At 40.2% G+C, this 161,507-nt stretch carries 148 protein-coding genes, 3 pseudogenes and 1 riboswitch; of the genes and pseudogenes, 21 read left to right on the top strand and 130 right to left on the bottom strand.

Translation table 11 applies throughout. The annotated features are described in order from the left end of the window. From M8E35_RS14665 to M8E35_RS14650, 4 genes are all read right to left on the bottom strand, one after another. Positions 1 to 440, bottom strand: a 440-nt coding sequence (locus M8E35_RS14665) for a trimethylamine methyltransferase family protein (protein WP_252469937.1), incomplete at its 3' end; no start/stop codon positions are given. 32 nt (positions 441 to 472) lie between these two features. Beyond that, positions 473 to 1,108 (bottom strand): cobalamin B12-binding domain-containing protein, encoded by a 636-nt coding sequence (locus tag M8E35_RS14660; RefSeq protein ID WP_252469936.1) that lies wholly within the window; start codon positions 1,106 to 1,108, stop codon positions 473 to 475. A 482-nt stretch (positions 1,109 to 1,590) separates the two neighbouring features. Continuing rightward, the gene (locus tag M8E35_RS14655) at positions 1,591 to 3,411 is read right to left on the bottom strand and encodes a sigma-54 interaction domain-containing protein (RefSeq protein WP_252469934.1); all 1,821 of its coding nucleotides are present in this window, start codon (positions 3,409 to 3,411) and stop codon (positions 1,591 to 1,593) included. A gap of 276 nt (positions 3,412 to 3,687) precedes the next feature. Beyond that, positions 3,688 to 4,113 (bottom strand): YkvA family protein, encoded by a 426-nt coding sequence (locus tag M8E35_RS14650; protein ID WP_252469932.1) that lies wholly within the window; start codon positions 4,111 to 4,113, stop codon positions 3,688 to 3,690. A gap of 266 nt (positions 4,114 to 4,379) precedes the next feature. Between M8E35_RS14650 and M8E35_RS14645 the strand changes: the two genes are divergently transcribed. Continuing rightward, positions 4,380 to 4,547 (top strand): DUF1540 domain-containing protein, encoded by a 168-nt coding sequence (locus M8E35_RS14645; protein WP_073030166.1) that lies wholly within the window; start codon positions 4,380 to 4,382, stop codon positions 4,545 to 4,547. Positions 4,548 to 4,758: 211 nt separating this feature from the next. On the opposite strand, the gene M8E35_RS14640 is transcribed toward M8E35_RS14645, so the two are convergent. The 8 genes from M8E35_RS14640 to M8E35_RS14605 all read right to left on the bottom strand — a co-directional run bounded on the left by M8E35_RS14640 (position 4,759) and on the right by M8E35_RS14605 (position 18,562). Further along, positions 4,759 to 5,325 (bottom strand): DUF502 domain-containing protein, encoded by a 567-nt coding sequence (locus M8E35_RS14640; RefSeq protein WP_252469930.1) that lies wholly within the window; start codon positions 5,323 to 5,325, stop codon positions 4,759 to 4,761. Between the two features lie 106 nt (positions 5,326 to 5,431). Continuing rightward, on the bottom strand, positions 5,432 to 8,989 hold the full coding sequence (locus M8E35_RS14635) for a bifunctional glycogen debranching protein GlgX/4-alpha-glucanotransferase (RefSeq protein WP_252469929.1): 3,558 nt from the start codon (positions 8,987 to 8,989) through the stop codon (positions 5,432 to 5,434). A gap of 131 nt (positions 8,990 to 9,120) precedes the next feature. Further along, positions 9,121 to 10,560, bottom strand: coding sequence for a glycogen synthase GlgA (gene glgA / locus M8E35_RS14630; protein ID WP_252469928.1), 1,440 nt, complete (start codon positions 10,558 to 10,560; stop codon positions 9,121 to 9,123). Between the two features lie 15 nt (positions 10,561 to 10,575). Next, a complete protein-coding gene (gene glgD, locus M8E35_RS14625; RefSeq protein WP_252469927.1) occupies positions 10,576 to 11,700 on the bottom strand; it encodes a glucose-1-phosphate adenylyltransferase subunit GlgD in 1,125 nt (374 codons plus the stop codon). 13 nt (positions 11,701 to 11,713) lie between these two features. Continuing rightward, positions 11,714 to 12,913: a glucose-1-phosphate adenylyltransferase gene (locus M8E35_RS14620; protein WP_252469926.1), complete on the bottom strand. Its 1,200-nt coding sequence runs from the start codon at positions 12,911 to 12,913 to the stop codon at positions 11,714 to 11,716. A 45-nt stretch (positions 12,914 to 12,958) separates the two neighbouring features. Beyond that, positions 12,959 to 15,406, bottom strand: coding sequence for a glycogen/starch/alpha-glucan phosphorylase (locus M8E35_RS14615; RefSeq protein ID WP_252469925.1), 2,448 nt, complete (start codon positions 15,404 to 15,406; stop codon positions 12,959 to 12,961). Positions 15,407 to 15,426: 20 nt separating this feature from the next. Next, entirely contained in the window at positions 15,427 to 17,310 is a 1,884-nt protein-coding gene (gene glgB / locus M8E35_RS14610) for a 1,4-alpha-glucan branching protein GlgB (RefSeq protein WP_252469924.1), read from the bottom strand. Positions 17,311 to 17,602: 292 nt separating this feature from the next. After that, positions 17,603 to 18,562: an EamA family transporter gene (locus M8E35_RS14605; RefSeq protein ID WP_252469923.1), complete on the bottom strand. Its 960-nt coding sequence runs from the start codon at positions 18,560 to 18,562 to the stop codon at positions 17,603 to 17,605. A gap of 143 nt (positions 18,563 to 18,705) precedes the next feature. Between M8E35_RS14605 and M8E35_RS14600 the strand changes: the two genes are divergently transcribed. Next, complete coding sequence (locus M8E35_RS14600) at positions 18,706 to 18,891, top strand: PspC domain-containing protein (RefSeq protein ID WP_073030159.1); 186 nt, start codon at positions 18,706 to 18,708, stop codon at positions 18,889 to 18,891. 44 nt (positions 18,892 to 18,935) lie between these two features. Here the strand turns inward: M8E35_RS14600 and M8E35_RS14595 are convergent, their stop codons facing one another. The 11 genes from M8E35_RS14595 to M8E35_RS14545 form a co-directional block, all read right to left on the bottom strand. After that, complete coding sequence (locus M8E35_RS14595; protein ID WP_252469922.1) at positions 18,936 to 20,891, bottom strand: heterodisulfide reductase-related iron-sulfur binding cluster; 1,956 nt, start codon at positions 20,889 to 20,891, stop codon at positions 18,936 to 18,938. Positions 20,892 to 20,992: 101 nt separating this feature from the next. After that, a complete protein-coding gene (locus M8E35_RS14590) occupies positions 20,993 to 21,841 on the bottom strand; it encodes an alpha/beta hydrolase (protein ID WP_252469921.1) in 849 nt (282 codons plus the stop codon). A 163-nt stretch (positions 21,842 to 22,004) separates the two neighbouring features. Further along, positions 22,005 to 22,373, bottom strand: coding sequence for a bacillithiol system redox-active protein YtxJ (gene ytxJ, locus M8E35_RS14585; RefSeq protein ID WP_252469920.1), 369 nt, complete (start codon positions 22,371 to 22,373; stop codon positions 22,005 to 22,007). 137 nt (positions 22,374 to 22,510) lie between these two features. Then, positions 22,511 to 23,281 (bottom strand): ABC transporter permease, encoded by a 771-nt coding sequence (locus M8E35_RS14580; RefSeq protein ID WP_252469918.1) that lies wholly within the window; start codon positions 23,279 to 23,281, stop codon positions 22,511 to 22,513. Continuing rightward, positions 23,265 to 24,032: an ABC transporter ATP-binding protein gene (locus tag M8E35_RS14575; RefSeq protein WP_252469916.1), complete on the bottom strand. Its 768-nt coding sequence runs from the start codon at positions 24,030 to 24,032 to the stop codon at positions 23,265 to 23,267. Before M8E35_RS14575 ends, M8E35_RS14580 begins: the two co-directional genes overlap by 17 nt. A gap of 167 nt (positions 24,033 to 24,199) precedes the next feature. After that, complete coding sequence (locus M8E35_RS14570) at positions 24,200 to 25,183, bottom strand: ABC transporter substrate-binding protein (protein ID WP_252469914.1); 984 nt, start codon at positions 25,181 to 25,183, stop codon at positions 24,200 to 24,202. Positions 25,184 to 25,283: 100 nt separating this feature from the next. Continuing rightward, positions 25,284 to 27,374, bottom strand: coding sequence for a transglycosylase domain-containing protein (locus tag M8E35_RS14565; RefSeq protein WP_373887456.1), 2,091 nt, complete (start codon positions 27,372 to 27,374; stop codon positions 25,284 to 25,286). Positions 27,375 to 27,596: 222 nt separating this feature from the next. After that, entirely contained in the window at positions 27,597 to 28,514 is a 918-nt protein-coding gene (locus M8E35_RS14560; protein ID WP_252469913.1) for an EamA family transporter, read from the bottom strand. 258 nt (positions 28,515 to 28,772) lie between these two features. Continuing rightward, on the bottom strand, positions 28,773 to 29,777 hold the full coding sequence (locus M8E35_RS14555) for an ABC transporter substrate-binding protein (protein WP_252469912.1): 1,005 nt from the start codon (positions 29,775 to 29,777) through the stop codon (positions 28,773 to 28,775). 63 nt (positions 29,778 to 29,840) lie between these two features. Then, complete coding sequence (locus tag M8E35_RS14550; RefSeq protein WP_252469911.1) at positions 29,841 to 30,683, bottom strand: ABC transporter permease; 843 nt, start codon at positions 30,681 to 30,683, stop codon at positions 29,841 to 29,843. Continuing rightward, positions 30,676 to 31,443, bottom strand: a complete 768-nt coding sequence (locus tag M8E35_RS14545; protein WP_252469910.1) for an ABC transporter ATP-binding protein — start codon at positions 31,441 to 31,443, stop codon at positions 30,676 to 30,678. Before M8E35_RS14545 ends, M8E35_RS14550 begins: the two co-directional genes overlap by 8 nt. Positions 31,444 to 31,644: 201 nt before the next feature. Between M8E35_RS14545 and M8E35_RS14540 the strand changes: the two are divergent. Continuing rightward, positions 31,645 to 31,773 (top strand): annotated as a pseudogene (locus M8E35_RS14540) (DUF3102 domain-containing protein); the annotation flags it as partial. Between the two features lie 266 nt (positions 31,774 to 32,039). Here M8E35_RS14540 and M8E35_RS14535 read toward each other — a convergent pair. The 3 genes from M8E35_RS14535 to M8E35_RS14525 are packed head-to-tail and all read right to left on the bottom strand — an operon-like array spanning position 32,040 to position 35,975. Next, entirely contained in the window at positions 32,040 to 33,212 is a 1,173-nt protein-coding gene (locus M8E35_RS14535) for a MalY/PatB family protein (RefSeq protein ID WP_252469909.1), read from the bottom strand. 26 nt (positions 33,213 to 33,238) lie between these two features. Beyond that, positions 33,239 to 33,712, bottom strand: coding sequence for a (2Fe-2S)-binding protein (locus M8E35_RS14530; protein ID WP_252469908.1), 474 nt, complete (start codon positions 33,710 to 33,712; stop codon positions 33,239 to 33,241). Then, positions 33,702 to 35,975: a xanthine dehydrogenase family protein molybdopterin-binding subunit gene (locus tag M8E35_RS14525; protein ID WP_252469907.1), complete on the bottom strand. Its 2,274-nt coding sequence runs from the start codon at positions 35,973 to 35,975 to the stop codon at positions 33,702 to 33,704. Before M8E35_RS14525 ends, M8E35_RS14530 begins: the two co-directional genes overlap by 11 nt. Before the next feature lie 176 nt (positions 35,976 to 36,151). On the opposite strand from M8E35_RS14525, the gene M8E35_RS14520 reads away from it, so the two are divergent. Continuing rightward, on the top strand, positions 36,152 to 36,832 hold the full coding sequence (locus tag M8E35_RS14520; protein WP_252469906.1) for an AIM24 family protein: 681 nt from the start codon (positions 36,152 to 36,154) through the stop codon (positions 36,830 to 36,832). Between the two features lie 258 nt (positions 36,833 to 37,090). Here the strand turns inward: M8E35_RS14520 and M8E35_RS14515 are convergent, their stop codons facing one another. From M8E35_RS14515 to M8E35_RS14395, 25 genes are all read right to left on the bottom strand, one after another. Beyond that, positions 37,091 to 37,726 (bottom strand): tRNA-uridine aminocarboxypropyltransferase, encoded by a 636-nt coding sequence (locus tag M8E35_RS14515; RefSeq protein ID WP_252469905.1) that lies wholly within the window; start codon positions 37,724 to 37,726, stop codon positions 37,091 to 37,093. A gap of 96 nt (positions 37,727 to 37,822) precedes the next feature. Beyond that, positions 37,823 to 38,137, bottom strand: a complete 315-nt coding sequence (locus tag M8E35_RS14510) for a hypothetical protein (protein ID WP_252469904.1) — start codon at positions 38,135 to 38,137, stop codon at positions 37,823 to 37,825. 116 nt (positions 38,138 to 38,253) lie between these two features. Further along, positions 38,254 to 38,700, bottom strand: a complete 447-nt coding sequence (locus tag M8E35_RS14505; RefSeq protein WP_252469903.1) for an aminoacyl-tRNA deacylase — start codon at positions 38,698 to 38,700, stop codon at positions 38,254 to 38,256. 67 nt (positions 38,701 to 38,767) lie between these two features. Beyond that, the gene (locus M8E35_RS14500; protein WP_252469902.1) at positions 38,768 to 38,884 is read right to left on the bottom strand and encodes a DUF4275 family protein; all 117 of its coding nucleotides are present in this window, start codon (positions 38,882 to 38,884) and stop codon (positions 38,768 to 38,770) included. 108 nt (positions 38,885 to 38,992) lie between these two features. Next, positions 38,993 to 39,601 (bottom strand): GNAT family N-acetyltransferase, encoded by a 609-nt coding sequence (locus M8E35_RS14495; protein WP_252469901.1) that lies wholly within the window; start codon positions 39,599 to 39,601, stop codon positions 38,993 to 38,995. Positions 39,602 to 39,612: 11 nt separating this feature from the next. Further along, positions 39,613 to 39,876: a hypothetical protein gene (locus M8E35_RS14490; RefSeq protein WP_252469900.1), complete on the bottom strand. Its 264-nt coding sequence runs from the start codon at positions 39,874 to 39,876 to the stop codon at positions 39,613 to 39,615. Between the two features lie 73 nt (positions 39,877 to 39,949). Beyond that, entirely contained in the window at positions 39,950 to 40,666 is a 717-nt protein-coding gene (locus M8E35_RS14485) for an aspartate/glutamate racemase family protein (RefSeq protein WP_252469899.1), read from the bottom strand. A gap of 95 nt (positions 40,667 to 40,761) precedes the next feature. Then, positions 40,762 to 41,373, bottom strand: a complete 612-nt coding sequence (locus M8E35_RS14480; RefSeq protein ID WP_252469898.1) for a LysE family translocator — start codon at positions 41,371 to 41,373, stop codon at positions 40,762 to 40,764. Between the two features lie 111 nt (positions 41,374 to 41,484). Continuing rightward, complete coding sequence (locus tag M8E35_RS14475) at positions 41,485 to 42,015, bottom strand: hypothetical protein (protein ID WP_252469897.1); 531 nt, start codon at positions 42,013 to 42,015, stop codon at positions 41,485 to 41,487. 142 nt (positions 42,016 to 42,157) lie between these two features. Beyond that, complete coding sequence (locus M8E35_RS14470) at positions 42,158 to 42,724, bottom strand: hypothetical protein (protein ID WP_252469896.1); 567 nt, start codon at positions 42,722 to 42,724, stop codon at positions 42,158 to 42,160. 35 nt (positions 42,725 to 42,759) lie between these two features. Beyond that, the gene (locus tag M8E35_RS14465) at positions 42,760 to 43,827 is read right to left on the bottom strand and encodes an EFR1 family ferrodoxin (protein ID WP_373887455.1); all 1,068 of its coding nucleotides are present in this window, start codon (positions 43,825 to 43,827) and stop codon (positions 42,760 to 42,762) included. Between the two features lie 70 nt (positions 43,828 to 43,897). Further along, positions 43,898 to 44,368: a hypothetical protein gene (locus tag M8E35_RS14460; protein ID WP_252469893.1), complete on the bottom strand. Its 471-nt coding sequence runs from the start codon at positions 44,366 to 44,368 to the stop codon at positions 43,898 to 43,900. A 333-nt stretch (positions 44,369 to 44,701) separates the two neighbouring features. Beyond that, the gene (locus tag M8E35_RS14455; protein ID WP_252469891.1) at positions 44,702 to 45,079 is read right to left on the bottom strand and encodes a DUF4180 domain-containing protein; all 378 of its coding nucleotides are present in this window, start codon (positions 45,077 to 45,079) and stop codon (positions 44,702 to 44,704) included. Positions 45,080 to 45,342: 263 nt separating this feature from the next. Next, positions 45,343 to 46,137, bottom strand: coding sequence for a hypothetical protein (locus tag M8E35_RS14450; RefSeq protein ID WP_252469889.1), 795 nt, complete (start codon positions 46,135 to 46,137; stop codon positions 45,343 to 45,345). A 205-nt stretch (positions 46,138 to 46,342) separates the two neighbouring features. Beyond that, positions 46,343 to 46,699: an SHOCT domain-containing protein gene (locus M8E35_RS14445; RefSeq protein WP_252469887.1), complete on the bottom strand. Its 357-nt coding sequence runs from the start codon at positions 46,697 to 46,699 to the stop codon at positions 46,343 to 46,345. Between the two features lie 560 nt (positions 46,700 to 47,259). After that, on the bottom strand, positions 47,260 to 47,685 hold the full coding sequence (locus tag M8E35_RS14440; protein WP_252469885.1) for a GNAT family N-acetyltransferase: 426 nt from the start codon (positions 47,683 to 47,685) through the stop codon (positions 47,260 to 47,262). Between the two features lie 118 nt (positions 47,686 to 47,803). Further along, entirely contained in the window at positions 47,804 to 48,259 is a 456-nt protein-coding gene (locus tag M8E35_RS14435; protein WP_252469883.1) for a GNAT family N-acetyltransferase, read from the bottom strand. Positions 48,260 to 48,394: 135 nt separating this feature from the next. Beyond that, entirely contained in the window at positions 48,395 to 48,769 is a 375-nt protein-coding gene (locus M8E35_RS14430; protein ID WP_252469882.1) for a TfoX/Sxy family protein, read from the bottom strand. 175 nt (positions 48,770 to 48,944) lie between these two features. Next, positions 48,945 to 49,868 (bottom strand): PhzF family isomerase, encoded by a 924-nt coding sequence (locus M8E35_RS14425; protein WP_252469881.1) that lies wholly within the window; start codon positions 49,866 to 49,868, stop codon positions 48,945 to 48,947. Positions 49,869 to 50,031: 163 nt separating this feature from the next. Beyond that, the gene (locus tag M8E35_RS14420) at positions 50,032 to 50,475 is read right to left on the bottom strand and encodes a hypothetical protein (protein WP_252469880.1); all 444 of its coding nucleotides are present in this window, start codon (positions 50,473 to 50,475) and stop codon (positions 50,032 to 50,034) included. A 498-nt stretch (positions 50,476 to 50,973) separates the two neighbouring features. Then, positions 50,974 to 51,168, bottom strand: coding sequence for a hypothetical protein (locus M8E35_RS14415; RefSeq protein ID WP_252469879.1), 195 nt, complete (start codon positions 51,166 to 51,168; stop codon positions 50,974 to 50,976). Positions 51,169 to 51,396: 228 nt separating this feature from the next. Beyond that, positions 51,397 to 51,768, bottom strand: a complete 372-nt coding sequence (locus M8E35_RS14410; RefSeq protein ID WP_252469878.1) for an acylphosphatase — start codon at positions 51,766 to 51,768, stop codon at positions 51,397 to 51,399. 347 nt (positions 51,769 to 52,115) lie between these two features. Continuing rightward, on the bottom strand, positions 52,116 to 52,874 hold the full coding sequence (locus tag M8E35_RS14405) for a hypothetical protein (RefSeq protein ID WP_252469877.1): 759 nt from the start codon (positions 52,872 to 52,874) through the stop codon (positions 52,116 to 52,118). Positions 52,875 to 52,899: 25 nt separating this feature from the next. After that, positions 52,900 to 53,235, bottom strand: a complete 336-nt coding sequence (locus M8E35_RS14400) for a hypothetical protein (RefSeq protein WP_252469876.1) — start codon at positions 53,233 to 53,235, stop codon at positions 52,900 to 52,902. 199 nt (positions 53,236 to 53,434) lie between these two features. Beyond that, positions 53,435 to 54,547 (bottom strand): oxidoreductase, encoded by a 1,113-nt coding sequence (locus tag M8E35_RS14395; protein ID WP_252469875.1) that lies wholly within the window; start codon positions 54,545 to 54,547, stop codon positions 53,435 to 53,437. A gap of 611 nt (positions 54,548 to 55,158) precedes the next feature. Here M8E35_RS14395 and M8E35_RS14390 point away from each other — a divergent pair. After that, positions 55,159 to 56,055 carry a DUF3102 domain-containing protein gene (locus M8E35_RS14390; RefSeq protein WP_252469874.1) on the top strand — a complete coding sequence of 299 codons (897 nt, stop codon included), beginning with the start codon at positions 55,159 to 55,161 and terminating at the stop codon, positions 56,053 to 56,055. 77 nt (positions 56,056 to 56,132) lie between these two features. On the opposite strand, the pseudogene M8E35_RS14385 reads toward M8E35_RS14390, so the two are convergent. The 16 genes and pseudogenes from M8E35_RS14385 to M8E35_RS14315 form a co-directional block, all read right to left on the bottom strand. Then, positions 56,133 to 56,375, bottom strand: a pseudogene (locus M8E35_RS14385) (DUF6506 family protein); the annotation flags it as partial. Positions 56,376 to 56,993: 618 nt separating this feature from the next. After that, entirely contained in the window at positions 56,994 to 59,225 is a 2,232-nt protein-coding gene (locus M8E35_RS14380; RefSeq protein ID WP_252469871.1) for a YcdB/YcdC domain-containing protein, read from the bottom strand. A gap of 591 nt (positions 59,226 to 59,816) precedes the next feature. Next, complete coding sequence (gene dinB / locus M8E35_RS14375) at positions 59,817 to 60,983, bottom strand: DNA polymerase IV (RefSeq protein WP_252469869.1); 1,167 nt, start codon at positions 60,981 to 60,983, stop codon at positions 59,817 to 59,819. An 18-nt stretch (positions 60,984 to 61,001) separates the two neighbouring features. After that, on the bottom strand, positions 61,002 to 61,322 hold the full coding sequence (locus M8E35_RS14370; RefSeq protein WP_373887454.1) for a hypothetical protein: 321 nt from the start codon (positions 61,320 to 61,322) through the stop codon (positions 61,002 to 61,004). A gap of 105 nt (positions 61,323 to 61,427) precedes the next feature. Then, the gene (locus M8E35_RS14365; protein WP_252469865.1) at positions 61,428 to 65,243 is read right to left on the bottom strand and encodes a phosphoribosylformylglycinamidine synthase; all 3,816 of its coding nucleotides are present in this window, start codon (positions 65,241 to 65,243) and stop codon (positions 61,428 to 61,430) included. A 198-nt stretch (positions 65,244 to 65,441) separates the two neighbouring features. After that, positions 65,442 to 65,567 (bottom strand): hypothetical protein, encoded by a 126-nt coding sequence (locus M8E35_RS26520; RefSeq protein ID WP_289710840.1) that lies wholly within the window; start codon positions 65,565 to 65,567, stop codon positions 65,442 to 65,444. Positions 65,568 to 65,582: 15 nt separating this feature from the next. After that, the gene (locus tag M8E35_RS14360) at positions 65,583 to 67,202 is read right to left on the bottom strand and encodes an aminotransferase class V-fold PLP-dependent enzyme (RefSeq protein ID WP_252469864.1); all 1,620 of its coding nucleotides are present in this window, start codon (positions 67,200 to 67,202) and stop codon (positions 65,583 to 65,585) included. Between the two features lie 4 nt (positions 67,203 to 67,206). Further along, the gene (locus M8E35_RS14355) at positions 67,207 to 67,785 is read right to left on the bottom strand and encodes a glycerol-3-phosphate acyltransferase (RefSeq protein WP_252469862.1); all 579 of its coding nucleotides are present in this window, start codon (positions 67,783 to 67,785) and stop codon (positions 67,207 to 67,209) included. Positions 67,786 to 68,099: 314 nt separating this feature from the next. After that, entirely contained in the window at positions 68,100 to 68,522 is a 423-nt protein-coding gene (locus tag M8E35_RS14350; protein ID WP_252469860.1) for a hypothetical protein, read from the bottom strand. A 404-nt stretch (positions 68,523 to 68,926) separates the two neighbouring features. Next, complete coding sequence (locus M8E35_RS14345) at positions 68,927 to 69,685, bottom strand: amino acid ABC transporter ATP-binding protein (RefSeq protein WP_289710839.1); 759 nt, start codon at positions 69,683 to 69,685, stop codon at positions 68,927 to 68,929. Between the two features lie 13 nt (positions 69,686 to 69,698). After that, entirely contained in the window at positions 69,699 to 70,349 is a 651-nt protein-coding gene (locus M8E35_RS14340; RefSeq protein ID WP_229246018.1) for an amino acid ABC transporter permease, read from the bottom strand. A 79-nt stretch (positions 70,350 to 70,428) separates the two neighbouring features. Continuing rightward, positions 70,429 to 71,070 (bottom strand): amino acid ABC transporter permease, encoded by a 642-nt coding sequence (locus M8E35_RS14335; RefSeq protein WP_252469859.1) that lies wholly within the window; start codon positions 71,068 to 71,070, stop codon positions 70,429 to 70,431. Between the two features lie 206 nt (positions 71,071 to 71,276). Beyond that, entirely contained in the window at positions 71,277 to 72,104 is an 828-nt protein-coding gene (locus M8E35_RS14330) for an amino acid ABC transporter substrate-binding protein (RefSeq protein WP_252469858.1), read from the bottom strand. A 936-nt stretch (positions 72,105 to 73,040) separates the two neighbouring features. After that, positions 73,041 to 73,694: a flavodoxin family protein gene (locus M8E35_RS14325; protein ID WP_252469857.1), complete on the bottom strand. Its 654-nt coding sequence runs from the start codon at positions 73,692 to 73,694 to the stop codon at positions 73,041 to 73,043. 97 nt (positions 73,695 to 73,791) lie between these two features. Continuing rightward, positions 73,792 to 74,475 carry a class I SAM-dependent methyltransferase gene (locus M8E35_RS14320; RefSeq protein ID WP_252469856.1) on the bottom strand — a complete coding sequence of 228 codons (684 nt, stop codon included), beginning with the start codon at positions 74,473 to 74,475 and terminating at the stop codon, positions 73,792 to 73,794. A gap of 115 nt (positions 74,476 to 74,590) precedes the next feature. Next, the gene (locus tag M8E35_RS14315; protein WP_289710838.1) at positions 74,591 to 75,418 is read right to left on the bottom strand and encodes a lipid II flippase Amj family protein; all 828 of its coding nucleotides are present in this window, start codon (positions 75,416 to 75,418) and stop codon (positions 74,591 to 74,593) included. Positions 75,419 to 75,840: 422 nt separating this feature from the next. On the opposite strand from M8E35_RS14315, the gene M8E35_RS14310 reads away from it, so the two are divergent. Further along, positions 75,841 to 76,287 (top strand): hypothetical protein, encoded by a 447-nt coding sequence (locus M8E35_RS14310; RefSeq protein WP_252469854.1) that lies wholly within the window; start codon positions 75,841 to 75,843, stop codon positions 76,285 to 76,287. A gap of 218 nt (positions 76,288 to 76,505) precedes the next feature. On the opposite strand, the gene M8E35_RS14305 is transcribed toward M8E35_RS14310, so the two are convergent. The 12 genes from M8E35_RS14305 to M8E35_RS14250 form a co-directional block, all read right to left on the bottom strand. Continuing rightward, a complete protein-coding gene (locus tag M8E35_RS14305) occupies positions 76,506 to 77,798 on the bottom strand; it encodes a radical SAM/SPASM domain-containing protein (protein WP_252469853.1) in 1,293 nt (430 codons plus the stop codon). 30 nt (positions 77,799 to 77,828) lie between these two features. Next, positions 77,829 to 78,866, bottom strand: a complete 1,038-nt coding sequence (locus M8E35_RS14300) for an NAD-dependent epimerase/dehydratase family protein (RefSeq protein WP_252469852.1) — start codon at positions 78,864 to 78,866, stop codon at positions 77,829 to 77,831. Next, complete coding sequence (locus M8E35_RS14295) at positions 78,859 to 80,208, bottom strand: beta-ketoacyl-[acyl-carrier-protein] synthase family protein (RefSeq protein ID WP_252469851.1); 1,350 nt, start codon at positions 80,206 to 80,208, stop codon at positions 78,859 to 78,861. Before M8E35_RS14295 ends, M8E35_RS14300 begins: the two co-directional genes overlap by 8 nt. 49 nt (positions 80,209 to 80,257) lie before the next feature. Next, on the bottom strand, positions 80,258 to 81,289 hold the full coding sequence (locus M8E35_RS14290; RefSeq protein WP_252469850.1) for a thiamine-phosphate kinase: 1,032 nt from the start codon (positions 81,287 to 81,289) through the stop codon (positions 80,258 to 80,260). A 20-nt stretch (positions 81,290 to 81,309) separates the two neighbouring features. Beyond that, the gene (locus M8E35_RS14285) at positions 81,310 to 82,275 is read right to left on the bottom strand and encodes a diacylglycerol/lipid kinase family protein (RefSeq protein ID WP_252469848.1); all 966 of its coding nucleotides are present in this window, start codon (positions 82,273 to 82,275) and stop codon (positions 81,310 to 81,312) included. Beyond that, on the bottom strand, positions 82,272 to 83,447 hold the full coding sequence (locus M8E35_RS14280) for an aminotransferase class I/II-fold pyridoxal phosphate-dependent enzyme (RefSeq protein WP_252469846.1): 1,176 nt from the start codon (positions 83,445 to 83,447) through the stop codon (positions 82,272 to 82,274). Before M8E35_RS14280 ends, M8E35_RS14285 begins: the two co-directional genes overlap by 4 nt. A gap of 48 nt (positions 83,448 to 83,495) precedes the next feature. Continuing rightward, complete coding sequence (locus tag M8E35_RS14275) at positions 83,496 to 83,744, bottom strand: acyl carrier protein (protein WP_252469844.1); 249 nt, start codon at positions 83,742 to 83,744, stop codon at positions 83,496 to 83,498. 64 nt (positions 83,745 to 83,808) lie between these two features. Further along, the gene (locus tag M8E35_RS14270; RefSeq protein WP_252469842.1) at positions 83,809 to 85,014 is read right to left on the bottom strand and encodes an NADH:flavin oxidoreductase; all 1,206 of its coding nucleotides are present in this window, start codon (positions 85,012 to 85,014) and stop codon (positions 83,809 to 83,811) included. A gap of 158 nt (positions 85,015 to 85,172) precedes the next feature. Beyond that, positions 85,173 to 86,153, bottom strand: a complete 981-nt coding sequence (locus M8E35_RS14265; RefSeq protein ID WP_252469841.1) for a UbiA family prenyltransferase — start codon at positions 86,151 to 86,153, stop codon at positions 85,173 to 85,175. 6 nt (positions 86,154 to 86,159) lie between these two features. Then, positions 86,160 to 86,618, bottom strand: a complete 459-nt coding sequence (locus M8E35_RS14260) for a helix-turn-helix transcriptional regulator (protein WP_252469840.1) — start codon at positions 86,616 to 86,618, stop codon at positions 86,160 to 86,162. A gap of 195 nt (positions 86,619 to 86,813) precedes the next feature. After that, positions 86,814 to 87,452, bottom strand: coding sequence for a DedA family protein (locus M8E35_RS14255; protein ID WP_252469839.1), 639 nt, complete (start codon positions 87,450 to 87,452; stop codon positions 86,814 to 86,816). A gap of 301 nt (positions 87,453 to 87,753) precedes the next feature. Further along, positions 87,754 to 88,512 (bottom strand): carbonic anhydrase, encoded by a 759-nt coding sequence (locus M8E35_RS14250; protein ID WP_252469838.1) that lies wholly within the window; start codon positions 88,510 to 88,512, stop codon positions 87,754 to 87,756. Between the two features lie 187 nt (positions 88,513 to 88,699). On the opposite strand from M8E35_RS14250, the gene M8E35_RS14245 reads away from it, so the two are divergent. After that, positions 88,700 to 88,837, top strand: coding sequence for a NapC/NirT family cytochrome c (locus M8E35_RS14245; protein WP_252469837.1), 138 nt, complete (start codon positions 88,700 to 88,702; stop codon positions 88,835 to 88,837). A 352-nt stretch (positions 88,838 to 89,189) separates the two neighbouring features. On the opposite strand, the gene M8E35_RS14240 is transcribed toward M8E35_RS14245, so the two are convergent. Further along, positions 89,190 to 89,903 (bottom strand): nickel/cobalt transporter, encoded by a 714-nt coding sequence (locus tag M8E35_RS14240; RefSeq protein ID WP_252469939.1) that lies wholly within the window; start codon positions 89,901 to 89,903, stop codon positions 89,190 to 89,192. A gap of 197 nt (positions 89,904 to 90,100) precedes the next feature. Here M8E35_RS14240 and M8E35_RS14235 point away from each other — a divergent pair, with 197 nt between their 5' ends. Together M8E35_RS14235 and M8E35_RS14230 are read left to right on the top strand one after the other, a co-directional pair. Then, the gene (locus tag M8E35_RS14235; protein ID WP_373887453.1) at positions 90,101 to 90,583 is read left to right on the top strand and encodes an NfeD family protein; all 483 of its coding nucleotides are present in this window, start codon (positions 90,101 to 90,103) and stop codon (positions 90,581 to 90,583) included. 158 nt (positions 90,584 to 90,741) lie between these two features. Next, entirely contained in the window at positions 90,742 to 91,128 is a 387-nt protein-coding gene (locus tag M8E35_RS14230; protein ID WP_252469835.1) for a YtxH domain-containing protein, read from the top strand. 93 nt (positions 91,129 to 91,221) lie between these two features. Here M8E35_RS14230 and M8E35_RS14225 read toward each other — a convergent pair whose 3' ends face one another. After that, on the bottom strand, positions 91,222 to 91,686 hold the full coding sequence (locus M8E35_RS14225; protein ID WP_252469834.1) for a C-GCAxxG-C-C family (seleno)protein: 465 nt from the start codon (positions 91,684 to 91,686) through the stop codon (positions 91,222 to 91,224). 111 nt (positions 91,687 to 91,797) lie between these two features. Beyond that, entirely contained in the window at positions 91,798 to 92,139 is a 342-nt protein-coding gene (locus M8E35_RS14220; protein WP_252469833.1) for a toprim domain-containing protein, read from the bottom strand. A gap of 414 nt (positions 92,140 to 92,553) precedes the next feature. On the opposite strand from M8E35_RS14220, the gene M8E35_RS14215 reads away from it, so the two are divergent. After that, positions 92,554 to 93,336, top strand: a complete 783-nt coding sequence (locus M8E35_RS14215) for an enoyl-CoA hydratase/isomerase family protein (protein ID WP_252469832.1) — start codon at positions 92,554 to 92,556, stop codon at positions 93,334 to 93,336. Positions 93,337 to 93,410: 74 nt separating this feature from the next. Here M8E35_RS14215 and M8E35_RS14210 read toward each other — a convergent pair whose 3' ends face one another. The 10 genes from M8E35_RS14210 to M8E35_RS14165 all read right to left on the bottom strand — a co-directional run bounded on the left by M8E35_RS14210 (position 93,411) and on the right by M8E35_RS14165 (position 105,527). Beyond that, complete coding sequence (locus tag M8E35_RS14210) at positions 93,411 to 94,178, bottom strand: formate dehydrogenase subunit gamma (RefSeq protein ID WP_252469831.1); 768 nt, start codon at positions 94,176 to 94,178, stop codon at positions 93,411 to 93,413. Continuing rightward, positions 94,159 to 95,235, bottom strand: coding sequence for a 4Fe-4S dicluster domain-containing protein (locus M8E35_RS14205; RefSeq protein WP_252469830.1), 1,077 nt, complete (start codon positions 95,233 to 95,235; stop codon positions 94,159 to 94,161). The genes M8E35_RS14210 and M8E35_RS14205 overlap by 20 nt, the downstream gene beginning before the upstream one ends. A gap of 311 nt (positions 95,236 to 95,546) precedes the next feature. After that, positions 95,547 to 96,392, bottom strand: coding sequence for an ectoine/hydroxyectoine ABC transporter ATP-binding protein EhuA (gene ehuA, locus M8E35_RS14200; RefSeq protein WP_289710837.1), 846 nt, complete (start codon positions 96,390 to 96,392; stop codon positions 95,547 to 95,549). A gap of 36 nt (positions 96,393 to 96,428) precedes the next feature. Continuing rightward, positions 96,429 to 97,079 (bottom strand): ectoine/hydroxyectoine ABC transporter permease subunit EhuD, encoded by a 651-nt coding sequence (gene ehuD, locus M8E35_RS14195; protein ID WP_252469829.1) that lies wholly within the window; start codon positions 97,077 to 97,079, stop codon positions 96,429 to 96,431. 2 nt (positions 97,080 to 97,081) lie between these two features. Continuing rightward, a complete protein-coding gene (gene ehuC, locus M8E35_RS14190) occupies positions 97,082 to 97,723 on the bottom strand; it encodes an ectoine/hydroxyectoine ABC transporter permease subunit EhuC (RefSeq protein ID WP_252469828.1) in 642 nt (213 codons plus the stop codon). 92 nt (positions 97,724 to 97,815) lie between these two features. Then, complete coding sequence (ehuB, locus tag M8E35_RS14185; protein WP_252469827.1) at positions 97,816 to 98,700, bottom strand: ectoine/hydroxyectoine ABC transporter substrate-binding protein EhuB; 885 nt, start codon at positions 98,698 to 98,700, stop codon at positions 97,816 to 97,818. 473 nt (positions 98,701 to 99,173) lie between these two features. Then, positions 99,174 to 100,601, bottom strand: coding sequence for a LysM peptidoglycan-binding domain-containing M23 family metallopeptidase (locus M8E35_RS14180; RefSeq protein WP_252469826.1), 1,428 nt, complete (start codon positions 100,599 to 100,601; stop codon positions 99,174 to 99,176). Positions 100,602 to 100,858: 257 nt separating this feature from the next. Further along, positions 100,859 to 103,285 (bottom strand): coiled-coil domain-containing protein, encoded by a 2,427-nt coding sequence (locus tag M8E35_RS14175; RefSeq protein ID WP_252469825.1) that lies wholly within the window; start codon positions 103,283 to 103,285, stop codon positions 100,859 to 100,861. Then, positions 103,275 to 104,435: a metallophosphoesterase family protein gene (locus M8E35_RS14170; protein WP_252469824.1), complete on the bottom strand. Its 1,161-nt coding sequence runs from the start codon at positions 104,433 to 104,435 to the stop codon at positions 103,275 to 103,277. Before M8E35_RS14170 ends, M8E35_RS14175 begins: the two co-directional genes overlap by 11 nt. A gap of 33 nt (positions 104,436 to 104,468) precedes the next feature. Further along, positions 104,469 to 105,527: a GerMN domain-containing protein gene (locus M8E35_RS14165; RefSeq protein WP_252469823.1), complete on the bottom strand. Its 1,059-nt coding sequence runs from the start codon at positions 105,525 to 105,527 to the stop codon at positions 104,469 to 104,471. 168 nt (positions 105,528 to 105,695) lie between these two features. Between M8E35_RS14165 and M8E35_RS14160 the strand changes: the two genes are divergently transcribed. Further along, complete coding sequence (locus M8E35_RS14160; protein WP_252469822.1) at positions 105,696 to 106,001, top strand: LapA family protein; 306 nt, start codon at positions 105,696 to 105,698, stop codon at positions 105,999 to 106,001. Between the two features lie 229 nt (positions 106,002 to 106,230). Here M8E35_RS14160 and M8E35_RS14155 read toward each other — a convergent pair whose 3' ends face one another. After that, entirely contained in the window at positions 106,231 to 107,136 is a 906-nt protein-coding gene (locus M8E35_RS14155) for an Fpg/Nei family DNA glycosylase (RefSeq protein WP_252469821.1), read from the bottom strand. 208 nt (positions 107,137 to 107,344) lie between these two features. Here M8E35_RS14155 and M8E35_RS14150 point away from each other — a divergent pair, with 208 nt between their 5' ends. After that, the gene (locus M8E35_RS14150; protein WP_252469819.1) at positions 107,345 to 107,653 is read left to right on the top strand and encodes a thioredoxin family protein; all 309 of its coding nucleotides are present in this window, start codon (positions 107,345 to 107,347) and stop codon (positions 107,651 to 107,653) included. A gap of 108 nt (positions 107,654 to 107,761) precedes the next feature. Here the strand turns inward: M8E35_RS14150 and M8E35_RS14145 are convergent, their stop codons facing one another. The 5 genes from M8E35_RS14145 to M8E35_RS14125 form a co-directional block, all read right to left on the bottom strand. After that, entirely contained in the window at positions 107,762 to 107,986 is a 225-nt protein-coding gene (locus M8E35_RS14145; RefSeq protein ID WP_252469818.1) for a MoaD/ThiS family protein, read from the bottom strand. 76 nt (positions 107,987 to 108,062) lie between these two features. After that, positions 108,063 to 109,787 (bottom strand): aldehyde ferredoxin oxidoreductase family protein, encoded by a 1,725-nt coding sequence (locus M8E35_RS14140; RefSeq protein WP_252469817.1) that lies wholly within the window; start codon positions 109,785 to 109,787, stop codon positions 108,063 to 108,065. 94 nt (positions 109,788 to 109,881) lie between these two features. Beyond that, positions 109,882 to 110,424: a GDSL-type esterase/lipase family protein gene (locus tag M8E35_RS14135; RefSeq protein WP_252469816.1), complete on the bottom strand. Its 543-nt coding sequence runs from the start codon at positions 110,422 to 110,424 to the stop codon at positions 109,882 to 109,884. A gap of 82 nt (positions 110,425 to 110,506) precedes the next feature. Beyond that, positions 110,507 to 111,448, bottom strand: a complete 942-nt coding sequence (locus M8E35_RS14130; protein ID WP_252469815.1) for a metallophosphoesterase family protein — start codon at positions 111,446 to 111,448, stop codon at positions 110,507 to 110,509. Positions 111,449 to 111,571: 123 nt separating this feature from the next. Further along, positions 111,572 to 111,892 carry a heavy metal-binding domain-containing protein gene (locus tag M8E35_RS14125; RefSeq protein WP_229245962.1) on the bottom strand — a complete coding sequence of 107 codons (321 nt, stop codon included), beginning with the start codon at positions 111,890 to 111,892 and terminating at the stop codon, positions 111,572 to 111,574. 250 nt (positions 111,893 to 112,142) lie between these two features. Here M8E35_RS14125 and M8E35_RS14120 point away from each other — a divergent pair, with 250 nt between their 5' ends. Next, on the top strand, positions 112,143 to 112,553 hold the full coding sequence (locus M8E35_RS14120; protein ID WP_073030077.1) for a 4Fe-4S binding protein: 411 nt from the start codon (positions 112,143 to 112,145) through the stop codon (positions 112,551 to 112,553). Beyond that, a complete protein-coding gene (locus M8E35_RS14115) occupies positions 112,553 to 114,304 on the top strand; it encodes an aldehyde ferredoxin oxidoreductase N-terminal domain-containing protein (RefSeq protein WP_252469814.1) in 1,752 nt (583 codons plus the stop codon). Before M8E35_RS14120 ends, M8E35_RS14115 begins: the two co-directional genes overlap by 1 nt. A gap of 62 nt (positions 114,305 to 114,366) precedes the next feature. Here M8E35_RS14115 and M8E35_RS14110 read toward each other — a convergent pair whose 3' ends face one another. From M8E35_RS14110 to M8E35_RS14020, 19 genes are all read right to left on the bottom strand, one after another. Beyond that, complete coding sequence (locus M8E35_RS14110; protein ID WP_073030075.1) at positions 114,367 to 114,546, bottom strand: hypothetical protein; 180 nt, start codon at positions 114,544 to 114,546, stop codon at positions 114,367 to 114,369. Between the two features lie 209 nt (positions 114,547 to 114,755). Then, positions 114,756 to 115,406: a superoxide dismutase gene (locus tag M8E35_RS14105; RefSeq protein ID WP_252469813.1), complete on the bottom strand. Its 651-nt coding sequence runs from the start codon at positions 115,404 to 115,406 to the stop codon at positions 114,756 to 114,758. Between the two features lie 79 nt (positions 115,407 to 115,485). Continuing rightward, positions 115,486 to 116,739 carry an NrfD/PsrC family molybdoenzyme membrane anchor subunit gene (gene nrfD / locus M8E35_RS14100; RefSeq protein WP_252469812.1) on the bottom strand — a complete coding sequence of 418 codons (1,254 nt, stop codon included), beginning with the start codon at positions 116,737 to 116,739 and terminating at the stop codon, positions 115,486 to 115,488. 14 nt (positions 116,740 to 116,753) lie between these two features. After that, complete coding sequence (locus M8E35_RS14095) at positions 116,754 to 117,440, bottom strand: 4Fe-4S dicluster domain-containing protein (protein WP_252469811.1); 687 nt, start codon at positions 117,438 to 117,440, stop codon at positions 116,754 to 116,756. After that, positions 117,437 to 120,007 carry a molybdopterin-dependent oxidoreductase gene (locus tag M8E35_RS14090; protein WP_252469810.1) on the bottom strand — a complete coding sequence of 857 codons (2,571 nt, stop codon included), beginning with the start codon at positions 120,005 to 120,007 and terminating at the stop codon, positions 117,437 to 117,439. The genes M8E35_RS14095 and M8E35_RS14090 overlap by 4 nt, the downstream gene beginning before the upstream one ends. A 208-nt stretch (positions 120,008 to 120,215) precedes the next feature. Further along, positions 120,216 to 121,859, bottom strand: coding sequence for a hydroxylamine reductase (gene hcp / locus M8E35_RS14085; RefSeq protein ID WP_252469809.1), 1,644 nt, complete (start codon positions 121,857 to 121,859; stop codon positions 120,216 to 120,218). A gap of 612 nt (positions 121,860 to 122,471) precedes the next feature. Further along, entirely contained in the window at positions 122,472 to 122,828 is a 357-nt protein-coding gene (locus M8E35_RS14080; protein ID WP_252469807.1) for a hypothetical protein, read from the bottom strand. A gap of 133 nt (positions 122,829 to 122,961) precedes the next feature. After that, a complete protein-coding gene (locus tag M8E35_RS14075) occupies positions 122,962 to 124,335 on the bottom strand; it encodes a C4-dicarboxylate ABC transporter (RefSeq protein WP_252469805.1) in 1,374 nt (457 codons plus the stop codon). A gap of 178 nt (positions 124,336 to 124,513) precedes the next feature. Beyond that, positions 124,514 to 125,161, bottom strand: coding sequence for an SdpI family protein (locus tag M8E35_RS14070; protein WP_252469804.1), 648 nt, complete (start codon positions 125,159 to 125,161; stop codon positions 124,514 to 124,516). Beyond that, entirely contained in the window at positions 125,151 to 125,429 is a 279-nt protein-coding gene (locus M8E35_RS14065) for an autorepressor SdpR family transcription factor (RefSeq protein WP_073030064.1), read from the bottom strand. Before M8E35_RS14065 ends, M8E35_RS14070 begins: the two co-directional genes overlap by 11 nt. Positions 125,430 to 125,537: 108 nt before the next feature. Further along, positions 125,538 to 126,566 (bottom strand): threonine aldolase family protein, encoded by a 1,029-nt coding sequence (locus M8E35_RS14060; protein WP_252469803.1) that lies wholly within the window; start codon positions 126,564 to 126,566, stop codon positions 125,538 to 125,540. Positions 126,567 to 126,672: 106 nt separating this feature from the next. Next, positions 126,673 to 127,740 carry a dual-specificity RNA methyltransferase RlmN gene (gene rlmN, locus M8E35_RS14055; RefSeq protein WP_252469802.1) on the bottom strand — a complete coding sequence of 356 codons (1,068 nt, stop codon included), beginning with the start codon at positions 127,738 to 127,740 and terminating at the stop codon, positions 126,673 to 126,675. 255 nt (positions 127,741 to 127,995) lie between these two features. Then, positions 127,996 to 129,732 carry a pyruvate kinase gene (gene pyk, locus M8E35_RS14050; RefSeq protein WP_252469801.1) on the bottom strand — a complete coding sequence of 579 codons (1,737 nt, stop codon included), beginning with the start codon at positions 129,730 to 129,732 and terminating at the stop codon, positions 127,996 to 127,998. An 18-nt stretch (positions 129,733 to 129,750) separates the two neighbouring features. After that, on the bottom strand, positions 129,751 to 130,761 hold the full coding sequence (gene gap / locus M8E35_RS14045; protein ID WP_252469800.1) for a type I glyceraldehyde-3-phosphate dehydrogenase: 1,011 nt from the start codon (positions 130,759 to 130,761) through the stop codon (positions 129,751 to 129,753). 353 nt (positions 130,762 to 131,114) lie between these two features. Then, positions 131,115 to 131,357 (bottom strand): hypothetical protein, encoded by a 243-nt coding sequence (locus M8E35_RS14040; protein WP_252469799.1) that lies wholly within the window; start codon positions 131,355 to 131,357, stop codon positions 131,115 to 131,117. A 43-nt stretch (positions 131,358 to 131,400) separates the two neighbouring features. Continuing rightward, positions 131,401 to 132,540, bottom strand: a complete 1,140-nt coding sequence (nspC, locus tag M8E35_RS14035) for a carboxynorspermidine decarboxylase (protein ID WP_252469798.1) — start codon at positions 132,538 to 132,540, stop codon at positions 131,401 to 131,403. A 10-nt stretch (positions 132,541 to 132,550) separates the two neighbouring features. Continuing rightward, entirely contained in the window at positions 132,551 to 133,750 is a 1,200-nt protein-coding gene (locus M8E35_RS14030; RefSeq protein ID WP_252469797.1) for a saccharopine dehydrogenase family protein, read from the bottom strand. A 121-nt stretch (positions 133,751 to 133,871) separates the two neighbouring features. Continuing rightward, the gene (locus M8E35_RS14025) at positions 133,872 to 136,478 is read right to left on the bottom strand and encodes a polynucleotide kinase-phosphatase (protein WP_252469796.1); all 2,607 of its coding nucleotides are present in this window, start codon (positions 136,476 to 136,478) and stop codon (positions 133,872 to 133,874) included. Further along, entirely contained in the window at positions 136,475 to 137,974 is a 1,500-nt protein-coding gene (locus tag M8E35_RS14020; protein WP_252469795.1) for a 3' terminal RNA ribose 2'-O-methyltransferase Hen1, read from the bottom strand. Before M8E35_RS14020 ends, M8E35_RS14025 begins: the two co-directional genes overlap by 4 nt. 666 nt (positions 137,975 to 138,640) lie before the next feature. Between M8E35_RS14020 and M8E35_RS14015 the strand changes: the two are divergent. After that, positions 138,641 to 139,490: pseudogene (locus M8E35_RS14015) on the top strand (MBL fold metallo-hydrolase). Here the strand turns inward: M8E35_RS14015 and M8E35_RS14010 are convergent. Then, complete coding sequence (locus M8E35_RS14010; protein ID WP_252469794.1) at positions 139,483 to 140,325, bottom strand: MBL fold metallo-hydrolase; 843 nt, start codon at positions 140,323 to 140,325, stop codon at positions 139,483 to 139,485. The pseudogene M8E35_RS14015 and the gene M8E35_RS14010 sit on opposite strands and share 8 nt — an antisense overlap. 299 nt (positions 140,326 to 140,624) lie before the next feature. On the opposite strand from M8E35_RS14010, the gene M8E35_RS14005 reads away from it, so the two are divergent. From M8E35_RS14005 to M8E35_RS13990, 4 genes are all read left to right on the top strand, one after another. Then, positions 140,625 to 140,798, top strand: a complete 174-nt coding sequence (locus tag M8E35_RS14005; protein WP_200797911.1) for a hypothetical protein — start codon at positions 140,625 to 140,627, stop codon at positions 140,796 to 140,798. Positions 140,799 to 140,983: 185 nt separating this feature from the next. Beyond that, on the top strand, positions 140,984 to 141,199 hold the full coding sequence (locus M8E35_RS14000; protein ID WP_252469793.1) for a hypothetical protein: 216 nt from the start codon (positions 140,984 to 140,986) through the stop codon (positions 141,197 to 141,199). Positions 141,200 to 141,322: 123 nt separating this feature from the next. Next, positions 141,323 to 143,392, top strand: a complete 2,070-nt coding sequence (locus M8E35_RS13995; protein WP_252469792.1) for a beta-propeller domain-containing protein — start codon at positions 141,323 to 141,325, stop codon at positions 143,390 to 143,392. Positions 143,393 to 143,567: 175 nt separating this feature from the next. Continuing rightward, positions 143,568 to 145,187, top strand: a complete 1,620-nt coding sequence (locus M8E35_RS13990; RefSeq protein WP_252469791.1) for an N-acyl-D-amino-acid deacylase family protein — start codon at positions 143,568 to 143,570, stop codon at positions 145,185 to 145,187. Positions 145,188 to 145,273: 86 nt separating this feature from the next. Here the strand turns inward: M8E35_RS13990 and M8E35_RS13985 are convergent, their stop codons facing one another. Continuing rightward, positions 145,274 to 145,465 carry a hypothetical protein gene (locus tag M8E35_RS13985; protein WP_252469790.1) on the bottom strand — a complete coding sequence of 64 codons (192 nt, stop codon included), beginning with the start codon at positions 145,463 to 145,465 and terminating at the stop codon, positions 145,274 to 145,276. A gap of 198 nt (positions 145,466 to 145,663) precedes the next feature. Between M8E35_RS13985 and M8E35_RS13980 the strand changes: the two genes are divergently transcribed. Continuing rightward, on the top strand, positions 145,664 to 145,969 hold the full coding sequence (locus tag M8E35_RS13980) for a hypothetical protein (protein ID WP_252469789.1): 306 nt from the start codon (positions 145,664 to 145,666) through the stop codon (positions 145,967 to 145,969). 171 nt (positions 145,970 to 146,140) lie between these two features. Here the strand turns inward: M8E35_RS13980 and M8E35_RS13975 are convergent, their stop codons facing one another. The 6 genes from M8E35_RS13975 to thiD form a co-directional block, all read right to left on the bottom strand. Beyond that, positions 146,141 to 147,154, bottom strand: a complete 1,014-nt coding sequence (locus tag M8E35_RS13975; RefSeq protein WP_252469788.1) for an AI-2E family transporter — start codon at positions 147,152 to 147,154, stop codon at positions 146,141 to 146,143. Positions 147,155 to 148,038: 884 nt separating this feature from the next. After that, complete coding sequence (locus tag M8E35_RS13970; protein WP_252469787.1) at positions 148,039 to 148,773, bottom strand: SDR family NAD(P)-dependent oxidoreductase; 735 nt, start codon at positions 148,771 to 148,773, stop codon at positions 148,039 to 148,041. 144 nt (positions 148,774 to 148,917) lie between these two features. Continuing rightward, entirely contained in the window at positions 148,918 to 149,544 is a 627-nt protein-coding gene (thiE, locus tag M8E35_RS13965; protein WP_252469786.1) for a thiamine phosphate synthase, read from the bottom strand. Then, on the bottom strand, positions 149,537 to 150,349 hold the full coding sequence (gene thiM / locus M8E35_RS13960) for a hydroxyethylthiazole kinase (RefSeq protein ID WP_252469785.1): 813 nt from the start codon (positions 150,347 to 150,349) through the stop codon (positions 149,537 to 149,539). Before thiM ends, thiE begins: the two co-directional genes overlap by 8 nt. Continuing rightward, positions 150,316 to 151,542 (bottom strand): putative hydroxymethylpyrimidine transporter CytX, encoded by a 1,227-nt coding sequence (gene cytX / locus M8E35_RS13955; RefSeq protein ID WP_252469784.1) that lies wholly within the window; start codon positions 151,540 to 151,542, stop codon positions 150,316 to 150,318. The genes thiM and cytX overlap by 34 nt, the downstream gene beginning before the upstream one ends. Continuing rightward, positions 151,542 to 152,342 carry a bifunctional hydroxymethylpyrimidine kinase/phosphomethylpyrimidine kinase gene (gene thiD, locus M8E35_RS13950; protein ID WP_252469783.1) on the bottom strand — a complete coding sequence of 267 codons (801 nt, stop codon included), beginning with the start codon at positions 152,340 to 152,342 and terminating at the stop codon, positions 151,542 to 151,544. Before thiD ends, cytX begins: the two co-directional genes overlap by 1 nt. A 165-nt stretch (positions 152,343 to 152,507) precedes the next feature. Further along, a riboswitch (TPP riboswitch) is annotated at positions 152,508 to 152,620 on the bottom strand. A gap of 219 nt (positions 152,621 to 152,839) precedes the next feature. Here thiD and M8E35_RS13945 point away from each other — a divergent pair. Next, positions 152,840 to 154,165, top strand: coding sequence for a DNA recombination protein RmuC (locus M8E35_RS13945; RefSeq protein WP_252469782.1), 1,326 nt, complete (start codon positions 152,840 to 152,842; stop codon positions 154,163 to 154,165). A 43-nt stretch (positions 154,166 to 154,208) separates the two neighbouring features. Here the strand turns inward: M8E35_RS13945 and cydC are convergent, their stop codons facing one another. From cydC to M8E35_RS13920, 5 genes are all read right to left on the bottom strand, one after another. Next, on the bottom strand, positions 154,209 to 155,984 hold the full coding sequence (gene cydC, locus M8E35_RS13940) for a thiol reductant ABC exporter subunit CydC (protein ID WP_252469780.1): 1,776 nt from the start codon (positions 155,982 to 155,984) through the stop codon (positions 154,209 to 154,211). Beyond that, the gene (gene cydD / locus M8E35_RS13935) at positions 155,981 to 157,741 is read right to left on the bottom strand and encodes a thiol reductant ABC exporter subunit CydD (RefSeq protein ID WP_252469779.1); all 1,761 of its coding nucleotides are present in this window, start codon (positions 157,739 to 157,741) and stop codon (positions 155,981 to 155,983) included. The genes cydC and cydD overlap by 4 nt, the downstream gene beginning before the upstream one ends. A 197-nt stretch (positions 157,742 to 157,938) precedes the next feature. Further along, on the bottom strand, positions 157,939 to 158,943 hold the full coding sequence (cydB, locus tag M8E35_RS13930) for a cytochrome d ubiquinol oxidase subunit II (protein ID WP_252469778.1): 1,005 nt from the start codon (positions 158,941 to 158,943) through the stop codon (positions 157,939 to 157,941). Continuing rightward, the gene (locus M8E35_RS13925) at positions 158,934 to 160,322 is read right to left on the bottom strand and encodes a cytochrome ubiquinol oxidase subunit I (RefSeq protein WP_252469777.1); all 1,389 of its coding nucleotides are present in this window, start codon (positions 160,320 to 160,322) and stop codon (positions 158,934 to 158,936) included. The genes cydB and M8E35_RS13925 overlap by 10 nt, the downstream gene beginning before the upstream one ends. Before the next feature lie 343 nt (positions 160,323 to 160,665). Next, the gene (locus M8E35_RS13920) at positions 160,666 to 161,340 is read right to left on the bottom strand and encodes a cupin domain-containing protein (RefSeq protein WP_252469776.1); all 675 of its coding nucleotides are present in this window, start codon (positions 161,338 to 161,340) and stop codon (positions 160,666 to 160,668) included. Positions 161,341 to 161,507 lie beyond the last annotated feature (167 nt).

The raw sequence follows: 161,507 nt of genomic DNA, 5'->3' as shown, positions 1-161,507 counted from the left end.
TCCATGGCAAAGGATATATTAGGCAAAGCATCGATTACTTTTGCCGCCCTTACAGTATCGGACTTCTTAGCACGGCGGCGTTCTCCAGTGAAAGGATCGATGGTGTAAGTATTCGTGGGACCCGGGCCATAATAAACGTTTTGTCCTTCCAAGAACATGGTACGTTCACCTTTTTGATTAGAAATAACAATTCGTGAAGGTGCACTGCGAATTGCCCACTCGACCAGGTGGGACGGGAAACGCACCATGTTGCCGTCAACCCAACATCCCCCTTTTCTAAAAACTTCTAAAGCCTCTTCACTGTGTATCTCCGCACCCGTTCGCTCCAGCACCTCGAGAGCACCATTCAAGACATTTTCACATTGGTCATCGCTTAACATCTTTAATTGTGGTGTTGCATTAACTTGATAGTTGGCCCTAATGTATTGGCTTCTTGACAAATCACACACGCTCCTTCCTTAAACTTATTTTACTAGGCTAAAAGTTTCTTACAAAGATCCGCGGCAGAACCTGCATCAGGGGCAAACCCATCGGCACCAATTTCATCGGCAAAGTCCTGAGATATTGGGGCACCACCAATCATTACTTTTACTTTATCGCGCAGGCCCTCTTCTTTTAAGAGTTCAATGGTATCTTTCATAGCCAGCATGGTTGTCGTAAGCAGGGCAGACATGCCGATGACACCTGGCTGATGCTCTTTTACTGCTTGTAAGAACTTTTCTGGACCCGCATCTACGCCAACATTAATAACTGTAAATCCAGCACTCTCTAACATCATGCCGACTAGGTTTTTTCCGATATCATGAAGGTCTCCTTTTACTGTGCCAAGGACCACTTTACCAGCGGAAGGGATATCTTCACTTAAAATTAATGGCTTGACGATATCCATTCCAGCATTCATAGCGCGCGCTGACATTAATACTTCTGGTACATACATTTGACCAGCCTTAAACCGTGCTCCGACGACACTCATACCGGGTATTAGTCCTTGGTTGATAATTTCAACAGGATTATTCCCAGCCCCGATAGCCTGTTGAGTGAGCGATTTTACTCGGTCAAGTTGACCAGTAATGATGCTTTGAGAAAGATCTTCATAATAATTTGGCATTTCTTTTTCTACCTCCCTTATTAAATTTATTGGTACATGTCATTTTGATTATTGCAAAAATTATGCCAATTAAATGAATACTAATAGTCTTGATTTTTAGCCATTGATAGCGTAATAGGCAGATTGCAAATATCTTATTTTGAGATTTCCATATTACTTAAGTCTCAAAAGGCAGTTATATTACCGATTCTTAATTATCCTAGAATAGGATTTGAAATCTTGATTTAGGATTTTTGCATTCCCTGCAATTACTGTTATCGACAACATGGACATAAAAATTTTCAGACGTCTTAGCAAATAACCATTACTATCGTCACTGGAGGCTTTCATCACCGAAGTAGTACGGGGTATCACTCCCATTTGAAGTAGGAGTCTCTCGATTGGTGAACTAATAGAAAAAGCTTTTCGGACAGATGTATAATCATATCCAAAAAGCTTTTGAGTATATATGTTGAATCTTAATTTGGAATTTGCTATTTCTATTAAAGAATCTTAGTATTTAAACCTAGGTTTTTTATCTTTCTGTAGAAAGTAGATCTACTCATACCTAAGCTATCGGCAGCTTTTTCTTTAGCTTGACGGGTACTACCAAACTTTTTTAACGCAGCTTCGATCGCATTTTTTTCCAGATCAGCTAGCGTTGGTTGAACATCACTCGTTGATAAACTAGCATTATGCTCAAAATAATCATTTACTCGAGAGGACAAGAAAGTGCTGTCGATGACATTTTTGGTGGCAATATTTACTGCATACTCAACCGCATTTTCCAGTTCCCTTACATTCCCCTGCCAAGGATAGGTAAGCATTTTTCTCTGAACTTCTTGAGTAAAACCGGTTATTTGTTTACCTAAAATCAGATTATACTTATCCAAAAAGTGATGCAGAAGAAGCATCAAGTCCTCTTTCCTTTCACGTAACGGAGGAATATAGAATGGAATAACACTTAACCTATAAAAGAGATCACTTCTAAATAGTTTTTCTTTGATCATTTCTTCGAGATTGCGATTTGTGGCTGCGATAATCCGGACATCAATCCATACCGGCTTTACTCCACCAATTCGTTCAATTTTAACTTCTTGCAACACTCGCAATAACTTCACCTGAAGATGCATCGGCATATCTCCAATTTCGTCCAGAAAGATTGTCCCATTGTTTGCAAGCTCAAATTTCCCTGGTTTACCTCCGCGACTAGCCCCGGTAAAAGCACCTTCTTCATAGCCAAAAAGTTCACTTTCTAAGAGCATTTCTGGAATAGCCCCGCAGTTTATAGCGATAAATGGCCCATTTTTGCGATGGCTTTCTTCATGAATGGCCCTCGCAAATAACTCTTTACCCGTTCCACTTTCGCCGGTAATCAAAATTGTCGAGTCGGTTGCCGCGACAAGTTGCATTTTTTGTTTAAGGATGGTCATAGTTTTGCTTGTTCCTAATATTCCGTCCAGAGTATATTTGCGATCTTCCCTAATCAAACGACCCGCTAACTTCCGCAATTCGCGGATACTTCGAAATGAAATAACCAAACCGATAATTTCCTGATTCGTTTTTATGGGTGTAATGGTACTGATAAATAGGCATACTTCTCCCTTGTTGATATACTGGATTTCTTGTTCAACATATGGTTGTCCCAGTTTTAACACTTTAGGAACTGAGAACCCTTGGAAAATATCGTTTATGTGTCGCCCGCAAACTTGCTGTGTAGAAATATTCAATAACTTTTCGGCAGACTTGTTAATATGGGTAATAAAACCTGAATGGTCAATAGTTACGAGCCCCTCGACAATGGAATTTATAACTGCACTGAATTGGTTGGCCATTAATGAAAGGCGTCCATGCATTTCATTCTCGCCAATTTTGCTGCTTATCAAGGCTGATATTTTCATTAAAAAATCAAGCAGTTTATCTCGGTTCGAAAGCAACTCGTTTTTTTCCCTGTCATCAAAAGCAAAAATTGAAATTGTACCAATTACATGCCCGGTCCATATTATTGGTGAAAGTATTCCTGCCTTGAGTTTACAAATAATTTTTTGATTGCAGTCTTTACAGATATTGTGATTAAGCGGTTCGTCATCTAAAACAAAGTTGCTGCCGCTGTTAATTATCTGTCCAGTGATTGATCCTTTCCCGTATACAAAACCAATTTCACTTTGGTATTTTCCCGTCCCAGCAATTACTTCTAAGTTATTATCAATAATAGCAACCTCAAATTCTATGACTGCTGCGATCACTTCTGCTATTTGTTGGACATAGGATTTGTTAAGCTTTAATTCAGAAGTTAGTGACAATAATTTAGATACTGAAGACATCTTCTACCCCTCACCCACATTCAAACTGAATTCTTTTCACATTCTAAACTGAATTATTATTTTCGATATAACTGTTAATTTCAATTCTACAACCAATTCCAGCTCAAGTATAGATGGAATCTTTCCAATTTTACAAATATTTTATTCCTCTTGAAAGTGATCCCCCTAAACTGTGTTGTTTGGGATTAGACAATAGTCTTTACCCGGGTGACTATTGTTTTCTTTAAACGAGAAGTGTTCCTATTGTTGCAGCATCAAACTTCGTAAAACACTCTCTTAAGAAGATGCTTCAGAAATAGTTGAATCAGGTTCGACTTGCTTTTTCCAGAGCTTATATCGTTCAAGATCAACGCTCACTTGGGATATAACAAAGCCAGCTACTGCCGCGTCATCGATTAATCCTGCAAAAGGAATATAATCGAAAATCCCGTCTATGGGCGATACAAAATAGACGATTCCCAGGACTATCATGAGAAGCGAACGCATGGGCATTTCCTTATAGTTGCCGTTAATCCAATCTTTAAATACGCCAAATAAGAGCTGAAATTTCTCCCAGGTTTCGCCAAGCGCACCTCTTTTAGCGTTAGCTTTTTTCATGGCATTATTGAGAAGATCTAACGATTTTTTCTTGTCCGTAATATACTTGGCCGCCTTCTTTTGATAGGGTTTTAATCTTTTATTATTGAGTTTGTCTGTGGTCATGTTAATCTCAGCTCCCTTACCAGACTATTAATGAATTGATTAATTAATATCAATTCTTCTTAATCTAAGTAGCTTGTCCCTGATTGTAGCTTCATATTTTGCGATTTTCAATATCCTAACCTTTTAAATATTTTCTGTTTGTTGTTGACCATTCCAGTTCCAACTTGCTTATATATTTTGTCAATACAATCATAAATTAATAGACATAAAAACCAAATTAACTGGAGATATTAAACTTTGAATTCACTTGAAGGAGGAATACTAATATGCCAGCTAAAAAAATGCCTCAACCTAACGGCGGAATAAAATGCGTTGTTAACACTTGCCATTACTATGGTTCAGGTGATCATTGTCATGCCGACAAGATCGAAGTCCAATCTCCTAACGCTAGTACCACTGAAATGACTGACTGTGCAACTTTTCTTCCAGAGTAATTAGTTCTCCATTTAACTATAACAAAGAAATTTTAAGGCATGTCTAATCAGGCATGCCTTAAAATTTTTCAAATCATTTTATAAATCTATTTACTGGTTTCATTGTAAAAAATATCGTCACCAACAGTCAAACAATATCAGTAAGATCATTTAAAATGTTCTCTCAGCTAAAGCCATATTATGCCAAGAATACAAAGTCACATCGTTTCGCCTAGTTCGTCTTTTTACTTAAGAGTCCCGCAGATGCAATAAATTTCAAGGCCTCTTCGGAGGAGACTTCGAGAAGTTGAACTTGCTCTTGCGGTACGACAATTAAATTCCCTGCCCATTGCATTGACTGCATTAAGTAGACTGCCACATATCCTTTGGGAATAAAAGCGCTTTCTTCATCATTAGTAAGGAATCCCAAAAGTTTAAGTTCACTGGACATATTGACCATGACTAATCGGGAAAAGCCTTTTTTATTAGCAGAAAAAGAATTTACTGTGTCTTTGATAATTCCGTAAATGTTGCCAAGTATCGGAATTTTAGTTAAGAGCTTTTCCATGTAATTTAGTAATCCGTTCGTCAGCCAATTTGATGCTAATAAACCTACCAGAAAAATCACTGCCAGGGTTACGATCACTCCAAATCCCGGAAAGTATAAGCCAAACCTCTCTAGCATTCCTTTAAATAAGCCATCAGTTATTAAAAACATTTTATAGAGAATGTAGAAGGTAAGCACTAAAGGAGTCAGTATTAATAACCCTTTTAGAAAAATCCCGATAAATTTCTTCAATTCCTTATCCCCAATTTTCAAAAATTTAAAATAGAGTTATTTAATTAATTAGTAAGTATATCGAATAAATCTATTACGCCTATTATTCTATTTAATACTTCAAATGTCAAATCTGCAATCTTTTTGCTTTTTCGGCTTGGGTAAGAAGCCAATCTTTTATTTCATCCAGATCAACATTTTTATCGAGTTGCCACTTCCAATTTCCATGAACCGTCCCTGGGACATTCATACGAGCTTCGTCGCCCAACCCTAATATATCTTGCATCGGTAAAATAACCCAAACCGCTTGACTCAAATACAACTCTTCAATCAACTGACGACAGTCTTCGCGGACTTCTTGACTTATGGCCTGTTGAGATGAAGTAATGCTGACTTGGCCCTCCTCTTCCGCTAAGTAATTCCTCTCACACCAACCGATCAAGGTATTATTATCATGTGTACCCGTGTAATAAACGAAATTAGTTTCCGGACCCATTACATCCACTAACAACTCTTTTGGCGGCGTAAATTGAAGCACCTTAATTCCGGGAAAGCTAAACATCTGCTTTAAAACATTTACTTCAGTAGTGATAATTCCCAAGTCTTCAACAATAAAAGGGCATTTTCCAAACTCCTCAAACATGCTTTCAAAGAATCGTTTCCCCGGCCCTTTTATCCATCGCCCTCTTTCAGCAGTCTCCTCCTCAGCATCCACTTCCCAAAAGGCTTCAAATCCTCGAAAGTGATCTAAGCGGATATAGTTAAACTGATCTAAGGCAAAGTAAATCCGCATTTTCCACCAAGAATACTGAGAAGTGGCATTAGCCTTCCAGTCATAAACTGGATTCCCCCATAATTGACCGGTTTTGCTAAAATAATCGGGGGGGACTCCTGCTGTTTTTGCAGGTCTGCCTTTTTCATCAAGAATAAACAACCTGCGGTTTACCCATACATCGCAACTGTCGGCCGCTACAAAATGGGGCAAATCCCCCATTATTTTAATCCCTTTACCCTCGGCGTAAGTTTTTAGTTTATTCCATTCATAAAAGAAAGTGTATTGTAGAAATTCATTAAAATCTCTTTCTTTTTGGAGAAGCAATGAATAATTGAATAACGCCTCTGTTTCACGAGAAGCAATTTTAGATTCCCATTCGAACCATGGAGCACCCCCGAAGTGAACTTTAAAGGCACGAAAGAGAACGTAGTCCTGAAGCCAATCTTTATGTTTGGCTTGAAATTTTGCATAGTTTTCTTGAGATAGATATTCTGAGTATTTATAAGACAGATATTCAGAGCTTAAGGATATTGAAGAGTTAGCCCTGCTTGATTCAAGACGCTCAGTAAATTTTTGATAGGCCTCATAGAGTAAATTTTGCTTAAGTTCTTTTAGCGCTTGGTTTAGTAAACTTTCCCGAAGTCCAATATTTATAAGCTGTTCATATTTTCTACGAGTCTCTTTCAGATCTAAAAGGCCCTCATTAATCAAATGATCAAGACTGATAAAAACTGAATTTCCCGCAAATACGGAATCACTTTGGTAAGGACAATCTCCTGCCCCAGCAGGATTCAAGGGTAAGACCTGCCATATCGATTGTCCGGATTCAGCTAAAAAATCCACAAAATCATAGGCTTCCTGCCCTAGATCTCCCAACCCCCAAGAAGATGGCAACGAGCTAATATGTAATAATACCCCGCAGGAACGCTGAAGTTGCAAATCGTGAGGAGGATTTTTTTTAATAAGCAGAGCCCTTCCGCTTAGAGCATTGATTGACACAGCACTGAGCGTTTCTGAACTAAGTCTTTCTCCATTGATTAAATCAATTATAAATGGAGCAGACGAAAGTTTTGGACTAAGATCGACTAGTTTCAGTTCATCTCGGTGTCGATTGATAAGGATAACTATTTCTTCCTCATTCCCTGCTCGAGAGAAACCATAAACATCCGGCTCGAAATAAAACGGCTCAAATTGACCCGTTTGAAGCACTTCAAATTCAGCTCGCATTCGCAGGATTCGTCCATACCAATCATTGATTTCTCTGTCTTCCCTGCCCCATGGATATGTTCCCCGGTTATAAGGATCAGAATAACCTTCCACACCGGCTTCATCCCCATAATAAATACAAGGAACTCCGGGAAATGTCATTTGAACCAAACTCAATAGTTTGAGTCTTTGTACTGCTAATCGCCGTGCGGGCGGTGAAAGCCGAAAAGTTCTCTGCTCTGTATTCGTCAAACTCTTTTCTGGTGGAGCATTTCCTAAAAGAGTCAAAACTCGAATCGTATCGTGACTCCCGATTAAGTTCATGGCGGCGTAAAAATTCTCTCGAGGATAATTTTCATACAGACTCATAATTTGTTGATAGACATCCTTCGCATCACTTTGCCCAAGCATAAAGCTAAGTAAACTATTCCTGAAAGGATAGTTCATAGCGGCATCGAGTTCATCCCCCAAAAAATATTGACGTGGACTGTCATAGCTGATTTTATTCGAAGCATCTTCCCACACTTCCCCGATTAATACAGCGTTAGGGTTAATGGATTTAATCGCTTGGCGCAGTTCCTGAATAAACTCATCCGGAAGTTCATCAGCCACATCCAGCCTCCAGCCAGCCACACCAACCTTTAGCCATTTTTGAACGACACTGTTTTCGGAGCCGTAAACAAACTGTCTGTAGGAGGAGTTCATTTCATTTACTTCAGGCAGGGAATCAACCCCCCACCAAGATTCATACTCTTGGCGATCTTTTTTAAACTTATACCAACTATAATAAGGAGAATCTACGGATTGGTAAGCACCGACTTCTGGATAATTCCCATATTTATTGAAGTAGATGCTGTCACTTCCGGTATGGCTAAAGACACCGTCAAGAATAATCGAAATTCCGCAGTGTCTTGCTGTATCAATCAATCGTTTAAAAACCAGATCATCCCCATACATGGGATCGATTTTATGATAATCCCCAGTATCATATTTATGATTGCTTGATGCTTCAAATATTGGGTTGAAGTATAGAATACTAATCCCTAATTCTTGAAAGTAAGGCAACTTTTCAATGACCCCTTGCAGGGTTCCACCAAAAAAATCCCAATCCGTCACTCTACCCTGCTCATCCTTAATATAGACAGGCTGATCTGACCAATCTGCGTGCAACAGAGTGTTTTTCCGCGGATCACAGATGAACCCTTTTTCGTGAGGATTAAAGAACCGATCAATAAATATTTGGTACATAACTCCTCGCTTATACCACTCAGGGACTACTGTTTGCTTATGAACCGTAATTTGATAGGCCGGCGGTACTTGTTCCCAGAGACTGCCTATTCCCCCTAACCTTTTATTATTATTTCCATAGTAGTAGATATGAGAGCCTGCATAAATTACGAAATAGTACCAAATTAGTCCGGGAGTATTTGGTACTGCATATTCTGCCTCATATGATTCTCCCTTCTCAGCAACCTCAAAGGATCTCTGTTCTGAAGACGCAACATTATGACTTCTCTTCTTAGTAGTTTGGTGCATCAAATTAGTAATTTCCCTGTCAGTTTCCCATAAACGAAGAATACAAGTGTCAATAGGAACTGGCGAAATTGCACTAATACGAAAGGTTATCTTTTGACCACAGTTGACTGAGCCAAAGGGATCACGATAATAAAAGTCATGCGAATTATGATACGCCACAAATTCCATACTTATCACCTATACCCTTGTCGTTTTTTATTGATCAAATCGCAGAAACCAAACTCTGCAAATATGTATGATACATGTACTTGTACAAGCTAACCCATTTGAGCAAATTTTTAGAGTAATCCCTATGAATCTTAGGATATTTGCAATAATGACCTATATAGTTCGATGTACGCATTTGCAGATCTGCTCCAACTAAAGTCACTTTCCAAACCCCTTAGTCGTATATTATTCCAAACGGGCTTATTTTCATAATATATACTCAATGCTCGTTGCACTGTAAATAAAAATTCATGAGCATTATAGTTTACAAAGCTAAATCCATTGCCTGTTCCCATAATATCATTATAAGGAATGACCGTATCCTTTAATCCTCCGGTTTCACGGACAATGGGAACGGTTCCATAGCGCATAGCAATCATTTGAGCGATACCACAGGGCTCAAAACGTGAGGGCATTAGCAAGATGTCCACTCCGGCATATATCTGATGAGCTCTTTCATTAGAAAATTCTAATCGTATAGCCAGTTTCTCAGGATATTTAGAGGCAAAATATTTCAGCCTTTCTTCATATTTTTTCTCTCCAGTACCGAGGATAACCATCTGAATATCCAGTTCCAGAATCTCTTCGATAACATGGGCCAAAAGATCAAAGCCTTTCTGATCGACGATTCTGCTTACCATTCCCAAGATAGCACACTCTTCTCTAACTGGCAGTCCGATTGTTTTTTGCAGGTGCTTTTTGTTTTCTGTTTTAGCCAGAGATACATCATGAAAAGACATTACCAAATAGGGGTCGTTAAAGGGGTCATACACCTCATAGTCAATGCCATTGAGAATACCCGTCAGAAAATCTCTTCTTTTTCTTAACAAGCCATCAAGATTTTCCCCATAAAAAGGATTTTGGATTTCCTCTGCATAGGTTGGACTCACTGTCGTGATCTGATCTGCATAAAGTAAAGCACTCTTCATGAAATTAATCGCTCCGTGAAATTCCAAGCCATTTTCCTTATAAAACTCCATCCCCAGACCCACAATATCATAGAGAACTTCCTTAGGAAAAATCCCCTGATATTTTAGGTTATGAATTGTAAAGAGAGTTTTAATTGGGTAGTATAGAGGCTCACGGTTATAAAACTCTTTGAGCATAAGCGGGATTAATGCGGTATGCCAATCGTGACAATGTATGATATCTGGTTTAAACCCCGGTATGTGGATCAGACTTTCAAGGGCAGCCCGGGAAAAGAAAGCAAATCTTTCTGCATCATCGTATTCCCCATAAACATTTGAACGTGTAAAATAGTACTCATTGTCAATAAAGTAATAAGGTATCCCCTGATAAACCGTTTCTTCCAAGCCGCAATATTGTTTACGCCAAGCAACTGGGACGTCGAAATGGGACAAATGCTTAAACTCTCTCTGGAATTCTTTAGGGATACTGCTATACTTAGGCATAATAATCCTGACATCAATCCCTTGTTTATGCAAGAAGGCTGGTAACGAACCCGCCACTTCCCCTAAACCGCCAGTTTTAGCAAAAGGATCGGCTTCTGCAGTCACAAAGACCAGTTTCATACTCTCCCACCTTTCCTAGATGACTGTTTTTTTGAGAACAACCAAAGGGTGACTCTCACTTCCTTTAAGGACATTTTCTCCGTGAACAATGACAGATTTATCAAGAATTGTATAGTTCGTTTGTGCATTGATATGAATATGACATTTTGGCAAAATGATGCTATTTTGAATTCTGCACCCTTGTTCTAGAATCACTCCACGAAATACAATTGAGTTTGTTACTTCCCCCGCAATAGAGCACCCACTGGCAATTAACGAATTGCTGACTTTAGCCTGAGAGGTATATTTGGTAGGAGGATTGTCCACAATTTTTGTATGTGTACGATCCACTCCCAACCATAATTGTTCTCGGACTTTTAAATCTAAAAGATCCATACTTCGATCAAAGTAATCCTTGATAGTGTGAATCGTTCCAATTGATGAATTAGTTGGACTGCCCAAGATTTTAAGAACTTCTATATTCGAAGCAAGGATTACCATTAAACCGATACAACCATATGAACCATACTTCTCAATAATATCCAACAAGAGCTCACGGCGAATTATTATAATATTCACAAAGTTAAGAGGGGCCAGTTCTTCTCTTTCCAGACTGTGCTTGTTATGAATATTTGACACATTCTGGTCCCCATCAACCTCAAGCAGTATTTGATCCTGCGAGTCATTATCTATTGGATTTACTGCTTTATATATCAAGGTAACATCTGCATGCTTGTCCTTATGAAATTCCAAAGTATCTCGGAAATTTATATTGAAGATTTGATCACCGCTGCTTATAAGCACATTTTCTACATAATCCTTCTGTAAAAACTCCAAATTATTCTGTAAATCTTTAATACAAAAGGTATCTTTACTCCCTGCCAAACTATGCATTACACCGGGCAAGATAAATAGCCCTCCGTCTTTACGTTCTAAAAACCAGTCCTTTCCCGCCCCCAAGTGATCTAGCAACGGTCTGTATTGGTGAGGTGTAACTAATCCAATGGTCCTTATACCTGAATTGACCATGCTAGATAACGCAAAATCCAAAATGCGATATCTGCCTCCGAAAGGAACGGCAGCTATTGGCCTTTCTTGGGCAAGCCCTTGTAAGTTATCAGAACCGCTATTAGCAAAAATAATACCTATAGCGTTGGACATTATTTCCCTCCTTTCACATCGCCCGGCTTCTATAGATATGCATGCCGGATTCAATAACAGTTCCTTCTGTGATCAAATGATAATCCTCAATTACTGTTATTCCTTCATACGCAGGGGCGATTTGTCCCCTTGCGCCTATGTTGCAATTCTCCATAATTTCAGCATTTTCACCTATAATCGTCCGATAGACACTAGACCCTTTGTGCAATTTTACATAAGGTAAGATGATTGAATCCTTAATTTCTACTCCTTCGCCTACATAAACCCCTGCTCCCAGGATTGAATTGCTTACCCTACCATGAACAGAACACCCATTACAAATTAAGCTATTCTCGATTTCTGCTGCAGACCCCACAAAATGGGGAGGAAAGATATCTTCGTTGGAAAAGATCCTAAACTTTGGATCGAAAATATTAAGAAAGTGTCCATCCTTTAATGACTCCATATTAGCTTGATAATAGCTTTCAATAGTACCGACATCTCGCCAATACCCTTGAAACTTATAGGCAAAAACTCGTTTTCCTGTACTTAACTGATTTGGAATAATATTTTTTCCGAAGTCATTTTGAGACAGATAATCTGCTTTATCAGCAATTAATGCTTGTTTTAGGGTGGGTCCGTTAAAAATATAGACCCCCATTGAAACCAGATCACTCTCCGGATTAGCTGGTTTTTCTGTGAATTTGGTGACCCGATCTTCCGAATCAATGGTTAGGATTCCAAATCGAGAAGCTTCCTCCCGAGGTACTTGAATCGCGGCCAGAGTTATCTCTGCATTCTTCTCTTTGTGAAACTTCAGCATAAGAGTATAGTCCATTTTATAGACATGGTCTCCTGAGAGAATAATCACATATTCAGGATCGTAATAATCAATGAACTCGTAGTTTTGGTACACTGCATTTGCTGTACCGTTGTACCAACATCCTTCGGTTTCTCCAATGAATGGGGGAAGAATATGAACCCCCCCAAAAGGATTATCCAAGTCCCAAGCAGAACCCAGACCAATATATGAATTAAGTAGAAATGGCTTATATTGGATGAGAACACCAACGGTATTAATATTTGAATTTGTGCAGTTACTCAAAGTAAAGTCAATTATTCGATACTTACCACAGAACGAAACTGCTGGTTTTGCACGATTTCGAGTCAATCCACCTAATCTGCTTCCTTGTCCACCAGCCAATAGCATCGCAACACATTCCTGCCTTTTCATACTTGTCCCCTTTCTCTTAGATTAATCAGGCGTACAGATATTAGATTAATTTGAAGAGATACAATTCACGGTACGATATCGAATCTTCCATATCCAGTCTGCATATTCTCTAATTGTCCTATCACTTGAAAAAATCCCCGAATTTGCAATATTGAGCAGGGAAATTTTGTTCCAATCCTTAGGAGTATGATAAAGCGCCTGTAGTTTTCCATGCATTTTAAGATATGATGGGAAATCTTTTAAAATGTAGAATTCATCGTTATAGATCATGAGGGAATCGTATAGTGTCCTGAATTCCTCACCCATATTATCGAAAAAATCACTGTTCAGTTGATCCACGCACGTTCTGATATCTGGGTTAGCATGGTATTCATCCCATGGCTTATACCCTCCAGAACGACTATAATCCAGCACTTGTTCAGCAGTAAGGCCAAAAATAAAAATATTCTCCTTCCCCACAGCTTCTTGTATTTCTACATTTGCTCCATCCAGAGTTCCTAAAGTTAAGGCTCCATTCATCATGAATTTCATGTTTCCAGTTCCTGAAGCCTCCTTACTAGCTGTTGATATTTGTTCGCTAATGTCTGCTGCAGGATAAATCAATTCTCCTTGTGACACATTAAAATTTTCTAAGAAAACAATCTTAAGCTTTCCTTTTACTTTGGGATCCTGCTCTATTTTTTTGCTCAAAACGTTAATAAGCTTGATCACGGTTTTAGCATAATGATACCCTGGGGCAGCTTTTCCGCCAAAAATAAAGGTTTGTGGACAAGACAAGGAGTCGGGTTCATTCATACATTTATTGTACAAGTGCATAATCTTAAGCACATTAAGCAGTTGCCGTTTATAGGCATGTATCCTCTTCACTTGAACATCAAAAATGGAGCTCGGGTCTAGGATGAGTCCATATTTAAGTTTAGCCTTCTCTGCCAGTCGACATTTGTTCTCGAATTTTACGTTGGCGAGTTGCTCTAAAAAGCTTTGATCGTTCTTTAATACATGAAGTTTTTTAAGTTCTCCGGCATCTTCCTTCCAGTTTGGACCGATTGCCTCTGTAATCAGATGAGACAATTTAGGGTTTGCTGCTAATAGAAATCTTCTATGATTAACCCCATTTGTTTTATTATTAAATTTATAGCCAAAAACTCGATAGTAGTCTTTAAAGACCTCATTTTTAAGAATTGTGGTATGTAATTGTGCAACACCATTAACTGAGGAGCTTCCGACAATTGCTAAATTCGCCATCCAGATATACCCATCTTTAAAGATATGAGTATTTTGCTTGACTTGATCATTGTCCATGAAACGTGCCTTTAAATCCTCCTTGAATCTTCGATCGATTTCCTCAATAATCAAATAGATCCTAGGCAAGAGGTTTTGGACCATATCTATCGACCATTTTTCCATCGCTTCAGGCATAATGGTATGATTGGTAAAGGACATGGTGTTGACAGTGATATTCCAAGCCTCATCCCATCCCATTCCTTCTTCATCAATTAATATACGCATCAGCTCAGGGATACATAAAACTGGATGAGTATCATTAATATGGACTGAGACACGTCTGGAGAAGTCATGCAAAGAATTTAAACCGTTCTTTTTCTTGTAACTCCGAACAATGGTTCCTAAGCCTGCAGCTACAAAGAAGTATTCTTGTTTAAGCCTTAGCTCTCTTCCTGCACGGCTGCTGTCATCCGGATAAAGAATATATGAAATGGCCTCTACTTCCGATCTGAAGCTTGTGGCCTGATTAAAATCCCCTCGGTTGAAACAAGCCAAATCTAGTTCGCTGCATATTGTTTCAGCGCTCCATAACCTTAAGTTGTTGATATACCGAGGATTATCGTAGCTCATAATCGGAACATCGTAAGGGACAGCTAAAACAGGTTCATAGTTCTCATGATAAAACATTGCTTGCCCATCTTTGAATTCAGTTCTGACAGTCCCTCTGTATTTTACGATCACAGCCTTATCAGATTTTCTTGTTTCCCAAGGGTAGCCGTTTTTAAGCCAGTTATCTGCTACCTCAACTTGATTGCCAGATACAATCTTTTGTTCAAATAACCCATATTTATAGCGAATTCCATTACCATGACCATCAATTCCTAAGAACGCCATCGAATCGAGGAAACAGGCAGCCAGTCTTCCTAATCCGCCATTGCCCAAGCCCGGATCCGTTTCTTGCTCTAGGAGATCATCAAGATTAATATCTAACTCTAACAAAGCTTCTCTTACGAGATCCTCAATTTTAAAATTGACTAAATAATTATGCAGGAGTTTTCCAATTAGAAACTCCATTGAAAAATAGTAAATTTGTTTTCCTTGTGATATTGAGTTTTTGTTTACGGCCCGATAATAGCTCATCTTTTCTTTTAGCAACATGACCAAGGCTACAAATTTATCCCAAGAGGTTGCTTCATCTGTAGTAATGCCTTCCCCCTCGATCAATTTCATTAGATAGGCTTGTTTAAAGCTTTCTTTATCCGTAAACATGCGTTTTGTTCCTCCAATACTTAAGTATTCAAGATTGGTTTTAATATAACTATTGCTAAGGGAGCAACATTAATTGTTATTGAAAACTTTTGACCATGCCATGCAACCTTTTCCGCTCCAACTAAGGAAGAATTTATGTGATTGTTGCCCCCATATATGCTCAAGTCAGAATTGAATATTTCCTGATAAAACCCTTTCTTGGGTACTCCGAGTCGAAAATTTACGTAACTGTTTGGTTGAAAATTAATTAATATGATAAGGAAATTATCCGTTTCCACTGCTTTCCGACAAAAAATCAAAATACACTGTTGATGATTATGGACATCAATCCATTCAAACCCTGCCCAATCTTGTTCATTTTGCCAGAGGGCTTTTTCTTGACAATAAAGTTTATTTAAATCGCGTACATAATTTTGGAGCTTTTCATGCATCTCATATTCCAATAGGAACCAATCCAGCTCTGCTTCCTCATTCCACTCGATAAATTGAGCAAACTCCCCACCCATAAATAATAATTTTTTACCCGGATGGCACATCCAATATCCGTATAGACTTCTTAGTCCCGAGAATTTTTGGGAATATTCGCCCGGCATCCTGCCAATTAAGGACCTTTTGCCATGAACAACCTCATCATGAGACAACGGTAAAATATAATTTTCAGAAAAGGCGTAAGTCATCGAGAAAGTTAACAATTGATGATTGTCTTTGCGCAAGGGAAAATCGAGCCCCATATACCGCAAAGTGTCATTCATCCAACCCATATTCCATTTAAAATTATAGCCAAGTCCATTTTCATCTGTTGGGCAGGTGACTAGCGGCCATTCCGTAGATTCTTCTGCAATCATCAGTACATCCGGGAAATTTTGAAGAACTGCTTCATTTAATCTTTTCATAAAAGCAACAGCCCGAAGATTTTCTCTGCCTCCATTAATGTTAAGTTTCCAAGAATGCTTCGGCTTCTCATAGTCTGGATAGAGCATACTGCTTACTCCATCAACTCGTAAGCCATCAACATGGAATTTATCAAGCCAAAACATTGCGTTTGAAATGAGATAACTCCAAACCTCTGTTTTCTCAAAATTAAAGTTATAAGTACCCCATTGTTCATTTTCGTCATTTTCATAAACTGATGATCCGTTAAATTGACCCAGTCCATGAGCATCTTTACAGAAATGACCAGGCACCCAATCTAGAATAACTCCGACGCCCTCCAGGTGACATTGATTAACAAAACACATAAAATCTTGGGGATTTCCGAATCGACTTGTGCAGGAGTAAAATCCCGTTAATTGATATCCCCAGGAACCATCGAAAGGGTGTTCCATAATCGGCATCAATTCAATATGGGTATAACCCATGCTTAGTACATAATGCAGTAACTCAACTGCTAATGTGCGCCAATTATAATATGTTCCATCCTCTTTCCTTCTCCATGAACCAAGATGAACTTCATATATTAAAAGAGGCATTTCCTGAACATTTACCCCTCTTTGCTTCATCCAAACTTGATCCTGCCAACTAAATCCCTCAAGTTGCCATACGATAGAAGCTGTTGCGGGTCTGAATTCTGAATAAAAGGCAAAAGGATCGGATTTCAAAAATACTTTTCCGCTCTTCGTATGAATTTCATATTTATATAACTGTCCTTGAAGAACTTTCGGTATAAAAACAGACCAAACCCCACTGGTCCCAATCTCGGTCATTGAACTATCAGTGGAAGACCAATTATTAATCTCTCCTACGAGGCAAACGTTGTGTGCTTCAGGCACCCATACCGCAAAATTCGTCCCGATTAATGAGTCACATTCAATTATATGAGCCCCCATCTTTAAGTAGCTATGGTATAATTCTCCACAATTGAAAAGATATATTTCATCCGGTTCAAGATAGAGCTTTGTGTTCATAATTTGTCACTACCTTCTTCACTCTGGTTCCTACTCCTTATAGCTTAATTATTCTCTTAGCAAATGGCATTTCCTTTCATTTTGTGGGAAATATTTACTGACATGTTTCGTCATCTTTTCTTAAGACCTAGATTTCCATTGCTTAGCGTGTATTGACAGCATATGCGATTAAAGAATCAATGGGTCCAGAAATTCTTAATATATAACCTTAATGGCAAAGAGAGTTCCTACCTCAGTTGGTAAGAACTCTCTTTGCTAAATTTATACATACTTTTACAATATTGGACATTCTCTACTTTCCGACTTTACGAAAGGCGAGCTCGGGTTGATGATACACAGTATTATTACATTTCTCAAGAGCACTAATTTGGATTAGGGCTACTCCCAACAAGATCAGACCACTCCCTAAAAGCTGGGTCAGCGTTAGTAGTTCTCCTAAAAAGAAAAAAGCTGATATAGCACCAACCACAGGTTCAAGCATTCCTATCATTCCCGCTCGGAAGGCGCTTAGATTTTGCAATCCCTTAAAGTATAGTCCAAACGGTAAAATAGTAGCAATTACTGCAATATATAAAAACTGTAACCACGCTAATCCTCCATAGCGCATGGCAAGAGTCCAAGGGGCTTGATAAATGCACCAGGTCAAGGAACCAAAACCCATCCCCCATGTCAAAAGTGTCCATGCGTTATACTTTACTAACCCGCGCTTTCCATACATTGAATAAAAAGCAAATGTACATGCAGCTGCTAAACCGTACATAACTCCCACAGGGTTTAATGTAAAACCTGAAGTTGTTCCAACAACGATCATGTAGCCACCACCAATCGAGGCACACAAAGCCACAATTTTTATCCAAGTGAGAAACTCCGTTCGCAATATTAACCCAACGACTAGAATAATAATCGGTGCAGTATATTGTAGAAAAAGAGCTGTAGCCACATTCGTTAAACTAAGAGAAAGCAGATACGTAAATTGAAGCATGCCTAAACCCACAATGCCAAAAATAGCAATATACCCCAGATCAGACCTTCGGACACGCAGTAACTTCGGTTTACTGATGGAAATAACAAACACTAAAAGGCAAAAAGACAGCGTGAGTCTCATCTGAGCGACATCAAATGGTGAAAGGTCATTATTAAATAAGTTCTTAGCAAAAGTTGCAGATGTACCCCAAAGTACGGCCGCTCCAGTAACCTGAACAGCACCCAGCCAGTGTCTAGGGAGCTTGGTGATTTTATCGAGGATTAACAAAATGACAACTCCTTATGCATAGATATTTTTATAAGTGTGTAACATTTGATTCCCCTCTTACGTATTAAGAGTGTAATGGTAAAACAGTCAGCCAACAAGGATAAAGTAAACAGGCAGAAAACGATAGCAAAGGAGGAAAAATTATGTCAAAGCGCTTGTATCGATCTAGCCTTGATAAGCAACTAGGGGGAGTCTGCGGAGGATTGGCTAAATACTTGGAACTTGACCCAAGTCTTGTCCGGATTGCAGCTATTATTCTTATGTTTGTAGGCGGAACAGGATTCTTAGCCTATCTTGTCGCCTGGTTCGTGATCCCCAGTGATATTTAGATCATTTTACTAATTTTACTTATGCATCTGTTGAACCAGAAAAGCTACAGCGCAGCATTAACAATTTCCGCAATGTCCATGCTTTGCATATCTCCATTATGTCCGCTAATCGCTCCACTCAATGTGGTTAAACATAATGAACATGCACTGGCTAAAATATCAGCTTCAGTTTTCATGGCCTTCCTGACCAGGATGCCATGAACCGATTTCTTCCCGTAATCTCCCAGCCATACTCGTCCACCGCCGGCTCCACAGCAAAAAGCATATGTTCGATTATTTCTCATCTCGATCATTTCTAAGCCTGGGACCGAGTTCAAAACCTCTCTTGGGGCATCGTAAATAGAATTATATCTTCCCAAATAACAAGGGTCATGTAACGTAACTGTGCTATTAACAGACCCCTTTAGGCTAATTTTCTCTGACTTAATCAGCTCTAATAGATACTCTGAATGGTGCACCACCTGATAATGCCCCCCAAACTGAGGATAATCGTTTTTTAGTGTGTTGTAGCAATGAGGACAATGAGTTAAAATCGTCTTGAATTTGTAACGGTTTAAGGTTTCAACATTTTTAAAGGCTAAGTGTTGAAATAGCTTTTCGTTACCTAGACGCCTAACGGAATCTCCGCAACAGTTTTCTTCTTCTCCTAAAATTGCATAGTTAACTCCGGCCTTTTCTAATATATTGAACATTGCTTGTGAAACCTTTTGATTACGTGATTCATACGAGCCAAAACAGCCTACCCAATATAGGATATCTGTCTCTTTTTCTTCACTTAGTACTGGAACCGGTGAGTTTTCAGAAGAATTAAATACCATGCTTTCTTTGGGTTCACCCCAAGGATTGCCTGATTCAGAGATATTATTAAATACCTGCTGAACCTCTGGGGGTAAGCCCTGGTCATAAGCAGCCAGACTTCTTCGCATATCAACAATTCTTTTGACGTGCTCTATATAGATTGGACATTTGATTTCGCAAAGACCACACGTCGTACAAGACCAAAGTGTCTCTCTGGAAATCACCTTATCTATGATAGGGTCCTTATTTTTTTTGCCGGCATGCTTCTTTAAATCTTGTATCACGTCTCTTGGCGTCAAAGGTGCTCCACTCATATTCGCGGGACAGCCCTTCTGGCATCTTAGACAAGAAATACAAGCATCTAATTCAAGAAGTTGTTTCTTACTAAACTCTTTAAGATGACCAGCCCCAATATTATTAAACTCAGTAAGCGGAAAATCGACTGGGGTTAGTGCCCCAATCTGTGAATATGATCTTAAAAAGATGCTCAAAGGAGAAGACAACATGTGGAATAGCTTTGAGTAAGGGATATAGGCGATCAGCCCAAAGGTTAGAAACATATGAAAATACCATAGAAAGGCATGAACAACTGAAGCTGAACGAGCAGACAAACCAATAATTCCAGTAATTCCAGAGAAAAGCAGCCCAACTGGTGACCACCATGCCCAGGGGTCGTCCGTCGAGTAAATTCTTAAACCCTCTAAAACAAAACCTGAAAAAAGAATTGCAAACACAAGAATTAAGACTGCTGCATCATCATAAGTGTCATTCTCAAAATCTCTAATATGTATATATCGTTTATAGGCAGCCATTACTATGCCAATCATAGCCATTAGCCCAAATAAATCGAGCAAGAGGCTAAGTACTAAATATTTCTTCCCATAGAACAATGGAATTCCAAATTGATCTTGGATTGCAATAACTAATGTTCCAAACGTTAATATAATAAACCCATAAAAGATCCCTAAATGCATAAACCGGCGATAAGGCGCCCTAAAAACATCTTCGTCATGTTTAAAGACAGCAGAAAAGAATGTCTTAAATCTTAAAAGTAGATTATCGTACCTAATAGGTCGTCCTTGCTGCCAATTCCTAACCTTTTTGATGATTCCTATGATAAATATAAGGAAGGCTATCAGTGCAAAAATATACATTGTAGACTTTTCGTCGATATTCCAATATAGCTGCCTGGTCGCCTCCATATAACACCTCAATAAATTATTATAGTGAACTCGTGATAATTGCCGAAAGCTCAGTCGTTACGAATTCGCGCTGAAGGATCAATTACGCTTGGGAGGAGCGATTAGTCTCCACTAGAGACTTGAAGTTCTAACCAGTTGATAATGAAGGCAATTATCTCTTCCTTCTCGAGTTCATTATGAAGCTCATGATATAAGTCTTGCCATATTTTTAGAGTACAATCTTTCTGAACACAGCCAGCAAATCTCACAGAGGCTTCAGGAGATGTGATTCGGTCACCTCCACCGTGCATCAGCAGTAAGGGCAAATTAAACTGAACAGCATTTTTCATCGCCCAGCGCCCAGCTTGGTCCATAGCAGTAAATAGACGGACAGAAATTTTCTCATGAACCAGTGGATCAAGTTCATAGGCCTTGACCACACTAGGATCATGTGAAAGCGCATTTAATTCCAGTCCGTTGGAAAGTGAAAATGTAGGCCAAAGCTTACTAAGAAATCTTACGAACGCTCTAATGAATGCAGGCAATTGAACCGTTAACTTAAGCCATGGGCCTGTAACAATCACTCCAGAAAACTTCGGTAGTCGACGTATAACATAATTGAGCACTAAGTTGCCACCCATGCTATGACCGTACAGGAAGGCAGGCAAATCCGGAAAACGCTTTAAAGTTTGTCGTCTAAAGCAGTCAATATCAGCCAATAATATCTCATAGGAGGGTGTATGTCCGCGCCTGCCTGGTGAATTGCCGTGACCGCGTTGATCAAAGGTTGATAAAATATACCCTGCCTGAGTAAATTTAAGGGCCATATTAGCATATCGCCCACTGTGTTCACCTAATCCATGCAAAAGAATAATAACGCCCCGAAGCTGAATATCTTCTGGTTGCCATTCTCGTGCGAAAAGTTCTGCTCCATCATTTGTCCTGAATTCAAATTCTGTGTACTTCAACATCAATTCACCCTTCCGAGATTGAACAAAAAAAGCTTCTTTAAAAGAATATCATACAATTGAATACTAGAACAAATCTCGATACACAAAATAATCAATAAAGGAGCTCGCCGTAAACGAAAAGCTCCAAGATTCTGAGGGAAACACTCAATTTACATTCTCGAACCTAATTGTTTAGATTAAAGAGTGATATTTCGCCTTCTAATGCCTTCTTAATATTCGTTTGGGTCACAGCCTGATGTGAAGCATGCCATAAAACCTGCCCCTTATTTATAAGTAAAGCTTGTGGTGATTGATGCTTAATTCCTAAATTCTCAGTTGCTAGATTAGAAACCGGTCGAGACTCAATCACTTTGATCATAACCACTAGGACTTCATCCGAACTTTCCTGAATAAAATCCTGCACTTCCCGCCATGCTCGCGCACTGATTGGACAGGTTGTACTATGTTTAAAGATTATGATTTTTCGTTGATGAGACTCCTCCATAATACCTTCGAATTCTTGGATACTAATGATTTTTTTGAACTCTGCCATTGTTTTCACTCCTTATATGCTGGGTGTTACCCTCATTCCAGTTGCCATCACTGTTATAGTTACGTTTATATCCGAGAAATATCCTGGATAATAATCATAACTTTGGTGTTTAATGTTTCAAAGTTCTTGGTTAAAGCCTAGTTACCTTTTAAATGTTGCCAGCGACATAGGATATTGTCGAAGAAGTCTACGACAATAAATAGTCCAACCCCAAGTAAGGCCATCATAATAATTCCAGCAAACATCTCATCCGGCGCTGCGCGGCTCCAAGAATCCATAATAAAATATCCTAACCCTTCAGTAGTAGCGAAGGACTCGGCAAAGAACAAAACTGCAATAGCTGTGCCCATACTTAAGCGAAGAGATGTCAATACATCCGGTAAACTGGCTGGCAAGAGTACGTAGCGATAAACTTGGGCCCTGTTTCCGCCTAAAGAACGCAGCGAGGAAATTGTTTCGGACTGTACCCTGCGAACAGCATCCCGCGTTGTGACTAATATTTGAAAAAAGACGATAAAGGTAATGAGGAAAATCTTTGAAGCGTCTCCTAAGCCTAGAAACAAGAGTATTAAAGGCAGAAATACTATCTTGGGGATAGGATAAGTAATATAAACTAAAGGGGCTAAAAATCGGTCTATGCTTCGTTCAAAGCCCATAATCAATCCTAGAGGAAGCCCCACTAGTAACGCGGTCAGCGTGGACAGGACAACCCGGTAAGTACTGACCCAAAAGTGTCTTCCAAGATCTGCTTCAAATAATCTTGCAGTGGCGAGGATTGCTGCCTTCGGTGTTGGCAAAAGGGGATTTTTAAGACTCCATGCTGCATACTGCCAGAGTACGACTAAGAATATTGCTGCTCCTATGTATCCCCAGAACTTTCCCCTTAATATTCTACTTCGCAGATTCATCGAGTCCACCCCTTTCTAGAAGTGAACGAACATAGCTGGTTTTCCGGAAGAATTCCTCAGTCTGGCGATATCCTCTTTGCCCAACTAGTGGGTTGAGAATCTCCCCCACTACCTGAGTGGGCCTGCCATCCAGCAATACTAAGATACGGCTGCCCAGAAAAACTGCTTCTTCAATACTGTGGGTTACTAGAACAGTCGTTAATTGCTGTTCCTGCCAAATTTCTAACAGAAGTGTCTGAAGTCTTTCACGTGTCAAGGCATCTAAGGCCGACAAAGGTTCATCCATTAACAGTAAATCAGGTTGTAATGTTAAAGCGCGAGCCAATGCTACTCTCTGTCTTTGACCTCCACTCAACTGACTGGGAAAGTTGTGTTTTACCTCTCCTAATCCCATTTTCTGAATCATGTCCTCAACTAGCACCTTATATTTGCCCTTGGTCATATGCCTAACCCGTAAACCTAAACTAACATTTTGTTCTACATTTAGCCATGGAAATAACCCATATTCTTGTAGAATAAAAGCTGTTTTCTGACGGGTACCCTTCACTGGCTCACCCCAAATCTGGATCTCGCCTCCTGTGGGAGGCATCAACCCAGACAGAAGGTAAAGAAGGGTACTTTTCCCACAGCCTGAAGGACCTATGAGAACCAGGCTCTCTCCTTGTTCTATCTTCAAATTAAAATTGTCGTAGACCTTTACCTGTGACTTTGCTTGATTATATCTTAGATCACAATGAGAAACTTCAATCACAGGTTGTTCGCTCCTTTATACGGAAATGTTACCTGATGTCAGTGGTCAGAGGCCGGAAGCCAGAATCGAAGTGCGAAGTTCGTGGTTCGAAACGCGAAGCTTCACATATCTGGGCTAATCGCCACGATCTATAAATGCCAAATTTCAAATGACGAAGATCGTTTCTGCTAGTTCGACAGTAGACTGGGATCCACTAGCTCTTGATAGTCATACGCTTGGGGAATGAGCTCTTTTTCAACCATCCATTTCATAACACTCTCGACTTCTTCCTCTGTTGGAAGCTGGAGCTTTGAGAAAGTTGGAGTTTTATAGCTATCCTTTAAATCTTGAGGAATTTGTGCTTTTTCCAAGAAAAGATCACGATATTGATTAGGATTATCCGTCAGGGCTTGTCCAGCAGTGCCATAAGCTCGAACGGCAGCTTTAATTCCCTCAGGGTTCTCTTGAATACTCTTAGTGCGGAATAAGAAAACAGTTTGGGAAATATTCTTGTAAGTATCATCCACAAGCACATGAGCTCCTTTTGCTTGCGCAAGGGAAGCCAAGGGATCAGGAAGGCAAGCTGTATTGATCTGGTCCGAAAGCAACATATCTAAACGCACTGGCATCTTAGGAATCGACATCTTCTTTACGTCATCGAGCTTAACTCCTTTATCAAGAAGCATTTGATCGCTGACGTAATCGATGATTGAGTTCTGGGATATCCCCAGTGTCGCTCCGTTTAAGCCTGCCAGATCTTTAATACCCGAGTTAGGTGAGGATAAAATTGCAAAACGGCCCTCCTTTGGAGTTGCACCGAGTCCGATAGTAGCAATTTTTACATCTGTGCCGATTTTTTTTAATAAAGCTACAGCTAACAAATCTGCAACTTGTCCATCGATTTGCCCTGCTTGCATAGCCGCATCTCGTTCCATAGCACTCGCAAAACTGACTAGTTCTACTTGAACCCCTTCTTTAGTGTATATTCCATCCTTTTCAGCTACATAGAACGGCAAGTTATCTTCAATCGGCAAAACCCCGATCTTGACTATTTTACTCTCACTTTTCTTTGGTTGATTCTCCGCGGCTTTTTGTGCACTACAACCAAAAATAAAGATTGCTAAACTTAGAACAATCAAAACCATCCCAAACCTAGAAAATCGTTTTCTCATTTGAACTCGACACTCCTATCTTCTATACCCTAAACTACTTATTTTTGACACAATTTTAATTATTCGACACAGAATTTGTTATACCTTTTTCTTTAAATGTTCATCTGTTCTTATCTTTATCTTTGTCTTTTCCTTTACTTTTAGCTCCATTCCCAAACTGATCTTTGTCACTTTCTAAGGGTGGAAAATTTTCTTGAAACCACTTGTATACTTTGTTGGAAAGCTCATTCTGTTCAATGTATTCCTCTGGAATTTCAAAGGGGACGACCGGTGTGGCCATTAAGGCTCGAGACAGAATCTCGTGAAAAACCGCAGCAGGCTCAGAGCCGCCTGAAGTAGTTAGGTAGTGATTACGATCAGTGTTATCATAACCCATCCATACAGCAGCCGTGAGTTCAGGAGTGTAACCAACAAACCAAACATCTTTAACTCCTTTGTTGATTCCTAAAAATTCTTGAGTGTGGGGAAGTTCGACAGAACCAGTTTTACCTGCTGTTGGTCGATCAAGATAGGCATTTTCTCCTGTTCCATTCTTGACAACCTCTTGTAACATGAGAGTCATCATGTAGGCTACGCTAGGAGTAGTCACTTGAACCACCTCTGGTTGGACTTGGAATAAAACTGTACCTTCTTTCGTGGTAATCTTACTAATGGCATGGGCTTTATGCATATCCCCAAGATTGGCAAAAACTCCGTAAGCTTGCGCCATTTGAAGGGGTGTAACCCCTTTAGAACCCCCCCCCAGGGCTAAGCTGAGGGTGTGATCCTCCTTTTCCAGAGGGATTTCACAACGTTTAGCGAAATCAACACCACTTTCTATCCCTATTTCATTAAGTAACCAAACTGCGGGGATATTCCAAGAATTACGAACAGCTTCTTGCATTGTTATATAACCGCGATTCTGGTTGTCATAATCTTTGGGCGAGTACCCATTAATATTTAAGGGGTGGTCGCTAACCATGGTATTAGGAGTATAGCCCTTTTCCAAGGCTGGAGCATAAACCGATAAAGGCTTCAAGGCAGAACCCGGTTGGCGCTCAAGTTGGGTCGAATGGTTCAACCCGCGGTATACTCTTTCACCCCTGTATCCTACTAATCCTCTGATGCCTCCAGTCTTATGATCTAAGATAACCACTCCGCTTTGGACAATTTGGTCGTCTTTTCCTTTAGGAAAATAATGGCTTTCTTCATAGACGTTTTCGGCCGCCTCTTGAACCGCTGGATCCATTTGAGTATATATTTGCAGGCCTCCGTTTAAGATTTGTTCTTCTGTAAAACCGATGCGATTAATTGCTTCTTCAATGACATAATCTACATAGGGAGCATATTGTCCGGAAAGGTCGCTTAACGATCCCTTTTTTAAGACAATAGGTTGAACTATTGCCTTCTCGTACTCTGCTAATGTGATATAATTTTGGTCTTTCATCAATGATAGAACCAAATTTCTTCTTTCCAAAGACTTTTGCTTGTTATTTAGCGGGGAATAAATAGTAGGGGCTTTAAGCAGCCCAGCGAGCAAAGCAGATTCTTCTAGAGTCAGCTCATCAGCATTTTTAGCGAAATATAGTTGGGCAGCATTTTGAAGGCCCCAACGCCCTTCACCAAAATATATCTGATTAAGATAGGCTTCTAGAATTTCCTCTTTATCAAGTACAGCCTCAATTTTTAGGGCATAAGCAGCTTCCTTTAGTTTCCGAGCCAAGGTTTTATCCGAAGCTAAAAAAAGATTTTTAGCTAATTGCTGGGTGATCGTGCTTCCCCCTTCAGAAAAGTCACCCGTTATCACATCTCTATAAAGAGCACGTGAGATAGAACGAAGATCGACTCCTTTATGCTCATAGTAGCGACGGTCTTCAACCGCAATAATCGCGTTTTTCATAACGAGAGGAATTTGCTGTCCAGTAACAGGTTCGATCCGTGAGGATGAAAGTTGGGAAATACGGTTGCCTTTTTGGTCGTAAAGATAAGAGGGTTGAGCTAGAGGAGTCTGTAATTTGCTAATATCTAAGGAGGAAATATAAATGGTAATTCCCCCGCTGATAAGAGTAGTAAACAATAATAGTATAATGCCTAATCTGCTCCAAAACTTTGGATTTTTCCATGGTTTGAAGTTTTTCAGAAAGTGGTTAATTTTAGATAAAAGCACACCCACTTTCGATTTTTCGAGCTCTAGTGTACTTGTTTTTTCCAAATGGGATACCTTCTTTCAATACGGCCTTAGCTAGGGGAAAACATAGTATTATTGTACCACAATGAAAAGCATAAACAGAATAAAAGGCTGTTGCTTAATATTTAAAAACAAGAGCCTTTCAATCCCCTCAATATGAAGAGAATGAAAAGCTTCAAGCACAAATTCGTATTTATTTGGACCCCCAAGGACCTTGTTTCAATCTTTAGTACCAGAAAGGATTCTTTAGTGTACTGAAGAATCTACCTGTTTGATCATTTTCGGAGCCGGTGACAAAACGGCGAAAATACCGCCTATGATAACGAAGCCGCCCCCCACTGCTTGCACAGGCGTTAGTTGTTCATTGAATAGAATTACTGCTAAAATAACAGTCATTAAGGGTTCACTTGTACTGATAATTGAGGCAGATGTTGCACCTATACGTTTAATACCTTCAAAAAAAGTCAGCATCGCAATAATGGTCGAGAAAAGAATAATTCCACCTATCCCCAACCAAGTGCCCCAAGAGAGATTCCAAGTTGTCCCGCCAATGGGTAACCCGATTATTCCATAAGTAACCGCAGCTGAAGTAGAAATTATTGTAGTACTGACTAAAGGGGTCGTTGTTTTCAACACTTTATTTCCTATCAGGATATATAGCGCATAAACAAAGGCAGCCCCAAGTGCTAGCATAACTCCAAGATAATTAATTCCTTGAAAAGCCACCCCTAAGACTAAGACTAAACCAAAGGTTGCTAAAAGCAATCCTGCAAGCTTATAGCCAGAGAATTCTTCTTGTTTGATCAAAACCGCAATGACAGTAACAATAATGGGGTAAGCATAAAGAAGTAAAGCTGCTAATGATGCTGGAATAAATAGTACTGAAGATATATATAGACCAGCCATCATAGAATAGCAAATCCCCCCCATGCCCCATAAAAGAAGCCATGTCCTAAGGGGCAGCCGTGGAAATCCTTCCAGAGAAATAGTAATCCCCCAGAAAATAAGGGCTGCTATGCTAAATCTAACAAATAAAACCGTAGATAGACCCGCGCCTCCTGCAAAAACTACTTTCCCCAGGATCGGGTAAACACTAAAACCTAAAGTGGAAATAAGGATTAATAGTACTGCTAATCCATTAGCCTCTTTCAGTTTACCACTCATCTTTGTTCACTCTTGACGATAGTTCAATGACTGTTAAACGATTAAACATTTTGGTTAACTCCTTTAGAGATGATTCCTCTATTATCCAGGATACATTAAATTCTGTCAATTGATTCTTGTACATTTACAAGGGTTGGCTGGTCTTTCTAATTTTACTCACCTGAAGATGCGAAGGGTCAGGAGTCTAACGAGCAATTGAAAAGGGACCAAGCTTAATGCCTAATCCCTAATTCCTAATCCTCACTGTACTTGTTTATCTTATTTGATATTCTTTACCGCGTTTTCTCCAAATTGTTTTGTTACTACTTTTTCATAAGGTGCAATTTTGTTTAGCTCTCCAGCATCCTTAATAATTTGTTGCAAAAGATAAAAGTCATTTTCTAAGAGGACAGGATCCAACTTCCAAGAATTTTGCTCCTTATAATTTTTAACCGCGCTCACAAGTATTTGATCGTTTTCATCGGGGAATTGAAGTTTTATAGCCATAGCGATTTCCTCAGGAGTATGACTTGCTACCCAAAGCTGGCCTTTATAGATTGCATTAGTGAACTTTTGAATAAGCTCTGGATTTTTCTCAATTGTGCTTTTTTTAGTAAAATATGCTGTATAGGGAACCTCACCGCTCTCCTTGCCTAAAGAAGCTACGATATATGCTTTACCTTCTTTCTCCATGCTTGATGCAGTAGGCTCAAAGATAATGACATAATCCCCTTGACCTCCTATAAAGGCGCCCGGCATTGCTGCAAACTGCATCGTGGTATCAATGGAGACGTCTTTTCCTACAGTCAAACCATTTTTGCTTAAAACATACTGTAGGACAATAGCGGGCATTCCGCCCTTACGTCCGCCTATTACATTCTTTCCTTTGAGGTCACTCCATTTAAAGTCTGGATCGGGCGTTCTGCCCATGAGGAACGTACCGTCTCCGTTAGTAAGTTGGGCAAATACAACACTATTATCCTCTTTGCCTTCGTTATATACATAGACACTTGCCTCTGGGCCTGCAAAACCTATATCAACTTGGCCAGATAACACAGCCGTCATAACCTTATCTGCCCCTTGACCATTTGTAAGCTCGACTTTAAGTCCTTCTTCTAAAAAGAACCCTTTACTCATGGCTACGTACTGAGGAGCATAGAAAACAGAATGGGTTACCTCTGAGAGCTTAACCTTAGTTAGCGCAGTTTGATTGTTACAGCCTGACAGCACTAGTGATACGCCTAGAATCACTGCAATAAGTACGAGCATAAATCTTTTTTTCATCGCTAGTATCCTCCTTTAATTTCATTAGAATTTCTACTTTGTAAAAATAAAGAAACCACTCGCTCAAGTCTTATTTTTTACGAGCATTTTTTCAAGGTATACCACCCCCTGATACATTACTGTAGCTGCCACACCTAAGATGATGACACTAGTCATCACTAGATCTAATTTGAAAACTTGACCTCCGTAAACAATGAGGTAGCCTAATCCGGCTTTAGATACTAAGAACTCTCCAACAATAACTCCCACCCACGATAATCCAACATTTATTTTTAGAGCATTTATAAAGGTTGGGTATGAGGCTGGAAGCAGAACTTTTGTCAGCACTTGGAATTTTGTGCCGCCGAAGGTCTGAACAAGCTTAATCTTTTCTTGATCAATGGTTAAGAATCCATTCAATACTTCTAAAACTGTGACAATAAGAGAAATTGCCAAGGTCATAACAATGATCGCCGCAGGGCCTGCACCAATCCAAACAATGAAGACAGGGCCTAGTGCGATTTTAGGCAAACTGTTCAAAACTACTAAATAAGGCTCTAAGACTTTACACAAAAATTCAGACCACCATAACATAATGGCAATTAACGTACCTAACACTGTCCCTAAGACAAAACCAACAATAGCTTCAAGACAGGTTATTCCAATGTGCTGAAAAAGCACGCCATCTACATATAGCCTAATCATTGTTTTTAAAACCCTTGATGGCTGACTTGTAATAAACGGATCTACAATTTTGGCATTAGCACATATTTCCCAAAGCAACAAGGCAGTGCAAAAAATTAATAACTGTATAACGCGAACAAATATTTTTTCCATCCTAACTCGATGGAGATAGTCCTTATGTTCGGGAGAAATGCCAGAGACCTGAGCCCTATGGGAAATACTGTCTTTCTTCAAATTAAACATGGACATCAAGCCCCTTCCATATCTCTTGAAAATAATACCTAAACTCTGGTGTTTCTCGAGAAGATAAGGGGGTCCTGTTATCACAGTTCAGATTGATTTCATAGATATTTTTTACTGTTCCAGGTCTCTTCGATAATAGGACTACTCGGTCCGCCATGCTGATACTTTCGGAAATGTCATGGGTGACCAGCAGCGCAGTTTTATTCTCCTTTTTGATAATGTCATAGATATCATCATTGACCACCAGTCGGGTTTGAAAGTCCAATGCAGAGAAAGCTTCATCTAATAACAAAATTTGAGGATCAGTCACAAGCGTTCTTATAAGAGCAACTCTTTGTCTCATTCCTCCCGAAAGCTGGTTAGGATATTTATCTTTAAATTCGTAAAGACCATATGTTCTTAGGAGTTTTATGGCATGCTCCTTCGTTGAACGTGTAACATTTTTTCTTATTTCAAGTCCGAGCATGACATTTTGGTAAATGGTTCTCCAGTTAAAAAGATGATCCTTTTGTAACATATACCCTATTTTCGGAGACGTCCCCATGACCTTTTCCCCAGAAAGGAAAACCGTACCAGAGGTTGAAAAAATAAGTCCCGAAATAATCGATAATAAGGTGGATTTCCCACAACCGCTTGGGCCGACAATACTAACGAACTCTCCATCGTTCACTGAAAAATTGATATTATCCAAGGCTGTTATTTCTCCATTGAGGGATTGATATTTCATTCCTACGTTATGAACTTCGACGACTGGTTTCAACGGCATTCCCCCCTTAACACATCTCTGTTTTTATTAGTTTATTGGGAAGTATATTCATCGGTGAACAATTCGTAAATTTACCAAATAACAATTAGAGACTCCAATCAATAATCACATTGTAAAAACGAGTAATAACAGCTCCTAATCTTAAAAAAGTTTATACTAATTAGGGCTTGCTAACCAACCCCCTTTTTTAACTTTATCAAGGAACAAAGCAGCAAAATGCTGCTTAGCAACGCCGTTGGGATCGGACGGCGTTTGACGGAAACCAAAGAGCTGGTACCCCATGGGGAGTGGCTCAAATGGCTGACTGAATCAGTGAGTTACTCCCCCCGTCGGGGAAGAGAGGCCAAATGGTGCACCAGTGCAACATTTGATTTTAACTCCATGTACACGGTTTTTGACGCCAAAGGCAGTTTTTTCATGCACATATTTATTAAGAAACTACCCGTAAACCCTTGCAAAGTCTTGACTTTCCGATAAATTAGCAAGCCCTAATTAAATTCAAAAAGAGCTTTAGAAAACTCCTAAAATAAGTTCTCTAAAGCTCTTTTGGGGTACTATTAAATTCGCCGATGCGTTAGTTCAGCATCTCTTTAGCCCAATCCATCAATTGCAACTCTGATGCGTTCAAAACCTTCCTCGAGTATGGAACGGGAGCAACCGATATTTAGCCGTGCAAAACCGTCTCCACCAGGACCAAACTGAAAGCCGGGATTTAGCCCCACCCCAGCCTTGTGCACCAAAAACTTTTGCAATTCTTTAGGTTCCATTCCTAATTCCCTAAAATCTAACCACATCAGGTAGGTGCCCTCAGGTCTAACTGTCTGAATCTGTGGGACAGTGTCAAGGGACGACATAATGAATTCTACATTTCCTTGCAAATAAACCATTAGCTGATTCAACCAATCCCCGCCATGCCTGTAAGCCGCTTCCAAAGCTGTTATTCCAAAAACATTGGGATTATGAATCCCTGTCAAGTCTCGTGTCTCTTGAAATGCTTGTCTATATTCGGGATTTGGAATAATCAAATTCGAAGTTTGTAAACCTGCCAGGTTAAATGTCTTGCTAGGTGCCGTACAAACAATCGATTTAAGAGCCAATTCAGACGAGAGAGCAGCAAAGGGAATATGACGATGTCCCTGGTAGATAAGATCCCCATGTATTTCATCAGAGATAACAAGGACATCATGCGCAAGGCAAAGCTGACCTAAGCGATCTAGTTCCTCTCGCTCCCAAACGCGCCCTACTGGATTATGCGGGTTGCATAAAATCATCATCTTAACTCCGCTGGAAAACTTCTTTTCTAAGTCCTCAAAATCCATGGTATAACGACCTTGAATAAATCTTAATTGGCTGTTTACAAGCTCACGGCCATTATTTTTTACTGCCTTAAAGAAGGGCGGATATACTGGGGATTGAAGGAGAATTTTATCCCCTGGCTTGGTTAGACTTCGTACCAATTGATATAAAGCAAAAACTATTCCCGGGCTAAAGGAGACCCAGTCTCTTTGGATCTCCCAACCATGGTGCTCATGCATCCATGTACTCAGGGATTCATAATAACCGTCCATTCCATCGGAATAACCAAATATCCCATGCTTCGCACGATTAACCAAAGCCTCAATAACAGCTTCTGGAGCTTGAAAGTCCATGTCTGCTACCCACAAAGGCAGAATATCCTCACACCCAAAAATTTTCTGATTGAAATCCCATTTCACTGAGCATGTCTGGCGACGATCAATAATTCGGTCAAAATCGCAGTTCATAAATAAAAATTCTCCTTTATCCAATTTTAAGTCCCCAACTTTTGATCCCCAACAGCGACCTCTTGAATCGCCTGCACTATTTTGTTGTATCCGGTACATCTGCATAAATTGCCGGCAATTGCCGTTTTAATCTCTTTTGCTGAAGGGTGAGAATTTACCATTAAGAGTGCCTTGGCCGACATCAGCATTCCTGGTGTACAGTATCCACACTGAACTGCACTATTATTAATAAAGGATTCTTGTAATTTACTCAATTGTCCATCCTGTTCAAGAGCTTCTATTGTGAAAATCTCTTGGCCTCGAATTTGAGGTGCAAGAACTAAGCAGGAATTTACAGCCTTGCCGTTCATGATTACAGTGCAGGATCCACACTCTCCTTCACCACATCCCTCTTTAGTCCCTATTAAACCCAGTTCTTCTCTCAATAAATCTACCAACCTTATGGTTGGCTGAACATTCATATTATGTTCTTTTCCGTTGACCTTAAACTCAATTTGCATGTTTTTTCCCCCCCAAGGCATTCAAAATCTTTTCTGGTGTGAGAGGCATATTGGAGATAGAGGTTCCAAGTGCATTATTAACGGCATTAACTACCGCTGCTGCAACAGGAACAAAGGCAATTTCCCCGATACTCTTTGCACCATAAGGACCTTCATCTCCACCTTGTTCTATCAGTAGAATGTTCACCTCGGGCATGTCAGGCGCATTAAGAACATGATAGTTTTTCAGACTGCTGTTCAGAATACTTCCATCGTTACCTACCTTAATTTCTTCATATAAAGCATAGCCTATCCCCATTTGAACGCCACCTTGAATCTGCCCTTCGACCATCCCAGGATTAATTGCTTTCCCAATATCATGTGCCGCTAGATAATCTGTAACCCGAACCTTGCCTGTCGCTGTGTCAACCTCGACTTCTGCAAAATGAACAGCATAAGCCCCTGGATTAGACGTCCCGTGATAGGTATGGGTAATAACAATGTCGGTATTATGCTTTATTTTTGCTGTTGTTGCGATATCACGATAACTTATTGAGTGTTGTTCATCCCCGCTTACCCAGACTCTTCCATCTTTATGGTCCAAATACTGGATAGGCCTTTGTAAAATTTGTGAAGCACATTCCAATAATTTCTCTTTAACACACTTTGCAACCTCGAAGGCACAAGCACCACATATATAGGTCACTCTGCTTCCATAAGAGCCAAAATCATAAGGACCGTATTCTGTATCTGCCTCTAATGTACTTATATATTTGGGATCAATATCTAAAACCTCTGCCGCAATTTGCGTAATGGAGGTAATTGTTCCACATCCTAGTTCATGAAGACCTGTATTAAGAATGAAAGAGCCGTCCTCGTTCATTTTAAGGGTCATTGTACTGTGTTCAGGAAATCCACCATACATTCCGTTTTTATGAGCAGCGCAGGCCAATCCTGCCCCTCTTCGAAATCTGCCTTGATCTGTCTCCCTCTTGAATCGTTTACTCCAACCAAAGGCTTTGGCACCTTTCTCCAGGCAGTCTATCACACGAGCATTACCCAACGATATTTGCGATGTTTTATCTAGGTCATACGGATGGACAAGATTCTTGAGCCTAAATTCTATGAAATCCATGCCTAAGCTTTTTGCCACCTCATCCATATGAATTTCAATGGCAGTCATTATTTCTGGCGCTCCCCACCCTCGCGCTCCACCAGCGACAGGCGTATTCGTATAGACGGTTTTGCCCGAATGTTCATAGTAGGATATTCGATACAATTTGCAAATTTTTTTAGACATTACATAAGTATTGTCAATTGAGCTGCTCGCATACGCCCCGGCATCCAAAACTGTATTCACACTGCATTCCGCGAGAAAGCCTTCCTTTGTAACTTTAGTTCGTATCCTGGAAGTTGTCGCCGGTCTGGTCATCGTAGAGATAATCGTTTCTTCCCTCGTCAAGCTTAATTTGACAGGACGCCTAAGTTCCTTAGCTAAAAAAGCCGTCAGCGGCTCTAAGATGGTTTCTTGTCTTCCGCCGAATGACCCTCCCATGGGTACTTTAATGACTCTGACTTTGTTATAACTCAATTCCAGAAAATCAGCGACAATGGTTCTAACGCCAAAAACTCCTTGACAAGCCGCCCAGAGAGTCAACTTCTCCGAACTATCAAAATCCGCAAGACAAACATGAGTTTCCATTGCTGCATGATGGACTTTCTGAGTATTAGTTACAGTTTCAACAACTACACAGTCCTCAGTAACTGGAAGCTGTTCCCCTAGCTTGTATTCATATTCGTAAAGCAAATTCCCCTCGGGATGAATTCGAGTCACCTGTTCTTGCAAGGCTTTCTCAGGAGTACTTAGTACTGGCAAAGCCTTATATTCCACTTGAATAATTTGAATGGCCTGCTTGGCAATTTCTTTGCTGGTAGCCACCACTACTGCAACCCGATCTCCTGCGAACCGCACCTTGTCTGTTAATAAACGCTCATCCTCTAGGCAAAATTCTTGGTTAGGTATAATTCGATAGCGACTGTATGTTTTGCTTGGAGTATTCAAATGCGTGAAAACTCGCATAACCCCTGGCAAAGCCTCTGCTTTGCTTGTATCAATTCTGGTAATGAGTGCATGGGCAATTGGACTTAAAAGCAGTTTCGCATATAACATATCTGACAGTTTTATATCACTTAAATATTCTAAACTTCCTCTCACTTTTTGCGATGCATCATGAATTGGAAAAGTGTGTCCAACGTACTTAAAATCCTTGTCCAATACTCTCACTCCTCAGATTATTGATACTTATGAATACCCATTTACTACCTCTAATTACTAATTAAACATCGCTTCTATATATAATCAATGAGTTCTATTTCGTTGTACTGACAGTCCTTTTGTTATATATTTAACCTATCTATTGAATAGACAAAAGCAGTAACAATTCAAGGAGGTTTATAACCATGTTTAAGTTTTATGTAGAGGAAGAACTAAGCTGTAAAATAGAAGGTACTGGTAAGTTTATTGCAAAGAAGGGAGCAATGGTTGCCTTTAAAGGGAACTTCAAGTTTGACAAGATGTTGCTAGGTCCAGACAATGGTGGAGGAGTTATGGGCTCTCTCTTAGGTCTAGCTAAAAGAAAACTAACCGGGGAAAATATTGAACTAATGACTGTCGAAGGCTCAGGCATCATTTATTTAGCTAAAAACGCCTATCATGTTTCAGTTTTTGAACTGGAGCCTGGGGATTGCTTATCGGTTGAGAGTGAAAATCTGCTAGCTTTTCCCACAGACCTCAAATACGATATACGTTTTATCGGAAGTGGAGTATTATCTCAAAAAGGATTAGCAACAACTGTCCTTAGCAACTTCTCAAACCTGCCCCAACAAGTTGCCGTAATAACCGATGGTAACCCGCTCATGCTTGAAGCACCCTGCGTTGTTGATCCTGATGCTGTAGTAGCATGGACAAGCGGACCAAACGGTGGCGGAGATCCAAGTGTGTCCATGAACAACTTTAGCTGGAAAACAGCGATTGGACAAACCTCTGGAGAATCCTATCAGTTTCAGTTTAATCAAACTAACCAAATGGTTCTCGTTCAACCGTCTGAGCGATTATCTGGATTAAAGGTTAGTATAGATTAGTTTATAAAGTGCTATGTCCTAAATTGGCTAAATCCTCGTTAAAATTCAAGTCTGATCTGTCGTTTAATTATAGCATTAATGTTACTTCTGAGCTTGCTTGATACTACTTTGATAACGCTATTATTCATTTCCTTCATTCATAGGAAGGTCATTTTGTCGAATTTTCCTTGAGACACAGTTTACCAAGATAATGATTGTTAGGAGCTAAATGTGCATTTGGGTAGGCAATACGACCGCCAGTACGAACACATTGAATCGCTATTCTTTAGGCAGATGTGAGCTAGCCCCTGCTTTATAATGTTTAAGAAATAGATTGAAGTATTTATCGATAATTTCCTGTTGCCCTACCTCACCAGTAATTCTTAGAATTTCCATTGCAGCTTCAATAGTACAAAGAGTCCCTTCTACTCTACCTTTACGCAAAATAAATTTGGATTCATATTCTGGCTTTATTGAGACCAGCGGGAGATTCTGCAAATAATAACTCTTCCTAATTATCTTTCTGGCTTCCTTCCATGTTCCATCAATTAAAATAAATGCGTTCTCTCCATCTTGAAGATGGTCTACAGTTTTATTAACCAAATCCTCACCTTCAGACGGAAATAGTAAAAACGTTCTACCATTATAGGCAGTTATATTCTCTAACAGTTTTAAAGAAGGTGCAGTACGTTCCCATAGAAATACTTCGGTGGAGTTAGGGTTTATTAACTTAAGCAATCTTCCCGTATTCGAAGGTCTATAAAATTCACTTTTACTTGCTAAAACCCAAAACTTTGCTTTTGTATTTATCGGAGTAACAAGATTACATATGCAAGTCAAAGTTGGCAAACCACATTGATTACAACTTTCATACAACCGTGTAATCTGCTTAACCTTAAAATTATTATTATCCATTTCTTGCATACTCCTTAAAGTGCTTTAGTATAACCTAATATTACTGTCAGATTTCATCCATATTCTTTTTCAGTTTTGTCCCGAATCAATTTCATATTAGCAATTTAATAACTGCCCCGAATAACAAAATATAATTGTGCCTGAAATTATAGCAGACATATATCTTGCTTTTGAACCGAAGTTATCTTTATAATTTAGTCCGATTAAAAATGATGGAACAAAAAATGCTAACGAGTAAAAAACCGTATAATGAATCCCTGAGTCACCATTAGACCATGACTTCAGCCCAATTCCATTTAATAGATAATCACCAATACAAATATTTCTAAACGAAATCCCAAACAAGACACCAACTATGAATAATACTAATGATATTGTTCCAATTCCTAACTCTTTATCTCTAATTTTCATTATTTATCCCACTCCTTTTGGACATAGTACTCATCCCCACAGACAAGCGAAATTAGATTAATTAGGCTTTCCCTTCAAACAAACGTTGCTTTCTCTAAGTCGCTCGTTCTCTTTGCTTACTCAATAACTGCAACAATTCTGTTTAACTTCTCTAGCGCACTAGGGTTAACTATTAAAGTACTTGTTGCCTTTCCAGAACCTCCGTATATATTGGAGTATTTAAATAATCGTTTATCAATAACACAAGGTAAATCAAGTCCCACTAAGGGGATACTTCCTACCACAAAACCAGTTACCTCCTCTACCTCTTGTGCCCCGGCAAGCTTTACCTTTTTGCATCCAATAATATTTGCTACTTTCTCGAAATCAATATAGCCCCTATCCCCGGACACAATTAACGAGAAGAACCCTTTGTCTGTCTTTAGTATTAGCGTCGGCGCAGTTTGACCAACGTTAATTCCGAAATATGTTGCACCTTCCTGGGCTGTACGGATTGCTATATCGTGCTCGATCAATTCATATTGTACGTTGTTATCTTTAAGGAGTGACTGCAAATCTCCCAACGGTCATTCCTCCTTTGTTTTTATAGACCTCTCTCTTATATCTTCTTGAATCCGTTAAACTTAGAAATTATCTACGATTATTTCTAAAGAAATATGGACCACACTGTTCTTTCTCATGCGTAACAACATACGTCCAATGAAAATCTAAGTCAACGAGATAAATATCATCCTCAGGCAAGCTCATTAACTTCTCTGATTTTTTTTAAGTATATCTAATTGCTTTTGTTTTTCATTTTCATCTTCAATTTTCCCAACCCTAACTATCTCTTCAAATAAATGATCTCTTGAACTATTAATATCCAAAAATATTCAAGTGCTCATTTTGCGGATCTGTTAAAGAAATAATATAACGTATATCAATAAGTTCTTTTCTCATAATTTCGCAAACACACTCATCTGTGGTGCATTGCAACCCATACTTTTCGTAAAAATGTCTTGCTCGCTGATTATTTTTAAGCACCCATAAGTAAATGTTTTGATAGCCAGATTGTTTTAAATCTAATAATGCACTGTTTAACAATTTACTACCATATCCTTTGCCAAAGTATTCCGGCAACAGATAAATGGAGACAATTTCACCCCAATCTGGCAGACAGTTATCTCTGGACTTTCCATAAGCAACACAGCCAACTGCACTACCGTTTTCCGAAATAAGCTGGACGGTTAAAATATTATCTTTTATCCAAGTTGTAAAAGCTGATACCCAATAGTCTTCTTTAAGCTCATCTAAGTACGTTTGTGGAATAATTCCCTTATAGGCAGACTTCCAACTTAAAGCATGAATACAACTGATTTTTTTAACATCATCAAGTGATGCTTTTCTAATCTCCATCTTTTTATCCTTCATACACACAACCGCTTTCATTTTTGCAAAGTACGCAAACCCTTTATTATAGGACATCGGCTAACACCCTAGTTTATCTTCTCTAAAGACTTTCCGAACCATTGAATTAATCCACACTTAGTACACTCTAGAATCTTTGCCGATTTATTTAGCCAATCTAGGTTCAATAAACTAGCACCTGCTGTATTCAATTGAGCAGATCCCTCGTCAAAAATATCATTTTGACAATGGGGACAGATGACCTTGATATTCCCAGCTTCATATCGACTGGGACCTAAAGCACTTTTAAAAGCTTTTGCGCCTCTCTTTAAACCTTCTACGAAATCAGACATTTCCTCGCCTCCCAACAAAGCAGTCCTGATCATAATTACCTTTTAGTATCTAGAACTCCAAATAGAAATCTATTTACTTAGCGCCTGAAAGAATACCCAGATTAATAAGCGAAAAGTTTACCGCACCTATTGCATGAATCAAGGTCGTATCATATAACGGCACAGTCGAATCTTCTGATTTAACTAATAAGCCAATTTCCGTACATCCAAGGATGATTCCCTCTGCACCTTGCTTTATCAAATCTTCAATAATTCTTTTATAACTGACTCTTGATGAGTCAATGATTTGTCCCAGGCATAGTTCTCTATAAATTACAGTGTTGACTATCTCTCTATCTGTTTCCTTAGGAATTAAAACCTTTATACTTTGATTCTCTAGGCGTGATTTGTAAAAATCCTGTTCCATTGTGTATCTGGTTCCAAGCAGTCCGACTGTTTTTATTCCATTCAATAGAACTTGTTCTGCAGTGATATCCGCAATGTGAAGTAATGGAATACTAATACCTGCCTGAATATCATCAGCAACTTTGTGCATAGTATTTGTGCAAATAACAATAAAGTCTGCCCCTGCTTTCTCAAGGCTGCGTGCAGCATTAGCTAGAATCTGCGCAGCTTTTCCCCATTCACCATTCCTTTGACAGATCTCTATTTCCTCGAAGTCCACGCTGTATAGAACGCATTTTGCCGAATGCAGACCTCCAAGGCGGTTCTTAACTTCTTCATTAATAATTCGATAATATTCAGATGATGATTCCCAACTCATCCCTCCGATTAATCCAATTGTCTTCATCGATTTCCCCTCCAGTTTATTTATTTTGACTTTAATAGAACCTGAATTTTTCTTGGCAAAGTTTCACAAACCCTTCGATATATAGGGTTGCGCCCTCAGCTGCTCGCCAGGGCTATAAAACCAAATATCAATATTATTATTCCTGAGACCTTATTTATCCATCGCAACCTCTTAGTGTCAAATCTCTTTCCGAGTACATGAACGGTTGAACTTAAAGTCAACCACCATAAACCTGATCCAACAAATACTCCCATCACTAATATCAACGACGAAAAATAATCAGTTTGAATTGTGCCTATCCCCAATCCAGCAAAGACAGCCGCAAAAGAAATGATCGTCATTGGGTTTACAATTGTAAGAAAAAATGTAGAAATATAACTCCCTATTAGTCCATGTCGTTTAGAAGATACTGCCTCATCTGAAGGTTTTGTTATAAACATCTTAATTCCTAAATATAAAAGAAAAAGTCCTCCAATAATCCTCAGCCAAATTTGTTGCCCTATCAAAAAGTTTGATATGCTTGCTAGGCCAAAACCAGCGATCATTCCATAGGTAGCATCAGCCGTGGCAGCACCTAATCCTGATAAAAAGCCAGATAATCTCCCCTCTGTCAATGTCCGCCTTATACAAAGAACTCCAATCGGTCCAACCGGTGCAGCAATTGAGAACCCAATAATTATACCCTTAATTAAAAAATCAAAATCCACATCCTCAAATCCATTCTTTCATTCGTAATTTAACGTTTTAGTCATTCACGGAGCGTCAAACTACCTGAGTAGCTATTCCTTCGGACAATACCAAGGATAATGCTCATAATCTCACTCTTTTAGTGTGACAATTCTTTTTGCTATTAAAGGAATATATAACGCAAAAATTTCTGAAATAGATAGTGTTGCTATATAAAAAGCTATATCAAATAATACATTTATAGTTCTAAAGCCATACCAAGCTCCAGCAAAAAAATTAATTACCATGATTACGATAACAAAAGCAGAAAAATTGCGCCAGACGAAACCGCTTTTGTTCTTCTTATTCGCAAATAAAAGATACAATAAAAATATGATAGTTGAACAAGTCGCTATAATAGAAATGACCGCAAAAAAATCAAATTTCGTAGTAGCCCATAATACAAAGTCAGAGTCAAGATGTTGTCTATTCGCGCTTTTATCTAAGCCTAAAATAAACTGTGATCTTGTTGTTATAATCCCTAACATTCCAACAATTGAAAGAATTGACGATAATATGATATAGCATTTTTTCTTTACATCACTTTTACCAAAACTTATAAGGCAGTTGCTTACAACAATCATTGCCATTCCTATCCCAATGGGTGATATAGTAACATTCATTAACAGTACACCTCACTCATAAAATATGTTATCTAATTCGCACTTTCTTACAAATGCGATGTAATACCCGATTTTTTCTCATCCGCGCCAAGGATAGTGTGGCCTTTGCGCGCTAGAATGGCTGTGTTATTCCCCCTAATACTTATTTATTTAACTCGCCCTTCTCGAAAGCTCGTCGGGTAGAATTTCCCAGTTTTGCATCGAAACCTTTAGGAAGATATTCTTTATCAATTATTTCTTCATAGTTTATGTCGCTGAAATAATCACAAAAAGTAATTTCTACATAAATCAATCTATTATTGTCTTTGTCAGCCAAAGCATAAATATAACCATTATAACTGTCAGCCAAAATTGCGCAGATTGGATAATTAAATCCTGTTCCGCCATATATAAGATAATCACTGGAGGAATTCAATTTTGACAGTCTCTCTGTTTCTTTAGCATAGTCTTCCTCATTGCAGGAATATACAAGATAGACTACATGATTTGGGTCCCATGAATTATAGTAATAATAACAAAAATCTTCAATTACTGCCGAGATTGGGATGCTCTGGGGGAATATATCATTGGGATGCTTTCCTTCAGTTCCAAGATATTCACTGTAATCCGAAATATCCGTAGTTTTATCCTTTTGAGTAAGCAGCCCACAACCACTACAAATTGACATGGTTATTATGATCGAAATGATTAATAATATCTTTTTCTTCAAATTCCCACTCCTCTTTGAATTACAACCACTCTTGGTCAATCTTTTTTTCTTTCTGAAATATCTATCAGCGAAGTGTCAGGCTCGTGATACCTGCGATATAAGTGGGTGAAGGTTGTGTAGGTACATAGCTTATTAAGAAAGGGATTTCTAATAAGTACTGAAAGAATAAGGTACGCAACAAAAAAAGAAATCAATATGTAAATATAATTAAGCACAACGTTATATAAGAAAAGATAATGTTCTATCGGTATAATTTTTCCTAATTCATTTAATACATAAAAAGATACTGGTAATGTGGCAACGAAATATAAAATGATTGCAAATGAATGGCTTGCTTCAACCGCTTTGTTAGGGCAATAGCCCATACATCTCATACAACTTTCACAAGCAAATGTCCAATAAGGACGCGGCTTATTACTTCCTACCATTCTGATTGCCTGAACTGGGCAACTATTAGCACATAAACCGCAACCTGTACAATTTCCCGAAGCAAAAAACAATTTTGATAGGAAAAATCGGCCTATGACTAAATAACCAATCGAAATAGGACTCAGTATCAATCCTAAAAATAAACATATAATTCCCCTGTACACTCTTTTTCCTTCTAAAATACTTTTCATAAAAAGATTGGTCTTTACCCTTGCTCTACGAATGATAAATCTCGAGTTTTCGAGATTTAAACCCCAATGCAGAGACATCCAGTTAGATGGCATATCAAGCCCCATGACACCACGAACAATGTAACCCTTTAAAAAAAGTATGAGTGCAATGAGATAACCTGCGGTACCTTCGAATCCTGGGAACGGAATTGACGCAATTCTAGTCCCAGCTCTTGTTGCTATGACATAAGCATGTTTTCTATTTCCATGTGGCAGGCGCAAAGCATGTCTAATCACTTGCCAAGGTGCTGTAAACCCATGCGTAGGAAAAACTACTCCTAACAAGTCTACTTCTTCCAAATCTAATTGTTCACAGGATTTTGAGATCTGATCTAGTTTTGAGGTTACCCCTTTTTTGTTAGCTGCTTCTTCCATCCATGTAGACGCTCGGTAAGAGTTTCCTGTTCCGCTCATGAAATATATTACCATTGAACTATACTGCATACTCTAACCCCCTCTCCCAATTGGGTAATGATTCGCAATACTGGCCTTTGGTATTAGGAAAGAATGCTTATTAGTTGTTAATAGTGATTTTAAAAGCATAGTCTATGTGATGGGAATCATCCCAATAACCCGTCAGCACATAAATGTATTGCCCACCTTCTCCATGAACAATAAATGAATTCCCGTCCAATGGTTGTTCAATCATTCCAAATTCAAGAGGTTCTTTTTCATTTGGAACGATTAAGTAAACGTTGTTACGTTTAGGTGGTTTGGAGGTCTTAAATTCAAAGTAAACTCTTTCACCATTTTTCACTATACCTGTTTGCAGTTCTTTAACGAGATTTTCTGGTATTTCTCCAAAAGCGGTATTACCGCCTTTATTCTTGTCAAACCAATTATAATATCCAAGGGCAGTTTCGATATCTTGATTACCAGTCATCACAACAGTTTTAGGTATTTTAGAGGGAACATCAGATTTGTATAGAATGAAAACTAAAACTAGCAGACAACCTATTACACCTAAAACCAAACTTTTTTTCATATCAATCCTCCTGCTGGGGATACGTCATTAACCGCCACAGCAATTAAAGCTTTAAGCACATTAACTGGTGTAATCATTGTAAAACCTCCATTTGTATTCATTGCAAGCCTTCCACTCCTTTCTGTGAATAACTACACAAAGTATGATTAGATTAACCTAGGCTTCTCCTCATCAGTTATATTGACCTCCTTGTAACTTTCACCAATTAACCTGAAAAAACCTGCTTTCAGGCATCTTTATTTGACATTTTAAGGCCCATCAAATGGCAAATCTTTGGAAGGCATATTATCACCCTTCCGATAAATTCTTATAAACAGGAGCAGAACATCTCCATTAGTTGGCGGCGTTAATCATGGCAAATCGTTCAATCGCTTCCTTTTCATTATTTAAAAAGAAGATATGCTTTCCCTTGTTACATTCATCGATGAAATCTTTTAGACTCTTGCTCTTATAGGAAGAAAAATCACCTAAGATTGCAATCTTCATATGGTAGTTAACAAACTTTTGCAAAATGTCTCCGGCCATCTTAGTGCTTAGGTCAAAAAAGTCTTCACATATTGCCGTCTTATTCAAAATCATGAAGTCACACCCTGTTTCATACCCAATTGTTGCTATTAGGTCTAGCGCTGACTGAACGTCTTTTAACAAGATCACGTCACTTGTTACCAAAGCAACTTCTAGTTTGTTTTCCTTCAAAATTTTAATTTTCATGATTTTTCTCCAATAATTTCTTATTATTTTTAACAATACCTCGACGGTTTCTTTAAACGTACTGAGGTTTTGCTGTTTGCGACGCCGGGGTTACTACTTTCATATTCTCTCCGATATTTAAAACCCTATGTTAGGCGGCGGGCCATGCCCTTTAATTTAGCAGACGACTATGACAGGATTCCCTTAAACCTTCCTCTTCGAACCGCGCAATCAACAAAATTAGAAGAATACGAAATAACCTAGGATTATACTCATTACCCATACTATAAAAGCTTCCTATAATTGTTGTAATCATCATTTATATCACAAACAAAAAAATCAGACTCCATTCTTAAATTATCAAATAAAGTTGCTATAGACTTCTCATTTCTATTTAACTTTAAAACATCTGAAAGCTCTTTTTGTTTTTTATAAAAATCTGGTATGTTTATTATCCATTCTTGCTCTAATTTATCTAATGAATATTCAATTCTCATACGCTCTAATTTGATAACTTTATTCCAATATGGATAAAACACTGCTAATTCCAAGAAATCTTTGAAGTTATTAGCAATTCTACCATAGTATCCATCTCTCCGAACATATCCAATTGGTACATCTAATTCTTCTATATTACAATAACCTTCTATTGAACCAAAATAATCCCTACATTTATCTAAAGCAAAAATAACAAACTTTACTGAACAATTAAATTCAAAATCCTCTTTTCTCCTTTCATAGCATAATGAAATATCACAAAGTTCCTCCAAGAGCTGATAATTCCTATCAGATTTACACCCTTGACCGCTTGTATCAAATTCAACTCCCTCTGATAAGGTCATTCCATCAATTGACACTCCAAACATCATTGCATCATTAAAATTCAGATTCTCAATCCATTCATGCTTTTCCTTAAATATTTTAATATGCTCTTCATCCATATTTTCTTTTTTTAACTCATAATAATCATTTACTATTTCTGCAAGGATAGCTTCTTTTACTTTCTTGTTATTTTTCGATACAGGTAGCTTTTTGAAAAGTTCTTCTACCTGTTCTACATATTCATATATAAAAATCATTTATCCGACTCCTCGTAGAGGTTATTACCTTATTTCGCAATATCCTACAATCACATTAATCAATAATTACCTTGTGAAAAGCTTTGAAATCCTCAACATGCAGAAAGCCAACCGCCTAATGAAACCTTGATCGGCTCGTTTTCACCGTCAGTATTCTTGATTCTCCTATAGGGTCGACTTCTAGAACGCCATCCAATTTGCTCGTTTACCCGTACCATTCTGATTTCATTATCTCTATACGTTTCTTCTCAAATTCATTTTCACTAATTAGCCCATCTTCTTTAAGTTTATTTAGCTTACGTAGACTTGTTTCGAAATCTCTTTCTCTATATGCGGTAGCATGAATCGGATCTTCTTCTATTTCCCAAGATGTCATACCTCTATTGCTAAAGAAATTATACGCGTGTAGGCCGCCGATGACCAATCCCATAATAGTAAACATTAATGAAAACGTACCAATGAGCTCTATTAGACTAAAACCGATAAAAACAAAAACTGCTCCCCCAATCATTCCTGTTAAAGATTGAGATTTGCTTGGTCGAACCCTAACTTTACCCGCCACATTTATTCCTCCTCCCAGCACCAGGTAAACGTTCTCTTAGAACAATATTTTTTTCTAATCCCCAGCATGGACATGTGATTCTTCCTCATCTTTCATAGAAAATCCTGTGCCGAGGCCTCCCAGAGCCTGCTATTCACATCCATATTTTCTCAGATTTCAGGATACACTGTTAGACGAAGTACAGCTTCGCATAAAGACAAGCATAAATTTCTCACGGTAAATCTGGTCCTCCTGTAAATAAGTCTAAGTCTACTGATCATCAAATTCTGCTATTAGAATCTTCTTTGTAAATAGGTTTCTCCGAAGGGAATTTAATATTATATTGATTAACGAGTTTGTTCACGACTTTATAGATCAGATTCAAGCGCTTCCTTAAGTTCAACTGATATTGGAGTAGATAAATACAGATTACAGTTACAAATATCACACCATACTGGGTCAGCTGAAAAGTCGGCTTCATTTCTTAACGATCTAGTTGGGCTTTCGCACATCCTGTATTAAAAGTATCTAAACTATTACTCTGAATGTCTGGAATCCCTATTAACTGAAGTGCTTTGTTCTTAGTCTAATGCCATATTTATTACGATTTCACCTGTTTCAGGTTGAACTTCCTCGCTCCAATATGTAAACCCGTTTTTAGTATAGAATCTTCTGGCATCAATATTCTTACTATATACACCAACTTTTAACTGCATATTTTCTAGTTTTGCCTGCTCGATTAGTTTTGTGCCGACACCTAATCCCTGCTTTGTAGGCGTAACAAATAAACCGCCTATGTAATTTTCTAGTATAGAAATAAACCCGATTAATAAACCACTTTCCTCGGCAACCCAAGTCTCTGCAATTGGTAGATACTTATTCCTTAACTCCCCTTTGTGAGATTCCCACATTTCCTTGGGAATAAAGGAGTGAGCGATTACACTTGCGTTGTACCAGAGCTCTACTAATTCTTCAGTATCGAAATGCTCGAATTTCCTAATAATCATTTTTTGCTCTCCTTAAAAGACTCATTAAACCCTCTTGCCAGCCATTTTACACCGACCCCTTATTCAGAGTCCGCCATGGACGACGGACCCTCAAACATCCTTTCACTAAAGCCACTATTTACACAAGTCCACTATAAATTAATCGTGGAATTATACGTCCTTTTTTCAGAAGAGATTCTACTTCTCCAAAGGGTATTGCCCCCATTTTTAGATAAAATTCTTTAGCTTGCGGGCTTGTAACTATAACAAATTCTTTAATTCTTAAAGATTTGCATGTATTCACCAAATGAATCCATAATAATTTTCCATACCCTCTACCTATACTTTTGGGTTCAATAAAGAGGTATTCTAAGAAAACTTCCTTGTCATCTATCAAAATACCGTAAAATCCCACAATATTATCATCTTCTATAACAAAAGTTGGATTATAGCATATAAACTCTTCAGTTACCTTGTATACTGACTTAAATTCATCCATATAATCAGAATTATTTCCCCAATAAGCCTCGGATTTAATTGCAATATCGGTTAATATTTGATGTTCATATGGTTTAGCACGACGTATATTTAACATTTTTTGCTCCTTTATCAACAATTGTTTACCTAAAATTATCAGTAGAGTATCAACAATGACAACAACACTGAAAATAAGTTATATCTGAGTCTGTAAAATGCAAAGTATCTTCCCAGAACATGTGATTATTTGTATTTACTTAAAACATTGACCACTCTTTCCAATTCTTTGTTTTTTAGGCTTTGTGTATTTATTTCTAGATGCTATTAAAGCTTTCTTAGCCCACTCAGCTAACAGTTCTATATTTTCCAAGATATCAACTGGAACTTCATAATATGGCATTACCATGGGCTTTTCAGCAAATGGTTGAAAAGGTTCCATTCCCGCTCGTTCATAGTCCGACCTATTGGAGTCATCCACTTTGAAGTATAGGACGTCATCCGCAAGTAATCCAAAAATTAAACTGTCATAGTAAACACCTGCACCGCCAAACATCTTTTTAACAGTAACGCGACCTAACACTCTAAGTTGGTCTACTACATATTCTTGGTAACTCTCGCTAATTGCCATGATGTTCCTCCCACGTTTATCTAGAACCATCCAGATGGCCTATATCGTTTAGGTATTCCCGAACGCGCCTAACCACTTTCATCTTTACTAAGTGTCGAGAATACCGTGTTAGACTCTGTGCCAGCTCAGCTTGTCCCTTATAAATTAAAGTCATCTCTTCTGTCTTAAACTCTTTTTAAATCTCAATCTCGGTCTTAAACACAATAACCGCTCTTCCCCCAATTTTGACTTGTTTAGGCTCTCCATCATCTAAATGAACAATCACGTTTACTAGACCACTTCGCCCAATTGCATGCCCTTGTTCGCTCTTAAAAGAAAAGTTAGACTTATCATGTTCAACCAATCCGTGTTTTACTAAATATGCCCCAAGGGGACCATTAGCGTTTCCTGTTACCGGATCTTCGTTAATTCCAATGTAAGGCGCAAACATTCTTCCATGAGTCAAGATATCCTTTTGTTCCGAATCCATTGTAAAAACAAAATAGCCGTTGCAGTTAATCGTTTTACTTATTTGGGCTAATGCTTGCATATCTGGGAACAAGTCGTTCAATCTACATCTAGTTTTAATTCCAATCATAACCTTCGAATGTCCTGTAGAAACAATTTGAATTGGGCATCGTTGATCTAAATCGTCCTCTTTTAGTCCCAGGGCATTAACGATTTTATCCCTTTCTTGCATAGCAAGTGGTGGATAAAATTCAATTTCACCCTGAGTCATTAATATGGAATAATCACTGCTCTCTTTAATTATTTCAACTGGTAAAATTCCAATTCCAATCTTATGCATTACTGTTGAAGCGCTAAGTTTATGTTCTAGTGCCCGAACATAGTGCGCAGCAATTGTGGCATGTCCACAAACTGGCACTTCAGTTTTCGGAGTAAAATATCTGATCTTAACCTCATGATCAGCTCCATCCGGCTTGAATATAAATGCCGTTTCCGAATTGTTCATTTCCCGAGCAATGTTTAACATTTCCTGATCAGTAAGTCCATCTGCGTTCAAAACTACACCAGCAGGATTTCCCTTAAATTTTTCAGTAGTAAATGAATCAACCTGATAAATCTTTAGTATTCTCACTTGCTCCCCTTCCTCTTTCATATCTTAGGCATGGCGTCAAACGGTCCGAGTGTTTGGGACGTCTGGTTATTACCCAAAATGTCTTCTCCGATGTTGCAAACCCTCTTTCATATGATGGATGGCGCACCCAAATGCGACGTAATCTGGCAGTTTCTTTATCCCTTCTAACACGACTGTGAATACACTATGGCCGTTCTTCCTTGTCGATAATTATCCAACCGTCGTCGACCATTTGAACTGTGAATGTAATCGTTACATCCCTAGAACCACCAACAATTTTTCTATTATAGTCAGCTATAACTACTGAATAGATCATTTCTACCTTGAGGATGTCATTGGCTTTTTTCTGTGAAATTTCGGCCAAACTAAAGTCAACGCTAAAAGGTTTTTTATATTCAGTAGAATTAACCGGATAGGCATTGTAGATGTTGGTTTTATTAAAGACTTCCTTAGTCACATGTTTAGCAAGTTCATCGCTGAATCCTTTGTCAGTTAAGAATACTTCTTTAACAACTTCATTGATTTCAATGTATTTTCGAGCTTCTGTTTTAGCTAGTTTTCCGCAGGCTCCTTGGGTCATGATGATAAATCCTATTAAAATCACTAGGTAAATTCTCTTTATTTTCACTTCGCCACACCCCTACTGCCAAACTAATATTCATTTGCCAAAAGCAAATCTCGTATTGATTACAAAGATTTTCCTCATTCGTTCACAGTATCAAAGAATATTTCTTCAGCCATTACAGATAACGTTTTAGGGATTCCCGACGCCATATTACATCCATTTTGGCTAAGGTCAGGAATCCCCCGTTATAATAAGTGGTCTCTTTGAGCCACCCAGATATTTAGTTACTTCTACAATTAAACAGAAATTCCTTTTCTTCCTTCCGCCCTGTATGTTCATCGAACCGAATACCCGAAGCGATCCAATATAGCATATTTTCCAGAGTTCGCCATGCTCTAATTTAGAGGCCGCAGGACGTCGCACCCCAAATCCTCTTCACTCAATAGCGAAAAAACTTACTTTTGATGTTCTAATGTGGTCTTAGAAAACATCAATACTCTTTAGGTCTTTTCGTTCTAATAAATAAAATAACAGAAAATATGATTAATAATATCCCAATTGCTAAGAAACTCCAGAGATAGAATGTATTTGTCCATAAGGAAGCTTATCATTGATTTCAATACCAAAAAAGTACAGGCCTATCCCATCTCCATCCCATACCTCGTGATAAAATCTATTGTAAAGATCTAATGCTTTTAGAATAAAAGGAATAGAAATCACGAATATGATTTTTGCAATAAATCTTAATCTTTTCACAAAACCCCACCTCCTACAGAAAACTATATACATTCCCGAATGAATTATTAGCATGTCCTCTTCTTCTGCCTTTTGACCTACGACTTTGCCGTTATAGGATATTTAAAGCACTTTGGCAGATTCGTCAACTTTGATTAAATAAAGAATACGCCTCCAGATTCAGAGACCGCCATGGACGCCGGACCCTTGAGCTACGTAATTATGTACTCTATATAAGTAAATTGCGAATTAAAACCATTCCTTTATCACCGCAAAATCTGTCTCATCATCTACAATCGGCATTTCGTTTATTGCCACATCACGAACAGATGCTCTTTTTAATGTTTTTAAATATTTTATTAGGAAATTAATTTTCTCATTTTCTCCCTGTACTTCACTCTCAACATTTTTATCATTTCTATTTTTAACCCAGCCAGTTAAGTTCAGCCGTTTCGCTAATTCATATACTTCTAATCTAAACCCTACCTTCTGCACTCTTCCAGAAAATATCAACCTTTTTCTAACAGTTGACGATGGTTTAAATAAAGGTAACTCAATATGCTTCACTTGATTAATTACATAGCCATCTCTCAATTTTTTTAGATAATAAATGAACCTCAAACCGAAACCTCCTAATTATGTATAAGTCCTGGTAAATTTGATTTAAAATAATTGGGTGCTTTACTACCGTACCAATTTCAAAATACCAACCCTATCAAAACATATATCTATACTTTTATTATCTTCAAATGTTCCATTACTTAAAATCTTTTCTACTTGATCAAGCAGAAATCTTTTCTGATCCATAATTTCAGTAGATTTCTGGTGTTTTTCTTTTAGTACAGGATCTTTTTCAGTTTCGCAAGACCTGAATATAATGATTGAGTCTCTATCTATCCCTTGAATAAAAAGATCTTTGTTTCAAGGTCTATTTTGGGTTGTTCAAGTCGCGATTTATTTTATAAAAATTATATACAAGTCTCTTCCACACCCAGATTTAATTTCCAAGTTCTTGTCCAATCTGTATCCATTCTGACTAACCGTTTTTTTCTCAAGTTTTCCTTCATCATCCACCTAATATCTTTATCCTCATTTACAAACCATTTTTCCATTAGCTTTTTTCCATTCTCAGGATCAGATACCACTGCAACACTCCAACCATACCCTAATGTTTTTCGTAGTACTTTAAAGTCCTTATCTTTTCTATTTTCGGTGTTTAACATGTCTTGCGTAATTTTATCAAGAATTTGTAATACACTTAGAATTTCTTTAGGTTGCTTAAGTAGTTTTGGTTCGCACAAAGCCGCAACTACTGCCCTCTTTTCCAACAGAGTTCCTTTAGCCCACTCTAGCATCTCATCTAACAGCCCATCCATATTCGATTCGCCAAACCTTTGCAAGGCTAACGCTACCCCTTCTCTGATCCTCCATCTAATATCTGAAGCAGACGCACGCAAGAGACCACAATGTTTCATGTTTCCTTGAGATATCAGACTTCCTAAACCAACAACACCACAAATAGGCAAAAATTCAGTTGCTGAACCAAATGGAGCTTTCTCTGCATCGAAAGATAAGTACCGCATAAATCTTTCCTCAGTTCCTTCTTCTGCAACTGCCTCTATCAATTCAAGGTTCGCTCTAGGTCCAGGAAGGCAAGACTCGTTTAAAAGGTATTGGTCCCAATCTTTTATCTCTTTAAGAACCTGCCTGTATAAATCAATTTTCATAAAGTCTATAACACCTCACTTCAACCTAAGACGACTGAAAACCACTCAATTTATCGAGTAATCCCTTCATTTCTACATGTTCCAATACTCGCCGAAAACCTACATTATCTATCATTTCAATCTTTTCTCTCCCGATAGCTTTGATCTCAACAGGCTGTTTCCCTTGGATCACCTCAACAACAATTTTCCCTTCCCCATAAGAACCATCCTCTACCTCATCTACAAGCTTAACGCTCCTGATCCATTTATGAATATTACGCTCTTCTTCCAGCGTAGCAAGCCGACCTTCTTTGGGAAGAGCAACGCCGTATAACTTAATACAAAAGATATTGGCATGGTCTTCTATACTACCAGTCTTCAAATTATTACCTCCTTCAGTTTCATTTTAACCCGAAAAGCCTCTGGTTTTCCAAATAAAGACCTAGCGGTTTCGGATAAAGTCCGAGAATTCCCGACGCGCCCCAACCACATTCATCTATCTTTTCCAAGTTCCGGAATACTCAGTTAGACGACGGCCCGGTAAAACAAAGCATAAATTGTAACTATTATGCTATCCACAGTTATACTTGTGGTGTAGTTAGGATGCAATTTATAGGCTTTCCCTTGTATATTGCGTCAACGCACTTATTACATGAAATACATTTTGGTTTCTTGTGTTCATTTGTTTCCCAATCGTTTACAAGACCTGGTTCACATATGAAAGGACGGCACAATGATACACAATCTGCCTCTTTATTTTGAACAATCTCTTCCATAAGAGACAGGGTTCTTAAACCACCGACTATCATGATCGGTACATCTAATTGGCTCTTAATTTCTCGACACCACTCACGATAATATGCCTCTTTGTTAAGGCTATCAATATGGGCTTTGTATTCAGTCTCTTCATATCGTTTACCTCTTAAACCCTGGCTAATTTCTAAAGAGTCAAATCCTAATTTTGCAAGTAATTTGGCGGACTCTTTTCCCTCATCTAACTGAAGACCACCAATAAAACCATCTTGAACCCCAATCTTAATAAATACTGGGTAATCCTCACCAACTTTTTTCCTAATGTTTTTGTATATTTCATAATGCAGACGAAGGCGATTTTGAAGACTTCCGCCCCATTGATCCTGTCTTCGGTTTGTAAAAGGTGAAAGAAATTGACTTAAAAGGTAAGCATGGGCACCGTGAACCTGTACAGCATCAAACCCTGCCTCTTTTGCTCTTATTGCTCCATCTCCAAATGCATTAATCACCTCCCAAATTTCGCTATCTGTAATTTCTCGATATTCACCTGAGTAATAAGGGGCATTGTCAACAATTGATGGGGCTAAAGGAAGAATATTTTTCGTCTTCAGATACTTAGCTTCTTTTCCGCCATGAAAAAGTTGTATAGCAATTTTAGCGCCACGCTCATGAACTGCTTTTGTGACTTTTTCAAATCCTGAGATAAATTGATCCCCCGCAATGGAGTTCTGATGTGGCGATATCTGGCCGGTATAATGAACGTAAGCTATACCTGCTATGATTAGACCCGCACCACCATCAGCTAAATCTGAGAAAAGCTTTATTTGGGCATCGGAAACATGACCATTTTCATTAGCAAAACCGTCGTATGTAGCTGACCTAACAAACCGATTTCTTATCTCTAGGTTTCTTATTGTGAAAGGATCAAGCAAAATACTCATAGTTACCTCCTTTGTTAATCAACATCTAGCTACCAGATACCCCCTCCAAAAAAAGAGCCCCTTTTACATTCTAATACTCTTCATAATACGCAAACCACTGACTACAATATTTATGACTGCATTCCTCTCAAATAAGACTGCTCAGGACTGTCGTCTAACGTCCCGCGTATTCTCGGGGTCTGGTTACTACTTTCATATTCTCTCAGAATTTGGAAAGTAGTTATTTATATGAAACTGCGGCAAGTGAATATGTCAGTAGCGTTTAACACCCTGAGCTGCTGTTGTTGGACAGTTCGTCGCACAGATTTGACACTCACAGATTTTAAGTATCAGGGCTACGCTTCAATTTGCTTTTACTCACAGGCGGAATAGGGCAAAGCTGAAGTTCGATCTGACGGTTTGTGAGATTTGGCAAGGAGTGCGATGCCACTGAATGTGCTCTTGTTTGATTGTTTCACAACACACAAACAAAATCGGTAAACCTCAGGGACAGAGCAGAGCCCTAGTGAGGCCGTCAGGCCACGGATAATTTTTTGAGAACGAGCCTTCACCTTCGTAAGCCCGGCCACATATTGTGTAAATAAAGCTACAAAAAAGGACGGGTAACCAGCATGAGTACTCTGATCACTGAACGCACGCCGCTCGATATCGCGGCTGAAATCAATACAATTAAACAACAGACTTGTAAAATCTTGCTTACCAATGCCGTCGAGATCGGCCGGCGACTGAAGGAAGCCAAGGATCTCCTCAAGCATGGGGAATGGGGCAAGTGGTTGAAGGAATCGGTCAGTTACTCCCAGCGAACGGCCGAAAGACTGATGCAGATCTTCGAAGAGTATGGGACGAAACTGCTTGCCTCCTCCGACAGTGACGGCAACCCAAATTCGTCACTAGTGACGAATTTGACCTACACCCAGGCGCTCATCCTTCTTGGGATCCCGGAAGAGGAGCGGGACGAGTTTATCGCGGAGCATGATGTCGAGAACATGACCAAATTGGAATTGCAGCAAGCTGTCAAGGACAGAGACCAGGCCATTCAAGAGAAAAAAGACCTCCATAAAGACCTGGACTTGAAAAGCAGCGAAATCACCCAATTAACCACTCAGGCCAAAGACCTGGAGATACAGGTGAAGGAATACAAGTCGAAATACTCGGCCGAGCAAGAAAAAGTCACGTTAAAGCAAAGGGAGCTGGAGGCGGCCAAAGAAGAGATCCCATCCGCCAGGAAAATTGCAGAACTGGAAAATAAGCTCAAAATCTCGGAAACCAAATCCTCCGTCATGACGGCCGACGCACTATTCAACATTCACCGCGATAACATGCTTAATGCCTACAATGAGCTGCTGAAAATGCTCACAGCATTAAACAGAACGGATCCAGAGATCAAGGAAAAATACAGGGAGACGGCGAGTGAGATTGTTGAAAACATGGCGAAGATGCTGAAAGTATGGCCCCCCGTTATCAGGACAAATATGTCGATTAATACGACCCATTCCGAGAGGAGTTAAATCCAGCGGCCACCTGGTAGTAATCCTCCCTACGGAACAGAAGAGATCACTGTGTTTTTGGTGATACGGTAGAAGCATCAGAGTTCAGAGGCCGCCATTACGGCGGCCCCCTGAGCATCCGTATCATTTAAGTACGCAATATAGGAATAATGCTTCTTAATTGTATAATTACCCCTGTTCATTAGGCTCGCAATAATCTTGTTGGTGTTGCTATCACCACGGGTAACGCATATTCCAACATTCTCTCCAACCAAATCAGATATTTGGGCTATATCCTTATCTGAAAATCCTGGACACAATGTTATTACATTAACCCCTTCTTTCTCAACAAGCTTTTAGCATTCTTCAAGGGCCAAAATTTGATTTTGGACAAGAACTGTAAAGCAAGTATATTTGCAAGTATCAAGCACACTTCTGTCCTTTGCTGGGTCACTGTAATGAAAGGGCGAGAATTAACTTCTGGAACAAGAATAAGGTAGACTTTAGCTCGCCCCCTTCTCTCGCGGAGCTGATATATTATGATTTCTACATATATTTTGCATTCCCTTCCTGAGCTGTAAACAATAACATGATTATCCTTATAATGTTTCTTCAATTCATTTAGGCAAGTTTAAAGAGAACCATAGCTTATTAATAATAGGCGTTCACTTTACGATGTTACCAATTGCCTCATGTCAGAATTATGAGGTTCTAATAATTTTACTCAATGAGACCCAAAACATCGATAAGTTATCCAAAGACTTCTGGGTTTTGACTTGGGTTTATTTTTCTAAGATATCTTTATTTATTATCACATATACAAATAGTCTAGCCCCCTTGTTTCAAATTGAACGCGGGGGCTAGACTATTTCTTAACGGTTATTTATATATTAGTGATCAGATGCACTATACAAGTGAATTATTCGCTATTCGCATTTCACAGTTGCAATTGCCAAATACTAATTATGCCAACCTAAAGCCCTGAAGAGAGCAGTGGCAGCTTCGGCACGGCTTACCGTTTCACGTGGGGCCAACACTTGACCCTCTACTTTGATAATCCCAGTACTGCTGGCTATGGCGACATAGCCTAGAGCATCTGAGCTGATTTGATCAGAATCTTGGAAACTAACTTGATAAATATCCTTGAGTTCTGCCAGTTTATTCAGCTGAATGTAGCGCATTAAAACTTTGGCAAGAAGTTCACGATTCACTGGATCACTAGGCTTAAGATCTTCCGTTAACCATCCTAGCTCTTTCGCTTTATTGATAACTTCTTTCTCTGTAAGGCCCATATTTCCCCATAACCCAAATCGGCTAAGGTACATCGCACGCAACAGTGAGGCAACACTCATCTTCTCATGAGGTTTAAAGCTATTTCCATAATCGCCAAATAACCCTGCTTGACCAAGTACTGTTATCTCTGCTGCTCCTGTAACTTCGGCTAGATCGGTAAAACTGTATGGCTTTGGCCCCTTTTCTACTGGCTGACCCTGGTAATCAAGCAATTCTCCACTTTTTGCATCCAAGATGTTAGAGATTGGAATACTGCGGTCTTTGGCAATCGGAAGATAAACTAAGCGTAAATCCCCCGGTATTCCATTGGAATAGATACGAACATAGGTGAGGGTTAAAGGTCGTGCCTTTAGAAAAGATTCCACAGCTTTATCTTTGCTGAGAATTCCTGAGAGACCAGGCAAATCATATTCAGACCAGTTAAGTTCAAAATTCGTAACTATGCCGGCCACAGGATCGACATTGATAATCATTCCATTTTCAGGAAAATCAACCCCATTGACCACTCTTCGATATGAGAAAGCTTGATTATTCCATGGTTCTGGACTCATTTTAGATATTAGATCCGTTTCAGGGTCTAACACAACTTGACTAAATCGCTCAGGCTGAACCTTTTTCAGGAATTCTTCAGCCAGTTTTTGGGCTGCTGCCCGGTCTAGTTTAACTTCAGTCTTGTCGTTTTGTTGAGTAGAGATAGCAAAACCAAGCAACTCGCCAGTTGTGGCGCTAACCCTCGCGTTAATATATTTTGAGTTTCCTTCCTTTGTATCGGTCTCGATAATGCTCCACTCGAAGCTCCAGATACGTTTGTCATCGTTGCGCCAGTCTTTACTTAAATTTGCACTGCGTAACGTCAGGTTATCTGGAATCTCAACCCAGCGCTTCACAGCAGCAATCGCCTCATCTTGTTTGAGAAGCTTTGCAGTACGTTCCACTTCTTGTTGTTCCTGAGGGGTCAGAACTTGAGCACCATCTGAAACTGAATTGGCTCTTTCCGACTTAGCGCTTCCCATTCCCCCAACACCGCCCTGATCTGTTGCCAGCCACTCTCCTTGTTTTAATTGAAGTGGCAAGCCCGTTAAAGCATCAATTGCGCCTCCATTGTTTTCCCCTCTTAATTGATACACAAGTTTAGCTTCCTGCTTTTGCCCTGCAAGCATAGGTCTATAGGACGCCGGAATCCAGTACTGGAGTTTAAAGAATGGTGCCGCAACAAACGCCTGTTGCGCTTGATCAACACTGATCACACCTTTTACTTCAGGCGCTTTTACATCGTTCCAGTTGAGATTATAAGAAGTGATGTGCCCATCTGTACTTGATACTTGCACATTGGCTCCATTGCTAAGAAAAGGTATACCGTTAATTAGTCGTTGATATTGGAGAGAAAAATTGAAAGGACCGTAGTTTAGGGGTACTATCTCTAATTCACTTGGAATTAAGCTTAATTCCTCGGTTCGCTTGCCCAATAAACGGCTTAGTAACTTGTTGCTGATTTCTTGAGCTTCGGCCTTAGTAATGGTAGGGACTGACGGACTATTGGCCAATTGATCTTCATTCTTCCAATAGTTCATACTTACAATATCTCCGTTTATGGCATTAACCTCTGCAGCGAACTCTCCTGGTCGTTCTGCTGTACCATTCCAACGCAAAGCCCATACTTGACGTCCATCATACGTGTTGTAAGAAGAACTGAAATCCGTATATTGAGTTGGGACGTCAAAGTTGGTTTTTACAATTTGAATAGCTTTTTCTAGGCTCACTTCGGGCATAGCCAGAGACTCAACAGTTGGAGATGATACACTGCTTTCTCCTGCTAAAGCTAAAGGAGCAAAAATCGTTGGAACTAGTAATATGGCAACTACAATCACGCTCAGGAAAGAACGCCAATTATTCTTCATTGTATTATCTACCTTCCTTTCTTACTCGGGGTTCGATATTCGTAGTTCGAACTCATTTTTTTAAATAGGAGTGAACTCGTTCAGCCAAGGCTGAACATCGTGACTGATGTTCTCTCTCTCAGTTTCCCTCCTTCAACTGCGATTATTTTTGTTTCCTAGCACTTAGACCCAATTGCTGCGCTTTCAAGTCTGTTACCTATTAGTTATAGACGTAGTTTAGCCGTGTTTCTGACAAAGAAATTTTCGACATTATCTAATAAATTACGCAGACATCCAGGTAACTCACCAATAAATTAATCTCTATTCAAAATACTTGTCTAGCTCTAAACCACTGACCCCAGTAGTCTCACACGAACATGGAAGGCTGAGATTTAAGCATCTATTTGATGGCCAGATGCGCTGATGGCGAGAATGGACCGCTGACCATGGATGGCCAACTGTCGCTGTAACCAAGAATGTCGACATGAGACCTTACAGAAAGTATATAACGATAAGTTATACTTTCTGCCTAGGAACAAAGGTTTTGGTTGACTGGTATAAGGAAATAGGCCATCTGCTTAGGAAAAAGGCAAATGACCCATACCGTTATAATTACAAAAGTCTAGCCCTTGTAATGCTTTTCTCACCATATTTCTCTTTTACAGAATCAAGAACCTTTGTGAGATTCTCTTTTTCCACCTGGGGTTCTTCGAACAAAGACAGCTGATTTTGAATCTGATCGGTCAGATTAGATAGGGTAACTCCAATTAATCGAAGTGGTTGTTTAAGTGATAACTCTCTTAATAAGCTGCAGGCTTCTTGATAAATCACGTCGTCAAGATCCGTAGCCCGCAATAGTGTTCGAGAACGGGTTAGGGTACGGAAATCAGCGTACCTGACTTTCAAGGTCACCGTTTTACCTCTGAGTGCTTCTTTGCGCAGACTCCGACCCACATGAACGGCAAGCTTTAGTAAAGTTGTCTCTAGAACATCAGTATCAGAAATATCAGTTTCAAACGTAGTCTCGCGACCGATGGATTTAACCACCCGGTCGCTTTCAACGGGTCGATCGTCAATTCCTTGCGCCAACTGATAAAGCTGGCTGCCCAAAGATCCAAAGAGCTTAGTCAAGAATTTTAATTCCAGGCTGCGTAAGTCCCTAACTGTTTTAACATTATGATTGTGCAATTGTTCCGCTGTTTTTTCTCCTACTCCCCAAATCCTTTCCACAGTCAATGGGTCAAGGAACTCTTGAATACTATTGGGATGCACAACCACGAATCCATCAGGTTTTTTTAGATCTGAGGCAAGCTTTGCTAAAAACTTATTGCACGCTAAGCCAACAGACGCCGTTAAGTTTAATTCCTGCTGGATGCGCTGTTTTATTGTTAAAGCTATTAAATCTGCAGGCCCAAATAAACTCGTAGAACCTGTAACATCTAAAAAGGCCTCATCCAAAGATAGTGGCTCTACCATAGGAGTATAAGTCAAAAATATTTGTCTTATTTGCCAGGATACTTCACGGTATTTCTGTCCATTTACCGGCAAGAAAACAGCGGAAGGACAGCGCCGAGCAGCTTCTGCAACAGGCATCGCCGAGCGTATTCCATATTTACGCGCTTCATAAGACGCCGCAGAAACTACACCCCTGCTATTGGGTCTGCCTCCAACCACTACCGGTTTGCCCATTAAGGACGGATCGTCGCGTTGCTCGACAGAGGCGTAGAAAGCATCCATATCTACATGTAATATTTTTCGATAGTTCGCCCAAACGTCCATGTTTTCCTCAATAAAATCTTATGATTCTTCTGCTTCTTTCATCGGACAAGAATTTGTTAAGTCAATTTCTGCAGATACTTCTTTCCAAGGTGCTTCTTTAATGTTTACATTTTCCAGAAGAAGAATAAGGTCTGATCTGCCAAAATAGGCAGGATTCCCTTGGGGATCTAAAGTCATAAGGACAATAGGCATCCCTTTAAAAACAGGGAGCAACCCTTTGATTACCATCGATGCGTTAAACGAATTTTGGAATACAGTCGGTTGGACAGAAACAACGGCAATGGTTTTACCTTGTTCTGTCACAATAGCACTTTCAAATTGAGTGTTCAAAAATTTCATCTCCTATTGTTGTAATGATTAACTGTAATTAGTGAATTCGACAAACATATTAAAAACCCTGCAACTTAAGTTGACCTCTGGTGGTAAGTGACATGCGTTTAAGGTCTATCCCCTAAAATAGTTAACGCCGCCGGCAAAAATCGGTTGATATTTATTACCCGGAACATTCTTCGCTATTTCCAGACCAGTCCTTTCGGAATGGGCCATCTTACCCAGAATACGTCCATCTGGGCTGGTGATTCCTTCAATCGCTTCAAAAGAACCATTGGGAGTATAGATAACATCATTGCTCGGGTTCCCGTCAAGATCCACATATTGAGTCGCAACCTGTCCATTATCTACTAACGTTTGAATTATTTCGTGATCTGCGACAAACCGACCTTCTCCATGGGAGATAGGCACGGAATGAATGTCTCCCAAATTCACCCCGCTAAACCATGGGGATAAAACGGAAACAACTTTGGTTTGGACCATGCTGGAAACGTGACGCCCAATTTTGTTATACGTGAGGGTAGGCGATTCTTCCATCAAATCGATTATTTCTCCATAGGGAACAAGACCCAGTTTGATCAATGCTTGAAACCCATTACAAATACCAAGCATCAAACCATCCCTTTGATCCATAAGTTCCTCAATCGCCTCACTAATCCAAGGGTTTCTGAACATAGTAGCAATGAATTTACCCGAACCGTCTGGTTCGTCTCCCGCACTAAAGCCCCCTGGGAGCATGACGATTTGAGCCTTCTGTATCTTTTTAACCATCTCTTGGATAGATTGCTCCACATCAGTTGCCGTCAAATTTCTAATCACCAAGGTTTCAACGATCCCTCCGGCTTTCTCAAAAGCTTTGGCTGAATCGTACTCACAATTGGTCCCCGGGAAAACTGGAATAAAGATTCTTGGTTTAGCCACTTTAGTTGATGGAGTTTGATTATTTCTCAGGTTGAAGCTCACTTTTTGTGGCTCGGCGACTTTTTCCGTTTGAGTTGGAAAGATTTTTTCCAGTGGCTTTTCCCAGGCCTGCAAAGCGGTTTCCAGCTCAATATTCACGTCATTAATCGTAATGATCGGGTTTTCCTGAGTTACACCGAGCAATTGGAAGTCTACCCCGCTGAAGGCTTTTGCCAGATCAACCGTTTCTTCTATTTCTAAGATTATTGAACCATAATCAGCAGTAAACAGACTATTAATATCTATTGAACTGTCTAAGGTCATCCCAACTCGATTACCGAAGGACATTTTGCTAAGTGCCGCCGCCAGTCCTCCCATCCTGACAGTATGAGATGCCAAGACGCTTCCGGAATGGATCAACTCGTTAATTTTCAAGTAGTTTTTGCTTAGTTGTTCAAAATCAGGGACTTCATGCTCATCCCGAGTGGCTTTCACTAAAACAACCATACTGCCAGGCTTTTTGAACTCTTGGGAGACAACCTTATCAGCCTCGACCACATTGACTGCAAAAGCAACCAATGTGGGAGGAACGTGCAAATCCATGAAGGTTCCAGACATGCTGTCTTTTCCACCGATCGCCGGAATTCCAAGTTTTTTCTGAGCATAAAAAGCTCCTAACAAAGCGCTGAAAGGTTTTCCCCATTTTTCGGGATCTGTTCCTAATCGTTCGAAATACTCCTGCAGGGTAAGTCGAACCTTGTGATAATCCCCGCCCAGGGCCACAGTCTTAGTTACCGCATCTACCACGGCATATAAGGCACCGTGAAAAGGACTCCACTTTGCCAATTGCGGATTATAGCCATAGGTCATTATGGTAGCCGTATTTGTTTCCCCCGCTAAGACGGGAATCTTAGCCACCATACCTTCAGCCGGAGTAGCCTGATACTTACCACCTAAAGGCATCAAGACGGACGACATTCCGATAGTACTGTCAAACCTCTCCACCAACCCCTTTTGGCTGCAGACGTTTAAATCACTCAAATTAGCAAGCCAGGCCTCTTTTAAGATTGCGCCTGAGTTCGGAACATTATGAGAAGCTAGCTTTTGTTCGACAGCTTCTGGCAACTTGCTAAAATAGTTGTGATTCCCTTCCGGAAGAGTGACCTTAACCTTCGTCGTTTGCTTAACTCCATTTGTATTGAGAAATTCTCGACTGAGATCGACAATCGCCTGCCCGCGCCAAACCATTATAAGTCTAGGGTCAGTACTAACCTTAGCAACTAAGGTTGCTTCTAGGTTTTCCTCATGAGCATACTTGGCAAAAGCCTCAAAATCTTGAACGCGAATAACGACTGCCATTCGTTCTTGGGATTCAGAAATCGCAAGTTCTGTCCCATCAAGACCTTCATATTTTTTCGGAACTGCATCTAAGTTAATCTCTAAGCCATCCGTTAATTCACCGATAGCAACCGATACCCCGCCTGCTCCAAAATCGTTGCACCGTTTGATTAGCTTACTGACGTTAGCATTACGGAAAAGTCTCTGAATTTTTCGTTCTGTGGGAGGATTACCTTTTTGTACTTCCGCCCCACAAGTCAGTAGAGACTCCGTGGTGTGCTCTTTAGAAGATCCAGTTGCACCGCCACATCCGTCCCTGCCCGTTCTTCCGCCGACAAGTACGACAACATCCCCAGCTTCAGGGGCTTCACGTACTACATTTTCCCGGGGAGCGGCCGCAATGACTGCCCCAATTTCCATCCGTTTGGCCACAAAACCTTCATCATAGACTTCCGTTACTTGACCTGTCGCCAGTCCGATTTGATTTCCATAGGAACTATAACCGGCAGCCGCACCTCTGGTGATCTTCCTCTGGGGCAGTTTGCCGGGGAGAGTATCTTCAAGCTTTGCCCTTGGATCTCCGCTTCCTGTCACGCGCATGGCTTGATACACATAGGTACGGCCAGACAGGGGATCTCGAATGGCCCCTCCCAGACAGGTAGCTGCCCCGCCGAAGGGTTCGATTTCTGTCGGATGGTTATGGGTCTCGTTTTTAAACATAACCAGCCACTCTTCATTTTGACCGTTGACATCGACATTTACCACTATACTGCAGGCATTGATCTCATCTGATAGGTCAAGATCAGGTAAGAGCCCTTTTTTCTTCAACTCTTTCATACCCAAAACAGCGATGTCCATGAGACAAACATCTCGATCAGTAGGATTTTTTCCATAAACATAATACCTTGACATGAGATACTCATGATAGGCTTTGGTTAATGGGTGAGCAAAATCTCCTTCTGGAAAAGCAACCTCTTCGATCTTTGTATTAAAGGTCGTATGCCGACAATGATCCGACCAGTAAGTGTCGATAACTCGAATCTCAGTAATCGTTGGATTTCGTTTTTCTGTATCTCGGAAGTATGCTTGACAAAATGCTAAATCTTCATAGCTCATTGCTAAGCCCGTTTCATTAAAGAACGCTTTCAGTTCTTCAGACGACTTCTCAATAAAGCGATCAAGTATTACGACATTTGGAGGGGTCACAGCTTCAAATTCTAAGCTTTCGGGCTTCTCTAAAGCAGCTTCCCGAGATTCGACTGGATTAATGCAGTAATCTTTAATTTTGTGAAAATCCATCGCGGACAGTTGACCCTTTAATACTATAACCTTAGCTGAAGCAATCGTTGGCCGCTCTTTTTGGGTCAGAATCTGTACACATTGAGCAGCAGAATCCGCTCGCTGGTCATACTGACCGGGCAGATATTCCATAGCAAAAACTTGGTCCTGTGGGGAAATTTCAATATTTTCGTCGTACACCAAATCCAATGGAGGCTCAGCAAAGATAATCGGACGGGACTTTGCATACTCCTCGTCCGTAATTCCAGAAATATCATAACGGTTAATTACTCTTAACCCTTGCAAACCTAGCATCCCTAAATTTTCCAGAAGATCATTGTACAGACCCTGGGCTTCAATATCATAGCCAGGCCTTTTTTCCACGTAAATACGTTTTACAGCTTGTGATCCCATATCATCCTCCATTAGTTAGTTTTTAGATACATTAAGTAAATTAGCCCTTATCTATGATCCTTAAAATATGTTTAAGGCCATAGCACTTTGTCTATGGCCTTGTCGCGCAAAATAGTAGACGCAGAATTCTCTTAGTTTGCATAATACCATGATTTTGATCGAAATTAAAGAGCAGCTATGAAAGAATAGTGATTTAGACTACCATTTTTGACGTTTGCTGTTTAAGGTATAGACTGCACTTCGCAATACCATCAAACTCCATATATTTCCGCCTATGCTCGCTATTGAGTGCATCCTAACTTCGTAAGCCTTTGGTTTGCTCATAAAACAGACTCCTTTTTATTTTGCCTTTAAAATCCCATCCTCTTCCATATCCAAGCAGGAAGCTAAGATCGAAGGAAAAGCTTCTATATCCCGCTGATCATACTCTCCCATTAAGCAAACTTGAAGCCAATTTCGCTTAAGTAAATAGGAGCTTCGATAGCTAAGAAAATAGCCCCCATTTTCCAGCCTCGCCCCTATCGTTTCTGAACTGAGATCCCTGGGAAGTTCAAAGCTTATAACATTGGGGGACGCGTATTCCTCCGCCGCTACAACTTTTATCCCAAGTGCTCTTAACTGTCTTCTTAATCCCTCGGCGAACTTTGCATTAATAGAAAAGTCCCTAGATAACGTTAAATCTAACGCATTTTGCAAAGCATAAATAAAATTTGATGAATGGGTAAAGGGTACTCCTTCTGACTTACTATATAATTCTAGATCCATATAACGGGGCAGACCTTGTCCACTTAAAGCATGATTATAGAAAACAAAACTTAACCCCGGATATGAACATAGAGCTTTGCCACTTACGCCCGACGCGAGAAAAACTCCTTTTAGATCAATGGGCAAGGCCCCGATAGAGCTGACACAATCTAGGCAGAGTATAATATTTCGCTTCTTACAGATGTTTTTCAATTTTGACAAATCATTAAGAACCCCTGTTGAAGTCTCTAGATGTACTGCCCATACCCATTTAATGGAGGGTTCTTGATCCAGAATAATTTCTAGCTGGTCATAGTAAATAGCCTTCCCCCAAGTATTCTTAAACTCTTTAAAATCAAGCCTAGCCCTTTGGGCATGGTCAACTAACCGTTCGCCAAATTCGCCATTACTGACAACTATGCCCTTCCCTTTATTCGAAAGATTGGCAGCTACGACATCGTTAGCGAGGGTGCCTGACCCTAGTAAGATCTGAACGCTTTTCGAATTAACCAACTGAGAGAGCTTATGTTGGATTTGGGCAATATCTTTCAGAAATATATCGGAGCGATGAGAAACCGGAGTTTTAATAAAAGCCTCCTTAACGGCTTCACAAATCCTTACAGGTCCGGGAAGGAAGTTGACACTATCTTTCACAGCAGGCTTTAACCTAGGTTGCTGTTCTAGAAAACTATTCAGATTCTGGACGATAGTTTCTCGTGCAAGGTACATGGGTTGGAACATAGCTTCGGGTTTGCCGACAAGTGGCCCGAAAGGTACGAAGCCAAGATGCTGATACAACTTCAACTGTCTTACCGTTCCCGATATTACAGCTAAGTCGTATCCCTGCTCGTTACAATATTCCATAAGCATGTTCATCAATCCAACAAGGATTCGACCGCCCCTAACCTCTTTTTCTACTGAAAGGAGACGAATCTCGCACAATGCGTTGTGTGGAGGTAAGTATGTAGCTAAATCGGCCAGTTTTAAGTCTAGTGAAAACGGACGTTTACTTCGACACGCCAGCATTCCTAAGAGCTTCCTATCGCGAAGGCAAATGCAATATGAATTTTCCTCATGAAACTTATCTACTAACTTTTTCTCTTTATTGACACCATGCTGGGGGATTTCTTGCACAAATGTTTTGTAGTTAAGAGCGTGAATTTGCTCAAACTCCCAGTCCTCAGTAGCAATTTTAAAGGATAAACCACGACTCATGCTATTACCTCCTTGAAATCTCTTCCAGTATCATCGCAATATTTCCTCTATGAGCAATAAGTAATATAATTGCTAGGATCAAAATCCCGATAACCTGATTTGCCGACGGTGACATTAAGAATGCTATGATTGGCGATGCCAGAATACTTAAAAGACCGCTTAAGGTAAATTTCCTGGTCAGTGCAAATAGCCCCATTGTGATTGCAAACAATACCAGGGCTAGTGAGGGATTAATCACAACTATTCCCCCAAAGGCAGCAGCTACTCCCTTTCCTCCTCTAAAACCAAGTTGCAGCGGCCATATGTGCCCTGCTACAACAGCAATCACGGTCAGGACAACAGTTAAGTCTGAGAGTTTTAGGTAAATAGCTATAGCAGGAATTAGAAAGCCTTTGAAAACATCTCCAAGAAACGTTAACAAAAAACCTTTTGTGCCTAAAATCCTGCCAACATTAGTAGCACCGGTAGCACCAGAGCCATAATTTCTAACATCATGACGGCAAAGCAACAGAACAAGGTAGTACCCAGTTGAGATTCCGCCAAGAAGGTAACCTATGACGATAATCAGAATATCAATCAGCAAGCACCTCTCGTTTCTTTATACGTTTATACATTTATGCAACTGTACGATTTTAGTGAACTCGTTCAGCAAAAGCTGAACATCGAGACTTCGGTGGGATAGTAGAATAAGGACACCCACTTGAAGTGGGTGTCTCGGAATTGATTAATATTATATCATCTTAACATATTTTCGTTATTTTGGATAAATATCGAAATTAGCTTTTTTGAGCTTCTTAAACGCAAAAAAAAGAGAGTATATCTCTGTAACTCTCATTTAGTATTCACTGGTTGAACTACCAGCTGTATTTATAATTTTGTCTGGTATGAATCGAAGCGTTATTTAATCGCTTTATACCTAAAGCCTCCTTCTTTTGCTATCGTCATAAATTTATCTTTTGAGCAATCGACTATGATCTTAAAGTAAGATAACTCTCTAAAGTGGGTATCTGTGCACTCCTTAATGTCCACTAACCAATGGATTCCTTCCTTCTTACAAAAGGTCAGCAGCTTTGCCAAGTATTCCAGACTGACATTAACAAGACCTAACGGGGTTACACACTCGTCGTTACAGGTATATAACTTATTTATTACTTGAATATCAGAACTCCCGGGAACTTCTCCACCAGTATCTATGAGTTTGGTGATAAGTGTATCATAGATTAATTTATACTCCTCAACTTCTGTTTCACTGAGTTTCTTTATACCACTATCCTGACCCGTTAAGGTAAATCTTTGAATATACTCGTCACACTTTTTCATGGCTTACCTCCTTTTTTAAAGGGCATCTAGCCAGTTGATTATGATTTGTACTTCTTTTCACTAGTAATATATTCACCGCCTTTATGATTTGATTACTTAAGTCAAGATTATCATCCTATTACGCGAGGGGTCTATAGTATATCGTTATCTTAATAATTAATTAATCATATGAAGATGTATTCATTACAGTTTGGTTCTAGAAGTCAGTGAGATTTAATCTATTCCAGAAGTCCACCGGGGGTAGGTTTATAAAGTCAAAGATAAAAAGGCGATTGGTTAAACCAATCGCTGCTAATTATTTATAAAATTCTGCTTCTAATTCTAAAAGGCGAGGTTTTTTTTACTCGTTTAATAAAAGAATATTATTTCTATTGTTTAGTTTCGCCTGATATTGATCCAATCTTTTACAGCATCTTTTCCAAAAAGGTTTTAATTCTGGGATGACGAGGACTATCAAAAAAGTCAATTGGGTTACTATCCTCCAGAATTTTACCATCATCCATAAAAATCACTCGGTCGGAGATTTCTTTGGCAAATCCCATTTCATGAGTAACGATCAACATGGTCATATGCTCCTGGGCCAAATTTTTAATAACACTTAGGACTTCTCCTATTAGCTCAGGGTCTAAAGCTGATGTCGGTTCATCAAACAGCATAATGTCAGGGTTCATAGCTAATGCTCGTGCGATTGCTACCCGCTGTTTTTGTCCCCCGGATAACTTAGAGGGAAAGGCATCTTTTTTTTCCAGTAAACCCACCTTTGCCAATTGCTTCTCAGCAATTTTTAAAGCATCATCTTTAGCTGCCTTGTTGACAAGCATAGGCGCTTCTATCACATTACCCAGTGCTGTCATATGCGGGAAAAGGTTAAAGCTTTGAAACACCATACCCATTTTCCGGTAGGCAGTCCTAACTTCCTGAGGAGTAGCAACAACCTTTCCTTCTTTATCTCCTGCAGCCTCAACTACAATGCCTTCTATCTCGACAATACCCTGGTCTATCTTTTCTAATTGATTCATACATCGGAGCAAGGTGCTTTTTCCTGAGCCACTGGGGCCAATAATTGAAATAATTTCCCCTTTATTGACTTCTAAGGACACGCCTTTAAGAACATGCAGTTTACCAAAATATTTATGAATATTACTCATCCGTATCATCGTCATTCTCTCAACTCTCCTATTCATAAATCGAATATTTCTTCTCTAATGTGCTAAATAATCTAACAAGAACAGAAGAGATAATTAGGTACAGAACAAAAGCCACGATAAATGGCGTGATATTAAAATCCCTGGTGAAGATCTGGGTAGCTATCCGTAAAAGATCAGGCATTCCTATAACTGCAAGCAGTGCCGTTTCCTTTACCAAATTAACAGCCTCACTGCAGGTAGGGGGTAAAACTCTTCTCACAGTTTGGGGAATAATGATCCGGCGCATCGTTTGGGAATAAGTCATTCCTAAAGCCTTAGCTGCTTCATATTGACCTTTGTCTATGGATTCTATACCTCCTCTGAAAATTTCCGTTAGATAAGCCCCAGAATTCAGGGTATAGGTAATAGTTGCCGCAGCAAAAGGTGACAGTCTAATACCGATGATGGGTAATCCATAAAACATGAAGAATAATTGCAAAAGCAAAGGCGTGCCTCTCCAGATCCATGTATATAAATATAAAATCTTAGTGATTATCTTCGGACCTTTCACTTTGCCAATAGCTGCTAAAAGTCCTACAGGCAATGCAAATATTAAGGTAGCTATATAAATCTTAGCAGTTAACTTCAATCCTGATGCAATAAACGGAAGTATACTTAGAACATATTCCATATGATCCATTATCGTCTCTTATCCCTTCGTTTGCCTTAAATTCGACCGTTTAATAATTTATATTATAGCCCCATACAGCAATGGCTTATTATTCGTAAATAGAATATTTCTTCTCTAATCTGCTAAAGACTTGAAGCAAAATGGAAGAGATAATCAGGTAAAAAACAAAAGCAACAAAAAAAGCAGTAATTTTAAAATCGGATGTCACCACTTCTTTGGCTGAGCGCAATAAATCGCCCATACCAATCGCGGCAACGAGCGCAGTATCTTTAAAGGTAAGGATTGCCTCATTACAGGTAGCAGGCAACACTCGTCTAATCGTCTGGGGAATAATAATCCGCCGCATCGTCTGAAAATAAGTCAGTCCTAAAGCCTTAGCTGCTTCATACTGCCCTTTGTCAATGGATTCAATACCTGCCCGGATAATTTCTGTTTCATAAGCGGCTACATTTAAAACAAACGCAATGATTACTGCAACAAATGGCGGTAAATTAATACCAAAGTAAGGTAAGCCAAAGTAAATAAAAAATAATTGGAGCAACAAGGGGGTGCCTCGCCATATCCAGGTATATAAGTATAAGATCTTTTTAAGGATTGGGGGGCCTGATACTTTACCGATCGCAGCCAAAATAGCTAGAGGAAAGATCAAAATAATTACAATTCCATAAATCGTTAGGGATAGCTTTAAACCCTTTAAAAGAACGGGTAATATTGTTAGAACATAATCCATCGTTTTCTCTAATCCCCTTATGAATGTCTTTAATACCCCTTAAACGAAGGCTTAGGAAAATACTCTGTTAAAAAACTTGTCCAGTGCTAAGCATTCTGTGGAAACAAGGAATAGGAAGAGATCGTTAACTTCCTATTCCTTTTAATCCATCTCAGACTCCCTCACCGAGTTTCGATGTAAGTTTATTCGATTGAAGGTGTTCAATCTTACTTAATGATATTTGATCCAAACCATTGATTACTGATTTTGGCAGCAGTCCCGTCAGCCTTCATTTCGTTGAGAACTCGATTTAGTTCAGCAAGGAAGGCTTTATCTTCCATGCGTACACCTACACCATAAGGCTCTTTGTCAAAATCGCCTTCTTCTGCTGTGAGAATATAATATTTGTCTGCAGTTTTTTCTGTAGTAATCAGGTAACGGGCGTTCATTTCATTCGTTACTACAGCGTCAATGCGACCAGCCTCTAAATCCATTAAGGCAACAGTCGGACTTTCAAACTTTCTGATTTCCTTAAGTTTAGAAGAAATCGGATCTTTAGCAACAGCTTCTTCCGCAGTGCTGCCTAATTGAAGTCCAATAGTTTTTCCATCTAAATTCGCCTTGGACTTAATTGGTGAACCGGACTTTACAACGATAATATTCCGATCCTCCATATAACTTTCCGTAAACCCGATTTCCAGCTGTCTTTCAGGAGTGATGCCTAGAGCGTTCCAGATGAGATCTATTTCCCCACTTTTTAGATTCAAGAGAACTCCATCCCATTGTACTGGTTTGAATACAGCTTTAACACCTAAACGCTTGGCTGCTTCTTTAGCTAAATCAATATCAACGCCAACCAACTCTCCCGCTTTATCACGGAAGCCTGCTGGCGGGTAATTGTCATCCAGACCAACGACGAATTCCCCTTTTTCCTTAATTTTATTCCAGGATTGATCACCTGTTTGGTTCTTGTCTGTAGACTTCTGACCGCAGCCTGCTACTAAAAGAGCAACTGTACAGATAGCCACAAATAGTGTTAACCATCTTCTTTTCATCTTTACTATCCTTCCCTTCACTAATACATATAGTCTTTAAAGAACCCACTTTTTTTAAAAATTATGTTTCTGTAACCTTCAATAAATAAGTGCAATTTTAACACAATACTTATATCAATGGCATCCCTCCTACCATTACTACTATACACGAATACACACCATTTTGGCTAGGTCTTAGACGTCTGTGCCTGATTAGATTCTGTAATCCGCAGTCTGTGATATATATCAATTTAGAATCCACCTTACTGCAGTTAGCACGGTTAGATTGGTTAAAATTGCCAAGAATAAAATAAGACTCCAAAAGCCATAATATGTTCATAAGGGTACGTAATGGTTGAGCCAAGATTTATATATGCTCTTTACCGGGTGTATATGGGTCGGCCAAAGATTATCTTCAGGTGATAAAACGCTTGTATATAGTCGGAGGGAAGATCTTTTAGTGGTGGGGAGAAGCTTTAGGGCAGTCTCTTAGATTGTTTTAGGGTTCTAACTTATCCTAAAGGGTCGAGCTAAGATTTTGCCGGGTGTTGAGTTTCTTACGCAACCATATGTCGCATGATATATGCATGTGTAAGAATTTCGGTTATATGCAGCCGTGAGGTTGTATATAGCTGGGTAGATATCTTGTAAGGTCGAACGAATCATTATTATGGGTGGTAACTTGCTTGATTATGGTCGGAAGATCCTAGTTAGGTAATCAGCGATCTATATTGGTGTTAGGTAGATCATTACGTGCTCTTATACTATAAATGTTAAGCCACTTCACAGTGGCTTTTTTGTATGTCTTTAGGCCCGTTTAGATACTTTTCCTTGCAAACGGGCCTTCTCGGCGCACCAGTGCACTTGGAGGACGCCCTTCAGGAACACATTAATTTTGTGTTTGAGTTCACTATTTTGTCTCTATTTATTGGGTTAATTAAATTTGTGTGTAATATTTTATTTTATAGTTTGTTGTGTTAATCTAACGCCCATATCAAAGGCTTTCTTACAATCATTTGGAAACTCTTCTTCTCTTCTCTTTGCTTTTGCTTGGGGATCAAACGCTGTGGCAACATATTTGGAATAATCATCAAACTGATAAGTATCGGTCACAGACAAGTATTCTGACATTCCAAAAATCCTCTCCAGAAACATGTCTGTAAGCTTAAAATGCTGATCATATCCCCGTTCTTTCAATCCGTCCATATTTAAACCCATTGTGTAAATGAAACCCGTTGGAATCTTCCTTTTGAAAAGAGTGGAATGACTCTCATCATACACCAGGTACGGAAATATCAACCTTTCCAGGAATGATCTCATCTCACCTGTAGTCGTTCCCAAATATATAGGGGAACCCAAGATGATCGCATCAGCTTCTTCTACTTTCTTTAGTATTGGCATCAGATCGTCCTTCATAGCGCACTTACCATAACTTTTACTGTCTTTCCTCTTACAGGAAAAACAACTGATGCAGCCTTTGTAATTAAGGGTATAAAGATGAATGAGTTCAGTCTCAGCTCCCTGAGTCGCTGCACCTTCAAGGGCCTTACTTAATAAAATCTCTGTATTCCAACCTTTTCTTGGGCTCCCGTTAAAAGCGATCACTTTCATACTCTGCTACCTCCCTCTATAAAAATCTCTTCAAGAAAATTATTTGTTCTACTCAAGTCTCTAAAACAACCATGTGCCCCTCTGATCTAAATAAAGATTATTTCCTTCCATATATAACTACGAAATTAAAATATTTGTAAACACAATCCACATCTGTGAAACCAATACCCTTCAACCAGTTTATCTGGTCATCTAATGTAGACATTTTATCTAATTTTACTCGCTCATAAGCCGAAAGAATTTCTTCTTTTGATAATCCGCTGTTCTCGACTTTATATTTCCAATCTCTTTTGTACAAGGATTCAATAAAGGGAGTTTCACCTAAAACTTGGTCTGCATTTATAAAGACACCATTTTCATTTAAGCACGCATAAATATTACGATATAACTGTTTCTTCTCGTCCCCTGTTAGATGGTGAATTGAAAGTGAGGAAATTATAACATCATATTTTTCATTAAATTTATAGTTGGTATAATCATCATTTATGTAAGTAACATTAAGGTTACCTTTAAACCTTACTTTGGCTACTTCTAACATTTTCTCAGATATATCTATCAAGGTTAGATTAGCGTTTGGGAACTTCTTTAAGATTAGAAAAGATAACAAACCCGTTCCTGCACCAACGTCTAATACATTAGGGTTATTATTATTAGCTTCGGCAAGAGAAATTGCTATTGAATAGAAATCATCAAAGCAAGGGATGAGTTTTTTCCTTTGTCCATCATACTGGCCGGAGTTTTCATCAAATTTTACTTTTACATCACTGCGTTCAATATCCATAGAGCACCTTCTTCACTTTTTCTGATAATATAACACTTTATAACACTTTTTTGGGTATTCTTAGTACGACCTACTTGGAAATTAGTTATCTTGACAGCCCCTAATATTAGGTAAATCAGCTGTAAAAATAAGCAATTACACGCGCTGCGGGCAAAAATAGCACCTGGCCTAGCAAAGTACCAACAACCTTTGAAGAAATAAGCAGCACCACTAGGGCCTTGACATCTCCATAAGGTCTCTTGCCTCTTAAGGCTTGATCAGTAATCATAGCTGCTTTTGGATCAATAAGAAGCGTTAGTAAAATTGCTGCAATCCCATTAATCATCCCAGATGACGCAATAACCTCAAGTCTAACATCCCCCGAAACCAATGTTGCCGCATAACTTGCTGAAAGAACGCCGATTGTATATATTCCTGTGACTAATGTATTTAAAATAATCAATCGCTTGGGAATTTCTCGATACCTTAATCTTTCTAACATTGTCTTGGAGGGTTTAGTGACATTTTTTACTATCCGTTTAATATTGTTTATCTGTAAGGCTTCAACAACAAGGGAAGGGACAGACCCCGTTACTTCTAAGCGGTTTACAGCTTTCTCAAAAATCCTTAGGAATGATGGAATTAAAATTACCCCCGCAAGAGTTCCGAATGTTGCAGCAAGAATTACTTTACGCATATCCATTATCGGATCTAATCCTCGTGTAATACTCAAAACAATGATACCCGCAATTAATGGGGCTAGAAAGGTATTTGCAGTACGCGACACAAGTGCGATGAGATTAAATAGAGAAAAGGATAACGCAACTTGCCCACTCTTAACAGAGTTCAACCTTACCGAATAGGCCAGGGTATCAACAAGGTGAATAATAGATGTTAGTATAATCAATATAACCAACGTTCTTTCCACTGCCCCACCATCCTTTCTCCGACCTGACGGTTTCATCTTACTCAGTAAACTAGAACTTCTAACGACTCTTTGACACCCATAATATTATACTAATATCTCTCTAACTCCAACACCTGTCTTAAACACAAAAACACAACCTCTACCAGAGGCTCAATTTTCAGGTCAGTCTCTCTGAGAATTCTATTCAGTTTGGCCAGTTCATTATGAACACACACCACCTAAGAGGTGGGTGCTTCCTGCTCTATAGGTACTGCAAATAACAACAGGAGATCAGAAATTCACCCCCTCCTAACGAGGTGGAAGAATTCTTTGTGAACGTAGGTTAAAATCCTTGTTTATGCTCTGAACATCCTCTTGGGAAGTCTGCTTAAACAGAATGGATCAGTTAACCCTTCGCTGACTGAGTCATCCATTAAAAATCAGGACATACTAATATTGTATGTCTTTTTGGAGGTAGAATGGATAGACCCGAATTAAATTCACCGGTCAGACGTTACAAGGCATATGTCGGTACACTTGGTACAACGCAACTATATTTAAGAAATCCTTTCATGGTCGCTTTTGCGTCTCTTGCTTTCCCAGGCATAGGCCATTTCATGTTAGACAAATACCTAAGGGGATATCTTTTGTTTGTTTGGGAACTGTATGTAAACTTTAATGCTCATATTAACCTTGCAATTCTATATTCCTTTATCGGCGAATTCCAAATGGCTAAGGACGTTCTCAATATAAATTGGGTACTGCTATATTTACCGACTCTTATTTTCTCCATTTGGGATTCCTATCGATCTGCAGTCGATCTCAATCATCAATATATCTTAGCAACCAGAGAAGATGCTGAAATCAGAGTATTTAACATAGACTCAATAGAAATTAAAGGCTACGGAGGTTGTGCTAATCATTGAGTGTAAAGAAACACAGGCAGAGATTGTAATGGACTTACTTTGGGAAAATCACGCTCTCGGTGTTAGAAAATTAGATTTAAATATTGCTTAAAAAACAAGATATCGTCAAACCTCAAGTCCATCCATAAAACTCATTTTCACCTATATTTCCAACCCTTTTCTTTCCTGCCTTCCCCAGTTCTGGGGAATATGCATATGACCAAATCGTTAGGTGCGGATTACTTCAAGCTCTCCAACCTATCATATAAATCCGTTCGCCTCCCCCGCTCCCAAGAACTATAGATCTGCTCCGAAAGCTCCGGGGTCAGTGGAAGGGAATTCAAGCTATTCTCATGATAAAGCCTATGAATCTCTTGCGAGCAATTTTCGCATAGATAACATTCCCCACCCCAAGCGAAACAATTACGCATTTTTTGATAGATATCTTCAAATCTATCCATCATGATATTGCCAAAGGAAATATTTAGAAATTCACAGGGTTGCAGGTCTCCCTTGGCATTGATATAAAATCTGTCTGTTCCTCCGGCAGTACAGCCAAAAACAGACTCATCTTCTTCTATTATCTGAGCCGATATGGCTGGATATTCTGCAAACTCTTCTTGTAAATTGTATCGGTTTACCTTTGCTTTGATATATTCAATGTCCTGCGGAGTAAATTCGAGGTCTTCTTTCTCTAGCCACCCTCCCGCAGGTTTGGGCTTTATAATTTGGATCAGACAAGCCTTAAAGTCCTTGGCTACCTCCATGATTTGTTCAAAAGTACCATTGTAAAAATCGTCTCGCATCAGGCATGTGTTAAAGGCGACCGCCAAATCCGCACCCTGACACATCTTAACCCCTGCCTCCATAGTATACCAAGCAGATTCTTTGCCCAAAAAGCCATTAAAAGAGTCTGCATGGGGGCTGTGCAGAGAAAACATGACTGCGGTCACATTTAGCTCCTTAAGTTCCGCAAGCCTCTCGTCTGTCATACCGGCTCCCGTAGAATTTATCCAGATTTCCGATCTGGAATCAATAGCTGAGCAAATCCTCTTTAGCCGTCCATAAGCAAAGAAGGGTTCTCCGCCCTCGATATTGAAGAAGGCAATCCCCATCTCCTGCAACCTCCTGACGATCCCTATCAGAGTTTCGATATCAACATCTTTGCCCCTGTCAAGCTTCTGATAACAGTGCTTGCAATGATAAGGACATGCGGATGTAATCGATAATAAGACCGTGGTACAGGGCATTCTTTCTTTAAATTGACTAAATTTCTGGCAGGCAGTGTAAAAAGCTGGAGATGGAAAACCGGGGATATACAAGCCTAAGCGAGTCTTATCCCCTATTTTTACAAATTTATTATGTCTCATCCTAGATACAAAAAGCAGAAGCCTTTTCATTAGAGCAATAAACCTTTTAAGGGAAAGTTCCCCTTTCCAGAGCGCTGGGAGAAAGTAAAAAAAAATGCTCATTTTTAATTTCAGATTAAATACTATTTTTCCCAGACCTGTAACATTGCTGACTTTTATCACAGGTTATCCCCCCATCTCAAGACTGACTTATTAAATCAGCCCTTGCTGTTTGTACCATAAAACCGTTCTTTTGACCCCTTCCTCTAGACTTATAGAGTTTCTAAAACCTAGGATTTGTCTGGCCTTTTTCACGGAAAACTCAATATTGTCGTAGAACATATTCACTCTTCCTCTGGTTAAGAGCGGAGGACTCGAAGATTTGAATAGACTGAATAGAAGTTCCATAAGGAAAGCAAGAGGGTAGATCAACCCCTTGGGAAGATTTCTAGGCTTTTTCAGCCCCGCCTCGGAACAGAACAACTCATAAATCTTGTCCATGTTTTCAGGATGCTCATTGCCGACTAGAATACAGTGTATGCCAGTCAGCTCTTTTGTATAAGCCAAGTAATAAGCTCTAGCTAAGTCTCCGGCATAGATGACATGAAATTTGTTCTGCTTTGCTCCTGGGACAAAGGGTATTCCTTCCTTGGCTGTTTTTAGGTATTCGTAAAAACCTGTGTTGAATTCCCTCTCTCCATAAACCCAAACAGGCTCTAAAATGGTTAGGTTCAGATCATGAGTTGCGGCAAAGGCTAAGGCCTCTTTTTTAGCCAGGGTTTTGGTATCACGATAGTAATTTAACTTGCAAGGAAAAAGACTGTCTCCAAAGTACTGGTAATGGGCATTATATGGAGATTGTTCATCCTTGACGATAAAGCAGTTTTCTTCTCCATAAACGGAATTGGACCCTGTCATGAGGACGTTTTTTATCCCAGCGCGAACACAGGCGGTTAAGACATTGACTGTACCTACTGAATTTGTCTGATAAAATTCCTCATAATCCCCCCAGTCAGCTACTTTTGCTGCATTATGAATAATCCAATCATAGCCGCTGAAAGCTCGTGTCAATTCCTCAACATTCCTGATATCCCCAGTCTTCAACTCTACGGACAGCCCCTCAAGGCTAGTCAGGTTGCTGTCATTTCTGATCAGACAACCAACTCTGACCTGATTATTACAAAACTCCCTAGTAAGGTGACTGCCAATAAATCCTGTCGCTCCTGTGATCATGACTCCATTCTTATTCATCTTCCAGGTACCTCTTGAAGAGAATTAAGGCATTATGTCCTCCAAAGCCGTAGGAAGCGGACAGTGCATATTCAATGGGAGTCTTAAGTGTCTCCATGGGAAGATTTAAATTTCCCATAGGTTCAGAGGTCAAATTACCATGGATTCTGGATTCTTTAATAGATAGAGCTGTTACCGCCGCCTCCAAAGCTCCACTGGCCCCGATGCTGTGCCCTAAGATTCCTTTGGTAGAATTTATAAATGGCTGGGTGCTTTTATCCCCAAAGATTCTTTGAATCACTCTGCTTTCTATGTCGTCATTTGTTGGAGTCGCTGTTCCATGAGCATTCAGATAGTCAACTTTTATCCCTCGGCAAATCTTTCCAAAAAGACTAGCTATATTATCCCCACTTGGATCCATTTGGACAATGCTGTAATTGTCACTACCCGCTTCATACCTAACAACCTCAGCATAAATTTCCGCCCCCCTGCTTCGAGCTCGTTCTAGCTCCTCTAAGACGAGAACACAGCCTGCCCCTTCGTTAAATAAAAATCCACTTCTTTGGTGAGAGAAAGGTTGGGGCCTCCCATCCTCTGCCCTCGTGAGCGTGGAGAGCATATCAAAGCCCCTCATTATTGCCCCGTTCTTTTCAGCCAAGGCCTCAACACCGCCCGTTAGACTCATATCACATCTGCCATCAGAAATTGTTCTGTATGCCTCACCAAGAGCATAACTTCCTGAAGCGCAGGAAGCATTGAGAGTATAACTGAACCCTTTAAGTCCGAAGAGGATGGATATCCAGGCTGCAGGGGAATTTGTCATCAGCATGGGAATAACCATTCTATTGAATCTGGGTTTATTCGGGTTTGAGTTCGTATTCAGACTTTGGTCAGGGTCAGAGTTAGGACTAGATTCTAAAGTTGAGCGAGGCTCAGATGCCGACACCCTCGAATCGGCGATATGAGCAGTATAAGAATCGAAGGCTGTCTGCAGGCTGCTCATTCCAATCCCGATAATGGTGCCACAGTTTTGCAGACCCTCAACTTGCATATATTTATCTCCGTTGCTTATCTTAAACCCAGCATCCTGCAAAGCAAGCATAGTACATAAAACAGAAATTCTGGAGACCTCTTCCATCATCCCTTCCACCGATTTATGGAATCCTAAATCGGTGAGAGAGAATTTTGGTTTAGGTACGAAGTAACGAGATTTAAACATATAGTTTTGTTCATAGCTTTTGGGGATCTTTGCCAGGCATGTTTTCAGACCGAAAATGCCTGCGGAGAAATCCTTTTTTCCAATCCCTATGGCCGTGGCCGGACCTATCCCTGTAATAACAACTCTTCGTTTCACACAAGCCATCTCCTATTAATCGAGGTTCGAGCATCAAAGCTATTAGAACCGACTTTTATCAACTTTTATTCCGCTCTGCTTCATTGGGTCTAGTAAGAAAGTTCGCGACATTCCGCAAATAGTCTCTCGGATCTTTCCAGTCCCTGGCACGTAAAGTGTAAGTTCTTAAATCGATCTCTCGTGCTTTTTCCCAGAGTGATTTAATACCCGGGTCTTTTACTTCTCCGATTTTATAAAATGTCAGCTTCTTCTTCAGTGCTTCTTCTAAAAAATCGTCTTCAGCTTCTTTACCAAGGGTAAAGAGTAATTCATACTCTCCGCATTCTCCCAAAAAGAGCATTTCTTTAGGAAGGTTAAGAGTTTTTGCCAATAATAATCCGCTCTTTACATAGGGCAGGCTCCCAATGACAAAACCTGTCCCACTCATCTCAGAAATTGAGCCTAAAGCATTAAAAACCCCATCGCTAGTATCAATGCAGCAACGGCTGTATCGCTTAATGACCTCGGCCTCTTTGCTTCTCAACTGGAAGGAATTTTTCCATCGCCCCGCTAGATGTTTGACTAATAAGTTTTGCTCATACAGTTTGAGCGTAGCTTCCACATTCCCTCTGCCAATTGGCCCGGTAAGAAAAATCCCGTCCCCAACCTTGGCCCCACTCCTTAACATGGCCTGTCCCTCTAGATCCCCTATGACCGAACCGGTATATCTCCAGGTCTTAGAGATTCCAAAATCTCCACCGATAAAGGTTGCCCCCACTTTCTTCAGGACCTGGGCAACTCCAAGAGATAGTTTTTCAACATAGTCCTTCGTCCAAGAGTCTCGGATAACCATGCTATGGGCATAGAACTTTGGGCTGCCCCCTGAAGCCAGAATGTCACTAATACTGCCTGTTGCCATATTCCAACCCAGCATATAAGGGTCATCTTCTCTCAACAAGTCTTCTTCAGAAAATTCGTCGATATTATAAAGAAGACTCTTACCGTGAAAAGCAACGATTTCCGAGTCTGATTCAAAGAGATTATTAACTTGGCTGGTACTCCTGGGCATATGTCTATTAATTACTTCGATTATTTCTTGTTCTCTATTCATCATCAACCTTCTTACATATTTTATCTTATTACGTCTAAAGGGTCCTGAGCTGGCTCAATCACGCAAGGCAAAAATCCTCTTGGATCACCGTCAAACTCCAATTCATTATTTCTGTTGCTTCCGTACACTTCGATTTTCCGAGCATATTGCAAGGACATTGTGTTGTTATTTGCAAACTCCTTTGCACAGTATAACTTTCTCAATACGCTGAGCAAATTAGCATAACCAATGTTTTTAATGGTTAGGGCATAAAATCGATGCTCTCTTAAAGTAAGCTTGTTTTTCACCTTAATCCCCGAAGCTATATAGGTGGTTTTTCCCACAAATATATTGTAAACCTTCTTATAGACTTGGTTTTTCCCGTCAATACAGAGCGCATAGTTGACAGGCCGATAACTAAACAAAGTCTTGATCAAGGATACCAACGTCCCTGCAAAATCCCCGATAGAGTCTCTGATCCCACTGTTTGCTCCCCTAGCCACCGAAGCTCCGATTCCGATATTAGCACAGCAGGCAAAATAACTGGTTTGCAGATTTTCATGAGTCATGCCAAGCGGACGATCATCCAACCTCTTGTCATACTCACCAATATAAGAAATCTTACCTATCGGTATCTCAATATACTTCCCCTTAAGAACTGCGTTCAGAGCTTGATCGATTTCCAGCGGCAAATCGTAACTCTTGCAAAAATCCGGACTGGTGCCAGTATGAATAACTGCCAGCCTAGAATTAGAAATTCTTTTGCCCATAGAATCATAAAACCCATTGATTATCCTGTTAATCGTTCCGTCTCCTCCCACAGCGACAATGACATCATAGCCATTTTTATTTCCTTCTTTAGAAAAGGTGTATGCATCTTCAAGGGTCTTGGTCAACTTATAGTCAAACTTCACCTGCTTATTATGTAGAAAAGCAAAAATCTCTTCAAACTTTGCTTTACTTTTCCCACCCTTGGAACCCGGGTTTAATATGAACAAATATCTCATGAAAGGCCTATCCTTTTGATAATCGCGACGGCTTCATCTACAGTATCTTGGGATAGGCTTGCACTGGCAATCAACCTAACTCGTCCTTCATTGATAGGAACAGCAGGTTCAATGAAGGGTGTAGAGAGAATCCCCTTTTCATACAGCTTTTGGTTAAGAATAAATGTCGCTTCTTTACTGCCAGTTTGAATAGAATTGATGGGTGCCTTACTATATATTACCTTAAATTCGCCTTCAAGAAGAGCTTCATAAATTTGTCGTTGCTTGTTAATCAGCTTTTCCTTGATTCCGCTAAACTCAGAATGAATAATATCCAGAACTGAACTAATACCTGCCAGGACTGCCGGGGTAAGGGCTGTAGAGTAAACCAGGTGGGAGCAATAGTATTTGAGATAGTTTATCAGCTTTTTTTCCCCACTGATCATTCCACCGGAATTTGCAATTGCTTTTCCTAAGGAGGCGGTATAAATTCCTCTGTACCCTGCTATCCTCTGCTCTTCGAGTATACCTCGGCCTGATTTTCCCAACACCCCTATACCATGTGAATCATCGATTATTGGCATGGCCTCGTATTTTTCACACAGCTGGACGATCTCTTTAAAGGGGGCAATACTGCCCTCTGTGGAAAAAACAGACTCTGTCACAACGAAGACCTGCCTATAACCAATTGATCGCTGCAAGATCCCTTCTAAGTGCTCTAAATTATTATGCAGAAAGGGTCTGATTTTACTTCCTGTCGATTTAATTCCTTCAATCAAAGACGAATGAACTAACCGATCGACTACAATCAGGTCTTTGGGACCGGCAATACAGTTAAATAGCCCATTATTAGCTTGGTAACACGAGGGTAAAATAATGGTCTCTTCCAGCCCAACAAAGTGCGACAACTTTTTCTCCAGTCGTTGGAATAAATCGATATATCCAGTCGCGATTGGAGTACCGCAAAGGGAAACTCCATATTTTTTAATGGCTTCCATCGCAGCCTGCTTTACCCTGTTGTCAGCAGCCAGGCCCAAGTAGTTATTCGAAGCCAGGTCAATCATTTCATGTCCGTTTACCAAAATTCTAGCATTCAGACCCGAGTCTATCTTCTGGTAATAAGGGTTATACCCCATGACTTCGGCAAGGCTCTCATCCACACTTAACCTGCTGTAAAAATCTCTCAGATCCATGTTTCCTCCTAGTGAATGAATTCTTTGATCCAAATCGTGAAAGTCCACTTACAAATGGGAGTGGGTACCCTCGAAAAACCCTCTAGCTTTGAGTTTCATTACAATATCGTTTATGGTAACCACATCAGCAAAATCGTCTTCGGCAATAGTTATGGCAAATTCATCCTCCAAAGCCGAAAGAATCATTAGCTTGTCTAAAGAATCTACCCTTAGATCTTCTAGCAAATGACTGTCTAAGGTGATTACGGGACGTTTATCTAAAACGCTTTGGATAGTCATAATAATCCTGTCTTCCATTTTTATCTCAAATCTCCCTTCCTTCTCTAAACTAAAACCTAAATTTGATAGTTACAGTATAAAATTATCTCTTATAACACCTTGTCGGCTGGTCTGAATCACACATAACAGCACAAATATTGCAATTGACGCATTTGGAAGTATAACTCTCATCTCGCAGGAGTTTATCAACCAAATCCGGTTCACAAATTAACGGCCTGCACAAACTGATGAAATCTGCAAAGCCATTTTCCAGGCAGTTCCGCATATCTGCTCCCTTTCGGAAACCGCCAACACTCAGAATAGGAATGTCTGTCAATGCTTTGGCAATTTTAGCATAGTCAAGATTATAAGCCGACGTAAAGGGCTTAAGTTTTACCCTCATCAGGCAGTAAATAAGGCCATTATAAAGTAATCTAAGGATACTATTAATATTGTCACTGCTTTTAAAGACAGGGTTGTGCTTTAGGATCACTTTAAGAGGGATATCTCCACGAAAGATATTTAACGCATTATCCATTGTCCCATAACTAATCTCTATACCATCCACTTTTTGTTCATCTAGAAAGCCTATGAGGCTGGCAAACTGCTCGGTCGCAAACTTATTAAAATAATCATCGCTACCACTTACCTTAATCAATAGAGCAAAATCTTTACCGCACTTATTTCTGATTTCTTCAAGAACCAGCCCTAGGAATCTTGTGCCTATCTTACTATTATTACAAATTCCAAACTCATCATTTCTATTATTAATCGAGGGCAATATAAACTGGTGGATCAGGTAGCCATGGGCCGCGTGGATTTGTACTCCGTCGAATCCAGCAGCTTTGGCGTATCCAGCTGCTTTTCCAAATTGCTTAACCAGTGAATATACTTGTTCTGTGCTTAATTCCCGAGGAGTTCCTCCAAAATATAAAGACCTTTTATTGGATACCCCCCAGACATCTTGACTAGTTTCTTTTTTCCTGGTCTGCCTGCCGGTGTGAGCCAGTTGCATAAAAATCTTACAACCGTATTCGTGAACTCCCTCTGTAACAGGCAAAAAAAACTTAATCATTCCCTCACAGTCAATTCCGGCCTGGCCTGGTTGCATTGCTTTTCCTTCAGGAGAAATATAGGCAAACCCTGTAATGATCCCGCCCACGCCGCCTGAAGCCAACTGTTTATATAGATGTTCATATGCTTGTAAGGGATGGCCTTGGGAATCACACATTCCCTCAAAAGTTGCCGACCGTATGATCCTGTTTTTTAAACTACAGGGCCCAATTCTCGCTGGTTCAAACAGTTTCATTTAAAACCTCCATTTGCTTCGCAACCTTTTATCATTTCAGGCTTGTTGCATCAACGAGTTGCATTCTATGGGTTGCTGCTTCAGTGGGAGTATAAGTTCTCTTCGCTTCGAAACACTCTTAAAGGAGAAGGCTTCGGCGAAACTTATGCTTGAGCATCCTAGGATTTAGGATCTGTGTGCAGGTCAAATAAGAAGCCTACAAACATATAGGATACTAAAAATAGGAGCATAGCCAGTTCGGTATTGAATAACGCAATAAGAGTTGCCTGACCGCAGATGCAAGCGCGGAAATTAGCCACCAGTGAGTAGTAGGTTCTCTCTCCTTGAGGATTCTTAAAATATAGATATCCCGTCCACAATTCCAGAAAAAATGTTAATCCAGCTAGAATCAGAAACATATTGTTAACCCTAGCTTCGATAAAATTATTCATATAGAGCACTAAAAAGATTCCTGCAGGAAGCAGAGCGGAAATAGCAGCCAGATATCTGGACTTGTCAACTCCTAAGCGCACGATTATTGTCCGTTTGCCTGCAGCCTTATCCCCTTCATAGTCTTTAAAATAAGTATAAAAGGTCATTAATCCATTCATGACAGCCACTAGAATTAGTACTGAAACACGACTATATGTAAAATAAGGAGAGTTTGTCGGACCGGCTGCCAGGAACCCATAGGCGGTGCAGGTAGAAATCATCAGACCAAAGACAATGTTCCCTAAAATCCCATGGGCTTTAGCGTATTCGTAGACAATATTTAATAAAATTCCTAAGATTGCGGGAAAAAGGGCAATTGGTTCCAAATAGATATATGTAGTCAGTAAAGAGATAATCAGCAGTATTCCTGTTAAGGTCAGCGCTTTTTGCGGATTGAGTTCACCATTAACCATGGGGCGATGCGGTGCATTCACGCGATCCTCTTTCAAACCTAAGTAGTCGTTAATAATCTGGTTTATGCCCCAGCTGAGAAAAAGCACGACCAGCACAAGGGCTTTCTTTTCAGTCACTGGAACTATCTCTACGGTCTGAAATGGAGACTTGGCGATGTACTCATAAAAGGCCATTCCTATCCAACCTGCAATCCCTGTTACAAATGCGTAGTAAAGCCTCATTGATTTAATATAAGCCCTAATAAAATTTAACACTTTTTATTAAACCTCCGCTTTCTTCAAGAGCTCTCGAAATCTTTTTCGAATATAGGCATCATCAAAGGAAGAGCAAATCCTTCGGTCTTGACCATCAAGAATCCTGTAATGCCTGGAGATAATATTCTGTTGGATTCTAAATTGATCCTCCCCCTCTATATCAGTCCACCATATTTTCCCGCCCATGGTTTTTTCGTTACTTTCATAATCAGTAAAGGCTAAAGAAAGGATAATATCTTGAGGATCCCCTCCAAAGGTCATCTCTAGGACTTCACTGTCTCTAAAAATTGTACATAAGGCCACTGCACCAGACCAACCCAGGAGGGACCTACCTTTCTCAATCTGAACTAAGGTCTTTTTGGATATACCTATTATATCGGCCATCTTATCCTGGGTATAATCCCTTTCAAGGCGGATTAACTTTAGTTTCAGTGAGACTTTATTAATAAATTCTATTCTTGTCATTGAAAATACACCCTTTCAGTGTAATTTTACACTATTTCTGCCTGTTTTGAAATCCAAATCTAGGGGAGAAGAAAAAATAATTAAAATAATTACCCATATTGGTTAAAGCAAAAAGCCCAACTTAATCACAAATTGTGAATATGCTGGGCTTTAAGAAAAACAGATTCTTTTAAAGAGCTAATATTTATATTACGCCTATCTTCGTCTTTTACTTTGAAGATACGGAACAATTGTTGGCAACAAAGAAACAAAGATTATCGCAAAAATTACATAGGTAAAATTGTTCTTAACCTCCTCTATGTTGCCAATGAAATACCCGGCAAACATAAACAGACAGACCCAAGAAACACCGCCGATAACGTTATATACACTATATCTTGTAAAGCTCATTTTCCCTAATCCTGCAACAAAGGGAGCAAAAGTACGGATTATCGGTACAAATCGAGACAGTATTATGGCTTTGCCACCATGTTTCTGATAAAAGGCATGAGTCTTATTAAGATACTCCTTCTTAATAATGCGAGAGTTTCTCATGGCTAGTATTTTATGTCCAATTGTTTTACCAATAAAGTAATTTAATGTGTTACCACCAACCGCAGCAAGGATGAGAAGCACAATTGCTGACTTAAAGTCTAACGCACCTTTTGCCCCTAAAGCCCCAATCGCAAAAAGTAATGAGTCTCCTGGAAGGAAGGGTGTAACCACAAATCCGGTCTCACTGAAAATAATAAGGAAAAGAATTAAATAAGTCCAAGTCCCGTAGTTCTGAATTATTTCAACTAAGTGTTTATCGATATGGAGAATAAAATCAATTAGTAAGGCTATAAATTCCATAAAAGCTCCTTTAAAATCCTATTTTTAGATAGTCACAACTATTTGTTATTCGACAGAACTCTATTAAAGTCCTTCATTAAGTATATACCTTATTTTTCCACACCCTGTTTGACTTAGGTTACAACCTGCAAAAGGCTCCCCTGGCATTAGTTATCGGGGAGCCTTTTGATACATTTAGACCTCTTCAGATTATTTTATTATGTTTTAATATTTTAGATTTCTCTCAGGGCTTAATATTAGTTGTTTGACCTAACTAACATAAAAGACTGACTACTTACTTAATTGCTTGCTTGCTTACTTACTAATCAATCAACTTCAGTACACCTTCATCAAGATCATACATAATCCCTAAAACACTTACTTGGTTTGCTTTTAAACGTTCTTCAATAATCGGACTCTTTAAGATATCCATTTTAGCATTCTGAACGTTTAACTCTGCGCTCTTTTCAATCAGATCGCTCTCACTGGCGCCCATAGCCGTAGCTCTGTCCACTGCAGGCTTTATTTTATCTAGAATGGCTGTGATACTGCCATGTGTCTCCCCATTCTGCACAGCAGCAGTTACCGCACCACATTCTTCGTGACCGAGAACTACGACTAAAGGAGTATTCAGATGCTCAACAGCATACTCTACACTTCCTAATTCAACTGGGGTAACCACATTTCCAGCGATTCGGATAACGAATAAATCACCCAAGGCTTGGTCAAAAAGAAGTTCGGGAGGAACCCTCGAATCTGAACAACTTAAAATAACCGCAAATGGATGCTGACCGTTCTTCATCAATTCACTTCGTCTTGCAAAACTTAGATCCTTACTTAAAGGCTTACCTTCAGTAAAGCGCTCATTTCCATCAAGCAGAAGTTGTTTTGCTTCATTTGGCGACGAAATAATTTCTGTTCGTTTGTAGACTGGCGCAGCCGCCAGTACTTCCTTAGCGGCAGTGCTCTCCACCTCTGCAGGTTGTTCCACGGCTGTAGGTGAGATCTCACCGCCACAGCCGTTAAGTATAAGAGCTAGCATAAACAAAAAGCAACTAAGAAGGGTTAATGGTTTTCTCACAAAATCTCTCCTTACTATTTCTAGTCATAAAACAATATATTTCCATTTTACCATAATAAGGAGTAGTTTCCTAATCATCCTTTCCAATTTTTTTAAGATTCTTTCCTTGTATCTTTGACATGTAAATTGATGATAAAAAAAATATATTTGTACATACTATTTTTCATGTATCAAAGGAGGAATTCTTATGTGGAAAAAGGTTATTTTGGGCAGTCTTATAGCAATCATAGGTTCATATGTTCTATTTCAAATAGCTTATGTTGCGACATCCGGGCCTTCTTTTTGTGCCAAGTGCCATGAGGTTAAAGAATACGTTACATCCTAGCAGCAATCCCCTCATAACAACCTTAACTGTTTAGAATGTCATCAACCTAGAGGTGAATTGGGGAAATTCCACGCAAAGGCCCGAGGGCTAAACTATGTATTTCAACACTATAGCGGTGACTTTACAGTTCCTACTCGTGCTGTTGTCTCTGACCAAAATTGTCTCATATGTCATTTAGGGGACAGCGAGACCTATCCAGATACGTTACGCTTAAAAAATACAGCTAAGGTAAACCACTACGAAACTATAAAGAAATCGCAATCTTGTTTAGAGTGTCATCGAGACGCTTCACATGCACTAGATATTTACCTGACCCCTGACCTAAAGGGCGCTAAACCCCAGCGTAATTAATCTAGAATGCAGATACCCCTATATGATTAATGGATTGGAAAATTACTGCCCCACCTAGAAATATGATCAAACAAGAGGAAACCAATGCTAAACGATTAACCACCTGCCATTTTTCCAGTTTCTTCATTGTATGACTGGCTCGAACAACAAATAGTGCAATAGCTACCATCGTAATAGCACCTCCGATTGAGAAAGCTCCAACCAATCCTAAGCCTAAAGGAATTTTATCCGCTGAAACTGCCGCAAGAAGAATCGCCAGGGCACTTGGACAGGGAACAATTCCAGTAAAAAAACCAGTCAGAAATAAATCGAATCGGCTGGAAGGATTAGTCTTCAACTTAACATGATTATGATTACATTGACTATCGCAATGATGGCTGTGTACGGTGTTGTGATATTTTTGCTTTTTTTCATAATTACTAAAGAGTCTTTGCGTAATTATATTAAGTCCTATATAAATAACGACAATTCCTGAAATAAGTTGGAGCCAATGGATTAAATTTTCCGGCACAAATACTTTTACCGCCGTCGAAGCCGAAACAGCTAAAAGGACAATTGAGAGTGTATGGGCCAATGCTGAAATTAGCCCAATCATAATTGCTTCTTTCATTTTAGCACCGGAAGAAATTAAATAAGCAGTAATCACTCCTTTTCCATGCCCCGGTTCTAAAGAATGAAGGGCCCCTAAGCCAATAACCGCTGGGAAAGTATACATTAATTCCAAAGTAGATTCCTCCCAAATAAAGCTTACTATTTTTTATATGCAAGCCTGTCTCATTACTTTCCACCCTTAACCTATTAATTAAAAGAGAATTTTAGAATATACACAAGGATCTTGGGAGACGTGACTAGAATTGCCAATTAAGCAGGAACATGTTATATAATCTAGTAAAGGTTTCTATAAGGAAAGAGGTGGAAACGTTGGGGACTGGATTAGTTGCTACTTTATTTGTAATCGGTATCGTACTCCTCATCTTGGAGATTTTTGTTCCCGGAGGCATTCTCGGTCTAATTGGTATCATTACTCTGAGCATAGCGATTATGCAATCGGTTGATTCTTTTGCTCTAGGCCTCTTTCTTATATTTTTATTACTGCTTTCTTTCGCAGGACTATTCGCCTTGAGTTTCCGCCTGCCTCAAACTCGTTTTATTTGGGATAGATTTTCTCTGAAAACGTGCCAAACCCAAGAAGAAGGCTACACAGCGCCCCTGCGAAGCTACGAAATCTTCTTGGGCAAACACGGAATTGCACTCTGTCAATTACGCCCAGCAGGGACAGCTGATTTTAGTGGTGAACGACTTGACGTTGTTACAGAGGGAGTATTTGTAACCACTGGATCAAGGGTCAAAGTAATAGCTGTTGAAGGTACACGTGTTGTTGTCCGGCAAATTTAGATGACAAAGCATCAAACTGAAATAGATTCTCTAAACTTTCTATGCTGATTATTAAACGTTAATTAGTTAAAAAAGTAACGATCTGAATTAACTTCATGATATAATAATAAATATACATGTACCATAATATGTAATTAACGTAAGGAGAGGATGAGAATATGAAAAAGATTCTAAGAACTGATCAGAGCCCTTCTCTCAGCACGATCGCGGTTGCCGCCCTTGTTGGAGGCTTAGTAGGCTCCGTTGTCGGCCTCATGTTTGCCCCTAAAAGCGGCAGAGCATTACGTCAAGGTATTCAAGAAAAAACCGATACTGTTTTAGAACGCGTCGGGGACATCACTCTTCATCATGCTGGCACCTTAAAACATCAGGGAACCGATCTCGCGACAAAAGGAAAAAGGTTAGCAGATGATCTTCAATCCTTTATTCAAGAATCTCTAAAGACTAAAAAAGCTGACATCATAGTCAGTCAAAGCGATGACCTGCTCCCACCTAACGTGGAGGTCGTTTCTGCAGAACCTGAATCACAGCTTCAAGAAAACTAGAGAAATGACTACATACTAAGAGCAAGCAATTTATCTTTTAATAAAGGTAATTGCTTGCTCTTATTATTGCTGGTACTGTTACAACGTATGATCTTAAGCTATAGTAGGCCAAGAAAAATCAGCATCAACTAATCCCTTTTCTCGAATGAACTCCATCAGCAACTTAGCCGTTCCTCCAGTAAGTTTTAAACAACCGCGCAAATGCTCTTGTGAGTCAAACTCATGGAGATTTAAGGCCCTGCAACAAGTAGCTCCGTATTCTTTAAGGAATCGATCGTGAAAGTCGTGAGCTAGGTTATAAGCTGGCTCTCTAGCTTCTTCGGGTTCAAAGCGACCCTTAAAAAGACCTAATACCATGACGGAGCCTGTTAAGGCACCACACATACAACCGGCCTGCCCTAATCCTCCTCCAAAACCAGTAGCCATTTTTAAAGCCTCTGAGCTCACTGGATTGTTGAGCATCTCATTAAAAGTATGCACGATTGACTCAGAACAATTTAGTCCATTTCTGAATTTATTACCTGCACGCGAACGAGCTTCCAAAGCTAAGTCATTCATTAAATCTCCACCCTCTTAAGTAATTATAATCTAGTTATTCTACATTAACGACCAGATTCCTACTATTCTGAATAATAATATTCTTTAGAGGTGGAGTTTATTTCATGTTTGTCAAAATAGTTCTTCAGCGTCTGGTATCTTCACAGCGAAATAAGCGCCCTCGAGAATCCTGGCCAAGACACTAAGCGGAGTGGTCGCCACCTCTCGATACATACGGTGGGTGTATAAGTGCCGAACGTTAGGAAATTCTTGTTTAAATAACCGCCTGGCTTTATCACCTGCATCATCTGCATCCAGGAGCACGCAAACTTCATCATCACTGTAATTCGCTATCAACTCTTCCAATTTATCCAAACCCAAAGTTCCATAAGTGCAAACTATCTCGACTGGTTCATCCAACATCTGGAGCAAACGTTGTTTATCTGTTTTCCCTTCAACAATAATGACTCTCATATTCCACCCATTCTTTCTATAACCATTTTCTTATCATTTTACTTCTCGCAACTCATCTTAGCTCGAGCCAACTAAATACTAATCACTTCATTTTTCAATCCCATTTTAACTAGACTCTACTCTTTACTAAGCAAATATACCTAGTTTTACTCAATCAATTCCGAGACACCTACTTCCTCAAGTGGGTGTTCCTTATTCTACTTCGGTGATGGAGACTTTCGTCACCGAAGTCTCGATGTTCAGCTTTAGCTGAACGAGTTCACTGCTTGTACTATTTGGCTTAAGTACACTTCGGAAATAAATGAATTTAAATTCATTTATTTGCTTAATCAGTCCAAATAGCATAGATTTTCCAGTTAAAATATATTACAGTACAAGTAGACAAGAATGCAATAGAAATGGGGGAATAAAAAAATGAGCTATGGAAACCATCTAGCCTTTGATAGGGATGGCAGAATCGGAATAATAACTCTTGATAATGCCAAAGGATTCAATTTAGTTGGTTCAGATTTTCTTTATGAATTAGAGGAAATCCAAAAGGAAATCCTAAATGACCATAACCTGGCAGGAATCATAATAAACGCTAATGGTGAAAACTTCTCTGCTGGAATTGACCTTAAATTCTTACAGAGTGTCAGTTCGCAGTTTATAATGGATAACCTTGTATGGCTGCAAAATTTGTACTCTTTTTGGCAGGAGCTTCCTATCCCGGTTATTGCTGCGATAAATGGCCTGTGCTATGGTTCTGCTACTGAACTAATTCTCGGTTGCGATATTAGAATAGCCGCTGAGAATGCTAAGTTTTCTCTTCCTGAAGTACGATTTGGTTTATCTCCCGATATGGGAGGAACTACCCGCTTAACCCATCTGGTGGGTATAGGACAGGCAAAGCGACTGATTATGGGCTGTGAAGAAATTGATGCAGAAGAAGCATTGCGAATTGGCTTGGTTGAAATTTTAGTAAAAAATGAAGCACTTAATGAACGAGCGATGAAGCTTGCCCATAAAATGGCGGACTTCCCTCCAGCAGGGATTCGTTTTGCAAAGAAAGGGATCAATTTAGCTAATGAAAGCAGCGTCCAGACTGGATTGCTCTTCGAACAGTCTCAATCTACATTTTGTTGCGGTACGGAAGATTTACGCGAAGCGGTTACAGCCTTTCTTGAAAAAAGAAAACCTGTCTTCACGGGTAGATAATCTCTGAAACATCTCCACAAAGGAAGAACTCCTCACGACTATTTGTGAGGAGTTCTTCCTTTGTGGTAATCCGGCTACAGGGACTGATTCTTGTAATTGTCGTGTCTCGAATCGACCGCGCGAAGATGAGTTTCTGATACATCGATATTAGATTCATTGATTTCTCCATCGCGAAGGAGTCTTGCATACCAAAGACTATGACGATGTTTGACATACTCCCGATTAATTGAGCCCGTGAACATCCCCGGAAGAAGCGGGCGGTTTTCTTTAAGCAAAAATGCTGCTAAGTGCCCAATTATGCCAAAGATAATTAAGCCCGTACCCAGGTTATGCAATGCAGTGTTCCAATACAAGAAAGAATGTGAGAGTTCAATACCTGGAACATTCTTAAAAGTCTTAATCAAACCCGTAACAATCAATAGGAAAAGACTTACCCCGATAAACAAATAAGCTACACGTTGTTCGGCTAGGTATTTATCCGAAGCGGGCTCTTTCCCTTTGGTCAGCATTGCTTTGATAATCTGATAAGATTCTTTCATATCACCCTTACGTGGGAAGATATCAAACTCTCGGCGGGCAAATGCATATACAACATGGAAAAATACCGCAAACAATAGACCAAGCGCACCCAGATAATGCAGGTTAATGGTTATAAAATAATCTCCAAGCCATTCCGCTCCCGGCAACTTAGTGACATTGTACCGAGTATACAGGGGAAGTTGCCCTAAGCCCGTGATAATAAGCAACAGGACTGAGAGAGCAGTTGTCCAGTGGACAAACCGATTGGCAAGGCTTTGTCGTAATATTTTACTTTGCTTTGTGTTAGATATTTTCTTCGCCATCGTTATTCTCCCCTCCTTGATTGTTCGTGTTCTGCTGTTTTCGTTTTGCATTATCCCCTTTTATGGTTCGATAAGCTGTTAGACCTGCAACTGCCGCCCCTGCGAATGGAGCCATTACCGCACTGATAAACATTCCTTTTCCTGTAGAAAGGTAATTTTCAACATTAACAGGCATACCAGGGCGACCTGGAGCAGTATCCTTTTTGGTCGCTTTGTCCGCTTTAATCGCCGCATCAATCATCTCAAACGGAACTACAGAAACATAAAGAGTTGCTGTTCCCCTATTTTCTTTATCCCCATAGACATAACCATCAATTTCTTTAGCCTTTTCGTAAGCAAGGTTTCTTATGTCATCTCTGGGACCAATCGAGATGGCACCTGTGGGGCAGGCACTTACGCAAGCGGGTTTTTTGCCTTCTGCCAAAAGATCAACGCACATATCACACTTATACATGACTCCACCACCAGCTAAGTCCGGTGCAATATCCAAGTAAATTCCAACTCCGGCTTGACGTTGCGGAATGCCCCATGGACATACGTCACGACATTTTGCCCCTCCAAAGCATATTTCATCATCAATGGATACAGCCCCGGTGACATCTTTAGTGATCGCGCTAAAAGGACACAACTTTGAGCAGGTCGGATTATCACAATGCATACATCGTCTTGGAACATAAATTTCTTGCTCGGCCCCGTTATGCTTAACTTTAACATGATCGACAAACGTCCAATTATAAGGAGTCAAACGGCTTTTGAGATCTCGCTTATTAGACCAGTCTTCAACTTTATCTTGTGGCCAGTATTTTTTCAAAGGCTTTTGCGGTTCTGGGAATCGTTTCTGATTATGCTTACCACATGCTTCGACACAAAGTGGTGTGCCATAATTTTTACACCCGTCACACTTTGATAGATCAATTAGAGTACCCAACTTTCCATTACTTAAACCTGCGGCCTGAACAGGCTTGTTAAGACCCGTTGCTGCTAATGCTCCAAGTAAACCGGCCGCAGTAGTTCTCTTGAAAAATGTTCTGCGAGAAATAGTATTATCCTTCTCCATCCCCTATACCCCCCGTACGTATTATATTATATATTTATCATAAATCGGGGCAATTGACAATAGGAATTTTTAACATACCTATGAGGGGTTTTATTTGAACACAGTTTGGAAAATTACAAAAGCGAGCCGAACGGCCCGCTTTTGTAAGCTATTTCATTTTTATCAATTTTGAGACACCTCTTCAAGTAGGTGTTCCATATTCTACTTCGGCGACGAAAGCCTCCAGTACGATAATCTCCACCGGAGACTATCGTACTGGAGACTTACGTCACCGTAGTCTCGATGTTCAGCTTTAGCTGAACGAGTTCACTTTAATGCCGATTAAATCGACTTAAAAATGTTTGTAATCGTTCGCTTTCAGGATTATTAAATATCTTCTTCGGCGGACCTTGTTCAATAATCCTCCCTTGATCAAAGAACAAAATTCGATCTGCTACGTCCTTTGCAAAATCCATTTCATGGGTGATCAAAAGCATAGCCATTTCTCCTTCTAAAGCGATCGCTTTTATCACTTCCAAGACTTCACCGACTAACTCCGGATCGAGTGCCGAAGTGGGCTCATCAAAAAGCATCACTTTCGGGCGCATAACTAGAGCACGAGCAATTGCTACACGTTGTTTCTGTCCTCCTGAAAGCTGTGCAGGGTATGCATCAATTTTGCTCGAGAGCCCAACTTGTGCAAGCATCTTCACAGCCCGTTCTTTAGCTTCTTCCTTACTTAGTCCGAGCACATTTCGGGGGGCTTCCATGACGTTTCGTAAAATTGTCATATGTGGGAAAAGGTTAAAGTGCTGAAAGACCATACCGATGTTACCCCGTACTTGATGAAGATGTTTTTCGTTGGCTTTAATCAGTTTATCGTTCACTCTCTGATGCCAGAGCATTTCCCCTTCAACTTCAATCGTACCGGAAGTTGGTTCTTCCAAGGTCATGAGCAGGCGGGCTAAAGTCGTTTTACCCGATCCACTGGGTCCAATTAAAGCTACCTTTTCACCTGGTGCAATCTCAAGGTCGATATTCTTTAGAACTTGAAGATCACCATATGACTTACTGATATTGTTATAAATGACAATCGGACCCACTATATTTTTACGAGCTTCGCTTCCAGTATTTTTGGTTGGGTCCTCATTATAGATTAATTTCAATGGTACACTCATACGATCAACCTCCTTCGAAAATTTTCTCACTTAGGTCTATCTGAGATTTAGTCGAACTTCCAAGCGCCTCACCATAAGCGAGGATGAATAACTCAATACGAGGAACAGCACTCCCACTATTGTAAAAGCTTCCAGATAGCGGAATGAGTGAGAACCAAGCATCTTAGCTGTTTGCATTATCTCAACTAGTGTGATCGCTGAGAGTATGGGAGTTTCTTTAAACATAGTTATTAGATAGTTCCCCATTACCGGTATTACAGGTGGAATGGATTGGGGCAAAATAATTTTCTTCCATGTATTGAGGGTGGAAAAATTAAGTGCTTTAGCCGCTTCCCATTGTCCAGGCGGAATTGACTCAATTCCACCTCTATATACCTCGGCAAGGTAGGTGCTGTAGTGAAGTCCTAAACCAATAACCCCAGCAACAAATGGAGTAAGGGACAGTCCATACTCAGGCAGGACATAAAAGATAAAATATAGTTGCACTAAAAGAGGAGTACTTCTGACAAACCCCACAAACCCACCCGCAAATAAGGAGAGCGGTTTAAAATTAGATCTGCGGGCAAGAGTCAGCATCAAACCCACAACCAAAGCAACAACAAAAGCGACAAAAGTGGCAGAAACAGTTATTTTCAATGCCTTTAAAATCTCAGGTAAGATCATGATAGCATATTCCCAGTTCCACATACTTAATACCTCCCCGCAGATAACCTGTGTTCAATCCACCGAATCCCTCGAGTAAAGGGCAGGGAGATGACAAAATAGATGATCAACAAGACTGAAAATATTTCGGTTGGACGCATTATTGAGGAATTGAGAACTGTCGCCACAAATGTTAAGTCTGAAAGGGTTATCAGTGACACAAGTGCAGTGCCTTTAAGCAATTCGATTATTAGATTACCGAAGGGTGGAAGCATCATTACTAAAGCTTGTGGCAATATAACCAACCGGGTTCTTTGCCAAGGGGTCATATTAAGGGCAATAGCTGCTTCCGTTTGTCCTTTAGGCACGGAAATAATAGTACTTCGCACAATCTCAGACCCATAGGCGCCTGCATTAAGAGAGAGCGCCAATACACCGGCGACCATTTTTGGCAACATAATTCCGAACAATGGCAAAGCAAAGTATATCCAGAAGAGTTGAACAAACAAGGATGTTCCTCTAAAAATCTCGACATAGGTTGCAGATAGCAAGCGGACTGCTCTAAATTTTGAAAGCCGGCCAAATCCTGCCGCAAAAGCGAGAAAAAAGGCGATGACAGCGGAGAATAGGGTTAGTTCAATTGTTATTTTTGTTCCCTCCCAGAAAGAAGGGAGAATATCAAACCACATAGGTTTACACCGACCCCTTTCGGAAAGGTTTTAGAAAGCGCTTTTCAGTATTCTTAGAAGTTTATTCACTGGCACAATTGAGTAGAAATTAACTAGCTTGCAGCTTTGCTTAACTCTTCAGCCGTTTTATCACCAGGCAACTCTTGTTCGGTAAATCCGAAGGGAGAAATGATCTTCAGCAACTCACCGGAGTTTTTAAGCTTTTCAAGTTCACTGTTAAAAGCCTCACGGAAATCCTTATCTTCTTTGCGGAAGGCTGTAGCACCATAACCAAGGACTTCTTTGCCGTCAATAATCGGTTGCATAAAGTCCATGACTCTTTCTAAATCTGGATTGTTTGCAGTTTCAAGAGTTGCTTGGACAGATGGGCCAGTGGCAGTAAGGGCATCAGCACGTCCAGATTGGAGAGCGGATAAGGCAGCTGGCATATCAGGAACAGTCATAATTTGCTTCAGTGGAACTCCAGATTTCAAGAGATAATCATACTCAATCGCTCCTCCAGGAACGGCAATTTTTGCTTTGGGATTAGCTGCAATATCTTCGTAACTGTGAATATTAAGCGGATTTCCTTTTTTAACGGCAATCCCCTCTCCAATACTGTACTCAGGATTAGCAAAATCTACTTCTTTTGCCCTTTCCGGATTAATGAACATACCAGCAGTAATCATGTCAAAGCGCTTGGCATTAAGTCCGGGGATCAGAGAAGCAAATTCAGTTAATTCTCCTCTCATTTCATTAATACCCATATTTTTGAGAGCTGTCCTTGCAACTTCTACTGCTTCTCCAGTAAGCTTTCCGTCTGGTGTTTGATATGCATAAGGCTTTTCATTAGCAAATCCAACAACCACATATCCTCTTTCCTTTGCGGTTTCTAAGGCAGATTTAGCATTACTCTCAGTCCCCGATGCTCCGCAACCTGCTAATCCAAAAAGGGACAAAGCTAACGTAACTGCGAGAAGTGGTTTAAATCGTTTCATTTTTAATCTCCTTCCAAGTTATACTAAATTAAAGTTTCAGATTCCCTGCTCTTTGCTATAAATGAAGTGTAGCAAGCAAAGGCAAAATTAAAGAGAACCCTTTTCGGTTCCCAAAAGAAAAAAACGCATTAAGATGTTACAAACCGCTTACGAAGTTGATTAGCTCAGGGGTATAAGCATTAAATACCCAACTTTTGGGCGCCTAACCCTAAAAGCGGTTCCCTCGTTTTCCTTTTGGGAAATTAAGCCTTAAAGGCAAACAATAGTTTACTGACAACTCAATGATAACAGATAAGTTGTCGGAGTGTCAAGGTTAAACTTCCACAATGTAATGTCCATGACTCGAACAGGACATTCAAGATTAGTGCTTGCTAAGAATAGAGGGCGACATGATTTCAAGTTGGGCATAACGCAAAAAAGTCTTAGGCACTTTTTAAAATGTGCCTAAGACTCTTATATTTCTTGTTAAAATGCTAACGCAAAGAATTAAGTGGATTCACTGTATCTCCATTTACAATTACTTCAAAATGGAGATGTGAGCCAGTTGAACGCCCAGTTGATCCCACTAAACCAATCGTCTGCCCTTTAGATACGCTCTGCCCTGCGGAAACTAAAAGTTTAGTAGAATGGGCATAGCGTGTCATAACTCCATTGCCATGATCAATGGTAATGGTATATCCATAATTACCACTGTATCCAGCACTTACAACTTTACCAGCACTTGCAGCTGTATATGGATCGCCTTGATCACCAGCAATATCAATTCCTGTATGGTACTCGGAGTGACGGTATCCGTAGTAAGAAGTTATCGGCCCTCTTAGCGGCCATGACAGCCCAGAAACAATGCTCCCACTGCCTCGAGAAGAGGCAACAGTAACACGTTGCGGCCCTTTCTCAATTATTTGGGAAACAGCTTCTTTTAGTACTTTTTCATCCTTAACAGTTTGGGTAACCACCTGACCATTTTTTTGGACGTAAGCATATTGGACTTCTTTTTGTCCATCACTTCCAGGTTGCTTAACTTTTGTTTCTCCGCTCGGCAAACTTGTGTCAGTTTGTGTGACTACATCAAAAGGTATCGTTTCAGTATCCGTGCGAACGCCTTCACTTACAACCGTTATGTAAGGCGAAATCTTGTCCAACATTATCTTTTCCCCAGGTTTAAGAATGGTATCTTCATTTGTCCCTGGATTACTGGCTAAAACTTCTTTTGTCTTCATATCGTTTTTCCGTGCTATAAGCCACCAAGAATCCTTTTCCTGAACAGTATATTCCACCTTTTGCAAATTGCCTTGTTTAAGCTTTTCTAGGGCTTGCTCGTAGGAGATAATTTGTTCCAAGGGAGCTTCTACCGGTTGTGTCTCTACTTCATCTTCAAAAGAGACAGATGATACTTGATTTTTATCACTCGGCTTTGTGTAGTACTCTTGAAAATCTTTAAGTAATTTCTCTCCGTCTTCAGCATTGGCCAGAACAAAGATTGGTTCTTTGTTGACCTTTAACATAACTCCATCAACATAATAAGAAATGTCTTCTGCTAAGTCTGACTTAGATAGAGATCTAAACTCTGCATTCTTTATTCGAACTGAAGAGTAAGTAATACTATCATGAGTTTTAGCTGCAATGCCGAATGGTTCTCCTTTTTCAGTGAGAATCTGATTGATCATTTCTCCAGCTTGACCTTGATCAGCGACAAGGCCAAGCTTTTCTCCATTTACAACAATAAAGACAGCTGAAGTGGTTGAATTCAGATAAACTATTCCACTCCCCATAAGGAGCAAAAGAGCAAGAGATCCGCCTATAACTCTTGGAGATTTCCAAGGTATATTCTTAATTGTGAAAATCTTAGCTTTTAGATTTTCTAAGTATTGCTTTACAGGTAAATCGCCAACTTTTTTCATAGAACCCCCTTAAATTATATTTGGGTCAAATTCGATTTAGAATATTATATTTGTCAATCATTCTTAATTGACTTAATCCCCTATTATTTTCTATTATTCTGCCTTGATTGTCAACTTAATCTGGAAAATACTAAACTAATTATGTTTGAACCAAGAACAAAATATTAATTTTCTCTTACTTATAAAAAAAGAGGGCTGAGTTCTCTATTCTAACCCACCCTCATTGTAATCTCAGTGTTTTGCTTGTATATATTGGTTCAAGCACCAAAGCACAGAGAGTGCCAACCTTTACTTGAAAGTTTTTCAACCTGATTAGGATCCGTGGTACTAATTACCACTTGTCTGGAAAATGACAAATTATAAAGATATCGTATTACATCTTCCCAAAAATTCGGATCCTCATTAGTTATTTTTTCAACTGAGAATAATAAGGGTATTTCGGTATTAGGAGTAAGCGCTAATTGTGCAACCGCCATACGGTAAGAAAAATAGTTCCTTTTCGCTGCACTCTCCCCTTCCATTTTTAAGGGGACTGAAGAGAAACTGTGATCAAAAATCCACTGTTTTTCTTCACTGAGTGTCTTTTCGTATTTAGTTTGCCATTCTTGCCAAGATAATTCCAACAAAGTCTGGGCATCATCTAATGCATGACGTAACTCTTCATACCCTGTCCATTGACTTTTCCTTAGTTCTATGTTCTTCTCAAGAACAGACAAAGAAGTGATTTTCCGGCGCTTGCCCTGAAGTCGTTGATTGAGATCTTCTATTTCTTGGCGCATTTCCACTCGCCTTTTATCCCAAGAAGTCAGTTCCATCTGCCTTTCTTCACTAGAAAGAAGATTTTCACGTTCCAATTCCGCTAAAGGTTCCAAGATATCTGAAATCTTCTCCATATCTCGATCACCTAGCCTTCTTTCAAAACGCTCCGATAAAAATGCAATTTCCAGCTTAACTTCATCTCTCTCTTGAAGCTGTCTAGCCACTTTGAATACTGCTTCAAGCACTTCCTCTCGATCAGTCGTCGGAATTCCCCAATTCTTTAAATTTATGATCATACGTTCCGAGTATTCCTCTAAATTTTTTTCTTTAATTAACTTCTTTTCTACTGCTAAATTCATCTGGTTAAGTTCCAACGACAGTTGCTTTTTCTTCTGCTGATAGTCTGCCCAACCTAGCAGCCATTCTGAAAAATCAACAACATTAACCGCGGTAAAAGCTTGTTTTAAGATTTCATTGCGGGAATTTACAATTTTAAGTAATTTACTTTCTTGATTAACTTTTTCTTGCAATTTTTCTATCTGTCTTTGGACTATTTGAAACCGTTTTTGTTGATTATGAAATTTTTTAAGTTTATTCGTGAATTCCTGATAGTCTGACACAAGATACCCTTGGTAATAATCAAGAAGATGAGATGATAAGATTTCATCATACCTTTTCATCCCTAAACGCTTCCACAAAAGCCGATCTAAAGTGCAAAAAACTTTCGATCTCCGCCACAATTCTAATTTCTTTTCTTTTTTCGCAATTCTTCTAATATCCGCCTCTGTAACGTCGGACATTATCGCCGAATCAGTAAATAGACTGTTTTCCTGTGAGGCTGTAATTTTAAGTTTTTCAAGCTCTTGTTTTATGAGAATTAGGTTATTCAGCTTATCTTGTGCAACATTCCGTTCCTCTCTAATCCGCTTTAGTTGCAGATCCTCGTCTTCCTTAAATCTCTGATAGCCGGATGTAAGAAGAAGATTTTGGGTCTCATCAATTAGTTTTGAGCGCAACTGTACCTCATCAGCTAAGCTTTCTGCCTCTTTCTGAATACAAGCCCACTCCATGCATTCTTCACGAAAGGTTTCGATTATCTGATCCATTGATGACTCACAAGAAATAGCCTTCAATTCAGCCTCTAAACATTGCCGGCGATCTTCTAACTGCTTTATCTCATCTTGAAGTTGACGTAATTCACGATAATCAGGATTTTGCCTAAGCAACTCTATGCGCATTTGAATATTTGTTGTCGCGGCAATACTCTCGATTAAAATTGCTTCCTTTTCTTGAAGATTTTTAATTTCTATTTGGAGTAACCGTTCATCCTCTTGCTGGCGATGTATGGTCTCCCATTCAAGCCTGAGGTTATCATATTCAGCCTTTATAAGTTCCATACTTTCTCTTTGTTCTTTCACTCTCTTTTGAGCTCCGGCAAGAGAAGCCCGCATTTTCCTCAACGAAAGATTCTCATCTCCACCTTGGCTCAAGTTCCTAATGCGTGAGATAAGCTCATCCTGGTGGTCTCTTTCTGGCCATTCCACAATTCCTCCTTGTAAAAAAGCCTGTAATTGAGCATTAAATAAATATTCCCCCAGCGTCATATTTTCCGGCAGGCAAACGGTCTGTCCAGTTTCATCTAATATCTTCGAATATCTCTTCAATTCATTTTCCTGTTGGAGATATTCAACACGAATACTATAGCGAGCACTTTCTCCAGACATCCACACTTCGATCAATGAGTCGGGTCCTTGACCTAATAATTGTGATTCCTTCTGATCATAAAATAAGGTCAGCAGGAGATCACGAAATAACTTCTGACGACTTAGATCTTCAAATGTAATTAATACTGGACCTAGCGGAAGTATCCAATCACCATCCCGCAGACTGGCATAATTTTTAATCCTAATTCGTTCAATCCTCATCAACTGTCCGTCCCTGCCCTAGCGCTGTTAATCCGATTTTTTGTACTATCTCCCAATAATCACTGCTTTCTGATTCATCGGCATTAATTAAGCGTGCTTGTAGTTTATTAATGAATATTTTCGCAAGAGTAGGGAAGCCCTCCATACTCTTCTCTCTAGAAAGCACCGGAAATTCTAATTGAGGCTCAGTTCTCTCTTCTAAAGGGAGAACTGTAACAAAGCGAAACTGAGTCATGAGAAGATTTTGCAGAGGCTGAACCAACTCTTCAACGTCTAATAAGTTTCCCGATAACTTGATCCTGTAGAGATTCTTTTGCCGTTCTTCTAAGCTCGTCTCTGCTATTATATTCTCCGCAATTCCTTCAAGAGAAGACTGGGACTGGATTGTTAAATTCTTTTCAATATAACAACGTTGGCCCAGTTCTCGAAATTCAAATCGAGAAGATTCTTTCTGAATCTCCCCAAGAAGCACGCCATGCGGACCGTTATCCAGAAAACTTCTGGCTTCAAGTGATCCACAATCTGCCCAGTTTGTTTTTCCAGCTTGTTGAACTCCACTCCAAACTTCACGGGATCCTAAGGCTAAGTAATCCAAACCACTGGAAGAAACCTGTTCTTGTCGAATCGGAATAAAGCCTTCAGTATTCTGCTTTGAATCAACCATTGCATGAAGAAGCATAAGCTGAAGCGTACCGTCATTAAGCGGTTGAAAACTATCAAGGAAAGGTCTTTCCTGATGATAAGCTGTCCATCCCGCTCCATAAACAGTAACGTTATGAGAGGGAATTCTGACACTTGTTACTCCACTTGAAAATATATGGACATTGCTTGGCCAGACCGTTAGTCGATAGGCAGACGAAATAATCAGTGGGTCCCTTCTGCCTGGGGTTATGAAAACTCTCGTCCCCTCTAATTTAGCCAGCGATTTGGCTACCCGCTCGACAGTTTCCTTGCGAACATATTCTTGTTCAAACAAATCACCGGTCAGAAAGAGAAACTCGATTTTTTCAGATTGGCAAAGTGCAATAAGCGTTTGAAACGACTGCCATAAATCTTGATTTCGAAATGTTGTCCAGCTCTCAGGCCCATCCCAGAAAGGGCTGTCAAAACGAAAACCCGCACACTGTAAGAAACGCAGACATGAAGTCATGACTTCTTCACCTCACCCACTAAAAGGAATCGTTCAATGAAGTTCAACAGTATTATTAAAATCTACTGTGAAGAACTCACCTTTGTCCATCATATAATGTCCAGATGCATATGGGCTGCCTTCGACAGTTAAATAAACTTTGTCGACCCCGTAATAGTTTCCTATTGTATTTGTGATACTTTGTAAAATCATGCTTTCATAACTGGAACCGGCGTTCATTTCACTTACAAATTCCTTTGTGAAATCAATGTAGGCAACGTTGTCCTTATTTAGGTATAAACTTTTAATCTTAGCATTGGGACCTAAAACCTTAGATATATCTCCATTAGGCAATTCTTTAAACGCCTTTTCCAAAACACTTTTTGTTAGATCATTCGTTTTAAAAGTAAGTTTCTTATTTACAAAATAAATCTTATCTTCATTTACATTTGGATAAAAGAATTTAACGTTTTGAGTCAGTGGAACATTACTTTCTAGTTTGCTTAATGAAGAAGAAACTTCAAATCCATCGGATGTAAATAGAGATTTTACGAGACCAATATTTGGGGCATAATAGTCTTGAATCTTATCATCTTTACCTTCAGTCGTAACTTCCAACGTTTTATAAGTACCCAAAGGTGTGGTTATCTCTGCCTCCAAATTTGTTATTGACCGTTTTCTGCCATCCGCCAAAACCCATGAGGTTCCCACAACTAATGGTTCTTTCAACAAAACTTCTTCTGTATTGCCAGGACTTTTGATTAGATTTTCTCGGTAATAACTTTCCCCTCTCGCAAACAAAACCGTCAGTTTGCCATCATTTATCTCAAGTACTTTAACCGTCTCTGTTCCACCATTGTTAGACCTTATCTGGACACGGTTTCCTTCGATATAATCAACCATAACATTGTAGGAGGCATATTCAATTCCTTTGCCCTCATACACATAATTCGTATTTTCTTTAAAGGAATAATAATCCTGGACAGTAAGTGGTTGACTAATCTCTTGCGGTTTAACATCCTCAGTAATTGGCTTAGTATCGTTCTTATTTGCGCAACCGTTTAAAAGAACAAGCGTAAATAATAAGCTCATGACGAAAATTATCTTTTTCATTGTTATGCCTCCTTGGTTATTTGATGTAAGTATAGCACGAAGCTATCCTAAAAGTAACACTTCAGAAGCAAGGATGAACGGTAGAGTGGATAAAGTTGAATTCTGTAAAATATCTGCAGGAATCTGGAAGATAGCAATCGAATTAATAACAAGCGAGGAGGTTAACGCATGTTTGTACTCATCTTATCCCTAATTTGTTCATTACTTATTGCAGTCTTTGCTGTCCAAAATGCTAAGTTAGTAACAATTCAGCTATTATGGGTTACTAAAGATGTTCCTTTAGTCCTGGTAATCTTGGGTTCGGCATTTGCGGGAGCTTTAATAATGCTCTTCTTAGCTATCTGGCGCGAACTGAGACTAAAGCTTAAGCCTAAACACCATCCGAAGGATCAGAGTATGAATAACGACCTTCCTGTCCTGCAAGAGAATTCAACCTTGAAATCAACTGATGGTACGGATAAAAACGAAGTCTAGCTCGATGTCGAAAAAGAGGGGCGGAAAATGGATGGCAAGTGTGCACTAAGCCATCAATGGCCTGTAGAATTATCCGGGAGGTTATGACATTCAAACGAGACAGATACCCTAAAGGTTTCTGTCTCGTTTGTTGTCGGATACTCAAACTTCTATTGAATAGGCGGCTGATGGATTGTCTCATTGTTCGGCTTTAGCTGAACGAGTTCACTCTACAGGAACTTAAGAAATCCTACCTTTGACAGTGAGGACAAAAAAATGCATTTCTTCCCCCGACTTCAGATTTCTGGATAGTTTCTCCACATACTAAACATGGTTTTCCAGCCCGATCATAGGCTTTGAAATATGTATTATACCCTCCAATAAAATCGTCCCAGGAAGCAAATGGTTCCTCCATGTCCCCACCAAGGCGGATAGAATCTCTGATACAGTTAACTAAGGAATTAAATAGATTTACTTTTTCAAGATGACTTATTGTTGAAATCAACCGTGTGGGCAAAATACCAGCGCTAAACAATGCTTCATTTGAATAGGCATTGCCTACTCCAGATATATTTTTAGGATTCATTAACCACGGCTTGATCATCCCCCTCTTCCCCTCTAGTAATTGAGCGAAATTTTGGGCACTGAAGTTTGGATCTAACGGATCCTTACCTAATTCCCGTAATTTTGTCTCAAGTTGCTCCTGTCCAAGGTAGTGCAAGTAGCCCAAAGTAAGATTGCAAAAAAAGAGCACCGACCCATCTGATAATCCGAATACCACACTTGCTTTTCCCGGCAAATCCTTGAATCTTTGTTTTAAATCCTCGGCATCGCTTTGCAATATTTCAGATTGTAAAGCAATTGCTTGGCTTACCTCATGTTCTTGCGGAGTTTCAGATTCAATTGTCATGAGAAAGAGTCTTCCATCCAGCATCATGTGAGTCAGAAGAAAATGACCATCATCAAGCTGAAATATAAGATACTTACCTTGACGTAAAATGCCCTTAATTCGTTTACCTATAACTGTCGTGCAAAATTCCTTACTTTCCAGGTTAACGCTTTTAGCTCGATAAACATTAGCGCGATTGATTTTCTTATCTTTAACCCACTGGTTCAAGTAGTTCTTATATATCTCCATTTCAGGAACTTCAGGCATAAAGTCCTCAATCCCCTTTCACCTTTCCTGCTACTTTATGATTCCACCGGTCAACTGGATTAATGCATTCTGCGCCATGTTTAGTAAAAGACGTTTTAGTGGAGTCCAGTGACATAGTGATTTCTAACAGAAGATATATATGAAAGCTAAGTTTTATTTTCTGCCTTCTCTGAGAAGACTATGGTAAAGCAAGGAAAGGATGTGCCTTATGATTAAAGAAATTTTCTCGGGTAAACTGCCAGCTGTCTTAATGAACCCAACTCCTTTTGCACTCGAATTCAGCTCGGAAAAAGTACCGGACAGTCAAAGACTCCATTCAGTCTTAGAAGAAGTGTCTAAAAGTCTTCATGACCAAGTCGAAATATATAATGTTAATGTTGACAAGGTTCCGGAAATCCAAACTATGTATGAAGTAAAGGATCTGCCTGCCGTGATTCTCTTCAAGGACGGTAAACCTCAAGACAAAATTATCGGCTATCATTCTGAACAAGATGTTCACAAGTTTCTTACACAGTAACCTATAAACGCGACCACTTTCATTAGCAGTGTCACCATATAATCTGACTGCTAAAAGAGAGGAGACTATTCTGAGCTAGTCTCCTCTTTTAGTAGGATTATGTTCCTGTTACATGCCCCCGACTGGAGGAGAAAATGCAACCGTATCTTGGTTTTGCAGGACTTGACCAAATTCAGCTTGGCAACTGTTAACCATACATATCGCAACTTTATCCAGTGGCAGATTATGCTTATTGATAATATCGATCACACGGCTATTTTCCTCGAGTTCAGTCTTTTCTTCCTTGAAACGTCCTTCACGAAGATCTCCAAAAAGTTTTACCTTAACCTCCATGTTCAATTGCCTCCTTGCCTGTAATACTATTAATATGACACATGTCATTAAACTTAAACTTCAAATTCAACTGCACCTAAAACTGAAATACCTGATCAAGCTCTTCGCCCGTAAAATCCCAGGTAACGTTATGAGGAGGTACAGGTTCACTGAAGAATTCCGGTAAACGATCATCCTTGTTAGTAAACCCGGCAGCTTCATTGAAAGCTCTTTCCGTTTTTAGAATATTGCGCCCAAGATTAAACCAGTCGTCTACAGACCATGTAGTCCCATATTGAGCATTAATCATCTCAATGAGGGCGTGAGAAACGGGTTCATAGTCGAGTATCGCAAACGCCGTGAAAATGCATAAACCAGCGCTATCAATGGAAGCTGTGGCAATCTGCAAGTTCCTGGAAAGTTCGATCTGACCCTCTTTTGCTAGGGGGTCAATGTGACCACCCACATTCAAAACATTTGAGGTTACGGAATACCCTGCAGTATGGTCTGCACCCATTGGAGTTGTAGCATAGGTTACACCAATGCCCTTTACTGCCCGTGGGTCGTAGGCAGGCATACTCTGGTGTTTAACTGTAGGTATCCGAGTTACTCCAAAAGCTTTGCCTGCAAAATCAGCGCCATTACCTAAGATGCGGCCGAGAGAAGTACCTTTTTTGATCTCTTCTGTAAATAATTTCAGGATTCCTTGACCATCCCCCCAAGGAAGAATACCAGCTTCCATAGCTACCATCATAGTTCCGGCCGTTTCGATCGTATCAATGCCAATGTCATCGCAAAACTGGTCAATATGAGCAATAATATCGAGATCGTCCACCGTGCACCCCGCCCCAAACCCCCAAATTGTTTCATATTCAAAACCAGAGGTAAGGTATTTCTTGTCTTTATCATTGTAAGTTTGAGAGCAACGAATAACGCACCCTACATGACAACCGTGGGTTGGATCACCCTCTCTGCTCATGATGGTATCATACATCGTCTCTCCACTAATTTTCTCTGCTCCCTCGAATTGACCCATCCTGAAGTTCTTAGTAGGCAGTCCGCCAGCCTCGTTGAGAATATTGACAAGTACATTAGTCCCATATTTAGGCAGGGCATTCCCGCTCACAGGGTGGCTAAGTAAGCCTTTATTAAAAATTTGGGCTGCTTTTTTAAACTTCTCCTTGTCGAGAATCTTAACGCCTTCTCCATCGTTATCATCTAGCGTTATAAACTTGATCCGTTTGGAAGCCATAACCGCTCCAAGCCCACCCCGTCCTAAGCTTCGAATATGGCCTTTAGGATCCTTTACAGAAATATTGGCTGCAGACATTTTAAATTCTCCAGCTTGGCCAATAGTGAGTACTCCGGTATTTTCTCCATACCTTGAAGTTAGAGTATGTATTACTTCATAGTTGCCTTTGCCCACGAGTTCAGTCTCTTCTTTGATTTCCACGCCGTCTTTATGCACATGAAGACAGTACCATTTGTCTCCTTCTGGGATGTCTTCGATGATCAAAGCTTTAACGCCAAGCTTCGCTAATCTTTGGGCAGCCGTTCCACCCGAATTACTCTCCTTAATACCGCCGGTTAATGGGCTTTTAGCCCCAGCCGATAAACGTCCTGCGTTAGCTGCCATGGTCCCCGACAACAACCCTGGGGCAAAAACTAATTTGTTTTTGTTTCCTAGCGGATGACAGGTTGGTTCTACCTCCTTGGCGACAATGACTGAAGTAAGACCTCTACCCCCAAGCACCTTCCAGTCTTCAGGCACTTCTTCCGCAACAAATGAGAGCTTTGACATGTTGACACGATAAATTTTCAATTCTACACCCTCCAAGAGCCACAATTTTGTGAACCCGTCATGCTTCACATATTCCTATTATTTGACGTGAACACTTGCACTATTCTTCAGGTCGTTATTTTAGAATTTCTACATCATTTTTAACTATTTCAGCCATGAACTGATAACCTTCAAGACTTGGATGGACTTCATCTACAAAAAGCTTTGATTCCTCGCCTGCCTCTAAGCGCTTAAGAAAAGGAGCATAAAAGTTAATCAGTGGGAGATTATTCATTTTTGCGCAGTCTATCAACCAATTTCGATACTGTTGGAGAAAAAATTCGTCGTCTGCCACTAAGGAAGGAATTGGCAAGCCTATGATGGGGATAATTCCATGTTCCTGGCTCATTTTTATCATTGCTGTAAAATGTGGACTTACAATTTCTAAAGGGTATTTGGCATAGGCATCATTTGTCCCTCCGAGGATAATAACGTGGGTCGGGTTAAACGCGAGAACGTCTCGTCCGAAACGATCATGAATGTTCTGGGTCAAATCTCCGTTTATGCCTTTATTGATTATCTCACAATGAAGTTCTTGGCCTAAGAAGGTCACCCAAGACTCTTTTCGGGTATAAGGAAAACCTTCCGTGATTGAATCCCCTATAGCAATAATTTTCATAGCTCGTTCTAATGCTCCTTCATCTTTTCTAACTAATATGGATATCGTTGATACAATTAATTTGGCAAATCAATTATGCACATTAATGACTATTGAGTTCTTGAGTAAAGATCCAAGAACCCTCTTTCAGATCTCTTCCCTTGATAACAACACGATTACCATTGACAACAACATATAGACCTTTAATAAATGGTTCTCTCGTTCTGGTTTGGTCTTGAGCGTTTCTTACAATGGTATAGTGTACTGCACCTGTATGTACTTTAGTAAATGGTTGATTAAGTAAAATACCCTTCTCCGTTAAATCAGCATGGGTATGTGATGAAAATAGTATGACCTCAGGATACTGGGATAATATTATCTTAAGTTCATCACTTTGATCAGATCCAACCCATCCGCTGTTCGGATTACTGTTTAAAGGTTGATGAAGAAAGACAAACATTGGCCTGCCCTTTTCATAGTTTTCAGCCAGTTTATCGGTCAGCCACTTTCGTTGTTCATTAGAAATGTAAGCTCTTATAGAGTCGAGGGTTTCAGAATTGCCGTCCTCTGACCCCAAGGATATAAAATGATAACCTTCAACCCAAGTGTCATGATATACTTTTTCTTCACCAGAGAATTCGAGGTATCGATTTATAAAGGTCTTTACATCTTGTGGACTGTTCACTTCTATGTCATAGTTAAAAAATTCATGGTTTCCGATATTTTTAATAATAGTTTTAGGCAACATAGAATTAGTTTTAAACAAAGTTCGCTTTATCCCATCATATTGCTTTTTAATCCCTTGATCTACCGTATCTCCATTAAGTATGAGGACGTCCAACCCAGGATTTATACTGTAAAGATCTCTAATCGCTCTATGAAGACTGTCATTATTGCCGTGAACATCTCCTAAAACAGCAAAAGTCAGATCATCTTTGTTTTGCTGTGAATTAGCAACTTTATCTGGCGGTATGAATTGTTTATTATTAAATAGCGTTAGTCCAGATATGATGACAACACATAGTATAAGCAGTATTTTTTTCATACTGTATCCATCCTTTAACGAAAGTGATTATAATAAAGTCTGCTATAACATAACATACCGGTTAAGATGTGAAATACATGCCTTAACCGGTATAATGATTTTCGCAATATCCAATTCACATAACTAGTCTATGTTTACTGCTGTCCCTGAGGCACTAACCATTAGCATACTGCCGCTTTGACCAATCACTTCATAATCTAAGTCTATACCGACTACTGCGTTGGCACCTAACCTTACAGCACGTTCCTCTAACTCCTTAAGGGCAATATGTCTCGCTTCTTGCAGTTTTTCTTCATAAGCCCCGGAACGCCCTCCGATGACATCCGTAATGCTGGCAAAAATATCGCGCATGATGTTAGCACCCATAATAGCTTCTCCTGTAATTACGCCGAAATAGGCTGTGATTTTATGGCCTTCAATTGATGGTGTGGTTGTTAGAATCATGTCCTGAACCCCCTTATGTTTTCTAATTCCTTATAATTATAGACGATAATCCATGTATTAACAATTAATTGGATTCCCTATTAATCTAAAAATTATTGAAATAAGAACAATTAATTATAAAGCACCTAGAATATTGTAGTATACTTGAATTATAAGAGCTTTATCCCATCATGTGACTTCCACTTCTATAAATGGAGGTTATCTTTTACTTATCCTTTACTTTAAACCTGAACTATACTGGAGGCTGACAATGAAAGTATTAAGGGCAATTGAAATGAACCGCTGTATCGGCTGTTTTTCATGCATGATAACCTGTGCTGCGGTCAATCAGCAGGACCATTCCATTATGAAAAGTGCCATTCGAATTAAAACAAGCGGAGGACTTACGGGAAAGTTTATTGCGATAGTCTGTCAAGCGTGCAAAGATGATGTGCCTTGCGCAGAAGCATGTCCGACCGGAGCACTTGTAAAACGTCAAGCAGGAGGAGTTTTGTTAGATAAAGAAAAATGTGTGGGATGTGAACGTTGCGTTGCTGCCTGCACGGTTGATGCAATTTATTTTGACCTCGACACAAAGCGGCCCATTGTCTGTAAACATTGCGGTGTTTGTGCACGCTTTTGCCCGCATGGATGTTTACGGTTATTAGAGGAGGGTCAGTAATGTTATATGAAAAAGCCACTAAGGTGTTATACATAGACCTAGCTACAGGTAAAATTGAGATCAAGCAGCGTACAGATTTGGCCATTTATCTAGGTGGAGTCGGACTAGCATCTAAATTGCTCGATGAAACTATGCGACAGGAACTCCCTCCCCTGGCCCCTGAACAACCTATGGTTCTTGCAATTGGCGCAATCTCTGGCATCTACCCACTTATAACTAAGACGGTGGCCATGTTCATTTCCCCTCTGACAGGGGAATTAGGGGAAAGCTACGCGGGGGGCAGACTGGCCTTAGCATTATCAATGGCTGGATATGATGCGATTGTGATTCGCGGTAAAGCGTCCCGCCCTTCTTACATCGCCATTGACGGAGGGAACGTTGAAATTAAAGATGCCCGTCCAATCTGGGGAATGGATTCAGATGTTGTTGGCCAGTTCCTTCGGGATTCGGAAGAAGGAAGCGGCAAGCGAAGCATTTTGCGGATCGGACCAGCCGGTGAAAAGATGGTCAAATTCGCAAGCGTTTGCGTTGATACCTATCGACATTTTGGACGACTTGGCCTTGGTGCCTTAATGGGAAGCAAGCTCGTCAAAGCAATTACTGTTACTGGGGATAAGACAACAGAAATCAAAAACTTTAAAGAGTATTTTCGTGCCTACCAAACAATTTTTAAATCAGTTACTGAAACTGACTTGATGGCAAAATATCATGACTTGGGCACATCGATCAATGTAGAGTCAATCAGCGCCTTAGGTGCTTTGCCCACAAAGAATTTGACAGCTAATCATTTTGATAACGCTGAGCAGATAAGCGGAGAAGCCTTTGCAGAAGAAAACCTCGTCCGGAAGTTGGCTTGTACCGGTTGCCCGGTTGGATGTATCCACATTGGTCAATTTCGGAGAAAATTCGACGACGGTTATGACTATGAATCCGTGAGCGTTGCCTACGACTATGAACTGATTTATTCGCTGGGCGCCTTACTTGGGATAAGCAAGACTGATGAAGTATTACAGCTTATCGAAGCAGTCGAAAAAACAGGCATGGATGCCATTTCCGCGGGTGTCGCCTTGGCATGGGCAACTGAAAGCTTAATTCAGGGGATCGTAACCGAAGCAGAAACCCTTCTTCCTCTCTCTTATGGAAATACCGAAAACTATTATCAGGCCATCCTATATTTATCGGCTCGAAAAAATGCCTTTTACCAAGCTCTGGGGGAAGGAACCCGATTTGCCGGAGCAAAGTTCGGCGGCGAAGGGTTTGCCCTCCAGGTTGCAGGGAATGAAATCCCTGGGTACCACACCGGATATGCTAACTTAGTCGGTCTTACCGTAGGGGCTCGGCACTCACATTTATGCAATGCGGGTTACGCAGTTGACCAATCCCTGAAAACTTTCGACGAAAACAAAGCTGTCAATACCCTTTTTGACGAGGAGCTTGAACGATGTCTATTAAATTCGCTCGTTATCTGCCTCTTCGCTAGAAAATTATATACTCGGGAAACCGTACTGAAGGCTCTCAATGCTACAGGCTATCTTCTTACAGATGATGAACTGACTACAATTGCCAAACGGATTTACTCAATGAAGTTGCGCCTCAAAGAAAAATTAGGGTTCGATCCACGGCAAGTTGAATTACCTCAAAGATTCTTTAAAACTCCAAGCATGAATGGTCTGCTGGAATCATCTATTGTTGAAAGAATGATTAATCGATATGCAGAGAAATGTTCGGAGTTACTTGCTGAAAAAATCTAAACCGTATCATAATAAAGAAACGGGTGTCCAGAGAAGACACCCGTTTCTTATTCATCCGATGTCTAGTGTACTAGAAACGGCCTTACATCATCGAGAGCTTTCCTTAAACCTTCAATAGCTTCCTCACTCATTCTCCCAGAGTTGCGCATCCTTTCGAGCAGTTCATCAGGTCCTATCCCCTGCGTTTTCATCGTTGTAATAATCTCTTTCTCATCTCTTGTTAATTCTTCCCATTTACGCACAAGCAAACACCTCCATATACTTTAAAAACAGTTATCTGTTTAGTCCATAGCTTTTGAGTTAAACTATTTTTCTATGTATAAGTAAGTACTCAAAATTAATACTTTTTCTATCTTGTACAAAGGCTAATCAAAAAAACCTAGGATTCCTAAACTTGGATTCCCAGGTTTTCTTAATGGATTCATGGTCCGGGACTGTATATTGATAACTCCTAATTGATAACTAGCGGCATTTGTCCTGACATAGCAAGGATCAATCTTTTTTCTACTGCAGCCCAGTTAACAATTTGCCACCAAGACCTGACATAGTCCTTGCGTTTCGATAGGTAATCCAGATAATACGCATGCTCCCATACATCTATTACAAGCAGGGGGATACTCCCTGCCTGATAGAAGTCCTGATGTTTCTCGATTGTTAGGATTTCTAAACGTCCCCAACCAGGTTGCCATACTAACGATGTCCAACCAGACCCTTCCACATTTATGGCGCCTTCACTGAACTGCTCCTGAAAAGCAATGAGACTTCCGAAATAATCAATAATAAACTTATGGGTTTGTGCTCCCGGAGTTTCCCATCTTTTCCCAGCAGGAGCCATTGATGTCCAATAAATGCTATGCAAAATATGACCTGATCCATGAAATGCAATTTCTCGTTCCCAGTGTTTAACTAGGCTGTAATCTCTCTTTTGGCGCGCTTCGGCAAGCTTTAATTCAGCTTTATTCAAACCTTCAACATAAGCTTTATGATGTTGACTATGATGAATTTCTAGTACTCTAGTGCTAATCACGGGTTCAAGTGCGTTATATGAATAAGGTAATTTTGGTAACCTGTGCTGCCCAAGGGGTACCGTTAAGTACTCCATCTCTCCAATCCCTTCCTCTCTAAGTTCGTTAAAACAAAATATTATATTTTTCATTATGTTCGAGTTCGTAAAGAAATACCTACATCGAGCGCTTTTGAGGCAGAAAGTTATACATTTTTAGTGCTGCCGTTACAACAAAGAGCACCAAGCCAAATGGTAAAAGTGTAACACCATACTCGACTAAGGTTGGCGTGTAGGCCCAAGAACTTACAAACACTGGCATACCTTCTTGCAGCTGACCAAGGGCCACAGGATATGCCCAACTTTCAATTCCCGCCCCTGGAATAGACAAAGAGAGCGGAATAGCATTAAAGGCGGGAAACATCAACATTAGACGATGAGCAAAAACTCCGATAAAAAGCAACACACTTCCGATCATCAAAGCCCTATAACTTCTTTTACCCTTTTCTGTAAAGAAGAGCACCATGGTGAAGGCAGGGAACATTAGCTCCGTCGCGTAGAGATATCCATAATGACTGAAAATAAGAGACAGAATTTCCTCTGCTTCCGTGCTCCCCCACCAACCGTGGATAATCAAGTCCACTGATACGAAGAAAAAATGCACAACCAAAGAACCTGCAACAATTAACGCCATTATTTGAAATGCGCCCTTATGCTGATCAAACTGTTCTTTTCCCACTGCGAGAAGGGAGATTACAAGGACTAGAGCGGTTCCAGAGGCCACTGCCACAGAAACAAAGTCCGGAGGCAAAACCGCCGTATTCCACCACCCTCGGGAAGCTTGAGTGGCAAAGATCAAGGCTGTCACCGTATGAATTAAAATGGCCACAGGTAAGCCAACCAGCGCAATGCGTTTAGACCATTTTTTCGAGAATGCCTCAACCTCTTCTTGAGAATGCGCTTTTGTCCATCCGTTAAGGAACCTGCTTCCTTCCTTTTTCCGATCTGGTAAAAGTTGAACATAGACGCTTAAGAACGTGATAAGCAGGTAGGCCGAGATGACGATAACATCCCAAACCAAGGGAGATCTGAAATTCGGATAAACAAAGATGTTCCAGATCCGATCCACCCGGCCCATATCCGGCAAAATCATGGCCCCAGCACCTAAAATACTGGCAAATGCTGAAAGAGATGCAATACGGGTAAATGGTTTTAGTTTTTCAATATTAAAAAGATAGACGGTAGAGGAAACAATCAATCCTCCGGCTGCAACCCCTACAAAAAATGCGAAGGTTGCAATATATAAGCCCCAGCTAAACGAATTTCGCATATTTGTCACGATTAACCCATTATATATTTGGTAACCCCAAGCGACTAAACTAATCAGGATTAAACTGCCTGCCAAGCCTAATAGAATATTACTTTTTTTCACGTTAATCCACCTCCTTAGCGTATCGGCTTCGTGGCCGCCAGATAGAAAACTTTGGGTGAAGTACCCAATTCTTCTTTTAGACGTACCGTCTGCCGTTTCCGAACCAGTTTACTAACCTCTGAGCTTGGATCATCGAGGTCTCCAAAAATTCGGACCTTTCCAGGACAACCCTTAACGCACGCTGGTTGTTCTCCTCTAGAGGTGTATTGCGCACAGAATGTACATTTTTCAACGACACCGACTGGTCGGTTAGGGGTGTAAACTAACCTGCCATCCTTATCTCGAAAATCGGCAGGATATCCATACTCATACCCTTTTTCATACCCTGCCCGCTCCTTAGCCTTTTTCGGATCTTCCCAGTTATATTGGCGAACTCCATAGGGACAGGCTGCAATACAGTACCGACAGCCAATACAGCGTTCATAATCTATCAAAACCACGCCCCGCTCATCCGTATAAGTGGCCCCGGAAGGACAAACTTTCTGGCAAGCCGGATTATCGCACATTTGACAGGACACGGGCAGATATTCCATTTGCAAGGCCCCATCTTTACCCACAGCAGCTTGATGAAAGGAAGCTCCATGGGTAAATACTCTATTCCACCACGTTCCAGGCGGCTGCGCATTGTGAGATTTACAGGCTACCGCACAAGAACGGCAACCAATACAACGATCCAGGTCAATCACCATCCCAAGTCTCATAAACCCTCACCAACCTTTCTTACATCACAAAGGCATTCATTCCAAGCAGTATTTGGAGACCACATTCCTGGAACAAAGTATAATTCATGGGTTGGTTTTATAAAGGGATAAGTCAAGGAATTATAGGATGCTCCTTTTAAATATCTGCTCCACCATCCTTGCTCAAAGACTGCCTGTTTTCGGCCAACTCCCTGATCAATAATCGCATATGCCTTAAGCGTCCCTCGATCATTAAATATCTCGACTTCGTCCCCTTCTTTGATCCCCTTTGCTTTGCCATCCTCAGGACTAAGCCAAACTCTCGGCTTTCCATCTTGAAGTTCGTTCATCCAAACATTGTTCGAATGGGTAGAGTGTACTCTGTAAATAGCATTACGGGTGACGTAGCAAAACTGATACTTTTCTTTAGCAAGCGGATTTAAGGCGTACTCGCTTTCCTCAAAAGGAGGCTTATGTATTGGGAGCGCCTCACCCGCCTGAAGCATGAGATCCTCGTCTTTGTAAAATTCTATCCGTCCACTCTTCACAAACTGAGCAGTTTGCTCAAGTTTAGCAGGCAGGCTGACCGGTGGAAACGGCTTTTTATGTTGGACTTGTTCATAAAACGGTATTTGACGCCCTCCAGGGACTTCTGACTTTAAGCGCACTGGGCCTTTTTTAAGTTGTTCCAGAGTGATACCAGCGACCTCTGGTCCCCCTGTTTTGAGTAAAAGCTCGATGACCTTTTCCGCCGCCTGATTCGGTTCGAGGTCAGGATAAAAATACTTTTCAAAATCCGGATTTAACCGTTTAGCCAGTTCTCGCACAATCCAAAACTCTGGCTTCCCATCATAAAGCGGATCAACAGCCGGCTGCTGCAATTGAAGATAGGGATGCACTGGCGTAGCCACAAGATCCGTTTTTTCGTACCAGGATACCGCAGGAAGAACAGCATGGCTGTACTGGCATGTGGTTGTCATTTGAAAATCAGTGGTTACGACAAATTCTAATTCTTCTTTTTCCACCATTTCACGAAGTTTATTTGACATGTTATGCTGGTCAAAAGGATTTCCCCAACCCACTACAAGCGCTTTAATCCCATTTTTGGGCCATTTAGCTTTCATTGTTTTGGTCGGACCATGCAGGACATAAAGAAAAGGCAGCCAGTTTTGCTTCTTACCTTCCGGAACCCACCATTCTGCGACTTTAAAACGAATTCGATACTGACCTGCATAAGTAGAAATTCCCGCACCGGATTTACCAATATTCCCGGTGAGAACCGGCAATAAGGCTAAGGCTCGACCCTTGAGGTCTCCATGATACCACTGATAATTACCGGCTCCATAGATGACGTGAAGCGGTTTGTTGCCTGCCATTTCGCGGGCGATCCTCACCAGATCGTCCTTAGGCATTTCTGTAAGTTTCTCAATCTCTTCCGGTGTGTATTGATTAAGGCTTTCTTTGAGGAGTTGAAAGGCAGGTTTAACTTTCACGATTTGGCCTGTTTTTAAAGTTACATCCACTTCACCTTCGATCATTACATCTAAAGGAAGATCGAGTTTTTCCGGGTGTACAGCGATAAACTGACCATTATAGGCAACATAGGCTTCTCGATAGGCTGGAACATCAGACAATTTTTCCAGACCATTGACCTCCTCCGCTTTTAGTCGTTTGCCATTATCGACGCGAACGAGGAGCGGGAGGTCTGTAAAGGTTTTGATGAAGTCAGAGTCGTACAGCGTTTCTTCGATCAACACTCGAGCTAAGCCTAATGCAACTGCTGCGTCACTGCTTGCTTTAATCGGGATCCATTCATCTGATTTGGCTGCAGTAGGGGTAAAGTTAGGATCAAATGCCAAGATCTTAGCACCACGATTCCTCGCTTCAAGAAGAAAGTGAGCATCGGGAATCCGAGTTGCCAAAATATTAGAACCAAAAATCATTATATAACGTGAATTATTCCATTCCCGTGGCTCGAGTTCTTCACTTTGAACCCCGAAGGTCATCGGCCAAAACATCGGTAAGTCTCCGTTTTGATCATAAGCGTGATGCATAGTCCAGCCTGCTAAAGTGGCTAACCGGCTCACTGCCCCTTTTTGAACGTATCCGGTTCCCCCTACTTGGAAGAGTACTCCGATAGATTCCGGTCCGTATTTATCAGCTATTTCTTTTAATCGTCCGGCAGTATAATCCAACGTCTCATTCCAAGAAGCCTCTTTAAAATCGCCTGAGCCTGGCTTTCCGTTTAAAATGAGGGGTTTCTGCATACGATCAGGACCATAGATTAGGTTAGTCATGGAAAGCCCTTTCAGACAACCGCGAGGATTATACTCTGCTTCCGGATAATCTGCCGCTTGGATGATTGACTTGATTTGGCCATCCTCTACCAGGGCCTTCATCCCGCATGCCCCAGTGCAGTTTGGAGAACATGTCGTACGTACATAGTTTATATTAGGGGCACCTTGTTTAGGCGCGGCCACCGTTTGTCGTATAAATGATGCTGTACTGAATGTCCCTGCCAAGATTCCTGTAGCCGCCGTTACTTTAAGAAATTGTCTGCGAGAAAGCTTTAGATTCTTTTTTTCCATTAAGGGCACCTCCACTTGATATTTCCCTTCTTAACTACTCATTATTTGCTCTAATAGAAAATCTAGGAATTTGAATATTGTAAAACTTTTCTCTAAAAGCAGTATAAGAAACCTACATGTTAGTAAAATGACTGCCTTCACGGTGGAAGGCAGTCCTATCATACTTGCTTTACTTAAACTTAACCTCTTGGCGCTAGCCAAGTTTTCTTTATGCCATGAACATTTTGACATCATCTTCAACAGTGGAGATGCCTGCAATACCGAAGTTTTCAACTAAAACTTTGACCACATTCGGAGACAAGAAACCCGGAAGGGTTGGTCCTAAGTGAATGTTCTTTACACCTAAGTGGAGCAGGGCCAGTAACACGATGACTGCCTTTTGCTCGTACCAGGCAATGTTATAGGAGATAGGAAGTTGGTTAATATCATCGAGCCCGAAGACTTCTTTGAGTTTCAAGGCAATCACGGCTAAGGAATAGGAGTCATTACATTGTCCTGCATCGAGCACTCTTGGAATACCACCGATGTCCCCTAGGTTCAGTTTATTGTATTTATATTTAGCACATCCTGCCGTTAGGATCACAGTGTCCTGAGGCAGAGCTTTGGCAAAATCGGTATAATAGTCACGACTCTTCATGCGGCCGTCACAGCCTGCCATAACGAAGAAACGCTTAATCGCTCCTGATTTGACGGCATCTACAACTTTATCAGCAACTGCCATGACTTGATTGTGGGCAAATCCTCCAACGATTTCGCCAGTTTCAATTTCCGTTGGGGCTGGACAGCTCTTGGCATGGGCAATCAAGGCAGAGAAATCTTTGGCCTTTCTGTCTGCGCGGTCAGAGATATGCTTAACCCCTTCAAATCCAACTACCCCTGTAGTGTATATGCGATCTTTGTAGGATTCTTTTGGAGGAACAAGGCAATTGGTAGTTAGGAAAACCGGGCCGTTAAAGGAGTTAAATTCTTTGTCTTGTTTATACCAGGCATTGCCATAGTTGCCGACAAAATTGTCATACTTCTTGAAGGCTGGGTAGTAATGGGCTGGGAGCATTTCTCCATGAGTATAGATATCTACGCCTGTTCCTTGGGTTTGAATGAGCAATTCCTCCAGGTCTTTCAGGTCATGGCCGCTGATCAGAATAGCCGGATTGTTTCTGACTCCGATGTTAACTTTGGTGAGTTCTGGGTTTCCGTAAGTCGTAGTGTTGGCTTTATCTAAAAGGGCCATAACGTCCACACCGTACTTCCCTGCTTCTAAGACAAGCGCTACCAGATCACCAGCTTCCAATGTATCATCCAGGGTCGCGACCAAAGCCTTTTCGATGAACGCAAAAATACCGCTTTCTTGATGCTCAAGAGTATAAGCATGCTCTGCATAGGCTGCCATCCCTTTTAGACCATAGATGAGCAACTCTCTGAGAGAACGGACATCTTCATTTTCAGTGCTTAAGATTCCCACGAACGCTGCCTTCTTTTCGAACTCCTCGGCAGGCGCCGTCCAAGTGGCTGCATCGTGTAAGTCGGCCGGAATTGTCCCGCCCACTCTAACAACAGCTTGCTTAAGATCTTCGCGAAGCTTCAGCCCTGCTTGAATCCGTTCTACAAAACGGCTTCTATCAAAGTTAGCATTGGTAATTGTGCTAAAGAGGCTTTCCATAATGAATTTTTCGACATCTTTGCGAACAAGATAACGTTCCCGGGCTTGAACCGCATAGATGGCAATTCCTTTTAATGTGTAGATTAGAAGGTCTTGTAAATTAGAGACATTTTCGGTTTTTCCGCAGACCCCTTTGATCGTGCATCCGGTTCCTTTAGCTGTTTCCTGACATTGATAACAAAACATACTCATTTTTGTTCCCCCTAATTTCTATTTAAATGTTTGTGTAACTCGTGTTGACTAAGGTTAGTTTAAAGCAATTTTTTATTTCGTACCGTGATTAAGAAGCGTGTTTAGGTGTGAGATAAGTCACACCTAAACACGCTTCTTAATCGTACAATGTTACACTGTAAGCAAACCGATCTCTTTTTATCCACCTCTTAGATATTCCGCAATTACACGATACTATCTTATATTGATTTATACTTTACACAGTCAATGCGTGCTGACCCTTTAATCCACTCACCTGCCTACCGCTTTGGCAATAATATTTAACTATTATAAACATTTATTCTTTTATAAATTGACAAACGCTCTATATCCGGATATCCTGAATATAGTACTATGAATATCAGAATTATCAAACTATAAATTGTGCAATTCGTTGTTAAAGGAGGATTAAATATGCGAGCGATAAGATTTCTCTGGGGATTCTTAGTTTTCTTTGGTACTTGGCTTTGGCCTTATGATGAACAAACATTAACGGACGCTAAATAAACGTCCGTCTTTTTTTGCACTTATACATAACAAAAGACATGAACAATTTCTTGTTCATGTCTTTTGTTATCATGGCAGAATCACCTTTTACAAATTATCATTCAAGTATCCTAATAGTTCGATGAAAGAAGTTCGAGTCGTCTCTGGAGCAAGTAGGATCTCAAAATAGATAATTTGGTCCGATTTATTAATATCAGATGTTACCTTCTCAATAATGCCCTTGCGAAAAAGCAAAGATTCTTTAAGCTTCGAAATCGTCAGTTGAGCTTCCTTCTCTAAATAAGAGATAATATTACTGTATTGGCCTAGGTTAAAGTCGCGATAAAATTTCACTTTATTTAAAGACGCGAACGTCACCTGGTACGGAACTAGGCAAAATTCTCTCGTTTCTTCAAAGTCACTCATCATAGCTACATTTGCATTACCCGATAATAAACCTTTCACGATTTTCTCCCCCCGCACTATGCTGCCAGTTGCATATGTATTTGGGCTCATTTCATAGTCCCATTTTAATATATTAATACGAAGCCAAGTTCTTTTTTAAGGGGGTCTGAGCCTATAAAATAAGAGGAGTTCATTATACCCACCCAATTAGTCGAATAATCGTCAAGGTGGTGAGCATTACCCCAGAGGCAATTAAGACATATAATGCATTCCATCGGGGCCCTACATAAATTGGAGACTGGCCTGTCATTCCGGACAATGCAATAACAGTAGCAGAAGAAGGCGAAATCGAAATTCCCATCGCCCAACTAATGGCCAAAATAAGGGCTAGATAAGTCGGAGTCACACCATAAGCAGCGGCTTTGACTGTCCCTCCAATAATAGTCACTGGTATGATAGGGTGAATACCTAAAGCAGACAGCATAAGAATTGCAATAATAATTACAATAGCCAGCAATAAAGCGTTTTGACCAACGAACTTGGCTAAAATCACTGAAATATAATTTCCTAAGTGGGAGTAATTAATGCTAGTAGCAAATAGTCCGGCACCTACAAAAAGAATAATTTCATTTTGCAGTTTTGGCAGACTTTCATTAAAATAACATTTGAAGTCCCTCATTAGAATCCTCAAACGCCCTATTATTCCCAGCCAAATGACAGGGTATATTAAGGCCGCCAAAGAAACAACAATGACTGTATGTATCCCAGTTAGCAGTGATACAACCGCAATAGCAGAAATCAAAATTATGCTAAAAATACTTAATTCAACAATCTTTCCCCCGTCAAATTTCAGATCAGGTTCCTCTGCAACGGAAGCAAATGGTTTATCGGCTCTTTTTTCTTCATACATCGTCATAAAATAACCAACCAAACCCGACATAACACCAAATAAAATGGCGTAAGGAAAAAACAGAATCCAACTTGCTCCGCTTAATTGCACAATCAGGGCAATTGCCGCTGTCGTAGGCGCCCATATTGTGCACGTCGCAAATCCACGCAGGATTGCTGAGCTTAACAGCTTTTTATTAGAACTTATACTGCTGGCCTCACTTATCTGAAGCACTAGTGGAACCACCGCCAAATTAACTAATACACCGACAAAAGCAGAAACAAAGCTTACTAGCAAATAAAAACGACTGTTATTATAAACATAGCGTCGAAATAAACCTTGTAATGCCTCAAAATAACCTCCATGCCTAATAGGAATGCCTAATAGCGGTACTAAAGTGAACATCACAACCAAGTATATATTTTCTTGCAATGCTTGTTGCCATACGCTTAAAGGAGCATGATAGAAGAGAAAAAGAATTATGCTCAATCCAAACAACAGACCGCCAATAATCAAAGTAGTACCCGAAACTACTATAAAACTCAGCCCAACCACAATAAGCATCAGAATGAGATTAAAGTCATTAATCAAATTCGATTTTATAAACAAATTAAACAGAAAAATAATCGCTATACCCAGAGTGAGTACGCTGCGAATACGATTAAACAGACCCTTCATAACTAAACCCCTTGCTTATATCTAAGGATATTTCTCAGCTATATCCTATTGTATCATATTCTTCACAAATACTTATCAGCATGAGTATAAAGCAAACAAACAAGGGGGGCCAGTGTTAACGCCTCTGAAACGCACACCGGTCTCCCCTGTTTCCCACTCGGATTGGTTTATAAACAGATTACCTTTGTTTTCGATACTGAAGCCACGAAAATAGGATTGGCTCAATTGACACTATGAGTATCACAGCAAAATAAACAACAGCACTTCCAAAGCCGGGCAGGAATGCCAGGACACTCATAATGAACCCTGCAATAAACCACACAAAACCTCCATGACGGTGTGTTTTTGCCCATACGGCCTCATTGTTAAGCGTCCAAGGCGTTTTTATGCCCACAAAATAATTCTGCTTAAACTTTGGCATTAAATTACCAAGGACTATGAAAAGAATACCTATCATTAGCTTGACGATTGTATCTACTTTAATAAAAGCAGCACCCATGCTGATGGATATGATAACCATTTGTAAGACTGCAAAAAACACAACTAGAATTAATCTAATAATAAAGTATTGCCCCTTGAATCTATCGTAGTTCTCTTTCTTAGGATCAATTTTAGGCAATACAGTGGCCAAAATTGTGATCACTATGCCAATAACCGGGGGCATAAAGGCCCAGGGGAATTTGGGATACCATGCATCAATCTCACCATAAATGTTCCAATGCATAGGAATCTCGGGTGGCAACCCACTAAAAACGAATAACGTAATAAGCAAAGGCAACAAGGCAATCGCCCACATTAATTTCATAAGGACTTTTTCATTTTTCATTTTTATCGACTCCTTTCAGCTCTATCAACCACGCCATAATTTCTTCAATAACCGAAGTGTTTAACTCGTAGAAAATGTATTTGCCATCCCGGCGATCCGTTACAAGTCCCCCGCCCTTTAAGACCGAAAGATGGTGCGACACGGTTGCCTGGGTCATAGAAAAATGAGCTGCAATATCCCCTGCAGTCATATCCCCATCCTTAAGCAAATTTAATATTTCTCGTCGAGTTTTATCTGACATTGCCTTTAAGGATTCTTGAAACCCCATGTCGATCCCCCTTCATTTAGATGTCTGTCTAAATGTAATTTTACCCTACTAACATAAAAAAAACAAGATACATTTAGATGGATTTCTAAATGTATCTTGTTGTATTCATTATCTAATGGCATTCTTCATATCTCCGATAAAAGCTAAAACTGCATCTTCACTTGTGGCCCAAGAGGTTACGAGGCGGATTGCTGAGTGATCGTCATCGATTCCTGCCCAAACATAGAACGAATAATTTTCCTGAAGCTTTGAGATCAACCAATTAGGCAAGATCGGGAAAATCTGATTGGACGTTGAGTGAGTCAAAAACTTGCAACCTGCTCGACTAAACTCATTTTTTAGCAACCTAGCCATTTCATTAGCGTGTTTTGCCAGATCGAAATACAGGTCATCTCTGAAAAGCTCTAAAAACTGTATACCTAGAACTCTGCCTTTGGCAAGCAGTCCCCCTCTTTGCTTAATATAAAATCGAAAATCATCTTTTAGTGACTCTCGACAGATCACAAGTGCTTCGCCCATCAGGGCACCATTTTTGGTTCCACCAATGTAAAAAGCATCGACTAATGTGCCCAAATCATAAAGATCAAGATCATTCTCTTCTGAACACAGCGCTGAGCCTAATCGCGCACCATCCATATATAAAAACAGGTTATTGCTCTCACAAAACTGGCTTAACTGTTCTAGTTCAGCTTTCGTGTAAATTGAACCAATTTCAGTGGGATTGGAGATATAAACCAATTTTAGTTTTACCATATGTTCGTCCGTGTGAGCATCCAAGACAGATTTGATACAAGCAGGGTCAAGCTTCCCGTCACTAACTTCGCAAGAGAGGATTTTGTGCCCCGTGGCTTCGATTGCCCCAGTCTCATGAACAAGGATATGACCAGTGTTGGCTGCAATAACCGCCTCATGCGGCCGTAAAAAAGCGGAAATAACAGTTAGGTTTGTTTGTGTTCCTCCGGAGAAGAGGTGGATATCAATGTCGTTACGCTTGATCCTTTTTTTCATCAGATCAATTGCTTGTTTAGAATAATCATCCTCTCCATAGCCTTTCATTTGCAAGAGGTTTGTTTCAATTAAAGCATTCAATATCCTTGGGTGAGCGCCTTCACTATAATCGTCTTTAAAACTGTACATTATTTTGCAGATTCTCCTTTTATCATTTGTTGCTAAGTACCAGCTATGACTCATACTATGTTTTTCAAAAAGTCTGCCTGATATTTGAGGTCACGTTAAGAAACTCCTAATTTTCTTGGCTTGCATAGATTTGTTTACTTCTTAGCTGTCCGCAAGCTGCATCGATATCTCTGCCGTGTTCGAGACGAATACTACAGTTGATGCCGTCTTTTTTCAAGACATCATAAAAAGCCAACATCGTTTCATGGTTGCTTCTTTGATATTGATGATGTTCATCCACTGGATTATAAGGAATTAAATTAATATTAATGAGATGTCTCATATTTTCTATCAGGGAAGCAAGTTCTAGGGCCTGCTCCCGATGGTCGTTCAAATCCTTAATTAGAATATATTCCAAAGTAATTCTGCGCTTCGTCTTTTTCAGATAGTATTCAACAGCCTCAATTACTTTTTCGATCGGAAAGACACGATTGATTTTCATGATCTGTGTTCGCAATTCGTTTGTTGGTGCGTGTAATGAAATCGCAAGGTTCACCTTCAAATCGCTATCGGCAAATTCATATATCTTGTCTGCCAAGCCGCTGGTTGATACAGTGATATGTCTGCCTGGAACAGCTAATCCTTTGTGATCTATTATAATACGTATAGCGTCAACTACATTTACATAATTATCAAAAGGCTCGCCAATCCCCATCACCACAACGTGACTCACCTTTTCGCCTTTATTATCACTATCCAAATATTGTTGAACTTTCATAATTTGTTCGACGATTTCACCACTGGATAAGTCACGTTGTTTCATTAATAAACCACTTGCACAAAAACTGCATCCAATGTTACAGCCTACCTGAGTTGTGACACAAACGGATAAACCAAATTTATGTCTCATTAATACTGTTTCAATCAGATTATCATCCTCTAATTTGAACAAAAACTTAATCGTTCCGTCCATTGATTCTTGCTTTACATGTTCGCTTAATGATTTAAAGACAAAATGATCGGCTAATAATTGCAGACACTCTTGATTGACATCTGTCATCGCTAAAAAATTTGTTACCCGCTTCCTATAAAGCCAATCCCAGACTTTTAAAGCGCGAGACTTCTTATGACCATATTCCTTAAGGCATTCTATCAGTTGTTCTAATGTCAATCCATAAATGGATTCTTTTTTCATCGTTAACCTCTCTTTAAACCTTGTATAACAATGCCAGAGTCCTTAACATCTTGATCAAGTCTCTGGCATTTGATTTTTTGGAATTTGTCTATGAGCGTATCATATCGTAAATTATATCATATCTGCTAAATCACAGCTACAATTGTAAGAATTTAGGATCGGATTTGATTCAATGTCTGATCGAATAACCCAATAACAAAATAGAAGGATAGCTCTGCTACCCTTCTATTTTCACAATCCCATGTCTCTTTGTCTCTATAATATACTCACGGAACCCTCATACATTAAGCCTGTCAGGGCATCAACCGTTAAAGACTGTCCATCAAACACCTTGGAGAAAGCATCTACAGCACCGACAATCGTTGGAATACCGAACTGTACTGCTACTATCGCAGCATGTGATGTCAAACCGCCTTCTTCAACTACTAACGCTCCAGCGCGAGCAATTAAGGGTACAAAACTTGCATCGGTTGACTCTGCGATAAGAATATCACCATCGTTAAAAGAATCCTTGCCCGGAATTTGGACTCTGCGCGCTAAGCCTGAATAGGACTTGCGCCCAATTCCGATACCCTTAGATAAAATATTTCCCATAATTTGAACTTTGATCATATTCGTGGAGCCAACCTTACCAATTGGAACACCTGCTGTAATGACCACTACATCACCAGACTTAATGTAGTTTTTATTTAAAGATGTATTTACGGCAACTGAAACCATCTCATCCGTTCCTGAACTCTGAGGGACAACGATAGGCAGGACACCCCATTGCAAAGCTAATTTTCTTGCGGTTGCAGGAAATGGAGTAGCTGCCACAATCAAGGAAATGGGGCGATACTTCGAAATCATACATGCTGTTAATCCTGAATGGGTCGGTGTGAGAATGGCTGTAGCTTGTAAGTCTTTTGCTATGGTAAAACTTGCAAAACTAATCGCCTCAGCTACGTTGACTTGGGGATGGCGAGAGGCTTGATTGTCCAAACAAGTCAGTTCAGTGCGCTTAGATATTCTGTCCATCATTTGAACTGATTCAATGGGATATAGACCCGCTGCTGTTTCGCCAGATAACATAATGGCATCCGTACCATCCAGGATGGCATTGGCAACATCACTGGCCTCTGCTCGTGTGGGTCTCGGCTGGCGTATCATTGAATCTAACATCTGAGTTGCTACAATGACAGGTTTCCCCAATAGATTGCACTTAAGAATCATTTCCTTTTGCCTAATAGGGACTTCCTCTACTGGTATTTCTACCCCAAGGTCGCCGCGTGCTACCATGAGACCATCAGCAACTTCAAGAATTGAGTCTAAGTTATCCAGCCCTTCTCGGCTTTCAATCTTGGCTATAATATGTACATCCGCACCCATTTCTTCTACAACTCTGCGTACATCTAAAACATTTAAGGCCTTACGAGTAAAAGATGCGGCAATAAAATCAATTCCTTGGGAGATACCAAAGCGAATATCTTCTATATCTCTTTCTGTGACAGCTGGTAAATCAATGAGCGCGCTTGGAATATTTACCCCTTTTTGAGACTTTAGAATTCCACCATTGAGAATAATAGTATTAATAACTTCCTTATTCACAGCAGTAACTTCTAATTCAATTTGACCATCATCAATGAGAATACGACTGCTTGGGTTAACTTTACGCCACAAGTCAATATAAGTTATTCCAACTCGTTGCTGATTACCAAGTCTGCCTAGATCTGTATCCAGAATAAACCCTGACCCATTCTCAAGAATTACACCGTCCTCAGGAACTTTTCCCGTACGTATTTCTGGTCCTTTGGTATCAAGCAGAATACCCAAATGTTTTCCTGCTTTAACGGCTTCCTCTTTTAGAATTGCTATTCTGCGGCCATGTTCTTCGTGGGTTCCGTGCGAAAAATTGAGACGAGCAACGTCCATGCCTGCAGCTAGAAGAGCTTGAACCTTTTCCTTGGACTCACTTGCCGGACCGATAGTACAGACAATTTTTGTCCTCCTCATGGTACGTTTCCTCCTAACTTACACCCCTGCTGTAGCAATTAGCTTCACTAAATCAACAATACGACAGGAATAGCCCCATTCATTGTCATACCAAGCCAACACTTTAACCATGCGATCTCCCAGCATCGTAGTTGATAAACCATCCACGATTGAGCTGGCCTGATTACCGTTAAAGTCATGTGAAACAAGGGGTAATTCTGTGTATTCGAGATATCCGTTCATCGAACCGTTTGCCGCATCGCGCAAAGCACTATTGACTTCTTCCTTGGTGGCAGGGTTTGTTAAATTAGCCACAAAATCGACTAAGGACACATTCGGAGTAGGAACTCGAACCGCAAGGCCATTCATTTTCCCAGTTAATTCCGGTATAACAAGCGTAACTGCTTTGGCAGCTCCCGTGGTTGTCGGAATCATAGATTGATAAGCGGCCCTGGACCGGCGCCAATCTTTATGCTTTACGTCCACAGTCCGTTGATCATTGGTAACTGAATGGATTGTTGTCATCATTCCTAGTTCAATCCCAAACGAATCAACTAAGACTTTAGCAACAGGTGCCAGACAGTTGGTTGTACAGGACCCATTCGAAATTACATGGTGCTTTAAGGGATCATATTGATTATCATTAACCCCCATGACTATCGTAATATCTTCGTCTTTGGCCGGAGAGGAGATAAGAACCTTTTTAGCTCCAGCGGTAATATGTTGGGCTGCGTCATCACGTTTCTTGAATTTACCGGTACATTCAATCACGATGTCTACTCCGAGTTTACTCCAAGGTAAATTCAGAGGATTTCTGTCAGCAACAATTTCAATTCGCTTTCCATCAATAACTAGTGCACTTCCATCAACTTCCACTTTATTCGGAAGGGTTCCGTGAACTGAGTCATACTTGAGCAAATGGGCTAACATATCGGGACTTCCCATATCGTTAATTGCCACCACTTCGAAGGGCAGAGACTGGTTTAGGGCGGCACGAAGTGTAAGTCGACCAATTCGACCAAAACCTGTAATTGCTACGCGGAAACTCATGGTTAACCTCCTCTAAATATGCTTGTATACAACATTATATAATTCTGTACAGACAGTCAAATTCCTGCTTTAAAAACAGAATTTTTGCCTTTTAAGGCCAATTTTTAACTGCTCCGAAGAATGCTTAATCTCTTTGCCCTTCTCGCCATCCTCCAAAGCCTTGGCGCCAGCAATTTTTCTTTATAGTGAATTCCACGAAACGTATTAGACAAAAATTCAGACTGTGCCTGAACACAGCCTGAACCTAGAAAGAACTCAGTCAATTAAAGCTAAATAATTGCTGATGAAACTATGATGGCATTAAACTATGAATGAAAAATCTGATTCAACCGATTTCAGCTACTATTTCCTTGTCACGAATATTTTCTAGTTAAATTAATTCGTTGGATGTGACTACTGAAAGAATTTCTCGACTTTGCGAATATATTTATCCATTCTTCCGAGGAAAATAATGTTGTTATACTGGTTCGGCCTTCTAACATTAAAGAATATCTTTCCGGATAATCCGTCTCGATTACATCTAAAATCCCTTCTGGAAAATCCTGAACATATTTCTTTCTAATACTTGTTCTTTTATAATCAGCTAATTCATTCATACAATACCTCACCAGCAGGTTGAATATTATAGCAACCTATTCCTTAGGAAAGACGGGTTTTAAAATCTTCATAGCCAAATTGTCTAATGACTTTAATCCCTTCTTCTTCGTTAAAAAGTGCAATAGACGGGAGATTCACTCCATTGAACATATTATTCTTCACCATAGTATAGTGGGCCATGTCACAAAATACAAGCCTGTCACCTGGTTTTAAAGGCTCTCTGAAGGAATAATCACCAATAATATCTCCAGCAAGACAAGTAAGCCCCCCAAGCCTATAGGTGTGAGCATACTCACCTGCCTTGCCGCTCTCGATGATATTAGGCCTGTAAGGCATTTCAAGTACATCGGGCATATGACAAGCTGCGGAAGTATCCAAAATGGCAATTTTCATAGCATTGTCCACTATATCCAGGACTTTAGCCACTAAATATCCGGTATCTAAAGCAACAGCTTCACCTGGTTCCAAGTAGATATCCACCCCATATTTGTCCTGAAAATACTTTATAGAACGCACTAAGGTTTCTATATCGTAATCGGGTCTGGTGATATGATGCCCTCCACCAAAATTAAGCCATTTCATTTTTTTAATATATTCTCCGAACTTTTGATCGACCACACGAATCGTGCGTTCAAGGGTATCTGAATTCTGCTCACACATTGTATGGAAATGAAGTCCTTCGACCCCCTCTAATTCTTCGGGTCGGAAATTTGCTAAAGTCACACCAAGCCTTGAATACTGATAGCAAGGGTCATATATAGGGGTAGCTATCTCGGAATATTCCGGGTTGATGCGAATTCCACAGCTAATTGTCTTAGATTTAATACTTTTAACCTTCTCTTTAAATCTATTCCATTGATCAAAAGAATTAAAGGTAATATGATCACAATAGTTGAGAATTTTATCAAATTCTTCTTCAATGTAGGCTGGCGCATAAATATGAACTTCTTTCCCCATCTCTTCATAACCCAGTCTAGCCTCAAATAAGGAGCTAGCGGTTACACCTTTAAGATATTTGCTTACAAGAGGAAATATTGAATACATCGAAAATCCTTTTAAGGCAAGAAGAACCTTGCATCCCGTACGTTGTTGGATAGAATTCAGTATTTCTAGATTCTTTAAAAAAAGTCTCTCATCCACCAGATAACACGGTGTTGGCAGGTCAGTGATGTCAATGTCCAATTAATCCACCTCAATCTAGCAGAGTTGGCGAGAAATTTTCCTGCCACGGCAGACCGCACTTATTTAACGCTTCCATAAACGGATCAGGATCAAACTCTTCGACATTGAATACACCAGGTTTTTTCCATATGCCTTTGAGCATTAACATTGCTCCAATCATAGCCGGAACCCCTGTTGTATACGAAATAGCCTGGGATCCAACCTCAGCGTAACACTCTTGATGGTCACAAACATTATAAACATAATAAGTTTTAGGTTTGCCGTCTTTAATCCCTTGTATAATGCAACCGATATTAGTTTTCCCCTTAGTTCTTGGACCGAGGGATGCTGGATCGGGAAGTACAGCCTTTAAAAACTGCAAAGGAATAATCTGTTGCCCCTCAAAATCAATGGGCTCAATTGAGGTCATTCCAACATTCTCCAGGACACGTAAATGGTTGAGATAATTGTCCGAAAAGGTCATCCAAAATCTTATCCGCTTAATTCCCTTTATATTAAGAGCTAAGGACTCTAATTCTTCATGATACATAAGATAAATGCTCTTTGGGCCTATCTCCGGGAGGTCATAAACCTTCTTCATAGAAAGAGGGTCAGTTTCAACCCATGAACCATTTTCATAGTACCTTCCGTTGGCAGTTATCTCTCGAATATTAATTTCAGGGTTAAAATTTGTTGCGAAGGGATATCCATGATCCCCTGCGTTGGCATCAACAATATCAATGGAATGGATTTCATCAAAATAATGTTTTTGGGCATAGGCGCAGAAGATGCCGGTAACCCCTGGGTCAAATCCGCTTCCCAGCAAAGCAGTCACCCCTGCTTGAGCAAATTTTTCTCGATAAGCCCACTGCCATTTGTATTCAAACTTAGCGATATCAGGCGGCTCATAATTCGCCGTATCTAGATAATCCACACCTGTAGCCAAGCAAGCATCCATAATTGTCAAATCCTGATAGGGGAGCGCAAGGTTCATGACAATATCAGGTTTAAAACTCTTAATCAAATCTATGACCATATCCGTATTATCCGCATCGAGCTGAGCCGTATGTATTATTGTGCGGCTTCCTGCCAATTTGTTTTTGATCGCTTCACATTTTTCGACAGTTCTGCTGGCGATGCAAATCTCTTCAAATACATCCGGATTCTGGCAACATTTATGAATAGCAACACTGGCAACTCCTCCAGCACCGATAATTAAAGCTTTTCCCATTTTTCAGCACCCTCCAATCACTTTTACAACACTGCAAATTATACATAAACCTCTCTAAATAATCAATTAAAACCCACAAAATGAGTTGTAACTTTTTTATAACCCAAAAATCGCTAGCATTCTATAACCTGGGGTCAACTGGTTCAGCCTCCAAGGCCAATGTTGCTAAAACGCATTCATGTATTCGAGCTACCGACTCTGTTCTGACAAAACGCTTAACCCCTTCAATTCCCAAGGCAAATTCCATTAAGGCATGGCGTTGCTTGCGACTAACATTACGGTTTTTTAAACGGGTTAGATTCTCAGGTTGCAAGTAATCAATTCCATAAATAATATGGAGGTATTTTCTCCCTCTGACCTTAATCGCGGGTTGAATTATTCTACCTTTATTATTTCTGGCGATATAGGTCTCAGGCTTAACCACAAATCCTTCATGGCCATCTTCTGTAATTTCCTGCCACCAACGAATAGCTTCTTGCTCAGAGGCTTCATCCGTAACAACTTTAAACTCCGTTTCTATGAATAAATCAGACAGCTTAGCGAGTTCTCTGGTCTCTTCCATATGCCAAATATGAGATTGGTCAAAAAACGTTTGTTCACTGTGGGCGAGAATATGGAACGGCGCGATTTTTATTCCTTCAATCCCCTGAGTATCCCAACAGTACTTTGGAAACACTTCTCTAAAAACTTTTGCATTTCCCAATTTAAGCTTAAATTCTTCTATCCACGAACCTACATCCCAACCTTTTTCTTGAGCTTGCTCCAGTTTCTCCAAGATTTTTCTGCGATCCATTAACGCAACTTCAGATACATGAGCGTACTGAGCACTGATTAATTCTTTAGCCTTTAAATTCCAAGGCAGAGCTTCCGCATCGAGCAAAACAAAATCTGTTTTATGCTTAGCAAAGTACTTGGCGCTTGTTAAATCGGCGTTAAGTTGCCTCACAATCATTCTGGTCATGGCCTGATCAAAAAATGGTCTGCCAGTCCTTGTATAGATGGTTCCAAGAGTTGGACTTCCCACATAATTCACTGCAGATTCTTCATCCTTAAATAGGAGAAAGATTGCCCGACTTCCCATATGCTTCTTCTCTACGACCATCTTGGTTACGTTTTGATCTCGGTAATAATCAAAAGCTTCTTTAGGATGTTCCAGATAATCCTGAAGCGATGAAGGTTCTGGTGCCGGGCTCATGGTCGGGGGAATATAGACTAGTTCTTCTATAGGTACTGTATAGTGGGATACTTCTTCAATTGAAGATTTAACATATTCCTCCTTAACTCTTATTTCTCCATAGTCCTCAGTGTTAACGGAGTATCCGCTGAGAAAACTCTGGATATTCGGAGGACTAAAGCGTTCTTTTTTCCATTTATGCCAAAGACTCTCCGGGTCTTCTGCGTAATCCTTGTGTGCCTCTACCCACACAAATGCCTTTTTCGGATAGCGATAGGCGGTTAATCTGCCGCCAAAAACGACACCTTGATCAATATTAATCGTGTTATTAACAACCAGCGGTTGATGATTTGGATCATGCCCCCAAACAATTATCTCTCCTGATTGATGTTCAGCAAACCAGTCCTTGCGAATCGGCTTACCATCCTCATGCACCCCATCAGTATCTCCATAGCGGCAAAAATCACTAATTGTATTTGATTGCTTTCCGATATATGTATCCCTAATCCCAGCATGCGTGGCTACAATCCCCTCGACTCCGTTTTTGCTAAACACGAGATTGGAGGGCGCAGCGAGGAGGAAATTCTTGACCTGTTCTTTGAAACGATCTGTTGCCTCTTTTCCCTGATTATGTTCATAGTGTTCAAATTCCGCTGCAACCTTTTCGTCCCCATGAGTCAGTTCGACCTTACGACCCGAAAGCCAACGTGCAATCTTCCAGCCATGATTGCTATCCACCATGTAAGCAAGATCCTGCTCTACATGCTCCTGGAAAAATTTTATACACGCAATGCTCTTCGGTCCTCGTCCTAAAATATCTCCTACAGACACAAGTTTACGGCCTTCAGGATGAACATACAGACCCTCTTCATTTTGGTTATAACCGAGCTTATCCAGCAACTCTAAAAACTCATCATAACAACCGTGAATATCTCCAATAAAATCAAGACCCGCTCCTGCCTCTTTTACTAAAGGGTTTGAGAGGCGTATAAAAGTACTTTGTTCAAGTTGGCGCTCATTTAAAATATTTACGGTCGAGAAGCCCTCCGTTTTTAAAGAATGAAGGTTATTTTTAAAATTCCGCACCTGCTGGTTGATCCGATTTCGTCCTCTGGGCAACTCTCGCTGAGCATCCCTGTCCAAGAGTATCTTTTCTGGTAAATCTAAGACAATGGCCATAGCCGATACGTGGTTTTTAGAGGCTAAAATAATATAGTTTTTTCGATCTTCAGGCCAGAGATGAGTCGCATCAACCACTGTTAGTTTACCCAACGCGCAGCGAGTATTAATGAGCGCACTCATTGCTTCAAAGGCACTCTGAGAAATCTGTTGATACTTTGCATAGAGTACTTCCTGTTCATCCTTAGAGTGTTTTTTTAAATCTATATAATCCATGTCTGAAACCAAAACTCTGAACTGATCAGAGCTCACTATTTCCGACCGCAATAATACTTCTCGTTCTACGAGTTGATTTAGCAATGTTGTTTTCCCACTATTTGACGGTCCCACCAGCAAGACGATTCCTGCATGGGGAAGTGCAATCTGTTGACTCATTTTTCTAACCCCACCTGTCTAGAGAAAATAGCGATCTGAGTTGGATGACCCACTCCCTCGACTTCTAGTCCAATTCCGTCAATCTCAACCTGATAAGAGTATTGGCTTGCCCAACTGTTACTCCACTGTGCAAATTCAGCCCGGGTCCATTCAAATCGATGATCTTTATGGCGCACCTCTTCTTGCATTTCGTAAATTCGGTTATATTCAACATTAGGGGTCGTCATAATCAGAGTCTTAGGCTGATAACTTCCAAAAATCGTTTCCATGACCCTGGGTAACCGATGCTCATCTATATGTTCGATTACCTCACCTAGAATCATGACATCTTTATTCCGCATTCTCTCATCATAATAATAAAAGGAACCCCAGAGGGGGGTGGGGGAAACATAGCCGTCCTGGAGACTTGCTTGAGCAAAACGTTTAATGGCTCTGAGCAGTAACTTTTCCGTCGGCTCAACTGCTAGAATTTCTTGAACCTGGGGAATATTACCCAAACGCACGGATAATTTTCCTTCTCCCGCACCAAAATCAACAATTGTCTCTTTCGAGGGTAACCTTTCAATAATCTTTACTATAGCTTGGTAACGCTGTTCGTTCAGAGTTATTACAGGTTTTGCATCATTTATTTGGGGCTCCTCTGGTTTCCATGATTTGTCCAGATTATGTTCTTCTCTCAGCTGTGGTTCTTGTTCTTGTAATGATTCTACAGATTCCTTGGAACCCTTCGATAGGGCTTCATATATAGTGTCTGAGTTGAAATACTCAGAAGTTTTGCCCTTTAGTTCTGGAGGTACTTTATCAATAAGTTCTCTAAACCTCAACGAACGTTTGATAATCATTTGGTTGAGCGGATGTTCCACCAACCACCCTTCTCCATAGCGTTGAAGTTTCTCGATTTCCCGTTCATCCATAAAGTAATGCTTATAATTGTCTAGTGCCGGTATAAGTACATACAAATGCTTTAAAGCATTTTGAAGAGTGACTTCGCCCTGAAGGTTTAGAAATCTCGCAGAACTTTTATCTTTCAGCTTAAATTGATAATTCGTTTGTCCATATTCAATATTGACATCGTAAGCTAACGGCTCGAAAAGCCTTCTTACGACGGAATCCGGCATATCTGAAGCAAGCGGTCCAAAACATAAATTAAGTTTAAAAGCATGATTTACCCAAGGGAGATATTCCTCTAAAGTCCGGCCATTAAGGGCTGTCCCTAAAGCCGAACGGACATACGAACAAAATAGACTGCTTACAACAAATTCCCGGTCGTTAATATATTGCGTAATCTTGAACGCGTCCGGACTGTTTTTAACCAGTTCAACCGGATCAAGTGTAACAAACAAGATCACTTCCACTTCTGTTGCCGTGAAAACCGTATAGGTTAAACGAACACGATAACCTTTTTCAGTCCGATCATATAAATTCTGTGGGTTCTTTGCCAGGAGAAACGATAAGGCTTTGGCCCCTTCCCCTGAAGCCTTAATTGCTAACTGCATGTAAAAAAACTCCTTATCAACTTAGCCGACTTTGTCTAGTTATGCCCTAATAAGCGCAGAGGGGACAAAATTAATGTCATTCTCTCAACTGATCCTTAATGTCTAATCCCAATTTAATTTATCCAAGACAGATCATCGTCATCCCATGAGCCCCAAAAATAACGCGAGCGTCTTACTTAGTAGTGCAACACTACGAAGTTCCTTATTAGATTGAAGCTAGAGATTTTTCTAAGATAATTAACCAAAAGTTATTTGATGTAAGCAGAATATTTAGTTGAGCTGGGACAGACAATAAAAGTCACCACCTGAATTGTATTAAATACACTTTACTCTTTACCTCTAGTGAACTCGTTTAGCTAAAGCTGAACATCGAGCTTCGGTGACGTAAGTCTCCAGTACGATAGTCTCCGGTGGAGATTATCGCCGAAAGCGCACGGCCCGTAACGAATACAATTGCGCTGAGGATAAACTTACGCCGAAGGCGCAATATCCATAGACGAATACATTCGCGCCGCAGGATGGAGTCTACCTCCTTCGCCGCTAAATGTTTTTCTATTAGGAAGGCGGCTCGGCGAAACCCTCGAGGCTTTCGTCGCCGAAGTAGAATAAGGAACACCCACTTGAAGTGGGAGTCTCGGAATTGATTAAAAGCTGGGGGGATTAAAATTGGGAACTAAAATGGTTGAACTATTATCAAAATTGACAACCTCATCAAAGGAAGCAAGCCTTGATATTCTCGTCTTGCAATTTACGATTGTCAATGCTTTTATGGTCGGAAAACCTGACAAGGCAAGTGACTGGATTCTAGTTGACACGGGTCTTGAGAATTCTGCTGATTTTATTATTGAATCCGCTGAAAAACGCTTCGGGGAGAGTAGCCGTCCACAAGCTATTATTCTTACTCACGGCCATTTTGACCACATTGGATCGTTAATAAAGCTCTCCAATCACTGGGATATTCCAGTTTATGCTCACGAGTTGGAACTCCCCTACATTACCGGCAACAAAGATTATCCGATGGGCGATCCCAGCGTAGGCGGAGGCATGGTGGCAGAGATGTCTCCATCCTTTCCCTCACACCAGTATTGACATAGGTTATCGGGCCAACCCTCTCCCTTCTGACCAAAGCATTCCTGGGTTGCCTGGTTGGAAGTGGATTCTTACGCCCGGCCACACAGAAGGACACATTGCTCTGTTTCGAGACTCAGACCGAATTCTGATTCCCGGAGATGCCTTTACGACGGTAAAACAAGAATCGTTGTTGTCTGTGATTACTCAAAACGAGCAAATAAGTGGTCCTCCCGCTTACTTGACAACTGACTGGGAGGCAGCAGAAACATCTGTAAAACAACTAAGAGACTTAAAGCCATCATTAGTTATTCCGAGTCATGGTCAGCCAATGCAGGGCGAGGAGTTAAGACGACATTTGGATATGTTGTCCCATGATTTTAAGGAAATAGCGGTTCCCGATCAAGGACGTTTCGTTGATCGAACTGACCATCCTTCCTCTATTTAAAATCCAACGTACTGCCTGCCATGGCCCATTTGAAAGCACTAGGAAATTCTGCCGCCAGCTTACTTAATACGCCTAATCCTGTACAGTGATTAGGCGCTAAACACTCTAAATCAAGTCCTCGAAGATAGTCTATCGTCTTTAGCTGTTGATCGAGAGTAGCCCGGCCAAGATGAGTCCCTCCGATAATTGCTCTTACTTTGTTCTCATTAGTTACCCTCTTCGCATGTTCTACGATATTCACTAATCCAGAGTGAGCGCAACCGAGCAGTATGATTAACCCTCTGTCTGTTACATAAAAAAGACTTAGATCATCCCTAATTCTATCATGAACTACATTCTCTCCCTTTATCTCAATCAACTGATCCTCTATATGTTCGAACGGTGTTTCTCGCGGTATTTCCCCACTTAGCCAAAGTCCCGGCCTCAATTCAAACGGTTTACTGTGCCAGTGAAACTCGGCTCCTGCACTCTCTAGCAGTTTTAGACAGTGCGGTACACCAATATATCTATTTGCTTGCCCTTCCCCTCCCTTGCCAAAGTGTCCTGCAAACAAATCCGGATGAGCATAAACTGGGATTGCCCCTCTATATTGCAGGAGTTTAAAAAGTCCGCCCGTGTGATCATAATGTCCATGGCTTAGGATTATACGATTAATATGTCTCAGATCGTGTCCCAGAATCTGCGCGTTATTGATAAGATTGCCTTGCTCCCCGGCATCGAACAAAATCTCCTCATCCCCAAAATCCAGGAGCATAGACAACCCCCACTCGGCTAAGATCCCCACCGAAACTCCCACTGTGTTTTCTACCAAGATTGTTACTTGCAACTTTCTCACTTGCAGAAACCTCCATTTGTTAATTGAATTCTTTAAACTTACAAATTTTAAGTTCTATATAAATTCCGTATCTGAAACCCTTATCCTGCTTAAAATCATTGGAAACCCATTTTTAATTTTCAGTAACTCCAATGAGATTCCAATGTTACATACATTGAGGGGCTTACCGGAAGCCCCCAGCCTTCCGCTATGGCAGTTTTTTCTTTCCTCACGAAGTGTAAGCGGGGTAGTTCACTTGAGAGGTATTTCCTGCTATAATTAGGGTTGTCTTTAAAATTCATAAACGGAGGATTAGTTATATGAAATTTTTAACTCAATTAAAAGGCGAAGATACTTGGGAAGAAATATCCTTAGAAGAGTGCCTATTCAAAACAGAAAAAGCTGGTTTCTATACTCCTGGAACTGTACAAAAAATGTTGGAAGATGGTAAAGCCGTTGATACACCTTGGTCGATTTTTAAAAAGGCCGAGTAGTAATTGATAATTTACTTAAAAATGCCCGTCAAGACAGTATAATCCCCTTGCAGCAGACACAAAAAAAAGAGAACCACATATTGGTTCATTTTCTGTGTCTTATGTAAGGGGGTTTTTCTAGTCAGTTCTTTAAAAAATGGGAATTAGTAATTTCCTAGCCAATTTTCGATAAGGGAGGCCTATTTATGGAGATCTTTTTGATTATTTTTCTTGTGGTTTTAGCAGTAATCGGTCTAATACCTCTTCTTTCCTCTCCCAGTCATAGATCAAGCTCACATTCCAATTTTCATGTATCATCTGATGGACTTAACTATACTGAAAGTGATTATTCCGGAGGAGATTACGGCGGGTGTGATTCCGGAAGCAGTGATGGAGGTAGTTGTGGAGGCGGCGGGGACTAAAAATACATATTGAATAATTATTCTTCACTGATATACTCCCTCCTAGATATCGTCAGATTTATACTCCGGAATTCGTCTAATAAATTAAGGTAACTCAGATGGATTTTAAAAGGGGGATTTAAGATGAAAAGATTCTGGTACATACTTGGCCTGCTTTCAGTTTTTACAATTGCAATTACCATAAATAACATGAATAAAGCACCAAAGCAAAGTATAGCTATAGCCCAAGAACAAAGCCTGCCTGTAATTGGATCAGTTGAAAAGTTGCGCAGCATTTTGGAAACTGTGGAAATTTCGAGAGCCTATATGGGGGAAGGGGTAGTTACTGGAGCAATAGCAATGGATAATATCACTAATTCCGGTGCTGTAAAGTCTGCCGACCCAGCCCCCGCCGCTTCGAGTATTCCGCTTGGAGGAAATACAGATTTTTCTGCAACAAATATTCAAGTAACCGGAGTTGATGAAGCAGATATTGTCAAAAATGATGGCAAATATATCTATCAAGTTAATAACCAGGAGCTTATCATAACCCAAGCCGATCCCTCTGATCAAATGAAAATCGTGCAACGTATCAGTTTTAAGGAGAGTGAATTTTCCCCTCGAGAACTGTTTGTCGATGATCAACATCTAATATTAATCGGCAATGCAGGCTATCAAGAAGTACTTCCTGCTAATCCTGCCATAGACCAATCAACAGAAGAGCAATCAAAATCAATGATATATCCACCAATAGCTCATAAATCTACTGTTAAAGCGATTATTTATGACCTAGCCGATAAATCGAATCTAACGAAAATTCGCGAGGTAGAACTTGACGGAGATTACATCTCTTCTCGTAAGATCGGTTCAACTCTATACTTAATGGCTAACAAGTACTTAAACACATACCAAATAATGAACCAAGGGCTGGAACCATCCTTACCAAGTTATCGCGACACTCTAAGCAACGAGGAATTTGTTTCCATTGATTATCCAAATATCCATTACTTTCCAAACTTCATAGAACCTAATTATCTATTGATTGCAAGTCTTAATCTGGATCAAAAAGATCAAGAAATGAAAGTATCTTCGTATCTGGGCTCAGGTCAGAATATTTACGCTTCAACCTCCAATCTTTATGTTGCAGTGACTCAATATGAGAGGATTGAAGAACCTTCGCCCTTGCCACAGGCAGTACCCAATTCCTCTGTGGCTCCTGCGATTGGTCAAATACATCCAAGTTCATTTGACACTGCAACGGCTCTCTATCGGTTTAGTCTAGATCAGGACGGAGCTGAGTTCAAAGCTCAGGGGAGCGTGCCAGGAACCATTCTGAACCAGTTTTCAATGGACGAGTACAACGGTCACTTTAGAATTGCTACGACTAAAGGCCAGATCTGGCGCTCAGATGAAAATACTTCTAAAAATAATGTTTATATCTTAGATCAAACCCTCCAATTGCTTGGAAAGATCGAAGATATTGCCCCAGGAGAACGGATATATTCCGTACGTTTCATGGGAGACCGTGGTTACATGGTTACTTTTAAGAATGTAGATCCCTTTTTTGTGCTTGATCTCAAGGACCCTGTTGCTCCTAAAATATTAGGAGCTCTTAAAATACCGGGATACAGTGATTATCTCCACCCCTATGACGAGAACCATATCATCGGGTTTGGTAAAGAAACCGTTGAGCTAAGCCAAACAAACGACCAAGGCATTCTTCCCGGTACGCCCAGGGGTTCTAATGCTTACTATCTGGGAATGAAACTTGCCGTCTTTGATGTGACCGACGTTAGCAATCCTGTGGAGATGTTTAAAACGACCATTGGAGATCGCGGAACTGATTCTGAAGTGCTTCACAACCAGAAGGCGCTGCTTTTCAATAAAGATACTGGTCTTTTGTCGTTCCCGGTTACTTTGATGGAAGTTAAAAACCCTGTCACCAATCCTTCGGTTCCCCAATATGGCACATTTTCATTCCAAGGAGCCTATGTCTATCACTTTGATCTAAACAGTGGCTTTACCCTAAGAGGTAAAATATCACATCTTGAGCAAACGGACCTATTAAAAGCCGGTCAGCAGTATTACGGCTCTAAGTCGATTGAACGAATACTATATATTAAAAATACACTATACACCGTGTCTAAGGGAGTAATCAAAGCAAATGATCTAGCTTCACTGCAAGAGAAAAACCGCCTAATTCTTAATCCCTAAAGAAACTATACTTTCGCATCCATTCAAAATGATCCCATTCTAGACACCCACTTCTTATAAGTGGGTGTTCAATTTTTGGTTCGCCGGGGGTAGACATTAGTTCCCACTTGACGAATTGATTAAAGGAACTTAGCATAAGATTAACACTTAAATAATAGCGAAAGGGTCTGTTTAGATGTTTGATACAGTAATCAAAGGCGGTTTAGTTGTTGATGGAACCGGCGCCCCTCCTCGTCGAAGCGATATTGGTATTATTGATGCAAGGATTGTGAAGATAGAACCGGAACTGTCCCAAGAAGCCAATATGGTTATAGATGCAACTAACAAAATGGTAACTCCAGGGTTTATTGACGTCCATAGTCATTGCGACTTGCTCCCGTTCATGTCCGGTTCAGTCCGAGGAAGCAGGATTAGACAAGGCGTAACCACAGAAATTATTGGACAGTGCGGTTTGGGTTCAGCTCCACATCTCGAAAGGATGTCAGGTTGGCGCAGTTATCTGACTGCTATCTTGGGCCCAGGGCCATTAACTTGGAATTGGCTAGATTTTTCTATGTTTTTACGTGAACTGGATCGAGCAGAAAAACCTAACAACACAGCAGCTTTGATCGGTCATGGAGCAGTTCGAGCACAAGTTTTAGGTTTGAACAATGTCTCGCCTACAGAAAATGAAATCTCTGCTATGAGCAAAATTGTTGAGGATGCTATGTCTCATGGAGCTTTAGGGATATCCTATGGATTAGCATATTTACCAGGGATGTTTGCACCTAAACAAGAACTTATTGCCCTTAGTTCTGTCGTCGCAGCCTATCAAGGCATCATGATGATTCATATACGCAGCCACTCTCGCCAAGTTCGTGAAGGAATGGCAGAAGCTCTGACTGTAGCGAAGGAATCTGGAGTGAAGTTGCAGATTTCTCATATGCGCTCTTATGCAAATCGAGATTATGGTATAACTGCTGAAGAATTAATTACGATGATCGAAAATGCGAGAAGCGAAGGAGTTGATGTAACCTTTGATGAACACCCCTATACAGCTGGCAGTACACTCTTGTCTCAGATTCTCCCACCTTGGGCCAAAGAAGGCGGCAGTACTGAAATCGTACGCAGATTAAAGGACCCGCAACTTCGCGCTAAACTAAAAAACGACCTCAGCGATCAGGGACCGGATTATCCAGGTTGGGATAACTTTGTGGGCATGGTGGGATGGCCTAATATCATGATTAGCTCTGTCAGTAACCTCAAAAATAAATGGGCGGAAGGTCAAACCGCTCCTCAATTAGTTTCAAAAACCGGCTTGGAACATTCTAAGCTTGTCAGCGAAATCATTGATTCAATTGCTGATCTCTTAATTAGCGAGGACTGTCGTTGTTCAATGGTATTACAGAATCTTTTTGCTGAAGAAGATATTATCGCATTGCTCAAACACCCCCTATGTCAAATTGGCTCTGATGGTATTCCAACTGGTAAACCGCATCCCCGTTTATTCGGCACATACCCTAAGTTTTTGGGAGAATATGTTCGCGATAAGAATACAATGACTTGGGAAGAAGGAGTTATGAGAATTACAGGGGACCCAGCGCAAAGGTTAAACTTAAGAAACAGAGGCTTTATAAAAACTGGTTATATAGCAGATTTGGTTATTTTTGACCCCGAAATAATTAATGCTCCAGAAAACTATAATAAACCTTCCCTGGATCCCTTAGGGATTAACTATACATTAATCAACGGGCAAGTCGTACTCGCCAATGGTAAAGTTCTTAAAACAAATGCGGGTAAACTTATAAATATGTAAGAAGTGAGCTTCTTTGCCATCCGTTCACCCTTTAAAGATGTTTTATAGAGGTTTCCTGGCTGTCAAAATTTCGAAGAGCTATAAGATTAATAGTCATCTATTAAGAGCCGATAATGACATCTTGTCTCACAATTTGAACTTGATGAGCCGCAATCGTAACCCACGATTTCCCCCTCTTGAAGGACAGTACCTTCTATTACCCTGCGGTAAATCTTCAACTTTACAATTTTACTTACGATTGAACACGATTCTTCTCTTTCTTCAACGTTTAATTCCAAACACTCCGCCCTCCATCAAATACTTCCAGAGATTCTTCATTCCTGCGGTACCTATTTATAGAAGTTCCCATATAATACACAAGACTTTTATTGACCCGCTTAATGGTGACTTTCAACCAATCGTGAGGCTCTCTGTAAGTAGGAGTGTGGCCCAGCACTCTCTTTTGGTCAAATTTGTTTTAGGAAGGATGCAAAAACATGTACAAAGAGGAACTTCTAGAAACACTCAAGGAAGAACTAACAAATGAGAACGCAATAGAGAAAATTATCGTGTTCTACCAGAATGGTGAAAAACTTCAAATTGGATCCGCAGGAAAAGAAAATGAGGTTAGCGAAGTTGAATTACTTAAAGAAACTACTAGCAATGATCAAGGAACCAATACTTACACTAACTGCGATTCAGATAACAATAAATTCGAAGCATTAGAAAACGCTATCCCCAATGCTACTATTTCACAGATGATTTATCTTCCAACAGGTCGTAAGATTAATGTAATCAACTGAAATTTCGAAGCCTTCTCACTCTCTTAAACTGATTATGCATAGGGATACCCACCTTATTATATCTATATATAACCATAGAACTATTTTACTTATAATGTATTAAAATATAAGCAAAAATACTAGAAGCTGTCTCACATAACATGAGAAAGCTTCTAGTGACTTTGACGTCCATTAACTATAATCTGATTCTCCTACATCAAGTATATCCAGCATAAATAGAAAAAGTGGTATTCCAAACAAAAGTCCCCATACCCCCAGAAAATGCTCAGCTAGTAATAATACTACGAAAGTAAAGAAAACAGGAAGTTTGGTTTTGATGGACATAAGTTTGGGATTTAGAAAATAAGCTTCGATACCATGCAATACAACAATCATCCCCAGCACATAAAGTATCTTAATTATTCCACCCAGCTTAAAAGCAATGATTGACAATGGAATTAATGAGATCAAAACACCGGCAACGGGTATTAGCCCGAGAATGAAGATCATAAATCCTAATCCTATTACTTGATGAAATCCCATGATACTCAAAGCGACCGCTGATAAAATAGAATTTATAAAGGATATTACGATTTGTGTTTCCATAACCTTAGCAAAGGAATTCACAAAATTCTTACCTAATTTTTTATAATACTTATATACAAAGCTGACTTTACTGTGCTCAAACCTATCCAAGAATCTTATGGTCTTATCCTTTTCCAAGATTAGAAATAAACTTAGGATCAAGGCAATAAAAATATTTAAGCTGAATTCCCAAATATTCGTTACCGAATGAATTAAATATGTCCCGCCTTCAACTACATAAGATTGAATACTTGTGCTGATAGCTTCCCTTATTTGTGGATTAATAGCATCCTCATAATTATTGATATCAAAGTTACTAAGCTGTATACCTATAAACATTAACTGCTTTGTTAAAATTGGAATATATCTATAGATTATAAAGACAATTGATGAAGCTACTAAGGAAAAAACTACGACCGTGACACCGGTCCTGTTTATAGGGATTAATTTAACAATCTTTAAGAAAATGTAATTTTGGATACCGTACAGTATAAAAGAAAACATAAAGGTTAGTAGCAGTAAGTTCATCATAGGTTTAATGCCTATTATTATTCCTAATAACAGCAGTAACGATAGGCCCTTCTTAAACAAATTGCTTTCAAAGAATTTCTCTAATTTCATTATGAGTTTTTTGCCTCCTGCTTCATCATCTCTAAAATAATTACTTTTTATTCTATTATCTTACATAATACCACGTTACCCCCACAGTATAAAGGGTGTTCTAAACCCTTACTATAACCACGCAGGGTCATAGATAGTTCACTTCTAATTGTTGAAATTTCACAATAAAAAGGCCACTCAAATGAGTGGCCCAAATCTAAATGATCCCGCAAAGTTCCTCCACAACTAATGGATACACGGCTCAAGATTAATCTTCAACTAAACTTTACCAATATTTATTAACCAGACTATAGGCTTACACCAACACACTTTACAACTAGCAAACAAAATTCTTACGGAATTTAATCTAGTAAGGGGTAGAGACATTGTCTACTTGAAAGCAAACCAACCAATAAACATTTTTTGGTAACGTAGGGGAAACTAATCTGGACAAATCTTCCACTATCTGTTAACTTTGATCTAACTGCGGTCAATCTTCTAACACCTATTCACCCGAGACAAACTTAAGCTTTCAAATCACCCAAATTCTTTCACAGTTTCCTAGATCGTTTGATAGAGCACCGAAAACAATTTTACTCTGACCGACTGACTGGGAGGAACTTTGCGGGAAATCTTTCTTTAATAGAAAACTCAAAAACCACCTCTCTAGGTGGTTCCAATTCTCGAAATTCAGCATTACTAACTTTGAACTGATTGCAATGCTTACTTTCGACGAATCGAAAACTTTGCCTAGCACGCGACCAACAACTTTTGATGAAACTGAATTTTTTATTGCTTCTTATGATTAAATTATATCTAAATTTGCTATATTGTCAAGAGCAAAATTAAGATAAAGTAAAAAATATCCCGAAGAACCCCACCACTTGCAAAAGTGGGGGGGGAAATTAAATGAAGTTCCCCCCGTCGACAACGATCGTTTGTCCAGTCACAAAACTTGCATGAGCAATTAAAGAATAGACTACTTCAGCTATATCCTCCGGACCAGCAATTCGGCCAAGCGGTGTACCGGCAGCTAGATGGGCGATGTGATCTTCTTTTCCCTCTACCCAACGAGTTTGTACAATTCCTGGGGCTACAGAATTAACTCTTACCTCGGGAGCCAAAACTCGAGCCAGCGATTTTGTAACACTTATGGCTGCAGCTTTAGAAGCTGAATATGCTATAGAACTGCCTAATCCAGTTAATCCTGCTATCGATGTAATATTAATAATGCACCCTTTGCTTTTCTTAAGTTCATCGGCTGCTGCCCGACAGCAGAAGAACATACCCTTAACATTAACTCCTAAAATATCATCCCAATACTCTTCTTTCATGCCCTCAAGATCAGAGTGATCTACGAAATGAGTCATTCCAGCATTGTTAACAAGAATATCTAAAGTTCCAAAATCAGCCACTACTTGACTAACCATGGACCTAACCTCAGCATCCCGAGATACATCTGCTTGATAGGCTAAACTGCGAACTCCAAGGTTCTCTATCTCTTGGCAAGTCTTTAAGGCATCTTCTTTCGAACGAGAATAGTTCAAAGCTATATTAACTCCCGACTTGGCTAACAACAAGGCGATGGCCCTTCCAATTCCGGTGCCGCCCCCAGTAATCAGTGCAGTTTTATTTTTCAATTTTTCTGCTCCTCCCTCACATAGGATTATAATTAGTCTTAATGCTATCTAGTATAACTCACAGGCCAATCTGGGACAAGAATATTTAGTTTAAACAATATCCGTTGAATAGGTATACCTTTTAGAAGATCTGCCGTAGCTAATTTAACCAATAATTTCTTTTAACTGCTTTGCAGCCATAAAAATATTATCTTGAACTAAAATAGCCGATACAACTGAGATGCCATCGATACCTGTTGCCTTAACTTGTTGTATGTTCCCATAATTGATTCCCCCTATTGCTACAACGGGTATCGAGACCGATTTCTTTATATATTCCAGTTGCTCAAGACTTACTTCCTTGGCATCAGACTTAGTCGATGTTCTAAAGACCGCCCCTACTCCCAAATAGTCTGCACCTTGCTTTTCGGCAAGAAGCGCTTCCTCCAAGGTTCGGGCAGAAACTCCAATAATCTTATCGGGTCCCAAAAGTTCCCTCGCTTTTAGCATAGGCAGATCATCCTGCCCGACATGTAATCCTTCGGCATCAACTGCAAGGGCAATGTCAAGTCGGTCATTAATAATTAGGGGGATATCATACTTAGATGTTATCTCTTTCACTCTCAAAGCTAAATTTAGAAACTCTTTGGTAGAAATTGATTTTTCCCGAAGCTGAACCAAGGAAACTCCGCCCTGTATGGCTAGCTCAATGCTCTGAGCTAAATCCCGCTCTCCGAGAAGTTTTCGATCTGTTACTAAATAAAGACTATAGTCAATCTTGACTTTACTCATAATTAATCTTACCTTCTTTAGCTAGAATTTCAGGAGTGAGATTATAGATACTATCGAATAACCTGGCTCTAAACGTGCCTATTCCCTCTCCATGACGCAACGAAGCGTGAGCGATCTCTCCCGCGAGACCCATGCTAATTATTCCAGCCACCGCAGCCGTATAGTAATCTTTAGTCGCACCACAAAAAGTACCCACAAGGGAGGTCGTCATGCACCCTGTGCCCGTGACATCCCCTAAAATTCGATGTCCGTTATCAATCAGACACACTTGACTTCCATCGGAAACAACATCTGTTTTTCCGGTAATGGCAATGATTGAACCTAGTTCAATGGCAAGCTTTTTAGCAACCACAGAACTGCCATGTTCATCTGCGAGAGAATCCACTCCCTTTATGGCTGCTTCCAGACCTGACAGGACTTTGATTTCAGACATATTACCCCGTATAACTTCAGGTTTTAGTTCCCTAATAAGTTTATCTGCGGTATCCGTTCTCAATTTTGTGGCTCCTACGCCTACAGGGTCAAGAATTACAGGGACACCCAACTCCTTAGCTCTTAATCCGGCTATCAGCATGCTTTCGATTGTTCTGGAATTAAGAGTGCCGATATTAAGAACTAAAGCGGAAGCAAAGCCAACCATTTCTGCTACTTCTGCCGAGTCATCCGCCATTACAGGGGAACCTCCGATAGCTAGTACTACATTAGCACAATCGTTGACTGTAACATAATTAGTTATATGGTGAATCAACGGACTCTTTTCTTTAATTATTTTTAGGCCTGTACAGATTTTTTCGCGTATTTCCATTTGGCAGTTAACCTCCATGTTATAGAATGTAAGATGCTAATAATCATCATCACAGGAATTGTGGAACCCATCACAAAATCAAACTTTATAAACTGATAGTATAATGCCGTACCCACAGCACAGAGAAGAAGCGTACCCCAATTAACTAAAAGCTCTGGTTGGATTTTCTTTCTTTTTAATAGGAAGTAATCTGTTAACAAGATGGCAAACAAAGGCGCAAAAACTGATCCAATGGCGTAGAGGAAAACTTCATATTGCTCAATATTCACAACGATTGCAAGTCCTGTTCCTATACCGGTCATAACTAAGGCAACCGTTTTTTCTTTTAATTTAGGAAATATATTTAAAAATGAGACCCCCGCCGAATAAGCATCTAGAAAGGTAGTTGTTACCGTCGCCAGGACGATAATTCCCAAGGCGACAATTCCAAGATTAGCAGCCAATAGCATTGCGGTCGGGTCAGCATCTGATGCAACGATCGCCGCTCCCAGGCCAATAATAAACATCCAGCTGCTGCCAATGAAATAACCAAGCCAGCTACCCCATGCACTGCCTCGCTTTGTCTTAGCAAATCGTGTATAGTCCGAGATCAGCGGCAACCATGATAACGGCATAACCACTGCAAATTCTACAGCGTTCCCAAAGGAGATAGTTCCTGTACCCTCCCGAGTAAACAGCTCATGATTGCCAAAAATGATAATGCTCAAAAAAATAGTCAAAAAGAACAATAGTACAACGGCAATGTTATTGGCCATCTTCCAGCCGCTATCCTTCCCAAGCCATAACCAAAACATTATTAAGATACCAATCATCAGGCTCCAAACTGTTAGATTGTCAAAAGACCATAAAGTTTTAGTGATATGGTTTACTGACCGAGCTCCAACAATTATCATCACAGCTGTCCACCCAAGCAGCTGCAAAACGTTCAAAACGGAGAAGAGGTAAGAACCATATTGTCCAAAGGAAATACGAGTTGACACCAGTGCAGGAATTCTCTCCTCCGTCCCGATGATTCCTCCCAGCACTAAAATAGTTGTTCCAGCCAAGTGTCCAAGAATAATAGCTAAAACCCCCATCTTAAATCCCAAGGAGGCTAACATACCACCAGTTAATATTTCTGCAACCGAAATTGAAGCGCCAAACCAGAGAGTGGCAAAATTAAACATACTTAAATTATTTTTTGTTGAATTCACTAAATTAATCCTGCCTTTTTGTAAAGTGTATAAAAGTGATGCGTCGGGCCTACGCCTTTTCCAATTGATAAAGAATTCTGAATAGCAATTGTGATATACTCCTTAGCCAGAGAAACAGCTTTGTTAAGGGTGTGCCCCAAAGCCAGGTTTGCGGTGATGGCAGACGAAAGTGTACATCCCGTTCCATGCGTATTCTTAGTTGCAATTCTAGATGAGGAAAAATAACTAAACTCCTGACCGTCAAAAAGAATATCGATAGAATCTTCCTCTAAATGCCCCCCTTTGAGCAGTACATTCTTAGCCCCCATCTGAAATATAGCCTTGGCAGCCTCTTCCATTTGCTTAAGCGTTTGGATGGAACTATTTGTCATGACCTCAGCCTCTGGAATATTAGGGGTAACGATCATCGCCATTGGAAGTAATTCCTTAATCAAAGTTGCTTCCGCCTCTGGATTTAACAAGTGGTAACCGCTTTTAGACACCATAACCGGGTCTAGAACAATGATCTGAGGTGCATAGTTACTCAACTTTTCTGCAATAACCTCGATCGTCTGGACTTGGGAAACCATACCAATTTTTACTCCGTCGACTTCAATATCGTCAAAAATCGCCTCTATTTGTTTCGCGATGACGTCTCTGGTGATATCTTGTACAGCAAACACTCCTTGGGTATTTTGAGCTGTAACTGCCGTTATTACACTCATTCCAAATACCCCATGGGCAGAGCACGTTTTAAGATCGGCTTGAATCCCCGCTCCTCCACTGCAATCTGAACCGGCTATGGTAAGTACCTTTTTCATATCATACCTCCTGCATCGTTTTAGTCTCTTTGAATATAGAAAACTTGGCCAACGCCAACATTCAGGCGATGGCGACAGCCTTCGTTGCTCTTATTAGGTATTCTTTCCGGCAGTACAAAAAAGAGCACAAATCTCCAGAATAAGATTTGTGCTCTTTCATTTTCACAAAAGAGTAAACTGCTTACCTACGCTGGCATTATCCAGATCAGGTTAAAAGGGTCTTAGACTTTTTAGGGTCTAAATCTCAGCCAGCCTTTCCAGCTCCCCTGCCCATAACATAATTTATTTGTTATAAAACTAACATGGAAAAAGCGTAAAGTCAATGGTCAGGACGCTATATTTTAGTTAACATATACCTCCGAACGAATTAGAGATTGGTCCAAATTTTCAAGGGACCTTTATTGTATCAAGATAATATCTATTGAAAAACACCAGTTTGTCTCCCTGATATGATAAAGTATTAATCGAAATACAATACATAACAACAGGAGGCAGCTATGACAGAACAGTTACTGATAGGATTAATCATCCTTGTCCTCATCACCATCATTTTACTTATAATCTTAATTATCCGTTCGACACGGAATCCCTTTGGTAAGCTAGAGAATCAATTTAATTCTCTAGAGAAAAATCTCGAACGTAACGAACGACTTGTCAATGGAGAAATATCCAAGAATCGTGAAGAATCAAATAATAACGCAAGACAGGTCCGCGAGGAATTAAATCAGTCCGTCCGTTCGTTTAACGATTCCGTACTGGCCCGTATGGCTGAAATCGCTAACCTTCAACGCAACCAATTGGACATTTTCGCCACTCAGTTAGGCTCCCTTACGAAAACGAATGATCTTAAATTAGAACAAATGCGCAAAACAGTGGAGGAACGTCTTCTCCTACTCCAGCAAGATAATGGTCAAAGATTAGACCAGATGCGCGCAACCGTAGACGAAAAACTCAGCGCCACCCTTGAGCAACGTTTAGGAGAATCCTTCAAATTAGTCAGTGAGCGATTAGAAGCAGTGCACAAAGGGCTTGGAGAAATGCAAACCCTGGCTTCTGGCGTTGGTGACTTAAAAAAAGTCCTGACTAATGTTAAAACACGAGGGATTTGGGGGGAAATACAACTCGGCAGTTTGTTGGAGCAGATACTTACTCCAGAACAATATTCTTCTAATGTAACTACTAAAGCCGGAAGTAACGATCGAGTAGAATTTGCAATTAAGCTGCCTGCCCGAGACGGACAGGACAATATTATATGGCTTCCTATCGATGCAAAATTTCCAATTGAGGATTACGAACGATTAATCGAAGCACAAGATCAAGCCAATCTACCGCGCATCGAAGAGCTCGGCAAATCTCTTGAAAACCGCATTAAACTAGAGGGGAAAACGATCAGAGATAAATACATCGATCCGCCCAACACCACCGATTTTGGCATTCTCTTCTTACCGGTTGAAGGATTATATGCTGAAGTGCTGCGTCGGCCTGGTCTTTGTGAACTTCTCCAACGAGAGTACAGGGTTATCATAACAGGACCAACCACACTAGCAGCCCTCCTCAATAGCCTGCAAATGGGTTTCAAGACATTGGCTATTGAGAAACGTTCCAGTGAAGTTTGGAATTTACTTAGCGCCGTTAAAACGGAATTTGGGAAATTTGTTGAGATCCTGGAAAAAACTCAGAAAAAACTTCAGGAAGCGAGCAATACTATTGATACTGCAACTAGAAAGAGCCGTACAATTGCTCGCAAGCTTAAGGATGTCCAGACTCTTCCTGCCAGTGAAGCAGATTTAATGCTGGACAATGAGACAGAGCACGAAGAGTAACCCCCATTGCTTTAGAGTGAAAAAATTGCTGCAGATACCCATATTAAAGGAGATTTAAAGCCACTTCTGTCTCCTTTGTTCTATGTTGTATTGATGGTGTTACTTCTCTCCTATCCCACAGCTTCCGATAAAAGCCTTTCTTTTGAAGAAGCTCACGGTGTTTACCACGCTCGACGACTTGACCTTGGTCGAGAACCAGGATCTCATCCATTCTCTCTAACCCAGATATGTGATGTGTTATTACTAGTGTGGTACGTCCGTCCATAAGTTTGTACACCTCCTCCAACACATCACGTTCTGTAATCGGATCAAGACCTTCCATAGCTTCATCCAGGATCAAAATCGGAGCGTTTTTTAGTAAGACTCGGGCGATTGCTAACCGCTGCCTCTGTCCCCCAGAAAGTTTAAAACCGCCTTCTCCGACCAAGCTGTCATATCCTTTAGGCAATGATTGGACAAAATCATGAAGCTTCGCTCTCTGAGACGCTAGGATTAGTTCCTCTTCACTTGCCCCAGGTTTTGCTAAAAGGAGATTTTCCCGAATTGTTGCATTGAAGATGTGGGTTCGTTGCGTCACAACTCCTACAAAGTCTCGAACCTCTTCTTGGGTATACTGCTGAAGAGACTGCCCTCCCAATTCGATGCGACCCTCATTGTATTCCCAAAAACGCAGGAGAAGATTTACTATACTAGTCTTACCTGCCCCGCTCGCTCCAACAATTGCTACTTTGCCCTTCTCGGCAATTTGCAATGATAATTGCTTCAAAGCCCAAGGTTCACTTTCCCCATACTTAAAACTTACCTCATGGAAGGTGAGACTCATTTCTTGAGGTTTAGCAAACACTGCTTCATGATCTTTAATGGCAGGTTCAGCCTCAATCAACTCAAGCAAGCGGTCCGCCGCAGCACGGTTTTGTTCCAAATGATGGGGAACAAGCGCTAAGGGAAAGAGCGCTTCAAAGCTACTCAAAGTTCCAAGGGCTAACATTCCTAAGTTAACCCCACTCAATTTTCCTTTTTCTACGAGGATTATTCCCAGAACGAGGATCATCCACATGCTAAGATTAGCGAGCATCCCTGTTAAAGCTAAGGAAAACGCTGACAGCCAAGCGACTCGTCGTTGATGATTGGTCAATTTCTGGTTAGTATTTCGAATTTTCTCTAAGTGCGATTGGACCTGACCGTAAGCTGCTAATTCAGTAATTCCTAAAAGGCTGTCGCCAACCTGCGAATTCAACTCTGCTCTTAACGTAATTAAGTGATGCCCTGCCCTTTTACTCAGACTTTTAATTAGCCATGGAATCACAAGCCCTGCCATAAGAAAACTGGCCGCCAAAATGACGGTAAACCTCATGTCATAACGAGCGAGAAAAAAACCATATCCACAGAGAACCAGTACCGCTACAATAGGCGGAGACAAAACCTTCAGAAATAGATTTTGTTGAGTTTCAACATCTGCAACAATCCGTCTAAGAAGGTCTGCACTGCGAAAATTTAAAAGTAGAGCCGGAGCCAAAGGTTCTAGCCCTTGGTAAAACTTCACTCGTATTCGGCTTAACACTCGGAATGTCACATCATGTGAAACATAGCGTTCTAAATAGCGAAAGACCGCACGGGAGAGCCCAAAGAAACGAACACCAACAATGGTTACCATTAAATCAAGAACTGGCGGATGAAGAGCAGCACGGGCTAAAAGATAGGCAGACGTTGCCATTAAGCCAATATGACTCGTAATTGTCAGGGCACTCAATATTAAAGCAAGCAGGATTCGCCGCCAATAAGGTAATATCAAATGAATTAGCCAGGTTGTGCTCTTCATAGTAATTCACCTCGATATTCTTTCACCATGCGAAAATAAAGCCCCTGCACTTCCATCAATTCCTCATGGGTACCCTCTTCTATGATCTGCCCTTGATCCATTACCAGGATGCGACTTGCTTGGAAAACCGTATCCAGCCGGTGGGCAATGATTAAGGCAGTCCTTCCTCTTAATAAGCGTTGTAAGGCCTCCTGAACAAAGTACTCACTCTCTAAGTCCAAGTTTGAAGTTGCTTCATCCAAAATAAGAAGTGGGGCATCTTTTAAAAATGCCCTGGCAAGTGCAATCCTTTGGGCCTGTCCCCCGCTTAAGCGAGTGCCTCCTTCTCCCAGGTGAGTTTGGTATCCATCCGGAAGATTCATAATAAATTCATTGGCTGAGGCCTCCTGAGCTGCTCTGACAACCTCTTCCAAGGTTGCAGAAGACCTGCCAAAGCGAATATTTTCCGCTATGCTGCCCGCAAATAAATGTGGATTTTGAGGAACATAAGCGATCTGATCCCGCCATTTTTCCACAGAAATTGTATCGAGCAAAGTTTCATTGACGAAAACTTGTCCTGAAGCAGGGGCAATAAAACGAAGCAGCAGTTGAGCAATGGATGTTTTACCTGCTCCGCTTGGACCGACGAGAGCTATCTTTTCTCCTGAATTTATGGAAAAATTGATCCCTTTTAGAGTGGGAGTCTCTCCGGCTTGATAAGTTAAGCCAACTTGTTTAAAAGAAATATTAAAATTTGATAGTAACACCTGATCTTGAGGCTTTGCAACGAAATCATCATTGACTGTTTGCTGTTTGATCTCATTCATTAAAGGGAGATCTAATATTTCAAAGATACGAACAGCAGCGTTTATCCCAGACAACCCAGCATGAAAATTTAAGCCGAGGTTTCTTAGCGGGATATAAAATTCAGGAGCAAGCAGTAAGAGAAACAACCCTGATGAGTAAGAGAGGGTTCCATTGACCAACCTCAATCCTATAGTAACTGCAACCAGGGCTGTGCTAATTGTGGCTAGAAACTCTAAGACCAGTGCAGATAAGAAAGCTACTCTCAAGACATTGAGTGTTGTCTTTCGAAAAGAATCACTAACTCTTTCGATTACATGTATCTGATCTTTTGCGCGGCCAAAAGCTTTAAGTGTAGTTAAACCCTGTAATATATCTAAAAAATGAGCACTCATCCAACTTAAGCTTTGCCACTGCTGAAGTGACTTTTTTTCTGCCATTTTTCCAATCAACATCATAAAGATTGGAATGAGCGGACCCGTCAAAAGTAGAATTAAGCCGGACTTCCAATCCAGGGGAAAGACAAATATTAAAATTAAGAGCGGTATCCCTGCCGCCAGAACCATTTGAGGCAGGGATTTGGAAAAATAATCCTCAAGTGCTTCTATTCCATCCACCACAGTTGTGATTAACTCTCCGGATCGTTCTCCTCGAGCATACATTGGTCCTAAGAACATGATATGGTTCAGCAACCGTTCCCGTAAACTTATCCTGATACGGGAGGATGCTTCAAAAGCACATATCTCGCTGCACCATTGAAAAACTGCTCTTATACCAAAGATTCCAAGAATCATTATCAGAGAATTCCAGACTGCTTTAAGAGACGCCCCCTCCAAGAAGACCCTTGCAACAATGCTGGAGAAAAACCAAGCCTGAAGGACTGCGAGTAATGCAATCCCTATATTGAGGCCAACCGTGAGCGACAGAAATCCCCAAACAGACTTCCCCTCCCGGATTAACCGTTTATTAAACATATTGTCATCTCCTAGCACACATTCACACACGTTCCCCATTCACTCCACTAAAATGTTCACTTTGCAATTGCCCCCTTAAATTCTGGTTAGCTGGGCTTAGAACGGATAGGATGTGGAGACGGTTCTTGAGTTATTTTGAGGTCATATAGAATAAGGGGCAAGATATATCTTGCCCCTTATTCTATATGAAAACCTTCTTAATAGTGAAGATTTTTTTCTGTGACGCGATTGCGGAAGACCCAATAAGTCCATCCTTGATACAGAAGCACAATGGGTACCATAACCAAAGCTATGATCGTCATTATTTTCAGTGTGTATGGGCTCGACGATGCATTATAAATGGTTAGACTCCACTGCATATTGAGACTAGAAACCATCACGCGAGGGAAAAGCCCCCAGAATAAGGATATGGTAAACAACAGAATGGTTATACCATTCAGGATAAACGCCCAGCCTGCTTTACGAGAACGTATCAAAATTAAGGCCAAGATAAGGGCCGCACCGGAACCAACTAAGGTAATACTCGCACCTAAACTTGCAAAGAGATCCGTCTGGAAATAGCTTAGACCAGCTAACAGTATAACTACCGGAATTGCTGCTAATGCAATACTTTGGGCCGCTTTCATAGCCCGCTCAGCCATCTCACCAGTGGTCTTTAGGCTCAGGAACAAGGCACCATGAAACATGAAAACGAACAGTGTGGTCAAACCGCCAACTATGGCATATGGAGAGAGAAGATCAAAGAAGGTTCCAACATATTGCATTTTCGCATCAATCGGCACTCCTCTAACCAGATTTGTCATTGCAACGCCCCAAAGAAGCGCTGACAAGAAGCTTCCTGTGAAAATCATCCAGTCCCACGTACTTCGCCAAAGCGGATTGGAATCACTGCTGCGAAATTCGAAGGCAACACCACGAATTATTAAGGAAACTAACACTAGAAACAAGGCGAGAAAAAAGCCACTAAACAAGGTGGAGTACCAATTTGGAAATGCTGCAAACATGGCTCCACCGGCCGTAATCAACCAAACTTCATTTCCATCCCAGTGCGGTCCGATCGTATTAATGAGGACTCGACGCTCTTGATCGTTTTTACCCAGGAAAGGAAGTAAAATTCCTACTCCGAAATCAAACCCTTCGAGAAAAAAGAAGCCTGCAAACAAAACGGTAATGAGTATGAACCAGAGGATATTTAAGTCCATAATGACGCCCCCTTAACTTCACTATTCAGGTGTTCATCCACATTAGCCTCTTCTGGACCTTTCTTAATAAACTTAACCATCAGGTAAAGATCCGCTGCCGCCAAGGCTGCATATACCAGCATAAAGCCCACAAACGCAATCAACATGGAAAACATTGAAACTGAGGTTGATACACCATGTTCAACTCTTTGTAACCCATAGACAATCCAAGGTTGACGTCCGACTTCTGCTAAAAACCACCCCGCAATATTAGCTATATAGGGAACTGGGATCGTCCAGAGCAAAAGTTTCAAGAACAAAGTATTTTGTTCATAGGCTTTCGTTTTATAGAAATAAAGTCCTAGCAAAGCCATCAACACTAACCACATACCTGCAGTCAACATAATTCGGAAACTCCAGAATAAAGACGCTACCGGCGGAACATAATTTCCTGGCCCATATTCTTGAACTGCGGAGTTCTGAAGTTCATGAATTCCCTTAACCTCGCCTGTAAAACTGTTATACGAAAGGAAGCTTAACATCCCGGGAATCTTGATTTCAAAGTTATTTTTCTGTCCTTGCTCATCGATTGAGGCATATAACGATAAACCTGCAGGATTTTCTGTTTCCCAATGTGCCTCAGCAGCAGCCATCTTCATAGGTTGTGATTCAACAAGGTGCATTCCTTGTATATGCCCTACTCCGGCAACTCCCAAGGTACTGATAAAGGCAAAGATCACAGCAATATGAAACGAACGCCGAAAAACATCAAGATGACTCCTTTTCAAAAGGTGGTATGCACTAACGCCCATGACAAAGAACCCAGCCGTGACAAATCCGCTAAGTACGGTATGAGGAAATTGATATATCACGTGAGGATTTGTAATCACAGCCAGAAAATCGGTCATCTCGGCGCGCCCATTACGTAAAATATAGCCAACCGGTTCTTGCATAAACGAATTAGCAACTAGAATAAAGAACGCCGATATGTTTGAAGAAATTGCCACAATCCAGATAGTTATTAAATGAACCTTCTTAGATAATTTATCCCAGCCAAAAACCCATAATCCTAAAAAGGTAGACTCCAGAAAAAACGCAACTAAAGCCTCAATGGCTAAAGGCGCACCAAAAATATCCCCAACAAAACGTGAATATTCCGACCAGTTCATACCAAATTGGAACTCTTGAACTATGCCAGTAACGACACCCATGGCAAAATTGATTAAGAATAATTTCCCCCAGAACTTGGTCATTTTTTTGTAGGTTTCATTTCCTGTTTTAACATACCAAGTCTCCATCATAGCAACGAGGACCCCTAGTCCTAATGTCAACGGCACGAACAAGAAATGATATGACGTGATTACCGCAAATTGTAATCTGGATAAAATAAGTTCAGTCATCGTTACACCTCCAATTCATCAGCATTTAGCGTTTAGTTCTGATTTTGATCATTCTCCTCCCTTCTGTCTCTTTTGTCCTTGCTTTGAATATACACTAAATCTATGTACCTAAAACATATGTATTTAGCCCTCTTAGCGTTATTTAATATTATACTAATTATTATTTAAGTGGTCAACTAATTATTACCTAATTGTAACACAAAATTATTTTCTAACTATGGAACTAAATATATTCAACACGCCTTGCTACCATGAGCTTTTTAAATTAAAAAACTGTCTGACGGCATAAAAAACTCTTCCTTTTCAGGAAGAGTAATTATAGCCCTAGATTATCTTAATGTCCTTAATCGCAAAGATCTGCCCAGTTCGCAGGATAGGTTGCATAGAATATTTTACAAAACGTCGGAGAAGAAAAGACCACTTGACTTCCTTTTGGGATATAAAGCACATCGCCCGCTTTAGCGTGGAAGACTTGCCCCTCAACTTCTAGAACGAACTCTCCCTCTATGACATAATCAACCTCATCATAGTTTAGAAGCCATGGCAACTTAGAATGATCAAAGGTCATGAAACCCGAAGCCAGATTTCCTACGCGTGAGTCGATCACGTCGACGAGTCCCACCTTTTGCCCCGGAGGAGCTTCCAGGAAGGGCTGGATTACCACGGTTTCCCCTTTGACATGAGTCGCTATCGGGTTCTCACAAGCAGGTTTGAGAACCTCACCCAGGATTTTTTGCACTGCTTTTTTTAGGTCATGCGTTTGGTTTTCTGCGTCTGTGACGGTTCCAGAGGAAACTGGGACTTCTTTAACACTAGATTGTAAATTCACTAGTTGTCCGACCGATTGCCCTACAACAGTATGACTGATGATTTCTTGTCTCCCTTTGCTTATTGTAATCCCTAACTCTTTGGCTAAATCTTTAGCGGAGGGAGTCAGTACACTATCTTCTTCCAAAACAATATTTTTGTCTAATTTGGCCATATCTCGTAAAACGTTAGCCGAGATAAATCGTCCCATAGTACACCTCCTAAAATTAGATGTCAGAAGTCAGAAGCCGGAGATCAGACTTTGGACACTGAACATCGAGCTTCGTTCTATGCTTATAATAAGCTTTCAATTAATTGCTTCGCGGGGCGTGGTATGACAACCTGGCGGATAAGCAAACCTTTCTCACTCGCTAAAGC

The organism is Desulfosporosinus nitroreducens, assembly GCF_023897015.1.
Taxonomy (GTDB): Bacteria; Bacillota; Desulfitobacteriia; order Desulfitobacteriales; family Desulfitobacteriaceae; genus Desulfosporosinus; species Desulfosporosinus nitroreducens.
The sequence above is the reverse complement of the archived record's forward strand: the minus strand, read 5'-3'. Positions and strand labels throughout refer to the sequence as shown.

Bases quoted from the DNA above. Each gene is read 5' to 3' on its own strand.
- M8E35_RS14660 (WP_252469936.1), bottom strand. From the start codon at position 1,108: ATGCCAAATTATTATGAAGATCTTTCTCAAAGCATCATTACTGGTCAA.
- M8E35_RS14655 (WP_252469934.1), bottom strand. From the start codon at position 3,411: ATGTCTTCAGTATCTAAATTATTGTCACTAACTTCTGAATTAAAGCTT.
- M8E35_RS14650 (WP_252469932.1), bottom strand. From the start codon at position 4,113: ATGACCACAGACAAACTCAATAATAAAAGATTAAAACCCTATCAAAAG.
- M8E35_RS14645 (WP_073030166.1), top strand. From the start codon at position 4,380: ATGCCAGCTAAAAAAATGCCTCAACCTAACGGCGGAATAAAATGCGTT.
- M8E35_RS14635 (WP_252469929.1), bottom strand. From the start codon at position 8,989: ATGGAATTTGTGGCGTATCATAATTCGCATGACTTTTATTATCGTGAT.
- glgA (WP_252469928.1), bottom strand. From the start codon at position 10,560: ATGAAACTGGTCTTTGTGACTGCAGAAGCCGATCCTTTTGCTAAAACT.
- glgD (WP_252469927.1), bottom strand. From the start codon at position 11,700: ATGTCCAACGCTATAGGTATTATTTTTGCTAATAGCGGTTCTGATAAC.
- M8E35_RS14620 (WP_252469926.1), bottom strand. From the start codon at position 12,913: ATGAAAAGGCAGGAATGTGTTGCGATGCTATTGGCTGGTGGACAAGGA.
- M8E35_RS14615 (WP_252469925.1), bottom strand. From the start codon at position 15,406: ATGTTTACGGATAAAGAAAGCTTTAAACAAGCCTATCTAATGAAATTG.
- glgB (WP_252469924.1), bottom strand. From the start codon at position 17,310: ATGAACACAAAGCTCTATCTTGAACCGGATGAAATATATCTTTTCAAT.
- M8E35_RS14600 (WP_073030159.1), top strand. From the start codon at position 18,706: ATGTCAAAGCGCTTGTATCGATCTAGCCTTGATAAGCAACTAGGGGGA.
- M8E35_RS14595 (WP_252469922.1), bottom strand. From the start codon at position 20,891: ATGGAGGCGACCAGGCAGCTATATTGGAATATCGACGAAAAGTCTACA.
- M8E35_RS14590 (WP_252469921.1), bottom strand. From the start codon at position 21,841: ATGTTGAAGTACACAGAATTTGAATTCAGGACAAATGATGGAGCAGAA.
- ytxJ (WP_252469920.1), bottom strand. From the start codon at position 22,373: ATGGCAGAGTTCAAAAAAATCATTAGTATCCAAGAATTCGAAGGTATT.
- M8E35_RS14580 (WP_252469918.1), bottom strand. From the start codon at position 23,281: ATGAATCTGCGAAGTAGAATATTAAGGGGAAAGTTCTGGGGATACATA.
- M8E35_RS14570 (WP_252469914.1), bottom strand. From the start codon at position 25,183: ATGAGAAAACGATTTTCTAGGTTTGGGATGGTTTTGATTGTTCTAAGT.
- M8E35_RS14560 (WP_252469913.1), bottom strand. From the start codon at position 28,514: ATGAGTGGTAAACTGAAAGAGGCTAATGGATTAGCAGTACTATTAATC.
- M8E35_RS14555 (WP_252469912.1), bottom strand. From the start codon at position 29,777: ATGAAAAAAAGATTTATGCTCGTACTTATTGCAGTGATTCTAGGCGTA.
- M8E35_RS14550 (WP_252469911.1), bottom strand. From the start codon at position 30,683: ATGTTTAATTTGAAGAAAGACAGTATTTCCCATAGGGCTCAGGTCTCT.
- M8E35_RS14535 (WP_252469909.1), bottom strand. From the start codon at position 33,212: ATGAACTGCGATTTTGACCGAATTATTGATCGTCGCCAGACATGCTCA.
- M8E35_RS14530 (WP_252469908.1), bottom strand. From the start codon at position 33,712: ATGCAAATTGAGTTTAAGGTCAACGGAAAAGAACATAATATGAATGTT.
- M8E35_RS14520 (WP_252469906.1), top strand. From the start codon at position 36,152: ATGTTTAAGTTTTATGTAGAGGAAGAACTAAGCTGTAAAATAGAAGGT.
- M8E35_RS14515 (WP_252469905.1), bottom strand. From the start codon at position 37,726: ATGGATAATAATAATTTTAAGGTTAAGCAGATTACACGGTTGTATGAA.
- M8E35_RS14510 (WP_252469904.1), bottom strand. From the start codon at position 38,137: ATGAAAATTAGAGATAAAGAGTTAGGAATTGGAACAATATCATTAGTA.
- M8E35_RS14500 (WP_252469902.1), bottom strand. From the start codon at position 38,884: ATGAGCTTGCCTGAGGATGATATTTATCTCGTTGACTTAGATTTTCAT.
- M8E35_RS14495 (WP_252469901.1), bottom strand. From the start codon at position 39,601: ATGTCCTATAATAAAGGGTTTGCGTACTTTGCAAAAATGAAAGCGGTT.
- M8E35_RS14490 (WP_252469900.1), bottom strand. From the start codon at position 39,876: ATGTCTGATTTCGTAGAAGGTTTAAAGAGAGGCGCAAAAGCTTTTAAA.
- M8E35_RS14485 (WP_252469899.1), bottom strand. From the start codon at position 40,666: ATGAAGACAATTGGATTAATCGGAGGGATGAGTTGGGAATCATCATCT.
- M8E35_RS14475 (WP_252469897.1), bottom strand. From the start codon at position 42,015: ATGAATGTTACTATATCACCCATTGGGATAGGAATGGCAATGATTGTT.
- M8E35_RS14465 (WP_373887455.1), bottom strand. From the start codon at position 43,827: ATGCAGTATAGTTCAATGGTAATATATTTCATGAGCGGAACAGGAAAC.
- M8E35_RS14460 (WP_252469893.1), bottom strand. From the start codon at position 44,368: ATGAAAAAAAGTTTGGTTTTAGGTGTAATAGGTTGTCTGCTAGTTTTA.
- M8E35_RS14455 (WP_252469891.1), bottom strand. From the start codon at position 45,079: ATGAAAATTAAAATTTTGAAGGAAAACAAACTAGAAGTTGCTTTGGTA.
- M8E35_RS14450 (WP_252469889.1), bottom strand. From the start codon at position 46,137: ATGATTTTTATATATGAATATGTAGAACAGGTAGAAGAACTTTTCAAA.
- M8E35_RS14440 (WP_252469885.1), bottom strand. From the start codon at position 47,685: ATGATTATTAGGAAATTCGAGCATTTCGATACTGAAGAATTAGTAGAG.
- M8E35_RS14435 (WP_252469883.1), bottom strand. From the start codon at position 48,259: ATGTTAAATATACGTCGTGCTAAACCATATGAACATCAAATATTAACC.
- M8E35_RS14430 (WP_252469882.1), bottom strand. From the start codon at position 48,769: ATGGCAATTAGCGAGAGTTACCAAGAATATGTAGTAGACCAACTTAGA.
- M8E35_RS14425 (WP_252469881.1), bottom strand. From the start codon at position 49,868: ATGAAAGAGGAAGGGGAGCAAGTGAGAATACTAAAGATTTATCAGGTT.
- M8E35_RS14405 (WP_252469877.1), bottom strand. From the start codon at position 52,874: ATGAAAATTGATTTATACAGGCAGGTTCTTAAAGAGATAAAAGATTGG.
- M8E35_RS14395 (WP_252469875.1), bottom strand. From the start codon at position 54,547: ATGAGTATTTTGCTTGATCCTTTCACAATAAGAAACCTAGAGATAAGA.
- M8E35_RS14390 (WP_252469874.1), top strand. From the start codon at position 55,159: ATGAGTACTCTGATCACTGAACGCACGCCGCTCGATATCGCGGCTGAA.
- M8E35_RS14380 (WP_252469871.1), bottom strand. From the start codon at position 59,225: ATGAAGAATAATTGGCGTTCTTTCCTGAGCGTGATTGTAGTTGCCATA.
- dinB (WP_252469869.1), bottom strand. From the start codon at position 60,983: ATGGACGTTTGGGCGAACTATCGAAAAATATTACATGTAGATATGGAT.
- M8E35_RS14370 (WP_373887454.1), bottom strand. From the start codon at position 61,322: ATGAAATTTTTGAACACTCAATTTGAAAGTGCTATTGTGACAGAACAA.
- M8E35_RS14365 (WP_252469865.1), bottom strand. From the start codon at position 65,243: ATGGGATCACAAGCTGTAAAACGTATTTACGTGGAAAAAAGGCCTGGC.
- M8E35_RS26520 (WP_289710840.1), bottom strand. From the start codon at position 65,567: ATGAGCAAACCAAAGGCTTACGAAGTTAGGATGCACTCAATAGCGAGC.
- M8E35_RS14360 (WP_252469864.1), bottom strand. From the start codon at position 67,202: ATGAGTCGTGGTTTATCCTTTAAAATTGCTACTGAGGACTGGGAGTTT.
- M8E35_RS14350 (WP_252469860.1), bottom strand. From the start codon at position 68,522: ATGAAAAAGTGTGACGAGTATATTCAAAGATTTACCTTAACGGGTCAG.
- M8E35_RS14345 (WP_289710839.1), bottom strand. From the start codon at position 69,685: ATGACGATGATACGGATGAGTAATATTCATAAATATTTTGGTAAACTG.
- M8E35_RS14340 (WP_229246018.1), bottom strand. From the start codon at position 70,349: ATGGATCATATGGAATATGTTCTAAGTATACTTCCGTTTATTGCATCA.
- M8E35_RS14335 (WP_252469859.1), bottom strand. From the start codon at position 71,070: ATGGATTATGTTCTAACAATATTACCCGTTCTTTTAAAGGGTTTAAAG.
- M8E35_RS14330 (WP_252469858.1), bottom strand. From the start codon at position 72,104: ATGAAAAGAAGATGGTTAACACTATTTGTGGCTATCTGTACAGTTGCT.
- M8E35_RS14325 (WP_252469857.1), bottom strand. From the start codon at position 73,694: ATGAAAGTGATCGCTTTTAACGGGAGCCCAAGAAAAGGTTGGAATACA.
- M8E35_RS14320 (WP_252469856.1), bottom strand. From the start codon at position 74,475: ATGGATATTGAACGCAGTGATGTAAAAGTAAAATTTGATGAAAACTCC.
- M8E35_RS14315 (WP_289710838.1), bottom strand. From the start codon at position 75,418: ATGAAACCGTCAGGTCGGAGAAAGGATGGTGGGGCAGTGGAAAGAACG.
- M8E35_RS14310 (WP_252469854.1), top strand. From the start codon at position 75,841: ATGGATAGACCCGAATTAAATTCACCGGTCAGACGTTACAAGGCATAT.
- M8E35_RS14300 (WP_252469852.1), bottom strand. From the start codon at position 78,866: ATGAATAAGAATGGAGTCATGATCACAGGAGCGACAGGATTTATTGGC.
- M8E35_RS14295 (WP_252469851.1), bottom strand. From the start codon at position 80,208: ATGGCTTGTGTGAAACGAAGAGTTGTTATTACAGGGATAGGTCCGGCC.
- M8E35_RS14290 (WP_252469850.1), bottom strand. From the start codon at position 81,289: ATGAATAGAGAACAAGAAATAATCGAAGTAATTAATAGACATATGCCC.
- M8E35_RS14285 (WP_252469848.1), bottom strand. From the start codon at position 82,275: ATGAGATATTTGTTCATATTAAACCCGGGTTCCAAGGGTGGGAAAAGT.
- M8E35_RS14280 (WP_252469846.1), bottom strand. From the start codon at position 83,447: ATGGATCTGAGAGATTTTTACAGCAGGTTAAGTGTGGATGAGAGCCTT.
- M8E35_RS14275 (WP_252469844.1), bottom strand. From the start codon at position 83,744: ATGGAAGACAGGATTATTATGACTATCCAAAGCGTTTTAGATAAACGT.
- M8E35_RS14270 (WP_252469842.1), bottom strand. From the start codon at position 85,014: ATGAAACTGTTTGAACCAGCGAGAATTGGGCCCTGTAGTTTAAAAAAC.
- M8E35_RS14260 (WP_252469840.1), bottom strand. From the start codon at position 86,618: ATGACAAGAATAGAATTTATTAATAAAGTCTCACTGAAACTAAAGTTA.
- M8E35_RS14255 (WP_252469839.1), bottom strand. From the start codon at position 87,452: ATGGAATTTATAGCCTTACTAATTGATTTTATTCTCCATATCGATAAA.
- M8E35_RS14245 (WP_252469837.1), top strand. From the start codon at position 88,700: ATGTGGAAAAAGGTTATTTTGGGCAGTCTTATAGCAATCATAGGTTCA.
- M8E35_RS14240 (WP_252469939.1), bottom strand. From the start codon at position 89,903: ATGTATACTTTCCCAGCGGTTATTGGCTTAGGGGCCCTTCATTCTTTA.
- M8E35_RS14230 (WP_252469835.1), top strand. From the start codon at position 90,742: ATGAAAAAGATTCTAAGAACTGATCAGAGCCCTTCTCTCAGCACGATC.
- M8E35_RS14225 (WP_252469834.1), bottom strand. From the start codon at position 91,686: ATGAATGACTTAGCTTTGGAAGCTCGTTCGCGTGCAGGTAATAAATTC.
- M8E35_RS14220 (WP_252469833.1), bottom strand. From the start codon at position 92,139: ATGAGAGTCATTATTGTTGAAGGGAAAACAGATAAACAACGTTTGCTC.
- M8E35_RS14215 (WP_252469832.1), top strand. From the start codon at position 92,554: ATGAGCTATGGAAACCATCTAGCCTTTGATAGGGATGGCAGAATCGGA.
- M8E35_RS14210 (WP_252469831.1), bottom strand. From the start codon at position 94,178: ATGGCGAAGAAAATATCTAACACAAAGCAAAGTAAAATATTACGACAA.
- M8E35_RS14205 (WP_252469830.1), bottom strand. From the start codon at position 95,235: ATGGAGAAGGATAATACTATTTCTCGCAGAACATTTTTCAAGAGAACT.
- ehuA (WP_289710837.1), bottom strand. From the start codon at position 96,392: ATGAGTGTACCATTGAAATTAATCTATAATGAGGACCCAACCAAAAAT.
- ehuD (WP_252469829.1), bottom strand. From the start codon at position 97,079: ATGTGGAACTGGGAATATGCTATCATGATCTTACCTGAGATTTTAAAG.
- ehuC (WP_252469828.1), bottom strand. From the start codon at position 97,723: ATGTGGTTTGATATTCTCCCTTCTTTCTGGGAGGGAACAAAAATAACA.
- ehuB (WP_252469827.1), bottom strand. From the start codon at position 98,700: ATGAAACGATTTAAACCACTTCTCGCAGTTACGTTAGCTTTGTCCCTT.
- M8E35_RS14180 (WP_252469826.1), bottom strand. From the start codon at position 100,601: ATGAAAAAAGTTGGCGATTTACCTGTAAAGCAATACTTAGAAAATCTA.
- M8E35_RS14175 (WP_252469825.1), bottom strand. From the start codon at position 103,285: ATGAGGATTGAACGAATTAGGATTAAAAATTATGCCAGTCTGCGGGAT.
- M8E35_RS14170 (WP_252469824.1), bottom strand. From the start codon at position 104,435: ATGACTTCATGTCTGCGTTTCTTACAGTGTGCGGGTTTTCGTTTTGAC.
- M8E35_RS14165 (WP_252469823.1), bottom strand. From the start codon at position 105,527: ATGAAAAAGATAATTTTCGTCATGAGCTTATTATTTACGCTTGTTCTT.
- M8E35_RS14160 (WP_252469822.1), top strand. From the start codon at position 105,696: ATGTTTGTACTCATCTTATCCCTAATTTGTTCATTACTTATTGCAGTC.
- M8E35_RS14155 (WP_252469821.1), bottom strand. From the start codon at position 107,136: ATGCCTGAAGTTCCTGAAATGGAGATATATAAGAACTACTTGAACCAG.
- M8E35_RS14150 (WP_252469819.1), top strand. From the start codon at position 107,345: ATGATTAAAGAAATTTTCTCGGGTAAACTGCCAGCTGTCTTAATGAAC.
- M8E35_RS14145 (WP_252469818.1), bottom strand. From the start codon at position 107,986: ATGGAGGTTAAGGTAAAACTTTTTGGAGATCTTCGTGAAGGACGTTTC.
- M8E35_RS14135 (WP_252469816.1), bottom strand. From the start codon at position 110,424: ATGAAAATTATTGCTATAGGGGATTCAATCACGGAAGGTTTTCCTTAT.
- M8E35_RS14130 (WP_252469815.1), bottom strand. From the start codon at position 111,448: ATGAAAAAAATACTGCTTATACTATGTGTTGTCATCATATCTGGACTA.
- M8E35_RS14125 (WP_229245962.1), bottom strand. From the start codon at position 111,892: ATGATTCTAACAACCACACCATCAATTGAAGGCCATAAAATCACAGCC.
- M8E35_RS14120 (WP_073030077.1), top strand. From the start codon at position 112,143: ATGAAAGTATTAAGGGCAATTGAAATGAACCGCTGTATCGGCTGTTTT.
- M8E35_RS14115 (WP_252469814.1), top strand. From the start codon at position 112,553: ATGTTATATGAAAAAGCCACTAAGGTGTTATACATAGACCTAGCTACA.
- M8E35_RS14105 (WP_252469813.1), bottom strand. From the start codon at position 115,406: ATGGAGTACTTAACGGTACCCCTTGGGCAGCACAGGTTACCAAAATTA.
- M8E35_RS14095 (WP_252469811.1), bottom strand. From the start codon at position 117,440: ATGAGACTTGGGATGGTGATTGACCTGGATCGTTGTATTGGTTGCCGT.
- M8E35_RS14090 (WP_252469810.1), bottom strand. From the start codon at position 120,007: ATGGAAAAAAAGAATCTAAAGCTTTCTCGCAGACAATTTCTTAAAGTA.
- hcp (WP_252469809.1), bottom strand. From the start codon at position 121,859: ATGAGTATGTTTTGTTATCAATGTCAGGAAACAGCTAAAGGAACCGGA.
- M8E35_RS14075 (WP_252469805.1), bottom strand. From the start codon at position 124,335: ATGAAGGGTCTGTTTAATCGTATTCGCAGCGTACTCACTCTGGGTATA.
- M8E35_RS14070 (WP_252469804.1), bottom strand. From the start codon at position 125,161: ATGAAAAATGAAAAAGTCCTTATGAAATTAATGTGGGCGATTGCCTTG.
- M8E35_RS14065 (WP_073030064.1), bottom strand. From the start codon at position 125,429: ATGGGGTTTCAAGAATCCTTAAAGGCAATGTCAGATAAAACTCGACGA.
- M8E35_RS14060 (WP_252469803.1), bottom strand. From the start codon at position 126,566: ATGTACAGTTTTAAAGACGATTATAGTGAAGGCGCTCACCCAAGGATA.
- rlmN (WP_252469802.1), bottom strand. From the start codon at position 127,740: ATGAAAAAAGAATCCATTTATGGATTGACATTAGAACAACTGATAGAA.
- pyk (WP_252469801.1), bottom strand. From the start codon at position 129,732: ATGAGGAGGACAAAAATTGTCTGTACTATCGGTCCGGCAAGTGAGTCC.
- gap (WP_252469800.1), bottom strand. From the start codon at position 130,761: ATGAGTTTCCGCGTAGCAATTACAGGTTTTGGTCGAATTGGTCGACTT.
- M8E35_RS14040 (WP_252469799.1), bottom strand. From the start codon at position 131,357: ATGAATGAATTAGCTGATTATAAAAGAACAAGTATTAGAAAGAAATAT.
- M8E35_RS14030 (WP_252469797.1), bottom strand. From the start codon at position 133,750: ATGGGAAAAGCTTTAATTATCGGTGCTGGAGGAGTTGCCAGTGTTGCT.
- M8E35_RS14025 (WP_252469796.1), bottom strand. From the start codon at position 136,478: ATGAGTCAACAGATTGCACTTCCCCATGCAGGAATCGTCTTGCTGGTG.
- M8E35_RS14020 (WP_252469795.1), bottom strand. From the start codon at position 137,974: ATGCAGTTAGCAATTAAGGCTTCAGGGGAAGGGGCCAAAGCCTTATCG.
- M8E35_RS14005 (WP_200797911.1), top strand. From the start codon at position 140,625: ATGAAATTTTTAACTCAATTAAAAGGCGAAGATACTTGGGAAGAAATA.
- M8E35_RS14000 (WP_252469793.1), top strand. From the start codon at position 140,984: ATGGAGATCTTTTTGATTATTTTTCTTGTGGTTTTAGCAGTAATCGGT.
- M8E35_RS13995 (WP_252469792.1), top strand. From the start codon at position 141,323: ATGAAAAGATTCTGGTACATACTTGGCCTGCTTTCAGTTTTTACAATT.
- M8E35_RS13990 (WP_252469791.1), top strand. From the start codon at position 143,568: ATGTTTGATACAGTAATCAAAGGCGGTTTAGTTGTTGATGGAACCGGC.
- M8E35_RS13980 (WP_252469789.1), top strand. From the start codon at position 145,664: ATGTACAAAGAGGAACTTCTAGAAACACTCAAGGAAGAACTAACAAAT.
- M8E35_RS13975 (WP_252469788.1), bottom strand. From the start codon at position 147,154: ATGAAATTAGAGAAATTCTTTGAAAGCAATTTGTTTAAGAAGGGCCTA.
- thiE (WP_252469786.1), bottom strand. From the start codon at position 149,544: ATGAGTAAAGTCAAGATTGACTATAGTCTTTATTTAGTAACAGATCGA.
- thiM (WP_252469785.1), bottom strand. From the start codon at position 150,349: ATGGAAATACGCGAAAAAATCTGTACAGGCCTAAAAATAATTAAAGAA.
- thiD (WP_252469783.1), bottom strand. From the start codon at position 152,342: ATGAAAAAGGTACTTACCATAGCCGGTTCAGATTGCAGTGGAGGAGCG.
- M8E35_RS13945 (WP_252469782.1), top strand. From the start codon at position 152,840: ATGACAGAACAGTTACTGATAGGATTAATCATCCTTGTCCTCATCACC.
- cydC (WP_252469780.1), bottom strand. From the start codon at position 155,984: ATGAAGAGCACAACCTGGCTAATTCATTTGATATTACCTTATTGGCGG.
- cydD (WP_252469779.1), bottom strand. From the start codon at position 157,741: ATGTTTAATAAACGGTTAATCCGGGAGGGGAAGTCTGTTTGGGGATTT.
- cydB (WP_252469778.1), bottom strand. From the start codon at position 158,943: ATGGACTTAAATATCCTCTGGTTCATACTCATTACCGTTTTGTTTGCA.
- M8E35_RS13925 (WP_252469777.1), bottom strand. From the start codon at position 160,322: ATGACTGAACTTATTTTATCCAGATTACAATTTGCGGTAATCACGTCA.
- M8E35_RS13920 (WP_252469776.1), bottom strand. From the start codon at position 161,340: ATGGGACGATTTATCTCGGCTAACGTTTTACGAGATATGGCCAAATTA.